Origin of the sequence: Guptibacillus hwajinpoensis (genome assembly GCF_005144865.1) — a bacterium.
In the GTDB taxonomy this organism is placed as follows: domain Bacteria; phylum Bacillota; class Bacilli; order Bacillales; family Guptibacillaceae; genus Guptibacillus; species Guptibacillus hwajinpoensis_A.
This window is the reverse complement of the sequence record NZ_SWFM01000005.1, coordinates 1-222,715: the sequence shown is the minus strand read 5'-3', so window position 1 is coordinate 222,715 and position 222,715 is coordinate 1. Positions and strand designations below refer to the sequence as shown.

General features: G+C 39.0%; 232 protein-coding genes, 16 tRNA genes, 1 rRNA gene, 1 riboswitch and 1 other annotated feature. Of the genes, 75 read left to right on the top strand and 174 right to left on the bottom strand.

Annotated features, from left to right (window positions below; translation table 11 throughout):
- Positions 1-353: 353 nt before the first annotated feature.
- The 5 genes from FBF83_RS16765 to FBF83_RS16745 all read right to left on the bottom strand — a co-directional run bounded on the left by FBF83_RS16765 (position 354) and on the right by FBF83_RS16745 (position 4,949).
- Positions 354-1,673, bottom strand: coding sequence for a TrkH family potassium uptake protein (locus tag FBF83_RS16765; protein ID WP_136948290.1), 1,320 nt, complete (start codon positions 1,671-1,673; stop codon positions 354-356).
- Between the two features lie 273 nt (positions 1,674-1,946).
- Complete coding sequence (locus FBF83_RS16760) at positions 1,947-2,279, bottom strand: CHY zinc finger protein (RefSeq protein WP_136948289.1); 333 nt, start codon at positions 2,277-2,279, stop codon at positions 1,947-1,949.
- An 89-nt stretch (positions 2,280-2,368) separates the two neighbouring features.
- Positions 2,369-2,689, bottom strand: a complete 321-nt coding sequence (locus tag FBF83_RS16755; RefSeq protein WP_136948288.1) for a hypothetical protein — start codon at positions 2,687-2,689, stop codon at positions 2,369-2,371.
- 66 nt (positions 2,690-2,755) lie between these two features.
- Complete coding sequence (locus tag FBF83_RS16750; RefSeq protein WP_136948287.1) at positions 2,756-3,589, bottom strand: hypothetical protein; 834 nt, start codon at positions 3,587-3,589, stop codon at positions 2,756-2,758.
- A 187-nt stretch (positions 3,590-3,776) separates the two neighbouring features.
- Positions 3,777-4,949 carry an MFS transporter gene (locus tag FBF83_RS16745; RefSeq protein ID WP_136948286.1) on the bottom strand — a complete coding sequence of 391 codons (1,173 nt, stop codon included), beginning with the start codon at positions 4,947-4,949 and terminating at the stop codon, positions 3,777-3,779.
- Positions 4,950-5,162: 213 nt separating this feature from the next.
- Between FBF83_RS16745 and FBF83_RS16740 the strand changes: the two genes are divergently transcribed.
- Positions 5,163-6,245 carry an ATP-binding protein gene (locus FBF83_RS16740; RefSeq protein ID WP_136948285.1) on the top strand — a complete coding sequence of 361 codons (1,083 nt, stop codon included), beginning with the start codon at positions 5,163-5,165 and terminating at the stop codon, positions 6,243-6,245.
- Positions 6,246-6,253: 8 nt separating this feature from the next.
- On the opposite strand, the gene FBF83_RS16735 is transcribed toward FBF83_RS16740, so the two are convergent.
- Positions 6,254-7,135, bottom strand: a complete 882-nt coding sequence (locus tag FBF83_RS16735; protein ID WP_205665331.1) for an alpha/beta fold hydrolase — start codon at positions 7,133-7,135, stop codon at positions 6,254-6,256.
- Positions 7,136-7,247: 112 nt separating this feature from the next.
- On the opposite strand from FBF83_RS16735, the gene FBF83_RS16730 reads away from it, so the two are divergent.
- Complete coding sequence (locus FBF83_RS16730) at positions 7,248-7,772, top strand: GNAT family N-acetyltransferase (RefSeq protein WP_136948283.1); 525 nt, start codon at positions 7,248-7,250, stop codon at positions 7,770-7,772.
- A gap of 131 nt (positions 7,773-7,903) precedes the next feature.
- Here the strand turns inward: FBF83_RS16730 and FBF83_RS16725 are convergent, their stop codons facing one another.
- Positions 7,904-9,076: a pyridoxal phosphate-dependent aminotransferase gene (locus FBF83_RS16725; protein ID WP_136948282.1), complete on the bottom strand. Its 1,173-nt coding sequence runs from the start codon at positions 9,074-9,076 to the stop codon at positions 7,904-7,906.
- 108 nt (positions 9,077-9,184) lie between these two features.
- On the opposite strand from FBF83_RS16725, the gene FBF83_RS16720 reads away from it, so the two are divergent.
- Positions 9,185-9,967, top strand: coding sequence for a carbon-nitrogen family hydrolase (locus tag FBF83_RS16720; protein WP_136948281.1), 783 nt, complete (start codon positions 9,185-9,187; stop codon positions 9,965-9,967).
- Positions 9,968-10,066: 99 nt separating this feature from the next.
- Here the strand turns inward: FBF83_RS16720 and FBF83_RS16715 are convergent, their stop codons facing one another.
- Positions 10,067-10,399 carry a YmaF family protein gene (locus tag FBF83_RS16715; protein ID WP_169525576.1) on the bottom strand — a complete coding sequence of 111 codons (333 nt, stop codon included), beginning with the start codon at positions 10,397-10,399 and terminating at the stop codon, positions 10,067-10,069.
- Positions 10,400-10,563: 164 nt separating this feature from the next.
- Here FBF83_RS16715 and FBF83_RS16710 point away from each other — a divergent pair, with 164 nt between their 5' ends.
- Complete coding sequence (locus tag FBF83_RS16710; RefSeq protein WP_136948279.1) at positions 10,564-11,286, top strand: glycerophosphodiester phosphodiesterase; 723 nt, start codon at positions 10,564-10,566, stop codon at positions 11,284-11,286.
- Between the two features lie 97 nt (positions 11,287-11,383).
- Positions 11,384-11,467: a YjcZ family sporulation protein gene (locus tag FBF83_RS16705; RefSeq protein WP_136948306.1), complete on the top strand. Its 84-nt coding sequence runs from the start codon at positions 11,384-11,386 to the stop codon at positions 11,465-11,467.
- Positions 11,468-11,555: 88 nt separating this feature from the next.
- Here the strand turns inward: FBF83_RS16705 and FBF83_RS16700 are convergent, their stop codons facing one another.
- Positions 11,556-12,059 carry a YtxH domain-containing protein gene (locus FBF83_RS16700; RefSeq protein ID WP_205665330.1) on the bottom strand — a complete coding sequence of 168 codons (504 nt, stop codon included), beginning with the start codon at positions 12,057-12,059 and terminating at the stop codon, positions 11,556-11,558.
- 328 nt (positions 12,060-12,387) lie between these two features.
- Between FBF83_RS16700 and queF the strand changes: the two genes are divergently transcribed.
- A complete protein-coding gene (queF, locus tag FBF83_RS16695; RefSeq protein WP_136948278.1) occupies positions 12,388-12,804 on the top strand; it encodes a preQ(1) synthase in 417 nt (138 codons plus the stop codon).
- A 1-nt stretch (position 12,805) separates the two neighbouring features.
- Positions 12,806-13,462, top strand: a complete 657-nt coding sequence (locus FBF83_RS16690; protein WP_136948277.1) for a queuosine precursor transporter — start codon at positions 12,806-12,808, stop codon at positions 13,460-13,462.
- 14 nt (positions 13,463-13,476) lie between these two features.
- Here FBF83_RS16690 and FBF83_RS16685 read toward each other — a convergent pair whose 3' ends face one another.
- The 7 genes from FBF83_RS16685 to FBF83_RS16655 all read right to left on the bottom strand — a co-directional run bounded on the left by FBF83_RS16685 (position 13,477) and on the right by FBF83_RS16655 (position 24,249).
- The gene (locus FBF83_RS16685) at positions 13,477-14,541 is read right to left on the bottom strand and encodes an SDR family oxidoreductase (protein WP_136948276.1); all 1,065 of its coding nucleotides are present in this window, start codon (positions 14,539-14,541) and stop codon (positions 13,477-13,479) included.
- A gap of 142 nt (positions 14,542-14,683) precedes the next feature.
- On the bottom strand, positions 14,684-15,895 hold the full coding sequence (locus FBF83_RS16680; RefSeq protein WP_136948275.1) for a S1C family serine protease: 1,212 nt from the start codon (positions 15,893-15,895) through the stop codon (positions 14,684-14,686).
- 123 nt (positions 15,896-16,018) lie between these two features.
- Positions 16,019-17,260 (bottom strand): ATP-binding protein, encoded by a 1,242-nt coding sequence (locus tag FBF83_RS16675; RefSeq protein ID WP_136948274.1) that lies wholly within the window; start codon positions 17,258-17,260, stop codon positions 16,019-16,021.
- A 135-nt stretch (positions 17,261-17,395) separates the two neighbouring features.
- Positions 17,396-17,902, bottom strand: coding sequence for a GNAT family N-acetyltransferase (locus FBF83_RS16670; RefSeq protein WP_240688141.1), 507 nt, complete (start codon positions 17,900-17,902; stop codon positions 17,396-17,398).
- 201 nt (positions 17,903-18,103) lie between these two features.
- A complete protein-coding gene (locus FBF83_RS16665) occupies positions 18,104-19,708 on the bottom strand; it encodes a cation:proton antiporter (RefSeq protein WP_136948272.1) in 1,605 nt (534 codons plus the stop codon).
- 116 nt (positions 19,709-19,824) lie between these two features.
- A complete protein-coding gene (locus FBF83_RS16660; RefSeq protein WP_136948271.1) occupies positions 19,825-21,459 on the bottom strand; it encodes a M4 family metallopeptidase in 1,635 nt (544 codons plus the stop codon).
- A 384-nt stretch (positions 21,460-21,843) separates the two neighbouring features.
- Positions 21,844-24,249 carry a putative bifunctional diguanylate cyclase/phosphodiesterase gene (locus FBF83_RS16655; RefSeq protein ID WP_136948270.1) on the bottom strand — a complete coding sequence of 802 codons (2,406 nt, stop codon included), beginning with the start codon at positions 24,247-24,249 and terminating at the stop codon, positions 21,844-21,846.
- 139 nt (positions 24,250-24,388) lie between these two features.
- Between FBF83_RS16655 and FBF83_RS16650 the strand changes: the two genes are divergently transcribed.
- Positions 24,389-24,961, top strand: a complete 573-nt coding sequence (locus FBF83_RS16650) for a YitT family protein (protein WP_136948269.1) — start codon at positions 24,389-24,391, stop codon at positions 24,959-24,961.
- 264 nt (positions 24,962-25,225) lie between these two features.
- Here FBF83_RS16650 and spoIIP read toward each other — a convergent pair whose 3' ends face one another.
- Complete coding sequence (gene spoIIP, locus FBF83_RS16640) at positions 25,226-26,398, bottom strand: stage II sporulation protein P (RefSeq protein ID WP_136948267.1); 1,173 nt, start codon at positions 26,396-26,398, stop codon at positions 25,226-25,228.
- A 188-nt stretch (positions 26,399-26,586) separates the two neighbouring features.
- Here spoIIP and FBF83_RS16635 point away from each other — a divergent pair, with 188 nt between their 5' ends.
- From FBF83_RS16635 to FBF83_RS16625, 3 genes are all read left to right on the top strand, one after another.
- Positions 26,587-26,958, top strand: coding sequence for a c-type cytochrome (locus FBF83_RS16635; RefSeq protein WP_136948266.1), 372 nt, complete (start codon positions 26,587-26,589; stop codon positions 26,956-26,958).
- A gap of 440 nt (positions 26,959-27,398) precedes the next feature.
- Positions 27,399-27,536: riboswitch (FMN riboswitch) on the top strand.
- Between the two features lie 147 nt (positions 27,537-27,683).
- The gene (locus FBF83_RS16630) at positions 27,684-28,265 is read left to right on the top strand and encodes an ECF transporter S component (RefSeq protein WP_240688139.1); all 582 of its coding nucleotides are present in this window, start codon (positions 27,684-27,686) and stop codon (positions 28,263-28,265) included.
- A 164-nt stretch (positions 28,266-28,429) separates the two neighbouring features.
- Positions 28,430-29,869, top strand: coding sequence for an amidase family protein (locus tag FBF83_RS16625; RefSeq protein ID WP_169525574.1), 1,440 nt, complete (start codon positions 28,430-28,432; stop codon positions 29,867-29,869).
- Between the two features lie 62 nt (positions 29,870-29,931).
- Here FBF83_RS16625 and FBF83_RS16620 read toward each other — a convergent pair whose 3' ends face one another.
- Positions 29,932-31,635 (bottom strand): peptide ABC transporter substrate-binding protein, encoded by a 1,704-nt coding sequence (locus tag FBF83_RS16620; protein WP_136948265.1) that lies wholly within the window; start codon positions 31,633-31,635, stop codon positions 29,932-29,934.
- A gap of 385 nt (positions 31,636-32,020) precedes the next feature.
- Here FBF83_RS16620 and FBF83_RS16615 point away from each other — a divergent pair, with 385 nt between their 5' ends.
- Positions 32,021-33,436 carry an aminotransferase class I/II-fold pyridoxal phosphate-dependent enzyme gene (locus FBF83_RS16615; RefSeq protein ID WP_136948264.1) on the top strand — a complete coding sequence of 472 codons (1,416 nt, stop codon included), beginning with the start codon at positions 32,021-32,023 and terminating at the stop codon, positions 33,434-33,436.
- 48 nt (positions 33,437-33,484) lie between these two features.
- On the opposite strand, the gene FBF83_RS16610 is transcribed toward FBF83_RS16615, so the two are convergent.
- The 12 genes from FBF83_RS16610 to FBF83_RS21070 all read right to left on the bottom strand — a co-directional run bounded on the left by FBF83_RS16610 (position 33,485) and on the right by FBF83_RS21070 (position 44,536).
- The gene (locus tag FBF83_RS16610) at positions 33,485-33,607 is read right to left on the bottom strand and encodes a YuzL family protein (RefSeq protein WP_136948263.1); all 123 of its coding nucleotides are present in this window, start codon (positions 33,605-33,607) and stop codon (positions 33,485-33,487) included.
- 54 nt (positions 33,608-33,661) lie between these two features.
- Positions 33,662-34,165 carry a DinB family protein gene (locus FBF83_RS16605; RefSeq protein WP_136948262.1) on the bottom strand — a complete coding sequence of 168 codons (504 nt, stop codon included), beginning with the start codon at positions 34,163-34,165 and terminating at the stop codon, positions 33,662-33,664.
- Positions 34,166-34,194: 29 nt separating this feature from the next.
- Entirely contained in the window at positions 34,195-35,250 is a 1,056-nt protein-coding gene (gene rsgA, locus FBF83_RS16600; protein WP_136948261.1) for a ribosome small subunit-dependent GTPase A, read from the bottom strand.
- A 315-nt stretch (positions 35,251-35,565) separates the two neighbouring features.
- Entirely contained in the window at positions 35,566-36,744 is a 1,179-nt protein-coding gene (locus FBF83_RS16595) for a thiolase family protein (protein WP_136948260.1), read from the bottom strand.
- Positions 36,745-36,798: 54 nt separating this feature from the next.
- Positions 36,799-37,581, bottom strand: coding sequence for a 3-hydroxybutyrate dehydrogenase (locus tag FBF83_RS16590; RefSeq protein WP_136948259.1), 783 nt, complete (start codon positions 37,579-37,581; stop codon positions 36,799-36,801).
- Between the two features lie 18 nt (positions 37,582-37,599).
- Positions 37,600-38,919, bottom strand: a complete 1,320-nt coding sequence (locus tag FBF83_RS16585) for a GntP family permease (protein WP_136948258.1) — start codon at positions 38,917-38,919, stop codon at positions 37,600-37,602.
- A 15-nt stretch (positions 38,920-38,934) separates the two neighbouring features.
- A complete protein-coding gene (locus tag FBF83_RS16580) occupies positions 38,935-39,603 on the bottom strand; it encodes a 3-oxoacid CoA-transferase subunit B (RefSeq protein ID WP_136948257.1) in 669 nt (222 codons plus the stop codon).
- A gap of 12 nt (positions 39,604-39,615) precedes the next feature.
- Entirely contained in the window at positions 39,616-40,308 is a 693-nt protein-coding gene (locus FBF83_RS16575) for a CoA transferase subunit A (protein ID WP_136948256.1), read from the bottom strand.
- 236 nt (positions 40,309-40,544) lie between these two features.
- Positions 40,545-41,912: a sigma-54 interaction domain-containing protein gene (locus FBF83_RS16570; protein ID WP_420875143.1), complete on the bottom strand. Its 1,368-nt coding sequence runs from the start codon at positions 41,910-41,912 to the stop codon at positions 40,545-40,547.
- A 100-nt stretch (positions 41,913-42,012) separates the two neighbouring features.
- Complete coding sequence (locus FBF83_RS16565) at positions 42,013-42,456, bottom strand: GNAT family N-acetyltransferase (protein ID WP_136948255.1); 444 nt, start codon at positions 42,454-42,456, stop codon at positions 42,013-42,015.
- 18 nt (positions 42,457-42,474) lie between these two features.
- Complete coding sequence (locus FBF83_RS16560; protein ID WP_136948254.1) at positions 42,475-43,959, bottom strand: hypothetical protein; 1,485 nt, start codon at positions 43,957-43,959, stop codon at positions 42,475-42,477.
- 337 nt (positions 43,960-44,296) lie between these two features.
- Entirely contained in the window at positions 44,297-44,536 is a 240-nt protein-coding gene (locus FBF83_RS21070; RefSeq protein WP_048313102.1) for a hypothetical protein, read from the bottom strand.
- Positions 44,537-44,673: 137 nt separating this feature from the next.
- Here FBF83_RS21070 and FBF83_RS16550 point away from each other — a divergent pair, with 137 nt between their 5' ends.
- Entirely contained in the window at positions 44,674-45,024 is a 351-nt protein-coding gene (locus tag FBF83_RS16550) for a hypothetical protein (protein ID WP_136948253.1), read from the top strand.
- Positions 45,025-45,086: 62 nt separating this feature from the next.
- Here FBF83_RS16550 and FBF83_RS16545 read toward each other — a convergent pair whose 3' ends face one another.
- Positions 45,087-45,581: a universal stress protein gene (locus tag FBF83_RS16545; RefSeq protein WP_169525572.1), complete on the bottom strand. Its 495-nt coding sequence runs from the start codon at positions 45,579-45,581 to the stop codon at positions 45,087-45,089.
- Between the two features lie 248 nt (positions 45,582-45,829).
- Between FBF83_RS16545 and FBF83_RS16540 the strand changes: the two genes are divergently transcribed.
- The 3 genes from FBF83_RS16540 to FBF83_RS16530 all read left to right on the top strand — a co-directional run bounded on the left by FBF83_RS16540 (position 45,830) and on the right by FBF83_RS16530 (position 49,035).
- Entirely contained in the window at positions 45,830-47,422 is a 1,593-nt protein-coding gene (locus FBF83_RS16540) for a GAF domain-containing sensor histidine kinase (RefSeq protein ID WP_136948251.1), read from the top strand.
- A gap of 253 nt (positions 47,423-47,675) precedes the next feature.
- Positions 47,676-48,323, top strand: coding sequence for a response regulator (locus FBF83_RS16535; protein WP_136948250.1), 648 nt, complete (start codon positions 47,676-47,678; stop codon positions 48,321-48,323).
- Between the two features lie 163 nt (positions 48,324-48,486).
- On the top strand, positions 48,487-49,035 hold the full coding sequence (locus tag FBF83_RS16530) for an NADPH-dependent FMN reductase (RefSeq protein WP_136948249.1): 549 nt from the start codon (positions 48,487-48,489) through the stop codon (positions 49,033-49,035).
- Positions 49,036-49,079: 44 nt separating this feature from the next.
- On the opposite strand, the gene FBF83_RS16525 is transcribed toward FBF83_RS16530, so the two are convergent.
- The 10 genes from FBF83_RS16525 to FBF83_RS16490 form a co-directional block, all read right to left on the bottom strand.
- On the bottom strand, positions 49,080-50,162 hold the full coding sequence (locus FBF83_RS16525) for a Ger(x)C family spore germination protein (RefSeq protein WP_136948248.1): 1,083 nt from the start codon (positions 50,160-50,162) through the stop codon (positions 49,080-49,082).
- Positions 50,159-51,253 (bottom strand): GerAB/ArcD/ProY family transporter, encoded by a 1,095-nt coding sequence (locus tag FBF83_RS16520; RefSeq protein WP_240688138.1) that lies wholly within the window; start codon positions 51,251-51,253, stop codon positions 50,159-50,161. The genes FBF83_RS16525 and FBF83_RS16520 overlap by 4 nt, the downstream gene beginning before the upstream one ends.
- 21 nt (positions 51,254-51,274) lie before the next feature.
- Complete coding sequence (locus tag FBF83_RS16515) at positions 51,275-52,765, bottom strand: spore germination protein (RefSeq protein ID WP_136948247.1); 1,491 nt, start codon at positions 52,763-52,765, stop codon at positions 51,275-51,277.
- A 127-nt stretch (positions 52,766-52,892) separates the two neighbouring features.
- Positions 52,893-54,332: an NADP-dependent isocitrate dehydrogenase gene (locus FBF83_RS16510; protein ID WP_136948246.1), complete on the bottom strand. Its 1,440-nt coding sequence runs from the start codon at positions 54,330-54,332 to the stop codon at positions 52,893-52,895.
- A gap of 269 nt (positions 54,333-54,601) precedes the next feature.
- Positions 54,602-55,177 carry an SCO family protein gene (locus tag FBF83_RS16505; protein WP_136948245.1) on the bottom strand — a complete coding sequence of 192 codons (576 nt, stop codon included), beginning with the start codon at positions 55,175-55,177 and terminating at the stop codon, positions 54,602-54,604.
- 199 nt (positions 55,178-55,376) lie between these two features.
- Positions 55,377-55,835, bottom strand: a complete 459-nt coding sequence (locus tag FBF83_RS16500) for an NUDIX hydrolase (protein WP_136948244.1) — start codon at positions 55,833-55,835, stop codon at positions 55,377-55,379.
- 9 nt (positions 55,836-55,844) lie between these two features.
- Entirely contained in the window at positions 55,845-56,747 is a 903-nt protein-coding gene (locus tag FBF83_RS16495) for a cation diffusion facilitator family transporter (RefSeq protein WP_136948243.1), read from the bottom strand.
- A 338-nt stretch (positions 56,748-57,085) separates the two neighbouring features.
- Entirely contained in the window at positions 57,086-57,235 is a 150-nt protein-coding gene (locus tag FBF83_RS21000; RefSeq protein WP_169525570.1) for a hypothetical protein, read from the bottom strand.
- A gap of 29 nt (positions 57,236-57,264) precedes the next feature.
- On the bottom strand, positions 57,265-57,387 hold the full coding sequence (locus FBF83_RS21325) for a hypothetical protein (protein ID WP_255436204.1): 123 nt from the start codon (positions 57,385-57,387) through the stop codon (positions 57,265-57,267).
- Positions 57,388-57,493: 106 nt separating this feature from the next.
- Complete coding sequence (locus tag FBF83_RS16490) at positions 57,494-57,784, bottom strand: ArsR/SmtB family transcription factor (protein ID WP_169525582.1); 291 nt, start codon at positions 57,782-57,784, stop codon at positions 57,494-57,496.
- Positions 57,785-58,099: 315 nt separating this feature from the next.
- On the opposite strand from FBF83_RS16490, the gene ctaG reads away from it, so the two are divergent.
- Positions 58,100-59,005: a cytochrome c oxidase assembly factor CtaG gene (ctaG, locus tag FBF83_RS16485; RefSeq protein WP_136948241.1), complete on the top strand. Its 906-nt coding sequence runs from the start codon at positions 58,100-58,102 to the stop codon at positions 59,003-59,005.
- 399 nt (positions 59,006-59,404) lie between these two features.
- Here the strand turns inward: ctaG and FBF83_RS16480 are convergent, their stop codons facing one another.
- A complete protein-coding gene (locus FBF83_RS16480; protein WP_136948240.1) occupies positions 59,405-59,896 on the bottom strand; it encodes a hypothetical protein in 492 nt (163 codons plus the stop codon).
- Between the two features lie 153 nt (positions 59,897-60,049).
- Here FBF83_RS16480 and FBF83_RS16475 point away from each other — a divergent pair, with 153 nt between their 5' ends.
- A complete protein-coding gene (locus tag FBF83_RS16475; RefSeq protein ID WP_136948239.1) occupies positions 60,050-60,784 on the top strand; it encodes a TraR/DksA C4-type zinc finger protein in 735 nt (244 codons plus the stop codon).
- A 39-nt stretch (positions 60,785-60,823) separates the two neighbouring features.
- Here the strand turns inward: FBF83_RS16475 and argS are convergent, their stop codons facing one another.
- The gene (argS, locus tag FBF83_RS16470; protein ID WP_136948238.1) at positions 60,824-62,512 is read right to left on the bottom strand and encodes an arginine--tRNA ligase; all 1,689 of its coding nucleotides are present in this window, start codon (positions 62,510-62,512) and stop codon (positions 60,824-60,826) included.
- A 66-nt stretch (positions 62,513-62,578) separates the two neighbouring features.
- Positions 62,579-62,792, bottom strand: a binding site (T-box leader).
- Positions 62,793-62,854: 62 nt separating this feature from the next.
- Positions 62,855-63,043 carry a hypothetical protein gene (locus FBF83_RS16465; RefSeq protein WP_136948237.1) on the bottom strand — a complete coding sequence of 63 codons (189 nt, stop codon included), beginning with the start codon at positions 63,041-63,043 and terminating at the stop codon, positions 62,855-62,857.
- A 248-nt stretch (positions 63,044-63,291) separates the two neighbouring features.
- Between FBF83_RS16465 and FBF83_RS16460 the strand changes: the two genes are divergently transcribed.
- The 3 genes from FBF83_RS16460 to FBF83_RS16450 are packed head-to-tail and all read left to right on the top strand — an operon-like array spanning position 63,292 to position 67,020.
- The gene (locus tag FBF83_RS16460) at positions 63,292-64,815 is read left to right on the top strand and encodes a spore germination protein (RefSeq protein WP_240688137.1); all 1,524 of its coding nucleotides are present in this window, start codon (positions 63,292-63,294) and stop codon (positions 64,813-64,815) included.
- On the top strand, positions 64,802-65,890 hold the full coding sequence (locus tag FBF83_RS16455) for a GerAB/ArcD/ProY family transporter (protein ID WP_169525568.1): 1,089 nt from the start codon (positions 64,802-64,804) through the stop codon (positions 65,888-65,890). The genes FBF83_RS16460 and FBF83_RS16455 overlap by 14 nt, the downstream gene beginning before the upstream one ends.
- Entirely contained in the window at positions 65,887-67,020 is a 1,134-nt protein-coding gene (locus tag FBF83_RS16450; protein ID WP_136948235.1) for a Ger(x)C family spore germination protein, read from the top strand. The genes FBF83_RS16455 and FBF83_RS16450 overlap by 4 nt, the downstream gene beginning before the upstream one ends.
- 13 nt (positions 67,021-67,033) lie before the next feature.
- Here the strand turns inward: FBF83_RS16450 and FBF83_RS16445 are convergent, their stop codons facing one another.
- Positions 67,034-67,348, bottom strand: coding sequence for a hypothetical protein (locus tag FBF83_RS16445; protein WP_136948234.1), 315 nt, complete (start codon positions 67,346-67,348; stop codon positions 67,034-67,036).
- A gap of 136 nt (positions 67,349-67,484) precedes the next feature.
- Between FBF83_RS16445 and FBF83_RS16440 the strand changes: the two genes are divergently transcribed.
- Positions 67,485-67,652: a YfhE family protein gene (locus FBF83_RS16440; protein ID WP_084006653.1), complete on the top strand. Its 168-nt coding sequence runs from the start codon at positions 67,485-67,487 to the stop codon at positions 67,650-67,652.
- A gap of 76 nt (positions 67,653-67,728) precedes the next feature.
- On the opposite strand, the gene FBF83_RS16435 is transcribed toward FBF83_RS16440, so the two are convergent.
- Complete coding sequence (locus tag FBF83_RS16435) at positions 67,729-68,376, bottom strand: N-acetylmuramoyl-L-alanine amidase (protein WP_136948233.1); 648 nt, start codon at positions 68,374-68,376, stop codon at positions 67,729-67,731.
- Positions 68,377-68,806: 430 nt separating this feature from the next.
- Between FBF83_RS16435 and FBF83_RS16430 the strand changes: the two genes are divergently transcribed.
- Positions 68,807-69,388, top strand: a complete 582-nt coding sequence (locus FBF83_RS16430; RefSeq protein WP_136948232.1) for a metalloregulator ArsR/SmtB family transcription factor — start codon at positions 68,807-68,809, stop codon at positions 69,386-69,388.
- A 30-nt stretch (positions 69,389-69,418) separates the two neighbouring features.
- Here the strand turns inward: FBF83_RS16430 and FBF83_RS16425 are convergent, their stop codons facing one another.
- Both FBF83_RS16425 and FBF83_RS16420 read right to left on the bottom strand, forming a co-directional pair.
- Entirely contained in the window at positions 69,419-70,471 is a 1,053-nt protein-coding gene (locus FBF83_RS16425) for an ABC transporter permease subunit (protein WP_136948231.1), read from the bottom strand.
- A 22-nt stretch (positions 70,472-70,493) separates the two neighbouring features.
- Positions 70,494-71,351, bottom strand: a complete 858-nt coding sequence (locus FBF83_RS16420) for an ABC transporter permease subunit (protein WP_136948230.1) — start codon at positions 71,349-71,351, stop codon at positions 70,494-70,496.
- A gap of 147 nt (positions 71,352-71,498) precedes the next feature.
- Here FBF83_RS16420 and FBF83_RS16415 point away from each other — a divergent pair, with 147 nt between their 5' ends.
- The 3 genes from FBF83_RS16415 to FBF83_RS16405 all read left to right on the top strand — a co-directional run bounded on the left by FBF83_RS16415 (position 71,499) and on the right by FBF83_RS16405 (position 73,935).
- On the top strand, positions 71,499-72,446 hold the full coding sequence (locus tag FBF83_RS16415; protein WP_136948229.1) for a hypothetical protein: 948 nt from the start codon (positions 71,499-71,501) through the stop codon (positions 72,444-72,446).
- Positions 72,427-73,305 carry a protein-glutamine gamma-glutamyltransferase gene (locus FBF83_RS16410; RefSeq protein ID WP_136948228.1) on the top strand — a complete coding sequence of 293 codons (879 nt, stop codon included), beginning with the start codon at positions 72,427-72,429 and terminating at the stop codon, positions 73,303-73,305. Before FBF83_RS16415 ends, FBF83_RS16410 begins: the two co-directional genes overlap by 20 nt.
- 93 nt (positions 73,306-73,398) lie before the next feature.
- Positions 73,399-73,935: a GNAT family N-acetyltransferase gene (locus tag FBF83_RS16405; protein WP_136948227.1), complete on the top strand. Its 537-nt coding sequence runs from the start codon at positions 73,399-73,401 to the stop codon at positions 73,933-73,935.
- Positions 73,936-73,971: 36 nt separating this feature from the next.
- On the opposite strand, the gene FBF83_RS16400 is transcribed toward FBF83_RS16405, so the two are convergent.
- Entirely contained in the window at positions 73,972-75,246 is a 1,275-nt protein-coding gene (locus FBF83_RS16400; RefSeq protein WP_136948226.1) for an MFS transporter, read from the bottom strand.
- Positions 75,247-75,450: 204 nt separating this feature from the next.
- Between FBF83_RS16400 and FBF83_RS16395 the strand changes: the two genes are divergently transcribed.
- Both FBF83_RS16395 and FBF83_RS16390 read left to right on the top strand, forming a co-directional pair.
- Positions 75,451-75,984, top strand: coding sequence for an RNA polymerase sigma factor SigX (locus tag FBF83_RS16395; RefSeq protein WP_136948225.1), 534 nt, complete (start codon positions 75,451-75,453; stop codon positions 75,982-75,984).
- Positions 75,984-77,219 carry a GerMN domain-containing protein gene (locus FBF83_RS16390; protein WP_136948224.1) on the top strand — a complete coding sequence of 412 codons (1,236 nt, stop codon included), beginning with the start codon at positions 75,984-75,986 and terminating at the stop codon, positions 77,217-77,219. The genes FBF83_RS16395 and FBF83_RS16390 overlap by 1 nt, the downstream gene beginning before the upstream one ends.
- A 41-nt stretch (positions 77,220-77,260) precedes the next feature.
- Here the strand turns inward: FBF83_RS16390 and FBF83_RS16385 are convergent, their stop codons facing one another.
- The 3 genes from FBF83_RS16385 to FBF83_RS16375 all read right to left on the bottom strand — a co-directional run bounded on the left by FBF83_RS16385 (position 77,261) and on the right by FBF83_RS16375 (position 78,794).
- Positions 77,261-77,749, bottom strand: coding sequence for an endolytic transglycosylase MltG (locus FBF83_RS16385; protein ID WP_136948223.1), 489 nt, complete (start codon positions 77,747-77,749; stop codon positions 77,261-77,263).
- Positions 77,742-77,945, bottom strand: a complete 204-nt coding sequence (locus tag FBF83_RS16380) for a hypothetical protein (protein WP_136948222.1) — start codon at positions 77,943-77,945, stop codon at positions 77,742-77,744. Before FBF83_RS16380 ends, FBF83_RS16385 begins: the two co-directional genes overlap by 8 nt.
- A gap of 222 nt (positions 77,946-78,167) precedes the next feature.
- Positions 78,168-78,794 carry an NUDIX hydrolase gene (locus tag FBF83_RS16375; RefSeq protein WP_136948221.1) on the bottom strand — a complete coding sequence of 209 codons (627 nt, stop codon included), beginning with the start codon at positions 78,792-78,794 and terminating at the stop codon, positions 78,168-78,170.
- A 171-nt stretch (positions 78,795-78,965) separates the two neighbouring features.
- Here FBF83_RS16375 and FBF83_RS16370 point away from each other — a divergent pair, with 171 nt between their 5' ends.
- Positions 78,966-79,439 carry a BsuPI-related putative proteinase inhibitor gene (locus tag FBF83_RS16370; RefSeq protein WP_136948220.1) on the top strand — a complete coding sequence of 158 codons (474 nt, stop codon included), beginning with the start codon at positions 78,966-78,968 and terminating at the stop codon, positions 79,437-79,439.
- Positions 79,440-79,701: 262 nt separating this feature from the next.
- Here the strand turns inward: FBF83_RS16370 and FBF83_RS16365 are convergent, their stop codons facing one another.
- Entirely contained in the window at positions 79,702-80,388 is a 687-nt protein-coding gene (locus FBF83_RS16365) for a DUF1836 domain-containing protein (protein ID WP_136948219.1), read from the bottom strand.
- Between the two features lie 169 nt (positions 80,389-80,557).
- Here FBF83_RS16365 and FBF83_RS16360 point away from each other — a divergent pair, with 169 nt between their 5' ends.
- Positions 80,558-81,172: a hypothetical protein gene (locus FBF83_RS16360; RefSeq protein ID WP_136948218.1), complete on the top strand. Its 615-nt coding sequence runs from the start codon at positions 80,558-80,560 to the stop codon at positions 81,170-81,172.
- Positions 81,173-81,224: 52 nt separating this feature from the next.
- On the opposite strand, the gene FBF83_RS16355 is transcribed toward FBF83_RS16360, so the two are convergent.
- From FBF83_RS16355 to FBF83_RS16335, 5 genes are all read right to left on the bottom strand, one after another.
- Complete coding sequence (locus FBF83_RS16355) at positions 81,225-82,217, bottom strand: zinc-binding dehydrogenase (RefSeq protein ID WP_136948217.1); 993 nt, start codon at positions 82,215-82,217, stop codon at positions 81,225-81,227.
- A 23-nt stretch (positions 82,218-82,240) separates the two neighbouring features.
- Complete coding sequence (locus FBF83_RS16350; protein WP_136948216.1) at positions 82,241-82,537, bottom strand: Dabb family protein; 297 nt, start codon at positions 82,535-82,537, stop codon at positions 82,241-82,243.
- 78 nt (positions 82,538-82,615) lie between these two features.
- Positions 82,616-84,586, bottom strand: coding sequence for a hypothetical protein (locus tag FBF83_RS16345; RefSeq protein WP_136948215.1), 1,971 nt, complete (start codon positions 84,584-84,586; stop codon positions 82,616-82,618).
- Positions 84,587-84,618: 32 nt separating this feature from the next.
- Positions 84,619-85,887, bottom strand: a complete 1,269-nt coding sequence (locus FBF83_RS16340; RefSeq protein WP_136948214.1) for an ATP-grasp domain-containing protein — start codon at positions 85,885-85,887, stop codon at positions 84,619-84,621.
- Between the two features lie 260 nt (positions 85,888-86,147).
- A complete protein-coding gene (locus FBF83_RS16335; protein WP_136948213.1) occupies positions 86,148-88,271 on the bottom strand; it encodes an ATP-dependent Clp protease ATP-binding subunit in 2,124 nt (707 codons plus the stop codon).
- 575 nt (positions 88,272-88,846) lie between these two features.
- Between FBF83_RS16335 and FBF83_RS16330 the strand changes: the two genes are divergently transcribed.
- A complete protein-coding gene (locus FBF83_RS16330; protein WP_136948212.1) occupies positions 88,847-89,311 on the top strand; it encodes a hypothetical protein in 465 nt (154 codons plus the stop codon).
- Here FBF83_RS16330 and mnmH read toward each other — a convergent pair.
- On the bottom strand, positions 89,274-90,335 hold the full coding sequence (gene mnmH / locus FBF83_RS16325; protein WP_169525564.1) for a tRNA 2-selenouridine(34) synthase MnmH: 1,062 nt from the start codon (positions 90,333-90,335) through the stop codon (positions 89,274-89,276). The genes FBF83_RS16330 and mnmH overlap by 38 nt on opposite strands.
- A 115-nt stretch (positions 90,336-90,450) precedes the next feature.
- On the opposite strand from mnmH, the gene FBF83_RS16320 reads away from it, so the two are divergent.
- The 3 genes from FBF83_RS16320 (at position 90,451) to FBF83_RS16310 (ending at position 91,777) form a co-directional block, all read left to right on the top strand.
- Positions 90,451-90,798, top strand: coding sequence for a hypothetical protein (locus FBF83_RS16320; protein WP_136948210.1), 348 nt, complete (start codon positions 90,451-90,453; stop codon positions 90,796-90,798).
- A 108-nt stretch (positions 90,799-90,906) separates the two neighbouring features.
- Entirely contained in the window at positions 90,907-91,269 is a 363-nt protein-coding gene (locus FBF83_RS16315; RefSeq protein ID WP_240688136.1) for a DUF4870 domain-containing protein, read from the top strand.
- A gap of 310 nt (positions 91,270-91,579) precedes the next feature.
- Positions 91,580-91,777 (top strand): DUF2188 domain-containing protein, encoded by a 198-nt coding sequence (locus FBF83_RS16310; RefSeq protein ID WP_136948209.1) that lies wholly within the window; start codon positions 91,580-91,582, stop codon positions 91,775-91,777.
- Between the two features lie 259 nt (positions 91,778-92,036).
- Here the strand turns inward: FBF83_RS16310 and FBF83_RS16305 are convergent, their stop codons facing one another.
- From FBF83_RS16305 to FBF83_RS16285, 5 genes are all read right to left on the bottom strand, one after another.
- Positions 92,037-92,420, bottom strand: coding sequence for a KGG domain-containing protein (locus FBF83_RS16305; protein WP_136948208.1), 384 nt, complete (start codon positions 92,418-92,420; stop codon positions 92,037-92,039).
- A gap of 106 nt (positions 92,421-92,526) precedes the next feature.
- On the bottom strand, positions 92,527-92,790 hold the full coding sequence (locus FBF83_RS16300; protein WP_136948207.1) for a KGG domain-containing protein: 264 nt from the start codon (positions 92,788-92,790) through the stop codon (positions 92,527-92,529).
- A 175-nt stretch (positions 92,791-92,965) separates the two neighbouring features.
- Entirely contained in the window at positions 92,966-93,406 is a 441-nt protein-coding gene (locus tag FBF83_RS16295; RefSeq protein WP_136948206.1) for a hypothetical protein, read from the bottom strand.
- A 112-nt stretch (positions 93,407-93,518) separates the two neighbouring features.
- Positions 93,519-94,268 (bottom strand): GNAT family N-acetyltransferase, encoded by a 750-nt coding sequence (locus tag FBF83_RS16290; protein WP_136948205.1) that lies wholly within the window; start codon positions 94,266-94,268, stop codon positions 93,519-93,521.
- Position 94,269: 1 nt separating this feature from the next.
- Positions 94,270-94,968, bottom strand: coding sequence for an AIM24 family protein (locus tag FBF83_RS16285; protein ID WP_136948204.1), 699 nt, complete (start codon positions 94,966-94,968; stop codon positions 94,270-94,272).
- A gap of 144 nt (positions 94,969-95,112) precedes the next feature.
- Here FBF83_RS16285 and FBF83_RS16280 point away from each other — a divergent pair, with 144 nt between their 5' ends.
- Positions 95,113-95,520 (top strand): DUF948 domain-containing protein, encoded by a 408-nt coding sequence (locus tag FBF83_RS16280; protein ID WP_136948203.1) that lies wholly within the window; start codon positions 95,113-95,115, stop codon positions 95,518-95,520.
- A gap of 53 nt (positions 95,521-95,573) precedes the next feature.
- On the top strand, positions 95,574-97,073 hold the full coding sequence (gene cls / locus FBF83_RS16275; protein WP_136948202.1) for a cardiolipin synthase: 1,500 nt from the start codon (positions 95,574-95,576) through the stop codon (positions 97,071-97,073).
- Here cls and FBF83_RS16270 read toward each other — a convergent pair.
- Positions 97,068-97,622 carry a GNAT family N-acetyltransferase gene (locus tag FBF83_RS16270; protein ID WP_205665329.1) on the bottom strand — a complete coding sequence of 185 codons (555 nt, stop codon included), beginning with the start codon at positions 97,620-97,622 and terminating at the stop codon, positions 97,068-97,070. The genes cls and FBF83_RS16270 overlap by 6 nt on opposite strands.
- A gap of 228 nt (positions 97,623-97,850) precedes the next feature.
- Between FBF83_RS16270 and FBF83_RS16265 the strand changes: the two genes are divergently transcribed.
- Both FBF83_RS16265 and FBF83_RS16260 read left to right on the top strand, forming a co-directional pair.
- Positions 97,851-98,408 (top strand): histidine phosphatase family protein, encoded by a 558-nt coding sequence (locus FBF83_RS16265; protein WP_136948200.1) that lies wholly within the window; start codon positions 97,851-97,853, stop codon positions 98,406-98,408.
- Positions 98,408-98,593, top strand: a complete 186-nt coding sequence (locus FBF83_RS16260; RefSeq protein ID WP_420875142.1) for a hypothetical protein — start codon at positions 98,408-98,410, stop codon at positions 98,591-98,593. The genes FBF83_RS16265 and FBF83_RS16260 overlap by 1 nt, the downstream gene beginning before the upstream one ends.
- Positions 98,594-98,870: 277 nt before the next feature.
- Here FBF83_RS16260 and FBF83_RS20995 read toward each other — a convergent pair whose 3' ends face one another.
- Positions 98,871-99,041, bottom strand: a complete 171-nt coding sequence (locus FBF83_RS20995) for a hypothetical protein (RefSeq protein ID WP_169525560.1) — start codon at positions 99,039-99,041, stop codon at positions 98,871-98,873.
- A 151-nt stretch (positions 99,042-99,192) separates the two neighbouring features.
- Here FBF83_RS20995 and FBF83_RS16255 point away from each other — a divergent pair, with 151 nt between their 5' ends.
- Positions 99,193-100,524 (top strand): DUF2254 domain-containing protein, encoded by a 1,332-nt coding sequence (locus tag FBF83_RS16255; protein WP_136948199.1) that lies wholly within the window; start codon positions 99,193-99,195, stop codon positions 100,522-100,524.
- A gap of 39 nt (positions 100,525-100,563) precedes the next feature.
- Here the strand turns inward: FBF83_RS16255 and FBF83_RS16250 are convergent, their stop codons facing one another.
- From FBF83_RS16250 to FBF83_RS16220, 8 genes are all read right to left on the bottom strand, one after another.
- Positions 100,564-101,076: a redoxin domain-containing protein gene (locus FBF83_RS16250; protein ID WP_240688135.1), complete on the bottom strand. Its 513-nt coding sequence runs from the start codon at positions 101,074-101,076 to the stop codon at positions 100,564-100,566.
- A 27-nt stretch (positions 101,077-101,103) separates the two neighbouring features.
- On the bottom strand, positions 101,104-101,490 hold the full coding sequence (locus tag FBF83_RS16245) for a YueI family protein (protein ID WP_169525558.1): 387 nt from the start codon (positions 101,488-101,490) through the stop codon (positions 101,104-101,106).
- A gap of 379 nt (positions 101,491-101,869) precedes the next feature.
- A complete protein-coding gene (locus FBF83_RS16240; RefSeq protein WP_136948197.1) occupies positions 101,870-103,138 on the bottom strand; it encodes a M48 family metallopeptidase in 1,269 nt (422 codons plus the stop codon).
- Between the two features lie 200 nt (positions 103,139-103,338).
- Positions 103,339-103,587: a hypothetical protein gene (locus tag FBF83_RS16235; RefSeq protein WP_136948196.1), complete on the bottom strand. Its 249-nt coding sequence runs from the start codon at positions 103,585-103,587 to the stop codon at positions 103,339-103,341.
- A gap of 291 nt (positions 103,588-103,878) precedes the next feature.
- The gene (locus tag FBF83_RS16230; RefSeq protein ID WP_169525554.1) at positions 103,879-104,751 is read right to left on the bottom strand and encodes a Cof-type HAD-IIB family hydrolase; all 873 of its coding nucleotides are present in this window, start codon (positions 104,749-104,751) and stop codon (positions 103,879-103,881) included.
- 79 nt (positions 104,752-104,830) lie between these two features.
- Positions 104,831-104,953, bottom strand: a complete 123-nt coding sequence (locus tag FBF83_RS21320; RefSeq protein ID WP_255436194.1) for a hypothetical protein — start codon at positions 104,951-104,953, stop codon at positions 104,831-104,833.
- A gap of 89 nt (positions 104,954-105,042) precedes the next feature.
- Positions 105,043-105,351, bottom strand: coding sequence for an AzlD domain-containing protein (locus tag FBF83_RS16225; RefSeq protein WP_136948194.1), 309 nt, complete (start codon positions 105,349-105,351; stop codon positions 105,043-105,045).
- Positions 105,344-106,054 carry an AzlC family ABC transporter permease gene (locus tag FBF83_RS16220; RefSeq protein WP_136948193.1) on the bottom strand — a complete coding sequence of 237 codons (711 nt, stop codon included), beginning with the start codon at positions 106,052-106,054 and terminating at the stop codon, positions 105,344-105,346. The genes FBF83_RS16225 and FBF83_RS16220 overlap by 8 nt, the downstream gene beginning before the upstream one ends.
- A 100-nt stretch (positions 106,055-106,154) precedes the next feature.
- Between FBF83_RS16220 and FBF83_RS16215 the strand changes: the two genes are divergently transcribed.
- Positions 106,155-106,724, top strand: a complete 570-nt coding sequence (locus FBF83_RS16215) for a helix-turn-helix domain-containing protein (protein WP_136948192.1) — start codon at positions 106,155-106,157, stop codon at positions 106,722-106,724.
- A gap of 33 nt (positions 106,725-106,757) precedes the next feature.
- Here the strand turns inward: FBF83_RS16215 and FBF83_RS16210 are convergent, their stop codons facing one another.
- From FBF83_RS16210 to FBF83_RS16165, 10 genes are all read right to left on the bottom strand, one after another.
- Entirely contained in the window at positions 106,758-108,167 is a 1,410-nt protein-coding gene (locus tag FBF83_RS16210) for a dihydrolipoyl dehydrogenase family protein (RefSeq protein ID WP_136948191.1), read from the bottom strand.
- Positions 108,167-109,315, bottom strand: coding sequence for a dihydrolipoamide acetyltransferase family protein (locus FBF83_RS16205; protein WP_136948190.1), 1,149 nt, complete (start codon positions 109,313-109,315; stop codon positions 108,167-108,169). Before FBF83_RS16205 ends, FBF83_RS16210 begins: the two co-directional genes overlap by 1 nt.
- 15 nt (positions 109,316-109,330) lie before the next feature.
- A complete protein-coding gene (locus FBF83_RS16200) occupies positions 109,331-110,326 on the bottom strand; it encodes an alpha-ketoacid dehydrogenase subunit beta (RefSeq protein WP_276528446.1) in 996 nt (331 codons plus the stop codon).
- Complete coding sequence (pdhA, locus tag FBF83_RS16195; RefSeq protein WP_136948189.1) at positions 110,323-111,390, bottom strand: pyruvate dehydrogenase (acetyl-transferring) E1 component subunit alpha; 1,068 nt, start codon at positions 111,388-111,390, stop codon at positions 110,323-110,325. Before pdhA ends, FBF83_RS16200 begins: the two co-directional genes overlap by 4 nt.
- A 24-nt stretch (positions 111,391-111,414) precedes the next feature.
- Positions 111,415-112,515, bottom strand: coding sequence for a Glu/Leu/Phe/Val dehydrogenase dimerization domain-containing protein (locus FBF83_RS16190; protein WP_420875141.1), 1,101 nt, complete (start codon positions 112,513-112,515; stop codon positions 111,415-111,417).
- Positions 112,516-112,541: 26 nt separating this feature from the next.
- A complete protein-coding gene (locus tag FBF83_RS16185) occupies positions 112,542-112,937 on the bottom strand; it encodes a thioesterase family protein (RefSeq protein WP_136948187.1) in 396 nt (131 codons plus the stop codon).
- A gap of 152 nt (positions 112,938-113,089) precedes the next feature.
- Positions 113,090-113,884 carry an ABC transporter ATP-binding protein gene (locus FBF83_RS16180; RefSeq protein ID WP_136948186.1) on the bottom strand — a complete coding sequence of 265 codons (795 nt, stop codon included), beginning with the start codon at positions 113,882-113,884 and terminating at the stop codon, positions 113,090-113,092.
- Positions 113,850-114,884: an ABC transporter permease gene (locus tag FBF83_RS16175; RefSeq protein ID WP_136948185.1), complete on the bottom strand. Its 1,035-nt coding sequence runs from the start codon at positions 114,882-114,884 to the stop codon at positions 113,850-113,852. Before FBF83_RS16175 ends, FBF83_RS16180 begins: the two co-directional genes overlap by 35 nt.
- 100 nt (positions 114,885-114,984) lie before the next feature.
- Entirely contained in the window at positions 114,985-115,953 is a 969-nt protein-coding gene (locus FBF83_RS16170) for an ABC transporter substrate-binding protein (RefSeq protein ID WP_240688140.1), read from the bottom strand.
- 229 nt (positions 115,954-116,182) lie between these two features.
- Positions 116,183-117,154, bottom strand: a complete 972-nt coding sequence (locus FBF83_RS16165; RefSeq protein WP_136948183.1) for an NAD(P)H-dependent flavin oxidoreductase — start codon at positions 117,152-117,154, stop codon at positions 116,183-116,185.
- Between the two features lie 132 nt (positions 117,155-117,286).
- Here FBF83_RS16165 and FBF83_RS16160 point away from each other — a divergent pair, with 132 nt between their 5' ends.
- Complete coding sequence (locus FBF83_RS16160) at positions 117,287-117,817, top strand: gamma carbonic anhydrase family protein (protein ID WP_136948182.1); 531 nt, start codon at positions 117,287-117,289, stop codon at positions 117,815-117,817.
- Positions 117,818-117,850: 33 nt separating this feature from the next.
- On the opposite strand, the gene paaX is transcribed toward FBF83_RS16160, so the two are convergent.
- The 10 genes from paaX to FBF83_RS16110 all read right to left on the bottom strand — a co-directional run bounded on the left by paaX (position 117,851) and on the right by FBF83_RS16110 (position 126,290).
- A complete protein-coding gene (gene paaX / locus FBF83_RS16155) occupies positions 117,851-118,744 on the bottom strand; it encodes a phenylacetic acid degradation operon negative regulatory protein PaaX (RefSeq protein WP_136948181.1) in 894 nt (297 codons plus the stop codon).
- 94 nt (positions 118,745-118,838) lie between these two features.
- Positions 118,839-119,615: an enoyl-CoA hydratase-related protein gene (locus tag FBF83_RS16150; protein ID WP_136948180.1), complete on the bottom strand. Its 777-nt coding sequence runs from the start codon at positions 119,613-119,615 to the stop codon at positions 118,839-118,841.
- Between the two features lie 147 nt (positions 119,616-119,762).
- Positions 119,763-120,536, bottom strand: a complete 774-nt coding sequence (locus FBF83_RS16145) for an enoyl-CoA hydratase-related protein (RefSeq protein ID WP_136948179.1) — start codon at positions 120,534-120,536, stop codon at positions 119,763-119,765.
- Positions 120,537-120,556: 20 nt separating this feature from the next.
- On the bottom strand, positions 120,557-120,877 hold the full coding sequence (locus tag FBF83_RS16140) for an EthD family reductase (protein ID WP_048313168.1): 321 nt from the start codon (positions 120,875-120,877) through the stop codon (positions 120,557-120,559).
- 25 nt (positions 120,878-120,902) lie between these two features.
- Entirely contained in the window at positions 120,903-121,376 is a 474-nt protein-coding gene (paaD, locus tag FBF83_RS16135) for a 1,2-phenylacetyl-CoA epoxidase subunit PaaD (protein ID WP_136948178.1), read from the bottom strand.
- A 17-nt stretch (positions 121,377-121,393) separates the two neighbouring features.
- Positions 121,394-122,173, bottom strand: a complete 780-nt coding sequence (paaC, locus tag FBF83_RS16130) for a 1,2-phenylacetyl-CoA epoxidase subunit PaaC (RefSeq protein ID WP_136948177.1) — start codon at positions 122,171-122,173, stop codon at positions 121,394-121,396.
- Positions 122,173-122,514 carry a 1,2-phenylacetyl-CoA epoxidase subunit PaaB gene (paaB, locus tag FBF83_RS16125; protein ID WP_136948176.1) on the bottom strand — a complete coding sequence of 114 codons (342 nt, stop codon included), beginning with the start codon at positions 122,512-122,514 and terminating at the stop codon, positions 122,173-122,175. Before paaB ends, paaC begins: the two co-directional genes overlap by 1 nt.
- Positions 122,507-123,472, bottom strand: a complete 966-nt coding sequence (paaA, locus tag FBF83_RS16120) for a 1,2-phenylacetyl-CoA epoxidase subunit PaaA (RefSeq protein WP_136948175.1) — start codon at positions 123,470-123,472, stop codon at positions 122,507-122,509. Before paaA ends, paaB begins: the two co-directional genes overlap by 8 nt.
- Positions 123,473-123,596: 124 nt before the next feature.
- Positions 123,597-125,123: a fatty acid--CoA ligase family protein gene (locus tag FBF83_RS16115; protein ID WP_136948174.1), complete on the bottom strand. Its 1,527-nt coding sequence runs from the start codon at positions 125,121-125,123 to the stop codon at positions 123,597-123,599.
- A 177-nt stretch (positions 125,124-125,300) separates the two neighbouring features.
- Positions 125,301-126,290 carry a lipoate--protein ligase gene (locus FBF83_RS16110; protein WP_136948173.1) on the bottom strand — a complete coding sequence of 330 codons (990 nt, stop codon included), beginning with the start codon at positions 126,288-126,290 and terminating at the stop codon, positions 125,301-125,303.
- Between the two features lie 170 nt (positions 126,291-126,460).
- On the opposite strand from FBF83_RS16110, the gene FBF83_RS16105 reads away from it, so the two are divergent.
- Positions 126,461-126,655 (top strand): hypothetical protein, encoded by a 195-nt coding sequence (locus tag FBF83_RS16105; RefSeq protein WP_136948172.1) that lies wholly within the window; start codon positions 126,461-126,463, stop codon positions 126,653-126,655.
- Between the two features lie 229 nt (positions 126,656-126,884).
- On the opposite strand, the gene FBF83_RS16100 is transcribed toward FBF83_RS16105, so the two are convergent.
- From FBF83_RS16100 to tkt, 3 genes are all read right to left on the bottom strand, one after another.
- Positions 126,885-127,625, bottom strand: coding sequence for an MBL fold metallo-hydrolase (locus tag FBF83_RS16100; protein ID WP_136948171.1), 741 nt, complete (start codon positions 127,623-127,625; stop codon positions 126,885-126,887).
- A complete protein-coding gene (locus FBF83_RS16095; RefSeq protein WP_136948170.1) occupies positions 127,622-128,584 on the bottom strand; it encodes a sugar-binding transcriptional regulator in 963 nt (320 codons plus the stop codon). Before FBF83_RS16095 ends, FBF83_RS16100 begins: the two co-directional genes overlap by 4 nt.
- A 162-nt stretch (positions 128,585-128,746) precedes the next feature.
- Positions 128,747-130,747, bottom strand: a complete 2,001-nt coding sequence (tkt, locus tag FBF83_RS16090; protein WP_136948169.1) for a transketolase — start codon at positions 130,745-130,747, stop codon at positions 128,747-128,749.
- Positions 130,748-131,171: 424 nt separating this feature from the next.
- Here tkt and FBF83_RS16085 point away from each other — a divergent pair, with 424 nt between their 5' ends.
- On the top strand, positions 131,172-131,900 hold the full coding sequence (locus tag FBF83_RS16085) for an amino acid ABC transporter ATP-binding protein (protein ID WP_136948168.1): 729 nt from the start codon (positions 131,172-131,174) through the stop codon (positions 131,898-131,900).
- Positions 131,901-132,055: 155 nt separating this feature from the next.
- Here FBF83_RS16085 and FBF83_RS16080 read toward each other — a convergent pair whose 3' ends face one another.
- Positions 132,056-132,583, bottom strand: a complete 528-nt coding sequence (locus FBF83_RS16080; protein WP_169525551.1) for a GbsR/MarR family transcriptional regulator — start codon at positions 132,581-132,583, stop codon at positions 132,056-132,058.
- A 334-nt stretch (positions 132,584-132,917) separates the two neighbouring features.
- On the opposite strand from FBF83_RS16080, the gene FBF83_RS16075 reads away from it, so the two are divergent.
- From FBF83_RS16075 to FBF83_RS16065, 3 genes are read left to right on the top strand one after another with little or no spacing between them, the layout of a single operon-like run.
- Positions 132,918-134,126 carry a quaternary amine ABC transporter ATP-binding protein gene (locus FBF83_RS16075; protein ID WP_136948166.1) on the top strand — a complete coding sequence of 403 codons (1,209 nt, stop codon included), beginning with the start codon at positions 132,918-132,920 and terminating at the stop codon, positions 134,124-134,126.
- Positions 134,127-134,960 (top strand): ABC transporter permease, encoded by an 834-nt coding sequence (locus FBF83_RS16070; RefSeq protein ID WP_136948165.1) that lies wholly within the window; start codon positions 134,127-134,129, stop codon positions 134,958-134,960. It begins immediately after the preceding gene.
- An 11-nt stretch (positions 134,961-134,971) separates the two neighbouring features.
- Positions 134,972-135,895, top strand: a complete 924-nt coding sequence (locus tag FBF83_RS16065) for a glycine betaine ABC transporter substrate-binding protein (protein WP_136948164.1) — start codon at positions 134,972-134,974, stop codon at positions 135,893-135,895.
- 43 nt (positions 135,896-135,938) lie between these two features.
- On the opposite strand, the gene FBF83_RS16060 is transcribed toward FBF83_RS16065, so the two are convergent.
- The 10 genes from FBF83_RS16060 to FBF83_RS16015 all read right to left on the bottom strand — a co-directional run bounded on the left by FBF83_RS16060 (position 135,939) and on the right by FBF83_RS16015 (position 149,126).
- Complete coding sequence (locus FBF83_RS16060; protein ID WP_136948163.1) at positions 135,939-136,838, bottom strand: glycine betaine ABC transporter substrate-binding protein; 900 nt, start codon at positions 136,836-136,838, stop codon at positions 135,939-135,941.
- Between the two features lie 14 nt (positions 136,839-136,852).
- On the bottom strand, positions 136,853-137,515 hold the full coding sequence (locus FBF83_RS16055) for an ABC transporter permease (RefSeq protein ID WP_136948162.1): 663 nt from the start codon (positions 137,513-137,515) through the stop codon (positions 136,853-136,855).
- Positions 137,508-138,647 (bottom strand): ABC transporter ATP-binding protein, encoded by a 1,140-nt coding sequence (locus FBF83_RS16050; protein ID WP_136948161.1) that lies wholly within the window; start codon positions 138,645-138,647, stop codon positions 137,508-137,510. Before FBF83_RS16050 ends, FBF83_RS16055 begins: the two co-directional genes overlap by 8 nt.
- A gap of 179 nt (positions 138,648-138,826) precedes the next feature.
- The gene (locus tag FBF83_RS16045; protein ID WP_136948160.1) at positions 138,827-141,154 is read right to left on the bottom strand and encodes a YhgE/Pip domain-containing protein; all 2,328 of its coding nucleotides are present in this window, start codon (positions 141,152-141,154) and stop codon (positions 138,827-138,829) included.
- 196 nt (positions 141,155-141,350) lie between these two features.
- Positions 141,351-141,926 (bottom strand): TetR/AcrR family transcriptional regulator, encoded by a 576-nt coding sequence (locus FBF83_RS16040; protein ID WP_136948159.1) that lies wholly within the window; start codon positions 141,924-141,926, stop codon positions 141,351-141,353.
- A gap of 12 nt (positions 141,927-141,938) precedes the next feature.
- A complete protein-coding gene (locus tag FBF83_RS16035) occupies positions 141,939-143,186 on the bottom strand; it encodes an ATP-binding protein (RefSeq protein ID WP_136948158.1) in 1,248 nt (415 codons plus the stop codon).
- Between the two features lie 156 nt (positions 143,187-143,342).
- Positions 143,343-144,749: a protoporphyrinogen oxidase gene (hemY, locus tag FBF83_RS16030; protein WP_136948157.1), complete on the bottom strand. Its 1,407-nt coding sequence runs from the start codon at positions 144,747-144,749 to the stop codon at positions 143,343-143,345.
- A complete protein-coding gene (hemH, locus tag FBF83_RS16025; RefSeq protein ID WP_136948156.1) occupies positions 144,742-145,698 on the bottom strand; it encodes a ferrochelatase in 957 nt (318 codons plus the stop codon). The genes hemY and hemH overlap by 8 nt, the downstream gene beginning before the upstream one ends.
- Positions 145,699-145,715: 17 nt before the next feature.
- Positions 145,716-146,759 carry a uroporphyrinogen decarboxylase gene (hemE, locus tag FBF83_RS16020; protein WP_136948155.1) on the bottom strand — a complete coding sequence of 348 codons (1,044 nt, stop codon included), beginning with the start codon at positions 146,757-146,759 and terminating at the stop codon, positions 145,716-145,718.
- 174 nt (positions 146,760-146,933) lie between these two features.
- A complete protein-coding gene (locus tag FBF83_RS16015) occupies positions 146,934-149,126 on the bottom strand; it encodes a transglycosylase domain-containing protein (protein WP_136948154.1) in 2,193 nt (730 codons plus the stop codon).
- A gap of 162 nt (positions 149,127-149,288) precedes the next feature.
- On the opposite strand from FBF83_RS16015, the gene FBF83_RS16010 reads away from it, so the two are divergent.
- From FBF83_RS16010 to FBF83_RS15995, 4 genes are all read left to right on the top strand, one after another.
- Positions 149,289-149,783 carry an antibiotic biosynthesis monooxygenase family protein gene (locus tag FBF83_RS16010; RefSeq protein ID WP_169525549.1) on the top strand — a complete coding sequence of 165 codons (495 nt, stop codon included), beginning with the start codon at positions 149,289-149,291 and terminating at the stop codon, positions 149,781-149,783.
- A gap of 70 nt (positions 149,784-149,853) precedes the next feature.
- Positions 149,854-150,609 carry a PRC-barrel domain-containing protein gene (locus FBF83_RS16005; RefSeq protein WP_136948152.1) on the top strand — a complete coding sequence of 252 codons (756 nt, stop codon included), beginning with the start codon at positions 149,854-149,856 and terminating at the stop codon, positions 150,607-150,609.
- A gap of 197 nt (positions 150,610-150,806) precedes the next feature.
- Positions 150,807-151,670 (top strand): formate/nitrite transporter family protein, encoded by an 864-nt coding sequence (locus FBF83_RS16000; protein ID WP_240688134.1) that lies wholly within the window; start codon positions 150,807-150,809, stop codon positions 151,668-151,670.
- Between the two features lie 133 nt (positions 151,671-151,803).
- Positions 151,804-152,697, top strand: a complete 894-nt coding sequence (locus FBF83_RS15995) for a diacylglycerol/lipid kinase family protein (RefSeq protein ID WP_136948150.1) — start codon at positions 151,804-151,806, stop codon at positions 152,695-152,697.
- Here FBF83_RS15995 and FBF83_RS15990 read toward each other — a convergent pair.
- From FBF83_RS15990 to FBF83_RS15980, 3 genes are all read right to left on the bottom strand, one after another.
- A complete protein-coding gene (locus FBF83_RS15990; protein WP_136948149.1) occupies positions 152,662-153,408 on the bottom strand; it encodes a phosphatase PAP2 family protein in 747 nt (248 codons plus the stop codon). The genes FBF83_RS15995 and FBF83_RS15990 overlap by 36 nt on opposite strands.
- Positions 153,409-153,471: 63 nt before the next feature.
- A complete protein-coding gene (locus tag FBF83_RS15985) occupies positions 153,472-153,819 on the bottom strand; it encodes a DUF3243 domain-containing protein (protein WP_136948148.1) in 348 nt (115 codons plus the stop codon).
- A 17-nt stretch (positions 153,820-153,836) separates the two neighbouring features.
- On the bottom strand, positions 153,837-154,349 hold the full coding sequence (locus FBF83_RS15980) for a type 1 glutamine amidotransferase domain-containing protein (protein ID WP_255436190.1): 513 nt from the start codon (positions 154,347-154,349) through the stop codon (positions 153,837-153,839).
- 180 nt (positions 154,350-154,529) lie between these two features.
- Here FBF83_RS15980 and FBF83_RS15975 point away from each other — a divergent pair, with 180 nt between their 5' ends.
- Entirely contained in the window at positions 154,530-154,964 is a 435-nt protein-coding gene (locus FBF83_RS15975; protein WP_136948147.1) for a ferritin-like domain-containing protein, read from the top strand.
- Between the two features lie 45 nt (positions 154,965-155,009).
- On the opposite strand, the gene FBF83_RS15970 is transcribed toward FBF83_RS15975, so the two are convergent.
- From FBF83_RS15970 to FBF83_RS15955, 4 genes are all read right to left on the bottom strand, one after another.
- Positions 155,010-155,753, bottom strand: coding sequence for an EcsC family protein (locus tag FBF83_RS15970; protein WP_136948146.1), 744 nt, complete (start codon positions 155,751-155,753; stop codon positions 155,010-155,012).
- Positions 155,754-155,791: 38 nt separating this feature from the next.
- On the bottom strand, positions 155,792-157,012 hold the full coding sequence (locus FBF83_RS15965) for an ABC transporter permease (protein WP_136948145.1): 1,221 nt from the start codon (positions 157,010-157,012) through the stop codon (positions 155,792-155,794).
- A complete protein-coding gene (locus FBF83_RS15960; RefSeq protein WP_136948144.1) occupies positions 157,009-157,749 on the bottom strand; it encodes an ABC transporter ATP-binding protein in 741 nt (246 codons plus the stop codon). The genes FBF83_RS15965 and FBF83_RS15960 overlap by 4 nt, the downstream gene beginning before the upstream one ends.
- Positions 157,750-157,826: 77 nt before the next feature.
- The gene (locus FBF83_RS15955; protein WP_136948143.1) at positions 157,827-158,294 is read right to left on the bottom strand and encodes a PCYCGC motif-containing (lipo)protein; all 468 of its coding nucleotides are present in this window, start codon (positions 158,292-158,294) and stop codon (positions 157,827-157,829) included.
- A 315-nt stretch (positions 158,295-158,609) separates the two neighbouring features.
- On the opposite strand from FBF83_RS15955, the gene FBF83_RS15950 reads away from it, so the two are divergent.
- Complete coding sequence (locus FBF83_RS15950; RefSeq protein ID WP_136948142.1) at positions 158,610-159,041, top strand: HIT family protein; 432 nt, start codon at positions 158,610-158,612, stop codon at positions 159,039-159,041.
- A gap of 12 nt (positions 159,042-159,053) precedes the next feature.
- On the opposite strand, the gene FBF83_RS15945 is transcribed toward FBF83_RS15950, so the two are convergent.
- Positions 159,054-159,953, bottom strand: a complete 900-nt coding sequence (locus FBF83_RS15945) for a hypothetical protein (RefSeq protein ID WP_136948141.1) — start codon at positions 159,951-159,953, stop codon at positions 159,054-159,056.
- Between the two features lie 178 nt (positions 159,954-160,131).
- Between FBF83_RS15945 and serC the strand changes: the two genes are divergently transcribed.
- Together serC and FBF83_RS15935 are read left to right on the top strand one after the other, a co-directional pair.
- A complete protein-coding gene (gene serC / locus FBF83_RS15940) occupies positions 160,132-161,220 on the top strand; it encodes a 3-phosphoserine/phosphohydroxythreonine transaminase (protein ID WP_136948140.1) in 1,089 nt (362 codons plus the stop codon).
- 129 nt (positions 161,221-161,349) lie between these two features.
- Complete coding sequence (locus FBF83_RS15935; protein ID WP_136948139.1) at positions 161,350-161,868, top strand: tryptophan transporter; 519 nt, start codon at positions 161,350-161,352, stop codon at positions 161,866-161,868.
- A gap of 38 nt (positions 161,869-161,906) precedes the next feature.
- Here FBF83_RS15935 and FBF83_RS15930 read toward each other — a convergent pair whose 3' ends face one another.
- Positions 161,907-162,305, bottom strand: a complete 399-nt coding sequence (locus tag FBF83_RS15930) for a YkvA family protein (protein WP_136948138.1) — start codon at positions 162,303-162,305, stop codon at positions 161,907-161,909.
- Positions 162,306-162,429: 124 nt separating this feature from the next.
- Entirely contained in the window at positions 162,430-162,627 is a 198-nt protein-coding gene (locus FBF83_RS15925) for a hypothetical protein (RefSeq protein ID WP_136948137.1), read from the bottom strand.
- A gap of 225 nt (positions 162,628-162,852) precedes the next feature.
- Here FBF83_RS15925 and FBF83_RS15920 point away from each other — a divergent pair, with 225 nt between their 5' ends.
- Together FBF83_RS15920 and FBF83_RS15915 are read left to right on the top strand one after the other, a co-directional pair.
- Positions 162,853-163,221, top strand: coding sequence for a YtxH domain-containing protein (locus FBF83_RS15920; RefSeq protein WP_169525545.1), 369 nt, complete (start codon positions 162,853-162,855; stop codon positions 163,219-163,221).
- A 72-nt stretch (positions 163,222-163,293) separates the two neighbouring features.
- Positions 163,294-163,866 (top strand): HTH-type transcriptional regulator Hpr, encoded by a 573-nt coding sequence (locus FBF83_RS15915; protein ID WP_136948135.1) that lies wholly within the window; start codon positions 163,294-163,296, stop codon positions 163,864-163,866.
- Here the strand turns inward: FBF83_RS15915 and FBF83_RS15910 are convergent.
- A complete protein-coding gene (locus FBF83_RS15910) occupies positions 163,863-164,204 on the bottom strand; it encodes a DUF1878 family protein (RefSeq protein WP_136948134.1) in 342 nt (113 codons plus the stop codon). The two genes, FBF83_RS15915 and FBF83_RS15910, sit on opposite strands and share 4 nt — an antisense overlap.
- A 239-nt stretch (positions 164,205-164,443) precedes the next feature.
- Between FBF83_RS15910 and FBF83_RS15905 the strand changes: the two genes are divergently transcribed.
- Positions 164,444-164,986: a DUF3267 domain-containing protein gene (locus FBF83_RS15905; RefSeq protein WP_136948133.1), complete on the top strand. Its 543-nt coding sequence runs from the start codon at positions 164,444-164,446 to the stop codon at positions 164,984-164,986.
- Positions 164,987-165,120: 134 nt separating this feature from the next.
- Here FBF83_RS15905 and FBF83_RS15900 read toward each other — a convergent pair whose 3' ends face one another.
- Entirely contained in the window at positions 165,121-165,717 is a 597-nt protein-coding gene (locus FBF83_RS15900) for a YpmS family protein (RefSeq protein WP_136948132.1), read from the bottom strand.
- A gap of 117 nt (positions 165,718-165,834) precedes the next feature.
- Here FBF83_RS15900 and FBF83_RS15895 point away from each other — a divergent pair, with 117 nt between their 5' ends.
- The gene (locus tag FBF83_RS15895; protein WP_211201486.1) at positions 165,835-166,023 is read left to right on the top strand and encodes a hypothetical protein; all 189 of its coding nucleotides are present in this window, start codon (positions 165,835-165,837) and stop codon (positions 166,021-166,023) included.
- Positions 166,024-166,602: 579 nt separating this feature from the next.
- Positions 166,603-167,505 carry a peptidylprolyl isomerase gene (locus FBF83_RS15890; protein WP_136948131.1) on the top strand — a complete coding sequence of 301 codons (903 nt, stop codon included), beginning with the start codon at positions 166,603-166,605 and terminating at the stop codon, positions 167,503-167,505.
- A gap of 41 nt (positions 167,506-167,546) precedes the next feature.
- Here the strand turns inward: FBF83_RS15890 and FBF83_RS15885 are convergent, their stop codons facing one another.
- The 9 genes from FBF83_RS15885 to FBF83_RS15845 all read right to left on the bottom strand — a co-directional run bounded on the left by FBF83_RS15885 (position 167,547) and on the right by FBF83_RS15845 (position 178,706).
- Positions 167,547-167,822 (bottom strand): sporulation YhaL family protein, encoded by a 276-nt coding sequence (locus FBF83_RS15885; protein ID WP_276528445.1) that lies wholly within the window; start codon positions 167,820-167,822, stop codon positions 167,547-167,549.
- A gap of 84 nt (positions 167,823-167,906) precedes the next feature.
- Complete coding sequence (locus tag FBF83_RS15880; RefSeq protein ID WP_136948130.1) at positions 167,907-169,193, bottom strand: MDR family MFS transporter; 1,287 nt, start codon at positions 169,191-169,193, stop codon at positions 167,907-167,909.
- An 83-nt stretch (positions 169,194-169,276) separates the two neighbouring features.
- On the bottom strand, positions 169,277-170,242 hold the full coding sequence (gene yhaM, locus FBF83_RS15875; RefSeq protein WP_136948129.1) for a 3'-5' exoribonuclease YhaM: 966 nt from the start codon (positions 170,240-170,242) through the stop codon (positions 169,277-169,279).
- A 70-nt stretch (positions 170,243-170,312) separates the two neighbouring features.
- Positions 170,313-171,674, bottom strand: coding sequence for a sensor histidine kinase (locus FBF83_RS15870; RefSeq protein ID WP_136948128.1), 1,362 nt, complete (start codon positions 171,672-171,674; stop codon positions 170,313-170,315).
- Positions 171,671-172,336 carry a response regulator transcription factor gene (locus FBF83_RS15865; protein ID WP_136948127.1) on the bottom strand — a complete coding sequence of 222 codons (666 nt, stop codon included), beginning with the start codon at positions 172,334-172,336 and terminating at the stop codon, positions 171,671-171,673. Before FBF83_RS15865 ends, FBF83_RS15870 begins: the two co-directional genes overlap by 4 nt.
- 14 nt (positions 172,337-172,350) lie before the next feature.
- Positions 172,351-175,131, bottom strand: coding sequence for an ATP-binding protein (locus FBF83_RS15860; protein ID WP_136948126.1), 2,781 nt, complete (start codon positions 175,129-175,131; stop codon positions 172,351-172,353).
- Positions 175,128-176,372: a metallophosphoesterase family protein gene (locus FBF83_RS15855; RefSeq protein ID WP_136948125.1), complete on the bottom strand. Its 1,245-nt coding sequence runs from the start codon at positions 176,370-176,372 to the stop codon at positions 175,128-175,130. Before FBF83_RS15855 ends, FBF83_RS15860 begins: the two co-directional genes overlap by 4 nt.
- 188 nt (positions 176,373-176,560) lie before the next feature.
- Positions 176,561-177,814, bottom strand: a complete 1,254-nt coding sequence (locus FBF83_RS15850; protein ID WP_136948124.1) for an ABC transporter permease — start codon at positions 177,812-177,814, stop codon at positions 176,561-176,563.
- The gene (locus tag FBF83_RS15845; RefSeq protein WP_136948123.1) at positions 177,807-178,706 is read right to left on the bottom strand and encodes an ABC transporter ATP-binding protein; all 900 of its coding nucleotides are present in this window, start codon (positions 178,704-178,706) and stop codon (positions 177,807-177,809) included. The genes FBF83_RS15850 and FBF83_RS15845 overlap by 8 nt, the downstream gene beginning before the upstream one ends.
- 147 nt (positions 178,707-178,853) lie before the next feature.
- Between FBF83_RS15845 and FBF83_RS15840 the strand changes: the two genes are divergently transcribed.
- A complete protein-coding gene (locus FBF83_RS15840; RefSeq protein WP_136948122.1) occupies positions 178,854-179,039 on the top strand; it encodes a YhzD family protein in 186 nt (61 codons plus the stop codon).
- 328 nt (positions 179,040-179,367) lie between these two features.
- Here FBF83_RS15840 and FBF83_RS15835 read toward each other — a convergent pair whose 3' ends face one another.
- Both FBF83_RS15835 and FBF83_RS15830 read right to left on the bottom strand, forming a co-directional pair.
- A complete protein-coding gene (locus FBF83_RS15835; protein WP_136948121.1) occupies positions 179,368-180,849 on the bottom strand; it encodes an aldehyde dehydrogenase family protein in 1,482 nt (493 codons plus the stop codon).
- A 183-nt stretch (positions 180,850-181,032) separates the two neighbouring features.
- Positions 181,033-181,884 carry a Cof-type HAD-IIB family hydrolase gene (locus FBF83_RS15830; RefSeq protein ID WP_136948120.1) on the bottom strand — a complete coding sequence of 284 codons (852 nt, stop codon included), beginning with the start codon at positions 181,882-181,884 and terminating at the stop codon, positions 181,033-181,035.
- A gap of 142 nt (positions 181,885-182,026) precedes the next feature.
- On the opposite strand from FBF83_RS15830, the gene FBF83_RS15825 reads away from it, so the two are divergent.
- Positions 182,027-182,302, top strand: a complete 276-nt coding sequence (locus tag FBF83_RS15825; protein WP_136948119.1) for a hypothetical protein — start codon at positions 182,027-182,029, stop codon at positions 182,300-182,302.
- Positions 182,303-182,387: 85 nt separating this feature from the next.
- Here FBF83_RS15825 and FBF83_RS15820 read toward each other — a convergent pair whose 3' ends face one another.
- Together FBF83_RS15820 and FBF83_RS15815 are read right to left on the bottom strand one after the other, a co-directional pair.
- On the bottom strand, positions 182,388-182,756 hold the full coding sequence (locus FBF83_RS15820) for a YlbF family regulator (RefSeq protein WP_136948118.1): 369 nt from the start codon (positions 182,754-182,756) through the stop codon (positions 182,388-182,390).
- 81 nt (positions 182,757-182,837) lie between these two features.
- A complete protein-coding gene (locus tag FBF83_RS15815) occupies positions 182,838-183,980 on the bottom strand; it encodes a DUF445 domain-containing protein (protein ID WP_136948117.1) in 1,143 nt (380 codons plus the stop codon).
- 128 nt (positions 183,981-184,108) lie between these two features.
- Here FBF83_RS15815 and FBF83_RS15810 point away from each other — a divergent pair, with 128 nt between their 5' ends.
- The 10 genes from FBF83_RS15810 to FBF83_RS15765 all read left to right on the top strand — a co-directional run bounded on the left by FBF83_RS15810 (position 184,109) and on the right by FBF83_RS15765 (position 193,479).
- Positions 184,109-185,464, top strand: coding sequence for a YheC/YheD family protein (locus tag FBF83_RS15810; RefSeq protein WP_136948116.1), 1,356 nt, complete (start codon positions 184,109-184,111; stop codon positions 185,462-185,464).
- Between the two features lie 9 nt (positions 185,465-185,473).
- Positions 185,474-186,535 carry a YheC/YheD family protein gene (locus FBF83_RS15805; RefSeq protein WP_136948115.1) on the top strand — a complete coding sequence of 354 codons (1,062 nt, stop codon included), beginning with the start codon at positions 185,474-185,476 and terminating at the stop codon, positions 186,533-186,535.
- Positions 186,532-187,905, top strand: coding sequence for a YheC/YheD family protein (locus tag FBF83_RS15800; RefSeq protein WP_136948114.1), 1,374 nt, complete (start codon positions 186,532-186,534; stop codon positions 187,903-187,905). Before FBF83_RS15805 ends, FBF83_RS15800 begins: the two co-directional genes overlap by 4 nt.
- A complete protein-coding gene (locus tag FBF83_RS15795) occupies positions 187,902-189,071 on the top strand; it encodes a YheC/YheD family protein (RefSeq protein ID WP_136948113.1) in 1,170 nt (389 codons plus the stop codon). The genes FBF83_RS15800 and FBF83_RS15795 overlap by 4 nt, the downstream gene beginning before the upstream one ends.
- A 44-nt stretch (positions 189,072-189,115) precedes the next feature.
- Positions 189,116-189,328 carry a DUF5342 family protein gene (locus FBF83_RS15790; protein WP_136948112.1) on the top strand — a complete coding sequence of 71 codons (213 nt, stop codon included), beginning with the start codon at positions 189,116-189,118 and terminating at the stop codon, positions 189,326-189,328.
- A 66-nt stretch (positions 189,329-189,394) separates the two neighbouring features.
- The gene (locus FBF83_RS15785; RefSeq protein ID WP_136948111.1) at positions 189,395-189,577 is read left to right on the top strand and encodes a hypothetical protein; all 183 of its coding nucleotides are present in this window, start codon (positions 189,395-189,397) and stop codon (positions 189,575-189,577) included.
- 376 nt (positions 189,578-189,953) lie between these two features.
- Positions 189,954-190,604, top strand: coding sequence for a PucR family transcriptional regulator (locus tag FBF83_RS15780; RefSeq protein ID WP_136948110.1), 651 nt, complete (start codon positions 189,954-189,956; stop codon positions 190,602-190,604).
- Between the two features lie 162 nt (positions 190,605-190,766).
- A complete protein-coding gene (locus tag FBF83_RS15775) occupies positions 190,767-191,864 on the top strand; it encodes an ABC transporter ATP-binding protein (protein WP_136948109.1) in 1,098 nt (365 codons plus the stop codon).
- A 171-nt stretch (positions 191,865-192,035) separates the two neighbouring features.
- Positions 192,036-192,827 (top strand): transporter substrate-binding domain-containing protein, encoded by a 792-nt coding sequence (locus tag FBF83_RS15770; protein ID WP_240688133.1) that lies wholly within the window; start codon positions 192,036-192,038, stop codon positions 192,825-192,827.
- Entirely contained in the window at positions 192,820-193,479 is a 660-nt protein-coding gene (locus tag FBF83_RS15765) for an amino acid ABC transporter permease (protein WP_240688132.1), read from the top strand. The genes FBF83_RS15770 and FBF83_RS15765 overlap by 8 nt, the downstream gene beginning before the upstream one ends.
- Before the next feature lie 54 nt (positions 193,480-193,533).
- Here FBF83_RS15765 and FBF83_RS15760 read toward each other — a convergent pair whose 3' ends face one another.
- The 5 genes from FBF83_RS15760 to FBF83_RS15740 form a co-directional block, all read right to left on the bottom strand.
- Entirely contained in the window at positions 193,534-193,785 is a 252-nt protein-coding gene (locus tag FBF83_RS15760; RefSeq protein WP_136948108.1) for a hypothetical protein, read from the bottom strand.
- Positions 193,786-193,862: 77 nt separating this feature from the next.
- The gene (locus tag FBF83_RS15755; RefSeq protein WP_048313244.1) at positions 193,863-194,078 is read right to left on the bottom strand and encodes an alpha/beta-type small acid-soluble spore protein; all 216 of its coding nucleotides are present in this window, start codon (positions 194,076-194,078) and stop codon (positions 193,863-193,865) included.
- A gap of 127 nt (positions 194,079-194,205) precedes the next feature.
- Complete coding sequence (locus FBF83_RS15750; protein WP_240688131.1) at positions 194,206-195,558, bottom strand: TrkH family potassium uptake protein; 1,353 nt, start codon at positions 195,556-195,558, stop codon at positions 194,206-194,208.
- A 365-nt stretch (positions 195,559-195,923) separates the two neighbouring features.
- On the bottom strand, positions 195,924-196,499 hold the full coding sequence (locus tag FBF83_RS15745) for a hypothetical protein (protein WP_136948106.1): 576 nt from the start codon (positions 196,497-196,499) through the stop codon (positions 195,924-195,926).
- Between the two features lie 3 nt (positions 196,500-196,502).
- On the bottom strand, positions 196,503-197,906 hold the full coding sequence (locus FBF83_RS15740; protein ID WP_136948105.1) for a SpoVR family protein: 1,404 nt from the start codon (positions 197,904-197,906) through the stop codon (positions 196,503-196,505).
- Positions 197,907-198,070: 164 nt separating this feature from the next.
- Here FBF83_RS15740 and FBF83_RS15735 point away from each other — a divergent pair, with 164 nt between their 5' ends.
- Positions 198,071-199,039 carry a bile acid:sodium symporter family protein gene (locus tag FBF83_RS15735; protein ID WP_136948104.1) on the top strand — a complete coding sequence of 323 codons (969 nt, stop codon included), beginning with the start codon at positions 198,071-198,073 and terminating at the stop codon, positions 199,037-199,039.
- 39 nt (positions 199,040-199,078) lie between these two features.
- On the opposite strand, the gene FBF83_RS15730 is transcribed toward FBF83_RS15735, so the two are convergent.
- The 4 genes from FBF83_RS15730 to FBF83_RS15715 all read right to left on the bottom strand — a co-directional run bounded on the left by FBF83_RS15730 (position 199,079) and on the right by FBF83_RS15715 (position 202,376).
- Positions 199,079-200,161 (bottom strand): mechanosensitive ion channel family protein, encoded by a 1,083-nt coding sequence (locus FBF83_RS15730; protein WP_136948103.1) that lies wholly within the window; start codon positions 200,159-200,161, stop codon positions 199,079-199,081.
- Between the two features lie 398 nt (positions 200,162-200,559).
- Positions 200,560-200,745 (bottom strand): hypothetical protein, encoded by a 186-nt coding sequence (locus tag FBF83_RS15725; RefSeq protein ID WP_136948102.1) that lies wholly within the window; start codon positions 200,743-200,745, stop codon positions 200,560-200,562.
- A 121-nt stretch (positions 200,746-200,866) separates the two neighbouring features.
- On the bottom strand, positions 200,867-201,433 hold the full coding sequence (locus tag FBF83_RS15720) for a peroxiredoxin family protein (protein WP_136948101.1): 567 nt from the start codon (positions 201,431-201,433) through the stop codon (positions 200,867-200,869).
- Between the two features lie 682 nt (positions 201,434-202,115).
- The gene (locus tag FBF83_RS15715) at positions 202,116-202,376 is read right to left on the bottom strand and encodes a metal-sensitive transcriptional regulator (protein ID WP_136948100.1); all 261 of its coding nucleotides are present in this window, start codon (positions 202,374-202,376) and stop codon (positions 202,116-202,118) included.
- Positions 202,377-202,530: 154 nt separating this feature from the next.
- Between FBF83_RS15715 and FBF83_RS15710 the strand changes: the two genes are divergently transcribed.
- Positions 202,531-202,719: a hypothetical protein gene (locus FBF83_RS15710; RefSeq protein ID WP_136948099.1), complete on the top strand. Its 189-nt coding sequence runs from the start codon at positions 202,531-202,533 to the stop codon at positions 202,717-202,719.
- 99 nt (positions 202,720-202,818) lie between these two features.
- Here the strand turns inward: FBF83_RS15710 and FBF83_RS15705 are convergent, their stop codons facing one another.
- The 14 genes from FBF83_RS15705 to FBF83_RS15645 all read right to left on the bottom strand — a co-directional run bounded on the left by FBF83_RS15705 (position 202,819) and on the right by FBF83_RS15645 (position 218,389).
- Entirely contained in the window at positions 202,819-204,558 is a 1,740-nt protein-coding gene (locus tag FBF83_RS15705; RefSeq protein ID WP_136948098.1) for a phospho-sugar mutase, read from the bottom strand.
- Positions 204,559-204,772: 214 nt separating this feature from the next.
- Entirely contained in the window at positions 204,773-206,308 is a 1,536-nt protein-coding gene (locus FBF83_RS15700) for a bifunctional GNAT family N-acetyltransferase/carbon-nitrogen hydrolase family protein (protein ID WP_136948097.1), read from the bottom strand.
- 120 nt (positions 206,309-206,428) lie between these two features.
- Positions 206,429-206,866 (bottom strand): CBS domain-containing protein, encoded by a 438-nt coding sequence (locus tag FBF83_RS15695; protein ID WP_136948292.1) that lies wholly within the window; start codon positions 206,864-206,866, stop codon positions 206,429-206,431.
- 76 nt (positions 206,867-206,942) lie between these two features.
- Positions 206,943-207,812 carry a ComEC/Rec2 family competence protein gene (locus FBF83_RS15690; protein ID WP_169525541.1) on the bottom strand — a complete coding sequence of 290 codons (870 nt, stop codon included), beginning with the start codon at positions 207,810-207,812 and terminating at the stop codon, positions 206,943-206,945.
- A gap of 87 nt (positions 207,813-207,899) precedes the next feature.
- A complete protein-coding gene (gene yhbH / locus FBF83_RS15685) occupies positions 207,900-209,069 on the bottom strand; it encodes a sporulation protein YhbH (RefSeq protein WP_136948095.1) in 1,170 nt (389 codons plus the stop codon).
- A 291-nt stretch (positions 209,070-209,360) separates the two neighbouring features.
- Positions 209,361-209,528 carry a hypothetical protein gene (locus FBF83_RS20985; RefSeq protein WP_169525539.1) on the bottom strand — a complete coding sequence of 56 codons (168 nt, stop codon included), beginning with the start codon at positions 209,526-209,528 and terminating at the stop codon, positions 209,361-209,363.
- Positions 209,529-209,586: 58 nt separating this feature from the next.
- The gene (gene lepB, locus FBF83_RS15680; RefSeq protein ID WP_136948094.1) at positions 209,587-210,144 is read right to left on the bottom strand and encodes a signal peptidase I; all 558 of its coding nucleotides are present in this window, start codon (positions 210,142-210,144) and stop codon (positions 209,587-209,589) included.
- A 146-nt stretch (positions 210,145-210,290) separates the two neighbouring features.
- The gene (locus FBF83_RS15675; RefSeq protein ID WP_136948093.1) at positions 210,291-212,186 is read right to left on the bottom strand and encodes a PrkA family serine protein kinase; all 1,896 of its coding nucleotides are present in this window, start codon (positions 212,184-212,186) and stop codon (positions 210,291-210,293) included.
- A 191-nt stretch (positions 212,187-212,377) separates the two neighbouring features.
- Entirely contained in the window at positions 212,378-212,683 is a 306-nt protein-coding gene (locus FBF83_RS15670) for an antibiotic biosynthesis monooxygenase family protein (protein WP_136948092.1), read from the bottom strand.
- Positions 212,684-213,330: 647 nt separating this feature from the next.
- Entirely contained in the window at positions 213,331-213,804 is a 474-nt protein-coding gene (trmL, locus tag FBF83_RS15665; RefSeq protein ID WP_136948091.1) for a tRNA (uridine(34)/cytosine(34)/5-carboxymethylaminomethyluridine(34)-2'-O)-methyltransferase TrmL, read from the bottom strand.
- A 65-nt stretch (positions 213,805-213,869) separates the two neighbouring features.
- Positions 213,870-214,760 carry an amidase domain-containing protein gene (locus tag FBF83_RS15660; RefSeq protein ID WP_240688130.1) on the bottom strand — a complete coding sequence of 297 codons (891 nt, stop codon included), beginning with the start codon at positions 214,758-214,760 and terminating at the stop codon, positions 213,870-213,872.
- 153 nt (positions 214,761-214,913) lie between these two features.
- Positions 214,914-215,450, bottom strand: a complete 537-nt coding sequence (locus FBF83_RS15655) for a methylated-DNA--[protein]-cysteine S-methyltransferase (protein WP_136948090.1) — start codon at positions 215,448-215,450, stop codon at positions 214,914-214,916.
- 65 nt (positions 215,451-215,515) lie between these two features.
- A complete protein-coding gene (gene queG, locus FBF83_RS15650) occupies positions 215,516-216,655 on the bottom strand; it encodes a tRNA epoxyqueuosine(34) reductase QueG (RefSeq protein ID WP_136948089.1) in 1,140 nt (379 codons plus the stop codon).
- A 33-nt stretch (positions 216,656-216,688) separates the two neighbouring features.
- Positions 216,689-218,389, bottom strand: coding sequence for an ABC-ATPase domain-containing protein (locus FBF83_RS15645; protein WP_136948088.1), 1,701 nt, complete (start codon positions 218,387-218,389; stop codon positions 216,689-216,691).
- Positions 218,390-218,470: 81 nt separating this feature from the next.
- On the opposite strand from FBF83_RS15645, the gene FBF83_RS15640 reads away from it, so the two are divergent.
- The gene (locus FBF83_RS15640) at positions 218,471-219,142 is read left to right on the top strand and encodes a B3/4 domain-containing protein (RefSeq protein WP_136948087.1); all 672 of its coding nucleotides are present in this window, start codon (positions 218,471-218,473) and stop codon (positions 219,140-219,142) included.
- Positions 219,143-219,393: 251 nt separating this feature from the next.
- The gene (gene yvfG, locus FBF83_RS15635; protein WP_136948086.1) at positions 219,394-219,615 is read left to right on the top strand and encodes a protein YvfG; all 222 of its coding nucleotides are present in this window, start codon (positions 219,394-219,396) and stop codon (positions 219,613-219,615) included.
- 39 nt (positions 219,616-219,654) lie between these two features.
- On the opposite strand, the gene FBF83_RS15630 is transcribed toward yvfG, so the two are convergent.
- The 18 genes from FBF83_RS15630 to rrf all read right to left on the bottom strand — a co-directional run bounded on the left by FBF83_RS15630 (position 219,655) and on the right by rrf (position 222,496).
- The gene (locus FBF83_RS15630; RefSeq protein ID WP_136948085.1) at positions 219,655-220,356 is read right to left on the bottom strand and encodes a DsbA family oxidoreductase; all 702 of its coding nucleotides are present in this window, start codon (positions 220,354-220,356) and stop codon (positions 219,655-219,657) included.
- A gap of 319 nt (positions 220,357-220,675) precedes the next feature.
- A tRNA-Leu gene (locus FBF83_RS15625) sits at positions 220,676-220,760 on the bottom strand.
- Positions 220,761-220,795: 35 nt separating this feature from the next.
- Positions 220,796-220,885: transfer RNA gene (locus FBF83_RS15620), tRNA-Leu, on the bottom strand.
- A gap of 27 nt (positions 220,886-220,912) precedes the next feature.
- Positions 220,913-220,987 (bottom strand) — tRNA-Cys (locus FBF83_RS15615).
- 8 nt (positions 220,988-220,995) lie between these two features.
- Positions 220,996-221,070 (bottom strand) — tRNA-Gly (locus FBF83_RS15610).
- An 8-nt stretch (positions 221,071-221,078) separates the two neighbouring features.
- A tRNA-Gln gene (locus FBF83_RS15605) sits at positions 221,079-221,153 on the bottom strand.
- A gap of 4 nt (positions 221,154-221,157) precedes the next feature.
- Positions 221,158-221,233, bottom strand: a tRNA-His gene (locus tag FBF83_RS15600).
- An 18-nt stretch (positions 221,234-221,251) separates the two neighbouring features.
- Positions 221,252-221,325 (bottom strand) — tRNA-Trp (locus FBF83_RS15595).
- Between the two features lie 7 nt (positions 221,326-221,332).
- Positions 221,333-221,417: transfer RNA gene (locus tag FBF83_RS15590), tRNA-Tyr, on the bottom strand.
- Between the two features lie 71 nt (positions 221,418-221,488).
- A tRNA-Thr gene (locus tag FBF83_RS15585) sits at positions 221,489-221,564 on the bottom strand.
- Between the two features lie 4 nt (positions 221,565-221,568).
- Positions 221,569-221,644: transfer RNA gene (locus FBF83_RS15580), tRNA-Phe, on the bottom strand.
- A 37-nt stretch (positions 221,645-221,681) separates the two neighbouring features.
- Positions 221,682-221,758: transfer RNA gene (locus FBF83_RS15575), tRNA-Met, on the bottom strand.
- Between the two features lie 158 nt (positions 221,759-221,916).
- Positions 221,917-221,992: transfer RNA gene (locus FBF83_RS15570), tRNA-Asp, on the bottom strand.
- A 7-nt stretch (positions 221,993-221,999) separates the two neighbouring features.
- Positions 222,000-222,075, bottom strand: a tRNA-Val gene (locus FBF83_RS15565).
- 33 nt (positions 222,076-222,108) lie between these two features.
- Positions 222,109-222,183 (bottom strand) — tRNA-Glu (locus tag FBF83_RS15560).
- Positions 222,184-222,202: 19 nt separating this feature from the next.
- Positions 222,203-222,294: transfer RNA gene (locus FBF83_RS15555), tRNA-Ser, on the bottom strand.
- Between the two features lies 1 nt (position 222,295).
- Positions 222,296-222,370, bottom strand: a tRNA-Asn gene (locus tag FBF83_RS15550).
- 9 nt (positions 222,371-222,379) lie between these two features.
- Positions 222,380-222,496 (bottom strand): 5S ribosomal RNA (gene rrf / locus FBF83_RS15545).
- Positions 222,497-222,715 lie beyond the last annotated feature (219 nt).

Genomic DNA, 222,715 nt, shown 5'->3' with positions numbered 1-222,715 from the left:
CCAGCGTTCGTCCTGAGCCAGGATCAAACTCTCCGATAGAAAGCTTAATCTAGCTTTTAAAACAATGTTTTGTTTCCGTAGAAACAACTACTTACATGGCGTTTCGTTCAGTTTTCAAAGATCGATTGTCTTTCAATCTATCAATCTATCAATCTCGGTTGATTTCGCCGAGTGACAAATTCTATTTTACCAACAACATGTTAACTTGTCAATAACTTTTTATGATCGTTTTTGCAAGCAACGTTGTTGTTGCGAAGTGACAAGATTCATCTTACCATCGATTTCTAGCTTCGTCAACTATTATCTTAAAATAATTTAAACTACCTCTACAGATTTGTAGAGGTAGTTTAATATTAACCTGTTAGCACTTCTTCCTCAGGGTATCTAATCTTAGGAGTCTTCTTTGATGCAAAGATAAAGGCAAGTGTTAATGGGCCTAGTTTCCCCACCATCATTATCATGATTAACGTTACTTTTCCTATAGTATCAAGATGAGTTGTTAACCCCATTGAAAGGCCAACAGTTCCGAACGCTGAAACAACTTCATAGAGATTAGCTATAAATGATGATTCCTGTGTTAGTTCAAGTATAAAAACTCCGAGAAAGACAACACCTGTTGATATCACAGTTATAGCAAGTGCCTTGATGACAATTGTAAAGGCTAATGTTTTGTGAAAGACTGTAATTTCATTCTTCCCTTTTAAAAATGTGTTTACAGATAAGAGCATAGCGATAAACGTTGTTAATTTAATACCACCACCAGTTGAGGCGCTCCCTGCACCTATAAACATTAAACAAACCGTAAAGAAGAGTGAGGCTTCTTCCATACTTCCGATGTCAACCGAATTAAATCCAGCTGTTCTGGGGGTTACAGCCTGAAAAAAAGCTCCCCATCCTTTTCCGACAGTATTAAGTGGACCAAGTGTTGCAGGATTATTCCACTCTAAAGCAAGAATAACTATAAAGGCTATCACATTTATTACGACAGTACCGATCACCATTAACTTTGTATGCAAGCTTAATTGCCAGAAATGCTTTTTTTCTTTTAAATCTATTAAAACAGTAAAACCAATTCCTCCAAGAATAAATAATAATGCAATTGTTATATTTACCACCGGATCGCTAACATATGCTGATAAGCTATCGGACCATATAGAAAAACCGGCATTATTATATGAAGATATGGAATGAAAGATTGCCGCATATATTCCGGTACCTACTCCGTAAACCGGAATCCACCTGATAGAAAGGATGACCGCTCCAATGACTTCAATTAAAAGAGAGAAGATAAAAAGGTTCCTTACAAGTTTGATGACTCCTCCCAACCCTTTTTGATTGAGTGACTGAGAAATCAATAACCTTTGAGATACGCCGATTTTCTTTCCAATTAGAATAAATATGACTACTGCAAAAGACATAATTCCGAGACCACCAACTTGGATAAGCAACAAAATAACGATTTCACCAAACATCGTATAAGCAGAACCAGTATCCACTACGACAAGTCCAGTGACTGTAATAGCTGATATAGCTGTAAACCAAGAATCTAACCAGGTGATAGAAGTGGTTGTGGCCTGTGGAAGCTTTAACAACAATGTCCCTAGCGTACTAACAATAAGGAACAGAAAGAGTAAAGCACGAGGTGGATTGAGTAGTGGTTTGGCAGGTTTCAAATTCGAACCCTTCTTCCTTTATAAAGGATCTACGACAATAAATTAGTTCTCTAATGATATTACGAATCGACCATTTAGAAGAACAAAATAAAAAACACAGGGGCACTGTGTTTTCACAAAAACTTGTCCCATACAGTTTGAAGTATCCTACCATAGGCAGGTTTCACCTCATAAAGAGTTGAGTATTGCCCTCTGCTTTCAAAGAGTTACCTTCATTCTCTTATAATTGAGATAATAATACATCGAAGCATCAGAACAAGTAAAGAACATTATTTATTTCTTTTCTATATGAAAATACAAGTGATGATGAAGCTTACAACCTTCATTAAAATTCGCTTTGCAGTTGGGGCACTTCGAATCTGAGGCAAGATATTCATGAACGGGCATTTCCGTTTTGCATTTTCCACATAATATGGCTTTCTCATTAAACTTGTTCGCTGGCCAAATATTAACTTCATGATTTGCGGTTTCTTCATGACATGTAATACAAGGATAATACTCCTTACAACAATAGAACTTAATCGCAACAATATCTAATTGACTATGATAATGTTCACACCTCGTTTCGTTATCGTAAATCTTTCCTTTAATCTCTATCGAATCCATACGTATTTAAATCTCCCCTCACCCTCATCTTAAAACAACTAGTAGTCGCAAATTTACTTTCTCATTTATAACAATCTATGTTAGCTATTTTAACGATGTAGAAAGGTAGCAGTTGATCTAAAACGCTTTACCTGTTCTTCTTTCATACATATCTTACATAATGAATACCCTTTGTTCTTTCTAATAACATCACTCATATTCAAAAGCTCTTCAAGATTATCTGAACATACTTTCTCTACTTTCGTTCTTGCTCCATGATCTTTCTCCCGCCATAGTGTCCGACAATCTGCTGTATGAATTTTGTTATATCCGGGGTCTGACCCTTTGAAATGATTGAATACATATCCCTCGGGATTTAGTTGATGCCACCCTAAATAGCGCTGTTCATTTTCCTTATAAATACTGATCATGGTTCAGCCTCCTAATGTTTCATCACTAAACCATGTTCTCTACGCCTAGCACTTAGCCTCTTTACATTATATTACATTTTCGTTTAATTTTTTTATCCAAATGTTATTTGTCCATATAATGAAAAAGTACGAAGATAACGTTATAACGAAAAGAATAGGATAAACATAACCATTAGGCACATGAAGAGTACCTATCTTAACCAAGTAGTAGTCAAAAATAGCGAACAGAAACAAAAATCCTAAGATACTGTATCTCCTAATGTAAAGTGCTAGAACAATGAACAAGGACTTACATATGATTAATAAAGTAGAGAATGTAATATTGTCTCTGTAGATGTTCTCAAACCACCCAACATGGAAGTAAAAGTCTGGAAGGGCTAAGAATAATAGAAAAAGCTTATTAGAAAGAAAGAAAATCAGAGAGAAGAATAACGCTACAAAGCGAATAAGCGTATAGTCGAGAATCAAATTGTAAAATACTTTAACAAGGAAGAAAGTAACGAGTAGAAAGATTCCCGTATAATATGTGCGCCACCAGTTATGATCATAGATGTTTAAATAGAGAAACATCTCCTCTATTCCAATGAAAAGCATGACAAGTGAAAACACACCCTTCAGCCGGACTTGATAAGCTGTTACTACAATAGCTGCAGCAGGGACCGAAAAAGCTTGTGAAGACAAATCTCCTACAATACTGTCATAAACACCGATTGATAAGAGATGAGGTTTGTACGTATAGCTATTCAAAAGAATTAAAATGATATATTCAAAAACATAGGCTAACCCAGCGATAAAAAAGTAATGCGTTAAATAAGATAAGTCTTTTGTGCTAACAAAAATCCAAATGAGTACACCTATACTTATAACTGTTAACAAAAGGTATGGAATATAATTCGCCATATTTTTTCTCACCATTTTCAATAATTATGAGACTTGAAATTGTCTCTGCTTATGAATGCTTCAATATCCACTAGTCTATCCATCTCTTCTTCTTTTTAAGAGCCCAAGGAAGCCGGTTTCATATGATAACAATTTGGGTAAGAAGTAATTGACTATTTCAACAAAAAAAGGGTGGAAATCCCCCACCCTAAGCATAACTCGTTTTTGTTTTAGACCTTTTTCTATCAAAGAACATATAAGCAAGTAGAACAATGCATCCAACTAGAGACATATACCCCATAAAGCTATATAAAGCAGAACCAGAAGCTTCTTCGAAGATTATACCTCCGAACAATGAACCTAAGATCCCTGATAAACCGAAAAAGACAGAGATAAATAGCAAATGCCCTGTAGCTTGCAGATTTGCCGGAACTAACTTAGTCACATATTGGAAGGCTGAAACATAAAACACACCAAATGTAACACCATGAAGCACCTGCATTAGGATTGCTCCTATTGGACCACTAACATAAGCTAGGATGATCCATCTTAGTGCATATATCAAACCAGCAATGAAAATAAACACTATTTCATTATATTTTCTAAACCAATAATGGCTTGTAGCAAAAATGACAGCTTCACTTGCGACCGCTACGAACCAGGCTATCCCAATTTGAGACTCATTTCCTCCAAGCTCAGTCAAGTAGATTCCAATGAAACTGTCGTTTGCCCTGTGAGGAATTGTCAAAAACATGATCGCAGCAAGAAAGAAAAGAAACCTTGGATTCTTACCTATCCTTACTGCGTCTAGTACTGTAACAGGTTTGTTACCCGTTTTTACATCTGAAATTTTCATAGCAGTTAAAAACGCAAATGTAATCATAAATAAGAAAGGAAGCAGAATGAATTCAATTCCAGCAAAAGAAAAAAACTGACCGACAAGAAGGGTCGATGAAGCGAATCCAATCGATCCCCAGGTACGAATACTACCAAAGTTCTTATTAAAACGCGCAGCTGTTTTAACCGCAAGACTATCACCAAGCGCTCCAGTAGGAGACATGAAAACATAGAAAATAGCAGCTGAGAATAATATTAATATGTAGCTTTGGCTTGTGAGTAGGAAGACGCTAACAATAAATACTCCAATCAACGTAACTAGTAGTACCTTTTTGATCGTTCCTGTTTTGTCACTTATGTAGCCCCAGAATGGCTGAGCGAGAATAGCAGCTAATGGACCAATAGCAAGAATGGATCCGATTTTGGATTCCGACATACCAGAGTGTTGAAAATAGACAGGCATATAACTAATTATAATTGTGTTTGAAGCATGGAAAAAGAACAAAAATAGACTAAGATAGAAAACCGAATCCCTTTTTTTCATCTGAGAGCACCTCTCTCTTTAGCAAATGGTGTTCTCAATTACTCTATAGCATACCCAAAGCAATAGCAATGTCTTCTGTTGAATAATAAGTCTGCCTTTCGCCACCAAACTACACTGTTTTCATATTTACTAACATTTTTAAGAGTGGATATGAATATCCTGTAGAAATATCCAATTTAGTGCTATTCCAAAAGCAGATAATGGGGGATTTCTATGGAAAAAAGAAATGAGTTAGCTACCTCGAATATAGATCTGATTTTTCATCATCTTTCAGACCTCATCTTTCAAATTCGCGTTGTTGACGTTCACCATTATGAAATCGAAGCTGTGAACGAAGCCTATTTATCCAATTATGAAACCTCTAAAGATGACTTATCAGGTAAGAGAGTAGAAGAATTTCTTGGAGTCGATCAAGGTCTACAAGCGATAAGACGTTTTCAAGAAGCGATTTTTCACCAAGAACCCATTCATTTCGAAGAAGGATATTCCTTCCCTAAACAAGGATACAGAGTGTTCGACATTACGCTAGTTCCGATTGTAGAAGGTGGTACTGTTTCAAGACTTATAGGAGCCGCTAAGGATATAACTGAAAAACGATTAAGTGAAGAACAAATCGCTCAATCGGAAAAGTTATCTGTTGTTGGCCAGCTCGCCGCAGGAATTGCTCATGAGTTACGAAATCCACTAACTTCACTAAAAGGTTTCTTGAAACTCATTGATTATAAAAATACGAATACAGAGGTTGACCGCTACATTCAAGTAATGAATTCTGAATTTCAACGAATAGAACAGATTATTGATGAGTTTCTTATCCTAGCGAAACCTACTAAATCTAATTTCACTTATGAGAGGATTGATCAGCTATTAGATGAAGTTATTGAACTTCTTAATGGTCAGGCAAACATGAAATCAATTATTTTAAAGAAAAACTACTCTTCGACGCTTTCTCACGTATATGGTGAAAGGAATCAATTAAAGCAGGTTATTATTAATATTATTAAAAATGCACTAGAAGCTATATCAGAGGGAAATTCAAATGGAGAAATTCGGATTGAAGCTAAAGAGATACAGAATAAAATAATTGTTAGCATCCAAGATAACGGAAAAGGAATTCCCGAACAAGAATTAGAGAAACTCGGTTCGCCTTTTTTTACTACAAAGAAAGATGGAACAGGGCTCGGTCTTGCAATATGTAAACGGATCATTGGTAGGCATAATGGGGAATTAGAAATCACTAGTCAGCATGGAGAAGGTACAAGGATTACAATCACTCTTCCAAAATGTCCTTCACACTAACCCCCTTTTTACCGGGGGTTGTGTTCATATACCTGATGGTTGTTCTGAGCAGTTAACCAACTTTTCACTTCTTGATTGACTTCAACAGGTTTTTGCCAGTGGAGAACATGTCCCGTCTCAGGTATTGGGCTAATCCGACATTCACCTTTTAATTCTGCCCTTAATAGATCGGCACCTTCATTTCTTACGGCTTCCCCTTCTGGAGGCTGTGTTGCTCTTAATAGGTAGACAGGCGCATCCACTTCATTTAGTACTTCTCGAAATGGCTCCATGTACATGGCCTTCATAATCGCACGTACTGTATCTTCACTTGCTTTCATTCTAACCTTGTTACTTTCTATAGTCATATCAGCATGAACCATTTGCTCTATTGCACTACTCCACCTACCAATTTCTACTCTTTTCTTATCTTCATATTCTTTTATTGAACTAAATTGATTTCCATTTACCCATTCGGACATTTCACTCAACAAATCTTCAAGTGTTGTGGATGGATCGTCTGAAAGTTCAACATACCCTCCATCTAGCATGACGATACCATTTACCATGTGTGGATATCGCTTACTATAATGAAGAGCTATTGCTGCTCCCCACGAATGACCAATAATATATACTGGAGAATTACTTACGCAAGAAATGAAGTTATGAACCCATTCAGACATCGAGTCATAAAAGTAGGACTGTTCATCATTAAAACCGATCGTTTTCCCATGCCCTGGAAGATCAATAGAAATTAGATGAAAATCCTCTTTAAGAACTTCAGCCATTTCATTAAATCCTAAGGCATTATTAGTCAAACCGTGGAGACAAAGCACATGGGGCATCGTTGGGTCTCCCCATTTGAAACCATGTATACTTTCTCCATTTACCTTAATATCAAACTCCTTCATGATGCTATCATCCTTTCGTTTATCCATAATTAACCTATTCGACTAGGAGGAATCATTCCCTTTACCTAGAAATGAGTTTGTTAAGAAATACTAACGCATCAGGAGGTATAAGATGGAAATAAGAAAAGCTGTAGTAGAGGACGCTTCCGAAATTGCATTTGTTCATGTAAACAGTTGGAGAACGACATACCAGCGCCTTATTCCTGATGATTATCTAGCTTCATTGGATGTTCAAATTCGTGAAGCACGATGGCGAAAATCCTTAGAAGAAGGAAATACTATATTTATCGTTGTGAATCATGAGAATAATATCGTAGGTTTTGCGAATGGTGGAGGAAATAGAAATACAAAATATCCCTATGACAGTGAACTTTATGCGATTTACATGTTAGAAGAAGCACAACGACAAGGAGCAGGTAGCCAGTTAATTGCTTATGTTGCAAAACACTTAATAGAAGAAGGGTTTCACTCTATGCTTGTATGGGTGCTGAATGGTAACCCCGCTGCCCAATTCTACGAACATTTACATCCAGTTCGGATTGCAGAAGAAGAAGTTACAATTGGCGGTAAGACATTACAGGAAACAGCATTTGGCTGGGATGATTTGACTTCACTGCTTAAAAACAACTTAATATAACAACAACAAAAGCCGTGATTCTCACGGCTTTTTCTACTTACTTTACGTTTTCTTTTTCTTTATATGGATGAGCTTACGAATTATTTCAACACTTTGAAGAACTACAAAACTATTTTTTGAACTTTTCTTTCTTAAAAAAGATCGAGCGTATTGATTCTTTCTACTGCTTCCTTAAGTCGATCTTCAGATGTGAGTAGTCCAACTCTTACATACCCTTCACCAAATTCTCCGAAGCCATTACCTGGCGCTACTACGATTTGCACGTTCTCCAAAAGATAGTCAGCAAATTGTTCTGAAGTAAAGCGATCAGGTACCTTTAACCAAGCAAAGAAAGACCCTGATGGTGAAGTGACATCCCACCCAATTTCATGTAATCCATGAATTAGGACATTACGTCTTGATTCATAAGTCGCACGTAGTTCTTCGACACACTCTTGAGATCCAAGTAGCGCTTCTGCAGCTGCTTCCTGAACCGCACTAAACAGACTAACATAAAAATGGTCCTGCAAAAGGTTAATACTTTCGACAACAGATGGGTTACCAACAGCAAACCCCACACGCCACCCTGCCATGTTATAAGTCTTCGAAAGCGTATAAATTTCAATTCCAACATCTTTTGCTCCCTCAGTTTCAAGAAAACTCATTGGACGTTTACCATCAAATCCAATTGCCCCATAAGCAAAATCATGTACAACGCAGAGATCGTGCTGGTTTGCGAATGATACTGTCTCATTGAAAAAAGCTTCGTTTGCTTGAGCAGCAGTAGGATTATTCGGGTAATTCAAGAACATAAGCTTTGCTTTCTGAAGTAATGCATTTGGAATAGATCCATAGTCTGGTAGAAAGTCATTTTGCTCTAATAGAGGCATCATATGCATATCTGCTTCAGCCATCGCAACTCCCGACCAGTAATCCGGATAGCCAGGATCGGGAACTAATGCAACATCTCCTTGATTCAGTAAGCACTGACTAACTTCAACAAGCCCAGCCTTCCCACCAAATAAGACTGCTACTTCTGTTTCTGAATCAAGATCGACACCAAACTCTCGCTTATAAAAATCGGCTGCAGCCTTTTTCAAGAAAGGCTGCCCTCGAAATGGCGGGTATTTGTGATAAGCAGGCTTTTTAGCGGCAGCCTGTAATGATTCGATGATATGCGACGGTGTAGGTTGATCAGGGTTTCCTTGACCTAGATTAATAATGTCGTATCCTGCCTCTACATAGCGGTTCACTTTCCCTGCAAGCTTAGCAAAAAATTGTTCCGGCAAACGCTTGAGTGCATCTGAAGGCTGAAACTGTTTCATGTGTTATCACATCCTGTTAAAATATTCGTTAAATTCTAGTAATTTATGTTATCTTGTATACACAATCATGTAAAGCAAATTTTCTAAAAGCTTGAGGAGGACGTTTAGATGAAAAAGCTTGCCCTGTTGCAATTTGATATTGCATTTGGTAGTCCTGAGAAGAATTTTGAAAAAGTGAAGCAGCTAGTATCTGAAGCTGTAGCTAGCAAACCAGATATCATCGTTTTGCCAGAATTGTGGTCGACGGGATACGACTTATCGAGACTTGATGAAATTGGCGATAAAGACGCCAAGAAGTCGATCGCCTTTCTGTCGAATCTCGCAAAAGAGTATGAAGTGAACATCGTTGGTGGCTCTATTCCGAAACAGCAAAACAACGAAGTCACAAACACCATGCTTGTATTCAACCGAGATGGCGAGCTTGTTCACGAATATAGCAAAGCACACCTTTTCCGTTTGATGAACGAAGAAAAGTATCTTGTTTCTGGAAATTCCAAAAGTCACTTCACATTAGAAAACCTACCGTGTGCAGGGTTCATTTGTTATGATATTCGGTTTCCAGAATGGCTTCGCCTGCATGCAATTGAAGGTGCACAGGTTTTATTCGTCCCTGCTGAATGGCCAGAACAGCGGACAGATCACTGGCGGGCGCTACTCATTAGCCGAGCAATTGAGAACCAATGTTATGTAATTGCCTGTAACCGCGTAGGTTCAGATCCTGATAATGCGTTCGGTGGTCATTCCTTGATTATTGATCCATGGGGCAAGATTGTATCTGAAGCAGGAACCGATGAAACAATTCTAATAGGCTCAATTAATGAAGACGAAATTTCTTCAATTAGAACTCGCATTCCGATTTTTGAAGATCGCCGTCCAGATATCTACATCTGATTCAACAGAAACTTCAGTACCTAGCCTATTCATTTACGTTCTACCAGAATAACCGAGAAATTAGTATATAACAAAATGGCGGTCCACTTACACCGCCATTTACCAATCAATGGGATAATTCCCTATCTGAGAACCTGTTCTTCCAGAGATAACGTGTTTATGGTTATCTTCAGAAAAAGTCTCCCCATCAAAATAGTGAAAATGTTTTCCTGAATGAAGTGGAATTGGGGGGCCAGATTGAACGCTATATCTATGCTGGTGCCCGTCTTCCTGAATCGTTAATCCTTCAATTTGATGAACATGCTGATCGTAACCAGTTCCATTCACGGGAAACGAAAATCCGATAAGAATTGAATGGTTATGGTCATTACGCTTTTCGATACGACCTTTAAAATGATGTGAATGTGCAAAGGGCAAAGCATTCCATTTCACTAAAATGATCTCCTCCTTCCCCCACCTATAGAAACATCTATGCGAAACTTCATCTCAAATACCTGTTTCTTAAACAAATAATCAATAAACCAAAGGAAGCACACCTTCATCATCGAATAGTAAAAGAACAACCCTATACTAGAAATATTAGAAAGAGGTGGAGTATGGCTTCTTTAACAATCTTTGGACATCGAGGATCTTCCGGAACACATCCTGAGAATACGTTAATTTCTTTTCAAGCCGCTAATAAAGCTGGAGCTAACGGCATTGAACTGGATGTTCAATTAACCAAAGATGGTATACCAGTTGTTATCCATGATGAGCGCGTTGATCGAACGACCAACGGAGTTGGATGGGTTAAGGATTTTCTCTACGAGGATTTAATTCGACTTGATGCAGGTCAATCTTTCTCGAGTCGTTTTCAAGGAACACCGATACCTTCATTAGATGAGGTACTTGAATGGATTACTTCTACAACACTATCCCTGAACATTGAGCTGAAGACTGGCTATGTTTCTTATGAGGGCATTGAAGACAAAATACTTGCCCTTCTCAACCATTATCAACTTAAAGATCGATGTATTATTTCATCGTTCAATCACTATAGTGTAAAGCATATAACACAAACGGATTCGCCCCCAGAAACGGCTATTCTGATTATGGAGAAGTTAGTTGAACCGTGGGACTATTTAAAGAAAGTAGGAGCTCATGGCCTTCACATTGAATGGCAATCCTTAGATGAGGATTTAATGCATAATACTCAAAAACGAGGAATTCCTGTTCGAGCATTTACTGTTAATGATCAAAAAGAGATTCTGAAAGCACAAAAACTTGGTTGCGATGCCATCTTCACTGACTTTCCTGCCTCATCCATTCAATCGTTTTAACCTTGCCCACCCAAAATGTGCATATGCCTAATTCCGCAATCCCTTTCTTCAACATACGTTATTAGGGAAGAAACGGATATTGACGGGAGGATTTATCATGAGCGGATATGGTCAAGGTTTTGCGTTAATTGTAGTTCTATTTATTCTTTTAATTATTATTGGCGCATCGTATATTTCTTAATTGAAAGTATTTGTGACGACCTCATAATACAAAAAAAGGCTTCCGCAGAATTAGAGCGGAAGCCTTTTTTCATTATACTTTATCTTCTTTACAAACTTGTATTCGGATTTGCCGAAGTATTCCCTGGCGTTCTAGTTTCACTTCCAGGAACATTTGTTGGCTCATATCCTTCTTCACCAGATACTTCCTGTCCGGCGTCTTTTACTTTACTTCCAATATCCTTCAAGTCTTCTCCCGCTTCTTTTGCAGTTGAAAGAACTTCAGTTGAATCTTCCTTAACCTGGTTGACCTGATCCATTACGTCATCGTTTACTTTCTCGTAAAGAGACTGTGCATCATTCATCGCTTCTTTTAATACAGTTGATGCTGATTGAATACGATCCATCCAGTCATCTTTTACTTCACTTGGATTTTCTTTCACACGGGAATAAAAACCTTTTGATGAACTCTTTACATTTCCAGCAGTTGAACGCACTTTGTTACGTGTCGTGGAATCAAGCATAGCAACAGCTCCACCTACAATCGCACCAACCAGAATACCTTTAACTAGTTTACCGTTTTTCTCTTCGTTAACTGTTGTTGTCGTTTGCATGACTATTCCTCCAATATGATTTATCGTAAATTACTTAGCTAGTTTTTTCTTTCCCTTTGTGGTAAATACTAAACTAATAAAGTGAAACTTCCATCAGAGGGAGTTCTTCCTCCTCTGATGGTTAGTTGAACCAATCGGACCTTTAGGGGCAGTTACCTCCCACCTATTCATCTTGATTAGCTTACATTTTGAGGTGGGGGTTACCCGCCCCCTTAATTTACATCAACTTCCTTCTTCGCATAGTAAAGAGCCTCTGTTATAATAGACAGCGTTGTATGACAGCAGTTCGGAACCTTCCTGCTTCAACAAAACTAAAGGAGGAATAGATATGAATAGCATGGATAAAGCTTGGCTACCATCTTCTGGTCCAATGCCTCGCCCAGAAAGTGTAGAGCAAGCAAGAGAAGTAATAAAGAATGAAGCATTTGATGCACCGAACGTACAAGAAATTACGTTTAATGCACTTGAATTTACAGCCGTATGCCCTAAAACAGGACAACCTGATTTTGGACGTGTTGAAATTTCTTACGTCCCAGACGAAAAATGTATCGAATCGAAATCACTGAAGTTCTATCTTTGGTCTTATCGTGATGAGGGTAGTTTCTGTGAAACGCTCGCAGCTCGTATTGCTGATGATGTGGTATACGCGATTGATCCTTTGAAAGTAACAATTACTGTGTACCAGTCTGCTCGAGGTGGTATTGAACTTAAGACAACCGCTGTACGAGAGAAGGCTACTTCTTAATATGAAAAGTGAACTCATCGACCGTAGTCTTATTCTGTTCAATGTACTATTTGCTACTTCGATCGTGATTGCAAATGTACTTGCAGGCAAAGTGGTAATGATCGGTAATTTCGTCATTCCAGCTGCTGTCGTTATGTACGCCTTTTCGTTTCTATTTACAGATATTATTCATGAGCGTTATGGGAAAGAAGAAGCTACTCGAACCATTCGTTATGGCTTTGCGGCTCAAATCTTCGCAAGCATCATGATTTTTCTAGGCATGCTTCTACCAGTTGCTCCATTTGCCTATGATACTCAGGCTGCCTACGAGATTCTTCTTGGCCAGAACTATCGTTTTGTTCTCGCTAGTCTTGTAGCCTATCTTGTATCACAGCATGTGGATGTATACATTTTCTCAAAAATTAAAGAACGAACTGCGGAGAAGCATAAATGGCTTAGAAACAACGCCAGTACTTTCGGCTCTCAGCTAATTGACACAACGATTTTTATCACCATTGCTTTTATTGGTTCTGTACCAAATATTTGGATAATGATCTTATCTCAATTCGTTATCAAGATGGCGCTTGCGCTATTAGATACACCAATCTTCTATTTGCTTACTAAACTATCGAATCAGGACCAAAAGCAATTAAACATAGAAAAGCCTCTGGAGACCTAGCTCCAGAGGCTTTTCTATTGAACTGGTTGTTTTTTCTCGTCATCAATTCGGTTGCGTACATAGAAGTGGACGATCTCTTCAATATAAGTCTTCAAATCAGGACAAGTAATCCCCACACTAGAGAGCAATTCGCTTGAGCGAGTACTGTCATAATGAGCATTGCATTCAAAATAATCTATTGTTTCCTTAACCACATCAAGTCGTTTCCGAAGTGATTTCACTGATAAGGCATTTAGGACAACAAATTTCGGAAGTATCCACGATGGTTTTTTATGAAGAAGAAGCTCGCAAAACATTTCATATAACTTCTTAGCAGGATATGGAGCTGGATCGGTTAAATGAAACGTTTGATTTACAGCTTCATCACAGTGAGCAAGATACGTTGTTGCAGAAATCACAAAATCGACAGGAACAAGGTTTACGAAAGCATCTCCCTTACCAAGGAAAGGAATCGGCAATCTTTGAACTTGATCGAAAAATCGTAATATGTAATACGGTCCATCAAATTTCGATGTTTCTCCTGTCTTAGAATCCCCAATCACAATTCCAGGTCTTACAATCGTTACAGGAAGCGAAGAATGCTCTACTATGACTTCTGCTTCATATTTTGTATGTTCATAGTGATTTTTGAACGCTTGACCCTTACTTAATTCGTGCTCATAAATCGTTTCTTCTCGATTACCTGAGACAAAAGCTGTGCTAAAGTAAATAAACCGTTTGAGATTTGATAAGTCTTCACAAAGTTCAACTACATGACTTGTTCCTTCCACATTTGTGCGCCAGGCTATGTCTGCAGGGACAGCAAGATCATAAATGGCGGCAAGATGGAAAACATGTGTGACAGTTTCATTAATCACTTCTCTATTAACTGGATCAATACCCAAACCTCTCATTGTAATATCACCTTCAACTAGTTGAGCATTTAATAGCTGAAGATCCTCTTTCACCAGTTGCGCTTTTTCTAGTTGACCTTCTTGTACAAGAAGGTAGTAAAAGGCAGAGGGATTCTGCTTTCTTAATTCTTTCACAAGATGAACGGCAAGAAATCCAGGAAAACCTGTAATGAAATAGATACTCATGAGCGTACTCCTTCCGTATCACATTCGTATTTAACTATAATTGGACAAATAAACTCCAATTCCTGCCAGTTAAGAGATTGAATGTGTGAAAAGAGATGGAAATCAAATAAAAAACCGTCATGAATGACGGTTTTCTACTTCCTTATATACCATTTTGGTTTGCTAGTGTCATTGTAACGGTTTGAAGCTTGCCGTTACGATAGAATGTTACTTTCATCTCATCGCCTACTTGTTTACTTGAATAGAGATACTTTCTGAGTTCAGCAGAAGTATTGATCTCATTACCATCTAATTTCACAATAACATCTCTTTCCTTCAATCCTGCTTCTGAAGCAGGTGAATTAGGAGATATTCCCATTAGTACTACTCCAGCTTCTACATCTTTAGGAAGGTTCAACGTTCCTGTCCAATATTGCGTAGGCACTTCTGCTAGTGAAGCAGGTGTTATTCCCATGACAGGACGCTTCACTTCACCGGTTTCTTCAAGCTGATTAATAATTGGCTGTGCATCATCGATTGGAATGGCGAATCCAATACCTTCTACCGAAGCTTCTGCAATTTTTGATGAGTTAATACCGATCAATTGCCCTTTAATATTAATCAGAGCTCCACCGCTATTTCCTGGATTAATAGAAGCATCTGTTTGAATTACATCTGCTTCATAATCCGGTTGCCCATTCTGATCAAGATCTACAGGAATAGAGCGATTCGGATTACTAATGATCCCTTGCGTAACTGATCCTTGTAGAAAGCCAAGTGGGTTACCTACCGCAATTGCAGGTTCACCTGTTTTTAATTGATCTGAAGATCCAAACTCAGCTACTTTCTCGACATTCTTACCATCGATTTCGAGAACAGCTAAATCCATTAAAGGATCTGTTCCCAGTACTTTAGCTTCAATTTTCTTTTCATTGCTTAACGTTACTTCTACTGAAGATGCACCTTCCACAACATGATTGTTCGTGACAACGTAAGCTTGACCGTTCTCTTTTTTGTAAATGACACCTGAACCTGAGGAAGCTGCCTGACCCGACTGATTAGCAGGATCTTCAAGAGAAAAACCACCTTGATAGCTTGTAATACTTACAACAGCGTCCTGCGCTTTTTCGACAGCTGAAGTAATATCTGACGAAACGTTATACGAAACATTTGATGCTGCCACATCTTCATTAGCTGTTGTCGTTACTGCTGCTTGATTTGAAGATGGTTGCTCTATATTTGAAACAAATGGGCCTGCTACAAGCATTACCGACGCTCCAACCGCTGCACCGAACGCACTTGGAAGGAACCAGCTCATCCCTCTTTTCGATTGCCGATTTGTTCTCATATTATTATTTTCATCATAGTAACCCATTATCTGGTCACCCTTTCTCCCCTTTGATTTGTTTATAAATCTATTGTAACGAGAGATGTGGGTCAAATCATAAATATGTGAGAGTTTTGATATTATTTGATATTCTTACGTTATTTCCCTTTATTAAATAGGGGTAGGAAAGCAAAGCGAAAAGGTAGTACCCACGCCTACTTCACTATCAATTCTAATTTTTCCTCCATGCTCTTCGATAATTTTATAACTGACCATCAGTCCGAGACCCGTTCCATTCTCTTTTGTTGAGTAGAAAGCTTTTTCAAGATTAGGTATATCTTTTTGAGGTATTCCAATTCCTCTATCGATTATTTGAACAGTTGTCCACTCCTGATCTTTGAACAGTTTAATTCTGATTTCTCCTCCATCAGGCATTGCCTCAATCGCATTTTTCAGTATATTAAGCAGAACCTGCTTAATTCTCCCGTCTTCTCCCAACACCTGTACCTGTTCATCATAATGAGTATAAATAGATATATACTTGTTTTCAGCTTCTTGTTGAAAAAGATCAACGACGTATGTAATACACTCATGAAGGTCAAGCGGTTTAAGCTTTACTGCCTGTGGCTTTCCGAGTACCATCAGGTCATTTACAATAATATTCAGTCGATCTAATTCCTGTAACATAATCTTTGAGTACTTTGGATTATATTTCTGTTCAACTTCCTGTAGTTGTACAAATCCCTTTAACGAAGTAAGTGGATTTTTTATCTCATGAGTGACTCCAGTCGCAATGCGTCCAATAAAGGCAAGCTTTTCATTATGGGAAGAATGTTCGTATGATTTCTCTACTGCGTTAAGATAACCAATAAATCGATTTAGAATGATAAATGTCACGACTGAGAACAACAACAAAAGCATAATAGGGAGGGCTACTTCAGGAGAAGAAGTGAAAATCCCCATAAAGGCGTACTTACATACTAATCCAATGACAATGACAAAATAATATGTCCGATCCACAAAAATAGGTGAGAATAAGACAAATACCAATTCAACTGGACTACCACTTGCATAAACGTTGTTTGTTCCATGGTATTCTAGTATTTCAATTGTGAGAGAACCTGCCATGAAGACAAAGAAGTATAAATACTTTACGAAAAAAGGCTTTTGCTTTTTAGAAAGATAGATCGAAAGAGGTAACAAAGCTGTTGTTATAACGTAGATCAAAATATGTGCGATCATGATAGTTAAACTTTTATATAAGATAGGTTCTGAATCTGGATTCAAAAGTGGCCTAATACCGAACCTGTACACATCAAATAATACAAACGTTAAATAGAATAAGAAAAAGAGTAATGTGTTAGCTCGCTTTTCCTCTTTGAGATCGATTTCTTTGGGAGGAACCATTTTCATAATATCTCCTTACATTGCGTTATTAGTGACAAATATTACAAAACAAAGCTAATTATAGCATAACTTATTCGACAAAAATCCCCATACTTTTCAAATATTACATATAAGAAAAAACCCTACAAAATGTGTAGGGTTTTACATATACTCATTCTCTTTTTTAAGCTTTTCTTCATCTATTCGATCTTTAACGATGTGGGGTTCAACGGTAAGTCTAGATAACCCTAATCGCTTCATAATTTCATTAACTTCATCGTTATTTACTTTGTCTGTTTTTCTCTCTGGGAACGCCCAATTCACAAGCGCGTTGGCCATTTCTACAGCGTATCCTTTATTTCGATATGCTGGTATCAATTGGTAGCCCACTTCAAGATTATTTGACGATTCCACATTTTTAAATCCCATTGTCCCAATTACTTTTTCGTCACATGTGTGAATAAGAACCCCTTCCCACGTATGACTCACTCTTGAGACAGATGAATCATTTAAATGAAAAGGCAAGAATTCCTCAAATTGAACATTATCAAATTCTTCTGGAACATCAACTTTTAGAAGCTTTTCTAGCTCTTTCTTATTTGCCATTGCTTTGATTAAGTCAAAGGAAAAAGGAATAATGGTCAGACGATCGGTCTGAAGGTAAGGCATTTTCCTCAAAAATCCTCCTTGTGAGTTATTTTCTTTGTAGTATGAAAATGACTTTAATCACTATACCTTAATGCTTTACTTACTGTAAACCATACCCCTAACATTCTTTAATAAACGGAATATTCATTTTTTTGCTACTTTGTCCCTTTCCTTAATAGGATATGCAGTTCATAAGAAAAAGCTGCTACAAATCGTAGCAACTCAATGATTTCTTTTTGAAGCTTTTACAATATCGGTTTCTTCAAGATCAGAAAGACCATTGTTGAGAATTTCTTTATACTTCGAAGCAACTTCACCAGAAATGATTTCTTCCTGCTCAAGTTCAGTTATTTTATCGTATTGTGCATATAGTGAGTGCTTTTTGAGCGTAATTAACTGACTGGTTTTGAGGTCTGGATTTTCTTCTAGCAATCGGTCAAGTTTATTATGGCTCTTATCAATTTCACTTTGATAACTTGTTAGCATTTCAGAGAAGACTGGTTCAGGCACGAATAGTTGGGTTTTTAACTTTCTAATTTCAGAAATACCGGCTTCATGTCGGTGCAAATTAGCCACAATGTCTTCATATTCTTTTGAACCGCTGTGCTTTGCCCTTAATCCGAAGTAACTTATTAATGGTTTAATGGTTAATCCCTGGACGACAAGGGAGAAGAGAACAATACTGAATGTGAGAATAAGAACCGTATCTCTTCCAGCAAAATCACTAGGAAGACTTAATGCTAGAGCTATTGATAGCGATCCTTTTAACCCACCCCAGTTCAGGACGTGTCGCCAAGACCATGGCAGACCTTTAATTGGTAGAGTACTCCCATAAACAGCTATCGTTCTTCCTATTAAGACAATAAGGAGAGCAAGACCTATTGTCCCCCATTGATCTGAGAAATTAATCCTAGTGATTTCGAGTCCGACCATAAGAAACACGATGGAGTTCGCAAGGAGAGCTGCAACATCCCAGAAATTATTAATATTCAAGCGTGTCGTTGGGCTCATGCCAACTCTTGATCCAAAGTTACCAAAAGTTAAGGCACCTACTACGACTGCAATTACTCCAGATACATGTATACTTTCCGCGATTATGTATGCCCCATAGAACAACAGAATACTGAAAATGATTTCAAGTGGATAATCATCAAAATACTTGGTAAGAATGGAAATCCCATACCCAAGTCCACCACCAACAAGCAATCCTCCAACAACAACTTTAATAAATTCGAATGAACCACTTGTGAGCCCACCTAATCCCATATCGATATAAGCAAGGAGAGAGAAAGCAGATATTTTGAAAAGGACAACAGCAAGTCCATCATTAAACAAACTTTCACCTTCAATGACTGTTGACAGCTTGTGGTTTACACCCATACTTTTAAAGATAGACAGAACACTAACTGGATCTGTTGCGCTCATTAATGCTGCAAACACAAACGCTACCGGTATCGAAAGACCGAGCAAAAAATGGGCAGAAAATCCAATTACAATAAAGGAAAGAAATGTTCCTCCAAACGCAAGAGCGATAATTGGTTTCTTGTTCTCATTTAAATGAGAGAACGGGAGCTTTAAAGCTGCCTCACCTAATAAAGCTGGAAGGAAAATAGTTAAGATGACAAAATTAAAAATATCCCCCTCCGTAATAAACATTTTAAGTGGTTCAAGAACCGGGATATTTAAAAGCCCAATTAAAGTGCCAATAATAACAAGTGCAATCGGATATGGCTGTTTCAGCTTTTTGGCGATTGCTGTTATCCCAGCTGCTATCATCGTCAGAATTAATCCCAGTTCGAATATATGATGCATATCTAAATGTTCCATAATCCGCCTCCGATTATTTATTGTTCTCTTATTATAACCAAATTATTATAAGAATGGAAAATCGCGGATAAAGAAAAGAAGAGCCCCCATTTGAGAGCTCTTTCATGTAGAGTAATTTAGTTTACACCAACTTGACTCCAAGCACTTGCAACTGAATTGTACGTTGAACCTGTGCCGTAAAGATCTGAAGTTGCCTGCAATAGAGCAGAACGCGCTGCACTAAAGTTGCTTGTAGGTGTTAAATATACGCTTAACGCGCGGTAGTAAATCTTCTCAGCTTTTGTTTTACCAATGCTCTGGATTGTTAGATAAGCTGCTTTGTTCGGAATTCCGCTGTTTGTGTGAACACCGCCATTATCTGAAGATGTGTAGTAATAATCATCCATATGGGAAGGCTGTCCATACGCATCTGGATTCGAAAGACTTCTAAGCGCATCTCCTGGTGTATTAGGTGTATATACATCTTCACCAAGGAGGAAGTCTCCTGGTTCAACGAAGTATCCAAATACATCGGACATCGACTCATTCAATGCACCTGATTGATCTTTATACTGAAGTCCAGCTGTTCTTTCTGTTACAGCATGTGTAATTTCATGCGCAACGACGTCCTGCGCTCCAGATAGTGGATCGAAAGTTGAACCGTCACCATCGCCATAAACCATTTGAGAACCGTTCCAGAATGCATTATTGTAGTTTGAGCCATAATGAACAGTTGAACGAATTGTTGCACCATTATTGTCATAGCTGTTTCGACCGTGCGTATTGTAATAGTAGTCATAAACCGTACCAGCATAATAGTTTGCATCAACATCTGCACCCTGGGATGTTGCAGTAAACGCGTTATTGCTGTCTACTGAATAGTTCCCTGGAAGAGAAGATCCGTAATTAGCTGTTCTCGTTTCAATGACACCACTCATTGGCTTCGTTGTATCATAGAGATAGTACGTGCCATTAGAATAATACGTATTAAGTGATTTGTAATCACCTAGTACACCATATCCGTAACCTGTTGTTGCACCTTCAGTTACGGCATTATAAGAGTCTACGATCGATCCATCTCGTGCGTCTACAAAGATTTGCCAGTTTGCAGGATATGGATCGATAAACTGAAGCTGTACCTTGTAAGTCATATAGTATTTATTATCTTTTTGATAAACTACTTTTTCACTTTTCTCAATCATATCAGAAACATCTGATTTTTTGACAAAGCTAGGATTGTCACTTACCACGTTCTTAGGCTTCACATCGATATGGCTCCAAGCTTCTTTGACTGCTTCCTTCTCGGAAAGCTTTACTTCAGAATTGCCTTTGAAATTCTCTTCTGCAGCAGGGTGAAGGTCTCCATTGACTGCTACAACTTCGCCTGTTTCATCTGTATGTACGATGAATCTCGCTCCGTCGATCGCAACTCCCTTAACCGTCTGAACATACTCATAATGAGTCATACCAAGATCGTCTGTTGATTCGTTAACAAGTTTTAAATCTTTAGCTTTTACTTTAAATAGGCTCTCATTAGATTTTAAGTATGATTTAACCGCTTTTTCTGTTTTAACACTCTTTTCCGATAGTTTTCCGGAAAGGAAAGATGGCACCTTACGCTCATTTTCCCAATTTTGCTTCACAATTTCCATTTTTTCTAGTGCCTGCTTTTGTTCCGGATTTAAATCCTTTGAAGAAGCAGCAGAAGCAGCAGGTAGGGCTGAACCAAATGCAAGACCAGTCGCAAGAACAACGGCGATTCCTTTTTTCATTTTCATTTCCTCCGTTTCGGAATAGTTAGAATTTTTAGTACATTAGTAGATTATCACAGATTTTTTGATGTTTGTATTGGGAAATATAGTTGTATCCACAGTATTCTATTAAGCTTTTTCAGCTGCCATTTCCCAATAACATTTTGAATTTTAAAATGGTATACTTTATTTACAAGTTTGTTAATTGGTAAACATTTCCATAATTAGGCGGTTACATGCAAATAAGGCAGGCCAATGGCCTGCCTTTCGTATTTATATTGTTATATGATGAAACCATAGTACTATAACCTAAATCATTTACTTCTTTTACCCTTTAAAGCTTGCTTAGCTTAACGCAATAAATGATTCGCACATCAAGTCTATTTTATGAATGCATTCTATTAATTAAACAACATAGGTTTCCATAAATTCCTCTATTTCTTTAGCTGGAATTGGCTTACTATATAAATACCCCTGAACTTCATAACACTCTAGCCCCTTCAAAACAGACAACTGCTCTTCAGTTTCCACACCTTCTGCTATGATGTCTAATTCAAGATGCCTGGCCATTGAAATAATCGTTGTCACTACCGCAAGATCACATGAACTATTCGTAATATCTTTAATAAATAATCGATCAATCTTCAATCGATTGATGGGAAGTTTCTTCATATAATTTAGTGAACTATAACCTGTCCCAAAATCATCCATACTAATTTCTAGTCCTAACTCCCTTAACTTATGTAACTTTTCAATTGTTTCTTCCTCGTTAAACATGGCCATGCTTTCAGTAATTTCGATTTCAAGAGATTCCGGTTCCAACCCTACTTCTGTTAATATCGTATGAATTGTACAAACAATATCCTCTTGATTGAAATGTCGTTGTGATAAATTTACTGCAATCGTTAACTCTTTCTCATAAAGAACATGCCACTGCTTTATCTGCTCACACGCCTGTCTCATTACCCACTTTTCTATCGGGATAATTAACCCTGTTTCTTCAGCTGCCTGAATAAATTCATCTGGAGGAATTAGTCCAATGTTTGGATGTTTCCACCTTACAAGTGCCTCAAATCCAATTACTTTCCCTAGAAAAGTATTTATTTTCGGCTGATAATAAACTACAAGTTCATTTTCGTCGATTGCTCTCCGCAAATCGTTTTCCAGTATAATCTTGTGAAGGGTCTGGTTACTCATTTCTTCTATATAAAAAGCAAAATTATTAGTGGTTTTATCCTTCACATCATACATTGCCATGTCTGCATGCTTCAGTAGCTCAGCTGCATCACTCCCATGATGAGGATAAAGAGAAATGCCTATACTAGCTGTTAATAAACATTCCTGAGTATCAATTAATAATGGCTGTTGAAAGGATTCAAGAACCTGCTTTGCAATTCTAGCAACATGCTGTTCTTCTTCAGTGACGAGAATGGTAAATTCATCTCCTCCTAATCTAGCAACCACGAACCTGCCATTAAGTACCTGCTCTAGACGCTTACCAATTGCTTGAAGCACCCTGTCACCGAACTCATGACCAAATAAATCATTAATACGTTTAAATCGGTCGAAATCTATAAGCATTACGGCAAATGCTTCATGTTCATCTCCTTGAAGAAGTCCATTAAGCTTTTCATTGAAATAACGACGGTTTGGCAAACTGGTAAGCTCATCATGATAAGCTAAGTAATGGATCATCTTCTCTGCTCGATTGTTCTCTGTTATATCCTTAGCAATTCCATAAACGCCAACGATTTTACCACTGATCATAATCGGTACCGTTGAGATATAAAGTTCTTTATGATCTTTCTTTTTTGTTTGGATTTTCACTTCGAATTGATGAACTTCTCCCTTTAAAGACCTATGAAACATTCCTCTAGCAAGTGCTACATCACTAGGAGATATAACTTCATCAAAGGTCATCTTTTTTAATTCGGAAATCGAGTATCCAGTGTATTCTGAAGCAATATAATTAACACTTATAAACCTTCCTTCTGTATTGATTGAAAACACAGCATCAGGATTGTGGTGAAATAGAGATTGAAACTGTTGCTCATTTTTAGCAAGTCTTTCTGACTGCTCCATTTGCCTTATGATTCCTAAACGATCTGGAATATAAATGAGTCCTCCTATACAGATTAAAATAAAGGCAAGAGAAACGAGATAAGGATCAAACTTCTCACTAGGATTTGAAAATGTCGTTTGATCAATCATTCCATAGAACAGTAGGTATGGTAGACATAGAAAGGCGGTGCCTGCTGCAAAAGCCCCTGTAAGTTTCAAACCTTTATAGTAATTTAGCTTCTCTTCTATTTTAATTAAATATAAAAAACGAACGAGACACATGGCAAATCCAATGATTACGATAACCGCTAACACCAAGTGCAAAGGATAAAATGAAATAACTCCATTAAAGTACACGAGGTTTCCAGCCGAAAAAACTACTAGAATCCCTGTAGCTAAAGATAATCCATTACTCAAGTGAAAACGATGTTGCATTGTGTTTTGTGTGACGTTGCGGAAAATTCCATAGCTATTTAACCCACTCAACAAAATCAGAATAATAGCATGAAGAATATAAACTTTCATACTACTTGCAGGGGAAACTGATAAATTCACTAATAAGTTAATAGCATAAAAAGAAAGTCCCATAAAAATCGAATTTAAAATAATCCATTTATTACTGTTAAAATGATCTTCTTTTTTTATTACAATAACAACCGAAATCCCTACATAAAAGGAAAGTAGGGATAGTATAAATCCAGATAAAGTATATAAGTATTCAATATTGTATAAAGAAAGTAATGAATTCATTTAAACACCCGGCCTTCTGCTACCAAACGATAACTGTTTATATGCTCTAAACGTTTGTGTAAATAATGATGAACTCGTTATGAAAGCTGTATTTTATACATAAGTATGGAACAACCATGAACAAGCAGGTGAGCATCTTATGTACAAGAAAATGACAGCCGTTTTCATTGGAAGTATTCTAGTTGGTTTTGGCATCAACGGTTTTCTTGTTCCTAATCATTTAATAGATGGTGGAATGATTGGAATTGGTTTAATTATTAAATATATGTGGGGTTACCAGACAGGACTAACGATTATCTTCTTAAGTATCCCACTCTACATTATTGCATTTCTTTATTTCAGGCCCTATTTCTACAATAGTCTACATGGCTTATTACTATCTTCCTTTTTCATTGATGTTCTTTCACCACTTCGTCATACCTTTGCCTTCTCCATACTCCCAAGCGCCATCCTCGGTGGATTATTTGTCGGTTCAGGTATAGGTTTAATGCTTAAATTTGATACAAGTACAGGTGGTACAGATCTTCTTGCACAATTCATTGCACGTGTACTCTCTTTAAACGTCGGAATGATTATTTTTCTTATTGATGGCTTTGTTATTATTATCGGCTCAAATACCATTGGTTTGAACGCTACAATGTACTCAGCTGTAACTATTTTTGCCGTCGGAATTGCTACCAGCTTGTTAACTCTTCATAAACAACCAACCTAAAGCGCATGCCCTATGGACATGCGCTTTTAGTAAGCGATTTATTTAAAAGGCTCTTTTCTAAAAGATTGTTGACTTTTGTTGTATAAATAACCTCACTTAGCTGATTGGAGCGGAAGGGTGCTCGACTCCTGCGGGACTAGCGGGACAGCAGAGACCACACAGGCACGCCCAAGCGTGTCGAGGAGGCTCAGCGCCCGCCCCGCGGAAAGCGAGCACCCTGTAGCGGATATCAACCACCACTTTTATAGCAAACCATTTAAAATGCTAATTACTAACTTTTTGAGTACTCCAATAATGTTCGCTCATAACATCTGCAATTGCTTTAACCGTTCTGCTAAGTTGTTCTAAGTTATTATCGACGCCACCAATTTCAATTAACAACGCGCTAGGAGATAAATCCTGGTTGTATATTCCATCTACTCCCTGCCCCTTCTTTCCAATTACCCCTCTACTTAGTCCAGGGTATTCCTTCTTTAACGCCTCATGTAAGTCTTTCGCTAACGCCAAGTTTTTCTCATAGTTAGGATTTTCTTCGCCTATGACAAATACAGTACGCGCGTATTCTTTGTTGTTGATTGTCACCGTTGTATCTTTCTCCCTTAATGAATCCCGATGAATATCAATAAATAAATCTAAACCATCATTTCCACCCATCGCAGATTGAACGATTGTTCTAGATACATCGTAAGCCTTTCCATGTTCCCAACCCTTTTTATTTAACAGAGCTCCTATGTTCGAATCATCTACCTGTGTTCCAATTCCTCTGTTCTCAAGTTCTTCACCGAGCATCTTCCCTACTAGCGTTATATTCGTTTTACCATCGTTAGCTAGATTTGCATTTTTCTCTCCTTCTAACCCCAGTAACGGAAGATAGGATTCGTAGCTGTGGGAATGATAAATAAAAGCCACCTTTCGTCCATTCGTTGTATGAAGTGGAGGAGTTACCTGATCCTTAGAATCTTGAATTTGAAGTTTATCAGAAGAAACATCACGCTCTTTCAATAACTCATTAAGTGGCGGTGCTGATTCTACTGGTAGGTTCGTGAAATTTGTTCCTTCACCAGCGACATGAATCTTGGCATCATACAAAGCAAACCCAGGCAATTCCCCACCTACCAAACTTCTAATATCTCCTGGTTTAATGCTCGTAATGAATTGGAAGGCAACAAGGGACAAAGCTGGCGGTTCACTTTCCTCAGGTAAAACCTGCGTCAAATAATGATTTTCAGTCCCCATCCCATATACCATTGCTTCTGTAGAAAAACTTGTGATCCAGTCATGTATCATAGAAGATGAGAGCTGATATTTTGTTTCTGAAGATGAAATAATTCCAGCTAGAATAAATAAAATAACTAGTCCAATAATCGTAATAAATGAAAATGCCCTAATTTGACTGCTGCTTCTATCACTAAACAACTTAATTGAGTTGCTTTTCATCTCTAATTACCTCCCACCATTCCTTTCATTCTTAATCTATTTCTATGAAAAGGATCTTCAATTTAGAAGATTTTTTTACTAGCAAACATAGAAAGGCTTTCGTCATTCAGAAAGGTAGAACGAAAATGTATTTGATAATTGGATGTGTGAAAAGTATGATAAAGATGAGGATACAGGAGGTGAACAGAATGGGAAAATCATCCGCATATATAAGTGCAACAATTTTGTTCCTTGTCTTGGTTGTAGGATTTACATACTGGCTTTCCACAACCGAAGAACATGCTGGAGGTGGCGAAGGTAGCCACAGTGAGCAATCTGAAGAAGGCGGTGATTCTGCTGGAGGAGAAGCTGAGCAAATCTTTGCACAAAATTGTGCTTCATGCCACGGAGAAAACCTTGGTGGTGGTGCAGGACCTGCACTTGAAGCAGTTGGCGGTAAATATTCCAAAGACGAAATTCTTGGCATCATTAAGAATGGTAAAGGTGGCGGAATGCCAGCAGGCTTAATTGAAGGAAAAGAAGCAGAGTTAGTAGCAACATGGCTTTCTGAAAAGAAATAAAGTGAAACTTCCATCATAGGGGGGCTTTCTCCCCTATGATGGTTAGTTGAACCAATCGGACCTTTAGGGGCAGTTTCCCCACCTAAACGTCTTGATTCACTCACGTTCCGAGGTGGGAGGTTACTGCCCCTTAAGGGTGGGATAAAGTGAAACTTCCATCAGAGGGGGGCTTTCTCCCCTATGATGGTTAGTTGAACCAATCGGACCTTTAGGGGCAGTTTCCCCCACCTAAACGTCTTGATTGACTCACGTTCTGAGGTGTTTACTGTCTCCTTAAGGATGGGATGAAAGCGCTCTATCTAAAAACCTTCTGTTCAAACGAACAGAAGGTTTTTAGAATGCAAAAAAGAAAGCGTTATCACAAAATAGCTTGGTTTCAAGATGTTTTTATTGAGATATCTCATCTACCGCTGTATAATGAAGATGTAAACATTATAGCGAACTATCTTCGGGGCAGGGTGTAATTCCCGACCGGCGGTGAAGGATATGCAATTCCTCAAGCCCGCGAGCCTGTATTTTGGGCAGGATCTGGTGTGATTCCAGAGCCGACAGTATAGTCTGGATGGGAGAAGATGGTGGAGTAGTAAGTTGCTTTCATTTTAAGAAAGTGCTTGCTTATTTCCCCATGCCGTAACCAACCATGAGCCCCATACTCATGGTTTTTTGTGTGCACTGGGGCCACATCTCCTTTTTCGGTGGTTCGAAAAAAAGGGAGCAATGTCAAAATGAAAAGTGTATCTAAAACGCAACGCATGATCGTCGTTGCTATGTTCAGTAGTATTTCATACTTACTGATGTTACTCGATTTTCCACTACCTGGATTTCCTGTTTTCCTTCAAATTGATTTCAGTGAAATACCAGCACTCTTTGTGGCCATCCTATATGGGCCAGTAGCAGGAATTCTCGTTGAAGCGATTAAGAATTTTATTCATTTCGGTATTCAAGGAAGTTTCACAGGCGTCCCGATCGGTCAGCTTGCAAACTTCATAGCGGGAGTATTCTTTATCGTACCAACATCTCTTATTTTCCGTAAGTTTAACCAAACCCAGAAAGGATTAACACTGGGACTTACACTCGGAACTATTCTGATGTCAGCAATGATGGGATTGTTGAATTATGTCATTATTCTTCCTGCATATACTTGGTTTATGGGCTTTGAAGAAATGTCAGCATCAGCTCGCCAGGCACTTGTGTTAACTGGTATAACACCATTTAACCTAATTAAAGGTGCAATTGTAGCAGGGATCTTTATTGCCTTCTTTATTAAATTAAAACCCTGGTTTGTTAGGCAAGCCAGAACAATATAATCTGAAAGCCAGAACCTTAACTAAGGTTCTGGCTTTTTTTGAATTACTTATTATAACTAATTCTTGAAGTTGCCAACCTCTACCGCCATATTGTTAGCCTAACAAAGGAAAAATGACATAATTTGTAGAATAAGTTACAAAAATGGTTCAGGAGGTTTCTAATCATGTTAACAATAGAGTGGCTTGAACAATCAACAATCATAGATCTTCAACAAGCAATGTTTAAAGGGGAACTCACATCAAATCAGCTTGTTCGTTTCTACCTCGAACAAATAGCAAAATACAATCCTCATATTAACGCTGTATTAGAAGTAAATCCTGATGCCCTTTTTATAGCAGAGAGTCTTGATCGAGAAAGAAAACAAATTGGATCAAGAGGTCTTCTTCATGGCATTCCAATACTATTAAAAGACAATATTAATACTGGAGATAGTATGCATACAAGTGCAGGTTCTTCAGCCCTATCTCATTCCTTTGGTAGGGAGGATGCTTTCCTAGTCAAAAAGCTTCGTGAGGCAGGAGCAGTAATACTCGGTAAAGCGAATATGACAGAATGGGCAAACTTCATGAGTGACTCAATGCCCAATGGATATAGTTCAAGGGGTGGCCAGGTTCTTAATCCATATGGACCAGGTACTCTTGACGTAGGAGGATCGAGTTCTGGCTCTGCTGCAGCAGTTGCCTGCCACTTCGCTACAGCTGCGATTGGCACTGAAACAAATGGATCAATACTAAGCCCGGCTAGTTCAAATGCAGTCGTTGGGATAAAACCCACAATAGGAACGGTTAGCAGGAAAGGGATTATTCCTATTTCACTGTCACAGGATATCGCAGGACCCATTACTCGTAACATAACGGATGCGGCGATCATTCTCGGCGTTATCTCTGGGGTTGATGTAGAAGATCCATCCACCTCTCATGTTCCTTCTTATCATGATTACACCCCATTCCTTCTCCAAACGCTATTTGAAGAATTTAGGGTCGGAATCGTGAATAAAGGATATTACGATAACATGCATCAAGAAGAACAACAGGAACTGAATCGAGCTTTAGATGAACTTAAGAACGTTGGATGTACGATTGTAGAGATTGTGGAGATAAGCGCTCGTCAGGAAGATCTTGAGAATGACTACCAGGTCCTTCTTCATGAATTTAAATCCGGTATCAATAACTACCTTGCTAAAGAAACAAATTCGACAAGCATGACACTTGAATCAATCATTGGTTTCAATGATTCTAATAAAGATCTGGCTTTGCGTTACGGTCAATCTCTATTAATAGAAGCAAACCAAACGAATGGGCAGTTAACTGATCCAGACTATCTACAGAGCAGACTTTTCGATTTAAAATATGCAAAAGAAGAAGGACTTGACTTTATCATGGAAACTGAGCGTTTGGATGCCTTACTATTTACTGGCTGCTATGGTTCAACTCTACCTGCCAAAGCAGGATATCCTTCTATCACGGTGCCAGCAGGTTATACATCAAATAACAAACCATTTGGCATTACGTTCACAGGAAAAGGGTTTAGTGAACCACAACTCATTAAATTGGCCTATGTATACGAACAGCAAACAAAATATCGTAAGCTCCCGAAATTCTAATATTCATAAATTAATTAAGTATAGAAAAAAGCGCGGACCAAATGGTCCACGCTTTTCTTGTTTTACTTTTCAATTGTTACCCATTTAAGAGAAGAGTCAGCTCCAAACTTATGAACGTAATAGTTCTTCACATAATCCTGCATAAGAATGGCTCTTCCTGCTTGATAAGTAGGGATGATTGCAGTATCTTCTTCAATTAGAAGACGCTCTGCTTCTTGCATCATTTCCCAACGCTTCTGCTCATCAGATTCTGTTTTTGCATCAGAAACTAACTTGTCATACTTTTCATTTGAGTAGTCCATACGGTTGTATGCTCCACCAGTTTCAAACATGTACACATATGTCATTGGATCTGGATAGTCTGGTCCCCATCCACCAGTTGAAATATCATAGTCCCCAGCATCCTCAAGATCAAGGAATTGCTTCCAAGGTTGCTTATTGATTTTAATAGTAAGTCCATCAAGTTTGGATTCAAATTGATCTTTAGCATATTCTGCAATTTTTGAAGCAAGATCACTGTCAGTTGTAAGGAATTCAAGGTCTACACTATCAGTGCCAAGCGCTTCAAGACCTTTCTTCCAATAATCTGCAGCGTCTTCTGCTGTTTTATCAGCAAGATAACCATCTGGAGCTGGAGCACGGAAATCTTCTCCGTCAAGCGTTAGGAAATCTTTCGGAACAAGGTAGCGAGCTGCTACTGATCCATTGTTAAGCAATACATTTACAAGACCATCTCTGTCATAAGCTAGGAACAATGCTTTACGGATATCATTATTCGCTAGCGCTTTGTTCTTCTGATTCATACGTAGGAAGAAAATAGATGTATCAAGAACAGTAGAGAAATCTTCTCTGTCTTTAAACTGATCGACAAAGTCTGCACTAAGACCAGCGCGGTCAATCTTTCCAGTTTCATAAAGATTCACACGTGTTGCTTCATCTTTAACAATTTTGTAGTTAGCTTCTTTAAGCTGAACAGTATCAGCATCCCAATATCCATCATTCTTCGCTAACTTCCATCCATCTCCATGATTCCATTCAGCTAGTGTAAATGGTCCATTGTAAAGCATAGTGTCAGTTTCTAAAGCGTAGTCTTCACCCTGCTCTTCAACAAATTTCTGAGGTTGTGGATAGAAAGAAGCAAATGTAAGAAGATCAAAGAAGTAAGGAACCTGTTGAGTAACAACGATTTCTAACGTCTTATCGTCAACAGCTTTAACTCCTAGCTCCTCCACTTTACCGTAAAGTGGGTCTCCTTCAGTTACGATTTCATTTCCGTTTTTGATTCCAGCAGCACCCATCATTGACGCGTATCCGCCCATTGTATCTGGGTGAATAATTTTTTGCCAAGAATAAACGAAATCACCTGCGGTAACTGGTGTACCATCAGACCAGTTAGCATCTTCACGAAGTTTAAACGTGTATACTGTTTCGCCGTCTTTTTCTTCTACTTGTGGCTCTTCAGCAGCCATACCAAGAACTGGTTTATTATCTTTATCTAATCTGTACAGACCTTCAAATACCTGGTTAATAACATTAAAGGCTACCTGATCTGTCGCTTGTGTTGTATCCATAGTAGGTATATCTTGTGAATCCGTTAAATTTAGAACCTGTTCTGCTGACCCCTTAGAACTATCACCATCTGATCCGCTTGCAGCTTCTCCTTCACTGTTCGTGTTGCTAGATGTGTTTGAGTTTCCTGAACACGCAGCAAGGAAAAGGCTTAACAACAAGATGACCGAAAGCAGTAGTGAAAACTTTTTCTTCATTGTGTTACCCCCTATTTGTTTGTACCATTCGGGTCAATCTTGTATTGACCTTTAACTGCCCATTACAAGTATGGTTGGTAACTATGGCACCTTTTGTGAGTTTTATAACAGGGAGGTCATTTCACCCAACCTATGTATACCATAGTTAAACCGCTACTTATAATCGATAGTTTTCTGAATGATTAAACTTATTGTAAATTTCAGAAAAGTTTCTGTAACCATCCAATCGAACCAAAAAGACCCATCCAATTTGTCTGATCCAACAAAAACAACCTCCAAATGGCTTAAAACCTGTATTTTCAAGAGAATATTAAACGCAAATTTTTTGAATAATTTACACAATTTTCGAATTTTTTGTCTATAATAGGGAGTGAGGTGATGGACAATGGCAAGACTTACTCTGAACCTGGAAAGCAACAAACCGTTGTACAAACAAATCGTTGATTACTATGAAAATTCTATTATAAATGGTTCTCTACAAATCGGTACATCGCTACCTACTGAACGCGATCTTGCTTTACAGCTCGGAGTAAACCGTAGTACAGTCACAACTGCTTACGCAGAACTACGTGCCAATGGTCTGATAACTTCTAAACAGGGTAGTGGAACTCGCGTTAGCGAAGACGCAACAGACCTTCTACCTGATTACTCCATAACTTGGAGTAAACTAAGAAATCATCATTTAGCTGAGGATTCTTCTGTTTTCAGTAAAGTGACAAACTATATGAATGAACCATCATTTATTAATTTCCTTTCAGGATCTGTAGCACCTGAGCTATGCTTGGCTAGAACGGCTTATGACTTGATTCCATTTACAACTGGATTAAAGACTTTCCCTCCTACTGCTACACGTGTAGCTCAATCGATTTGTCACTTACTAGATGAAGAAGTAACACCTGATAATATGGTCATTACATCTAGTCTTGAGCATGCATTGCTAATCGCGGTGAAATGTTTTCTCAGTCCAGGAGATACCATTGCTGTGGAAGAACCAGTTAATTATTCCAATTTGAACATGTTGCTTGCTTCAGGTATTAAAATAAACTGGTTTTCAACAGATCGACCTCTAACTAACCAGCTGGTCCAGAATGAAAATATACAGTTAGTTGTCACAAGTTCACTTTACGATCATTCAATCTATACATCATCTGCCATTCAGAAAAGAAAAAAACTCCTTTCTCATTGTGAGAAAGGGAATATCCCAATTCTAGAAATCAATGATGCGCCATTTTTCACACAATCTTCGGGTGAGAAACTACTCTCTTATTATGAACTTGGACAAGATCGTAAAATAGTTCTTCAAATTGGACATATTACAGGGATATCACCTGGTATAAGTATAGGCTGGATATTAGGTCCAGAGAATGTCATGGAACGTGTGCAAAACCTTCAAAAACAGTTGAGTTTGAGTCCTCCACCCATTCTCCTTGAATTAGTAGAGAACATTTTGAACTCGGACGAAATTAATGACCATTTCGAAAAAGTTAGTAGAGAACTTAATACGCGAAAAAACGAAGTGCTGCACAAGCTTAAGACACTCCAAGATCACATTACGATACTTGATAAAGACGACCCGACAGCAATCTTGTTTGACTTCACTCCAGCCCTTAATCAGCAGGAAGTATTTGATGCACTATTAGAAGCCAAAGTTTTATTACTTCTATATGGACAAGAACATTCAGTTAGAATAAAAATCCCTCTTTCGTATGTTAGAAGAGAAGATCTGTTAGAGGGAACAAGCCGTCTCATTGCAGTTCTGAATCGATTACACATTATGCAATTCGCAGCAATTTATTCATGATATCGGATAATGACAAAGGCACCGTCAAAGTGACGATGCCTTCTTTCTTTATTTCTTTTTCTTTTTTCTTGCTGAATCCTTAGGTAATCCCATTTCAATTCCAGTTCCCTGACCTTCAGGCTGAGATGAAGCCAGGCTATTTGTAGTAGGGTTTGCTTTATGTTTTGCCATTCTTCTCACCTCCACCGTATAGCCTTTCCAGGTTATGCTTTCATTATCCGGTCCTCAATATTGGGAGTTGAGAGATAGCGAAAGTCCATGTTCACTCATAAACACTTCGATTTGGAGTTTATGGTGCTCATCATGCTCAATCAATCCTTTAATATAACTTGTGAGACATAGGGGAAACTTATCGATATAAAACGTATCAGCCCATTGCTTTCTTTCCAATTGTTTAAGGTGATTAACGACTCTCTGTCTTTCATTAATTGTTTCATTAATTAGCTCGTCTCTAGAAAGGCCAGACCGCGCATGAACTGCAGCATTGCTGTTTACTTCTTCTACTGAGAAAGAAAGAGCTTTAAGGGATGCTTCACTACTAAGATAAGGAATTCTTTCTTGCATAAGGTAGTCATCCCATGCCCTGATATGAGAAATAATTTCAGCAGGAGACCATTTCCCTGGCTTAATTGCCTTAAAAAATACTTCCTCACTCATCTTCATTGCTGTTTCTTGTAGCCAGTCCGTTAAAGAAGCGTATTCATTTAATACAGAACGTTGATCTGTCATCTGATCGACTCCTTCCTGAATTAACAAACCTATCGTCGATGCTGTCTTGTGCGATCACCTGCTAGCTTCTTCCACTTTTTCTTTTCTTCTAGTTGGGCTTTTTTATTTGTTTGTCTTTCAAGAAAAGAGAGTTCACGTTGAAACTTTTGGTAATTCTGAAAGCGTCTCCGCTCAAGTTCTCCATCATGTATCGCTGCTTCAACTGCACAGCCAGGCTCTCCATTATGTTTGCAGTCTCGAAAATGACATTCCTCTGCCAGACTTTCAATATCATGAAAGCTATGCGACAGATCGCTTGCTTCCCATAACTGTAATTCCCTCATTCCAGGCGTATCAATTAAGACACCCCCACTTTCAAGAACAATAAGTTCCCTACTCGTTGTCGTGTGTCTTCCTTTACCATCTCCCTCTCTTATATCCTGAACTGTCTGAACATCACTTCCATATAACTTATTAATAAGTGTTGATTTCCCTGCGCCTGAAGAACCAAGTAGAGCAGTAGTTGTTCCGCTTGATAGGTAAGATGTAAGTTCATCAATACCTGTATCAGTTGCTGAACTCACTACATGAACGGGAATACCTATTGCAATCCCAGCCAATGCTTCAACTTTTTCTTCTATGTTCTTACCAAGATCTGCCTTACTTAGAACAATAACGGGATTAGCACCACTCTCCCAAGCCATAACAAGATAACGCTCGATTCGACCAGGATTAAAATCCTGATTCAATGCATTAACAAGGAGGACGGTGTCAATATTTGCAGCTATAATTTGTTCCTCTGTTGTATTCCCTGCTGCTTTTCTTGAAAATTTACTTTTTCTGGGTAGTAAATGATGAATAACTGCTCGTTGATTTTCCTGAGGTGCAATGAGCACCCAGTCTCCTACCGCTGGTAAATCGTCTCGTGATTTTGATTCAAATCTAATTTTTCCTGAGAGCGCCGCCATGTAAGTGGTCTTCTCTGTTGAAACTTCATAAGAACCTCTGTGTTCAAGTTTAACTCTTGCTGGCTCAAGACCTTCTTGTTTCATTTCTTGATACGCTTCGTCATGAAAAGAATTCCAACCTAAATTAATTAAATTCAATTGGTAGCCTCCTGATTAATAAGTAATTTACCGTATAAAAAATAGCCGTACTGATCAGCCGGCTTTTTCGATACAGATCGCATACTAACATGCTAGAAATGTAATAAAACCATGGACAGGAGTGCACAGTCCATGGTTTTATCCTTATTAATCAGAAGAAAGATTACTTCCCTTAAAGAACCAATTCGGACTGTGCACAATATGCAATTAGTAATAAATGATTATTGAAATTTACCATAGTGCACAACCCCTTTCCGATACTTGTTAAGTCTATTATACTAAAGTCACTACTAATTGCAAATGTTTTCTGACAAATTACAGAACTTCAACAACCATGGCAATTCCTTGCCCGCCACCAATACATAGAGAGGCTACTCCATGCTTTCCATTTCGTCGCTTCAATTCTTTAATTAACGTGTACAATACTCGTGTACCACTCGCACCAACTGGATGCCCTAATGCAATCGCACCACCATTTACATTCACTTTTGAGCGATCAAGTTCTAGCGCTTTTTCTACAGCTAAATACTGAGCTGCGAACGCTTCGTTAACTTCAATAAGATCCATTTCCTGAAGAGTCATATTCGCTTTCTGCAATGCTTTCTTAATGGCAGGAACCGGCCCAATCCCCATAATAGAAGGATCTACACCAGCTATACCCCATGAGACGATTCTCGCAAGGGGGGCACAACTATTAGATGATACGTAGTCTTCTCCTGCTAACACAACGGCTGCTGCGCCATCGTTAATACCACTTGCATTTCCACCCGTTACCGTTCCATCTTTCCTAAAAGCAGGTTTCAATGATGCTAGCTTATCTACAGTTGTTCCTTCACGAATATGTTCATCAATCGAAATATGATTAACACCTTTAGGACTATTCACTTCTACTGATGCGATCTCTTCAGCAAAAATCCCCTGTTCCCTTGCTTGCGCCGCTTTTTGCTGGCTCTCAGCTGCGAATTGATCTTGATCTTCACGAGAAATGTTGTATTTTTCAGCTAAATTCTCACCTGTTATTCCCATGCCAAAACCTGTATACTCATCCGTCAAAGTTGCCATTAGCATATCGTCGATTTTCGGCGCTCCTGTTTTTGCTCCAAAGCGACTACCTCGAAGTGCATAAGGAGATAAACTCATGTTATCAGCCCCACCTGCAAGTGCCGTTCTCCCCTCATTCATCATGATGGATTGAGCAGCTGAAATAAGGGACTGCATACCGGAGCCACATAGACGATTTACCGTCAGTGCTGGACTTTCAATTGGCACACCTGCTCCTAGCGCTATATGCCGAGCGAGATACGATGCATTCGAAGTGGAATGAATAACATTTCCTATCACTGAGAGGTCGATCTCTGAAGCCTCGACACCGCTTTTCCTTAATGCTTCCTTACTTGCCACTATGCCTAAATCAGTTGGACTAACATCTTTTAGAGAGCCCCCGAACGTTCCGAATGGTGTTCTGGCCCCTTCTAGAATAAATACATCTTTCATATTTCTCCCTCCATTCTTCTCTATTTTACAAATAAAAGGAAAGCGTTTACAAGTTTATTGTGCTGTATATCCTCCATCTATAACAACTGCCTGCCCAGTTACACCTTTTGCTTTATCACTTGCTAAAAACATCGTATAATCTGCTATTTCTTGGACTGATAGTAATCTTTTTTGAGGTACAAGCGGATAAATTACTTCTTCAAGTACCTTTTCTAATGGAACATCTCTTGTTGATGCGAGGTCTTCAAGTTGACCACGCACTAGTGGCGTATCAACATAACCAGGACATACTGCATTTACAGTAATACCATGCTCTGCTCCTTCAAGTGCTGCAACCTTCGTTAGACCAATTACACCATGCTTCGCACTGTTGTATGCTGCTTTACCAGAAAAGCCAACAAGTCCGTTGATAGATGCCATGTTAATCACCCTACCAAACTTTTGTTTTTTCATAACTGGGAATACTAGTTTGGTAGCTATAAAAGGTGCAACAAGCATAACCTTTGTTAACAGCTCGAATTTCTCGGTTGGAAAAGATTCAATTTCTGAAACATGTTGAAGCCCGGCATTATTTATAAATACGTCGATTCGATTATAGTGATTGAGCGTTTGATTTACTAACTCTCCCACTTCTTTTTCGCTCGTAACATCACAGCGAATACCAATCGTATTTGCCCCTTTAGCATTCAGTGCATATGCTGCCTGCTTTACTTTCTGTTCATCTAAATCGCTTAGAATTACATGAGCACCATTCTCCGCAAAAACAGACGCTAATTCTTTACCGATTCCACTTGCTGCTCCAGTAATCACAATTACCTTGTCCTCAACTAACAACATTCTTCAACCTCCATCTTTTTAAATTCCAAGTCCAAGACTGAATAATACGATTGCTAGTGCAAGTCCTAGAAGAGGAACAATGACTGTTAATGCCCCTACAGCGCCATATGCATCCTGATGCGTTTCTCCACAAATAGCTCGAATCGTTGTAACAACATAACCATTATGAGGTAGAGAGTCGAGAGCACCAGAAGAAATCGCTATTGTTCGATGCAATGCCTCTGGATTCACACCTGCGTCAATATAATGAGGTGCAAGGATTGGTAAAGCAATAACTTGACCACCTGAAGCAGATCCTGTTAATCCTGCAATTACGCTAACAGCAATAGCACCTCCAATTAGGGGACTTCCAGGTATACCAGTCATGAAATTAACAGCTGTTTCAAAGGCGGGAACTGCTTTAGCCACGCCTCCAAATCCTACTACTGCCGCTGTATTACCAATTGCAATTAATGCACCTAGCGTTCCATCAGAAACGGCTTTTCCAAAGTTCGCAAAATATTTCCTGTTTAACAAATAAGTCGCTACAATACCGCCTAGAAGTGCAATTATTAGCGCTGATTGTTTTAGGTCATCATGGAAAACAAATGAAATAATTAAAACGATAACAAGTGGAACAAGACCAAGCAAAGGATGTGGAAGTGGACGATTCTCAATCTCTGGATCTTCGTCACGCGCTTCAAATCGCTCTCCTTTAACAACAGCTTTTGTTATCATTCGCTTCAACCACCAATATCCGAACGAAGCCATGAATAGAGCGACGATTAAGCTCACTTCCCAGCCGGCATATGGACTTGTATTTAGATATTCAATCGGAATCCAGTTCTGAATCTCTGGTGATCCTGCAGAGGTCATCGTAAATGTAACAGAACCAAATGCAAGTGCTGCGGGAATAAAGCGTCGGGGTAAATCAGCTTGTTTAAATAAGCTTACAGCCATAGGATAAACAGAGAATGCGACAACAAATAGGCTAACTCCGCCATAAGTTAGAATAGCACAAGCAAGTACAATGGCTAGTACCGCCTGTTTGAGTCCAAGCTTTTTTACAACCCACTTGGAAACACTGTCGGCTGCACCACTGTCCTCCATCACCTTTCCAAATATTGCACCGAGTAGAAACATTGGAAACCATGCTGCAACAAACCCTGAGAAGCCTCCCATATAGTTACCAACGAAGTTAGCTGCTCCTTCTTCTACTAACTGTGGAAAAAGTGGTAATCCACTCAATACAGCTACTACGATTGCACAAAGTGGTCCTGCAACAAGTAAATTCATACCTTTCATCGTGAGATAGATGAGAAGTAGTAACCCACCGATTAACCCAATCATACTTAACATGATTCTTCCCCCTTATTAATACGCATCATAACAAATCGATGATGGTACGATGATATCTGGTTCTGTTGAATTCTCTACTTCTTCTAACGTAAATCCTTTTGCTATTTCTCGAACAACTAACCCTTTTTTCGTAACATCTAGTACAGCACGATCAGTAATAATGCGATTCACAACATTTTTTCCTGTTAATGGTAGGGAGCATTTGTTTACAATCTTTGGAGCTCCATTCTTGTTTACATGATCCATAATAACAGTAATTTTTCGGGCTCCATGAACGAGATCCATTGCTCCGCCCATACCTTTAATCATTTTACCGGGAATCATCCAATTAGCTAGATCTCCCTGTGCAGATACTTCCATTCCACCAAGTATGGCAAGGTCAATATGCTCGCCTCGAATCATAGCGAACGACTCAGCACTATTAAAATAAGAGGCTCCTTTTATTGCAGTTACCGTTTCTTTACCTGCATTAATAAGGTCAGGATCAACCTCATCTTCGGCTGGATATGCACCTATTCCAAGCAATCCATTCTCTGACTGAAGTACGACCACTTTGTTTTCAGATATGTAATTTGCAACTAGTGTTGGCATTCCAATACCTAGATTCACATAGTAACCGCTTTTAATTTCTTCCTCAGCTCTTCTTGCTATTCGTTCTCGGACATTGCTTTTAATACCTTTCATTCAAAATCTCCCCTATCCTTCACGAACGGTTCTTCGTTCGATACGTTTTTCTTGTATTGCTTCAAGTATGCCTTGTACATAAATACCAGGTGTGTGTATAGAGTCAGGTTCTATCGTGCCAGTCGGTACTATTTCTTCAACTTCTGCCAGAGTAACCTTCCCTGCGGCAGCAATCATAGGATTAAAATTACGCGCCGTTTTGTTGTATAGCAAATTTCCCATCTCATCAGCTTTCAATGCTCTAATTAGGCTATAGTCTGCTTTCAATCCTTTTTCTAACACATATTCCTTTCCATCAAATATTCTCGTTTCTTTCCCCTCTGCGACTTGTGTTCCAACTCCTGCCGGTGTATAAAAAGCAGGAATGCCTGCACCACCTGCGCGAATTCGTTCGGCAAGCGTTCCTTGTGGAGTCAACTCCACATCAAGCTCACCTGATAGCACCTGACGCTCAAATTCTTTATTTTCACCTACGTAAGAACCAATCATTTTATTGATTTGATGATTTTTAAGTAGAAGACCAAGTCCCCACTCATCCACACCGCAATTATTAGATATTACTGTTAGTCCTTTAACGCCTGACTCAACTAATCCTAAAATCATTTGTTCCGGTATCCCAACCAATCCAAATCCACCAACCATTATGGTTGATCCGTCTGCGATATCTTTCACCGCATCATATCCATTCATAAATTGTCTTTTCATATTCACAACTCCTTTTTCGTCTTCTCTCACATAAGATGCAAGTTCTATGCCAATTAGTGAAAGTTCACTAAAATGTAAGCGTTTACCTAATCTGCAAAAAAAACGCGCTATCAAATTCCGGTTTTCCGGAATAAACGCATTATATGTATGAAAGTCTCAAGTTACTCCTCAATTCCTTAACCTATTAAAATAGAAATTCCAGAAAATCGGAATGGATTCCGATTTTCCGGAAAAATTTAGAACAAATCATACTTATTGATTTTATCGTATAAGCTTGTTTTTCCAATACCAAGAATTTTTGCAGCAGCAAGTTTATCATTCTCACATTGGATAAGGGTTTTACGTATCGCTTCACATTCTGCTTTTTCTACTATATCCTTCAGCTTACGATACCCTGTAACAAGCCCTTCGTTCTCCTTTAAGTAATCTGGAAGAGAAGCAACATCAACTGTTTCTGTTCGGGTTAAATGAACAGATGCTTCAAGAGCATTTTCAAGTTCTCGGGCATTTCCTGGCCAATTGTGTTGAAGAAGTAATTGCATTGCGTTATCTTCAATACCGATGACACGCTTGCCAGCCTTCGCAGAAATCTTTCTAACGAATGATTCTGCTAATGGCTTCACATCTTGCACCCGCTCCCTTAATGCAGGAATAAATAATTGAATCACATTAATGCGATAGAATAGATCTTCACGGAATCTCCGCTCTTCCACCATTGCCTCTAAAGGGCGATTTGTTGCAGCAATAATTCTTACGTCCACTTTCTTAGTTCGCAGGCTACCGACTCGCTCTACCTCTCGATCCTGTAATACACGTAATAGCTTCACCTGCATATTTGCTGGCATATCACCAATTTCATCAAGAAATATCGTACCTTTATCCGCTAGCTCAAACTTCCCGAGTTTCCCACCTTTTTTGGCTCCTGTAAAAGCTCCTTCTTCATATCCAAACAGCTCAGACTCAAGTAACTGATCAGGTATAGCTCCGCAATTTACCTTAATAAATGGACGATTGCTACGTTCACTAAGCTGATGAATGCTATGAGCAAATAACTCTTTGCCAGTTCCGCTTTCTCCACGAATGAGAACGGAGACGTTTCCGCTTGCAACTTGCTTTACCTTTTCTTTAAGACTTCGTATCGGCTCAGATGTTCCCACAATGTCATAAAGTGAATAGCTAGCACCATTTTCTTTCGAGGAACCACTTCGATAATATTCTAACTCAGATAGAAGTACCTTGATATGTGTATTCATCTGTTTCCATTGTTCAGTATCACGAAAAATAACAGTTCCTACCGCTCCTATTAATTCGTTATCTTGGTAAATGGGAACTCGATTTGCAATCATATAATTGCCGCGAATGTACTGTAAATCAGCAAGCTCCATGTTTCCACTTCTAGCAACGATATGCATACGGGTATTCTCTATTACATCTGTCACATGTCTTCCTACTACCGATTCACGATCCACCTCAAGAAATTCACAATATGTTTTATTCATATAATCGATCATACCGTCTTTGTTAACGACAACTAGCCATTCGTAAGCGTTATCAATTATTGTTTCTAGCATTCTGCTTTTTTTTGCAAGTTCACTGGGGTTCACCTCAGCCACTCCTTTAGTAGTTCTAGCCTCTATTGTATCACTCTCTTAGGTTGCTGATTTAGGCCAAAAAACTGCCGAGTAAAGATCGGCAGTTTCCACTTTAGCTAATTTGATAAGTTAGACGAATCATATCTCGGCAGCGAATGCCATCCTCCACAATTGGCTCAGGATAATCGTCAAAGAAACCCTGGATAATACCGCATATTCTAAAGCCACATTTTTGATATAAAGCAAGTTGAGCTATGCTCGAGTTACCTGTGCCGATTTCTACTGAAGTCATCCCCAACTTTTTTGCACGCTGTAAAGCATCTTGAATAAGCTTTTTTCCTAGCCCTCTCCCTCTTTCTTCCTCTATGACAGCAATGTTCGTTATTTCTGCTTTATTAGGGGTGTGTGCCACTAAGATATAGACACCCTGCAGCACTTCTTTATCGACTGCAATAAAGCATTTTCCTTTTTCAACATATTCTTTAATCTTATAAATAGAAGGATCCGCTTCAAGAAGGAGTTCAAATGGATAATTCTCGGTTTCCTCTATAATCATGAAGACAATCACCTGCTCTCATCGAAGATCAAATGTCATTTTGCTACCACTTACTTTCTCATGAATAGGGAACTCGCTCAGCTTCACTGTTACTTCACTCGAACGCTCAAAGAATTCTTTCTTCACATGAAATGCTTGAATCTCTTTATCTGGCAACGTCTCAGATGAACTGCCATATGATTCTGCTAGCTCCCCATTCTCATTGCTGATTTTAATAAGCGGTCCAACATTATAGTAGCCTTCTGAATCTGATTGAGACTCCGTTTTATTGTACTTTAAGTTCTGCATCTCTTCTGTTACCATATTAAACCACATCCGAAACCGCTCTCCAGGAATATTTTCAAGTTGAATAACAATGCCTAACACATCGCTCTGTCCTTCATCTTCTTCATAACCAGGTAATGCATTGGATACCCCAGCATAAGATATGGTCATTCCATTTCTTGTTCCTAGCTTTTCAATAATATCTACCTTATCACCTTTGGGCAATGCAAGGCCCCTGTTAATCATTTCACTACTAATTGTATAAGAGAGTGGTTCATTATGATCGATGAAATCTAATGCACGCACCTGAACTTGAAAGGTTTCAGGAGTACTCTCGAATGTAGGTAAACTCACTTCATAATAATTGTCTTTCTTCATTACTGGATAATATCCTTCGCTCATCACCTTTCCATTTGAAACTGTATCAAGTGTTATACCCTGCAAGTCTTCATCTGTTTTCTCAAGCTGAAATGAAAGGTTAAAGTGGTTGATTTTTAGCATCAAATCCTTCCAATTCACTTGAAGGCCATTGTCCAAATTCGTTGTCTTATTTAGTTCGAATGCTTCAAGCGTCTGATCAAACAGTGGGTTTAATGATGTGTCGAAAGAAATAGAATCCAGTGCTTCTCCTTTTCCAGAGTCTCGAACCATTTCAGGATTCACTAGCGTTATGTAATCAACGTTGTTCCATTCGTAAACTTTTTGAATGTCATCATGTGCTTCTTCAGAGCTTAGCATGTTAAATGCAATTCCTCTGTATAGTTTGTGCTTATACACATAACTTTGCGGAATCGTATTCGATCTCATATTCGATGATTGATTAACTTTCAATGCGATGGAGTTCTCTTTAGAATGCAGAGAAAGTTCATTAAGAGTAAGTTGAGGAATATCCTTATCGTTCTGATCTTCTTGAAGCAAATCTACACTGTAAATAAGGTGAAGATAATTATCCTGCATCCATACCTTTTCTATTTCTAACGTCCTTCTTTCTTTCACTAATACTTTCTCCAGATCCACATCTTGAAAAAGTTGATATTCTATAGGCATAAATGAGCCAGTAAGTTCTTGCGAGATTTGTTTGAATACTTTAGTTTCACTTTGTACTTCGTTGAATTCCTTATTAATCTCAAAGGTTGGTTCACTATTTTGACTCCAATTAAGATATACAAGAAACGCCCCGAACAGAATTAGAACAGGTATAAGCTTCATACCTATTTTTTTACGTTTAATATCTTTCATCCCATTCTCCTTTACATATATTCCACACAAACTTATCATACTATTCTTTCAATTAACGAGTAAAGGATTGCCAGATCAATATGTTTAAACAAAAGGCTCTTCATTGTCGCTTTAAGTGGGGGGTGATTTCCGCTCCAGGATGCTCGCTTTCCGCGGGGCGGGCGGTGAGCCTCCTCGTCGCTAACGCTCCTGTGGGGTCTCACCTGTCCCGCTAATCCCGCAGGAGTCGAGCATCCTTCCGCTCCAATTAGCTAAGTGTGGTTTTTTCAATAATTGTTTCAAAAGCAACAATCTTTTAGAAAAGAGCCAAATAAAAAAACCATGTATTAGACATGGTTTAAGAGACTTTGACTTTGGATGTAACAAATATACTTACAACAAATGAGATTACTAAACTGATTAAATCAATTGGATTGTATAGAAGACCAAAGGTTAAGCTTTCAGTCAACTGTTGTCCTTTGCTCCATGCTCCCAACCATCCAGACTGGAATGCTGTATTTACAAGAGCACTCATAAGCAAATTAACGATAAAATAAAAACAAATTAAGCTAATAGTAAAAATAATATACTTCTTCAAATGCCCCTACCCCTTCAAAAACGGCTTCCATACTATTGTAACCTGTTTGAATTGCATTTCTCAAATTATCCTTTTGTATACACTTTTCACAACGAAATCCATACGGTAATAGTATCATGTTTTGGGGAGGATTAAAGATGTATAACGAGCAATACAACCTTAATTGGGTTCCCTATTATCCTTACCCTCCGTTTTTGCGTTATCCACCTGTAGAAGTAACTCGCTTTCAAAGGTCTGCACATACGTCTTGTCAGCTTATGAGTGAAGCACGGATACTTCTTGAGAAAGTTCAAAAGGACACTAACTTTGCACATGAGTTAAAAGATGCAGCTCAGAAAAATGATCATTCGCATTTGGAAATGCTGATCAGGAGGGCTGGTGTGACATCATCCTTTCATACCGCTTTCACTCCTGATGCGATTCGAATTGACCTTACGGCTGGAAACGAGGATAACTGTAGTGAAGTAACGGTAAAACTCTGTTGGTAATAAAGAAACTTCCTGTATTATCTGTACACCAAAAAAAGCCCGGGTGCACCGGGCTTTTTTTGCTATTTCACAATCAAGACAGGACAAGGAGACTGCTGGGCTACTTTTTGACTAACACTACCAAGCATCCACTTTTTCATACCACTCAGACCCCTGCTCCCAATTACAATTAAGTCAGCTTCTGTCATTACAGCGAAGTCAACAATCTCTTTAGCTGGGTCTCCCACTCTCACATCTGACTGAACATTCACTCCCATATGATAGAGTGTTTCTTTCACTTCTCTTAACAATGCTTCACCCTTACTTTTCTCGATGAGAACACCGTCACTTCCTGATTCTTGAACGGGAGACGGAACACCTGCATGACCTTCATTACCAATACTTCCAGTCCCATAAGGAATTCGAGTTTCAGGCTGAGTTGTAAATTTATTTGACTGCTTTGAGACGTGCACCAAATGAATCGAGGCATGGTTTACTTCTGCCAGCTTAACAGCTTGTTGAAGCGCCTTTTCACTATCTTCAGAACGATCATATGCCACTACGATTTTACTGTACATCATCTCTTCCTCCTCAAAGTTTGAATTAATAGTGATGTACCCAGTTACAAGTTAAGAATAACAGTATAATTGAAAACGTATTCATATCGATACAATTGTTACAATACATACATTAACCAGTAATAAAATGTACTTCACTTTATTTCTATATAAACAAGTCTCTTATGTATTAATAGGTATTTAGAGAACAACCTTGTTTATAGTATAATAAACAAGGTCGATTTGTTTGAATATTGGGGGAATGGTACGTGAACGATCAGCAGCATGAACGAGAATTATTAACTCTAAAAACGATCGCAGAAACATTAAATCGATCAAGCGATTTGAAACCTATGCTCCAATCCGTTCTTGAAGAACTTCTAGCCGTAACAGGGCTTCAAACAGGTTGGATTTTTCTATCTGATGGGAAACATGAATTCACTTGCACTGCAGACGTACGGCTCCCACATGCCCTTTCCATAAACAATAAACGTCCAATGTGTTCAGGTACTTGCTGGTGTTTAAATAAGTACTGGGATGGTAAATTAAACCAAGCTTTTAATATTATAGAATGCAAACGGCTTGAAGACGCAGTAAAGAATGATCTTGGGGATACTGAAGGACTCACTCACCATGCAACCGTTCCATTAACGGCAGCAGGCGAAACTTTTGGACTATTGAATGTCGGCTCTCCAGGTAAAGAGAAATTCAATGAAGAAGAATTAACATTACTTGAATCGGTTGCTTACCAAATTGGGACAGCCATTAAACGAACAAAATTATATCAAAATGAGCAAAAACGAGCTGAGCATTATGCGAAGCTTGAAACATTAACCAGAGAATTGTGGAAGCGCAAACAAGGTAGGGACATCATCACTGGTATTGTGGAGCAAACTGCCACTTCCTTTGAATGGCCGATTGTGGGGTATTGCACGAAAGAAGAGAATCAGATCTTTCTTGACTCTGTTTATTCAGAAGGTCGTTTACAAAAAGTTGAGCAGTTATTTGGAAGTGAGAATTTCAAAGAATTGATTGATGCTATTCAATTTGAGAAACCTATACTTTTATCAAGAAATCAATTATCTTTCTTCAAACAATTTCAGGTTATTATTGCTAGAAATGTGTCTATCCGAAATAACCACGTAGGTATTCTCTTTGCTTTAAGCGATAAGAACACAGACTTTGATCAGAGCGACGGGGATGTGTTAAAAGCCATCGCTGATCACACTGCTCTTGCTATTGAACATTCTAGAATTAACCAAAAGCGACAGGAACTAATGATCTCAGAAGAACGAAATAGATTAGCAAGAGATTTACATGACTCTGTCAGTCAAAAACTTTTCTCTCTTTCGATGACAGCAAGAGGACTACGTGACTTGCAGGATAACAATCCAATCTTGCGAGATGCCCTTAAGGATATTCAGCAAATGTCCCAAGAAGCTATGCGTGAAATGAAAACATTAATTTGGCAACTTCGTCCAGTCGGCATAGAAGTAGGAATCATGACATCTCTGGAAACATATGCGAAGGGTCTAGATCTCAAGCCGACTTGTCACATCACTGGACTGAAGTTGCTACCAGGACCGATTGAAGAAGCACTCTTTCGCATTGGACAGGAATCTCTTAATAACGTTCAAAAGCACGCACGTGTGAAAGAAGTGAGTATCTACCTAAATATTGGTAATCAACGTGCATCACTAACTATTGAAGACAAAGGTCATGGGTTTAACCAAAAAACGCTTGGTGATTACACACTTGGATTAAAAGGGATGAGAGAACGAGCAGATATGCTTGGAGGGGATTTGTCTATCAAGAGTGAAGTAAATAAAGGGACCACCATAACAGTTGTTCTTCCATTTTAAGTAGAAGAGTTTTTCTGGAAGAATTTTGTTTAAAAAGAGATTCTGATGAAAAGCCACACTTAGCTTATTGGAGCGGAAGGCTGCTCGACTCCTGCGGGATATGCGGGACAGGTGAGACCCCACAGGAGCATCAGCGACGAGGAGGCTCAAGTGTCCCGCCCCGCGGAAAGCGACCATCCTGGAGCGGAAATTAACCAATTTCCAGCTACAACGTCTACGAACACAGACTAATATAAAGAGGAGACATGATGAAATGAAACTTCTTCTCGCTGACGACCATCTTATGGTCCGAAAAGGTTTAAGGTTATTTTTGCAATCACAACCGGATATTGAAATCGTTGGAGAGGCATCAACTGGGTTAGAAGCCGTGACACTCGCAGAACAACTACAACCAGATGTTGTTTTAATGGATTTAATTATGCCAGAAATGGATGGAATTGAAGCAACCAAACAACTGAAACAGAAATACCCAGGTATGAAAATCATTATTTTAACTAGCTTTTCAGATCAAGATCATGTCCTCCCCGCTATAAGAGCTGGTGCAGAAGGCTATCAATTAAAAGACATCGATCCTGACGAACTCATCTATACAATACGAGCAGCGTTCAATGGCAAGAGACACCTCCATCCACAGGCTACTAATCAGTTAATGTCACATATGACTGAGACAAACAAGGATGAGGAAGCACCTCGTTTTGAAACTCTTACAAAAAGAGAAAGAGATGTGCTAAGAGAGATTACCCTTGGCAAAAGCAATAAAGAAATTGCTGCTTCTCTTTATATAACAGAAAAGACCGTTAAAACCCATGTAAGCAGTATTCTTTCAAAGTTGAATGTTCATGATCGCACGCAAGCAGCTCTTCTTGCTACAAAGAAGCACTGGTCTGGTGAAAAAGCATAAGACTAAAGTATGAGACTACATTCATACCTTCAGACGATTTGGAGTGTTCATTTTTCACATATACTTGAAGTAGATAATTAAAGTCACTACTGAGTTAACTACTAGAGGTGTTACCTCAGGCATAACAAAGGAAATATAATAGTAGCTAGGAAGGAGTTTCATTATGAAAATACTTGTAATGAATGGGAGTCCAAGAGAAAAATCAATGACTCGTAATTTAACAAATGCGATTACTGATCAACTAGACGAAAAAGGAATTGAGGTCCTAACATTTGATACTGGATTTCATGAACTTCCGCTTTTCAAAGGCAGCAAGGAAGACCTTAACCATCCAGAAGTACAGCGATTGATGAATCATGCTTCAAAAGCAGATGCTTTCGTCATTTGCTCACCAGAATACCATAATGGCATGAGCGGTGCTCTCAAAAACGCCCTTGATTTTCTAGGTGGAAGCCACTTTAAGCATAAACCTGCAGCTCTAGCGTCTGTTGGAGGCGGCGGAAAAGGCGGAATCAATGCATTGAATAACATGAGAACCGTTATGCGTGGACTTTATGCGCTTGTTCTACCCGATCAATTTTGCGCCGATCCGACGTGCTTCGATGAGAAAGGTTACATGATTGATGTAAAAGCAAAAGAACGATTAACTGTGGTCGTCGAAGAGCTTGTTTCATTAACTAAGACGGTTGAACAACAAATTGAAATGAACTAACCCTTAAGGCATCCCATCGTAGGATGCTTTTTATATTCTCAAATTTATTCAATAATTCCTGACTCTGTTATTTTGACATTCATATCAAAAGAAATATCCATGTCTTTATATTCATCTATCCATTTGTCACGGTCAAACTCGCCTCGTGTTCTGCTGCGAACAACGTTACCAAGACTTAGAGGGTCAATCCGCAACTCCTGAAAAGTTTTGATCATTTTGGTCCCCCTCTCTTCTATATCTTTTTCCATTGTTTCTTTAATTTCTTTGAGAGCTTCAGGTGATAACTTGTTTCCTGAATACTCTTTGATGACGCCAAGTATATTACCAGTTATTAGAATTTTCCCATTTCCTGCTCGTTTGTAATCAATTTTACGCTTGGAGGCAATATTGTAAATAGATGCGTATTTATCTGGACCTAGTTTCACTGAAAATGAATCGTTGCTACTAAATTTTTCATAAAGTATTTTGAATGTAAATAAGCTATCAGCGTCTAATTCCCCAACCATTTTATCCCCATTTAATAGTGCAATTCCAATAATCTTAACCGTCTCATCATCCATCTCAAGCAACGGAAGAAACGGATCACTTCCCTCTGAGAAATAGGAGTAAAGGAAGCTATGAAGATTCGTTTGCGGTAACATCCCATGCTTACTATTGTGTGTTAGAATATCGTTAAAATAGGTGCCAGTGTCCACATTACCGTAGTTTGTACTGAGCATTTCCTCAATCTCACCATTTGCAACTCCAAGGAAGACCCTTGATCCAATAGAAGGATCTCGTTGTAGTGTATCAACAAGCTCAATAACGCCATCCTTTTCTGCAATTTCTCTACTGAATAGAGCGACTTCAAGCTTCCCACTTACAATTGGTTTTGACGATCCAGAATTATACTGACTCCTAATTTCTTTACTAAGCTCAGCTGATTCAATAAACACGGTATTATCAACTTTTCCATCCGGTTGATATTGTGGTGCTACAGCAATCCCTTTAATTAGACCACCATCTTTGTCTTCATCGGGAACATCATACCCAATAATGGTGACCATCTGAATGTCATCAAGAATCTTTTTTTGGACACACCCTGTCAGTAGAAGTATACATAGTAAAATAAGCAATGAGCGTATCATTTTTCCTTCACCACTTTACTTTTGACGTACTGTACAACAAAAAGCATAGGAATATATACGTAAACAAAATAATAACCTACTTTACTTGTGTACTCATTTAAAAGATCAATACTTTTTCGTTCAGCAAAAACACTGCTTACTATCAAAATAAGGATTAAAAGAGGTATCGTTGCCGATTTTTGACTTACTTTCAATAATCTCCTTATTCCTCTTCCGCCTGCCCAAACGGTTATACAGAGATTAGGGAGGATAACAATTGCCCAAGAAGCAATGCCAATATACTCAAAGCGCTGTACAAATGGCATCTCAGCAATTTTCCAGGTTGTTAACGTAGCCCAAATCGTATTTTCAAGTTGATCTGTACTAAAATAGGCAATGGTTACGACCATGACAAGAGTATAAATTACAACTGTGACCAAATGCCCAGCCTGTGCCCATCGATGAGATTTTTCCGGTTCTTTAATAAATGGGTAATACATAAAGAGCGTCGTAAATCCTAAATAAGAGAGGGAGGCACCTTTCACTCCTTCATATATCTCTTTCACAGAGTGGTTGAAAACGGGCAGAAGATCTTGGAAATGACCATAGAATATTGGAAAAACCATGGTCAAAACTAGATAAAAAGGTAGCACTACTCCAAAGAACGAAATTCCTGCGACCACTCTGAATCCTCCGGATAAGCAATAGTAAGTTAGGAGCAGAAATACACCGCCAAAAAGCCATTTATTTAAGTCCGGGAACATCCATACCTGTATAACTTCGATATATGTTCTAAGAACTGTAATACTCATTGCAATAAAATAAACGATTACGATGCTGCTTAGTAATCCTCCTATCCACTTACCAAAGAGGTTCTTGTGTAATGAGATAATATCCCCTTTTTCTTTATTAAGAATTTTATATATGAGATATATGATGATATGAATACTTAGACCAGCTCCTAAAACGGACATCCAAGCATCATTTCCAGCCACTTTCGAGCTAATGCGTTGAAATCCCATAACACCCACGCCTACTTGTACAGAATGAACCAGGTAGAAGACTAAGAATGGAGATACTTTATATTGGTCTCTCACAATGGGTCCTGACAATGTAGAGCATCTCCCTTCACATTACTCATGAAAATCGTTTTTATCTTTGTGAATCTTTATGTTAAACCGCTTCGTATCTTCTGTCTGTAACTGAACAGGCCTTGTACTCTGGAATCTTAGCGGCAATCTGATAATGGCATCCTTTAGATCTTTTACTCTTAGAGGATATATCGGTTCGAGAAATGGACGACCAAGAGACTTTAACTTCAGAAGATGGACAATTAGAAAGCTAAAACAAAGTGTAATTCCAAGTAACCCCCACAAATGGGCGAATATGAGGAACGGGAATCGGGTTAGTCGAATCGTATTACTCATTCGATAGACGGGTGTAGTGAAGGATGCTAAGGCAGAAAGTGCAACAATAATAAGGAGAACATTACTTGTAAGCCCCGCCTCTACTGAGGCAGTACCAATTACAATACCTCCAACAATACCCATGGTTTGACCTACCTTTGTAGGAAGGCGAGCTCCAGCTTCTCTTAATAATTCAATTGCGAGTTCAAGGAATAACGCTTCTAATATAGGCGGGAGAGGAATTCGCTGTCTTGAGCTAACCAATGTACTCAGCAAATCACTTGGAATCAGTTCGTAATGATAAGTTAATGTAGCAACATAAACTGGCGTAACTAGAATGGAAAAGAGAATAGCAAAAAAACGTATCAGTCTTGCTGTTGAAGCTACAATCCAATTAACAAAGTAGTCCTCGAAAGCAGAAAAAAACTCCACAAGAGTCGTTGGGCCAATCAAAGCCTGTGGAGAGCCATCTGATAAAATGACAACTTTCCCCTCACATAGAACGGATACTACTCTGTCTGGCCTTTCGGTATCAACAAGCTGTGGAAAAGGCGAGTTTCGGTTATCTGAGATAAGTTGCATGATAACTGAACTATCAACAACTTGATCGACGTGAATATCTTCAAGACGTTGTTTCACTGTATTAACATTCTCTTCATTCGCTATGCCTTCCAAATACATGACAACGACCTTCGTATTTGTAAGCTTTCCTAGTGTTAATTCATAAGCTTTTAGTTCATGTACTGGCAATCGTTTTCTGACGAGATGAATATTCGTATCTAAAGATTCTACAAAAGCTTCTTTTGAACCCACTACAGTAAATTCAACTTCAGGTTGTGAGACTTGGCGTGCTTTCTTCACCTGACATGGTATTAGAGCGCATTCAACTGAATTTTCATTCAAGCGGACAATAACATAGCCAGTCATTACTTTTTCACATATGATTTTCAAATCTTCTGTAATGATAATTCCTGTAATTGGTACTTTGTCCTTAATATCTTTCAGGCTAGTTATAGGTTCTTGAGAAAGAAAACGCAAAATATGCTCATTGAGGGGAGTTTCATGAACAAGCGTTTTAAAATAATAAAGAAAGAATGAACTACCATGCTGCTTGCTTTCAAAATGAAAAAAGTCACCAGATTCTTTTAAGTTCTTAATTAATTCCGGTAAGTTTTTTAATTTATCAGGAGATTGGGTTTTCTTAAACCATCGAAACAAAGCCTTTCACCACACAATCTGGGATTCTTTTTGTAGTGTTTGCAGGATTCTTCAATTTATCCCGTTGGAATCTACTCAGCTATAAAAAAACACAAAAAAACACGCCATAAATGGCGTGTTTACTACTCTATTGACCTTGTGCTAAGGAGTAGGCTATCTTATCGTCAAAACGATAAAGATTCTCGATCTTAATCCAGTCTAGCTCTTCAGCTTCTATACGTGATAATAACTCTCTAATCTCAGTTTGTGTTTCTTTCACACCTTTAACTGGCTGGAAACGACAGCGCCAGTGATCAGATAGGAACGTTTCAGAGAAACCGTTCGGATATACTTTTACACCACGATTCGTCATCATCACAAAATCATGATTACTTCCAGCTGCGCGCTCAAGCTTCTCAGCAATTTCATCAATCGTTAATGTATTGTTGAATAGAAAAACATCTGTTCCATCAAGCTCACGCTCTGGAACATAATTTGGACGAATGTTCTTTTCAGCTTTCTCCATCGGTTCCTTACTATATGTGACAGGCTCAAGAGTTGAAGGCGACTGTCCAAGTCTTTCAGCGACCGCATGAGCGAATTCTTTCGTTCCGACAGCCTCTTTTCCTTTTGCCATATCACCAGTCAAAACGCCGTCCTCAATTGTTTTCAACCAGGCGTTATGAACCTTCTCTGCCGCTTCAGGCTGACCAATGTGAACGAGCATCATAATCGCACCATGTAAAAGTCCTGATGGGTTGGCAATTCCCTTACCAGCTATATCAGGAGCACTTCCGTGAATCGCTTCAAACATTGCAATCTCATCACCAATATTAGCAGAGCCTGCTAGTCCTACACTACCTGCGATTTGTGCTGCAATATCCGATGCAATGTCCCCATAAAGATTCAATGTAACAATAACATCAAATTCCTCTGGAGAGTCAGCGATTCGCGCCATTCCAATATCAACAATATAACTATTGGATTCAATATCAGGATATTCTGCAGCGATTTCTTTAAAGACCTGGTGGAAAAGACCATCACTCAACTTCATAATGTTGTCTTTAACAAGGCATGACACTTTCTTGCGATTGTTCTGTCTCGCATACTCAAAAGCGTGACGAATAATACGCTCAGATCCAGGACGGGATATAAGCTTCAAACTCTGAACCACATCAGGTGTTTGCTGATGCTCAATTCCAGAATATAGATCTTCTTCATTCTCTCGTACAATGACAAGATCCATATCAGGATGTTTATTCTCAATTACCGGATGATAGGATACACAAGGGCGAACGTTTGCATAAAGACCCATTGCTGTACGAATCGTTACGTTCAAGCTCTTGTAGCCCCCACCCTGCGGTGTTGTAATTGGCGCTTTCAATAGCACTTTTGTTCGGCGGAGTGAATCCCATGCTTCCTGAGGAATACCCGTGGAATTCCCTGTCAGGTACACTTTCTCCCCTACATCGATAAATTCAGGTTCGATTTCAGCACCGGCCTGTTCTAGAATATGCAATGTAGCTTCCATGATTTCTGGACCTATTCCGTCTCCGGTAGCTACTGTGATTTGACGCTTTTCTGCCATGATCTTCTCTCCTTCTCTCTGGTCTATAAGGACACATCGAAAAAGCAGGTAAACTCCAAATGAGCGGTTACCTTTTTCTACGATAGCAATATCCCCTGCCATTGGAGCAACTAACCCCATATTAGTAGGATAAACCAACATTTTGTTATCGCTTTCCAAAGATTATTATAGAAATCCTGTTCTTTTTTGTCAATTTAACAGAGAATATAGCGATTAAGCTTCACAGTCTACCTAATAGAAAGATCAGCCCTTTTATAGAGCTGATCTCACTATTGCAGTGCTTTCACATCGTTAATGATTTCTTCATACGGAACATTGGAGACACCAGAATATTTCTTTACTACAACACCCTCTTTATTAACGAGATAGAAAGCAGTCCCATGTGTAAATTGATCAGAGTTAGGATCTGGTAAAGCGAGTGTTTGAAAACTGTTTTGAGCAAACTCCTGAATTTCATCTCCACTATAGCCAGTTAGAAAATGCCAATTGGAAAGATCAGCATCGAATTTTTCTGAGAAGGCAACTAACTCATCTGGTGTATCACGTTCAGGATCAACTGAAAATGATACAAACTCTGCATCGATATCTGCTTTCTTAAGCTTATCCTGAAGCTGAGACATATTGGCTGTCATAGGCGGACAAACCGTTTCACAATTTGTGAAAATAAAATTGGCGATCCAGACGTTGCCTTCCAAATCATTCAGGCCAAATTCGCTATTTGTGTGATCGGTGTATGTAAACTCTTCAACCTGCCAATCAAGATCGTCTGGAACATCTTTTCCACATGCTGCTATGATAACAAGCATACTCAGTAAACCTGTTAGAAATAGTAAACGTTTTCTCATTACAGTGACCTCCAGTAGATAAATAATAATATGCTTCCTCTACCTTATCTTAAAAGCACAAAAGTTACCACAAGATTACAGGTTTGGTTATGAGCATTTCTTGAACGGAAAAAGCCTGAACCATAGCGATTCAGGCGTGTTCTTGTTTCTCGTCACCAGTTTGCAGGGAAATCGTTTGGATTCTATCAATAAGTTAGCTTTAACGTTCTTGTAGATAACCTAATTCCTCTAGTACTGTCCTGTGATTAGGGTTAATGTCCTTGGGAAGCTTTTCGGGATCGAAATACTTTACTTTAGAAACTTCCTCATAATCCAGCTTAAAGTCCTCAGGCCCACAATTAGCTGAGTATACTGCAATGACACTATATACTTCATCACCATTTGGATATTGATAATAGAGTTTTTCACCTGAAAGAATCGATTTGAATGAAAGATTCTTAATTGAAACACCGAGCTCTTCAAACGTTTCTCTATGAGCCGTTTCTTCAAATGATTCTCCTGGTTCCATAAACCCACCAGTTAGCCCCCAAAGCTTATTATCCGTGCGCTTTTGAAGTAATACCTTATCATTATTTTCATCAAAAAGTAGAATAGCAACACCAGGTAAAATCAGGGGTCGACTACCAACTAATGATCGAACCTCTTTAATATAATCCATAACTCCTCCTCAACGAGGCTTCTTATTAGCCTGATCATCCATACAACAAACTTCGTCCACATAATCAACTTGTATAGTTAAGTGTTGTAAGTTCAACTCCTCAACAAATTCCTGGATTTGTTGTTTTATTTTTATAATCTCTGCTCGAGATAATGAATCTTCCACAACAATATGTGTACTTAACGCATTTTGTTCCCCATCAAGTGACCACAGGTGCGTATGGTGAGTTGATACGATACCTGATAGAGACGCAATTTTCTTTTTCACTTCTGTGAAATCAATGTCTTCTGGTACAGCCTCTAGAAAGATCATAAGTGTCTTCTTAAGGTTACGAATAACGTTATACAGTACGTACACAGTAATCATAATGGATAAAATCGGATCAAGTATCGGTAAATCTTTAAAAAGTAGAATAATACTTACAACTAGTACCGCAACCCACCCAAGAACATCTTCAAGAAGATGCCATGTGACAACTTTTTCGTTCATGGATTTCCCACGTTGAAGTCGAAGTACAGCCATACCATTCACTGCTATACCAAGAATAGCGAGAATTAACATTCCACCTGCTTCAATTGGTTCAGGATCAAGTAGACGTGGAACCGCTTGTGTAAGAATAAATAGCGAACCGCCTATTAGAATAATACTATTAATCAATGCCCCTAATAATGAAAATCGTTTATAACCAAAGGTAAAGTTCTTATCTTCGCCTTTGCCATCTGCTTTCTTCTGCAAATACCACGAAATACCTAGTGAGAGCGAATCCCCAAGATCATGAAGAGCATCAGAAAGAATGGCCATACTATTCGTCAATAATCCCCCAATAATTTCAATCATTGTGAAGCCGAAATTCAGAAAGAAAGCGGCGCGAATATTTTTGACGGAATGGTTATGATCATGATGATGACCCATTGAATTATCTCCTTTATCAGTTAGCCTTCCTTCTTATTAGAACGCTCTTTTCTAAAAGATTGTTGCTTTAGTAAAGGGGCTTGTACAAAAGCCACACTTTGCTGATTGTAGCGGAAGGTGCTCGACTCCTGCGGGATTAGCGGCAACGGAGTATCTTGAAGCGGAAATCAACCACTACTCTTATAATAAAAGCAACAATGTTTACGAAAACAGCCTAATAGAAAAAGCCTTTTCGATGTAGCGAAAAGGCATCTCATCCATTACTAAACGCCCATACCCAGTAAATAACTCCCCATACCGCACTTAGCACAAGTAAGAAGATAAGCAGACGTATATTTTTATTTCTCATCTCTTTTTAGCTCCCCCTGCTCATTCTGTTCATTCAGCCTTTCTTTTCTTTTCATCATGTACAAAAAGAAACCAAATAAGCCAAATACAACAAAAAAGAGCAAAGTTGACATATAAACAAGGATTGAACCTATATCCATTGCCTGTCCACCTTTCCTTATTAAATCAATTAACCACTATACGATAAATAAATAGAGAATGCGCCAATAACGACCATCGTTATAAAAGGCAGAATAAATGCTAGGAAAATAACCGCGGATTCCGTTTTATGTTGCTTAATTTTAGTTAACACGAAGCAAATCCCCTTTCCGTCTTCCCCCAATTATAACGACCTTTCACACTCATGATTAAGATTTTATTGAACGTTTCCGTACGATTCTACCATACAAATCCTCATCCTAGTCATGACAAGCGTGATGAATTGCCTGATGAAGTAATGCCATTACGTGTTGATCATCCGGAGAATAAAAAATACTTGTCCCTGATCTTCTAAATTTAACCAATCGTAAATTTTTAAGAAATCTAAGCTGATGAGATACCGTGGACTGAGATAGATGCAATTTGTCAGAAATTTCACTAACAGCACACTCTTTTTCAGCAAGTAAATTTAGAATTCTAATTCGTGTCGGGTCACCAAGCGCTTTAAACGTCTGAGAAACGATAAAAAGTGTTTCTTCATCAAGATCCATGTCTTCTTTTGTTATATCATGTCTCTCGTTATCCAATATTCTTCCCCTCCACATTATTATATGAACACTTATTCATATAAGTCTGCTGTCATTGTATGAAAAACCAGCTCTTTTTGTCAACTCCATAACCGGTTACCTGTCACTATTCCTTCACACTTTCTTACCTAGCTTCCTTGAGTTAGAAGACAAACCTTCATACAATAGAGATAGTCATCTCTTCTCTTTAAGTAATAGGATGACAGAGCCTCATATGGTATGATGAAAACGTTACTCATTTACTGTCAGGTATTATGAAGATATATGGAGGTGTTCCTTATGTGGGAACAATTATCGAGCACATTTTCTTTTTCTGCTCTCTGGAGTCCGGTAATCTTAACAATAGCTCTCCTCATTGCCGGTTTATATTTACTACTTACAGGACCTTTAAAAAGTAAATTTAAAGATTCTGCACCTTTTCCTGTTTATAAGAAAATCTTTTTCTTAATAGGTGTATTCATCTTTTATATTGGTTTTGGTGGACCACTATCGTTAATGGGGCATTTGTTACTTAGTATTCACATGTCTGAAATGGCCATTGTATATTTAATTGCTCCACCACTAATGATTGTCGGAACGCCAGCGTGGCTAATTCGCCCGATTTTGAACATTAAATTTGTTCATAAATTAGTTAAGTTTTTCACTTTCCCGATTATTTCATTACTATTGTTTAATGGATTATTCTCTTTCTATCATATTCCCGAAATCTTTGATTATTTAATGGTGCATTATACAGCACAAGATTTCTACAAAGCCGCACTTGTTATCTCAGCATTTGCAATGTGGTGGCCACTTGTTTGTCCTGTACCCGAATATGACACCTTATCGGGCGTAAAGAAACTCGGGTATATCTTTGCAAATGGTGTACTTCTAACACCAGCTTGTGCATTAATTATATTTGCTGATACACCTCTTTACGCGACTTACACAGACCCAACAGTATGGGCAAATGCAATGGGATATTGTGTACCAAATGGCACTATTGTCTCCCCAGAACTCTTTGCCCAATTTAAACCGCTCGGCATAATGGAAGACCAGCAGCTCGGCGGCATTATTATGAAAATCATTCAAGAACTCTCATACGGTACAACACTCGGCTATATCTTCTTCCAATGGTCAAGAACTGAACGCCTAAAAGACGACGAAGAACTACAATCCTCAGAATTCAGACTTAATGAGATCTAATGAAAAGCGGAAGTGGTCGGTTAGAACCGGCAGTCACTGGAGCTTACCAAATTGAACACGCTTTTTGTGTTCGAGTTGGTGAGTGAAGTGACCGAGGGTCTGGCCACTGCAGCTAAATCTAATGAAAAGCGGAAGTGGCCGTTAAGGTCCGAAAAGCGCTGGAACCTTTTAACTTGAACACGTTCTTTGTGTTCGAGTTGAAAGGTGAAGCGACTCGAGGACCTGGCCACTGCAGCTGGATCTGAAAAGCGGAAGTGATCAGTTAGAACCGGCAGTTACTGGAGCTTACCAAATTGAACACGCTTTTTGTGTTCGAGGATCACGAAAAGCGGAGGCGTTCGTTTAGCCTCGATAAACTGGAGCCTTTCAAACCATATAATTAGGGAAAGCCGTGAATCACTATTCACGGCTTTTTTCTATCGGTCGAGAAAAACGAATTAATATTAAGCGTACAAAGAATCCAACAGCTACGCCAATCGCAATACCCATAATTGGAACAAACGTAGGAGGAATTAAATAATCATACGGAAGTTTATTTGAAAAAATAACACCAACAGTTGAAAAATACGCTCCCGCCACAAAAGGTAAAGATAAATAAACTGGCGGCTTTTCACCATTCTTTTCGATTGCCCTAAAGTAGCTTTCGTATATGGCAAACATATAAACACATGGATAGAACATCGCCCATTCATAATTAGTGACAAGAACCGCCTCATTCGACTTTCCCTGAAAGCTATATAAGATATTCATATTTAAACTTGATTTTACATTTATGACGAACTCTAACAGTATAAAAAATGCACCTCTAATGTACATTTTATTAATGATTTGTCCGAACCCTGGAAATGCAATACTCCATAGAAGAACTTCTAACGGATAAACCTTCCTCACCACTTCACCACCGCTTCTTCTCTACTTATCCCTTAGTTTTACTTTTTCCATATTTCTGGAATACAATGCGACTCACATGGAATTATTTTCAGAAGTAGTGATTTTCTTTTTGTCTCATACTACAGATAAGATGAAAAGAAAGGAGATAGACCAGTGCTAACTACTGATCAACTTAGGTCCTTTAAGAAAATTATCCAGAACCGAATAAAGGAAATTAACCAAGAAATACACAATAATGACGATTTTGGCGTTTCTCAATCGTTTGTTCAACATTCAACAGGCGAGCTTTCAAATTATGACAACCATCCTGGTGATACAGCTACAGAGCTATACGAACGTGAAAAAGACATCTCTTTAAGTGAACATATGAAACGAGAACTCTCAGAATTAACTAATGCTTTACAACGTATTGGAAGTGGTAAATATGGTATGTGCTCAGTATGTGGAGGTGACATCTCTGTCGAAAGACTTGTTGCTATTCCAACTGCATCAACGTGTGTTGAGCATAGTCCTTCTCAGGAGACTTCAGTTAATAGACCTGCCGAAGAGGACTCATTGAACCCTCCATTTGGTAAATATGTTAATGATACAAAAGATGCGAACTTTTTTGATGCGGAAGATTCCTGGCAACGAGCTGCAAGGTATGGAACCTCAGAAACACCTTCTGATTTTAATGAACAACAAATGAGTTATGACAGTATGTACATTGAATCGCATGAACCTTATGGATATGTTGAAGAAATTGAAACCTTCCTCTCAGCTGATCTTGATGGCAAGCCTACTGGAGTCATTCCAAACAAGGCTCATGAACATTATGAAGACGAGCTAGATGATTATGAAGATCAAGTTAATAACGGAACAATTGAAGATACTGACCTTAACTATTAAACAAATAGTGCCCTGATCATACATGATCAGGGCATTTATCTACATTTCTTCAGGTGCGTGCAACCCGAGCAATCTCAGTCCTTCAGTCAAAACAATTGAGACAGCCGAAACGAGTTGAAGTCTTGCTTTCAAATGTGTATCATCGTCCAAAATGCGAATTTGACCATAATATTTGTTAAACGAACGAGCTAGCTCCAGAACATACTTGGCAACTTGTGATGGGTCGTATTCTTTTGCGGCTCGCTCAACCGTTCGCGGAAATTCGTTAAGACGAGTAATAATCGGCCACGCTTCTTTATCCTTTATTTGTTCAAATGGCTCCCCTTTTTGAAAGTGACCTTTACGAAGGATAGAGCATGCGCGTGCATTAGTATACTGTACATATGGCCCAGTCTCTCCTTCTACTCTTAGCATGTCTTCAAGAGAAAAATCAATGTCGTTACGACGATCATTTTTTAAGTCATGAAATAAAACAGCTCCTACGCCAATATGCTCAGCAATGATCTGTTTATTTTTCAATGATGGGTTTTTTGAATTAATGTTCTCTTTCGCAAGATCAATGGCGTTATTTAAAACCTCTTCAAGTAGAACGACTTTTCCCTTTCTCGTCGACATCTTCTTACCATCTTTTAACATCATCCCAAACGTAATGTGATACATTTGTTCCGCCCATTCATAACCCATCTTTTTTAACACTTCAAACACCTGTTTAAAGTGAAGGCTTTGTTCATTCCCGACTACATAAAGGGCCTGACTGAAGCCATATGTCTCATAACGGTATAGAGCGGCTGCTAAATCACGCGTTGCATAAAGAGTCGCTCCATCCTTCTTTTTAATTAAACACGGTGGAAGGGTATCATCATTAACCTCCACAACCATAGCACCTTTGGATTCAGTGAGAAGGTTTTTCTTTTCAAGAAGCTCCACCACACGCTGCATTTTGTTGTTGTAAAACGCCTCTCCATTCGTTGAATCAAAAGTAATTCCCATTAATTCGTAAATACGATTAAACTCCTTAAGAGATTCCTCTCGAAACCACTTCCACAAAGCCACGGCCTCCGGATCCCCTTCTTCTAGGGATTTAAACGCCTTTCGACCTTCATCCAGAAGAGCTGGAGTCAACTCCGCTTCTTCATGAAATTTAATATATAGAGCAAGCAACTCTTTTATTGTATTTTGACGCACTTGAGTTTCATTTCCCCACTTACGATACGCTGTAATTAGTTTACCAAACTGCGTTCCCCAATCACCTAAATGATTAATTCGAACTGGACGATATCCACTTTTTTCAAGGATAAGTGCTAGTGCATTTCCGATAACAGTCGAACGCAGATGCCCCATCGAGAATGGCTTTGCTATATTCGGTGATGATAAATCTATTGTTACGGATCCGCCGTCTCCTATATTGGAGGATCCGTAATAATTCCCTTCCTCTAAAATCTTTTTCACAACTTCAGAAGCTACTAATCCTTTTTCAAGAAATACATTGATATAGGGTCCCACAGCCTCTACCTTTTCGAAGATTGGAGTATAAATTCGAGTGGCCATGTTCGTTGCTATTTTGTTAGGTGCTGTTCGTTGCACTCTAGCGAGATCAAAACACGGAAACGCATAATCACCAAGCTCCTCATGCTTCGGTTTTTCTATTCGTCGTATTATTTCTTCCTTGGTTAATTGTTCATCACAAGCGACATACAATTCTTGTGCAAATAATTCTTTATACTTCACATCTTGACCTCCTATAATGGGATTCACGCGGTCCAACTTGATGATACAAAAAACCTCCGTCTCTATAATAGAGACGGAGGTTAACCCGCGGTACCACTCTGATTGCTCGACCAGATGGCAGAGCCTGCTTCACTCGGGTAACGGGGAGTCCGACTGATCCTACTTCATTCAGAACAGTATCTTGAAAGTCCGGTTCATGCTTGCTCAGATTTCGGGCTCTCACCTTCCCCGAATCGCTTTATTCTGCTACAAACATTACTCTCTTTCGCATTGACGATATCATTATGTTAGTAATCATTATAGACAATTATAGGAAATAATCAATCATTCTTAAGAAAAAAACTATTTTGAACTTGAATGAACTTTCACTTGTTCAGCATCTGAAAATCCTTCTTCATACGCCTCTCGATAGATAGACGTCATGTACATAGACACAAGCTGTCTTATTTTTGGTTCAACATTGACGACCTCCAAATGCTTCATACACCGATCAACTGCGAGCTTTTCCTTTTGGATATTTTTAATCGTCATTGTAAGAACCACCTTCCGTAAGTCTGTTTATCTTATTATATATTAGATAAACAGACCATGTACACAGGTTATACATTATAAAACTTTATTCTCATAAAAACGATACAAAAGACTACTAATATATAGCATTCTACATTTTGCGCACTAGACTTTAGACCTACATTTCAACAAAATATTACACTATACATAAAACCTCAATTTATATAGCAAACTATATGGCAATCATGATTATTTAAGGAGGATGCGTAGTGAGACGTGGTACACGAAAATCAGCTCGGAATAAGCCATATCAAATCCCCACTTCTGCTGAATCCCATGATGCGTTTTGGACTATTAAAGAAAATCAACAGTATCTAAAAGAAGCCTTTTATCATACACAAGACCTTAAATTCAGAGAAATTGTTATACAGAATGTGCCCTGCTTACTCTGTTATTTAGACCCCTTAGTGGATGAAGATAAACTGCAAAGAACCATTATGAAGCCCCTAATGGAACGAAATAAACTAAACGTTGATCATATTGTTACTTCAAAAGAAATTCGCATATCGAAAGATCTTCTTAAAGCAGTTTCCGGACTCACCAAAGGATTTGTCGTTTTTCTAACTGAAGGCGTTCAGAAATTCTATTTATTAGAAGCATTTTCAGCAGATTCCAGAACTGTGAAAGAGCCTGTTAATGAGCAAGTCGTAAGAGGTTCTCATGAGGGATTTGTGGAGAACATCATGCAGAATATCCAAATGCTACGTCGTAGAGTTGAGAACCCAAATTTAGTTGTAAAATTTTTCAAAGTAGGAAGAACAACAGATACAAAAGTTGCCATTGTTTACATACAAAATCTTGCGAATCCTGATTTAATAAGAGAGGTTGAAAAGAGGATTAACGCCATTGAAACAGATTCCATTCAAACTCCCGGCTATGTAGAGGAGTTTATTGAAGACGACCCTTTTTCACCTTTTCCACAGATGCTTAGTACTGAACGCCCTGACAGGTTAACCGCTCATATCATTGAAGGAAGAGTTGGCCTGTTAATGGAAGGCAGTCCATCTACCCTCATCATGCCTGTAACATTTTTCTCATTCTATCAGTCACCTGAGGATTACAATAGCCGCTGGTATATTGGCTCTGTCTTACGAATAATCAGAATCACGAGCTTTATCTTTGCTCTTGCATTACCTTCAATATACATTGCTACGGTTTCGTTTCATTCAGAAATTCTTCCTGCTGAGCTTATTTTAAATATTAAAAGTTCGCTGGAAAATGTTCCATTCCCTCCGTTAATAGAAGCTCTAATTATGCAGGTTACTCTCGAACTACTAAGAGAAGCAGCCATCAGGCTTCCGGGTCCGATTGCCCAAACAATTGGTATTGTAGGTGGTTTGGTTATCGGAACAGCTATTGTTGAAGCAAATCTCGTATCAAATATGATGATTATAATCGTAGCCCTAACTGCTATTTCATCCTTTGCTGTCCCATCATACGAAATGAGTATGTCTATTCGACTTCTTGGTTTTCCTTTGATGTTGTTATCTGCATCTTTTGGATTTATCGGGCTAGTATTCGGGTTATCGTTGATCTTAATTCATCTTTGCGGATTAGAAACATTTGGCACACCCTATTTCTCTCCACTCGCACCTTTTCGATTTAATGAGCTCAAAGATTCCATTATAAGACTCCCACGATGGTTGCTTGGAAAACGCCCAATTGATGTCAAAGCCCAGGAAGAGAGACAGGAATGGTTTTCAAGAAGGTGGAAGCGCAATGAAGACGAATAATACAATCAATTCGACGCAATTGTTTTTTATCATTTTTCAAACGCAAGTAGGAGTTGGTGTTCTCTCATTACCAACTTCTCTTTATGCTGGGGCGAAAACGGATGGATGGATTACACTTTTAATTACAGGTGTCATTATTCAGGGTATCATTTTCATTCTGTACCTACTAAGCAACCGATTCCCTTCATCCACTTTGTACGAATATGCTCCAAAAATCGTTGGGAAGTATATCGCATTCATTCTATCCTTACTATACATTGCATTTGCAATCGCAACAGCTGTCATTGTTTTGGAACTGTTTGAAACAACGATCAAAACTTGGATTCTTTTTCGCACCCCAATGCTAGCGATTTTGTTACTTCTTACTATTACAGGGACCTATCTTGCAGTCGGCAAATTAAAAGTAATGGGAAGGTTTTATCAATTTGTATCAATCCTCATTGTTCCACTCGTTATCATGGCAGCTTATACATTAAAGGATGCTGATCTGCGCTATATTTTACCTATTGGTCAGAATGGAGTAGGAACAATTCTAAAAGCAACTCAGAAGGGGATTGTGTCAATGCTGGGATTCGAGATCCTTCTCTTTGTATACCCATATGTACAGGACAAGGGAAAGGCAGCATTGAAAAGCGCAACGCTAGCGAACATTGCTGTAACTAGCTTATATGCTTTCCTCACCTTTACTACCTATGTTTTTTTCAGTCCAAAACAACTCGAAATGATTCCAGAACCGATTGTGTATATGCTGAAAGGTGTTTCTTTTATCATTGTGGACAGAGTGGATTTACTTTTTCTTTCGATCTGGATTGTTTCTGTTATGACGTCTTATGCTTCCTATCTCTATATCGCTGGCAAAGGACTTCAACATCTTACCAAAAGAAAAAAAACAACTGGCCCTATCATACTAGTCGCTGTAATTGCACTTGTTTTGTCTTTGTTTACTCATGATCGCTATACCATAGAAGTCATAGCTGGTTATCATGCAAAAGCGAGTTACTTTTTCGCATTAGGCATCCCTATCGTCCTCTGGCTAATTAGTATTATATTTAAAAAGAAAGAGGGAGCGTTATGATAAAGAAACTATTTCATACTATTCTTATCGTTTGTTCCACTCTCGTACTAACATCTTGCTGGGATCAAGAATTGTTAAAAGAATCAAAGTTAGTGTATGGGGCTGGTTTTGATTATGAGGAGAATAACTTGATACGAACAACCTTCGTCGTTCGTAACCTTGGGATACCAGTTAGTCAAGGGGGCGTATACTCGAATCGCGTTGTATCTGTTGTCGGGAGTTCTTCACGTGATACAAGGTTACAAATGGATCGAATCATTTCAAAGCAACTAAGTGCATCAAAGAATCAACTTCTCCTCCTAGGAGAGGAAGTTGCCAAGCACAACATTGATCATATGTTAGATATTTTATTTCGAGATCCCAAAAGTCCTCTGGATGCAAGAATAGCAGTCGTAGAAGGTAGAGCTTTAGATATGTATAAACTTGATCATATTGGCGATACCCTCATAACAGAGTTTACGACAGATTTAATTAAAGGAGCAGAAGACAAAACAGAAGCCACAAAAATGACTGTTGAGAAAGCTTTTCGTTACTCTTTAGACGAGGGTCAAGATTACGCTCTACCCTATATTTCTTATAACCAAGAAGTACAAAGCCCTGAGTTTGATGGGTTAGCGTTATTTCATCACACCACTTTTACAGGTGCTACACTCTCACCTATGGAATCGAAACTACTCCTATTAATGAACGATAATAAAAGTAGTCAAACTAATATTATAGAAGCTCTTGATAATGATCCAGATAATGGGTTTCTTACGAATACAGTAACAATTAGCGTACGCAAATCCTCACCAGACATGGCCTATTCTTTCCAAAATGGTAAATTAGACAAAGCTGTCATCAATCTTGAAATTATAGGAAACATTGCAGAATATCCTCAAAATCATCTGATGGAAAGGAGCCAAGTAAAAGATATTGCTGACGAATTATCACAAAGACTAACAGTAAGAGCTAATGATATTTTACAAAAATTGCAGGAAGCGAACTGTGACTTTCTTGGAATTGGTCGTGATATGAATGCCTATCATCATAAGGTATGGAATTCTGAGAGGTGGGAGGATGAATATAAAGAAATCAAGCTAGAGGCAAAAGTTAAAGTGGAAATTGATGAAACAGGCATTATTAAATAGAACGCGAATGTACTTATTCGCGTTCTATTCGTTCCATCTCTTCAATTGTCGGTTCCTTTGCTCCGTACCATGAATAGTGCACGTTGTATATCTCACCTTCTTGAACAAGGTGCCAGCTCATTTTCTCTTCCATTAACAATTCTTTAGCTTCCCCTTCACCTTCCGGTTGAACAAATACGTAGTAATGGTGATCGGTCTTTTCCTTTTTAATCACTTCACCACGCTCAATATGCTCTTCATGTACATACGTATACCTTCCAATTACAAATAGGCTAATAAGAGTTACGATACTTGCTATAATAATGTTTAGTATTCTTTTTTTCTTCATAGTGCCTCCGCAAATTAATTGATTAATTATAAGGTACCACAAATATGAATCGTTTAACAAAATTACAACTGTATGTTTAATGAGATTTTCACACGGGTACCCAAATTATAAGAGACATTATAAGGAGGAGTTACAAATGGCTAAGAATTCTCAATATCAACCAATACACGAGAGCGGTTTTTCATTAAGTGACGCTCAAGAGGTAGCATATGCGAAAGAATTTAAGAAAGCAGATATCGCAGGGGGCATTCGTAAGCCGAAAGTGAAACGAGCTAAAAGTGAAAACCCTGATCTACTTAAATAATTCATGAAAAGAGTCGTGCCGTGCACGGCTCTTTTTAGTGCCTTTAAAATAAAGTAAAAAAGACTAACCATTATGGTTAGCCTTCTTTTTTCACAAATGCCTCATACCCTTTTTGTTTTAACTCCCCGCATAGTTTCTCTGCTTTATCTTTAGCATGAAAAGCACCAGCTTGAACAACATAGAGTGAATTTTTAACACCTCTTGTATACTTTACTGCAGCAAGTGCTGCTTCCTCTGCCAGTTTGAGACGAAATGAACGAACGTTTAACTTCTTTGTATCAACAGAAGAATCTATAAATCCATATTCTACAATGATTGTCTCTACTGATCCTGTTAAGCGATGCATGTAATAATAATCGCCACCTGCTCCTTTTCGCGAAAACACTCGCCGTACCGGCATACCTGCGTTCATTAATGCATCTGCTGTCTGATTTGCCAAATTACTCTTTGAATAGATCGAATGGATAACTTCAGCCCCGCTCCCCCCACCTGCGTTATAATGATTACTAATACATACCTTTGCCCCTGATTGCTTTACAAGAGCAACTCTTTTTTCTGGTGGTAACAGTAAATCCCTTTCCCTTGTCACCAGACACTGTATACCTAATTTTCTCAGAAAGTGATACTGATGTATCGACACTTCAAGTGTCCAGTCTTTTTCGATTATGCCATGTCCTTTTGCTCCTGGATCCGCCCCACCATGACCGGCGTCAATAATAATCATGAACCCTCACTCCTCTCTTCAATTAAATCTCTTGTTTAATCTACTTGAACTAACGTCCTCCCTCCTACCTTATATATCGAATGAAAAGAGGAAAAAGGGGCATCTATAATAAATTTTTTAATACTATCGCAACTTTATAGGTGTAGATTCGGCATTCTAATGGTCCATTTTCGTAAATATTGTTGCTTTTGAAAGAATTTTTATATAAAAAACCACACTTAGCTAATTGGAGCGGAAATTAACCCACACTTATAGCAACAATGTATACGAAAAGAGCCTTTAGAAAAGTGCCTTTTAATAAAAGGCGTTGAAGGAATGAAGGAATGAGTCTAAGGATAAAATGATTAAATTTGAAAGTTTTGACAAACCACATAAGTTAGACTATCATCTAATTAGATTATTATCTAATTAGACAACAGGAGGTAGCCTATTGCAGTTAAACAGATTAGTCAATTTTCATAAAACACTCGGTGACCCAACTCGAATACGAATTCTTACGTTACTTGCGACAGGTCCTCTCCACGGACAAGCAATCGCTGGCAAACTTGGGTTAAAAGCACCTACCATCACTCATCATATGACTAAATTAAGAGACACTGGCATCGTTAACCAACGTAGAGATAAAAACACCATCTACTACCACATTGACGAGAAGAAATTCCGCTCTTATTCTGAAGCCCTATCTAAAATGCTTTACCAGCCTGAACATGATAAGGAGGACGATTCATTGAAAACGCAAACGCAAGCAGTGGTGAATAATTTCATAGCAGCAGATGGTACCTTAAAACATCTTCCTTCTCAACGAAAGAAAAAGATCATTATTCTTAAGCACTTGATCAATGGTTTAGAACCAGGGAAAAAGTACCCTGAGAAAGAAATTAATGAGTACATTAAAAGGTTCCATCCTGATTTCGCGACAATTCGTAGAGAATTTATTATTAATCATTTTATGTACCGCGAGAATAACATTTACGAACTAAACCCGAAGGAAATGTGGGCAACAATCGAATAAAAGCACAATCCCTGATTGTGCTTTTATTTCTTACCTGCTTGCAATTTTGCGCTGAATATATGAATCGCTTCTATCGTTAATAAAAGAAAAAGAATCTTGATTGACGATTGCTTCTTTATTTTGAACAATTGGTTTTCTTCTCCGCACGCCACTCTCACTCTGCCTTTCCATTGCCTGTTTAAAACCCTCTAAAGCAAAATTCACCGCTAGAATGACCAACACAAAAAAGAGAATAGGAATAAGCGGAATCCACGTTTCGTATGGAAGAAATTTAAATGTATGGCCGATTAGTCCTGACCATTCTGATGACACTGAAAGATATTCATTTCCTAATAGAGGATCATAATTAAAGAATGTCCCGCCAAAAAATAATTTCAACAAACCGAGATGAAGTAAAAGGATTAGCACATTCACCATTTGTTGAAGAAAAATGAGAACCATTCGCGGACCAAGATGTGGGAAAATGTGTTTGTACAGAATATGACTTCTTGAGCCTCCCAACGTTCTAGCCCCTTCAATAAACTCCCTCCCCCACACAGCGTTTGTCTCGTTAGATATTAACGTTGTCGTTGTAGGAATCGCAACGGCGGTCAGAATAACGACTTCAAAAATAACACGCTCTACAAAACTATATTGAAAAGTCCCTTCCATCCCGTTTTCCATTAAAACACCTCTTAAAATAAAATAACTCAATAAGGATATTGGGATATATTGCATTGCATCAACTAAGCCTGAAGTACTTCTTAAAGTTCTTTGCAGATAAGTGCCTGCAAGAACCCCTCCTATAAATGAGAGCGCCATTCTCATTGAAGCAACTATAAAAGCAATACCAATCGTATATTTAGCGCCAATTATGATTTGCTCAAATAAATGGTAGCCGTACTTATCGGTTCCAAATGGTGGAACCTGTGCAGGTGAAAGAGGAGAACGGTCAATCAATTGCCCGTCATCATTGTAATACATTGAGGTTTGTGGAACCTGATCATGAAAAACTAAGGAATAATACAAACTGCTACCAAAAAGAATGAGGACAAAGAGTGTTCCAGAAACAAACATCGGATTTCGTAGTGCATTTCTCAGCATTTTATCTACCTCCACTCATTCTTTATAATAGTGCCTCTTCTTTTGAAGCTCGTTCCGCTAGTCCTTGATAAATACTCAGAACGATAAAGATCGGGATAAATAATAACAAGGCACTGACCGTGAAAATTTCGGGTGTTGGATGTTCATAAATGAAACGGATCAAGCCATTAAGATTAAACACAAATTCCATAATAAATAAGTTAGAAAGAGCAAACCAGACTATTGATTTTGAATGAAAGTAGATTGATAAGATCGCGTTTCGAAAAACGTGAAAAAGTAGGATAACTGATGATTCTATCCCCTTTGTCCGAGCTAATGTTACATAAGGTCTTGCTAATTCCTCTTCAAACACGAGAAGCATAATTCGGTAGAATAGAAAAGTTGGCAACACTGAGAGGACGAGAATTGGCATTGTGTAAATCCGATCAAATGCCGCTACATCCATTACGAGAATGTTGGTTTTTTTATAGATCCAGATGACTGCGATTTGAACCATCGCAAGAATACATACATCCGGTAGTGACTCCACTATGAACGCTATTCTCCTGAATACTTTCTGAAGTGGTGCAGGAAGATGGAGAGTAATATATGTAAGTAAGAACCCCACTAGAAACGATAAAGCTAATGCACCAAACAAAATCACTAATGAATAAGTTAGGTATTCAAATATAGTAGGAAATAATTGATAGATTTCATCACCTGAACGAAAAGTCAGCTCTTCATAATGAATCAGTTTATCAATCGTAGTGAAAAGTCTGTTCACATACCCTGAGAAGGTAAGATTCATTCCATCGAACAAACCAGGTATGGCACCAAGAAGAAGAACACCTAGAAAAGCTCCTATAAACTTCAATCCAATATGTGTTACTTTTTTCCCCATCTCTTATCCCCCTTTTATAACCTCTTCAATATAAAGACGATACTAGTCCCTAAAGGTTTCTGTTTGATGGTTTTTTTATTACCAGTGATGATTTGTCTTCTATAGGAATACGATTTAAATAGCGGACTTTAGAAAGGAGGATACACGATGAATCCATCACTTTCCTTGGAGACAATCCGGAAAACAGAAGGAATTAAACGACTTGAGAAGCATGTTTTTGAACTCATTCAGCATGATAAGAAGTTGACTGCTACCCATCTTAATGATGAAAGTCTCACCTATTCAACCCTCTATATTCTTTCTTCTACAATTCGTGAGAACGGAATGATTAAATATCTTTCAGATCGGAATAAGGTTGCACTTGCTATTCAACAGGATATTTTGGCAAAGGAACGTACACCTTCTGCCCCATTTCCTTATTCAATCTGTGATCTCCCACAATTCGTTCATTCCGTTCTCAGATGGATGGTGGAAACAGGTTCAGTAGATAAATTGAATGCGAGATATCGTCTTGTTATTGACAGATCAGCAGGATTGCTTACAACGATTTATCAGGATCCTACTGATATCCCTCTTGTATCCGACTTACTATTTAAAAGGAAAGAGGATGATCATTCTACCCACTACTTAACATGTGCGTATTTCTCGTCTAGAAATTTTTCTAGCCTCCTCCCTATAGGTGAAAAATTACAATCACCTTCTCAGAAACAAGTAGCGTTTGCAAGTGAGCTTCTTCACTTTGTAACTGGACTCGATGAAAGTACCGACCGCTATGCATATTTCAGAAGCTGGTATGAAGAAAATCTCCCATACCTTTCTCCTAATGAAAATAACTACGAAATGACTGCTGAACTCTCGCCTTATGTGGTGGATTATTTCGCGAAATATAAGGAGCAGCGCAGCACACAATCATTTGAACGACATGAAGATCTAACATTTCAATCGCTTTCAGAAGACCTTAAAGAGAATTTAGCAGATTTCTCATACAAATTAAGGAGGAAATCTCGTGAAGAATGGAAGGAGTGGATGAAGCGACCTCTAGATGCTCAGATTAGGTTGATTGAGGAGGTTCAACATGATCATTATAGGAGGTAGTGGAAAACAGAAGGAAGAAATTATGAATGCAGGGTTACAAAGCCCACTGGAGCAGACAATTCTTAACGTGATGTACAATAGTAATTTCAACTATTCGTTTCGAACACTTGAAGCTTTATTTTTTGAAGTCCGATTTCGAGTTGCTATCACAGAAAGCTCGCGGGAACTCTATTATAGCGGTGTGCAATTTGCGGACTTCTATCGTTCACACTGCAATCCAATGTTCTGGCAGCTACTTCCAGATGGTGCTTTTCAACTTAAGATGGGCGTACCAGCTTCAGAAGCTGTTCTAGATATCTACCGAAATGGAAGGCTATACGCATTCGAATGTGCTACAGCGATGATCATCATTTTATATCGGGCAGCCATTAAAATGATTCCTCCTCAACAATTTAATCGTTTGTTCGCTAATATTCGTTTATGGGGTTGGAAGTTCGATCAAGATTTACAAATCGTGCATAATATCCCTCCCGATTATCTACCAGGTGATATTAGATACGTGAAGAATCCAGACGTAAACCCTCTCACCCCTGAATGGCAAGGCGAGAACGTTGTTGACTTAGGAGATGGGACTTTTTTTGGTCATGGGTTAGGTTTTCGACCACTACAGGGAATGATTGAAGCACTTGCATTAAGAAGACGCCCTGGCGCCACTCGCATGCCTTATTTAATGCTTCCTGCAACAAGACCTGGCTTTTCTTATCTGTATCAATTCACCTATAACCGAACAGAAGACAGTAGAAAAATCATCCTTTTTGATAAGAGCCTTAAACGCTCTACACTTTCAATTGAGGATTATGAAAACAATCAAGATGAATTTATTAAGAATTTTATTACCGTTCGCTTTCCAAAACCATAAGCACTTGGATTCGGGCTTATAACATCGCCATAAGCCCTCTACACCGTCTTTTCTTCTGCATATGCTATGGAGAATGGATGGTGAGAGAAATCAATGCAGTCTTTTCCTGTACTTCACACAAATCGACTGACGTTAACAGCTCTTAAAACAGATGATTTGGACTCCCTTTTTTCAATTTTTTCAGACCCTCTTGTTACTTATTTTGATGGTGGGAAAGTAATGAAAACTGAAACACAAGCTCTTCACTACATTAATGCATATAAAGATGTGACATCTATTTCCACCACAAATGCAATTAGGTGGGGAATACGATCAAAAGAATCCATGGATTTAATTGGCACAGTTGGTTTTCAGAATTGGAATCGCACATCTTCTAGAGCAGAAATAGGCGCTATTCTTTCAAGAGGTTTCTGGCGAGATGGATACGGTTTAGAAGCAGCAAAAGCAGTTATTACCTATGGATTCGACCACATGCGCCTTCACAAAATATATGCCCAAACAATTGAGGATAATCGTGCAGCTGTTATACGTCTTGAACAATTGGGATTTCAAAAAGAAGGCACATTTCGAGATCATGTCTATTTAAGAAATAGGTATTATCATGTTCTTGTTTATTCCCTATATCAATAGAAAACGCTCCTTCCGGATACCAGAAGAAGCGTTTTATTATGCTGTCTTTTTTGGTGGAGGAGATAAAAATGCGGCAAAGGTTCCCAGGATAGGGAAGATTAATATAATTAAGAGGATTTCGGTATAGCCTCCAAAGACATCATAAGCAATACCAAACGGAAGAGGTCCAAAAGCCGATCCAATGACCATCGTTGTCGTAGCAATTCCTTTGATACTTCCAAGATGCTCTCTTCCAAAATAATTTGGCCAAATAATATTTAATGAAATGCGTTCAATTCCACCTATGATTCCCCATAGAACTGCGAATCCAATAGCAAGAATATACGTATTCACCTGTGTTAGTAATAAGATAAAAATCATCTGACCGATAAAGGACAATCCTAGAACAATGTGTACATTCACTCTTTCTAGAATAAACCCCGATACCATTGTAACCGGGAAACCTACAATGGCCATTATACTTAGAATAAGGGCAGCTGTGCTTCCTGGAACTCCCTGTTCACCTAGAATAGAGAACAAGTGAAAGGTAAGCCCTGTATTCACAAGGGCAGGAATACTTACACAAAAGAGAATAAACCAGAAAGCCCTTGTTCTCATCGCTTCTTTCACTGTCCAATTCGTTTCAAATCCTTCGTGCTCTTCCTCCAGCTTTTCTTCCCTACGTTCTGCTAATCTCTTTTTAGAAGCCGCATTATCTGGAAGAAGTCCAATGTCTTCAGGCTTATTCTTCACAAGAAAAAAGACAATAGGTAGGAAAATAAGCACGAGGGCTGAGCCAAGAATTCTCCAAGCATTCTCCCATCCAAAAGAAGCAATTAACCATGTGTTTAATGGTGGGAATGAAGCTGAACTTAAGAATCCACCAATCGCCATAAAACTAAGAGCACGACCACGTTTAACGACAAACCACTGTGGCACAAGGGTATTAGGAATTAAGGTCATGGACCCCTGACCAAATAGACGAAGCATGAAAAAGCCAATGAATAGCATAACTGGACCAAGTACAAAGCTATTCCAGAAGCAAGCAACTGCAAGTAATGATCCAATCGTCAACATCATTCGTCTTTGCCCATGTTTATCTACCATTCTTCCAACAAGAAATAAAAGCAGACCTGCTGCAAGAGTAGCTGAAGAATATATACCAGATACGAGTGACCTACTCCACCCAAAGTCTTGAATATAGTAATCAATAAAAACAGATACTGCGTAAGTTTGTCCAGGACCTGAGAAGAAAACACCTACTGCAGCTGCCAGGACAATATACCACCCATAGAAAAAGGGCGAGTTCTTTTGCAATGAAGATTGCGCCATCCAAAAACCCCTCTCAAACTGTAACTAAATCCCATTCTATCGAAGAACCGTGTAATACTAAAACACTTTGCATTATTGTTTGTTTAATAGAACAAATCTAAGTCACTATCAAGTTAAAATGGATCTACCCCTTTTTGTAATCTTACTGTAACCTTTTAATTAATAATCTCGTTTAGTTATTTAGGAGAGAGGGAGGGTTGCAGGATGGATAAGATTTTTGACCGTTTGTACGAGCATTATCACACGAACTTATTTCAATTTATCTTTTATATGGTTAAGAACCGCGCAGTGGCTGAAGAATTAGTTCAAGAAGTGTATATTAACGTACTACGTTCTTATCAATATTATGAAGAACGAAGCAACGAAAAAACTTGGCTTCTAGCAATTGCAAGAAATGTTGCCATTGATTATTTACGTACCCATAACAGAAGAACATCCAGATGGTTAAGTAAATTCGATTTCAATAAACAACAAACAGAAGATAGCACTCCACTACCTGATGAAATATTAGTTCAAAAAGAAGAGGTTCAAGGGGTTTATAAGTGTTTGAAAGAATGTACTCTTGATCAACAGCAGGTTCTCATTCTGCGCTACATTCAGGAATTATCGATCAATGAAACGGCGGAAATTCTTAATTGGAGTGTAAGTAAGGTGAAAACCACACAGCATAGAGCCATTAAAGCTCTTCGTGAACTCGTTGACGAACAAACCAATAGCCAACTAAAGGGGGTTTTATAATGAGCGATAAAACGAAATCTCTGCTCTCCCAACTACCTGAATTGAAAGATCAGAGAAATAAAGAAACCATCTATCAAAATATCCAGAAAAAAATGAATGAACCTGCACAATCACGAACAAAAAAGAAGAAAAAGACGCCATGGGTTATCCCGACGTTCGCAGCTGCACTTGTAATTCTACTGGCTGTTCTCATTACACCTGGATTATTCAATCAAAACGACGGTCCAACTAATCTTGCTATCACTGAGGAATCAAACGAAAAAAGCGAATTAGCAGATCATTCTGCTGCATCTGAGAACGATTCACAGACTGAGAATACAACCGAAGCACCATCTGATTCTTCAAATGATTTAGCAGCAAACACAACGATCGTGAAGGAAGAAGATCCACCGTTACCTAAAGCAGAGGCCAAATTTGAACAATATATACCTGCCCTTCAACAAACGAATGGTGAGAGCGTCGTTCTTTCTTATCCCGATCCAGAGAGTTTGCTACTCGTCCCCATTTCATTCAAGGTTGATAGTAGTAAAACAATGGCAAATAATATTCAAGACACCCTTTCGACCTTTGATGCATCTCAATATGGTCTTGCTAGTTCACCCTTAGTGAATGCAACATTTGATGTGGTAACGGAAGATGGAACGAAAACGCTTGTCGTTAGTTTCGAGGAACCTGGTGACAGTCTCTCTTCAAATGAATCGATTATGATTAATGATAGCGTCCAACAACTAGCTGCAAGCTTAAATGCTGAAGAAATCAGCTGGCAAACCAAGGGAGAAGAAGGCTATAACTTAGGGAACTTTGGACCAGCTGACACGTCAGTTAACAATAAACCTTCTCCTTACTATCTTTATGAAACAAATACGAAAAACCGATTTCTTGTTGAAGGGCCGAGTCTTCAGGGCGAAGAAGGAGCTCAGCTTGATGTAGCTCTTTCACAAATGAAAGAGGGCTCGAAAGAAGCAACATGGTATAAACCAGCTATTCCTTCTGACGTATCCATTTATTCTTTCGAAGGTGATGGATCTGAAGCGACAATTGCCTTTACTAAAGACAGTAAATTCCAATCAGAAGAGGAAGCATTACAGACAATCGAAGCCATTATGCTTGCAGCTTCTCAGTACAATTACAAAACCATCCTCTTTGAAAACACAGGATTCGATCAGATTGGAAACTACTCACTTAACGAGAAACTCTCGGTTCCTCAATCCCCTAACGCTGTTACAATAAACTAAAACATACAAAAAACACCCGGCCTATGTGCCGGGTGCTTTCATTACCTTGTTATTTCATCTATAATCTCAGAAGCAGACATATCTGTTCTAAGCTCGTACTTACCAGGTTGAACAGCTGTCTCTTTATCCTTATCCTGAAGGGTATCAATAAAGTCATCTGACTTCTTAACTAGTTTCTGATCAGCGAGACTTTGAGCAACTTCTAGACTAGTCATCCCCTCATCAATTGTAAAGCTTACTTTCTTCGGTTGATTAGATTCAGCTTCTTCTTTTTTCTCTTCTTCTGAAACTTTTTCCTCATGTTCTTGTTTATCAGCCGTAACCTTTTGCTGATCTACCTTTAGAGAATCATATTCCTCTTTCTTCACCATAACCATACCGTTTTCTTTAAGATGTTGCTCAACAGCGGCATCAGTCAGCTGATTTCCTTCTTCAGCAGTCGCTTGCGAGAACATGAAATAATATGCTGTTAAAAGAATAGCAGCGAACAAAAGACCTGCAGCAATTCCTTTTGCTTCTTGCTTACTCATTGTGACCACCACTGACAGATTTTGTTTTGCTTTCAAGCATTTCAGTACGCTGTTTCACTGTTTTTAACTCTTTCATCAAATTAATGTAAACATCATCAACCTGGCCTTTTACCTCTTTAGCATAGTCCTTGACGAAATATGAGTAAATAAAGAATCCAAGTGAACAGGCAAGTAAAACAAAGATAATTAACAACATAACTTTTCCCCCTATTAGATTACTTTCTTTCTCTCTATGTATTGCACATAATTTTTATCCATTTAATTGATTCGAATCGAGAATCTCATTTTTGTCGTTTTCATTTACTTTTAGTAATTTTGAAATACAAATAAACTAGAAAAACCGACATAAATCGACCTTTTCTAGTTTACCCATGTTTTATTAAATTGGCAATAGGGGCTCAATGGAAATACATATACCCTATTCTCCCTGTGTTAAATGAATAAAGTGATAGAGAATTCTTGCCGTCATTCCCCAAATCACATAATCCTTATAGTAATAGAAGAACTCTGGCATGGCTGAAGAAGACCAATTATACTCCTCCCCATTCGGTATAAGGTGAAAGGGAAAGCTGTCATCCGGCTTTACATGTACTCGAATATCATGACGTTCAGGGGGATGATTAATAAAATGACTAAGCGGAACAGTAAATACTTCTTCAACCTCATCCGGATTAGAAGATAGTTTTGTTCCTGCTTTTATAACGCCTGCAAATGGATAAACAATAGATTGAAACGAAGTAACTAGAAAATCCAACTCTCCCATAATGTTTACTTCTTTCTCCATTACGCCAAGCTCTTCACACGTTTCCCTTATTGCCGCATCCATTGGACTATTATCCTGACGATCGACTTTACCTCCTGGGAAACAAACTTCACCTGGTTGTCTTCTAAGAGTATGTGCTCTCACTTCGAATAACACATGAAGCTCATCATTTTTTTCGATTAAAGGTAGGAGTACAGCAAATTTAAAGAACCGTTCATTACCGAGGACTTCTGCATTTCTGCCATGTATTTTAGAATTAATATCTACTAACGATGGCTTCATTCTATCTAACTCCTTTATACTAATATGCTATCACTCTATTATACGGTATAAGAAACATTTTATCCCCTTCTAGACCCAATCCCAACATGATAAGGTATTTTCTAAATTAGTTCTGGTAAATCTGTAACCATATGTACGCTTAACCCGTCTAGTTAATAAAGGAGTGATTAAATGTTAAAGTATTTCACTGTGGGAACGATGGTCCTCCTTATGCTTTCAGGTTGCGGAGAGGAGAATTCATCAATGAACACAAACAGTAACACAAGTGAACAGGTATCTGGTTCCTCTGGAATTGTAGCTGGTTCTATGGAGCCCTCCCTAACATTAGAGACGAAAGAGAATGGCAAAGTAACTTTTCAATACACCATACAAAATCAAACGGAACAAGTTCAAACAATCACCTTTCCAAGTAGTCAGAAATATGAATACAAGCTTTATAATGAAAAAGGTGCTCATCTCAAAACCTATTCCGCTGACAAAAGTTTTGTTAAACAAGAAGAAGTTCTCAAAGTTAAACAGGCTGAAATTCTGGAATATCCAATAACGATTGATCAGCTTTCTCCAGGTACTTATAAATTAGATGTTTGGTTAGCTACCGAAGGAAAAGGCGATTACAAGACAACTATCGATTTTACAATAGAGTAAATAAAAACAAGCTGACCTATGACATATGGGTTAGCTTGTTTTTATTATTAGGCTATTTTCTAAAAGCTCTTTTCATTTACATTGTTGCTTTTGCAATAAGATTAGTGGTTGATTTCCGCTCCAGGATGCTCGCTTTCCTTGGTGCGGGCGGTGAGCCTCCTAGTCCCGCAGGAGTCGAGCACCTTCCGCTCCAATCAGCTAAGTTTGGTTCTTTATACAAAAATTCTTTCAAAAGCAACAATCTTGGGAAAAGGGCCTATTATTATTTCCATACCTCTTCCAGATAGTGTTTGGAGAGAGCTTGATAATAAGCACCCTGAACAGAAAGCGCTGCAGAAATTAATAGTTTTTCAATATCCTCACGTTGGCTGAGCGTTAAGTGTTCAAAGATTAATGTTAACTGTCTTGCTTTCTCTGTGAAGTCTTTCTTAGATGGATTTAGCTCTGAATGAATCGCTTCGAAAAGCTGAGCGTAAGCAGTATAGAAAATTAGCGGATCAATTAAGTCATCATTTCGGTCAGCGGGATTATTGAAAGCATAACGAAGTAAAAGTCGTATGCTCTCAAAGTCATGAGTGTTTTTTAGATCTTCAACAATAAATAAAATAGCGGCCTGTTCTATGGAATATTTTTTACCAAGCTGTGGTGAACCGATCCAATCCTTTATATCTCGCTTCACCCAGTTTTGGACGGCTGTTGAACGGAAGCTCGCATACTCCAGTTGATTTCCAAGGCTAACAATTTCATTAATCGATAAACCAAAAGCTTCTTTACCTATCTTAAGTAACTTCCCAAAAATAGGCGGTAGCTCTGACGACATTTCATATATATCTGCTGAATTTCCTGAACGATTTAAAGCAATTTCAAGGATTTGAAATGGTGCTTCTTGATTCCGTATTGCTTGTAACAATGTTCCCATCTCTGTTCTTGTTAAATAAAATCCTCTCATCGTACACCCCTACATATAAGGTCATTTGAACTTATCGTATAGCTTATTTATGGAAATTTCAAGAAGGATAGGTCATACCCCCCAATATTTGGGCACCTATCCTTTAACATAGTAGGAACTGAATTAGATATGGGTGAATATCCTGTGTTGTGTAAAGGAGGAATTACTCATGAACATGTACGGTAATCACATGCCTAACCAGGGCGTACAGGGTGCTATGCAGGGTAACATGCCTAATCAAGCCGTCCAAGGTGCTATGCAAGGTAATATGCCTAACCAGGCTGTCCAAGGTGCTATGATGGGTAATATGCCTAATCAAGCTGTTCAAGGCGCTATGCAAGGTAATATGCCTAATCAAGCTGTTCAAGGCGCTATGCAAGGTAATATGCCTAATCAAGCTGTTCAAGGTGCTATGCAAGGTAATATGCCTAATCAAGCTGTTCAAGGTGCTATGATGCATGGAAAAGAGAAAGAGCTTAAAGGCGATATGAAAAAATTATGTAACCGTTACAGTCAATATCACGCGAAAGTTAAAATGCAGGATGGAATGGAGTATGAAGGCATTTTAATGGATTCTGATGATGAACATATGTCAATGATGATCCCTCAAGAAGTCGAGGAAGATGAGGGGCCAGACATGAACAGACAATATGGACGATATCGCTATCGTAGATTCGGTCGTTTTTTCTTCCCATTAGCAGGAATTGCAGCGCTAAGTCTCATTCCTTATTATCGACCATATCCATATTATCCGTATTACGGATATCCACCATATTATTACTAAGAAAAAGGAAGCCATCACGGCTTCCTTTTTGCATTCTCAAAACTATATCATGCTAAATCGTTACAGCTAGTTTACCAAATTGATTCGCATCGCTTAAATGCTCAAATGCTTTCTCTATCTCATCTAACGAATACGTTTCATCAATGACAGGTTTAATTGAATGGTTTTCTACGAAAGCAATCATTTGATTAAATTCTTCTGCACTGCCCATGGTTGATCCGAGCAAATTGTATTGGCCATAGAAGAAGGAGCGCAAATCAAAATCAATTGAATCTCCTGTTGAGGAGCCGAAAATGACAAGAGTACCTCCTCGTTTCAATAAGTTCAGTGATCGATTAAAAGTAGCAGCTCCAACACTCTCAATCACAAGGTCGACCTGTTCATGTGCAGCTACTTTTTCCCAGTCTTCCTCATTGGAAAGAGCTTTGTCAGCTCCTAACTCAAGTGCAAGAGCTCTCTTCTCTTCACTTCTTGAACTCACAATGACTCTTGCACCAGCTGCTTTTGCGAATTGAAGAAGAAATGTTGCGACTCCCCCACCTATCCCTGGAATAAATACGGTCTGACCTCTCGTAAGCTGACCTCTCGTAAATAATGCACGATATGCGGTTAAACCAGCGAGTCCAACAACAGCTGCTTCTTCAAAGGATAAAGACTCAGGCTTTACTACAGCATTCTCAGCAGGTACCACAATTGTTTCTGCAAACGTCCCATGACCAGGGAACCCAACAATTTGAAATCCTTCTGGTGGAATCGCTGAATTTTCTTTCCAACCAAGTGAAGGATTAATGAGGACATGATCGCCAACTTTTACATCTTTTACTTTGCTACCCACTTCAATAACAACACCCGCTCCGTCTGATCCTAGAACAACATCCGGTTCAGAGGCACCGTGTCGCTCAGGAATCACTAGGTCACGATGATTAAGACCCGACGCCTTTAGTCTTATTTTCACTTCTCCACTTGATGGGGTTACTTCATTTAGTTGATCATGAAGAGCTAATCCTTCGTTTCCAGCGTGGCCTCCATGCACAAATCCTTTCATATGTATTCTCTCCTTTCACTTCCTTACAAGCATTCAAAATCGAGTGCTAACACTTCTGTCATGCCAATTTCTTTTAAGTATGCGACTACCTCTTGATGGGCTGGATGAGGTCCATATGCTTCTAGAGCTTCTCTTGATTCAAATCGAACCGTTAATCCACTTTCAAAGCCCTGACTCCTATCTGAAAAGTTAGTTCCAGCTTGAATATCGGCAATGCCAGGAATCTTGCCCTTTACCTGAATTAGCCTTTTCATCCCTTCTTCTTTCTGTTCCTTTGTTGTTTCATTACTAAACTTAAATAATACAACATGTTCAATCATTGTAACTCCTCCTTCTCTTTTCCTTATTTATACACAAAACAGCGCCTCGAAACAAATCCAAGGCGCTGTAACTCCTAATTATTTACTAATCCATGTGTACTCCTGACCCCAACTCTCTAGAGCCATTGACTTCACATTCGAGACGTTCTCTGACTCCACTGCGTAAGCATCTCCCTGTTCATAAGGATTATAGTGAAATGCGTACAACCTCGATGTGAATTCATCGAATGGGAGAGAACTTTCGCCAGGAAGTTCTCCTTGATCCATCACTGTACTTTCGATACCTTGACCCCAGTTTTGCGAACCATCATTGTTCGGATTATAGAAATAAACTCTATATTCTCCATCTGGGCTCTTGGCAATTCTTTGGATTGATACAGCATGGAAACCAAGCATCTTCCCATGAACATTTGTAATAAAAATGCCAACAGGATTCGGATAGATTAGTTCATAGTCATCGTTGTATTCAGGATGATGTGTAGCATAAAACAGTCTAACAAAACCAGGATAATCCGTTACACTACCTGTTATCGGTTCGATAACCGTACTAAACCCTTTTTGTACCCAGTCGCCATAGAAAGCTGGATTAACCCAGCGGTGCCCATCTTCTCCTCTAAGAGCGACTCGGCTCATCATCTCGCTGTATATACGATCAAGATGCGGGACAAGTACAAGCGATACAGGATCAAGCTCTGGATGTAGATCTGGTGCAAGTCCTCCATGAAGATCTTTGGAGTGAATGTGAATACCTTCGAACACCATATCAATATCACCATCACGTGCAGCTCTTGGAATAATCTCTAATAAATAACCTGGGGCGTGCTGAGCCCATAGACTAATTCCTCTCGCTGCCTGACAAGTTGGATTAAGACCCTGTCCAACCCCAAGAGGTTGACCAAGAACACTAATCACTCCAGCAAGTAAAATGCTGTTTGCTGTTAGCCCTTCTCCTTCACCTACTGTTTTGAAGAGTGCGCTCCGTACTTCAGGACGTATATCCAGTTCAATCAATCGCCTTAAGCCTGGCATTACTGGAGATGCAGACAATACTCCTCTTTCAAGTAATAGAGCAAGACCGTAAACCGATTGGCATGTTGAAGGGAAGAGAGCTACCTTAATAAGCTGGTGTACAAGTTCAGCGTGTTCTTCAAGATTCGCCTTCCCCTTGCCAGTCAACTGAAGCAAAATAGGAAGAAGGTGTGGAGATTTTCGACTCAAAAACCTTGCTAGAACGCTATGTTGCGGAGAGCAAAGTCCCGTATTTCTCATCGAAACTCCCAGCGCTTCACTCTCTTTACGCAACTCTTCAGTAGAGAGTGCCATCAGCTGTTTACGGTAATCATTTGGTAACGGATTTGCACTACTTAACTCTGACGCCCCTTCAACTGAAGCAATGTACTTCTCAAGGACATTGCGCTGTGTGTCACTTGTTTCCGTTTTCAACATTTCTTTGGCCATTCTTATCATTGAAACAGTCCGCTTCACAGTAATAGGACGCTGTGCTGTTAAGCGTTCAATTTCATGAATAAGTGTTTCCGATAGCGCGCTTGAAGAAAGATACTGTGAAATAAATCGAAACAGTCTCTGTGCTTCAACTGTGTTCTCCTTTTTCTCAATTCTAGACGCCTCCGAAGCATCTGGAAAAAGTAAATCCAGGTTTAGAGCCATAACTTCATTCAAGAAGTCCATCGCCATTTCCTGTGATACTTTAGGATGATTGGCTTTTCCATCTGCAATGGCTAACATACGCAAATCGCTGAGCATCTCAATAACATATGGAAGCCCTTTTGCCTGCAGAGAGCCTGCTACTAGTGGAGGTTGCAGCTTCGATGCATCCTCCCATGGACCGTCCTGAAAAACACCTGCATCATCAAATCGATGTGCGTATTGATAAAGTACTTCAAGCCCCTCTTCTGTTTCAAGGAGACGGTTTGCTTCTTGATAAACATCTGTTTGATAACGCGACTTCGCGTAAGAAGGAGCATCTTCGAGACGTGTCAAAAAGCGGGAAAACCTTGCAATCTTTCCTTCTGTTACTTCAGATGGCATGCTAAATTCTCCTTTATGGTAAAGATAATGTTCTATAAATAGAAGTCATACTTTTCATAGTCAACTAGTAAACGAGTCATTTCAGCACTATCATCTCCGAAGAAGAAGATCGTACCATAATGATTTCCAAATCCTACTCGCTCAGCCACTTTCCCTTGAGGTGGTGTAAACATATCATGTTTCTCAAATAACTCATGATTTTCAAGCTCTTCCGGAATGTTGAGCTCCTCAATAAAGTTTACATGTGGATGAACCATTAGACATCCAGCATAACCTCGCGCCTCATCTTCAGCAGGGAAGAATTCTCTTAATTCTTCTTCTGTCGTATTTGGATCACTACAAAGAATTTGAGCTTCGTATGCACTGAATCCGTAAGCGCGTTCAATTAAATCAAATATATGTCCACCAGGTACTCTCGCCGCTACCTCACCAAAATGAAGGGTACCATCAGGCATAACAAAATACTCTGGATGAATAACACCGTTCTCAATTTCAAATGCTTCGATTAGCTGTTCAATTGCTTTTCGAATGATTGGACGTTTCGCTTCAAGAGATGGGGAAGGCGGTACAAAGTTAGAGTATCCAAGCTTTACATACTCTGTGATATTAAGAAATTGAATTTTTCCTTTGTGGACGAAAACTTCACAAGAGAATTCTTGTCCATCTAGATGACTTTCCATTAGTAGAGGAAAATCAGTGTCTGTTAGTGCTTCAATATCTGCAGGGTCATCAATAGCTCGATGTCCCACTGATCCAGCCTTATCTAGAGGCTTACAGTGAATCGGTTCGTATTTATCTCCATCTACTTTCAGAAGAGCTTCGTTCACTCTTTTAAGAAAACGTTTTACATCTTCTTTATCTCTTGCTTCTTCAAACACGCCAACTTTAATACCGGCCATCTGTGCCTTACGTTTCATCATTCCCTTATCTCTTAAAAGGAGAGAACGGTTGAAAAGTCTTGGCTCTTCTCTAAAGCGTGAATTTAGAGCTCCTGCCCATTCGACACACTCTTCATAAAGGGGGACTGCAACCTCTGCACCTAATGCTTTAAGCTGCTTATAGAGTTTGTCAGAACCTTCATTTAATCTGTCAAACTCCCAACCTACGAAAGTGATGTCGTGTTTCTCGGCATATTCCTTAAAATCAGGAGGACCCACCACTACAAAAGGCCGATTCAACTTGTCACAGGCCTCAATTGCGGGAAGACTCCATCCAATCAATGCTGTTAAATATGGAATTGTCTTTCCTTCTGGCTGACTTTCTTGTAACGTCTGGTTCATTTCTAGCTGATCCAGTTCCATTTTGTTCTCGCTCCTTTATAAAATAGTAGAGAAGTCTTTCCTGACCTTCCTTATATAACGTAGCAGATATAACAACTTATTTTAACTAATATTCTGAACTTTCGCCACACAATTACAAAAGAAGTCAAAAAACGACATTATATGACACCTATATAATTGGAATAGGTCAGGAATACCGCTACTTATGTACTTCCCTCTTTTTGTAAAAATGTAACAAAAAAAGAAAGCCGCTCTGTTTAGAACGACTTCCTTTCCAACTATTACGCTTGTTTATTCACGACAATGTTACCTTCAATAAGTTCAACAGTGACTGATTTTACGTCACCCTCATCAACGAGTAGGTCTGCAATTCCATCTTCAACATGTTCTTCAATCACTCTTCGAAGAGGTCGTGCACCAAACTTTGGATTGTACCCTAATTCTGCCAGTTTCACTTTCGCATCATCACTAATCGTTAGTGATATATTTTGTTCAACAAGACTTTCATCTAATTCATGAATCATTAAATCTACAATCGTCACAAGACTTGTTTGCTCGAGCGAATTAAACGGAATGATACCATCAAATCGATTCAAGAATTCTGGCATGAAATAGTTTCCTAAACTTTCCATAACTCCTGTATAGCTCTCAGCTGAATCAAAGCCTACAGTAATTTTGCGTTCAGCAGTACCAGCATTACTTGTCATAATAATAACAGTATCTTTAAAGCTAACCGTTCTCCCTTGACTATCTGTCAAACGACCATCATCTAGAATCTGAAGGAACATATTTTGGACATCAGGATGTGCCTTTTCGACCTCGTCAATTAATAAGATACTATAAGGCTTGCGACGCACTCTCTCGGTTAACTGACCTGCTTCTTCATGACCTACATATCCAGGAGGTGAGCCAATGAGCTTAGAAACAGAGTGTTTCTCCATGTACTCACTCATATCAAGTCGAATTATTGCTTCTCTGTCTCCAAACATTTCTTCAGCAAGAGATCTAGAAAGTTCTGTCTTACCTACACCTGTTGGCCCCACGAATAGGAACGAACCGATAGGTCGATTCTGACGTTTTAAACCTGCTCTGCTTCTGCGAATCGCTTTTGCTACCTTGTTTACGGCATCTTCTTGCCCAACTACCTTCGTATTAAGTCTTTCAGCAAGGTTTTTCATTTTGGTTTGTTCATCTTCACGAAGTTTGCGTACAGGGATTCCTGTCTTACCTTCGATAATGTGCTGAATCTCTTCTATATCAATCACATTCTCATTCTTCGAAGAATGATTTACTGTTTCTTCAAGCTGTTTCTCAAGCTTAGACTCCTCATCTCGAAGTTTAGCAGCTTGTTCATAGTCTTCAGCATCTGTCGCTTTTTTCTTGTCTACAGCTATTTGCTGCAAACGTTTCTGAACCTCTTCATGGTTTGTTTCAGCAAATGTTAAGTTCATTTTCGCACCTGCTTCATCCAGTAAATCAATCGCCTTATCAGGAAGGAAACGATCTTGTATGAATCGGTTAGACAATGTTACACATGCTTTGATTGCTTCTTGTGTGTAGCTAACTTCATGATAATCCTCGTATTTCTGCTTAAGCCCATTTAGAATTTCAATCGCTTCTTCTACGGACGGTTCGTTTACCATGACTGGCTGGAAACGTCGCTCAAGTGCTGCGTCCTTCTCAATTTGTCGATACTCTTTAAGCGTAGTTGCACCAATAAGCTGCAACTCTCCCCTTGCGAGTGCTGGTTTGAGAATGTTTCCGGCATCCATTGACCCTTCCGCTGATCCTGCACCAACAATCTGGTGAAGTTCATCCACGAATAAAATGACGTTCTTTCTATTTTGTAGTTCCGAAATCAGTTGCTTCATTCTCTCTTCAAACTGTCCTCGAATTCCTGTGTTTGATACAAGAGACGCTACATCCAGTAAGTAAATTTCTTTATTTTTTAGCTTCGAAGGAACGTTTCCTTCAGAAATTCGAAGAGCAAGACCTTCGGCAATGGCTGTTTTACCAACACCTGCTTCTCCGATAAGAACTGGATTATTTTTATTTCTTCTATTTAGTGTCTCAATCACGCGAGCTACTTCTTGTTCCCTACCAATCACAGGGTCAATTAAACCAGCTTTCGCAGCATCAGAAAGATTTCGACCTAATTCATCAAGCAAGCCGCTTTTTCCGTTTTCAGTTTCTGCTTCAGGCACGTGTTCACTAGTTGAACCGTTTGATGGGTTCATAAAGGAGTTGAAGAAATCGTCTATTTGACCCTTTGGTGATGGAGCAGTTTGACCATTCATCACTTTTGTATAACACGTGCTACAAAGATGAACTCGTTTTCTACTCTCATTTACTTGAACATTCAATTGAACTGACGCATTATTTTGCTGACAATGATCACAAAGCATATGATGGCCTCCTTTTAATATATATCCTTAGAATTAAATTAAATATTGTTTAGTAAAAGGGCAAAGTAGTTGTTTTGACTTTGACTATCTTTGACCTTGTAACTTTATTATAATTTGACTATCTTTGACTTTCAAGTGATTTGCTTATCTTTTTCCTAAAATACTTAGAAAGAAAAAAGCCGAGACATAAGTCTCAGCTTTTTTTGAAAAGTTCTTTTTTATAAGATTGTTGTTTTTGAAAAGAGTTGGTATAAGAATTCCCAATTAGATGATTGGAGCGGAAGGATGCTCGACTCCTGCGGGACTAGCGGGACAGGTGAGACCCCACAGGAGCGTTAGCGACGAGGAGGCTCACCGCCCGCCCCGCGGAAAGCGAGCATCCTGGAGCGGAAAGCACGCATTACTCTTTTATCAACAATGTCTGCAAAAACAGCCTTTTGAATTGTAATATTTGAAATAAAGGAATTTTTTTAAGGGTTGGATAATAGATTGTAATAAACTACTTTTCGACAAAGGGTATACAAGTTTACTAGTACGGTAACAATGATGATAGATTATAAAAGGGAGGATTACCAATGAATGATTCCGTCTATCAATTGATTGTTGAAACGACCGTCAAACGAGTCCCTACCTGTCACGAGTCGCCTGGAGATTTCTTCATTGCCCTTGATGATCGAGACTACCCTTATTTAATTTTACCCACACCGAAAGAAATGTTCGATAATGATGACGTTTTTACTATTCGCTTAATTCCTGATCCACTAAACAGGTTTCGATTTGAAATGGACAACTCATTTACGAAATTATCATTCACTCGCTTTTTTACTTTTTTTGACGACAAATCCTATTACTTCGGTCCAGACGACAACATGCTTATCCATTTCCTGAAGTCGCCTGTTTATAAAAGTTATGTGGCATGGGTTAGTAATTTGTATTTCAAACGAATTGACGACCTTATTGAACGATATAACAATGAACAGCTACCAGAAGAAAGAAAATCAATTAAAGCGAAACTTTCTCGCCTTCTGATCGAAGCATAGTTCCCAATCGATCCACTTCATTCTGGACAAGCCGACATCCTTCTTCGAGTGTTTTATAAGAAAGATTAACAATGTCACCTTCGTTTTCATATGCTTTGTGCTCATACCGCGGGTCATAGTAATGAAGCAATAATCTCTCCACAATTGAGGCATAATTGTTGTCTTCAACTGCTGAGTAGATTTCATCTCGATCTTCATCAGAAAAACGCTTCTCGATCTTGTTAATGCCTCTCATAATCTCAACTTTATGTTGTTCAGGATGATACGTATTTAGGATCGTTTGAATTCGATAAGAAAGCGGGGCGTGGACTTGAATACGCGTCCCTTTTTGTTTTCCATCGAGAATGAAGTCAGGAATAATAATATTTCCAAGTCGCTTGCTTTCAGACTCAATAATATAAAAAGCGGTATCTCCAATCTCCTTTAATCTGTGATAGAGCTTTGCCTCAAATTCCTTCTGACTTCGCTCAGGCAAGTTAACCCTTCCAAATACTGATCCTCGATGAGCAGCAAGTCCTTCAAGGTCAACTACAGGATAACCTCTATTTTCCAAATCGTTTAGAATTTCAGTTTTGGATGTGCCAGTTAATCCTTCTAGAACAATGTATGGTGTATTTAGATTGGCTATATGCTCTAACCCTTCTGTCACCTTTTGACGATAAGAACGAATACCACCTTCAAGCTGATAGCATGAAAGTCCCATCATGTCATATATAACAGTCAAACTTTTGCTTCGCATACCTCCACGCCAACAATAAACCGCAAATTCTTCTCCACCAGATAGTTCTTTCGCTTTCTCATAAAATTCAGGAAGATATGGTGAAATAAGTGATATACCTAGTACTTTCGCTGCTTCTGTTCCTTTTTGCTTATATGTCGTCCCAACCAATTCCCTTTCTTCATTAGAAAAAACCGGTAAATTGATGGCCCCTGGAATATGAAATTTTTCATATTCGGCTGGTGTTCGTACATCAATAAGCGTAAGCTCTCTATCCAGAACATCATTTATCGTAATTGTCTTCATTACAATCATCCTTTGTTTCTATTCGTATTTTAAGTATAGCATCTACTCTTCTACAAGTTCAGAGTAACGGTTTATCTACCTTCAAAATGGGGAAGTTAATGGTGAGGTGAATAGTATGGAAACTTCAACAATGTTAACAGAAATTCGTACTACGCTTACTGAATGGGTTGGTGGACATTTAATTATTGAGAAGAAAGAACAAGACGATGTGGATAAGATAATTATGAAGATTGATGACTTTGCATTTCTACATCGTGGTAAGACCGTTGATGACTACACAGCATCAACACTTCTTCAGCTTAAGGGAGAAGGTAAAGTGATCTCCGATGAGGCTACTGTTCCACTTCCACACTCATTATTTGAAATTCCACTAGAGAATATCAACGAAGTGAACCACCAGACTAACGAACTAATGATAGGAAGTTCACGTGCTTCTTACCACATAAGTTACAATCCTAATTAACGGAAACCATCTGGTTTCCGTTTTTAATTTAATATAAAACACCCTAAGAATATCCTTTCTTACTCCTTAATATGCTGATGATAGATAGCTTTATCAGGAGGGATTCTATTGGATAAACAAGATGCAACTACTCCTAATCAGGAAGCACGCACATGGGCCATGTTTGCACATCTCTCTGCCTTATCAGGTTACTTAGTCCCTTTCGGAAATATTGTCGGGCCTTTAATCATATGGTCAATTAAAAGAGAATCTGATCCATTTATCGATAATCAAGGAAAAGAGGCATTAAATTTCCAAATTAGTATGACCATCTATACCCTTATTCTCGGGATTTTAAGTATTGTAATAATTGGGCTTATTCTGCTACCTGTTCTTTTCATTTTCCATCTTGTGTTTATTATTATTGCATCAGTTAAATCTAATCAAGGCGAAACATATCGTTACCCTTTAACAATTCGACTCGTGTCTTGAATTTCCAAGAATTTAGTATGTTCACACATAATTTAGCTATGTCCATGTTATAATGGAACTAAACTTATAATGTGGAGGGTCTGCTCTTGGCTGCTAAAGAAAAAGAATGGAACCGTTTTACTGTTTGGGCACTAGCGTTTATGGTATGGGCTGTGCCAATCGCTTTCATAGTCGGTTTTTACATCACAACAAGACCGCAATAAAATCAGCGTATATACGCTGATTTTTTTATTGTATCGAAAACTATGTTTTAGCTCTCTTTTAGTTGGGAAATAGTATTACTACAACAGTTTAAAGGAGGATATTTCCCATGAAGGAATATACAGTAGCACCAAATAAAGATGTAACAGGTTGGTACGTTAAAATTGAGGACATTGCACCAACAGACTTATACAAAATGCGTTCAACTGCGATTGAGAAAGCAGAAGAACTAGCTCAGGAAGACACACCTAGCCGCTTGCTAATTCTAAACGAACAGCATGAAGTTGAAGAAGAACGCACATTTTAATGAATATACATAGAAATCCCCTTCACGAATTCGTGAAGGGGATTTCTATCGTTCTAATTATTTTAAGACTCTTATCGTAGACATTGTTGCTATAAGAGTGAGGGGGGAATTCTGCTTCAGGATGCTCGCTTTCCGCTCCAATCAGCCAAGTTTGATTCTTAATACAAAAATTCTCTCAAAAGCAACAATCTTTGAAAAAAGACCCTTTTAGAAAAGATCCTTATATAAAAAAGCGAAGGGATAACCCTCCGCTCGTTCATTATGAATTCTGATTTCCTCCGCTTTTCTTACCGCCTTTTTCTCCAATCTCACGATAGAATTCCTTATCTTGATTTTTGGAGGTTTGCTCTCCGCCTTTTTCTCCAATTTCTTGATAGAACTCTTTATCATGCTCTCTAGCTGTTTTCTTTCCGCCTTTTTCACCGATATCTTCATAAAATTCTTTACCATGTTCATTGGATGTTTTGTTTCCACCCTTTTCTCCAATTTCCTGGTAAAATTCTTTATCATGTTCCTTAGCTGTCTTTTCTCCACCTTTTTGTCCAATATCTTCGTAAAAATCTTTATTATGTTCCCTTGCTGTTTTTTTACCACCTTTACGGCCTGCTTCTTCTCTACTCATTTTGTCATTATTGTTCGTCATCTTGAATCCTCCTCAAGTATTGTTAATTATTTTAAGTAACACACCTTCAGTCGTCATGAAAACAATGTTCTAGTAGAAAGGTAACTATACAACATAAGAGAACAAGTTAACTGTCTTGAAAACCGCTCTTCTTACCGCCTTTTTCTCCAATCTCTTGATAAAATTCCTTGTCTTTATTCTTGGAGGTTTGCTCTCCGCCCTTCTCACCAATCTCCTGATAAAATTCTTTGTCATTTTCTTTAGCTGTTGTTTCTCCACCTTTTTGACCGATATCTTGATAGAATTCTTTATCATGCTCTCTTGATGTCTTGTTACCACCTTTACGGCCTGCTTCTTCTCTACTCATTTTGTCGCTATTGTTATCAGCCACTTTACATTCTCCTTTCATTTAATTTTTATTTGGTTTCCGCTACACTCGTTGTATTCCACGATATCTCTTTTACAAACGGGATAATGGTGTTATTTTACATTTTTGATTCTATCTTACTAAATATAGAAAAAGTATCTTTCAAAAGAAAAACGCCCCCATGACGGGGGCGTTACACTTAAGAATAGTACACATGTATTGGTTTCTCATATTTTTTTGAAAGCTTCTCAAGAGACTTCTTTACATTGATTAGGTCATCTTTATCGATTCCACAACCAATCTTTATTTTAAATCCTTTTTCTTCGAATGGCTTTAATTCTTTAATCATATGTTCAAACGATTTAAGCCACGCAGGATAATTTGTTTGAAGTCCTGCAGGTTTATATTGACCGTATAAATTCGCAATGATTCGTTTATTATCACGGCTTAAAGCAAACGAGCACTTACCGAGCTTTTTTTTCGGCGAAAATGGAAAGTCTTCATCTGCTTTTGCTGCTTCAGGGTACGTTTCCTTTACTGACTTTGCAATACCAACATCCATGGCATTAAAACAGTCACATTGATGAGCTATAACGGTACAATCACTTTTAAGAAGGTTTCCTTTTTCTAAACTGATCATACATTCACTCTCCTTTGTAGAGAACCCTTTTGTATGATTATAAAGAAAATTCTTTTAATTTCAATAGGAATATTTTACTTCCTTCTGCATAATATGATAAGTTTCGCTATATTTAGAACGCTTTTGTAAACGTAACTACTTCACGAATACGTACACAATCGTTATTTCGAAATATTTGCTGCATCGGTTCATTGTCTATTCCCGTACTTCCAATATAATAAGAGGCACCCTTTTGCTTTAGAAGCTTTAATCCAATATGGTGAACAATTGTACCAAGTCCTTTGCCCCGCTGATTAGGTAATAATCCATAATAAAATAAGCGCCCTTCTTCTGTGGTTCCTGGTTCAATGATTGGTATAACTACTCCAAGCGGTATCCCCTCCTTGAAGACAGCATAACAACTCGTTTTATATTGAACACCAATTTCCTGCTTCATTCCTTCATACTGTTCTTCTATGGAATAGTTTGAAGGAGCATTCATTGAGCTACTCATAGAAATCTCCCACATATGAAGAAACACATCAACTCCAACCTCATCTGCAGATAAAAAAGTGATATTACAATTATAATTATAGGAAAGGGTTTCCATAGAAAGATCATTGATATATTCTAATGAGCGTGATTTTAAAATATACAACTTTTTCTTCAATTGCTGAAAGTTTCTATCGAAAGATGAATCAATTGTAATAGTAACGTGCTGAACTTGTTCTTTCAGAGCTAACTCTTCCAGTCGTTTAATAAAGTGTTCCAGCTCATCATCTGGTTCTAACTTCTCCAGATTTTCAACCGCTAGATAATATGGACGACCATCAAGTAATTTCACACCTGCGTCTCGTTCACTTTGCGTTAAAATTGACTCCATTTTATCCTTGACTGTTCTGCATATAAACTTCTTCAAATGGCTGTACCACAACAAACCCATCGCCTTCAAATCTCATTTGAACGGACTCTCCACTACCTCTGCCAAAGAAGGACTTCAAGGATATATCCGTTTGAAATTTTGGGTCAAGGTGACCAGACCATGCTACTGTTGCATTAGGATCTGTAATGACAGGCTTTCCAGGAGTTACCCGAATCGTTAGAGGCTCATAATGACTTGTTATAGCAACCATACCTGGTCCTTTACATGTTACATTAAATAAACCACCGGCCATCATACCTGTAATCCGTTTCATCATTCTTATATCCCATTCAATTCCATCTTCAAATGCTAATAAATCATTCCCATTCACACTAATTGATTCGCCATGACCCAAATGAATAATGGAAATCTTTTTCCCTGCATCCGCAAGATATAGCTTCCCATTTCCCTGTGCTTTCATCAGCGATGCACCTTCACCTGTTAGTGCCTTCTTGAACATTTTCCCTAACCCATGCTCAAGGATACCTTCTCTTTCAAATTTAATTTCACCATTATACGTAATCATACCGCCTGCTTTAGTCCATACACGCCCATTTAAATTCACTTCAAGAATTCTCGGTGTCTCAAGTTCAAAGAACCCCTCGCCTTTATCCTTCTGTTCAGTTGACTGTATAAATTCTTCAATTGAATATCGATTCATTTCTGATCTCCCCTTCCATTCTCTTCTTACGTAATACAATAACTAATCGTTTCAATTTTGAGTAAATTATTTCGAGATAAATTGTTTGTGAATAGGTTTTGAAGGGTAAATTAACCCTAATACAAGCGACTAGGAGGTATCGAGATGATTATCGTATATATAAGTATTGCAATTGTCGTTCTATCACTTGTCTACTTAGGTTACATAGCAGTAAATAATCTAAAAGAAACGAAGAAATCATTAACGGATCTTTCTGAAACTGCTGCACGTTTTCAAGAAAAAGTTGATAAAATTAACGATGAAACAAACCAATTAACAGAAACTACTTCTACAATATCTAATGGGATTCAAACGAAGAAGGAAACGGTGCAAAGTGTTATTGAAACAGCTAAGGCTTCACCTGAACCTTTCAAAAAGCTATTCTCATCAATTAAAAACACGCCAAATCCACAGCGTGAAACATCTGATTCTCAATTAACTGAAATTGGTGACAAGCTTATTGATTTGTGGGGCCGCTACCGCGTGAAGCGAAAGACAAACGAAGCGGAGTAAGGGCATTGCCCTTACTTTTTTTCGTCCAAAAATTTTTCTTAGGTGGGCTATTTATGAAGCAAACAAGACAAATTATTTTCTTTATAGTAATGACTTCTTCACTTTCAATAATATTCTTCACTTCTTTGTCACCTCAATGGAAGTGGATCTCTGGTATAACGTATAGTGTCATTTTACTTTCCATTATATTTGTTCTTTTACTAGAGGGCCGTTCGCCATACAAAACATTACTTTGGATTTATGTTCTTATTTTCTTTCCAATCATTGGGTACGTATTCTTCCTATTTTCTGGCCAACTCGAAGTGAAAGGACACTTATTTAAAGAAAAACGATCAAATGGACTTAAGTTCTTCCAACAGTACGTTAACTTCCCTCCTTCAGAACATTGGAATGAATTATCTGAACGAAACCAGAACTTCTCTAACTTAATTGCAACAATGGTTTCAAGTCCAATAAGCATGAGATCTAGCACAAAGCTATTGCTTAACGGTAGTCAAACCTTCTCTTCAATCAAAGAAGAAATTCAGAAGGCAGAAACATATATCCATATGGAATACTATACGTTCCGCTCTGATGAACTAGGAAAGTCTATTATTGACTTACTTATTGAGAAAGCAAGAAAAGGCGTTGAGGTAAGGGTACTATACGATTCAATCGGTAGCCATAACCTCTCTAAAGCTTCCAAAAAAGCGTTAAGGGAGGCTGGTGCAAGCGTACAACAATTCCTACCAATCAAATATGGCTTCTTTAATCAAACAGTGAACTTCCGCAATCATCGCAAAATTATCGTTATTGATGGGAAGACAGGTTTTGTTGGTGGCCTTAATATCGGTGACGAGTATGCTGGGGATATGAACAACATGCGCTTTTGGCGCGATACCCATGTTCTTGTAAAAGGTGAAGTTCTTTCTGCCCTTCATGCAGTATTCCTAATGGACTGGTTCTACATGTGTGGAGAAGAATTAAACACAACAAAATACCTTGAAATGTATGAAGTAAAAGGGGACGGGGGTACACAACTTGTAGCAAGTGGTCCTGATACAAAACGAGGGGCGATGTCTGATCTTTATTTCAGTCTAATTACATCTGCGCAAGAACGGATCTGGATCGCTACACCTTATTTCGTTCCAAACAAAGCGATCCGGACTGCCCTTGCGATGGCGGCAATGAGAGGTATTCAAGTAAGGTTGATCGTACCTGAAGTAAGTGATGGATTTCTAACACAATATGGTACAAGGTCCTACTTTTCAGAACTTCTTGATTATGGTGTAGAAATTTATATGTATCAGAAAGGTTTTTTACATCAAAAAATCATGATTATCGATGAAGACATTGCGACGATTGGAACAGCGAACATGGATATGCGATCCATGAATCTAAATTTCGAAGTTAACTTGTTTCTATTTCAAGCCAGCACGGTAAATGATCTTGTAGAAGCATACAAAAACGACATAAATGACTCGGTCAAAGTTACTAAAGACTCCTACAGCAAACGCGGCTTGAAGCATCGCACGAAAGAATCTTTTGCAAGGCTCTTCTCACCCGTCTTATAAACTTGACCAATCTTTCTTTAAAAGAGAATGCATGAGTAAATCCATGTAGTTCCCGCTAGCATATATATAGTCTCGCAGGAGACCCTCTTCTTGGAATCCTAGCTTGGTAACGAGTTTCCTAGAAGTTGTATTATCAGGGTGAATTAACGCACCAATACGATTAATCTGTAATTCACGGAAGGCAAAGGAGATGATAGCTGTTAAAGCTTCTGTCATGTAACCTTTGCCTTCTTCTTCTTGTTTTAACTCATAACCTATCTCTATTCGGTTAACTCTCTTTGCCCAGTTATGGAAGCCGCATGTGCCAATTAAGTTACCAGTTTCTCGACACTCTATGCCAAATCGAATCGCCTGTTGATTATCAAACCCTTTTCTAAAGCTCATTAACATTCCTTCTACTTCTTCTAGATTGCTAATCATGTCACTACCATAGTATTTCATAGTGTGGGGGTTTGAGAAGATGGATAATAAAGCAGGTAAATCTTCTTCATCCAATTCTCTTAATTTGAGGCGTTTCGTCACTAGTTCTGGGAAATGCTTTTTAGTCACTGTTTTCATTCCTTTATTATGAATTAGTTAAAAAAGCTTAAAGAACGCACAATATGCATTCCTTAAGCATGGGGGAAAACAACTTATTTTAAGGGGTCTCTTTAATAACGACTAAACTACATAAAAAGTTTCATTATTCTTCAAATTCTTTTTCTTTAATCTTTTACATGATAAGATTTCATTAAATAACCGTAGGGTCAATTTAGATATGATGCAGGAGTGATGATGATGAAACAACTTTATCTAATTAGACATTGTTCAGCAGAAGGACAGGAAGCAGAGGCCTCATTAACAAAAGAAGGGCGTAATCAAGCCGTTCAACTTGCGAACACCCTTGGTTTCGTACCCTTCGATAAATTATATAGCTCCCCGTTTAGACGTGCGACACAATCTATTGAACCTCTTGCGCTTGCGTTAGATAAACCAATTACAATTGATGATCGTCTTAGTGAAAGAAAATTAACAGCCGAACCAATTGATAACTGGCTAGAAGAACTTGAAAAAACGTTCAACGATCCCTCTTATAAACTTGGTGGTGGAGAATCAAGTGAGGAAGCTGCATGCAGGGGTTTGGAAGTCCTAGAGGAAGCAATTCAACATACGAAGGAAGTCGCTTTACTCATGACACATGGCAACCTCTTAACTTTACTATTACGTCATTTCGAATCGTCCTTAGGATTTGATACATGGAAATCATTAACTAACCCAGATATTTATTGTCTAACTTTCAAAGATGATTGCTATGAATCAATGAAGCACATAAACCTAGAGAGGCAAGGGTTATAATGAATATTGAACGTTTCCATTGCTGTGCCACATGCATTCATTACGAAGTTGTTAAGAAAGAACAGACTACCTATCGGTGCGCAAGACTAGGCTTTGAAACAAGACCTATATATCAATTTAATTGCTGGGAACCAAAAGAAGTCGTTAAGAGAAAAATGGAAAAAGAGAACCGTCAATTAGATTGAATGCTTTTCCCTTTGAGTATTAGTGGAGTATATCTTGAGGATGTATCTATTTCCTTTACGTATTATAAAGGCTGTTTTCGTAGACATTGTTGCTATAAGAGTAGTTGTTGATCTGCGCTCCAGGATGCTCGCTTTCCGCGAGGCGGGCGGTGAGCACCTTCCGCTCCAATCAACTTTGAAAGGTGAATTTTGTATACCAAACCCCTTTAAGACAACAATCTTTAAGAATAGAGCCTAAAAAAATGACCTCCTTGCTAAGGGAGGTTAAAAAGTTACTTCAGGATGTGCCTGATAACATCAATTCCTCTTTCCATTTCTCTATTTGATCATTCGGAGCTTCCCAACTAATCCAAGAAGCCATAATCTTCACATCAGTCGATTCTACAACCCAGTACTCATATCTTTTCTCATTAATATTTCGATAGATCCCTGTCCTCTCAATCCTCATCCTCTTCTCCTCCTCTTTCCTATTCATTTATTATTACCCGTAAATAGACTCGTATAAAATACATTTTGTTCCTAGAATTGATTTACGTATGAAGTTGTATCCTCTTACCACATACTAATAACAAACCTACTTGTGGAGGATATTGACAGATATGGAGCACAATAAATTCAAAATTATTCAATCGAGCTTTTGGTTTATTCCAACCTTTTATGGTGTCGGAGCATTTATCGCTGCAATTGTTACACTTCTCTTTGATCGATACATTATTCAAGGAAATGCCATTATCCTTCCATACTTCTTCTTTGCTTCTTACGATACAAGTGTGACCATTCTTAGTACTCTTGTATCCTCTATGCTAACGATGACAACCATTACGTTTTCAACAATTATGGTTGTTCTTACAACATATTTATCTAATTTTTCTCCCCGTACCCTTCAGAACTTCATAACAGATCGTATCACCAAAAGAGTTCTAGGAATTTTTGTGGGCGGTGTTATTTACTTTATTATTCTTCTACTCTTAATTGAAGAAAGCAATAAGGACACTGTTTATATTGCGCCAGTGTTCGCCGTTGTTTATGCCATTATATGTGTTGCGTATTTTGTTTTCTTTATTCATCATGTCTCAAATTGGATTCTTGTTGGTAACTTGATACACCACATTACTAGTAACACGTTAACGACAATTGATAGGGCTTATTTAGATTTCGAAGAAGCGAATGAAGGTGAAATTGCCTCTTGGGATTCATGGGAATTGGACGAAATTAAAATGAAAAGTCCTACAACAATTCGAGCTTCTAGATCTGGCTATCTTCAGAATATTGATATTCCGGATTTAATAAAACTCGCGACTAATCAAGACTTTATTGTTAGGCTTGAAAAAGATATTGGAGAATATGTGGATGAAGGAACGATTATTTTCTCTTATTGGTCCTCTACAACTAAGCCTGATGCATCCAAACTATTAAATACTCTTTCTCTTGGCACAGAGCGAACAACCGATCAGGATATTGAATATGGCATTCAAAAGTTAGTAGAAATAGCTTTACGAGCGATTTCACCCGGAATAAACGATCCTAATACTGCGATCAATTGCATTAATCGTCTTGGCAAAGTCCTATCCCGATTAGGACAAAAGCATATTCCAGAGCCGCTCTATCATGATACCAAGAAGAATTTACGTGTCATTACTAAGCCAGTAACGTATAGTACCTACTTATACAAAAGCTTCTATCAAATTAGACACTACGCTAGAGAAGACGTTTCAGTTCTTGCCTCCATTCTTCAATCATTAGAAATCGCTGCAGAAGGTAATAAACACGATACTCATGAAACCATTTGGGAATTCGGTCAATTTGTTATTAGAGGGTTTGATCCTAACGTTCTTGATGAGTTTGATCATCGCTACATTAATGAAAAACTTGAGAAGCTGGCTGATGCTACTGGTTTTCATGATGCCTATCAACCACTTTCTCGTGAGTAGTAACAGAAAAAAACGGCCTCTAATGAGACCGTTTTTCTATCAATTAACATGATCTAACCATTTTTCCATATCCTCTAATGTAAGAGGACCGACTCGTTTCTCTCGAATAATCCCTTCCCCATCAACCATAAATGAAGTTGGCATTGAGATCACTTTGTAAAGGTTCTCTCCTACATTTCCTTCTCGATCCATTAGAATTGGAAACCTAAGTTGATTTGCTTCCACAAAGGCAGGGATAGCTTCCTTATCAGGCTCAAACTTAGTGAAATTAACTGATAAGACGGTAACCTCTTCACCGTGGACATCCGCAAAACTTTGGATGTCCGGCATCTCTTCTTTACAAGGGGGACACCACGTGGCCCAGAAATTAAGGAATACTGGTTTACCTTTGTAATCTGAAAGGCTAACCTCCTCCCCATCAAGCGTTGTTAGAGTGAAGTCTGCGGCTTTATCACCAATTTCTGTACCAACACTTCGATCCGCTATAACCGTATTATATACGCCCCATCCTAGTGCTATTGCTAGAACGAGCAATACAAACTTCTTTATCATATGCCTTCGCTCCTTTTTCTTCAAAGGTCAGTCTAGCTCAAAGAAGTCGTCATGTACAAAAATTTCTTCTCTCTCTACTGCATCCTGTTTTGAAGCAAGTACAAGACCGAGCGGTGTATCTGTTTCTTTATCATTTACAATCTCAAATGACAAAGATGATTTACTTGCTTCTTTAATATATTTAGAAAGCATTGAATACGGTAAATCACCATTAAGATAAAGAATCCCATTGTGAATTCCCTTCAATTCTCTTTTAACCTCTTTGTAGACAGCTTGCTGTGCTACTTGTCTTTTAGTAAGAGCCACAAACACCCGCTCTCTAAAGGTTGATAAATATAGTGCTTTTTCAGCCGGCTTCAGTTCAGGTGTACCATGTATTCCAGCATCAAGAACTCGCTTAATATCTTCGTTCACGTTTGCCACCTCATTTTGTAGAATAGTTCTATCTTCTCACAGAATCTTAATTCAATGCCAGTTAGAAAGGCTTATCTCTACCATCCTATAATAGAGTTAACCATTCATAAAGTGAAGGTTCTGTTAACAGGTTCATAAAAAAGGCTCTTTTCGTATGCTTTGTTCCTATAAGAGGAGTGGTTGATTTCCGCTGCAAGATGCTCGCTTTCCGCGGGGCGGGCGCTTAGCCTCCTCGTGGCTAACGCTCCTGTGGGGTCTCACCTGTCCCGCTAATCCCACAGGAGTCGAGCAACCCTCCGCTCCAATCAGCTAAGAAAGTCGGGTTCTCTATAGAAAAAACAACAATCTTTTAGAAAAGAGCCTAAAGAAAACACTCACGCTACTCAGCGTGAGTGTTTTTCTTATAGTCATTGAGCATAATTAATCGTTCCATCATCGTTGGATGACCGTATTTGAAATACTTCACAATAAAAGGTGGATTAACCTCATTTAGACTATTCACAGTAAGTGTTTGAAATGAACCAACCGCTGCGTCTACATCATCCGTCATTTCAATCGCGTATTGATCTGCCTCCATTTCGGCATGTCTTGATATAGCAAGTTCTACTGGACTTGCTATAAATGACATAACGGAGAATAAAAGAAACAACGCAGGTAAGGAAGCAAGATCAGATTCAGAAGACACTCCCCAGGATTTGCCCCATTTCCGTATCATCCCGCCAAGAAGTCGATAGGCGAGATAAAGACCAATCAAACTTGTACCGAGTGCCCCAATTAAGTTCCCATAAAGATGATTCATCACATAATGACCCATCTCGTGAGCCATGATGAAAAGAACCTCATCATCATCTAGCTTATTCATCGTTGTATCCCAAAGTACTATGCGAAGATTCGAACCAATTCCCGAAACATATGCATTCATGGCATTTGTTTTCTCTGACATGTTAACTTCAAAAACTCGATTTGCAGGAATATCTGCTGTTTCAGCCATATCAAGAATTTGCTCTTCCAATTCTTTATCCGACAAGGAAGTAAAATCATTGTATAGAGGATCAATTACTACAGGTTGAATATACATCATAAATGCGAGATAAGGGATCATCAATCCCCATGCTGCAAGCCACCATTTCTTCTTGAAGCGTTTTATAAGTGCATAGAGAACACCAATTACTAGTGAAGTTAGTCCAACATCAATCCAAAATGAAATCATCTCATCTTTCATCCATCCGGAAAATGACTGAGTATTAATGCCATACTTAATTGAAAGTGATCTTGCCCAATAATGAAGCGGAAAAGTTAACACCCAAGTGAAGGCTGTCAATAGAAGAATGTATAGAGGTACAATGACAATCTTCATTTTTGAAATACCTTCACTAAATTGTTTAAAGAGCTTAGATAAACCAAAGCCTAGAATGCCCAAATAAATAATCCAATCCAATGGAATCGCAAGAAAGGATAAAAAGCTTCTGTAGCGAGAATACTCTTCTGAAAGTTGAAGCTGTCGATCTGTCATGAAGGTTGCTGGATCGGCTGCTGTTCCCTTATAAGCGTCTGGTACTCCGAAATCAGCCCAGTAGAACAAATAAAGCCCCATAAAGAGGGCATAAATGGAGAAGCCCAGAATAATCCAGGTTATTCGTTTTTTCATTTTCAATCTCCTCCCAATGCTATCTCTTTACCAATAGTACGAGCAAATCCTTTTTTTAGAACTATCTCTGCTTAATCATATCCACTTGCATTCTTTCAAGCAAGTTCAGATCAATGATAGCCATTAACCAACAATGAAATTCACAACTTAAACTTCACAAAAAAAGAAACCGACAGAAGTTCTGTCGGCCTCAAATTTGCTTATTTTTCTACATATAAGTTTGTGCGATCGTAGGTGTGATCAAAACGGTTTAGGATACCGCAATCCGGGCATTCTGCCAGAACGTGTAGTTCTACAATAGGTGCCTGACTGCTTTTTGTTGTAATCCCTGTTGCTTCAACCCGATCATCTAATTCATTTTTCTTGCTTGCAAGAGGGATAAACCAAGTATACTCATTGTCACACATACGGCACGTAGCTTTTTCTTCTATTTCTGTTGGTTTCATCATCGTTTTTCCATCTCCTTTTGCAGAGTATTTCAAAGACTGCGAGAACAAGGGTCCGGAAAACCTCTTTATTTAGCTGGGAATCCCTTCCTGTAGAAAGAAGTTCCCGTTAACTCAAAATTCAAACATTCATACTTTATTAAGTTAGCTAATTTTGGAGAGAGTGTGGCTATAAAGCGGTTGATTTGCGCTCCTGAGGGATCTCACCTGTCCCGTTAGTCGCGCAGGAGTCGAGCGCTGCTTTCTCTATAGAAAAATCTTTTAAGCCCTATAGAAAAAAGACATTTACTTAAACTAGTTAGACAGTAAATCTTCATCCATTATTTTATAAATGGCATGAGCCACCCCATCCTCTTCATTGCTTTTCGTTACGAAAGCTACACTATTCTTAATTTCCTGATCTGCATTTCCCATCGCAATTGAATAAGCCGCTTTTCTTAACATGGAAAGGTCATTGTAGTTGTCACCAATAGCAGCAGTATGCTTCATATTTAATCCTTGATCAGCAACAAATGTTTCGAGCGCTAGGCCTTTTTGTGCATTCTCATGGTTAATTTCAAGGTTTTCTTTACCAGAGGATGTAACAACGGTTTGTTTAATATCATTCGCTTTAGCTGAAGCGCGATTTAAGCGCTCCTTATCAGAAGAGAAGCTAAGAAACTTATAAACATGAAGTTCGTTATCCTCTATCAACTCATTAAAATTATCTACTGTCTTTAAAGATAAGCTCTCAAACTGTCGCTCTGCACCAACCTTCATTTCTTCTTCTGTTAAATTAGGGTTGGAACTTCTCATCATATCGATAATTAGTTCAATTGTTCCGTCATAGTCATGTGTAAATACACCTTTATTTGTGAAAAGTTGATAATAAATACCTTCCTCATCTAGAATATCTTTAACAGAGCGAACTTGCTGGTCATCAAGGTAAATCGCATGTTGAATCTCGCCCTCTGTTGAACGTATTTCTGCACCATTGTAGCAAATGATCGGGAGTGTTAAACCCGTTCCTTCAAGGGGTTTCAAAGCGCCATCATAGGCCCTCCCAGTATTTAGTACTACCGTTATATCCTGACTTTGAGCTTCTCGAATGGCGTTCACATTCTCAGAACTGACAGATTGTTCATTCGTGAGAAGCGTTCCGTCCATATCAATTGAAATACATCGCATAAAATCAACATCCTTTTCCATTTTAATAAAACTTGGATTAAACAAAAAAAGAGCTTTCAAAAAAGCTCTCTAGTAGGTATTATCTTTTGTTATTCATAAAGTAGTCAATAAATGAGGAAAGCATCTCTACAGATTGGAACCAGACAAGCGATAATGCAGTCATCGAGAAAAACCCAACCATTAATATGCGAAAGAAATGCATGTTATTTCCTCCTTTTTTAAGCTCTATAATTTGGTTTGTATTAGTTATATCACATCTAACAAAAATTTGTAATCAAATAATTTTGCTTATCACGAAAAAAAGTAGGCATATGTGCTAAGTACACTCACAGACACCATCACAACGATAATCAAGTTTGCACCAAGATAAGCAGCCAAAAACGCAGCACCCGCTCCAACGATACCAAACATGATATTATCACTAATCGTTAGAACACCAGGAAAAATTAAAGCACCTAGTATTGCAAATGGAACATTTTTCAATACATTCTGTACAGAGGATGGAATGTTTTCAGATTTAAAGAATACGAGTGGTATCATTCTTGGAATATACGTAACAATGGCAAGACCTAGAATAATCATTAGCATCGTACTACTCATTTTTATTCCTCCCTATAATCCACTCGACGAGTATGGATGACAGTAGTGTTGCAAGTACTATCGCCCAACCTGTTGAGAAATGTGCCCATGTGAACAAGCTGTTTAATAACGCAGCAACTCCAGCTAGAAAAAGTACTTTCCTACTCTTTTTAGCTGAAGGGATCAACAATCCGATAAACATCGCATATAGGGCAACACTCATCCCCTGTTGAACCACACTAGGAAGTGAAGCACCTACTATGTATCCTCCTCCTGTGAACGCAACCCAACTTGAATAAGAAATGAGACAAAGTCCATACATATAGCCTGTCGTTATTTCTCCGTGTTTTGTAGCTGATACTGTGAAAGTTTCATCCGTTATTCCAAAAGCATAAATCGCTTTTTTCCATGGCGTATCTTCCATAACCTTTTCATTTATGGAGGCACTCATTAATAGATGGCGAATGTTAACTATGAAGATCGTAAAAATAATTTCAAAAGCGCCGGTGCCTATCGCAAGTAGACTAAGAGTAATATACTGAGCAGCTCCTGCAAATACAAGCACGCTCATTAAAACAGCCTCATAAAGGGTGAGACCTGTGGTTCTTGCAAGTAATCCAAATGTGAGTGCAACTGGCATATATCCAATAGCAATACTAATACCTGCTTTCAGCCCTTCTGTAAATCCAGATTCACTTTTTGTTACACTAGTTATAGCCTGCATGAAACCCCTCCTACTGTTATCACTTGTAAAATATATTAAACTTATTGTATGTTATATTAAACAACTCTTCAACAAAAAATGAATCGAATAGGAGAAGTCAATGGAAGACCACTCTTTAACAAAGCAAATTGGTGTGAAACTGAAGAAACTACGCCTTGAAAATCGATTAAGCCTTGACCAACTATCCACGAGATGTTCTGTCAGTAAACCCATGCTCGCTCAAATTGAACGGGGTGCTTCGAACCCAACGGTAAATACGTTATGGAAAATCGCTAATGGACTTGGTGTATCCTTCACAGCTTTCATTGATGAGGAACAACCTGTCATCAAGAAAGTGAATCGAAATGAAATAGAGCCTCTAATTGAAGAAAGTGGAAAGATGAAAGTAATTCCACTCTATCCAATGGAACCGGGCAAATCCTTTGAAACATTTTATATTGAGCTAGAACCAGGATGCGATTACCACTCAAATCCTCATCCAGAAGGTGTGGAAGAGTACTTATTCGTAGAAGAAGGGGCTATATCTCTCGAAGTTGAAACACAATCTTATACAGTTTCAAACGGGGAAAGTTTGCGGTTCACTGCAAATTACCCTCATTGCTATCGGAATGAATCTGAATCTTCCTGTAAGGCTATGATGATTATTCATTACCCTACATCTTTCTACTAACTATATACAAAAAGCGCTCACTTGGGAGCGCTTCTACTGATTAACATTATATTCAATAGCTCTTGTCTTCTTTTCAATTGTTAGATCAACTGTTTCTGACCAGAGTTCACCAAAACCAGGATGAGGAGAATAAGGATAACTGAAATCTTCATCCCTCCCTGCCATTTCCAATGCTAACGTTGCCTTTTCAATCAGCTCAACTGCTCCAGCTCCAATAGCATGAAAACCAAGAAGAAGATGACTTTCTTTATCTCGAATCACTTTTACAACACCTTCTGTTTGTCGAAGCAAGCTAGCGTATCCATTTGCTCGCATAGGACTGCTCTCAGCAATCACTTGATAACCTGCTTCTGTAGCTTCTTTTTCAGTTAGACCAACTGTTGCTAGTGGAGTTTGAGTTTGGATGATTGTAGGCATACATTCAAGTGCAAATGCAGCAGCTACACCACAACAATGATCTGCAGCTGTCTTGCCCTGTTTAATTGCCTTAATAGCTAAAGCTGGCCCATCTGTTATATCTCCACAGGCATAAATTCTTGAAATTGAGGTTTCACAAGTTTCATTTATTCTAATATAGTTCCCTTTTACCTCAATACCTCCCTGCTCTAAACAGAGGGACTCAATGTTACTTATTCTTCCTGCTGAATAAGCGATCTTATCTGCTTGTACTTCAAATCGCTCCCCTGTTGATTTTATTCCTTCAAAAAAGAGGTTTTCATTGGTCACCACATTACATTCTGAAGCACCAGTAATCACTCGGATTTTCTGTTTTTTCAACTGTCTTTGCAACTCTCTTTTGATCGTTTCGTCGATGTCACCGATGAGTGAGTCACATTCCGTAACAACCGTAACCTCTGCTCCTAGAGCTTTGAACGTACTTGCTGCTTCTATAGACATATAGTCTCCGCCATAGATCACAAGACGACGAGGAACAGAAGGCACCGTATAAAGCTGTTCGACAGAAATGACGCCAGGAATGTCTTCAGAAAGAAAATGAGGAACTTTTGGACGACTACCCGTTGCAATAATCACGTGTTCGAAGGTCCATACTTCAAATTTCTCCCCTTGCTCTACACCCAACCTTTCGCTAGATAGAAAGGAGGCGCTACCTTTTACACACTCAATTTTGTTTGATTTAAAGCGCATTTCCAGCCCTTTTTCTAATGTCTCAATGGTAGCTGCTTTTTCATTGTGCCACTGTTGCATAGAAAATTCTGCGGCCATGGTGACCCCTGGGGCTGAATCCCACATTTTTCTTGCTGATATCGCAAGTAATTTTGATGGGATACACCCGCTATGTAAACATTCCCCACCAGACCGTGATCGATCAACAAGCGTAACATCTCTGCCGTGTTGAGCAGCACGTAGAGCCGCTTCATATCCTGCTGGTCCTGCACCAATTACAACAACATCTTTTTCGTGAATAATTTCTCCAACTACCATCACACAAGCTCCGTTAAGAGTAATGATGGATGTTCAATTAGTTCAATGATGCGATTTGTAAAACGCATGGATGTACCTCCGTCTGTTATTCGATGATCAAACGTCATAGAAAGATTCATCATTGAGCGAATGACGATTTCATCTTCATCTGTCACGACGGGCCTTTTTTTCGTTTTATGGAAAGCCAACAGAGCTACCTCAGGGTAATTAATAATTGGCGTAGCTCCAGTGCTCCCAAGCGGACCAGCGTTGCTAATCGTGAACGTTCCAGATGAAAGATCTTCTCTTCCTAGCTCGTTTTTCAATGCTCGTTCGCGTAACTGCTTCATCTTCACATGTATCTCCTGAATGGAGAGGCGGTCGCAGTGATGGATGACGGGTACAATTAGTCCTTCATCTGTATCGGTTGCAATTCCAATATGAATGTCCTTCTTCAAATAAATAAGACTTTCTTCTTCACGTAATTCTGAATTAAAAACGGAAAAGTCCTTCAGTGCTACACATACTGCTTTAATATAAAAAGCTGCAACTGACAGTGAAATGCCACGTTTCTCTGCTAACATGTTCTTAATTTCAAGTACATTCGTTACATCTACTTCATCAAAATGAGTAACGTGCGGAATGGTCTGAACTGATTTCGTCATTTTAGCAGCTATTTGTTTACGTCTAGAAGTGAATGGTATGGAATCGGACTCGGCTTCTTTCTTTTCTTTATGACTTGGAAGAGGTTCCGGCTGTGCTGCATGGTTCAGTCCAATATACTTCATTACGTCTTCATCTAAGATGCGCCCTGCTGGACCGCTCCCTTTTATGGTTTCGATGTCAATACCATTTTCTCGAGCTATCTTTCTCGTGAATGGCGCAGCTAGTATTCTTGTAGACTTATTTATTTTGGTTTTCACTTCGTTTGCCCGCTCAATGGGAGAAATCGTCAGGAGAACCCCTCCCACTTCAATAACATCACCCGGAGAAACAAAGATGCTCTCAATTCTTCCAGCAAACGGTGATGGAAGCTCAGCTGTTACTTTATCTGTTTGAACTTCAACTAGGGGTTGATCAACCGTAACATGATCCCCAGCATTTACGAGAATCTGAACAATTTCCCCTTCTGACATTCCTTCTCCTATATCATGTAGCTTTACTTCCATATTAGTTCTACCTCCTTAGAAACGAACAGTTTCTTCTATAGCACGAACTACTTTTTTCTCATCCGGAAGATAGTCATCTTCAAGTGTAAAAAGAGGGACTGGCGTATCGTATCCAGTAACCTTTTTAATTGGAGCCTTCATGTAAAGGAAAGACGTATCATTAATAATTGTAATTACTTCGCTACCAACGCCACCAGAAGAAGGAGCTTCATGGATAATCACTGCTCTTCCTGTTTTCTGAACCGATTCAGCAATCATTTCTTTATCGAGAGGGTATAATGTCCGAAGGTCTATCACATCACATTCTATTCCGTTTTTAGCTGCTGTTTCAGCCGCCTTTTCAGCAACCCTCACCATTGCACCCCAAGCAAAGATCGATACATCTTCACCCTTGCGTCGCCTGAACGCTTTTCCCAGTGGAATGGTATAACTTCCTGTTGGCACATCACCTTTGCCTGATCGATACATTTTCATGGGTTCAAGAAAGAGAACTGGATCAGGATCTTTTATGCTGCTAATGAGAAGTCCTTTTGCATCATGCGGTGTAGAGGGGACAACCACTTTCAAACCTGGTATGTGCGTGAAAAGCGCTTCTGTACTATCACTATGAATTTCGGGTGCTCTCACACCGGCACCATAAGGAACTCTTATTGTTAATGGCACCGTATAGCGGCTTTGGGTTCTCGTTCGAATTCTAGTAGCATGTGTAATCAACTGATTAAAACCTGGATAAATAAAACCTAGAAACTGAATTTCTACTACAGGTTTAAAACCGTTCATCGCAAGACCTATTGATGTCCCAATTAAGCCTGATTCAGCAAGAGGCGTATCAATAACTCGTTCATCACCAAATAGTTCGAATAAACCATTCGTAGCTCTGAAAACCCCACCATTTCGACCTACGTCTTCACCAATGACAAGAGTAGATTCGTCTTCTTCAAGCATCACTTTTAGCGCCTCGGTAATGGCTTGCACCATTGTCATCTTTTTCATATTCACAGCGATACTCATGCTTTCTCGCTCCCTTCATGAAAAAAGCGCTGCTTCTGTTCTTGAACTGGCCAAACTTCAGTCCCGAACACATGATCAAACATAAGGGCTGCATCTGATTTATGTGTTTTCTCCATTTCGCTAACAGCCTCATTTAACCTTTTTTCTGCATTTGTTTTTACTTTAATCTCCCACTCAGGATCAAACGCATCGTTTGCTTTAAGAAAACGTTCGATTCTTGTAATCGGATCATCACGCTCTCTTCTTCGTTCACTCTCACTCTGATCCCGATATTTCGAAGGCTCATCTGTCGTTGTATGAGCACCGTAGCGCCATGTCACGGCCTCGATAAGTGTTGGTCCATTACCGCTTCTCGCTCTTTCAACTGCTTTCATTGTTTCGTTATAGACAGCAAACACATCATTTCCATCGACTCGAACGCCAGGCATATCATAGGCAAGAGATTTCTGAGCGATCGTTTTAGTATTCATCTGTCTCTCAAGTGGGACGCTAATTGCATAGCCATTGTTTTGGTTTAAAAACACGACTGGAATTTGGAACACACTTGCAAAGTTTAATCCTTCATGAAAATCTCCTTCTGACGTAGCTCCATCACCAAAGTAAACGAGCGATACTCTGTCGCTCCCTTTTTTCTTCTCAGCCCATGCCGTTCCTGTGGCGTGAAGAATTTGAGAGGCGATTGGCACAGACGGTGGGAAAATATGCTTACCGGGTGGTGGCACACATCCTTCTATACACCCTTTCCAATACAGAAAAATATTCTCAAGTGAATGTCCAAAGGCTGCTGTTGCTGCATGATCTCGATACGTAGGAAACATCCAATCTCCATCTTCAAGGGCTAGAGCACTACCTATTTGAGATGCCTCCTGTCCTTCGAATGGAGCGTATGTGCCGATTCTCCCCTGACGTTGGAGATTTACAGCCTTTTGATCAAAGAGACGGGAAAATGTCATATGTTCATAAAAACGCTTTGCGTTTTCAACTGTGACATGTGAATTTTCTTCGCATTGTTTTCCCTCTCCATCAACAAGCTGAACGAGTGGAAATTGATCGGATATATCCATAAAAAACCCTCCTCTCATTTCGTATTATGAACGTACAGTCCACTTACCAGGTTTCTTGTGTGCAAAGAAACTATTTCTTTTCTTTCGACTTTCAATACGTTGCTCGCAAAACAGGTTGGCTGCTTTAATAGTGGAAATCGAATGAGCGTCTGCCTGCTCAAAAATAGTAAAAAGAGTATCGTAAATTGCTTTTGTTTTTTGAAGAACTCGCATCGGATTAGGAGAATAAAGTTCATCAGATACCTGAATTAATCCACCGCTGTTCACGATATAATCAGGTGCATAGAGAATACCCCGCTCATTTAACTGATCACCGTGTTCTGTTGTGAGAAGCTGATTATTAGCAGAACCTACAACGGCTCGAACTTTCAACTTATGAATCGTCTGATCATTAATGACGCCACCAAGTGCACAAGGAACAAATACATCTGCATCCGCTTCATAGATCTCATTTCCAGAAACAACCTTTACGCCACGATTAAGCTCTATCGCCCTCTGAATCAAACGGTCGATCGCATGTCGATTGATATCTGAAACAACAAGATCTCCCCCATTCTCAAGGAGCATTTCTGCTACTTTAAAACCTACTTTGCCAAGTCCTTGAATTGCATATGTTCTACCGCCAAACTCCTCTGATCCAAAAACCGTTTTATTCGTAGCTTGAATTCCATATAGTACTCCTTTAGCGGTCGGAATTGATGAATCCCCACTTCCGCCATATTCTTCAGGAACACCAACAATGCAACTGCTCTCCCTTAATGAATGTACGAAATTATCAGGCGTCGTCCCCATATCAGTACCTGTATAGAATCGTCCATTTAATGATTCCACGAATTGTCCAAACGCACGAAACAACTCAGGCGTACGATCTCTAAGTGGGTCACCGATAATGACTGCTTTTCCTCCACCAAAGTCCACATCTGCTGCTGCACATTTATACGTCATGCCCTTTGAAAGCCTTAAAACATCTTCAAGCGCATCATCAACTGTTTCATATGGCCTCATTCGACAGCCACCTAACGCGGGACCAAGCGTTGTATTATGTATGGCGATGATTGCCCTTAGCCCCGTATCCGCATCATTGCAAAATAGTACCTGTTCGTGCTCTGCTATTCGATCAAACACGATTTTCACCCCTTTTATGAAATCGCTTACATTTTCGCTCTTTCTAATTTATTATTGATTTCTTTCTTCGACAGAATAAACTGAATCACTTTGCCGGTGCCGATAATATCAGTGCCCCTCCGTACGTCTACTCTACTCATTACTGACTTGTGAGTAAGCTCAGTAATAGTGGCAATGACTTCTATTGACTGTCCAGAACAAGCTGGTCCGAGATGTTTCACCTCTACTCCGCCACCTATCCCCTCTTCTTCATCTTCAAGGTAAGGTAGAATAAGCTGTCTTGCTGCCCATTCCATATGATAAACCATCGACACTGTTGAATAGGCCGGGTGAATCACTTCTCCCTCAAATTGTGCATACATGTCGGGTGTTACTTCCGCTTGAATAACGGCCTTTTGTCCAACCGAAATTCCACTTTTCATCTGTTTCACCCCATACTCATCACACTTAAATATATGACGTTTATTTAACGATATAATAACATCACGTATAATGACAGTCAATTAATTGTCAAAAAATTACGATCTTTCGCCGAAGAAAAACCAACCAGCTACCGCCAATTGGTTTTACATCATTATCCCAGAAGTGCTCGATCACTCGTCATTTTAGAACCTTTAATTCGTTGGAATTCATGAAGCAACGCTTCAATGGTTAAGTTCTGTTTGTCTTCTCCGTCTACTTCTAGAATGATTCTACCACTGTCCATCATGATCAATCGATTTCCAAGATCAAGTGCTTGCTGCATATTGTGTGTCACCATCAGAGTGGTCAGTTGCGTGCGTTCAACAATTTCACCTGTAAGTTTGGTAATCAAAGCTGCTCTCGCTGGATCAAGGGCAGCTGTATGCTCATCGAGTAGCAACATTTTAGGTTCAGTAAAAGTTGCCATTAAAAGAGAAAGTGCCTGCCTCTCCCCCCCTGAAAGTAAACCAACCTTTGCTGACAAACGATCTTCAAGACCTAGATAGAGTGTTTCCAATGCTTCTTGAAATGTTGTTCTTAGCTTCTTGGTTACACCCTTCATCAATGTTCTTCTTCGATTTCGGTTGTAAGCAAGTGCGAGATTCTCTTGAATTGTCATAGACGGCGCCGTTCCCGCCATCGGATCCTGAAAAACGCGCCCAATTAATCGAGACCTTTTATACTCTGGTAAGTTCGTAATCTTCCTATCATCTATGAACACCTCTCCAACATCAGGAGTCAATACACCTGAAATCATATTCATAAGAGTCGATTTACCTGCACCATTGCTGCCAATCACAGTAACAAAATCTCCTGGTTTAAGCGTTAAGTTAATGTCTTCAAGCGCAATTTTCTCATCTAGTGTGCCTTCGTTAAATACTTTGTGAATTTGATTTAGTTGAAGCATACTCTTCACCTCCCTTTTTCATTTCATTAATTTTCATTTCTTGCTGGAGACGTTTTTTCTTCTTTCGAATTCGTTCTTTTTGTCCATCAATTAATTGAGGCAATACGAGAGCTGCAATAACGATCACAGCAGTAATCAGCTTCATGTCACCTGTTTCAAGAAAGTCTACTCGGAGAGCAAGGCTGACAACGATGCGATATACAATGGCCCCACCTACTACAGCGAAAGTTGTCACAGCGATCGTTTTTGTACCAAAAATCGCCTCTCCAATAATGACAGAAGCAAGACCAATAATAATCATCCCAATTCCCATTCCAACATCTGCAAAAGAACTATACTGAGCAATGAGCGCACCTGCAAGAGCGACAAGTGCATTTGATAGACCAAGTCCAAGAATCGTCAGCTGATCTGTATTCGCTGAGAAACTCCGAATCATTCGTTTATTGTCCCCTGTCGCACGAAGCGCAAGACCAATTTGGGTGCGTAGAAATAAGTCTGTGATAATTTTGATAAGCGCAGTTACGACCAACATGCTAATTAAGACTGACCAGGTCGACGTTAGGTTCTGAAGACCGATTGCTGCTGCCATGCTTCCAAATAGGGCATCCAAACCTGTTGAGGTGAAAAAAACTTCTATCTTTGTAAAAACAGATTCTTCATTTAGTAGAGGAACATTCGACCTTCCCATTATCCTTAGATTAATAGAGTAGAGAGCAATCATCATTAAAATACCTGCTAGTAGTGGATTAATCTTCCCTTTCGTATGAAGAAGCCCCGTTACACACCCTGCTAGAAACCCCGCTGCGATTGCTAGCAATGTTGCAAAGAATGGATTTGTTCCATTCACAATTAATATCGCAGCAATAGCCGCCCCAGTGACGAAGCTTCCATCAACCGTTAAGTCTGGAAAATCAAGAATGCGAAAAGATAAATACACACCGAGTGCCATAATGGCATATATAATTCCAGATTCTACTGCACCAAACATCGCTGAGCTCATGCAAAATCCCTCCTAATCCGTTTCATTTACCTCCCCTTAAGGGACCTTTCCTCAAAAAAGGTTCGAAAAAGAAGATACCCTCTTTTTCGAACCTGTCAATTTACTCCGTATATTCCCCCATCTCTTCCCATTCTGACTTCACTTCGATACCCATTTCTTCTGCTGCTTTTTTGTTCATCTTAAGCTTTAGATTCTGTGGATACTGAACTGGCATATCTGCAGCTGTTGCTTCACCCTTAAGGATCTTCGCTGCCATTTGTCCTGCTTCATATCCAATATCTTTGTAGTCAAAACCATATGCTGCAAATGCGCCACGATTAACCGAATCGAATTCTCCGGCAAACATTGGAATGTCTTTATCATTTGCTACACTAATGACTGATTCGAGAGCAGATACTACAGTGTTGTCTGTTGCAATGTAGATAACATCTACTTTACCAACAAGAGCTTCAGCAGCCTGTTTAACTTCAGCCGAGGTTGAGACGCTCTTCTCAACCGCCTTCATCCCCTTACTATTTAAAGCTTCCTTCACGATTTCAACCTGCGCAACTGAATTTTGTTCGCCAGCGTTGTAAATTAATCCAACATTCTTAGCTTTAAATTCGTTAGCAATAAATTCGATCGTTTTGGGAATAGCTTCAGGGTGTGTATCCGTTGTTCCTGTAATGTTCTCTCCTGGTTTATCAAAGGATTCAACTAGCTTCGCACCAACTGGATCCGTAACAGATGTGAATATAATCGGAATTTCTGATGTTGCATTTAATGCTGACTGTGCACTCGGTGTAGAGTTAGCGAAAATAAGATCTACTTCATCTCCTACTAAGTTTTGAGCGATTGTGTTACTGTTGTTCATATCGTTCTGTGCGTTTTGAATATCATATGTAACGTTATCGCCTTCTTTAAAACCGTTCTCTTCAAGAGCCATTTTAAATCCTTCAAATGCAGCATCGAGCGAAGGGTGTTCAACAATTTGCGTAACCCCGATCGTATAAGATTTCTTACTTTCTCCACCATCGCTGCTTTCCGAGTTAGACGAAGTACTATTTGATCCACACCCCGCAAGAGCCATTACGCTAACAAGAGATATTCCAACCCACTTTTTCCAGGATTTCACACGCCTGTCCTCCCCCAGATAAGTTATTACACTTATCTTTTTCATATTTTCCTATACACCACTGAGCACTTATTCATCCGGCATATTGTATCGTTATGGTACACTTGCAAATCTAGCTTGTCAACGAGATGTCAAATAATTATAACTATTTTATATTTTCGGAAATATTATTGTGAAATAGGAGTTATAAACCCTTTTGCATTAATGTGTTAAAATTGGAAGATAGATTCTCAAAGATCCCTGTTGCTTCCCCTATCATCTCGTCAAATAGCTCCTTTACCGTAGGAGTAGATGTCAATAATCCACTAATTTGCCCACCATTAATAAAACCCTCATCAAGTCGTCCCTCAATCGCGCCAATTCTGTGCTTGTTTTCATCAGTCATTGCTGCAAAGTTATCCGTATCAATACCATTCAACTCTGCTTTTAACAAGCGATCGGAGTACTCTGTCTTCAACACCCTGCGGACCTTTCCTACACTACGACCAATAATGACTGTTCCAGTGTCGTTTGCTTCCATAAGCTTTGCTAAATAGCGCTCATGATACGGAGAATCTTTTGTTGCCACAAGCCTCGTTCCCATTTGCACTCCTTTTGCACCAAGAGCAAAAGCAGCAGCTAGTCCTCGTCCATCTCCAACACCACCTGCTGCAATGACAGGGATTGATACATTTGCAACTAGTTGAGGAATTAAGGTCATTGTTGTTAGCTCAAGAGGTGAGTTAATACCTGCGGCTTCATAACCCTCACCAACGATTAGATCAGCTCCAGCTTCTTCTGCTTTTCTGGCATGCTTAACACTTGCTGTGACACAAATAACTTTTATACCGTTTTGTTTAAAAAAAGGTATAAAAGGTGCAGGATTTCCTGCAGATAGGGATACAACTGGAACAACGTGTTTCACTGCTAACTCACACATCTCTTTAAAATTTGTTGTCACGGTGATTGGAATATTAAGGGCGAATGGTTTAGAAGTTCGATTCCTCATATCAAGCAGAAGTTCTTCCACTTCATCTGACCCCATTGTTCCTGTTCCAATTGTTCCAAGACCTCCCGCTTCTGACACAGCAGCAGCTAGAATAGGACTCGAGATATTCCCCATTCCACCCTGGATAATCGGGTACCGAATCGAAAGTAATTCACAAACACAATTCATCTATTATTCTCCTTCCTTTTTATATAACGATAAACAAACGATATAACTTATTCGTGTTATACTTATTTATAACATTCAAAAAAGACCTATCATATTCCTGCATTAAGTTAATGGAAAGGGGAGCAATTTTTTATGTTAATTTCGTATCAAGGAATTGAACCAGTAATTAATGAGGATGTATTTATTGCACCAGGTGCCAAAATCATTGGCGATGTGCGAATTGGAGCAGAATCTAGCGTATGGTTTAATGCCGTTCTTCGAGGAGACGAAGCACCCATCGTGATTGGTAACGCATGTAATATTCAAGACAACTGCACCTGTCATTTGTTCGAGGGTTATCCTCTTGTATTAGAAGACGAAGTATCAGTAGGACATAATGCTATACTTCATGGTTGTACAATTAGGAAAGGTGCTTTAATTGGGATGGGAGCGATTATACTTGATGGAGCAGAGATTGGAGAAGGATCACTAATCGGAGCAAATACGCTCATCCCTTCCGGCAAGAAAATACCACCAAACTCGATGGTTCTTGGATCACCCGGTAAAGTTATCAGAGAATTATCTGATAGGGACAGAGAACTTATTAGACTAACTATTGAAACATATAAGACAAAAGGGAAAGAATTTAAAGAGCAATCTCACACCGTAAGTGAAGTAAAATAGAAAAAGAAGGAACGGGGCTCCCGTTCCTTCTTTCTATGGTCGGTCAATTAATAGTGGATGTTGTAATGCATCGTACCCATTGTCCTTATTTGTTAATTCATTTCCTTCTTTAAAAACCTCTTCAAAGAATTGAGACGATGGCTTAGCAAGCGTTTTGTAATAATCACTAAATAACCTCGCAGCATGTTCACCTGGCCATTCATCAGGAAGCAATTCCGTTGGAAGACCTGGATCTATGAACAAGAATTTCCTATATTCATGCACCAGTTTTGCTCGTTCTACGAAACATTCTCCATCGCTCATCTTACCTTGTTCAATCTTGCTTCGATCAATTACATATCGTTCACTATACATTTTGATAAATTCTCGATACTTATGACTTATTTCGTTCAAATCCCAACATTCATTCACCAGCGCTATGTTTTCATGCGGTCCTTTGTAGTCAGCAATAAAGAAATGAACATGCTCGCTAATATCATATTTCTCAATGAGCAGTTCCACTTGTTCCTCAAGATGATTCGGTGATAGCCACAGACTAGCAGAAGAACTGCCGAACCCACTCCAAACTAATTCTTTACGAAGCTCGTCGCGAATATGTCGCTTTTCTTCAGGAATCGTATAAAGGAACATCCTCCATCTACCGTCCCATTCAGATGGCTGAAGCTTAAAAATTCTTCTTGCTGCTTCATCCATACGCTTTACACCGCGCTCCGTCAGATAATAGAAGCTTTTATTACCTACTTTACGTGATTGCACCCATCCCTGTTTATTCATTCTTGAAATAGCTGCTCGAACTGATTGGTCGTTGTGTCCAAATTCCTTCAAAAGGCGAATAAGACTTCCAATCCAGATCTCATTTCCATAATGTCTAATATATTCTCCATATAAAGTGAAGATCATCGACCTTGTGTTTAAACCTTCATTCATCATCATACCCCCGCTCGTCCTAACGGTATACCGTTAATAACACGTAGCCTAAATATGATGTTATACTACCAGAGCACAACGCTCAACGCAACTTTTACTCGCCCTTAAATTCTGGTTTACGCTTTTCAGCAAACGCCTCAAGCGCTTCCAAACGATCTTTTGTTGGAATCGTAACTTCGTAAGCTTTAGATTCAATAGCCATCCCAGTATGCCGATCCACATTCATACCTTCACGTACTGCGAACTTCGCCTGTTGCACAGCAACAGGTGCATTGCGACAAATTTCAGTAGCGAGCTCTTCACACGTTGTAAGCAACTCTTCTCGATTAACTACACCATTCAATATGCCATATTCATGTGCTTCTTCCGAAGACAGCTTACGAGCTGTTAATACTAACTCCATAGCCTTTGCAGTCCCAATTAATCGAGGAAGTCGCTGGGTTCCACCTGCTCCAGGAATAATACCAAGACTTGTTTCTGTTAGACCCATTTTCGTTCCTTCTACTGCATAACGGAAATCACAGGCAAGCGCTAGTTCAAATCCACCTCCGAATGCGTAGCCATTCAATGCAGCAATCGTTGGTTGCGGCAAAGATTCGACAGCAGTGAAGACCTCACGTATTTTCTTAACATTTCGACGGACTTCACTCTCTGATAACGTTCTTCTTTCTTTTAAATCAGCACCTGCACTGAAAGCCTTTTCACCAGCTCCCATAAAAATAACAGCCCTGACATTGCGATCTGAATAAATGTCATCAACAATTCCTTGCAGAACTGAGAGCGTTTCGAAATTAAAACAATTCAATACATCTGGACGGTTTAATGTAACGTACCCTATGTGATTTTTCACTTCATATGTAACAACAGCCATTTCATTACCTCCTCTAGTATTGTAAGCATAGGAAAGAGCCGGGCAATTGATTGAAATGCGCAATCAACCTCCGCGGCTACTTTCACTCTATAGCATCTATTCTTGATAATCCCCCTGTTTCCTTCTTTTATCTAAGTACCCGTTATCTTAGCTACCCTGAAAGACAGGCTTACGCTTCTCAGCAAATGCCCTAATCCCTTCAGCATGGTCATTCGTTCGCCCTGCCTCACGCTGTGCATTTGCTTCCATATCAAGCACCTGGTCAAGACTATTATCAAAGCTCTTTGAAAAACTCTGTTTTATTAGACCCACAGCTTTCGGTGGAAGTGCCGCAAGACGATTCGCAAATTCTACTATTCCCTTCTCCCACTGTTCATTCGGAATAATCTCGTTAACGAGACCTAATTCCTTCGCTTCAGGTGCATTTACCTTTTCCCCAAGCATTGCAAGCTCCAGCGCCTTCGCGTGGCCTACGAGGCGAGGAAGAAAGTAGGTGCTTCCTGAATCAGGAACGAGTCCTACATGAACAAATGCTTCTATAAAACTAGCACGCTCGTGCGCCAATCGAAAATCACACGCAAGAGCAAGGCTCATGCCCGCACCTGCAGCTACCCCATTAACTGCTGCAACAATTGGCTTACTGGAGGAAACAATTTGTTTTACCATTGGATTATAAGCAGTCCTAAGCATTTCACCATGATCAATTCCTTCTTCTACTCCGTTTAAATCCTGACCGGAGCAAAAAGCTCTACCATTCCCTGTCACTACGATACAGCGGACTTCTTGATCATTTGTAGCTTTCCCAATTGCTTCTGCTACTTCCTGATTCATTTTAAATGTAAACGCATTCAATTTATCTGGTCGATTTAAACGGACCCAGCTTACGTGATCCTTTACCTCGTATTCAATGGTTTCGAACATACCTTTGACACCGTCCCTCATTACTTTGTATTAACTGTTTCGCTAACTTCTTCTCCAATCATTAACGTGACGAGATCGCCTGCAAAGCTCATTAAATCTTTGCCTGATGCTTTACCTTCCTGAGACTTCATCCCCGCCTTCATCGATTCATGATCTTCATAGAACATTTCGCACATTAAATAATAGTCGCTTTTCCCCATTGGTGATCCTACAATTTTTGTAACTTCCATTTTCTTCAGTCCTGGAATTTTCGATGTAATTGGAGCATGCGTATTAAAGTAATGCTCATCAAATTTCTGTGCGTTCTCCGGCTGTTTATACAATGCAATCACTTTTACCATTCTTCATCAACCTTTCTCAAATTAGTTAAATCGATACAGGCTTCATTGCCTCAAATGGGTTTTTACAAGACTTGCAATACAAAATACTTCTACAAGCAGCCGGACCAAAAATATTATCCAGCGTTGTATAAACAGATCCACAGTAAGGACATGGAACTCGCCACTCATCACCTTGATGATTCTCAGGTGGTGCTATCCCAAACTCCTTCAATTCGCTCCTCCCTTTCTCAGAGACACGATCTGTCGTCCAAATGGGATCGCGAATAAATGTTACGGTAACAGATTTCACATCATGAATATCTTCTACAGCGAGCGTCATATCCCTTTTAATGATATCTAGAGCAGGACAACCAGAGAACGTCGGCATTGCATCAATTTCTACATGACGATCGATTATCCGAACAGCATAGACTATCCCCAGTTCCACTACGCTGACTGAAGGGATTTCAGGATCTTTCACTGTTTGAAGAGCCTCCATTACTTGTTCCTCAAGTGTCATAACAACCACCCTTTCATTTACCATTCTGCTGCCGGAATGGATTGATAGACTTCAGAAAGAGTGGCTAACGATGTTGTCAGATGCTTGGTGTGAATACCATTACGGCCATTTCCTTTATTCATCGTCATTGATAAATCGATTTGTTCTTTCTTCTGCAATTCTGTTATCCAGCGTTGTTTGAGTGTTGCTTCACTTTCGATAAGAGATAGTTTAACAATCTGATCTCCTAGTTCGCCATATGAGAAAATCCCATCAAAATTTTCTAGTACGAGTTTAATAGCTTTCTCCATTCGACTTCGTGCTTCAGGAGTACTGTTCATTAACTGGTTAAACCATGTTTCCCAGTGCATCAGATGGTAGCTCATTTCCACTGAAATTTTCTTTGCAATTTGTTGAAGAGGCTCATATGACTCTGTTTTAATTGAATCGAGTCGAATTTTCTTAGCAAGAGTATAAAAGTAATTCCGGACGACAGTGAATCCCCAGTCGTAGTCGGGATTCTCTAGATAAGTTCCTGTTCCATTTGGCAGTTCTAGAATAATGGCGTTATGAAATTTTTCAGGAGGGCGATTGTGTGTGAGTGAATCAGCCTGCCCTTCACCAAGCTCTTCCAACAAAGAATAATAAAGCGTAGCATGCCCCATTAAATCCTGACTAATGGATGAAAAAGCAACATCTTCTTCGATATGTGGAGCAAGACCTATCCATTCAGATCCACGATAAGCCAAGATGAAATCATCGTCTGCAAGCTGATACAATAATTCTATTAAACAATTGCGATACTCACCTGAATCCATTACGTATCCCCTCCCCCCATAATATCTTTTTCAGTAAGCTGCTCCTGTTCATACTGACGCCATTTCTTCTTTAAATACCCGTATCCTTTTGTTTCACGATAATCTTTATTTAGATGCTTCATTGCTTCGCGCTCACTCTGAGACATGCGCTTAATATCATCGCGTTTTACCACCCAAATGTCAGCTACCTGCTCTCGCCTAAAGAAATTTTCTTTTGCCATAATAAACGCAAGATCTCGGTTTGGAGCAAGGAGGCTAAACTGATGTTGTAACGATGAAGTGTCTGTTTTTTTACTAAACACTTCAAAAACTTGATAAAATCCATTTCGCTCCTCACTCATAGCTTCCCACCTCACTCGCCAGCGCGCTCTTCCCTAGTGCTTCTCTTACCCAGTTATTCATTTCATATGAACGTACTCTAAGCGATAATCGTTCCTGTGATTTAGGACCATGACCGGTTACAATCCGCTTAAATTCATTCCAATCTGGTTGAGCATATTTCCATTCACCATCGGCTTCATCGAAGCGGAGCGATTCATCAGGTATCGTTAACCCTAATGCCCAAATTCGTGGAACGTACTTTGTCAGAAATTCCTGTCGCAGCTGTTCATTTGTTTTCGTACGGAGCTTGTAGCGCATATTTTTATCTTGATTTGTATGACCGGTTTCCGCTTTTGATTTAGGTCCAAAGAACATCAATAGTGAGGGCCACCATCTATTTATTGAATCTTGTAATAACTCTCTCTGTTCCTTCGTTCCCTCAGCAAGTGCCATGATAATACTTTCACCATGCTGAGCGTGAAACACTTCTTCAGCGCATATGCGCTTCAAGGCGCGGCCATATGGCCCATACGAAGTTCCAAGCATCATCGTCTGTGAAATAATCGCTGCACCATCCACTAACCAGGCAATAATGCCTGCATCTCCCCATGTCGGTGCCTCCATATGAAAAACATTATGAAATTTAAGCTTTCCGGAAAATAAGTCCTGCATAATGTCATCACGGTTCTTGCCAAGAGGCTCCATTAAGTCTTCAGCTACACGAAGAAGCAGCTGTCCGTGTCCCATTTCATCCTGCACTTTTGCCATAATAGCAAGCTTTCGATGAAGGGTTGGTGCCTTTGGAACCCATTCTTTCTCAGGTAAAGCTCCCATAATTTCACTAATGCCATGCATTGAAATCAAGCGGATCAAGGCTTCACGGTAATCATCTGGCATCCAATCATTAGCTTCAATCTTTTCACCACTATCAATTCGATTCATGAACCGTTCCAACTGATGTTCTGAAGCAACTGTCATTTTACGCACCTCCTATATAACGTTTATTTAACGTCATTATATTTTATTGTTATATAAATATCAAATGTTTTCTGACATTTACCTCCTATAGAAAAAGCTGATCCTATCCGGATCAGCTTTTTCTTCAGACATTAATTTGCTTACGAAGTGCTTTTCTTAGAATTTTACCAGTTGTATTCTTCGGTAACTCTTCAATAAACTCCACAATCGTAGGGCACTTATACTTCGCAAGATGCTCGCTACAGTGCTTCAAAACCTCATCTTCTGTGACAGATTCTTTTAAAACAACAAAAGCTTGTACCGCTTCCCCAAAATTAGGGTCAGGCACACCAACAACCGCCGCTTCTACGATAGCAGGGTGCTGGTATAGAACTTCTTCCACTTCACGCGGATAGACGTTATACCCTCCAACTATGACCATGTCTTTTTTCCGATCCACAATATAGAAGTAACCTTCTTCATCCATTTTCGCCAAATCACCAGTAAAGAGCCAACCTTCTTTAATTGTAACCGCAGTATCTTCAGGCATTTTATAATACCCTTTCATGACATTTGGACCTTTCACCGCAAGTTCTCCTACCGTTCCTACAGGAAGTTCCTGCCCGAGTTCATCAACTACTTTATTAGATACATTTGTAATATTCATGCCGATCGATCCTGCCTTACGTGGACGATCAAGGGGATTAAAGGTTGTAACAGGTGCGGCTTCCGAGAGACCATATCCTTCAGAAATACGCACATTAAATTTCTCCTCAAAACGATGGAGAAGAGCAACTGGCATAGAGGAACCACCAGAGATACATAAACGTATATGTTGAAAATACTCTGCTCGACCTTCGGGGTATTGGTATAGGAAATTGTACATGGTTGGAACGCCTGCGAAAATAGTAGCCTTGTATTTCTCTGAAACACGGAAAACCTCTTGAGGACTAAACTTAGGAAGAATGAGAATTGTGCCACCTGATATGAGTGGTGCATTCATTGAGACCGTCATGCAAAACACGTGGAACATTGGTAATGCGGTTATGACAACATCTTCTGAAGAAATTTGGAGATAAGCTCCTGTATCTGAAGCATTGCTAAATAAGTTGAGGTGAGAAAGCATTGCACCCTTTGGTTGACCTGTTGTACCAGATGTGTAAAGAATAACAGCAAGGTCATCGTCTTCAATTGAAACGTTAGGAACGGGATGGCCAGATTCTTCAACCAATCTTGTAAACGGTTTCAATTTAGTGTTTGAAATAGTCTTTTCTTCTACTCCAGTTCCAGTGTAAGCTACTAACGAAATGTCTGGAAGCTGATGGCTCATCTTCTCAACTAGAGGCAATGCTTGCTCAAGGGTTACAATGGCTTTAACATCTCCATTATGAAGCAAATACCCTATTTCATCTGGTGTGTAGATCGGATTAATAGGTATCACGACAGCTCCGGCTCGTAACGCACCATAATAACCAATTAGGAATTCTGGTGAATTACCAAGAATAAGGGCTACATGATCCCCTTTTTGAATTCCTTCTGAAGAAAGATTTGCCGCAAACGTTGACACCTTGTGATCGAGGTTCTCATATGTAACAGCTTGATGGTCAAAAATGTAGGCAAGTTTATCCGGATAAGTGACTGCCGTCTGTCTTAACTGCTCAGATAAATTCATTCGCTCTCCTCCTGTATGAATGAGTGGTCATTCATTTTTAATTTTCTAAATATATTATATTGGAAGAAAATTCGTCTAGCAAGGGGAACAGAGGAAAGTTCATGAATTAAATAACTAAATACTACCATCTAAAGGGTTAAAAATAAGAAAAGGAGCTGGATATCCAGCTCCTACTCCCTAATAAAGAAGATCTATAAATTCTTCTTTCGTTATTTTTCCGAAATAATGAGAAACATCTACGTCATTGAGCGCATCCTCTAAGGAACCTGGCTCATATCGTACGCCCTGTAAACGTTCTTCTACTTCTTTCACATCGCCCACTCCAAAGAAGTCACCAAAAATAGTGGCTTGTTCAATATAGCCCTTTTTAACTTCAAGACGAGCATCAATGGATCCAATTGGAAAGCGTTTTGAATGCTGGATGTTAAATTTAGGCGAACGGCCATAATTCCAATCCCAGTTCTTATAACGTTCCTCTGCAATCTTGTGGATAGCAGTCCAGTCCTCTTCTTTTAGTGTGTAAGAAGGAATTTCTTCCTCCCCTTCAAAGATATACTGTAGAAGAGTTGCTTTAAACTCTTCTCGTGTCATCTCCTGATCCATGTGTTCACTAATATTTGTCACTCGACTACGAATTGATTTAATCCCTTTGGACTCAATCTTTTCTTTATTGACCTTAAGAGCTTTCACGACATTTTCAAGATTCACATTAAACATCAATGTCCCGTGGCTATACATTCTTCCTTTTGTAGAGAATTGAGCGTTACCTGAAATTTTCTTACCGTTAACAAGAAGATCATTTCGTCCGCTTAGCTCCGCATCAACGCCCAACTTCCCTAGCGCTTTCACCACTGGATCAGTAAATTTTTTATAGTTATGAAAGCTATTCCCGTCGTCCTTCGTAATAATACTAAAGCTCAAGTTACCTTGATCATTATAAACTGCTCCACCACCTGACAGGCGACGAATTACATCTACATCATTCTCACGAATATAACTCGTATCAATTTGTTCAATAGTATTCTGGTTTTTCCCCACAATAACTGTCGGATTCATTGAGTAAAACAAAAGATAGGTTTCCTCAGGATCAAGCTCCTTCAGGATATATTCCTCAATAGCTAGATTGATGCCAGCGTCCATAATGTTCTCATTATCAATATAAAGCATAACGTTACCTCCTGTATGTTCTTCTTCTATTCTAATGAATTGTCGTGACGGAATCAAAACCTGATACTTATGACCCTCGGACAATAGTATTAAAAAATGAAAACCCCCTACCCTTTCTTCCGCTCCTCTTTACGAATATTGTAAGCAAACGTACTTTGAGGAGGAGCATTATGAAAATCGTATATTACGAAAAAGGTGACATCCCCGTAATCGTAGGGGCATCAAACCTTAACTCAAGCCTTACACTCGATCAAATCAAGTCCGAAGGCGAAAAAAAATCAAAAGAACTAGCCAGACTACTAGGACGCGAAATCGGATTCCTAATGGACATGAACGGGAAACTGGACTCAACTTTAGGGGAATAACGAAAAGCGAAGGCGAGCGTTTAGAAACGAAGATATTGGAGCTCTTGAACTGGAACACGTTCTTTGTGTTCCGGTGAAAGAGTGAAATATCGTAGTTTCTGCGAGTCGCAGCTAGATCTCGAAAAGCGGAAGTGGCCCGTTAGCCCAGACAAGATCTGAAATTGAATCTATGAAAAGCGTAGCAATTTCAAAAGGCCAGAAGGAAAATTCCTTCTGGCCTTAATCACTCTTACTTTTCCGAATCCCAAACAAGCCCAGTTGAAGCTAAGATTACTTCACCTTTAAAATGATTTTTCGCATCTTGTTCTAACTCCGCAAGATCCCCGAAGTGTGGAAGATGAGTCAACATCAATGTTGAGACGTTCGCTTCTTTTGCAATGTTTGCTGCATCAGTACTATTCATATGCCCCATAGCAGCTCCATCCATATGACTGTATAGGTTACATTCGGAGATAAGTAAATCAGCTCCGTCTGAGAAAGATTCAAACTCTTTTTTATAACTAGAATCAGCCGTAAATACCATGGAATGGTGTCCATCTGTTATGCGCATGGCATAACACTTTACTGGATGATTTGTTTCAAGAAAAGTGATTGTAAATGGACCTAATTCAAGTTTGTCTTCTTCCTTATATGGTCTCGCCTCAGTATAAGGCTTATGATTCAAACTTTGAAATCCTGCTTCATCATAAGGATGTGCATAAATAGGGAGAACTGGAAGCTCAGATCCTATTTTCGATTGAATGAGCCTTCCATGATACAGTACTCCCGTATCTGCAATGTGATCAGGATGATAGTGACTAATTACTACGCTGTTGAGTTCTTCTACAGAAAGGTAATGCTGAAGCTGTGATAACACACCGCTTCCACAGTCAATCAACAAGTTGTATCCGTTATGCTGTACAAGGTACCCAGCACTTGCTTCACCTGCTTTAGGATAACCTCCCCATGGACCAAGCACTGTTACTTTCATACTATTTCACTCTCCTGTTTCTTCTTTTCTAAAAGGGCTCTAGCCGTATATTGGTCTGTTACAAGAATATTGGCATAGCCGCCCTGTAAGGCTCCGTAAACTGCTTCAATCTTCTTTGGTCCACCTGCAGCCAGAATAGATTTCTCTTTTCTTGAAAGTTCTTCAAGATCAATTCCAATGGTTCGGGCATTTAAATCCTTATGAATAAGCTTCCCTTTCTCATCAAAAAATCGAGAGCATATCTCACCGACTGACTTAGAATGAATCGTATCTAATTCCTGCTCTGACACATACTCAGCTTGAACGATAACTGAATCATTTGTAGGAATTCCTACACTAAACAAAGCAATATTTGCATTTCTGCCCATGTCTAATACTTTTCGTATATGTCGATCTTCTTCCAATGTTTGCTTTACAAGCAAATGATCTACTATAGCTGGAACAGGTAAAAAGTGACTAGTTGCGTGAAACGCACGTCCGAGCATCTGAATGATTTCATAAGCAAAAGTATTTGTTTCGGAGTAGCTTATACCACCATTCAATTGTACGACCGAAACATTTTTTAGTAATTTGTGGCGGAGGTTTTTCCCAACCTCGTTTAAAGTGGTTCCCCATGACACACCGATTAAATCATTATCCTGTAACAACGAATTCAAATAATCCGCGGCTACTTTGCCAATATGCTTTTTGACAATATGATCTTCAAATTGAGGAACAATCGCCACCCTAGCATCAAACAACCCAAAGGTATCTGCTAACTCTGAAGCAAGCTTATAAACATCCTGCGAAGGGTCATGAATGGTAATTTCCACAATGCCTTCCGCTTTAGCCTGCTTTAGTAAGCGAGAAACGGTTGGTCTAGAAACAGAAAGTTTCTTCGCGATTTCTTGTTGACTATTGTCTAACTGGTAGTACAAACGAGCTGCTTCAACTACCTTTGCAAGTTTATCTTTATCCATAGCAACACCTATATATAAAATATTTAGTATCATTCACATGTTAAGAAAGAGGCTTTCAGAAAGACTATTTACGCCTTCTGAAAGCCCCTTACTAAAAAGTGTCACCTCAACATAGAAAGTGAATTAAAATCCGCTTTTTTATGACAGAGTAAAGTCACTTCTTTATCTTGATAGCATTGCTTTAACTTTGTTAACAACATTCTCAGCTGTGAATCCAAATTCTTTAATAACTGTATCACCAGGAGCTGATGCACCAAAGCGATCAATCGCAAGGATATCACCTTTTTGGCCAACATACTTATCCCAGCCAAATGATACTCCCATTTCGATACCAAGGCGAGCGGTTACGCCTTCTGGCAATACGCTCTCTTTGTAATCAGCTGATTGTTTTTCAAAACGATCCCAGCTTGGCATGCTGACAACAGAAGCTGAGATGCCTTCTTTTTCAAGAAGCTCTTGTGCTTCAACAGCAAGCCCTACTTCAGATCCTGATGCAAGTAGGATTGCTTCAGCATTTTCCCCACCAGCTACAACATAAGCTCCACGATTAACACCCTCGTACGCTTGCTCATGTGAGTCTGTTACAACCGGCAGGTTCTGACGAGAAAGCACAAGTGCAGTTGGGTGATCCGTTGCTTCAACAGAAAGCTTCCAAGCAGCAGCGGTTTCATTTCCATCCGCAGGACGGATCACTGAAAGACCAGGCATTGCGCGAAGAGATGCAAGCTGTTCAACAGGTTCATGAGTTGGGCCATCTTCTCCTACAGCGACACTATCATGAGTAAAGACGTATGTTACTGGCGTACCCATTAAAGCAGATAGTCGAAGTGCAGGACGAAGATAGTCAGAGAATACGAAGAACGTTGCTCCAAAGATACGAAGACCTTTATGAAGAGCGATACCGTTCATTGCTGCAGCCATTCCGAATTCACGAACACCGAACCAAATATTGCGTCCACTATAGTCAGCAGGTGAGAAATCTTTTTCATCTTTTAACATTGTTTTGTTAGAAGAAGCAAGGTCTGCTGAACCACCGAAGATTTGTTTGTTGTTCTTTGCAATCGCATTAAGAACTTCTCCAGAAGCGGCACGAGAAGCAGTGCTCGTTCCTTTTTCATATGAAGGAATTTCGCTGTCCCAACCTTCAGGAAGCTCATTATTTAATGCAGCTGTTAATTGTTTTGCAAGTTCAGGATACTTCTCTTCGTAGCTTGAGAAAAGTTCATTCCATTCTTGCTCTTTCTTACTTCCAGCTTCTTTAAAGTCAGCAAACTGACCTTTTACTTCTTCAGGGATATAGAAATCTTCTTCGTAAGACCACTCGTAGTTCTCTTTAACAAGTGAGATTTCATCTTTACCAAGTGGAGCACCATGAGAAGTATTTTTGCCACCTTTATTAGGTGAACCGAAACCAATTGTTGTTTTCACTTCAATTAATGTTGGTTGCTCTGTGTTGCTTTTCGCTTGTTTAAGTGCATCAGCGATAGCAGCCATATCATTGCCATCCTCAACGCGAATAACCTGCCAGCCATAAGCTTCATAACGCTGTTGCACGTTCTCCGAGAATGACTGATCTAGATCACCGTCTAGAGAAATATCGTTTGAGTCATACATCACAATAAGACGTCCAAGCTTCAAGTGTGCTGCAAGAGAAGCTGATTCTGATGATACGCCCTCCATTAGGTCACCATCACCACAAATGCTATATGTGTAGTGATCAACAACATTAAAGTTGTCACGGTTATAAGTTGCAGCAAGGTGGCGTTCAGCCATTGCCATTCCAGTTGCCATTGCAAGGCCCTGTCCAAGCGGTCCAGTCGTTGCGTCAACTCCTGGTGTTTCACCGTACTCAGGATGTCCTGGCGTATTGCTTCCCCATTGGCGGAATGATTTTAGATCCTCCATTGTTACATCATAGCCAAACAAATGTAGCATGCTGTATAGAAGTGCCGAACCATGTCCTGCAGAAAGAACAAAACGATCGCGGTTAAACCAGTTGGGATTAGAAGGATTGTGGTTCATAAACTGACTCCATAGCGTATAAGCCATAGGTGCAGCCCCCATCGGCATACCCGGGTGTCCAGAGTTAGCTTTCTCTACCGCATCGATTGCTAGCGTACGAATCGTGTTAACAGCAAGTGAATCCATTTGAGTCGTTGTCATATGTATACACTCCTTTTTTTATTATGAAATTTAGTAAAATCACTTATGAACAAATGTACATTTGTAATTATACAATATTCGATCAAAAAGAAAAAGGAAACCGATCACATTTCCTACTAATTTCTTTAACACAAAATTATCTTCCCTCGAAAGGATTCATTCAATCCTTCTATTTTAGAGAAGACTGATTTTAAGACTTTGTTTCGATAAGATTAGACGTTGATTTCCCCTCTAATCAACTTTGATGAATGAATTATTTATAAAAACTTTATAAAGTGAAAGGAAGTGCTAATTAAGACAGGATCTTTTTTAAATGCGAAATTACTTGTTATACTATAGTACATCTACATTAACCTTTACTTCTACTAATGACGAGTCATTATAATAACAAGGAAGTTTTCTCGGAGGGGAGATCATTACAACCATGAGCATCATTCAAGTTAAAGATCTAAAGAAATCATTTGGCGACTTAGAAGTATTGAAGAACATTAATACAGATGTTAAGGAGAAAGAAGTAGTGTGCGTGGTCGGTCCTTCAGGGTCAGGAAAAAGTACTTTTCTCCGCTGTTTAAATAAATTGGAAGAGATAACAGGTGGAAGTGTCATAGTGAATGGGCACGACATCGCAAATCCAAAAACGAATATTAACAAAGTTAGACAAGATGTCGGGATGGTCTTTCAACACTTTAATCTTTTTCCGCATAAAACAGTGCTTCAGAACATTACACTAGCTCCTTTGAAAGTAAAAGGAGAAAACAAGGATACTTTAACCAAAAAAGCACTTGATCTTCTTGAAAAGGTTGGTCTTAAGGACAAGGCTGAAAGTTATCCTGGTGAGCTATCTGGAGGTCAGAAGCAGCGTGTTGCTATTGCACGTGCACTTGCAATGGAACCTAGTGTTATGCTCTTTGATGAGCCTACTTCTGCACTCGATCCAGAAATGATTGGAGAGGTGCTTGAAGTTATGAAACAGCTAGCAAAAGAGGGAATGACCATGGTTGTGGTAACGCACGAAATGGGATTTGCTCGTGAAGTAGGTGATCGGGTTATTTTCATGGATGGTGGCTATATAGTAGAAGAAAACGTACCTGAAGAACTATTTTTTAATCCTCAGAATGAGCGAACGAAAGCCTTTTTAAGTAAAATTCTATAAAAAAAGCGTACAGCTTAAACCCTGTACGCTTTTTTAGTCGGCTGTTTTCTTAAACATTGTTGCGATGAAACGGTTGATTTTCGCTTCAGCTAAGTGTTGTTTTTTCACAAAACCTCTTTCAATTCTAGAAAAGAGCCTTTTAATAAGAAATAAATCTATTCCACGTTATCAATTACATCAAAGATTTTACGAGATTCGAACAAATCAACCACTTTATTCAACCATTCATAATATCCTAATGCATAGGACACTCGATCCAGGTCTTCCTGAGCAGTTGCTCTTTTTTCTTCAGATAGATCTTCCTCCATTACCCCTATTAATTCAGCGATTGATTCTTTACATGCATCACGATTCATCTCAATTCCTTTACGCCAATGAATACAGAAAAAGTCAGTAAATGTTTGATACCAGTCTGACTTCACTTCGTAGAAATCTTTACGTTCCCCTTTTCTCCATACCTTCTCGATCATATTTAGGTCGATTAAAGTCCGAACACCAGTCGACATACTTGTCTTACTCATTTGAAGTTTGTCTTTCATTTCGTCTAGTGTCATTGGATCTTTCTCAAAGAACATAGCACCATACAACCTACCTACAGAAGGGGTTACGCTGTATATGTCCATGTTTTTAGAGATCGATTCAATCACTCTTTCGCGAGCATTCTCCAGTCTTTCATCTTGCAAAGTATACACCTACTTTTTCTGTCATTTGTCATTCCATAGTGTAGTGTTAACCGTTGTAATTGTAAAGTTTACCTATAAAGCTACTAGCATATAGTAGCATTTTAGAAGATACTTAAGCATTTTACTGTTTAGATTGTACAGTTTTTTCTGTATGTACAGAATTACCTGAATTTGAGCACTCACGCCATTTGTAGGATGATAGACCCAAACTCTATACTTAATAGGTCGGTAAAAAATGACTAGTAAATGACTGATTATCGTAAATTTCGACATATTTCAGTGATTTTTGTAACATTACCCGTTGAAATTTATTAATAAAGGCAGAGGTGAAACAATGGAAAAAGCCAAAATTACAGTAAAAGATGTAACAAAAGTTTTTGGCAAATCGCCCAAACAAGCAGTTAAACTGTTAGGTCAGGGCAAATCAAAAAGTGAAATACTTAAAGAAACAGGGATGACTGTTGGTGTTAATCGCGCTAGCTTTGACGTCTATCCCGGTGAAATCTTTGTCATCATGGGTCTTTCGGGAAGTGGGAAGTCAACACTCGTCCGATTGCTCAATCGATTAATTGAACCAACTTCAGGTCAGGTTCTCATTGATGATGAAGATATCGTCAGGATGAAACCTGAACAGCTTCGCGAAGTCAGACGTAAGAAGCTTAGTATGGTATTCCAGCGCTTCGCTCTTTTCCCACACCGTACTGTGCTTGAGAATACGGAATATGGTCTTGAAGTACAAAATATCGGAAAAGAAAACCGAGCTAAGAAAGCACAGGAGTCACTTGAACTTGTTGGATTAAAAGGCTATGAGAATAGCTTCCCTTCAGAATTAAGTGGTGGTATGCAGCAGCGTGTTGGTCTTGCTCGTGCCCTTGCAAATGATCCTGATGTTCTTCTAATGGATGAAGCTTTCAGTGCTCTCGATCCACTTATCCGTAAAGATATGCAGGATGAGCTACTTGAACTTCAAGAATCCATGGAGAAAACAATTGTGTTCATTACCCATGATCTAGACGAAGCACTTCGGATAGGTGATCGAATCGCCTTAATGAAAGATGGCTCTATCGTTCAGATTGGTTCTCCAGAAGAAATCATGACGAATCCTGCTAATGATTATGTTGAACGCTTTGTTGAAGATGTTGATTTATCAAAAGTATTAACAGCTTCTCACGTCATGAAACGAGCAGAAACGCTAAGAGCTGATCGCGGACCGAGAGTCGCACTGCAGCTTATGAAAGATAAAGGACTTTCCAGTCTGTATATTGTAGATAAAAAACAAAAACTTCTAGGAGCAATTACTGCAGACGATGCAGCAAAAGCAATTGACTCTAAAAAGGAAATTACAGATATCTTAATTACAGACCTTCATACCGTTACACCTGATACTTTACTAACCGATATGTTTGTGAAGATGGCAGAGTCTTCGCTACCTCTTCCCGTAATTGATAAGGCCGATAAATTTAAAGGCATAATCGTTCGAGGTGCAGTAATTGGAGCACTTGCAGGCAACGAAACTGAATCAACGAAAGCTGAGGTGAATTAAATGCAGTTATTTCCTAAAATCCCATTAGCTGACTGGGTTGATAGCATTGTTGATATGTTAACTGATAACCTTGAACCGCTTTTTGATGGTATTACAACCGGAATTGATTGGTTCGTAGAAGGAATCGTTTCTATTTTGGCCTTCCCACCAGCCATCGTACTCATTGCAATCTTCACCATTCTTGCATGGTGGTCAAGCAGGTGGCCTGTTGCGATCTTCACATTTCTCGGGCTCATGTTAATCGATAATCTCGGCTACTGGGACCCTACTCTTGATACATTGGCACTTGTATTAACCTCCGTGATTATATCGATCATACTCGGAGTACCACTCGGTATCTGGGCATCACAAAGTGATCGATTTAGAGGGATCGTAACACCCATTCTGGATTTCATGCAGACGATGCCAGCATTCGTCTACTTAATTCCAGCGATCCTGTTCTTCGGAATTGGAATGGTTCCAGGGATTATTGCATCGGTAATCTTCGCGATGCCTCCTACTATTCGTTTAACGAACCTTGGTATTCGTCAAGTACCTGAAGATTTGATCGAAGCATCCAACGCGTTTGGATCAACAACTAAGCAGAAATTGATTAAAATACAACTTCCGCTAGCAACTCCAACGATTATGGCTGGTATTAACCAAAGCATTATGCTCTCACTTTCGATGGTTGTTATTGCATCTCTAGTAGGTGCACCTGGTCTAGGAGCGGATGTTTATCGTGCTGTAACACAAATTAAAGTAGGTATTGGTTTTGAAGCTGGTCTTGCTATTGTTATTCTCGCAATCATGCTTGACCGGATTTCTCAAAATATAGGTAACACTAAAAAATAAGGGGGAATTACATGTTTAACTTTAAAAAAGGTTTAACAGGACTTGCACTATTTCTTTCACTCACATTGATTCTGGCTGCTTGCGGTGGAAACAATAGCGGTGATAGCAGCGAAGGATCAGGCGAAAGCGGATCTAGTGTTGGAGAAGAAGTGGATTACGAAATTGTCGGGATCGAACCAGGCGCTGGTATTATGAAAGCAACTACTTCCGCAATTGAAGAATACGATAGCCTAAAAGGTTGGGAACTTATTGAATCGTCTTCTGCAGCGATGGCAGCAGAACTGGGTAAAGCGATTGAAGATGAAGAGCCAGTTATTGTAACAGGTTGGACACCACACTGGATGTTTGCGAAATATGACCTTAAATACCTAGAAGACCCTAAAGGTCTATATGGTGAAGAAGAAAACATTGAAACATTTGCACGTCAAGGGCTAAAAGAAGATCAGTCTTCTGCTCATACAATTCTAGATCAGTTCAACTGGACACCAGAAGATATGAGTGCCGTAATGGTAGAAATTCAAGAAGGTGCTAAGCCAGAAGAAGCAGCAAAAAACTGGGTAAACGAACACACTGACATGGTAGAAGAATGGACAAACGGTGCAGACGAAGTAGATGGCGAAGAAATTTCTCTAGCTTACGTTGCATGGGATTCTGAAATTGCTAGTACGAATGTTGTTGCTCAAGTACTTAAGAGCATGGGATACAATGTAGAATTGACCCAACTTGATGCAGCTTCTATGTTCATCGCTGTTTCCGAAGGTGATGCTGATGCTATGGTAGCTGGATGGCTTCCAATTACTCATGCTGACCTTCTAGATGAATATGGTGACACAATGGATCGACTAGGACCAAACCTTGAAGGTGCTAAGACTGGCCTTGTTGTTCCTTCTTATGTAGAAGCAGATTCTATTGAAGATTTAAAGCCAGCTGAATAACAACATCAAAAAAGGTGCTGACAAATTTGTCAGCACCTTTTCTTTAATCAATCAGGCCTTTATTCTTCAGAAATTCAACTGCTACATCTTCTGGCTCTTTGCCATCCATATCAACTTTCGCATTCATTTCCGCCATTTCTTCTTCTGAAATGTTTCCGGCAAATTCATTCACAACTTTCTCAAGGTCGGGATGTGAATCTAGTACTTCTTGTCGAACTACTGGAGCTGCATAATAAGGTGGGAAGAACTGCTTATCATCTTTCGTAGTTACAAGGTTAAATCGTGCAATACGTCCATCTGTAGTAAATGCTGGAATAACATCTACTTCCCCCTCATTAAGCGCATCGTACATAATGTTTGGATCAAGACTTTCAGTGCCTTTGAAATTAAATCCATATGCGTTTACTAACGTTTCATATCCATCTTCACGCTCATAAAATGCATGAGGTGCACCGAAAACCATTTGCTCTGACTTTGCAATAAGATCTGAGAAAGTCTCAGCATTTAAACCTTCATTTGTTTCTTCAGTTAACGCAAGGGTATATCCATTCTCAAACCCAAGTGGTTCAAGCCAAACAAGATTATATTCATCTTTATATCCCTTTTTCACACGTTTAAAGATTTCATCTGCTGATTCTGATGAGTCAGCACTTTCCTTTAGGACTGCTTCAAGACCTGTACCAGTATACTCAACATACATATCGATATCCCCATCAACAAGAGCTTGTTGAAGAATATTTACCTCACCAACTCCTGCATCTACTTCAACTTCATAATCACTATTCGCCTTTATGTATTCAGCGAGAAGGTGTGGTAGGATGTATTGTTCCGTCCATGGCTTTCCAGAAATAACAATCGGATCACTTTCTTCACTTCCGCTATCACCACCACATGCAGCAAGTACCATCACTATTCCAATCAGTAGCATTGCAAACCTCTTCAATCAAATCTCTCCCTTTATTTTTTTGCTTTAACCCCTTTAGGAGTTGCCGCATTTTCAAGTAACTTAAGAATTAAATCAAAACCAAGCGCCAGAATGGTTGCTGGAAGCGCACCAGCTAACACAAGTTCATCTTTATTTGATGTAAGCCCTCTGTAAATAATATCACCAAGACCGCCAGCGCCAACAAAGGTTGCAAGTGTTGCTACACCAATCGTTAAAACGGTCGCTGTTCGCACACCTGCCATAATAACAGGGAGCGAGAGTGGAACTTCAATTTTCATTAATATTTGCAAATCCGTCATCCCCATTCCTCTTCCAGCTTCTATGGATGACTGATCAACGGACGTAATTCCCGTATAAGTATTTCTTAAAATAGGTAGTAAAGCATAAACCGTCAAAGCGATAATCGCAGTCACATTCCCAATGCCTAGAAAGGGGATTAGAAAACCAAATAAAGCAAGGCTAGGTACTGTTTGAAAAATAGCTGTAACCGCAATAAAGGGTTCTGCAAGTTTCTTTCTTCTTGAGATGAAAATACCAAGTGGAACAGATATTACTATAGCGATGAAGATTGAGATAAATGATAGGAATAGATGCTCCTGAAGGGCAACAAAAATATCATCCCAACGACTTTGTACGATATCAATAAATAGGAAGAAAAAGTTTTCTTCATTCACTCAGAGCACCCTCCTCTCGATAGCTATGCTGCTCAAGTCCTGCTAAACCACGCATCATACTACTGCTCGTCACTAAGCCTACAAGCTTTCCTTCTTCTACTACTGGAATACTAATCGACTGCTTTTCTGCAAATCGTTTTGCAATTTCAGGATAAAGTACATTTGGACTGATTGGTTCAATCTCCTCTATAACGTCCTGAATTCGTTTTTCATCATCATCATAATGCTCTTGTACGTGATCTATCGTAACAACACCTTTATATGCATGTTCTGGCCCTGTCACAACAAGACTGTCTACTCGTTCAGATTTCATCAATCGAAACGCTTCAGCAAGCCCGCGACTTTCTTTGACAGTAGCTACTTTACGGATCATTAAATCTACTGCAGATGGAGCCTGTCCCTTTGCCATCCGTTCATCTCCAATGAAGTTGCGTACAAATTCATTCTTAGGATGTCGTAGCAAACGGTCAGGTGTATCAATCTGAAGAATTTCTCCATCTTTCATAATAGCGATTCGGTCAGCAATCTTCATTGCTTCATCCATATCATGTGTCACAAAAACAATGGTTTTCTGGATTTCTTTTTGCAACTTAACAAGCTCATCCTGAAGCTGTTCCCGACTAATTGGATCGAGCGCACTGAAGGGCTCATCCATTAGAATGATTGGCGGTTCTGCTGCAAGAGCACGAATAACACCTACTCGTTGTTGCTGTCCTCCGCTTAGCTCGAGAGGATAGCGTGACCTAAAAGTTGCAGGTTCTAGACCCACAAGATTAAGCATTTCGTCGACTCTTTTGTCTATTTTATCTTTGTCCCATTTTTTTAAATTAGGGATCAATGCAATATTTTCTGCAATCGTCATATGTGGAAGAAGACCAATTTGTTGAATGACATAGCCTATGCTTCTTCTAAGTTCAACAGGGTCCCGTTCAGAAATAGGTTTTCCATCAATATAAATCTGACCTCCGCTTGGTTCAATCAGTCTGTTAATCATCTTCATTGTTGTCGTCTTTCCACAGCCACTCGGACCAATTAACGTTAACAATTCGCCCTTTTCAATATGTAGATTAATATCCTTTAGTGCCTCTGTTCCATCAGGAAACTTTTTGCTTATATGCTCAAATGTAATCATTCTTTTGCTTCTCCTGCCTCCCTAAAATCCTTAACTTCATTATATCTACCCTATTCTAGATTACTATTAAACCAATTAACAGGCTCAACCGCAACTTTCTTACTATTACTGTATCGTTTTTCCAATGCATTTTCAAAAAAAGAAGCCTTCTCAAAATTTTGAGAAGGCTTCTGGTTTCATTATTCGTTAAAAGCTGGTTCTAATCCTTGTTTTTTGTGTTTTTTTAATTTGAAGAAGAAGAACGTAATCGTACCTACTGCAAAAATCGCAATAAATCCTAAAAGAACATATACATTTTGCCACATGTACGCAATATCACCACTTGAAATGACTGCTTTCAAACCTGAAACGGTATAAGTCATAGGTAACCATATATTAAACACTTGCAAGCCTTCTGGTATTAATTCAATCGGGAAGGTACCAGCACTTGTAGTGAGTTGCAGTATCAAGATGATGATAGCAACAAACCGTCCAGGATCTCCTAATGTAGTAACGAAGAACTGAATAAGCGTCATATAAGCTAGACTTGAAACAATCGAGAACAATAGGAACAATGGTACGCTTTGAACTTCAATCCCAAGGCCATACAATAATAATGCATCTGCGACTAGAGATTGAATAACACCAACTGTTAGGAGAATACCATACTTACTCAAGAACCAACCGATTGCTGAACGTGGACTTCCAGCTGGTTCGCGTAAAGGGAACACAATTGACATCAAGAGCGCTCCTACAAATAAACCAAGTGAAAGGAAATATGGTGCAAATCCTGTACCGTAGTTCGGTACTGAAGATACAGCTTCTGTATCAACGTTTACTGGATCAGCAAACATATTGTACGTTTCATCGTCTGCTTTCGTTTTGGATGTCTCTTCTGCTGCATCTCCCAGTTTGTCACGAAGCTCTGCTGATCCATCTGTTACCTTCTGCGCACCATTATCAAGTTCTTTAGATCCGTCAGCTAATTGACTAGCACCAGAGGAAAGTTCATTCGAGCCACCTTCAAGTTCAGAAAGTCCATTTGCAAGCTCTTGTGATCCACTAGACAATTCATTCATACCAGAATTAAGTTGGCCAACTTTATCAATCATTGTCGTCCAACCTGATGCAACAGTACTGTTTCCTTCTGCAACCTTGACTGCTCCATCATGAAGTTGGTCTACACTATCGTTAGTTTGATTCAACCGATCACCGAAGCTAACAAGACCCTCTTCTAGTTTTGATTGACCTTTATAAAGATCAGAAGCACCCTGTGCTAAATCTCTCTGTCCTTCTAGAAGAGCATTTGCATTTGCTGATGCACTAGATAGTTTCTCAGATAGGGTAGCAAATTCGGTTGCTACATCACCAATTGATTTAGCAGCAGAACCTGATTTCTCTGCAATCGGCTTAAGCTGACTAATTAGCTCTTGCTTCTGCTCATCAGTATAATGGTCACTCGTTTGAATCGATTCAATAACACCCTGAAGTTCTTGTGGAACTTCCTTTGCTTTTGTACCTCCACTTTTTAAAGATTCCTTCAACCCTGCAGTGTCTACATTACTTGGAGATGAATCTTCTAACTTCGTAACACTCTGATTCAGACCGTCCATCAGTCTTTTGGTTCCGGCTCTACTACCTTGAACACCAGCGAGGAGCTCCTCTTGTCCTGATTTGAACCGTCCCATGCCATCGCTAAGCTCTCCGATACCATTACTAACCTGATGTGCTCCATCAGCCAACTGGTTAATTTCAGGTTCTTTCTGCTTTAACCGGTTTAATAGATCTGTTGATCCCTGGTTTGCTTCACTAATACCATTCGCAAGATGAATTGATCCATTTTCTGCACTGCTAAGGCCATTCGTTAATTCAATTGAACCTTCATTAAGTACAGCTAGATTATCTTTCAACTGCTTTGTGCCATCTTTCAGTTCAGATGATCCGTCAGCTAGTTCCCCTGCGCCGTCCGAAGCATCTGACAAGCCATCAGCGATTTCGCTAAATTTATCAAACACAACTTCACTGTAATTTTCCGTAATGTTTTCAGCTATTTGAGATTTAATTTCCTTAACAGCTGTACCACCGATTTGCCCTGCAAGGAAATTAAAGCTTTCATTTGGAACATATTCGAGATTCAATTTATCCGGATGTTCATCAAGAACAGTAGTAGACTTCTCGGAAAAATTGTCCGGAATTTGTATCTTCATATAGTAGGTCTGATCTTTAAGACCCTCATTGGCTTCTTTCTCACTTACAAACTTCCATTTGAAATCAGGTTCCTCTTTTAACTTATCAACTAATTCGTTACCTATCTCCAGATGTTCACCTTCAAAATCAGCACCATCATCATTATTTACGACAGCTACTGGAATCTCGTTAAGGTTTTCATAAGGATCCCAGAATGCCCACAGAAACATTCCACTATATAAAACCGGAATAAACAATACTGCGATTACGGGAATTAAAACTTTCTTGTTTTTAAGTAGTGACGACCATTCCGAACGAAATTGACGAAATGATTTTTTCATATTATATCCTCCTGTCTAATTGACCATTTTTCTCAATTGGTCATTTTGAAACAAAAAAAAGAGCAATAGTACTATTCTATTTATCTAAATCCCGATTGACCACTTTTCATTTTTAGTCATTTTTTGCTACAGATAGTAATATAACACCCTTTTTTTTGAATAGCAATAGTCATTCGTCACTTTATTTATTCTATTACTATTCTACCTTAATGCCTCTCATCATATAGAATTCAAGATGATTTGCAATCTCCTCTTTGGTGAGCGATTGGTGCGATTTTTCCCAGTCAAAAATAAGAGCAATGTACATTTTAAACAATAGAAATGCTGTAAGGGATGGATCACAATCTTTTACTTCTTTATTTTCAATTCCTCTTTCAATTTCTAGTTCTAAAAAGGCAAGAATCGCTTTTTCTACAAGTTCAAGTGCATCAATTGCTGCTTGTGTTCCGATTTCACGTACTTCCTGTGAAAGTTTAATCGCTAATTGATGTTCTCTTCGATGTTCAAGTACACTATAGAGGGCTCTATGCAAATTATCAAAGAAATTATCTTCTTCGTTAATTGAGCTTTTGGCAAGCTCCTTCAATTCCTTTACCATACCGGTAACAATTTCATTAAATAGCTCTTCTTTATTTTTAAAAAAAGTATAAATCGTTCCTTTACCTACATTAGCTATTTTCGCTACTTGATCCATTGTGGTTGCTTTATATCCGAACATTGAAAATGACTTTTCAGCTGCTTCTAATATACTCTTCCTTCGATCAAATACCATCATTCTCCCCCTTTAATTATGCGTTGGTAGCGTGACCGTAACGGTCGTACCCTCTCCGATTTTACTCTTGTATAAAACTTTACCTCCAATGTTACGAATGAGTTGGATCGTAATCATAGTTCCAAGACCAGTACCTTTTGATTTAGTGGTATAGAAGGGAAGACCAATCTTTTCAAGCTGCTCTTCGCTCATTCCAGCTCCATTATCTTGAATAACGATATCTACCGTACCTTTTTTTATACCATTTTGCAAAGTAATAAGAATAAGTCCTTTTTCTTCAATTGATTCTATAGCATTCTTAATTAAATTAATTAAGCACTGCTTTAGCTCCTGTGAATTCCCATGTATTTCAAAATCACCTTTTTCCTCATACTGCATCTTAACCGCATGATAAGACGCTAATACCTCCGTCAAATTTGTTGTATCTTTTACAACCTTATTTAAATTGACAACTTCATAATCTCTTTTTGAGGGTTTGATGAGCATAAGATAATCAGTAATGATTTTATTCGTTCGATCAATTTCTTCAATCATTAATGGAGCATAATTCTTAATCTTTTCATCTTCTGTATTACTAGAAATAAACTGAAGAAGTCCTCTAACCGTTGTAAGTGGATTACGTATTTCATGAGCAATCGCAGCTGCCATTTTCCCAGCTACAGAAAGTTTTTCTAGATATACCGTTTCTTCAAGCTGTATATTAATAAGAACAAGGCGCTCTGTTAAGTAGAAAATAAAAAAGTAAGCAATAGCGAAAGAAGTAAAATAAATCGGATAAAAATAGGCTTTCAATGGAACGATCAATGTAAGCACAATTGCTATATAAAAAAGCATAAACGTTCCACCAGTCAGTAGAATAACTCTCCACTTTCTTATTGATCTTTTAAAATACCCATAAAAACTAAGCGAGATAATATAACCGACTATAGCAATCAATACACCTACCCATGCGTATTCTCCACCCATTCCTAGTCGCATAAGGATTATTGTGAACATACATATTATTCCTGCAAATCCACCACCATACAATGTGACGAGTATAAGAGGAACGATCCTTAAATCAAATACTGTTTCCCCAAATGTCTCTAGCGGAAAAAGCATACAGAGAAGTGCCATTATTGAACTAATAAATCCGTAGATGAGCTTCTTCTTCAAATTAATTGATGTTGATCTCCTAAATGGCATGACCATGTTCCAAATAAATAATACAGAGAAGAGCATTGCTATATTGATAAGTAAAGGTCTCGCCATTTCCAACATGATTTTTTCTCCTTTATTACTAATTGTTACCAATATTATTCTACCATTAGATGCAAACCTACACTATTATAAAACAAAACACAATGGACTCCTACCAACTTTTGAAACTTCCTCAATACACAAAAAAGTTCACCTACTTAAAGGTGAACCAGTCTTTTATTGTAAGAAACTCAGTACAGAGGTTACAGATGACTCTCCTTGATCAATGCAATCTGGAAGCCCCACTCCATTATATGAGGCACCTGCTAGGAATACACCTGGCATTATCCCTTCAATTCCTTCTTTCACTACATCGATCCTATTTCGATGACCAACTTCGTATTGAGGCATTGATTGTCTCCATCTAGTAATTCGATAGAATTCAGGATGTCCCTCAATTTCCATGATCTGATTCAGATCATTTAGAACGGTTTGTACGATTTCTTCATCACTTTTTTCAACGATTTCTTCTTTGCCTGCTCTTCCAACATAACAGCGTAATAGTACTTTACCTTTTGGTGCAGCATGCTGCCACTTACGATGCGTCCAAGTGCAAGCTGTAATGGTATAGTCAGCATTTCTAGATACAACAAATCCCGTTCCATCCATTGCCTTTTTCACAGCTTCTTCTGGAAATGCCATTGCGACAGTTGCAACCGTTGTAGAAGGCATTTCATCAAGAGGTGCTACTTCTTTTTGATCACGTAACATATGGTGAACCTGCTGGTGAGGAGTCGTAACGATGACCGCATCTGCTAGAATTTCGTCACCATTAGTTGTCGTCAGGATATAAGAATCCTGTTCTCTAGTTAGCTTATCTACTTTTACATTTTTTTTGATCTCTACATCTGTCAGCCTATCTTCAATTGCTTGAATGAATGATTGTAAACCTGACTTCACGGTCAAGAAGGCCGGCTTCTTCTTTCCAGTGCTTCTCCGTGATGGCGGTGTTGTCTTTTTCATACCTAGAATTAAGCTACGATACTTTCTCTCTACTTCATAGAATTGTGGGAAAGTAGACATTAAACTCAACTTATCAATGTCACCAGCATAAATTCCGGATAAGAGTGGTTCGATTAGATTTTCAACCACTTCATTCCCTAGGCGCCTACGGAAGAACAGACCAAGCGACTGATCTTTTCCATCGTCTTCTCTTCTCGGAAGAAGTAAATCAAAGGCAGCTCTTGCCTTTCCTTTCAAGCTAAATAACTGAGTCGACACAAATGGAGCCAGTTCAGTAGGAATCCCCATAACGGCACCACCTGGTATTGGGTAAAGTTGATCATTATTCAAAACAAATGCTTGCCCAGTGGAATTGGGGACAAGCTGATCCTCCATACCCACTTCTTTGACTAAACGAGCCGCACTCTCTTTTCTAGCAAGAAAAGAATCAGGTCCTCGCTCAATTACATACCCATTCGTTGTGTCAGTCTGGATCTTCCCGCCTAATCGGTCATTACCTTCAAGTAAAGTAATCTCGTAAGGAACGTTTGATTCATGCATTTCCTTTTGAAGATAATAGGCAGCAGTTAATCCTGTGATTCCGCCACCTACAATAACAATTCTTTTTGGCTGTTTATTCATTACTAATCATCTTCTTTTTAGTTAATTCACGTGTCACAACTGTTGCTAGAATTTCTATAAATTCATCCGTTGCATTAGGCATTTCTGGTCTATGATAGAAAGCTCCAAGCTCATCCGTCATTTGTCGGCACTCATAGTCATTATCGTACAAAACTTCTAAATGATCTGCTACGAAACCAACGGGACAATAGATAAATCCTGTGAAGCCTTCTTGTTCAAAAAGATCACGCGTCAAATCCTGAATATCAGGACCAATCCATGGATCTGGTGTGCTTTCTTCACTCTGCCACCCAATAGCATAATTTTTAATCCCTGCCCGATCTGCGATATGCTTCGCAGTCTCCTCAAGCTGAGCAGGGTATGGATCGCCATCTTGCAATAATTTCTCTGGGACACTATGAGCAGAAAAAATCACAACCGTTTTCTTCTTTTTTTCTTCATTCATTTCACTTAAACAAGATTGTAGTTGGTTTACCCAGTATTGGATAAATTTCGGCTCGTTGTACCATTGGTCAATTGTATAAATATAAGGATAACCAAGCTTTTCCGCTTCTGCTTTTGCCCGTTCATTATAGGTTTTAACACTTAACGTGGAATAATGAGGCGCGAGAACAATACTCACTGCTTCTGTGATCCCGTCTTTTTGCATGTCTCTAACCGCTTCCTCTACAAACGGCTCAATGTGCTTTAACCCAAGATAGCTTTTAAATTGGATGGTTTCATCGCCAAATTGCTCATTCATACGATCTTCTAACTTTTGAGCCTGTTCTTTCGTAATATCCGATGAAGGAGATATGCCACCGATCGCTTCGTACCGATCGATTAAATCTTGTAGCATTTCATCTGTAGGTTTTTTTCCCCGGTGAATATGCGTATAGTATGGTTCGATTTCTGTTTCGCTTCGCGGTGTGCCATAAGCCATTACAAGAAGGCCAATCGTCTTCTTCATGCTACACCTCCCGTTCCCTAGCTGTTCTTACGTGTATAGTCATGTACAAAGCTTGTTAGGCGTTGTAAAGTTTCTACTTTAACTTGTGGAAATACGCCATGTCCCAAGTTGAAGATGAATCCTGGTGACTGCATACCCTGATCAAGAATTTCTTTTGTTCTTTCTTCAATTACTTCCCATGGCGCAAGCAAGAGTGCAGGCTCAAGATTTCCCATAAGAGGCTTCGTAATTCCTTCTACTTCTCGCGCTTTTTTAATCGTGATTCTCCAGTCAATCCCAATTACATCAACAGGAAGCTTATTCCATTCCTGAATAAGATGGCTTGCTCCTACACCAAACATTAAAAGCGGTACTCCCAATTCTTTTAGAGAAGAAAAGATTCGATTCATTACCGGCGCAATATACGTTCTGTAATCCGCTTCATTCAATGCACCTACCCATGAATCAAATAATTGTACGGCTTGAGCACCAGCTTTAACCTGCGCTGTCAAATAGGCAATCGTCATATCACCAAGTTTATTCATTAATTGGTGCCAGCCTTCTGGGTCTGTGTACATAAATGCTTTGGTCTTATGATAATTCTTTGATGGCCCGCCTTCAATCATATAGCTTGCAACAGTAAACGGTGCTCCACTGAAGCCGATTAGCGGTACAGATAACTGTTCACGAAGCATTTTAATCGTTTCCATCACGTATGGAACATCTTTCAATGGATCAAGTTCACCTAGACGATCAACATCTGATCTCGATTGGATAGGATTATCAATAACTGGACCTATACCGGATTTTATCTCAACATCGACACCAATTGATGGAAGTGGTGTCATAATGTCTGCGAACAAAATAGCAGAATCGACACCAAGCTGTTCAACTGCAAAACGCGTAACCTCTGCCGCTACTTCCGGATTAAGGTTCATTTCATGAAAAGAGTATTTCTGTCTAATCTTTCTATATTCAGCCTGATACCGGCCAGCTTGTCTCATATACCACACAGGTGTATGGTCTGTCTCTTCTCCTCGGCATGCCCGAAGAAATTGATCATTAAATGGTGCTTTATTCATGCTTGTCCACCCTTTCTAATTGCAAAACGTTCATTTTTACATCCCTACATACTATAGCGATCGAAGGCTTTTGTGTACAGTCGTTAAGGAAAAAAGTCATAAAATCGTCCTAGTTTGTAGCCGTTTACATCTACTCTATCATATTAGAATCAGTCTTAAAGGGAAAGACAATATTCACTCATCCTGTTTTGCTTTCTTTTTGTTTTCTTTCTCTTTCTTATCGTTTTTAAAACTATTGAATAAGCTAACTGATGCTTCATTAGAAGGATTCCCCTCCTGATCGGTTAATGAGTTATATGGTATAACTTGATAAGCTACTGAACCAAAGAAAGAGATCGAATTTCGAGTATATTCCCCTTTTCCTTCTACTTTTGCAATCTGCTCCCGTTTACCATCTTTTATCTCGTAAATATGGTATGTAACACGATCGTCCGCTGAAGGTGTCCATTTAAGCTTTATTGCCGGAAGACCATAAAGGAAGTCAAATTCAGCACTTAAATCCGCTACATCTGGTAGTGAAATAGGCTTTTCCATATCTTTTACACCAGATGGCTTCTCAAATGAAACCATACTCTTATCATTTATATCGGCATTCACTACTTTTTTAAAAAGCTGAACAGGGTATTCACTTCCACCTGTAAGATAATTCGTCTCTGTTGTCCGATCATAACCTACCCATACTGCTCCTACTAACTCTGGAGTAAAACCAACAAACCATGCATCACGTGCTCCACCTTTAACTTTTTCATAACTTGTTGTACCAGTTTTCCCTGCAACTTCAACTTTAGATTCGCCGCTAGTTGCTGTGCCATTTCGAACGACACCTTCTAAAATCCTCGTCATATACCAGGCTGTTTGTTTTGAATATACCTTCTTTTCCTCATGTTTTGCTTCTCCTACTAGCTTTCCATCGTGATTGTAGAGCTTCGTAATGAAATATGGATCAATGTGTTTCCCTTCTGCCGCAAAAGGGCGATAAGCTTCCATCATTTCGAAAGGGGATACACCGTTATCAATGCCTCCAAGTGCAATCTTTAAATCTTTATCTTCTATACTAATTCCGACTTTTTCTAGATACTTTTTAGAATAAGATATGCCCATTTCATTTAAAAGCCAGACAGCTGGTGCGTTTGCTGATGTTCTAACTGCGTCGTATAAAGAGATTTCCCCTGTATATTGATTGTTATAATTGGAAGGTGAATAGCCATCATAGTCTATTTTTTCATCTTTCAATAATGTATATGGACTGTAGTCCTTTTTTTCTAGCGCTGGTCCATACACGGCAATGGGCTTAAACGCTGAGCCCGGCTGCCTTTTCGAAGTCACATGATTAAAACCCCTTTGGACATATTCTCTTCCACCCTGAACAGCCACGACTCCTCCACTCTTTGCATTCATTATCGTTAGTGCACCCTCCGGAGGGTTTTCAGTGTCACTACCTGGAAAGAAAGATTTATTCTGAAATTGCGTATAAGCTGTTTTTTGCAGATCGACATTCATCGGAACGACTATTTTGTAGCCGCCTCTTAGAACTTCTTCATTAGATAACTTATATCGTGTTTTTGCTTCCTGAAGTGTCATATCAATATACGTAAGATAAGCTGGTTCTTTCGTCACTTCAGCTACATCCAACGAAAGTGTTTTCCCTTGTAGTCGAACTGTTTCTTCAGCTGTTAGATAATCGTGTTTTTCCATTAATGAAAGAACAAGATCCCTTCGCTCTTTGCTTTCTTCAGGATGGTTTATAGGCGAGTAATTAGAAGGTGCTTTCGGAAGACCTGCTAGCATTGCGCCCTCTTCTACACTGAGTTCTGAAACTGGTTTATTGAAAAACATCATGGAAGCAGATTGTATACCGTAAGCCCCGTGCCCAAAATAAATTTGATTTAAGTACATTTCTAGAATTTTATTCTTACTATAATTTCGTTCAAGGTTAATAGCAATTACGGCTTCTTTTGTTTTTCTAAGCCAGGATTTATCATTCGTTAAAAAGACGTTCTTCGCAAGCTGCTGCGTTATCGTACTTCCACCTTCTACTTTCTTACCTGCAAGAATGTCACGATATAGCGCACGTCCAATTGCTTTAATATCGAGACCATGGTGATCGTAGAACCGACTATCCTCTGTTGCAACAAAAGCTTCCTGAACATGATCAGGTATATCATCTATTGAAACAGGATCGCGATTTTCAAAGTAGAGCTTTGTAATTAATTCCCCATCAGTATCAACAAGTTTAGTGGCGGAATTCATAACTAGTTTCTTCTCATCAATTACATAATTACCTGCAAGCAAAATGCCAAGATAGCCTAACAATCCTATCAAGAAAACTGCTGCTGTGGCGATAAGGCCTATCCCAAGCTTTTTCATTCTATGAGGCACTCCCTTATAAACTTAATTAAAGCTAAGCTTACATGAAAAATTGATTTTTTTGTACTATATACAGTGACGATTCTGTTTAGCTTTTGCCAAATAAGGGTAAAGTATCAGGCAATTCTGCCTGATCACTTCATTGAAAGGATGATGAGTAGGATGAATATATTTGTTACATATGGAACATACGAGTATTTAGCAAAAATGAAAGAAGAACATGATCAAGAAGAGGTTATGCTCTTCTCTAATCCTGACGGCGCAGCCCTCTATCATGAAACTTCATCAGAAACTTTTTTCAAAAATGCTAAGAAATATGAACTCATGGACAATAAAGGCACATTGACAGACCCAGGATTTGTTGTGCTAAATCACATCCCTGTAGAAGAAAGCGAACGCGCTGTATTCGAGGACCGTTTCAAGAATAGAGCAGGGAAAGTAGAAAGCGAACCTGGTTGTCAGGGAATACGCATACTAAGACCTGTTCACAATGACCCATACATTGTGGCTACTTTCTGGAATTCAGAAAAAGATTTCAAAAACTGGCAATCCTCCGAAGCGTATGGGGAGGCACATAAGAACAGACATACAAGCAAAGGCTTACCTAAAACTATTTTTTCAGGAAAACCTTACCTTAAAACCTATCAAGTCGAGTAATTCGTTTAGGCTAACTGATACGAGGGAATTGTATTAAATACGTAGATTATTGCCTATAGGAGTGATAGAAATGTTAGTTAGCGAAAATGAAGTGTATCGCTATTCAATCGATACGAGTGATGGAGAAAAAGGCGTGTTAAAGCAACTTTATTTCGATGACGAACATTGGACAATACGGTATCTTGTTGTCGATACTCATAAATGGATACCTGGACGTAAAGTTCTTCTGTCTCCTCTTTCAATTAATAAATTAGACCATGAGAATGAGGCAATTTCCGTTTCACTTACAAGCGATGAAGTCAAAGATAGTCCAGACATTGATACTGAGCAACCTATTTCTAGAAAGCATGAGATGGAAATCAATCGCCATTTTAGCTGGCCATATTATTGGGTAGGTACAGGTGCATGGGGTAGCGGAATGTACCCTAGACCTTTTATGGCAGAAGATATGGTGGAAGATGAATCACCGCTCCAAACTTCAAAAGAAGAAGAAAACCATTTAAGAAGTACGAAAGAAATTGGTGGGTATCACATTCATGCACTCGATGGAGAGATCGGTCATGTGAAAGATTTCATTTTCGATAAAGAGACCTGGCAGTTACGCTATTTCATTATAGATACTAAAAACTGGCTTCCTGGTAAGGAAGTATTACTCTCAACCAAATGGATTACAGATATTCACTGGCAGGATCGAACTGTACAGGTGGACGTTACAAAAGAGGACATTCACAATTCTCCTGAATATAGACTTAACGAACCTATCTCTCGACGTTTTGAAGAAGATCTTCATACCCATTACGGAAAAACAGGATATTGGAAATTTTAATTTCTAGCGAGGTGGAGATCCACCTCGCTCTCGTCTATTTCAGACACATTGTAATTTAATTTCCCAGGAAATCTTACTTTTAGACAGCAAAAGCAGATAGGTTTGCTTATTCATCATTATACAAGCCTATTTAACAGTTTTCTTTCGATCATTGAAAGATTATTTAGTAGAAAAAGAATATAGATAGGAGATTTATCGTGGAGAAATCAAAAAAGAAAAACGAGGACGTAAAATATCCCGAGAGACAATTCTATTTCCCCGCACAAATAGTCGAAACATTTATTGCAAAAGGTGAATCTCATAGCGCAAGACCACTAAACCGACAATTTATTTTATCTATACTAGCTGGAGCGTTTGTTACCTTTGGAGCTATTTTTTCTGTTTTGATTGCCCTTGGAGTCGAGACAGAAGGCATTCATAACCTACTTGCAGGTATTGGATTCGTTACCGGCTATGCCATTGTATTTATTTCTGGAGCTATTTTATTCACTGAGGTTAATGTGCTTCTGCCGACTTACATCTTACAGAGAAAGTTCTGGATTCCGAAAAACATTCTCAAGTTCTGGGTTGTTTGTTATATAGGTAATATTCTTGGTGCTCTACTCGTTGGCGCACTTGTTGTAGCATCCGGTTCTCTATCTCCTGAATTTTATTCAGAATTAACAACATATACTGAACACAAAATGAAATTCCTATCTAATGGTACATTAGGATGGTTTCAAATACTTATCTCAGGAATTATCGCCAATTGGCTAATTGGAATGGCAGCATTTCTAGCAACTGCTGCACGTGACTTAACAGGAAAAGTACTAGCAACAACGCTACCTGTTATCATTTTCGTCGCAGGGAATTTTCAGCACAGCGTAGCAAATATGGGTTATTTCAGTACTTCTTTTATCCATGGTGCAGAATACTCTTGGATTGAATTTCTGTTCTTCAACCTTGTTCCTGCTAGTATTGGCAACCTAATTGGAGGCGGTATACTTGTCGCCTTGACATTTACCTATGCGTTTAAAGAAGAAATCGATGAAGATCGCCTTCCAAAAGAAGAAGCAAAATAACAAAAAAGGAGCAGCATAGGCTTGCTCCTTTTTATTTGCATATCGAATCATTTGGTATAGTCACGATAATTGCGTGTAGAGTACCTCTGATCAGGGAATAAGAAAGAAAGATAACGCGAAAGGGGAAATCATAGTGACACGTGTAGCATTGATCTTGAATCCCAAAGCGGGGAATGACAAAATGGTTGATCAAATTGAGACCATTCACCATCGACTTCAGGAAAAGTTCGATGAAGTAACGCTATATAAAACAGATTACAAAGGGCATGGAGCAGAACTGGTCGATCAGGTAGCCGATCAGGTAGATGTCATTATAGGTGCTGGTGGAGATGGCACGATTAATGAACTGGCAAATGCCATATGCCGAAGAGAAAAACGTCCTGCTTTTGGAATAATTCCAGGTGGGACCGCCAACGATTTTTCACGTGCGATTGGTATGAACCAGAATCCACTCCAAGCAGTAGAACAACTGCTCAAAGACAAACGTTCCAAAATAGATATTGGTTGCTCAAATGATGAGTATTTTTTAAACTTTTGGGGAATTGGATTAATTACTCAGGCTTCAGAGAACATTAACTCTGATACAAAAGAGGTTTTAGGAAGACTTTCCTATTACATTAGTACAGCTCAGACAGTAAGTAATCCTGAGCCTTTTCACCTTAAAGTGGAGTCAGATGAACAGTCTTTTGAAGGCGAAGCTGTAATGATGATTGTTGGAAATGGTCCTTTTACGGGAGGCATTCAAGCCTTTTTCCCGCAAAACAACCTTCAGGACGGTAAATTTGACGTTCTAATTATTAAGGAATCATCTCTTTCAACATTTTGGTCTATTTTCCAATCCAAAATCATGAAAGAGTCACGCTTTAACGAAGGTATCATCCATTTTCAAACGAATAGTTTACGCATTTCAACTGAACCTGAACAGAATATCGACTGTGATGGAGAGCGGCATCACACCACTCCCTCATCTCTCGAAGTCCTACCTGATTATTTAACTGTCCTTACTGGAGAACATTTTCCTGAATGAGTTAAAGCTTACGGATGATCGTTTGATCCACATCACCCATTCTAGAGAAAAGATACACACAAAAAGCCAGAGTGTACCTGCTGCATAGCCAGCAAGAACATCACTTGGATAATGAACACCGAGATAAATTCGGCTAAATCCTATTAAAAGGATGAAAAGTCCTACTAATAGTCCACTTATCCATTTTGTTGTTCTACCTCTCTGGCTTCTAATAATTAAGTACCCAATAAAACCATATAATATAAAGGATCCCATCGCATGTCCGCTCGGAAAGCTATAGCCAACGGCATCGTAAGCAGCATCAACAGTAGGTCTAGAACGCGCAAAGAAATGCTTTAACACACTAGTTAAGAATCCCCCAGCAATCACTGCAACAAGAAAGAAAATAATGCTCCACACATCTTTTTTTCTAAACCAAAGAATGACAATCGTCAGAATTGAAACGACTGTAATCCACCATACTGCCCCTAATTCCGTAATCACTCCCATGGCGTTTAGCATCCAATCGGACCGAATTAAATCTACGGCTGAAATAATAGTATGATCAAATTGAAGCGTCTCTTTTTCAAGTATTTCTTCCGCTAGTTCAGAAAATAACATAATAGCAATAATAGCAACTAAAAGGCCAAATGCATTTAGTACAAGTGGATACCATACTTTTTTTTGTTTTAATACTCCTGGGAATGAACTGAAAAATTCATTTTTATTCATACAATCTCGCCTTTCCCTTTCTAATCTTTTAAAAAAGCCGCTGAACCAGCAGCGGCTTTTTTCTTACTTCTCTTTTGTTTGCACCATTCTTACAAGAAGGTGTGCAAGTTGATGGCGTTGATCTTTATCTCCAACCAACCATAACTCTTGAAGAAGTTTCTCTTCTCTGTTCTTTGGTTCTTCTTTCTTGGCTAAATATCCAGCTACTTTCTCAGCAGCCTGTGCTAGCGCTTCTTCATTAAGTCCTAGCTTTTCACCAACTTGAACTCTCGTTGCAAGATACCCTTTAAAATCTTCGAAATTCGCTAGGATATCATCAACACGCTCTTCACTCATTCGATCGATTGTATCATCTACTTTATTTACGTTAAGCTCACTGTCTTTATTCACAAGATGGTTCTTCTCACTCATCAATTACACTCCTTTAATTAGCTATCTAGAAGAGATAGTGATTTCTCAATAAATGCTGGGAGATCATCGGGATTTCTACTACTCACAAGATTTCCGCATACAACAACTTCCTCATCAAATACATTTGCTCCAGCATATTTAAGATCTGTTTGAATTGATTTAAACCCAGTAATGTTTCGTCCATTTAAAACTTCTGCAGAAATTAATAGCTGCGGACCGTGACAAATGACCAATGTTTTCTTATTCATAAACATCATTTTTTTAGTAAAAGCTACAAACCGATCGTCCGCACGCAATTCATCTGGTGAAACTCCACCAGGAATGAAAAGTACGTCAAACTCTTCAGGTTTAACTTCACCAATTCCTTTGTCAGAAGTTACTTTTGCTTCCCCTTGTTTTCCTGTTAGTTCCTGACCAGCTTCTGGACTAATCACGGTTAATGAATGTCCTGCGTTCTTAAACTGCTCTGCGGGTTTTGTATATTCTACATCTTCAAACATGCTTGTCATAAGTACTGCGATCTTACTCAAGTGAAGCCCTCCTATATAATGGTAGTATGATCTTCTTAATTGATTATTACCCCTCCAGTCATCTGTCAAACCTCCTATAGAGTGTTGATATGTTTTATTGTATTTATGTTTTATTAATTAACTCAAAGGGTAAAAATAAGGTGGAAGCAAAACTGATTTGAATTAGAAAGGATGTTTTTAATGGCAGACAAGAAACAAGAATTAATTGATGGACTTAATGTAGACCTAGCGAACGAATATGCTGCAAGCATTATGTATACTTACAATGCGGCAGTTGTATCTGGACTATACCGTCAAACATTAAAACCTTTCTTTGAAAGTGAAATTGCAGATGAACAAGGGCACGCTCTCTATCTTGCTGAGAAGATTAAAGTGTTAGGTGGTACGCCAACAACAGCACCTGCAGAGGTAAAACAACTTACAGATGTGAAAGAAATGCTGATTGAAGCTAGAACAGCTGAAAAAGATACTATAGAACGTTACGAAAAACGCAAAAAGCAAGCTGAAGAGCTCGGTTTTACTGAACTAGTCGTTAAGCTTGATGACATGATTGCTGATGAAACACATCATATGGAAGAAATGGATCGCATTTTAAGCGATGCACGATTTGAATAAATAACATAACGAAAGGCCAGCCGAATCGGCTGGCCTTTCGTTATGTTATTGTTCTTTATATTCTTCTTGAAGGAGTCTTTGTCGGTAGGCATTTATTGCTGTTTCACCAAGCCAGTCAATAAAATGATAATTAACGTATGCTCCAACAATAGCTCCTATACCTGGAATCATTTGAAGTAACTTAGGAAAATCAATGTAATCACGATATTCAAGTTGGAATGCTTTCCAATCATGCTTTTCGTTAAATGTCTCACTTATTTGTTTATGGAGTGAAGACTGATCCCAATTCTGAATACGTTCATACACTTCTTTCCTTGTTCGATCAGATGAAAATGCCAATTGAAAGATGTAGAGAATAAATACTCTCTCCTCGAATTGCTTTGCATCATATCCATAAATACTTGCGAGATCAAAAAGGAATTTGATTTTAATGGAAAGGAGCAAAGGGAAATCTGCTAATCCAAGAAGGATGCCTCCAGCGCCAGTCCCTGCCCCTTCAGCCGCGGCAATTCGCTTATATGTTTGGATCAATTGTTTTGCCTTCGTATCCCTTGAACGAAGCGACAAATTCTGAACAGGTGCTTTAACAGTATAGGTATTCCCAGCAAGAACGCCCTGCACCATCGTTTTAATGCTTCCTGTTACAACCTTGTGCACACGTTCAGGAATTACATTGTTTATTCGGTTTTGTACGTTTTTTGCCGTTCGCGAAACGATCGAAGACTTTTTCTTCATTTTCCGCTCCCACGACTCAAGCTCTTCTTCAATTTCACTACGGTAATTACCCATTGAAATCTCCCTCACTCTTGGCCTTCTTTAAGTAAAAGCTAGTTCATAAACGTGAATTTCTTCGTACGATTACTAACCGTAGCAAATACTACTGACGCAGCTCCAGCCAATGCAATCAGTATAAACTCAACTAAGTTAAAGTGAAGAATAAGTGAAAGAAGTGCAAAAGCAGCAGCCTGAGTACCAAGCAGACGAGTTAGAAGAGACCGATATGCTTTTTCCTGATCCGAGTCAGATATCGGATACAGCTTCACCATCACATGTGACTGATAATGAGGGTATAGAGTGCGTAACTGGACAGCTGTCAAATAGACGATAAGCGCTGCTCCAATTATTCTACCTGTTTCACTCGGCACAAATGCGATAAGGGCTAGTCCCACAAGCAGAAGGCGTATATATATACCAAAATATTCATTGCTGCGGATAAACGCTTTCTGGTAAAGCGTTGCATAAACAGTATTCACGGGAAGAACTTTTTCTGCAAAAGCACTTAACATGCGTCTATGCTTAACAGACTGCTTTAGTTTAGGGACATCAGTAAATAAATTTGCTGTTCGGTAGAACTTCATACTTTGGTGTTCGTCTACCGAAAGTAACCTCTGCCACTTTATCGAATACTTTTTTTGAAGCGGTAAAAACAGAAGGAACAGAATGCCAACAATCAATCCTACTGCAAAAGCGACATAAAGCCACTGAGCCTGAATCAGCAATAAGTATGTAATCAGCATAGTAAGTAACAGCCTTAAAAGGATATACCCGACTACTGATCGATGCTCAGGTAGGTGAAGTTCCAACCATTTCATGATTACGTTTAGACCTTTTAGAATTATTAAAACTGCAATAACAAAAACGTAATACCCAGTACCTGCGTTTGTTTCATGTTGATATAAAGGTGCAAGAATCGTTAACACTACGACTGTCGTAAATACCTGGAGCAGAAAGCTATATATAAGGGATTTACGAAAATAGCCATTTAGCCTACCTTCAGCCGGCAACAAAAAAACAAGATCTGCTTCGTATAAGAAGAAACGAAGTGGAGTTCGAACGAGTACAACTGCTGCGATGCCGGTTATAACGACTAAGCCTGGGAACGATTCTGGGAGAACCTTAAGTAATTCACTGTAATAATACGCTCCAAATATTAACGTCAGAACGAGGGTAAACAAAAAGCTACTGTTCCCTATTAATCGAAAATAGCGAAGAGCAATTTTCCAAAATGCCCCCGCTCTCTCCTTCCATAACGTATCAAGCTGCATCATTTCCCACTCCTGGTCGCTTCAATATAAATATCGTCGAGTGTAGCAGTTGATTGGCCAATTTGGTTTCGTAGCTCTTTCAGTGTTCCTGACATCACAATTACCCCGTCATGAAGGATAATAAAGCGATCGCAGTATCTTTCGGCTGTTGAAAGAATGTGTGTGGACATTAATACACCAGCCCCTTCTTCTTTCACTTGTAACATTGTATCAAGAAAAGATTGAATACCAATCGGATCAAGACCTACAAAAGGTTCATCGACAATGTATAAAGAAGGTCGCACGAGAAAAGCACACATAATCATAACTTTCTGTCTCATTCCTTTAGAGAAATGTCCCGGGAACCATTTTTTCATATTTGTCATTCGAAATTCTTTCAAAAGATCTTCAGCCCGATCTTTCCAATCGTTACCTAACTCATATGCAAGAGCAGTTAATTGGAGATGCTCCCATAGGGTTAATTCATCATATAATAGCGGGGTCTCAGGTATATAAGAAAGCTGTTTCCGATAGCCATCTTTATCTTCAGAAAAAGTTTTTCCTGCTACACGAATATTACCTTCCATTGGATCCAGGAGGCCTAGTATATGCTTAATACTAGTACTCTTTCCTGCACCATTTAAACCAATTAATCCTACAATTTCATTTGGTCCTACGTTTAAAGATAGATCGTGAAGAACAGGTTTATTCGCCTGGTATCCACCAGTAAGATTACTAACTTCCAAAATTGAATTTGTCATAGAGGTCCTCTCATTTCTTCATTTGCCTTTATTTTAACAAATTTTTTGTGGACGGGTGAAGTAAGGGTTAAACTGATTTATACTTCAGGAGTTGGCGTCGGCGTACCATATCCGTCTTTATACGCTTTATCAATTCGTTCTCTAATTTCTTTCACAGTTTTTCCTTCATTAGACCAACTCATTGATTGAACTGCAATATCAAGACAAACGCCGCATTTTGTACCATGATCATCCCACGTAACTTCGCTATCATCCTGATTATTTATAAAACAATCATAGTTGCTTGTATGCCCAGCAGTTTCCCCACATCCGCAGTAACAGGGAATGGATTCTAGCAGATCTTTATTTTGTGCAACTTCTGCATATATAATTTTGACAGTATCCTGCTTATTTTCAAGAAATGATGGAAGTATGTCTTTATCAGCCGTCGTTTCTCTTATATCCCCATTTACCATATGTGTCTCATTGTGGTCTTCACTTCCGCAACCTGAGATGATCCCAAGAACAAATATACCGACACATGCTGACATTCTGATTCTCTTCATCTTTTATCCCCTCCGACTCATCTATCTGTCCATATCTTATCGTGTTTTGGAAGGAGTTTCTAGAAACCCTCATCGAAGTTCGTAAAACATTTGAAAATAGTTGAATAGATCAATGAATTTGCGAACATCCTTATAGAGAGTGTGACGTCTTCCCTGAAATAAGTTACACTCAGGGCTCTGCACCCCCGGCAGAGCCCATTTGCTTTGTTTTCTAGAGTATTTTACTACTAATTTATTATTTCTAGTAAAGTGAAATAGTCTTAACTGATAGAAAATTATGGTACGATAAATAAAAAGATTGAAAGGATGATGATGATGAGCCATTCACCAGATTGCATTTTCTGTAAAATTATTAACGGAGACATTCCCTCTGCGAAAGTGTATGAGAATGATGATGTACTTGCCTTTCTTGACATTACACAAGTAACGGAAGGACACACCCTTGTCATTCCGAAAAAACACCAACAAAACATCTACGAACTCGAACCTGAAACAGCATCAAAGCTCTTTGCTGCTGTACCTGAAATTGCTAATGCTTTGAAAGCGAATTTCGCACCTCAAGGCATGAACATTCTAAATAATAATGAAGTTATCGCAGGTCAGTCAGTGTTCCATTATCACCTACACTTGATCCCTCGTTACGGTAAGGGAGATGGATTTGGTGCGGTATGGAAAACACATGAAAATGATTATGATGCTGATACATTACAGCGTCTTGCAGAGGGTGTTCGTTCGCAATATCAGTGAAAAGGAGACCCATTAAGGTCTCCTTTTTCTTTGTGATCGCGTCATATTTTTTAACGTATGAAATCCATTTGGTTCGATCCAATCTGGATGATCAAACGTTTCATCTAAATCCTTTAACATCCTCGTCATTTTCTTTCGCAAACTACCATTCCATCTTAATTCATGAATAAATTCTTCTCGATGTCCACCGTAACCTATCAATGATTTCAACTCATTTAACAAGTCAGCCTGCCACATAGAAGGAAGCTTCGACTCCCCTGGTATATCCATAAATCGAACAAATGAACCTTGTCTAAGATAGGCATGGGGATAGTAATATGCATAGACTCGTTCGAAATGCTCTCCTGTTTTAAGCGTTAACTTCCCGTTTTGGTGTTCCCTAAGAACATAACTGCCTTCAGTACGATTTAACAATTCTAGCTGTTCCCGATCAACGAATGTTACCCAGACCTCTGTTTTAGCTCCTTTTACTGGAGCAATCACAGCAGGAAGAGCTCCATAAGGCGCAAGAAATGATCCCGCTACAACGTCAGTATCCGTAATTTCTGCACGATAATACAGAATGAAATCATTTAAATCTGGGTTTAGGCTAAATTTGTATCTTAACTGTGCAAGACACACATTCGACCCGTATGCTAGCAATGGAATTCGATCTTCAATTGGAGTCAAACCTTCCTTCCTTACTAACTCCTCTACCGTATATTGCTCAGAAGAAGAGAATGCCAATGAGCCTGAAACATCTTCTCCTCTTGCATAATGAACGATCTGCTTCTCAACAGGTACATTTTCTTTCTCCTCGATTCGATGCGCTTTCCCTTTATGGTAGAGAAAAGAGGAAGAAGGTCTTGGACCGGGATAAATATCTGGATGATCATAAGGCCCAATAAGTGTTGGCTTGTTTTCTCGATACATTCTTCAATACACCACTTTCTGTTCATTCGATTCTACAAGAATAGCAAAATTTGCAATAAGAGCAAATGCTAAATATTCAAAAAGAATAGAAAAAAACATAGCAACGTTGATTCTTTTAATGATAGGATAATGACAAGTAAAATCAAGTCGCATTACATCGCTAAAGGAGTGTCTACTAGTGGAACGTCGTTATAATTTCAACGCTGGTCCTTCAGCATTACCTCAGGAAGTGCTGGACCACGCTCAATCAGAGCTTCTCAGCTATCAGCAACTTGGCATGTCGATCATGGAATTCAGTCACCGCAGCAAAGAATACCAGAAGATTCATGACGGAGCGAACGAACTGTTAAGAGAATTATTAAACATACCAGATGATTATGAGGTGCTTTTTCTACAGGGTGGAGCAAGCCTACAGTTCTCAATGATCCCTATGAACTTTCTCACTGAAGGTAAGCAAGGTAACTATCTTATTACTGGAAGCTGGTCCCAGAAAGCACTAAATGAAGCAGAGAAAGTAGGGCATACATTCATTGGCAGCAGCAGTAAAGACAATGATTTCCGTAGCATTCCTGATATGGATACGATTAAGTATAGTAATCGTGACGCTTACGTTCACCTCACTTCCAACAACACGATCCACGGTACTCAGTGGAAAGGATTTCCAGAAAATTCTCAGTCAAATTTCATTGCCGATATGTCGAGTGATATTCTAAGTCGCTCTCTTCCTATTAACCAATTTAGTCTTATTTATGCTGGCGCTCAGAAGAACCTTGGTCCTGCTGGTGTCACAGTGGTAATACTAAAGAAAGACATGCTTAAGAACGTTCCAGACAACCTTCCAACTATGCTAGACTACCGGACACATGTTGATAAAAAGTCTCTTTATAATACACCACCATCTTTCGCCATTTATATGCTCTCACTTGTACTTCAGTGGACGAAGAAGAAAGGTGGTATTCAAGCAATTGAAAAAATGAACGCAGAAAAAACAAACCTTCTCTACAATACTATTGATGGAAGCAAAGGTTTTTACCACGGAACAGCTGAAAAACAAAGCCGTTCATCCATGAATGTTACATTCAGGCTTCCTGGAAAAGAACTCGAAGAATTATTTCTTAAGGAAGCAGAGGAAGAAGGTTTTGTTGGTCTGAAGGGACACCGTTCAGTTGGCGGCTGTCGAGCTTCACTATACAACGCTGTACCGATTGAATCAGTCCAAGCACTATGCGACTTTATGCACACATTCCATCACAAACACAATATTTAACACTTTAAAATTAGGTAATCGTTTGTTATTATAATTAAAACTAGTTCTTTCGCAGCAGGCAAATAGCGCACTGGTGGAGAGAACACCGTCTTTTGGCGGAGAATGAGATGAGAAGAGGAGAGATTTTTAATGAAAACGAAAAATTTAGTATTAATGGCTTTACTACTTGGGATTGGCACAATTCTTCACGCCATCATACCTGGTCTTATATCTGGAATGAAAAACGATATGCTTCTTACAATGATGTTTCTTGGGATTCTATTGTTTCCTGAACGTAAAAGTGTACTCGTACTTGGTCTTGCAACTGGCGTAATTTCAGCTGCAACAACTACATTTCCAGGTGGACAACTTGCTAACATAATTGATAAGCCGATTACTGCTTTTGCCTTTTTCGGACTTTATCTACTTGTTCAGCGCTTTGGTCAGTCATTAATTACTGCTGGTGTACTAACTGCAATTGGTACCATGATTAGCGGAGCGATATTCCTTGGAGCAGCACTTGTATTCACAGGACTTCCTGGCGGCGCTGCATTTACAGGATTATTCTTAACTGTAGTTCTTCCAACTGCTGCAGTAAACACCATAGCTATTGTACTAATCTACCCTGTTGTACAATCCATCCTTAAACGAACAAGTTTTGCTTATTAAATAAACATAAGAAAACCGGCCTTAAATGGCCGGTTTTCTTATATTCTAATCCCTGTTTCCCACTCGCGAAACTTTTCTAACTCCTGCTTCAACTGACTTGCAACAAATCCAATAACTGCAACATCGTCAAGCAATCCCACTCCTGCTAAAAGATCGGGTACAGCATCAATTGGGCTAATAAAATAGAGCAATGCACCCACTATCATAATCACAGACTTCTTTGAAATATCTCGATAACTGCCCTTTCTCACTTCCTGTACAAGCCTCGAGAATGTTTTCACATCAACCCACATTTCATCCATGCCTTTTCTACCTTTGTATAGAGCTCCCTTTTTCAATGAGTCAACTGAAATCTCATTAAGTTGATCTTTATCTTTTACAACAGATACAGCTTTTTTTGTCATACGTTTAAATACGCTCTTAACCATTCGATTCATTTTCACACGCTCCTTCGTTACCCTTCTCTCTATAAGATACCTCATTAGAGCGTGTTTCTAACCAAATACACTAAATTTTCTATGTTTGTGAAGTGAAATCCGTGGGGAAAATAATAAATGACTGTTAAAAAAGAAGCATTGCCATCGATACGCCAAGAACTAGAAAGACAATCGCACACGTTCCGAACAAATATGCACTTTTTTGCTTTCGAATCATTTGCTCATTATGAAACGAATATTTTCTTATGAGCAATAACCTACTTATCATTGCCGTAAGTAGTAAACTACCTACAACTATTAGAATGAAGATAAATCCAGCCATATCCGTCCCTCTCCTTTTTGCCATAACGTATACTACAAGGTATATGTGAATACACCTATTTTCATACCCTTATGGAGTTTGGGATTGATAAGCGGCTTATGTTTTTTTACCTCCATCGCTTGAAATGAGTTACAACGAAAAGAAGGAATTTACACGTACGTGGCGAACTATTGTCTAATAAGTCGATGTATTACTAGATAGATTGGATAGGAAAGGATGAGCTCCATGGGAAAAGCTAAAACATTACTAACAGGGTTTGTTTTTGGTGGAATCGTTTCCGCTGCCTCTGTACTTTTAACAACACCAAAATCAGGCAAAGAAGTAATCGCTGACGCAAAAGATAAAAGCGATGATATAAAGGAAGGTTTTACAAGGCTTAAACAGGACCTAAATGAATTAACTGCTCAAGTAAAACAGTTATCTTCAGAGGGTAAAGAAGTGATACAAGAGGTTGCAGCTGACCTTAAACGTTCAATTGCCTCTTATCAGGAGGATATAAAGCCAAATCTTACCAGATTAAAAGATGATGTTGAAGAAATGCAGAAAACCATTGAAACGGTTAAGGATGAAGTAAACAGCCCGGCTCCGAAATAGCCGGCTTTTTTTTCAGATGGACAACAATATTCTAATATAGCTTAAGAGATGATAGAGGTAAAGGAGGAACTTATGAAAGAAAAACAGGATATATCTATTCAAGAAGCAATGATTTTCAGCCACAGAATTGGACAACTAAGCAAAGCACTTTGGAAATCCGTTGAACGCGACTGGCAAGAGTGGCTTAAGCCATTTGATTTGAATATTAACGAGCATCATATTCTTTCAATTGCTTATCACCTTGACGGTTCTTCAATTTCTGATATCGCTAAGTTCGGTGTTATGCATGTTTCAACAGCTTTTAACTTTTCAAAAAAGCTAGAGTCACGGTCCCTTCTAACCTTTTCAAAAAAAGAAAACGATAAACGCAATACATATGTACAGCTAACTGAAAAGGGGGAGAGACTTCTCCAGGAAACATGGAAACATTATTCTCCGAATCGAGATAGCGTCTTGAAAGCATCCATGCCATTACGTGAGCTATACGGCAAGTTCCCTGAGTTCACAGAAATGATGTGTGTCATAAAAAGTCTCTACGGTGAAGACTTTATGGAAATCTTCCAGAAATCGTTCACCAAGCTTGAAAGTGAATTCTCAAAAGAACTCACTGAACAAGGTGTTGAGAATCGCTCATCATCACTTTAGCGATAAGGTGATACTTTTAAAAGGGTCTCCATAAGCTCCTGATAAAGCTTTTCCTGAGCTTTTAAAGCTTTAATTGCTGCAAGTGGGTCCAGTTTAATATTCAACATCCCTACAAAATGCGTGAGCAATGAGGATCGGTTAAGAAGCCCCTCCTCCACTTGTTCATGCATTTTTTTGTTGACTTCTGCGCATAGTTTATACACTTCTATTAATTCTTCTTCTGTAAGCCCCTGTTCGATAACCATACGATAAAATGGGTACTCACCTTCCTCTTTCATCTTAGCAAGTAAGCGCATATGAAATTCAATTTTGTCTAATCGTTTGTGGATGGCTTCCATTCTCAACTTAACTCCTTACTTTGCGATCAATTGTACTTATAGTTTAACGGAATAGGGTCTAAATTGAAATGTATTTTCCAGACTAATCCAGTGCGAAAAAGCGCTGTTTTTGTCAAAAAGATTTTGACTAATTTCTTTACAAAAAAACGTGTTGATTTCTTTACCAAATCGCTGTACAGTATACGAGTATTCAATATTAAAACAAACTTAGAAGAAAGCTACGGAAGCAGGTGACTCTTATGAATTGTTGGAAATCGATTTACCTAAATCGCGAATTTGGAACACATCGATTAACTATTTTCTCTATGCTATTAACACTATTATACTTTATTGCATTTTATCTTGTATTTAGTTTGTTATACCCGACAACAAAACATGCGATTGTACCTATATTACCGTTTCTAGGTTCCTTAGCTGTCCTTTTCCCTATTCATAAGATTATTCACTGGCTTCCTTTAACATTAGCCGGATTGAAAGCAACGATGAAGTTCGAAAAAGGCACTATGGTACCAATGATGCGATGTGAAACGTGCAGTCCAATTTCACGCAATCTCTTTTTGATTGCCGCTCTTTCCCCAGCAGTTATTATTACTGCTGCTGCTATTTCGGCATCAATATATATGCCAACATATGTTTCGTTCTTCTCGATCTTAGCTGCTATTAACCTTGGTTTTAGCTTCAGTGATTTTCTATATGCTTCTCAAGTGCTACGCGCACCTAAAAATGCATATGTAGAAGATCGAAGTGAAGGATTTCACATCCTCATTAAACAAGCTTCGTAAAAACGATAGTATGATTTTAGATAACAAGAGAACAGAGCGCTGAAGATCAGCGCTCTGTTCTTTTGTATTTGGGACACAGTCGTCAGTATTGAATTCTCATAAGACTTCCTTCATAATAACATTAGGACAACGAACTACTTAATAGGATAGTAGGCATCAAATATGATTTTATCGTTTGGAAGATCGAATGATCGAGCTTTAAGCTTCATATCATTCTTTAGCTCTAGATCGCTTACAGCTATGTAGATTGTCCCTTTATCTGAATCAATTGTTATTTCAGGCGGAAGTGAGGCCTGTTTTTTTATAAATGAGAGAACTTTATCACTTGGGAGCTCTAAAAGGCCAATTTGAAAGGATTTTTCTTTTAACAAAAGATCACCGTTCGGTTGAACCTGTGGCTCAAATTTCAAAAAGAAATCAACCTTTCGATCAAATATCGTCACGTAGCCTTGAAAGGTAGCAAGTTCATTGAGGTTAACACTATATCCAATGTTCTCTTGCTTTTGACTATACTTCTCAAGCTCTCGATTGATCGTTTCATTTAGTTCATCTTTCTTCATCTGTATGGAAAATGTCGTTTCAAAAGATTCTTCCTTGTTTCTCTCGTTTGAGAGTTTGGCAATTTCACTTTCAGGAAAATAGTATTGATAGAATCCTATTACTCCCGCCAATATGAGGATGACAGTAGCGAAAAGAAGAATAAAGGCCGTCTTCCATCGGTTTTTAAACATTTCTAACAGCTCCTTGTGGGACGAATATTCTCCATCATACTACGGATAGAGAGTTTAGTTAAAGTAAATCGTTATATATTCTTCGAATTTTCGAAATGGACTCTGGGAGGTTCTTACATGACTATTATTGGAATTTTCTTCATCCTATTTGCAACGTTCATTCTAGTAACATTTAATTCCATGACAAATGCTCTTTGCTTAAAGAAAAATATACCTGAGGAAAAACAACCTAATGTATTTAGAACGATTAATGTTCTTATTACCATTTTGCTAATTTCTTCATATGTAGAAGTTCTTTTCACTTAGCAGCTGACCTAAAAGATGAGGCAATCATGCCTCATCTTTTTTTCGTAGAAATTGTCGCTATAAGAGTGAGTTAATTTCCGCTCCAGGATGCTCGCTTTCCGCGGGGCGGGCGGTGAGCCTCCTCGGCGCACAAAAACATTGCGCCTGTGGGGTCTCACCTGTCCCGCTAATCCCGCAGGAGTCGAGCATCCTTCCGCTCCAATTAGCTAAGAGTGGTGTTTTATACAATGATAATCTCAAAATCACAACCTTTTAGAAAGAGCCATTTTAAAGGAGTTTTTGTGTAAAGTAATTCTCACATCAAAGTTGATTGGAGCGCCTAAGGGATCGGGGGAAAATCAACCACTACTCTTATTACAATACAACAATATTTACAGCTTTTTAGTAAGATAGTCCATTTGTCGCAGTATGATAACCTGCTCCGCACATAATTTTATCAATTTCCGTAAATTTTGCCTCTTTTATGTAATTTTTCTCATATTTCCAAATCAATTTAACTTACCATATCTTTCTATGCTATAGTATTAACTGTATCACAAACAGATTAAATATAACTAACCCTTTAGGAGTGTATCTTTGATGAAAAAAATGTTCATTATGCTTTCAGTTTTGATTGCAATGCTAGCTATCTCTGCATGCAGTAATGATTCTGCTGATAACTCAGAAGTCGTTGTAGAGACAAGTGCTGGCGATGTAACCAAAGAAGAATTCTATCAAGCAATGAAAGACCAATCCGGTGAGGCCGTATTAAGCGATTTAGTACAAACTAAAATTCTTGAAGATAAATATGACGTTTCTGATAAAGAAGTAGATGCGGAACTCGAGAAGATTAAGGAAAATTTCGAAACAGACGAACAGCTAGAACAAGCACTACAATCTAATGGATACAAAGATCTTGAACAGTTTAAAGTAGATGTACGCAAACAGCTTCTCGCTCAGAAAGCTGCTACTGAAGGTGTTGAAGTAACTGATGAAAAGCTAAAAGATTTCTATGAGAATAACAAAAATCTCTTTACTGAATTAGAAGCAAGTCACATTCTTGTAGATGATGAGAAAACAGCTAAAGAAGTTCAAAAGAAGCTTGAAGATGGCGGTGACTTTGCGAAGCTTGCGAAGGAATACTCTAAAGACGGTTCAGCTGAAAATGGCGGAGAACTTGGTATCTTCAAAAAGGGTGACATGGTAGCTGAATTCGAAGAAGCAGCATTCGCTCTAAAAGAAGGCGAAGTTAGTGATATCGTGCAATCACAATTCGGCTATCACATCATTAAGCTAAAGAGTAAAACGGTTAAACCATTTAAAGAAGCTAAAGATCAAGTTGAAGAGCAATATATGTTACAAAATGCAAAAGACGTTCCAACTGTCATTGATAAGCTAATCCAGGACTCTGACATTAAAGTGAAGGACGATCAATTCAAAGATCTCTTTGAGAAAGAAGCTGCTGAAGAAGAATCAGATGCTAACAAAGATTCCAAAGAATAATTTAAAAAACGAAAGGGCCTTTGCGCCCTTTCGTTTTTTTATTAATTATCGGTAGCTTGCTTCCTTCGTTTACGCTCATCTTCCATTCTCTCGACATAAACACGGCCTTCTTCTTCAATATGAATCTGGTCTACTTTTCTCTCTTCTGCTGTCAGTTGCATTGTTTTATAGCCGCTGTAAATAATTCCTGCTAATACAAAATAAAGCCACCATGGGAAACTGGAGAAAAAGCCAGATAAAGTCGAAGAAATCTCAGTAAGCTGAAGAACACTAAGGATAAATAGAAAGCCAAGTATAATAAGAACACCTTTCCTCAACGCAAGCCACTTCCTTTCCTACTCTCGTACAAGCTCATTTGATTACTACACTGTATGAAAGAATAGAGGGGATTATGCCTCAGGTTACATTTCGGATGGAATTTGATTTACCTCCTGTTGACTACGAAGCTTAAACATTACACCGTAGATTAACGCTGCACCTACAGCGAGTATACTAATGAGATAAAAAGTCATTTGAAAACCTATTAATGCTGTCATTGGTATCGCTGCTGGTGCTAGTGTCCTTCCAATTGTAAAACGAAGGCTTCCAGCAGCGAAATATTGACCGCGCATGTGCTCAGGTGCAAGTCTTGACACAAACCCTTCTTGAATACCAACAACCATGAGCTCTCCCAAAGTGAAAACAAACATTGCTATTGCAAGCATCCACACGTGATTCGTATGACCAAACATAACCATACTTAAAGCATAAATTAGACATGAAGCGATAAAGACATTTCGCTCCTTATACCTGCTCATTTTTGTTGTCATATATACAGTTAGTAAAGCGACTAATAGTCCATTTTCTGAAATAAGCCAGCTGAAAATACGGTTTCCATCAGCACTAATATTGAAATTGAATAATGATAGCACAGGTTGTTCTGGTACTGCTTCACTTAGATAGACAGCGATTAACAAGTCTAGCTGCATGAACGTTTGAGCTACAAGAATTCCTGCAAGAATAAATAAAAGAAAAACTTTATCCTGCACAATAATCCTGTAGTCCCTAAGCTGATCCCAAATAAAGCTTGTCCACTTTGTGGAAGACTCAGAAACGAGTTTCTTTTGCATCTTATCGGGAGCTGTTTCTCGAATAAACACTCCAATTAGAGCACTGACACCAAAACTTACGAGTGCCGCTAGTAATAGTAATTCAAACCGGTGTTGAAAGAAAAAAATTCCACCAAGAATTGGTCCAGCCACAACTGATATATTGAGTGCTGTATAAAATACAGCAAAAACGGTATTTCGATCTTTTTCTTCTACGACGTCTGCTACCATTGCATGACTTGCTGGCCAATATAATGATCCAAAAACCCCAAGTATTGAGAAGCTAATAAATGTTAGCATCGGAGAGTCAAACCATGGAGAATTAGCAAGCGCGAATACAATAAACGTTATTCCTTGTCCTATTGCAGAAACAAACATCATTCGTTTTCTTCCATATTGATCTGCACAATAACCACCAACAAGATTAGCAACAACTGCAATTACTTGAGAAAGTACAAGAAGAAGACCTGCCATTCCCTTTCCAAATGAATCAGAAAAATATATCGCCATGAAGGGAAAGAACATCCAGAAAAGAACATTCATCATTCCTTCACCAAACAATCGAATCTTTAAGTTCCGATCCCAATCTTTTATCCTCATATGTTAACCCCCGGTAATTAAAAAGGCGCAAAAAAAAGAGAAACGGCTCTTTAGCTCGTTTCTCTTTCGTTCGCCTGCCTCTTTTAGCTTTCGCCTTTTAAAGCTTCCATCTGTGGCTTGTAGAATGAGCGATTATCAAGAGCGAATACTCGATCAGTGAATTCACCTGGTTCTACTTTATCAAGAGCACGATCAAGCATATTCATTTTGGCATCTATGTTATCAATCATATGAAGGATTTCTGCTTCACGGATCATAGGGGGCTTCGGACTTCCCCACTCTGCTTTCCCATGGTGACTTAGAATGAGGTGTTGAAGAAGCATCACTTCTTCTCCTTCAATTTCTAATTCTTTCGCAGCTTGTCCAATCTCGTTTACCATAATTGAAATGTGACCGAGGAGCTTCCCTTCATTCGTATAGCTTGCAGCAATTGAACCGGATAGCTCAACAACTTTTCCAAGATCATGCAGAATAATGCCTCCATAAAGCAAGTCTGTATCTAACGATGGATAGAGAGCGGAAAGAGATTTAGCAATATCAAGCATGGATACAACATGGTAAGATAATCCCGATACGAACTCGTGATGATTCTTTGTTGCTGCAGGATAAGTGAGAAATTCATTCTGATGCTTTTTAACAAGATGTCGTGTGATTCGCTGAATATTTGGATTGCGCATTTCAAATACATATTGCGTGATCTTCTCCATGATTTCATTTATTTCAAGCGGAGCAGATTCTACGAAATCACTAACTTTAACTTGATCCATATCTGTAGCCAGCCTAATTGTCTTAATTCGAAGCTGGTTGCGCCCTCTATAGTTCGTTACATCACCTTTTACTTTAATAATTTGTTGCGCATCGAAGCTTTCCTCATCATCAGAAGATGCATCCCAAAGCTTCGCTTCAATGTCACCTGACTTATCTTGAAGTATTAACGTTAAGAAAGGCTTTCCGTTGCTGGCCACACCTTTAACTGATGATTTTATTAATAAGTAGTGATCAACCTGATCACCAACACGATAATGACCGATTCCTTTAAATTCCTTCATCTTTCCACCTCCGCGGCAAAATCTATCTACCTAGTATAGCACAGCCTCCATTTATGATAGGACCATTACTTTATTTCTTAATTTCACTTGGGATAATGATTGAAAACACCACTCCATCTTTTAAATTCGTTACTTCTGCTGAACCTTCATGACGCTCTGCAATTTTCTTCACAATAGCAAGGCCTATTCCAAATTGCCCTTTATCCCCTTTTTGGAAGGGTTCAAATAGACGCTCTTTCTCTACTGTTTCGAAAGAAATTTGTTCACCGTCATTGTAAACCTCAACTCTTACCTGATGATCTCTTTGAATAGCAGTTAGTTCTATTTTGCTACTAGCATACCGTAATGCATTTTGAACAAGGTTGTCCATGGCCGTTAGCATTTGTTCGCGTATGGCGGTAATTTCAATATCTTCACCAGATATCGTAAACATCACATCTTCTCGCTGGTACATAAATCGCTCACGAATTTCCTCTGCTAGAACTCCAAATCGAAAGGTTTCAAAGTTACCTTCAGGTTCATCAATGGAATCCAATTTAATATACGTTAGCATTGCCTTTACCCGTTGATCCATTCGATCGGATTCATTTAGAATAATCGTCATCGTATTATCAAGTGAATCTGGCATTACGCCATCTTTAATTGATTGGGCGTAGCTTTTGATAACCATAATCGGGGTTTTTAATTCATGTGAAGCATGTTGGATAAATGTCTTCTGAGCTTTGTCATACCGCATTAAATTCTGTCTCATCAACTCAAACTGATTGGAAAGCTTCTGAAATTCTTCATCACCCTCCCAGCGAAATGGCTCTTTCCAGTTACGGTTTGCTATTTGTTCAAACCGTTCCCCAAGAACAGTTAGGGGTCTTCGTAAATACCTTGCAATCCATGCTGCAGGGAATAGACTTAATAGCAAAGCGAATAGAAGAATAATAATTAATCTCCACCATAGACGATCAATCATCTGGTCGCGGTACGTATCCCACATATATGATATAAAATAGGCTTCCTGTCCATTTACGTCAACTTTAGAGATAACATAAAAAAGGGACGCTTGATCATTATAGGTTAATTCATACCGGGATTTATCCTTTTCTTGATTTAGTGCATTTTTACGCATTTCAATGATTACTTCATCAGGTATAGGATCTCCCTGTAGCGGTCCACTATATAACCTTGTAATTAACGTGTGACCTACTGAACGCTCAGCGTCTCTTCGTTCAATAAAATCTTCATCAGTTTGGGGGGGAAGTGGCCCATCTTGATCTGGAAAGGTATACCTCTGCTGTTCACTCTCAATAATTTGATACGTTTCTTCAGTCAAGGTTCCCTTAATAGATAGTGGATAGATTACTGCAATAACTACCCCAACGAGTAGAACAAGGATCATGAACGATAACCAGATCCGTTTCGTTAAGTTAAGACGAATCATGTAATTAACCGATAACCAAGTCCGTAAGATGTTTCAAGGTTCATTCGTGGCATCTTTTTGCGGACTCGTCTAATGACATCATCGACAGCACGATCGGACCCAACATAATCGTCGCCCCAAACATGAACTAATATTTGTTCTCTCGACAGTGTTTGATTCACATGCTCCACAAGGTATAGAATTAAATCCATTTCCTTCGTTGTTAATTCAACAGGTTCACCACGATCCAGTACTTTACGTGCTATTGGATCAATTTCATATTCAACAATTTCAAATCGCTTTTGTGAAGGTTGGTGATACACTCTATTCAAAAGCTTTTTAGCTCGAATGATTAGTTCTCTTGGCATGAAAGGTTTAGCAATGTAATCATCGCTTCCTAATTCAAGACCTACAATGCGATCAAGATCTTCATCTCTTGCAGATATAAAGATGACCGGAACGTCGTCCTCTGCTTTAATTTTCTTTAATAATTCATAACCGTCTATTCCGGGCAACATTATATCAAGAATCCAAAGATGGCAAGACTCATGAATACTCTCCATAGCCTCTTCACCACTCATAAAAGTTTTTACCTGAAATCCTTCTTTCTCCATATATGTTTTAAGTATTTGCACTAGATTTTCTTCATCTTCGACCAAATGCACTTTATAGGTTTCTTCCATAAACTCACCTCATGTTATTGTACCTTTTTTGTAGAGAATGGCGTACGCTCTAGAACATGAATATTCTCTTCTAGACCCCTGGTCGTGTCCATATGACAAGTTAATAAAATCACCTGATGATCTAGAGAAAACTTCTTTATAAATTCTTTCGCTTTCTCTGTTCGTTTTGCATCAAAATTCACAAAAATATCGTCCAGGAAAATTGGTAATCGTATAGCTGATATAGAAGCAAGAGCAAGTCGAATGCAAAGGTATAGCTGCTCAACAGTTCCCCTGCTAAGCTCAGAGGGCTTGTATCCTTTTCCTTCGCAATGCATCACACGAAAACCCATACCTTCAGTAGGAGGGAAAATGGCAGTATAGCGCCCTTCTGTGATAGATGTGAAATAGTTTTCTGCTCTTTTTAGAACAGCAGGAAGACGCTCTTCTTGATAACGTGCCTTTGCCTTTGTTAAGAGGTCAGATGCCACTTTAAACACCGACCACTTCCACGCTAGAGCGTTCATTTCGTCTTCCTTTTGCTTTTGCTGTAACAAAAGGTCTTCATAGGTCCCATCTTCTATTAATAGATGAATTCGCTCCTGTTCGGTAGCTATATGCTGGTAGGTTTCCTGTTGTTTTTTCATGAGAGAACCTTCTTCACGCTCAATGGCAATGAGTTCGTTCTCTATTTCATCTATTGATGAACGTTCTGTTACTAGATCCGATTCCTCTAACTGTGAATCAATGGTTACAAGTTGATTCATCAGTACTTTTGCTTCCTTTTGGGCATTTCCTTTCACTCTGAAAGCTTCTTCCGTATCCGTTTTTGCCATACTCATTAAATCTTTCATTTCATTTTTGCATGATATAAGCTTTTCGTTAATGTCAGCTAGTTGCGATTCAAGGGATTGGTATTGATCACTTAGCTTTTCAATTTCTCGTATTGCTTCACGCTCTGCATCTGCTTTCTGAAGCAAAAACTGCATTGCATTTTCAGCATGATAATAGGAAATGTTCGTATCATCACATAATTTCTTAATTCCATCTTCAACTACCTTTAAACTGTAGTCAAGTTCTACTAGTTGTCTCTGCATATGATCATAATTCTGTTGACGCTTTTTAATGGAAGTAATTCGATCAACTGCATCCATTACTGAATGAAGGGGAATGCTCTCTGGAAATGTATTGGATGACCTCCATTTTTTAATAGCACTCTCAATTTGATATCGTTCTGCTTCCCAGCGATCTACGTTTTTAGCAGCTTTTATATAAATACGATTTAAGCGATCAATCTGGTCTTTGGCTTGCTCAACTCTCCTTCTGAGCTCAAGATCCTGGATAAGTAACTCATGATCGCTCCCATGGTTATTCTCCTTCGTAAGAGTCATTAGAAAAGCGCCTATAAGGGCTATAGCTGATGCTACCGCTCCAAGAACCCAGCTTTCATATAGACCTAATCCAAGAAAAAGGAGTACCGCGCCAATGACCATCCCGCCCTGCCATTTCTGTTTTCCTCTTGATCCTTTTTTATTACTGATCTTCTCTCTTTCGCTTTCAGACAAAAGCCTTGCCTTTAGCAACTCGTATTCGCTCTCTTCTTTCTCCAGTTCATCTCGTGCTGACAGGAAAGCTTCATTTATATAGCGATACTCCTGATCAGATCGATTGTAATCTTCAATAAGTAGCTTCAGTTCTTCTCTCGCTGTAAAGCTAGTGTTCACCTGAATAACATCTTCTTTTACTAATCCAAGACTCTCTAATTCTTCTTCAAGGATTGAATCGAGAGAAACCATTTCACGTTCAAGTTCTTTCCGTTCTTCTGATCTTGCTCGAAACAGCACCATTTGTTCATTCCAGTATGAAACGTCTTGTAGAAACACTTTCCATTCTGACATGACTTCATAGCTATCAATTTCTTCTTTCATTTTTTGAAGTCTTTTCATCATACTTTCTGATTCTCCAGATAGAAGAACGGCTTGTTCTTTCCACTTATCCATTCTGATTAATCCATCTTCTGGGAATGGTTTAAATTCTGGAAGTTTGTTAAGAAGACTCTCTAATCTACGCTTTTCCTTTAAAAGGGGGAATACCCGCTTTTCCCTTTCAAGTATCCGACGTTCGTTATGCAAGAGCTCTAATCGTTCAGTTTGCTCAGTAACCTGACCTTCCAGTTCCTGTTTATTTTGAACTAACCGATTGTATTCTCCGTTCTTTTTCGCCCATTCACTTGTTTTTTTCTTCAACTTCTCCCAATTTTCAAGTTCCTCGTTTAAAAGAGGCTTTCTACCACCAGGTTTGAAAAGCTCTCCCTGTCGCTTATCAAATGCCTTATCAACTGCTAACAGAGATGCCCCTCCACTCATACCTGCCTCATATAGAACTTGGTTCCATCCGTCTTCATCATAACTTCGATAGTCATTAAGAGTTGTGAGATTGCAAAAGAAAATTTGTCGGAAGCTAGTTCGATTCATCCCTTTTAAAAGTAACTTTAATTCTTCTTCATTACCGGTTGATCCATCAGGGAAATAAATCGTAACATCACCTGAAGCCTTCCCTTTCGTTCGTTCAACAATTATCGTTTCACTATTGCTCTCTAATGTGAGCGTTCCACCAAACCGACTATGATGATTCAATTCATAACTTTCATCCTGACGCGAAGGAAACCCAAACAAAATCGATTCAATGAAAGCAATAAGAGTCGATTTACCAGCTTCATTTTCACCGTAAACAAGTTGTATATTAGAAGAGATATCCGTCATTTGATAATCTTCAAATTTGCCAAAGCTATAAATGTGCAATTCGAGAAGCTTCACTTAACATCACCTCCATTATTCTCAATCAGGTATGAAAGCAACAGTTCCTCAGCTTCTTTCATCAGCTGATCTTGATTGTCAATAGACTCAAGCGCTTTTCTCGCTCGCCTGTGTTCAAATAAAGGTGCCAGCGCTTCTTGAAAATGATTGTTCACATAATTATCTGAAGTAACAAGAATGTCCTGCATAAACCCATCTTGTTGTTTTAAGACTTCTCGATCCCATGCAGGCTTTGATTTCAAAGAGAATTTATACGGCCAAACAAAATTATTCTCTTCCATATCTCGGTTTAATTGAAGCGCCTGAAGAAGATCCTCTAGCTGATCTTCTTGAAGTAGTTGCGTATGTAAGTGACTAATGCCAATAAGCTCAATTTCTATTAAATGCCCTCCAGAAGCATAGGTATCTTGATCCAAAAGCTCCTCACAAGCCTGCAAAAGACCTTGCATTGTTTCATATTGCCCCAAATCGATAGCTTGTCGGTGCCATGTAACATCAGATGTTTGATGAAAAGAGGTGTATGAAGATGCTTCGCTTAACGTTACAAGATAGCATCCTTTAACTCCTGTTTCCTTCCTATGTGCACCTTGTATGTTTCCGGGATAGATCACAGGAGGCTCTTCTAAAAGCTGTGCTCGCTGATGGATATGACCAAGAGCCCAGTAATCAAAACCTTTTTCCACTAATTCATTGAGAGAAAACGGAGCGTATGAAGAGTGCTCTGTCTGTCCCTCAAGATTTCCATGAAGCATCCCTATTTGGAAAGTTTTTTCCTCCAATCTATTATATTGATCGATCATCTTTTCATTTACATGACGTGACGGATAACTAAAGCCGTGAATATGAGCAAGTCTTTTGCCATTTCGCTCAAATGGAATCGCTTCTACATTGCTCGGGAAGAAGTAACTACTTTCTGGCCATGTTAAATTTACCCATTCTCCATCAAGCGCATCATGATTTCCATGTGACAAATAGCTATTAATTCCGGCATCATGCAATCTCTGTAATTCTTTTAAAAGTGTCATCTGCGCCTTAAGACTTCTATAGCTTGTATCAAATAAATCCCCTGCAAAAAGGACAAAATCGACTTTATTAGATAGTGCAAGATCAACAATGCGCCTTAGCGAACGATAAGCACTATCTCTTACAAACTCGTGCAAAGAATTTGGAAGTCGATTGGCACCGGAAAAAGGTCTGTCTAAATGGAGATCCGCGCAGTGCAGGAAGGATATTGCCGTCATTATTCATCTCTCCTTCATATGCTCTCTTTACCTACTAGTTTACCATATTCAAGCGAGCGCACGTTCGCACAACCTTACATTTATAATCTCCAAAAATGCTCTGTGATTAACCCTCAACTAAGCCATACAAACTTAAAAAGTCATCCGGTACGTTATGCCGGATGACTTTTAATAAAACCAGGGACGGGCTACCGTTCTTTCCTGGATAATTTCAATGCTTTTCCTATATCTTTTAACGAAGATGATTTGCCATACATCAATACTCCACCTCGATAAACTCTGGCACCAAGTATTCCAAATACAATAATTGTCCCGATAAGCAGTGCAAGACTAATTGCGACTTCCCAAAATGGAATGGCAAGCATACCAACTCGTAAAAACATGACGACTGGAGTAAAGAACGGAATATATGATGCAATTGTTACGAAAGGAGAAGAAGGTGTACCTAGCCCAAACATTGCGATAAAGAAAGCAATAATGATCAAAAATTGAATAGGCATAATAAGCTGTTGGACTTCTTCTGCTCGACTTACTAAAGATCCGACCATTGCAAGAATTGTAGCATAGAGCAAATAACCAAGAACGAAGAACACAATCGCATAAACAACAAGTGAAACAGTTAAATTACTAAAATCGAGAAATGAAAGAAAACCAGTTTGTGATACTTCTTCATCTTGTAGCTGCATAAAGAGGTATCCACTTAAAATAATAATCGTATATTGCGTTAAACCTAGTAGAGCTATACCAAGAATTTTCCCAAACATTTGCTTTACTGGAGATACACTCGAAATCAAGATCTCCATTACCCTAGAAGATTTTTCTGTTGCCACTTCCACAGCTACCATATTGCCATAGAAAATTACTGAGAAATAAATAACAAACAAAAGCACATAAACAAACACTCTCGCTTGATTCAATTCTTCTTCTGTCTTTGCACCTTTTTCAAGCGCTACTTTCTCAAATTGAACAGGCTGATCAATTTCAAGAAGCTGCTTTTGTGTTACCCCAGCACTCTCTGCAGCAATGGAGCTCTTAACTTGTTGGAGTGCTGATTCAAGCAATTGAGGCGTGATTTGTTCTGCAACGGTTTCTGCTTTATAGACAGCTGTTGGTTCACCAGCTTCGTTTTCATCTAAAATCAAATAACTATCAAGCTCTCCTTCCTCAATCGCCTGCTGCGCCTCTTTCTCCGTTCCCTCAAACGGTTTTAGAACGAGATTAGACTCCATTTTATCTAATTGCGCCTGAAGCATCGGGAAATAGTTACTGGTTGTGACAACGCCAACTTGATCTTCTTCACTAGTATCAAAGCGATCAATAATAGTGGATATATTTGTTATAAGAAAGATCATTAGTAGCGTAATCACCGTTGTTACGATAAAAGCTTTTGACTTTAACCGATTTAAGTACGTTCGGGAAAGGACGATTAAAAACTTATTCATATGCCGCCCCTACTTTCTCTATAAAAATATCATTCAGGGATGGCTCTTCTAATTCAAACCTTCGAACAAATCCTCTTTCTGTTAATTTATGAAGAACAACTTGAGAAACCTGCTCATCCTCAATTTGGACAACGCTATGATTCAATCCCTGTTTGATACGAAGCACTCCCTCAAGTTCTTCAAGAAAAGCGAGATCAAAATCAACATTAATGAGAATGTTTTTTTTACCATAGGACCGCTTAATCTCCTTCAGGTTACCCGATACCACTGGTGTTCCTTTATGAAGAATACACAAATGTTCACATAGTTCTTCTACATGTTCCATTCGATGACTGGAAAAAAGAATTGTAGTACCTAACTTCTTGAGATCCAGAACAGCGTCTTTCAATACTTCAACATTAACGGGATCAAGACCACTAAACGGCTCATCAAGAATAAGTAATTCTGGTTTATGTATGACCGCTGCAATGAACTGGATTTTTTGCTGGTTACCTTTTGATAATTCTTCCACTTTCTTATCAATGTACTCTGGTACATTAAACCGCTCAAGCCATAAAACTACTTCCTTCTCTACCTCGGATTTCTTCATACCACGTAATTTACCAAGATAAATTAATTGTTCTTTCACTTTCATTTTGGGGTAAAGTCCCCGCTCCTCAGGTAAATAACCAATCACATGACTAGAATCATAAGATATAGCATCATCTTTCCATAAAATATTGCCTTCAGTCTGATCAATGAGACGTAAAAGCATTCGAAACGTTGTTGTCTTTCCAGCACCATTCCCTCCAAGTAGCCCAAAAATCTCATTCTCCGGTATTGATAAATTCAAACCATCTACTGCTGTGAAAGCTCCAAAACGCTTTGTTACATTCTGAAATTGAAGCATAATTCCCCCCTAGTAAATTGACCTCGCTAAACTAACATTACTTTCCATAATTAGTATAACGTCTGATTAAACCAAAAGATTCATTTTTTCAGAAAAAAGTGACAACAAAAAGCACAATCGGTAAAATGGATAATAGCAGGAGGGGATTAAATGGAAAAGTACATTATCACCGCATTCGAAAAAAACGGAACCAATGTCCTAGACGAAAGCTTCGAAGCTCAGGACGACAAAGAAGCCAAAAAAGTCGGCGAAGAACTACTCAAACAAAAAGGACTAGAAAAAAACTCCGCCCGCGTCGTCTCATCACAAGGCAAACTAATTTTGTTTAAAAGATGAAAAGCGGAAGTGGGCGTTTAGACACGACAGGCACTGGAGCCCTATAAATTGAACACGTTCTTTGTGTTCGAGTTATAGGATGAAGTGACCGAGTGTCTGCCCACTGCAGCTGGACACGAAAAGCGGAGGCGAGCGTTTAGAAACGGAGATATTGGAACTCTTGAATGGGAACACGTTCTTTGTGTTCCTATGAAAGAGTGAAATATCGCAGTTTCTGCGAGTCGCAGCTGGACATGAAAAGCGGAAGAGCCCGTTTAGGTCCGACAAGCACTTCAATCCAAACAAAAACCGCCCGTCCATACCTTATGGACGGGCGGTTCTCTTCTTCTTACTTCAAGTTAATCCAAACGCTCTTTACTTCTGTGTAATTGTTCAGTGCGTAAGAGCCCATTTCTCTTCCAATTCCAGACTGCTTGTATCCTCCGAATGGAGAAGCGGCGTCAAATGCATTGTAACAGTTAACCCAAACAGTTCCGGCTTTAATCTTATTTGCTACATAGTGTGCAGATTTCAAGTTTTCAGTCCATAGCCCTGCTGCTAGGCCGTAGTTCGAGTCGTTTGCACGTTCAATTACTTCATCAAGATCTTCGAACGGCATAGCTGCTACAACTGGACCGAAAATTTCTTCTTTCGCAATTGTCATTTTGTCATCAACGTCAGAGAAAATAGTCGGCTGGACATAATAGCCCTTTTCGTATGGAACTTGTCCACCAGTAAGTAGTTCTGCGCCTTCATTCTGCCCTTTAGTAATGTAATTCATTACACGCTGATGCTGCTCTTCTGATACAAGCGGTCCCATTTCCGTATCTGGATCAAGGCCTGCTCCTTGTTTAATCTTTTGACTATGGCTCACTAGGTCTGCCATTACGTTGTCATAAGCTTTCTTTTGGATATACAATCTTGATCCTGCACAACATACCTGCCCCTGATTAAACATAATACCGCTCAAGGCACCTGGTATCGCTTTTGTCATATCAGCATCTGGTAAAATGATATTTGGAGATTTCCCACCAAGCTCTAGCGTTACACGCTTCAAGTCGTTTGATGCCTGACTCATAATATATTTACCAACTGGGGTTGATCCAGTGAAAGCAATTTTGTCCACATTTGGATGTTTAACGAGTGCATCTCCTGCAGTTTCTCCGTATCCAGGTACAACGTTCACAACACCTTCAGGGAAGCCTGCTTCTTCCATTAGCTGAGCCAAGTAAAGAGCAGATAACGGAGTCTGTTCAGCTGGTTTTAAGACAACTGTACATCCAGTCGCAAGTGCTGCACCAAGTTTCCAAGCCGCCATAAGTAATGGGAAATTCCATGGAATGATTTGTCCGACAACACCTAGTGCTTCGTGACGAGTATAGTTAAAAAACGGTCCATTTACAGGAATAGTTTGTCCCATGATTTTGGTTGACCATCCTGCATAATAGCGAAAATGCTCGATTGCAAGAGGAACGTCAGCATTTCGAGTTTCGCGAATTGGTTTACCGTTATCAAGCGTGTCAATCATAGCTAACTCTTCTTTGTTCTCTTCCATTAAATCAGCTAGTTTATAAATTAATCGGCTTCTGGCTGAAGCAGACATACGAGACCATGGACCACTATCAAATGCTTTCCTTGCAGCCATAACCGCTTCATCAATATCGTCTTTCATGGCTTCACTAACTGTTGCTAAAACTTCTCCAGTTGAGGGGTTTAGTGTATCAAATGTTCTTCCTGAGACTGAATCTTTCCATTGACCGTTAATGTAGAGTTGTTTCGTACCTTTCAGAAATTCTGCTACCTTTGGACTCAAATCGAGAATTTTTTGCATACTAACTATCCCTCCAGATAATAAAATTATCAAACGTTATAAATATTAGATATTTTTCCGTGAAAGCCTTTTCATTTTGTAAAAATGCATCGAAAGTCACACAAAAGACGCCTCAATCCCCCTTTATTTGACAAGGTTCGACTAAGGCGTAAAAAATTGATTCTATTCTCAACGCACGAGCGACTATCTTTTTAACTGTACACGCATTTGTCTCCTGAATACTTCCTTCACCATATAAGACACACCTTGTTGGTCATTTGACCGCGTTACCCAATCTGCTAGCCTTTTTAATTCATAGGACGCATTTCCCATTGCAACGCCAAGCCCAGCTTGACGAATCATTTCTGCATCACAATCTGCATCGCCTATTACTACCATTTGATCCACTGATATTCCTAATTTATCACCAAGCAGACGCAATCCCTTTGCTTTTGATACTCCTTTAGGAACGATACCGAAGTTACACTTTGTCGAACGAACGACAGATATTGAAGGAATGCGTTCTTCAAGAAGACGACGAGCTTCTTCTCTTTCCTGTTCATGGAAGAAATGAGCATCGATCTTTGGTGGAGAGAGTTCTTTTTTCTCTAAATAGTCACTAAGCGTTTCTACAAAGTTAACTGGGTAGAAAAGTGGATCACCTATCCCTAGTGTCATTTTTGCCGACAAATAATGGTTATGCTTAACCCGATTCCCTACTGCTAATCGTTCATGAATGATGCGAATATGACAATCGAATTCCTCAAGAATCTTTACAACCTCTCGAACATCTTTGTTTGATATCCTCTCTTCATGAATAGGCTCTTTTACCTGTTCAGCAATGAAAGCTCCACTATGAGTAATGAGAATAGCTTCATCAAGCTTTACTGCCTTCGCAATCTTTTTTGCAGATGCAAAATTGCGACTCGTCGTAAGTGTTACATATACGCCTTTTTCCTGTACATAACTAATTGCATCTTTCGTTTCTTTATCAATCTTATGATTAGACCTAAGCAGGGTTCCATCGATGTCTAAAGCCAGAAGTTTGTATACCATTCGGATCCCTCCTGAACCAAAGTAGTCCTCTTATCACTTAACTCTATGAAGGTTGAATCATGTCCTATCACATAAATTTGAACCAAATGACTTATTGTTAAAATTAGGAGTTTAGAATGGTTGGACCGTGGGAAGTTTTAATATGAAACTACTATTATTACAAATGTATTACAATAGAAGAGAGGGGCAAGTAAGTATGACACAAGGGAAAGAACGCATTCGATTTGACTGCGTTGGTACATTAGAGGAACCGCATGTTTACAAATGTTCAGAATGTGACCATGAATTTCGTGGATTGATTGGTGGGAATGAGAATAGGAATTATGAACTGGATTGCCCTCAATGTGAAGTAACAGAGAGGATTACAACTCAGCCACAGCAGTTTGAAGTAATTGGAGTAATCGAAAACGCTGTCTAGAAATCATCCTAACTAGGAAGCAAGCAAATTAAAAAGAACGCCCGCCATTAGTATGGCGGGCGTTCTTCTATCGTCTTATAACGACTTATTGCTCGGAACCTTCTTCAGGGCTACCGTATAGATCTTCAAGTGGTCTAGTTACGATTTTGTTAACGTCCTGAATAACCTGGCTCATGCGCTGCTCTTGTTGCATTAATTGAGAAATCACTTCGTGCTGCTGTACAAGTTCAACTTGTTGTTGAGCTTTTTGTGCTTCTTCTTCAGTGATTTGCTCACCAGTCATTTGCTTTTGTTGAAGCTCCATCTGCATGTTGCGGAAGTTATCAAATAGTTTCTTTGAAACTTCATCCTGGTTTACTTGATCGTATAGTTCTTTAAGCTTCGTGTAGTCCTCATGCTCACGCATTGCGCTTTCTAGCTCATATGCTACGTCGTATAAATTCTTCTCTGCCATTGTATATACCTCCTTAGTTTGAGGATTATTTCGCTCTCATAACCCTTTACTTACCCACTATAACAAAGACTGAGATGAAATTCATCCGATAAGGGTAATAACAATTCCCTGAATCAATCCGATCATCCCTCCGAGCACTGCTCCAAGGTACGTAATCATTTTAAATTCTCTTCTTGAAATGGAAAGAACCATCTCCTCTATTCGCCCTACTGAAAAGGTTTCTACTTGTCCTTTTACAATATCTGCGAGATGCATTTGTTCCATGAGTGGCTGAAGATTGCTACTTAAATAATTTCCAGCAGCATCCACAATCCTAGGAACAAAATCTTCAATTATACGATCTTTATACGGGGCTACAGCATCCGTTAATGAAAGCTGCATGAAATGATCAATAGGAATTTCATTTACAATAAGTGAAGTAATTTCATCAACTATTTCTTTTGAATTGAATTTACCTTCAAACGATTCCAGCTTCGTTACCTTCAGCTCGTTCCATTCCTTCTCAAGCATCGTAACAATCACATTTTGTATATCCTTCTGCTTCAAAAGCCTCAGCAGTTCTGGCTGGACTTTATCTACAAGTCGAGTGTTTGTAAAAAACATATTAATCATACTTCCAAGGGTCCCACGATCAGCTAGATAACGATCAATCATAACCGATAACTTATCCTTACCTTCTGTCGAGGCAATATAATTACTTACTTTTGTAAGAATTAAGTCAGCAAACGGTTCAATAGAATCATCTACTTTCGTTTGCAATCGTTCAGGAAGAATGTCAACAACTTCCTTTTGTTTTAATTCCACCATCTTCACTTCAAGCTTGCCACTAATATAAGAGGAAGCTCTCATTTTCACTTCATTGGTAGGATCCTGCATATGAAGACCTTTTTTTAGAAGTGCTTCTATTGATTCATCTGTCTCAAGGAAACGAAGTACTTCTTTTTGTGCATATTCAATCATCGTTCGCTTGAAAACTGGATCATGCATTTTCTGCTGTATTCCTTCGGCGGTAAGAAGATGTTCAACAACCATTCTTCCGAGCTGAACAGCAAGCTCATCTCTTCTCTTAGGAATAAGTCCAGGTGTAAACGGAATTTTCCAATTGCCAATATAACGCGCTTCATATGGTCTGAATAGCATTTTAATTGCTAATGAATTCGTAAGTCCTCCTATAATAGCGCCAATCGCTATCATAAATAAGACAGTTATGATAATGGACGACATCGTACCTCAACCTTTCTATCTATCACATTCACATAGTAAACTCCATCTTCATAGTATACGATATCCGCTATTGCCTATCCAGTTATAGGAAGGCATAAATCAGAAAAACAGTTGAACGAGGGTCTGTGATGAAACATACTGAAAAGATTATTTTGCAACCCAATAATGAAATAAAGAATAACACTCTTCTGTCACTATCAATCCCAGAAACGATTGCTGTAAAGTGGCAAATAAATAAACCATCTCTCTTATTTCAATGTGGCGCACTTGAAGAAGTCGTAGAGGTACAGGTCTATCGAACTAGTTCAAGTCATACCGTATACTGTTCACCTGCTCTTCTCACTTCCCTTTCACTACCCAATCAAACAATCCCTATCACACTTACATTCTGCAATAAGCTGAATATGATATCGCTCGGTCCAATTCTTTGTCTCGCAACTAACGCAAAGGGCGACGAGTCACAACCGTTTGGAGCTTACACGGCTTTCTGCAGAGAAATCGCCGAGTATTGCGAAGAACACCACATACTGTTCTATGTATACACATTAAAGCCATGGAATGAACATCGAGTGCAGGGAACGATATGGAATCAACGCTCATGGATTAATTCGGATCTTCCTAAACCATCCTTAATCTATAACCGCATTCATTCAAGAAAACTAGAGAAATCGAGTCAAATTGAGAAACTGAAAGCGATATGGCGAGAACAAAACATTCCATATTTCAATGAATCCTTTCTTAATAAATGGGAAGTGCATCAAAAACTGCTCCCGCATGATGAAGTGGCTCCTTATCTTCCAGAGACGATTCTACTTGAATCATTCGATAACATTCAGTCCATGATGAGCAGCTATCCTACACTCTATTTAAAGCCCCTTAACGGAAGTCAAGGAAAGCATATTTTTCGTATTAGTTATCGAGACCACCATTTTCAACTCGACTACTCTAGCTTTCAAGGGAATCAGACCATCACATCAAAAACTCTTTCAGGACTTTATCCAACCATTCGCGGTCGTTCCAAGCTTGTACCTTACCTTGTCCAACAAGGGATCCCACTTCTTGAAATTGATGGATGCCCTGTTGACTTCCGAATCTTGTGTTTAAAGGATTCCGGCGAAAGATGGAAGGTCGTTTCAGCAGTTGCACGCATTGCTCAGTCAAAAGACCAGTTTGTATCTAACATTGCTCGTGGAGCTTTGTTAAAAAAATTTGAAGATGGCCTCATTCAATTCGATGAAGCAATTCAGAAACAAACCAAAAGAATTGTTCCTGAACTTGCATGCGAAATTTCACAAATTATTGATCGAGAAAGTGACGGGATGTTTGGTGAACTCGGTATTGACCTGTCTGTGGACCAAGACGGACATCCATGGATTATTGAAGTTAATACAAAGCCATCTAAGACGTCTGATGGAATCAATACAAACTGTTATCGGCCATCAGTAAAAGCACTCATTCGCTTTTTTAACTGGTACACATCTTAGGAGGAACATATGACATCATTTGGCATAATGCAGTCCTCATTCATGCACGAGCAGAATTATATAGAAAGAATCGCACAAGAAGGGAGCTCATTGGGCTATTCCATTTACCGTTTTTTACCTGATCAGATTGCTTTAAATGATATAAGCGGTTTAACCTACGATCGATCATTACAAACTTGGAAAAGGGCAACATTCCCTGTACCAGATTTTATCTATGATCGCTGTTTCTACCCTGCAAATAAACAAGAAAACCAATCTTCATTTGTCCACTGGTTGAAAAATCAAACGAATGCAACTTTTCTTGGTTATGGCCTTCCTGGCAAATGGATTATATATAAATATTTAAAATCGGACCCACTACTTCGTAGACACCTTCCCAAAACACTTAAACTTCAGCGTCATACCAGTGCCAGAATTTTAACTGATTGGTTTAAGAACCATAATACTCTTATCTTGAAACCTATTATTGGCTCTCAAGGAAACGGACTTATTCATATTACAAAGACTTCACATAAGATCTCTATTCAAATCAATCATAAAGGCAATGTCACTCATCATACTTATGATACAACCAGTTCTTTTCTTAACTTTGTTACTAGAATGTTGTACAAACGTAATTACATGGCACAACAAATGCTTAAACTGCTCGACGAGAGGCAGAGACCATTCGACAGAAGAGTTGTATTAAAGAAACGAGCAAATTGCATGTGGTGCGAATTAGGCCGTGCAATGCGCGTAGGGAAAGAGCAATCTTTCGTTTCTAATCTGCATAGTGGCGGTTCGATCGAACAGGACGATCAAGTTGCGATACCATCTGAGGTACTATTAGCTGCAGATGAGAAGATCACACAACTTGCTTCACACATTGCTACATTATTAGAAAAAAAGTTCCCTCCTCTTTTCGAACTTGGTCTAGATTTTGGCATAGATCAATCAGGTAAAGTTTGGTTACTTGAAGCTAATTCAAAACCTGGTCATCAAATTATTCAAAGTCATGTTAATTATCCTGCATTGTTATTTGAATACTGTGGTTCTCTCCTTAACGAGAAGGAAGGGGTTAAGAAAATATGAATACGATACTTTCATTGAAAAAAGAAAAAAATTCTACTGGAACGTTTTATGTACCTCCAAGTCGATTTAAAAGCTGGGTAGATCAGGTTTCGTTCCCAAATCAACTCTGTTTTGGTTCTCGTCGATCATTTTGTACCGTTTCCCCACATCCAGAAAATAAGGAAGAATACCTGCTTTCTGAGGATCTTTGGAAGGTACTTGGTATCCCTGAAGAGTGTCCGATCCATCTTTTTGAGAAAGGAAATTCACTTCATATTGGACCACTAATTGGTATTTTCACGGCCGGATTCACGAAGGATAGTATGAGGCCAATTGGAGAACGTAGTATGTATTTTGCTAAATTGCTCTCAGCTGCTACAAAATCAGGTGCAGTCGGTTTTGTTTTTGGTGCACATCAAATTAATTGGAAATCAGGAACGATTAAAGGGCTAATGTACAACAAACGAGGTTGGTACAGGGCAACGGTTCCCATTCCAGATGTTGTTTATGACCGTCTGCCGAACCGTAGCTCAGAAGCAATCGAACAAGTTACAGACACGATGCAGAAATTACAGTCACAATACTTCACGCCATGGTTTAACCCTGGGTTTTTCGATAAATGGACGATGTTCGAGAAGCTTCGTGAAGATCAGGCTGTTAAGCAATACTTACCAGAAACTCTTTTGAATCCTAAAAGTAGCATTCTATCGCGAATGCTAAATGATTATGAGCAGGTTTATATTAAACCAGCGAACGGAAGTCTCGGATTAGGTATTCAACAAATCCTAAAGCCAGCAAATGAAAAGTATTACTATTGTCGTTTCAGAACAGAGAAAGAAAACCGTCTGAGAAGATACTCTTCTCTTTCTAGATTGTTGAAGACTCAATATCCGAACGGTTTGAAAGGCTTGATTGTTCAACAAGGGATAGACCTCCACCGCATTAATCAGAGACCTATGGATTACCGTGTTCATACGAACAAGAACAAAGAAGGAAAATGGGAAGTAAGCGCAATTGCTGCCAAAATAGCAGGCGCAGGAAGTTTAACGACTCATATGGCTTCGGACGGAACAGTTAAAACAATTGGTGAACTCGCTTCTGAATTTGGTATTAATAGACAAATCGAAACAGATTTAATGGAAGCTGCTTTGCAATTAAGTCGTAATATCGATTCAAAGCTCCCAGGCTTCATCGGAGAAATTGGCTTTGACCTTGGTGTTACGAAAGAAGGTAAAATATATCTTTTCGAAGCGAATTCTAAGCCAGGTAGAGGAATCTTTTCACACGCTAGACTTAAATCAGAAGAAGCTAGAACAAGATCTTTACCAATGGAATATGCCATATTCCTGGCGAAATCTGCTATTGAAAAACAGCTGGTTACAACCGTATGATTGAACTTTTCTACAATGAAAAGACAAATAAATGGTTACAAAAAAGCACATACCAATTTATTTACTGGGGGAAAGAGCAGAAAAGGCTCGCTCCCCCTTCCAGTTCTTCCATATCTTCAATCATCACATTGAATTCAAATAAAAATGATGCAATCCGACCACTTGTAGGCATTCTTGCAGGATCAAATTCATCTCATCACTTCAGTGGGAATGCCTCTATATTCAAATCCATTCAAAAAGAAATCCGTAACACAGGAGGGCTTTCCTATGTTTTTACCCCTGACGATGTATATCGTACATTCATTAACGGATATCTCTATGATCCAAATTCAAAAAAGTGGACAGGTTACCGGTTTCCTTATCCGAACATCGTCTACAACCGGATACCTGACCGAAAGGAAGAACAAGCAGAGAAAGTAGCTCTTCTATTTAATTTATTTTCACAAAAAGGAATACCTTATTTTAATCGGTCATTTTTCCAAAAGGATGCGATTATTTCACATCTTACCAGCAATGAAAAACTAACTAACTTCATACCAGAAACAGAAAGTTTAACAATCACGAGTCTCGAGGAGTATCTGAACATGTATCCATCCGTTTTCTGCAAACCTTCTTCTGGGAGTAAAGGAAGAGGCATCTTTAAAGTAAAAAACACCTCTACAGGTTATCAATACATCGATCACGATAACGCTCATAGCTTCACTTCAATCAATAACCTATATGACCATATCCACCCCCTTCTTCATGAAAACTATATGATACAGCGTGACATTCAACTTGACACTTATGAAAACCATTCCTATGATTTCAGAATCCTTGTTCAGAAACCCCTCAACAGTTGGAACGTAACAGGAATCGGTATACGTGCAGCACAAGTCGGTAGTTTAACTACACATGTCCCACGGGGAGGAAGAATTATACCATTCCATAAACTTGCTAATCATAAGGACAAAGCAAAATTAAAAAGGATCGCCATTATGGCAGCTGAAGTGCTCGAAGAACACACAAAGATGCATGAATGTTCAATGGATATTGGCAAAGATTCGGACGGACGGTACTGGATATTTGAAGCCAATTCTAAGCCAATGCGGTTTGACGAACCTGACATTCACCGTGATTATATTCAATCACTCATTGCTTCATTTCGAACCTTCTCCGCATTCTAACACCTTATGTTATGATTAAGAAAAACGATGTATGGGGGAGTAAAATGTTTTCACATTTTCAATATAAATCAGTTGGATTAAAAGCAAGAAAACCAAAATGGGAGATCTCATTTTTCTACCAGGGTGCCTATTACCGTGCACTTTATCTTCACAACGGTAAATTTGATTGGTTTGAACCTGCTCCTCCTGAGTCTGAGCAGGAAAAGCTCCAATCTCAAATACATGAGTTAATGCTTTTCCATGTCTATGAGAAATAAGATTCATAATTATATCTGTATATCCTCATACTAACCCTATCTAACTAAACAGGGGGTTGAAGGATTTTGACCAAGAAAAAAGTTGAAGATTCTATGTATGAAGGTCGAGATAAATACGATATGGATATTGATCGTATGGTCAATGAAGGAATGGCTGGTGGAGCTGTTCACCATAGCTATAAGCAGGCTCAGATTGAAGAAGCCACACCGCTTATGGAACAGGAACCTCCTCGTTCAAAGAAGAAGTAAAATTAATCCCGATTAGCAAAAAATAATACTTTCGAACCTCTGCCACCTACAGAGGTTCTTTCTATTTCTCCACCTTGTATTAATTTGTTAGAAGTGTTGCGTTATACTAAAGGATACTGATTAGAAAGGAGGGCTCCTTATAAATACAAAACTAGCTGATTTATATGGAAACGATTATACAATTAGAACGGATCAGCCAGAACAATTTTTCTGGTACAGAACTCCTGAGGGAGAACGGTTTGGTATCCGTAAAACTCGATTAACATCACGAGAGAAAAGCCTACTCAACGCTCTTTTTCCCACTATACGACTTGAAGAAGAGTTAAATCCTACTCAGAAGAAATGGGCTTCCTTCTTATTTCATGAGGACCCGAATGTGGACCTTAATATTAAAGCTCCTATACGATACATCCATTTCTACTTAAAGGAGGCTCCCTCTGATCTTCTCGATTTCAGAGAAGCAATGACAGGGTTATTTTCCGAGGAAACGATCTTACTTTTTGAAAATGAAAAAGAAGGACTTCTTATTCAATTGAATGCGATAGATGGAGAAAGTGTTCATGATCTTGAACAAATGGCTGCTGCACTTACAGCTGACTTCTTTACTGGCATGGCTCTGTTCGTTGGGCAAACGATTCAACAAACGGAGAAAAGGAGTTTAACACGCATTTATAATTCCGAAAAGAAGTGGTTCTCTTCAGGATTGAACTTATTTCCTTCCCAACTGGTCTTTACTCACCAGGATCTTATTCCCGCTATTCTCTTCAATGAAGCAAGTACAGATACCATTCAATATTTAATAAAACTAATTGAACCTGTTCAGGAAGATGTTGAATTAGTGAAGAGCATTCGAATATATTTGGAATGTAATTTAAACATCACGCTTGCAGCTAAACAGCTGTACGTACATAGAAACAGTCTTCAATACCGTGTAGATAAATTCATTGAGAAAACTGGAATAGACGTGAAGAGTTTTAAAGGAGCGGTAATGGTCTATTTATCCCTTCTAGCTCAAGAACTGCGTTGATAAAACGCAGTTCTTTCTTTATTTGTAACTTTATACGAGCTTTTTCGTTCATACTGCACAAAACCCTCCAATTTTTTTGTGCACGCTTCCAATTTACGATAGCGTTTTCATAAAGTAGACTTAGAACTAGCAAAAGAGTTCAATTCTTAGGAGGCTTTTACAATGGCAGAAATTACACTCAATCACATTTACAAAAGATATGATAATAAATTCGAAGCAGTTAAGGATTTTAACTTAGATATTAAAGATAAAGAATTCATCGTTTTCGTTGGCCCTTCTGGTTGTGGTAAATCAACAACACTTCGTATGATCGCGGGTCTTGAAGATATTTCAGATGGTGACCTTGTTATTGGAGATCGTCGCGTGAATGACGTAGCACCTAAAGATCGTGATATTGCAATGGTATTCCAGAACTACGCCCTTTATCCACATATGAATGTATACGACAACATGGCATTTGGATTAAAGCTTCGTAAATTCGACAAAAAAGAAATCGAGCGTCGCGTTACAGATGCTGCTCGCATCCTTGGTCTTGAAAGTCTTCTTGATCGTAAGCCTAAAGCACTTTCAGGTGGTCAGCGTCAGCGTGTTGCACTAGGACGTGCAATTGTTCGTGATCCTAAAGTATTCTTAATGGATGAGCCTCTTTCAAACCTTGATGCAAAGCTACGTGTACAGATGCGTGCTGAAATTTCTAAACTTCACCAGCGCTTGCAGACGACAACAATTTACGTAACACATGACCAAACAGAAGCTATGACGATGGCAACACGTATCGTTATTATGAAAGATGGCGTTATTCAACAGGTTGGTTCACCTAAAGAAGTATATGATGCACCTGATAATGTCTTCGTTGGTGGCTTTATTGGATCTCCTGCTATGAACTTCTTCCGCGGAACACTTGAAGATGGAAACTTTAAAATGGACGACGTTAAAGTGAAAGTACCTGAAGGAAAAATGAAAACGCTACGTGAAAATGGATACTTAAACAAAGAGGTTATGCTTGGTATTCGTCCAGAGGACATTCATGATGAGCCAGTATTTATTGAGTCTTCTCAGGATACAAAAGTAAATGCAGTCATCGACGTAGCTGAACTAATGGGTGCTGAAACGTACCTCTACTCGAAATTAGCTGACCAAGATTTCGTTGCACGCGTTGATTCTCGTACAGATATGCAAAACGGACAAAACATCAGCCTTGCTTTCAATATGAATAAGTGTCATTTCTTCGATACTGAGTCAGAACTTCGTATTAAGTAACGTGTAGTTGAAACACTTCCTCTATTTTGAGGAAGTGTTTTTTTATGGTGACATAATGCATGAATAATAGAATTCACGTCAATAATGTTTCGAGATTGACTTTCCATCGAATCCTGACTACAATAAACCTATAATTCACATCAATTTTGTAGGAATTAAGGGGGATTTATTTTGAATAAAAAATGGATACTAAGTTTGATATTCGTTCTAACACTCAGCATGCTTGCGGCATGTGGCAGTAATCAAGATACTGATAATGCAGGAGAAGACTCTTCAGATAATAAAGAAACGCTTCTAATTGGTACAGAAGCAACTTATCCACCATTCAGTTATCGAGATGATAATAATGAAATCACAGGATACGACGTAGAAGTTGCACGCGAAGTAGCCAACAGAATTGGCATGGAGCCTGAATTTAAAGCGATTGAATGGAAAGGCCTACTCTCTTCTCTTGAGACAGAACGCATTGATATGGTAGCGAATCAGGTAACCATTACAGATGAGCGTAAAGAACAATTCGACTTCACATCACCTTACACTTATTCTGGTGGCCAGGTTATCGTTAACGAGGACAACAATGACATTAAAGGAATTGACGATCTCAAAGACAAAACAGTTGGTACAACACAAGGTAGTAACTACGCACAGGCTGCTGAAGAAGCAGGAGCTGAAACAAAAATTTATAAAGGCGCTAACCAAGTGTTAACTGACTTAAGCAGTGGTCGTAACATCGATGCTGCCATGAATGATCGTCTTTTTATTCTAACTGAACTCTCTGAACAAGATTATAAAGTCAAAGGCGTTGGAGAAACTTTTAATGAAACAGAAATGGCCTTTGCTTTACCAAAAGGAAACGATGACTTGATTGAGAAAATTAATGGTGCATTAAAAGAAATGAAAGAAGATGGCACTCTAGAAGAACTATCTAAGAAGTATTTCGCTGGAGAGAATGTAAGTGAGTGATACAATGGATGTTTTAATTAATTCTTTGCCTTTTCTATTAGAAGGGGCTAAGAATACTCTTCTCCTTAGTTTTTTCTCTATATTTGGTGCCTTAATTGTTGGTTTAGTCATCGCCTTGTTACGTTTGTCGAAAAACAAAGTTGCAATAGGAGTAGCAAAACTATACGTATCGTTCTTTAGAGGCACGCCTTTGCTTATACAGTTATTCATTCTATACTACGGACTTGTTTCAGTTAATATCGAACTAACAGCATGGCAGGCAGCATACACTGGACTGATTCTGCACTTTGGTGCCTATATATCCGAATCATTTCGTGCAGCCATCCTATCCCTTTCAAAAGGACAATGGGAAGCAGCTATGTCGCTCGGTATGAAGAAATCATTAATTTATAAAGAGGTTATATTACCCCAAGCATGGCGAAGAGCTATTCCACCTGTATGGAATTCGTTGATTGACATCGTTAAAGCTTCTTCACTTGCTTCTGTACTTACAATCTCTGAGCTAACGTATAATGCTGATCAGCTAGCTGCATCTACTTATAAAGTTTTACCGATTTTATTAACAGCAGCACTAATTTATTGGTTCTTCACAACCATCCTTAACATTATACAAAGCATTCTAGAAAAAAGATTATATATTCCATCCTCATGAAAAGAGCTGCCTAAGTTAGGCAGCTCTTTTTGCTAAGCTCTCATACAGTCTTTTCTATGTCATCCACTCTTCTATTAAGTAGACATCGCTCATTCCACATGTAGGACATGCTAAAACGTGAGGACATTCATGAGCGTTATCTTGATATCCATCATTTTGTTTTACCGACTCAATTGGTTCATATGGACTGTAATCATCATAAAAATCTGCTTCTCTTCCTTGATCTACTAACGGAATAGACTCACATATGTGACATACAAGCTGAATCGCCGCAAAACTATTGCAAAGTGGACATTCAAACGTCATCGATATCCCCCATTCTTATGTACTGAATGACGTAAGAAGGGATGGACTTGTCCACCCCTTACAGCCATGGTATATAATTATTTTTGGTAACCGCCAAGCTGTTGTTCAGCCATTTGAACCAAACGCTTAGTGATTTCTCCACCAACAGATCCGTTAGCGCGAGAAGTTGAGTCCGGACCAAGTTGTACTCCGAATTCAGTTGCGATTTCATACTTCATCTGGTCGATAGCTTGAGCTACACCAGGTACTACAAGGTTGTTAGAGCTTCCTTGTCTGCTTTGTTGTTGAGCCATGTCAATCACCTCCTTTGTACAACTAGTTTGTGAAATCTTACTTTTTATATACCAAAAAGAATTGGTAATTATGACCATGTACAAAAATACTCAAAAAAAAAAGTAAGAGGAGTTATCCCTCTTACTTTTAACCAATAATGACGCGTTCAGTTGGATAGTGGTATCGCTCACGTAGAACCGTTCCACGAATTAGGAATAAGAATGAAAGAATTCCAATCCGTCCAATAAACATTAGACACATAATAACGATTTTGCCAAATGTACTTAGACCAGGAGTAATACCCATTGATAGTCCTGTCGTACCAAACGCTGAAGATACTTCAAAAATAATCGCTACAATCGGAAATGGTTCTGAGAATGAAAGTGTCACAATGCCAATGCTCCACACAATAATCGCAACAGAAAAGACAACAAATGCTTTGTGGATGTCTTCATGATGTAGTTCCCGACCAAATACTTTAATGGATGTCGCACCCTTTGCAAAAAAGAAAATCGCAAGCAAAACTATGGCAAATGTTGTTGTACGAACACCGCCGCCTACACTACTTGGTGAAGCACCGATAAACATCAGTGCAGACATAAGCAGCTGTGTTGGCTCCTGAAACTCATTCACATCCATTGTTGAGAGACCGCCACTTCGAGTTGTAACGGATTGAAACATTGAATAGAAAAACGTCTCGTGCCACTTCTTGTCTGCAAAAAATGATGTTGCTTCAAATGCCCATATGAGAATGGCCCCTGAAACAACAAGCACTAAGAACGTCATCGTTGTGAGTTTCGTAAACAAAGAAAATTTATAACGATAGCTGTTTTGTCTTGAGAATAGAAAGTTTTTCACTTCAATCAATACAGGAAATCCGATTGCTCCGGTTACAATTAACAATGTATGAATAAATTGTACAAAGTAATCATGTGCAAATGGTTGAAGAGATTGTCCTGTTATATCAAAACCACCATTTGTTGTTGCACTGACTGAAGCAAAGAATCCCTGCAAATAGGCTTCTTGCCAAGTTTCAAAGAACCGAAGGTAATAAGTACCAAGGACAAGTGCACCGACAAGCTCAATGATGAAGATTAAACCAAGTATTTGCTTCATCAGTTGAACTAATCCGGACAAAGTGGATTGGTTTTGGTCCGTCATAATAAGCTGACGTTCCTTTAGCCCAATCTTTTTGCCCATAACTAGCCACACAAAAGTTCCTAGGGTCATTATTCCGATTCCACCAATTTGCAGCACGAAAGCAATGATAAAAATACCCGGTACACTGAATGTATCCGCTGTGGATACAACAGTAAGACCAGTTACACTTACAGCACTAACGGCAGTAAAAAGCGCATCAATAAAGGACAGCTCAACTCCTGGCTGATGTGCTATAGGTAAGCCGATTAAAAAAGTAGAAATCGTTACCGCCAATAAATAGAATAAAACAATTAACTGTACAGAGGTTAATCGTATGCGTCGAAAACGAGATCGTAACAAAGCATCCACAGCCTTTTCATAATAGTGAAACCTTGGTTTGAGGGGCTTTATTCCCTCTATTGGTTAGCTTAATATATAGGACTTAAAGGGGCAGTTGCCTCACCTGTTTTGAGGTAAAGGTTCTACTGCCCCTTAAAGATTAGATAATCACCATCCCTATCTTAACTCAAATAAGGTAAGTGTCAATCTCTTTTCCTATATCATCCATTATTGAGAATCTTCACACGTTCTATTCTTGATACTCCTTCTAGTTTATATGAAAGCATGTCCAAAATGAAATACCTATATATCCATTTATACAAAATAGAAGGAGCTGAAATAATCAGCTCCTTCTATTTTGTATAAAATTAAACAGTTGCATAGAACTAAAACGCTCGCTGTCTTCCGTTATTCAGTAACGCATTGATTTCTGACTGAAAAACTTTTGCTTCTCTTGGCCCGATTGATTCAGCTAAATTGCACTGAAGCAAAGTGAGGCGATTTACCTCCTCTTCTGTTAAATAAACAGGGGGCTGTGACATGACTCCTTTTACAACTGGAGTTGTAGAATGTTCATCTGTTAGTTGATATGTTTGAATGTTTTCCCCATTAATTTTAATGTTACTTTCCTCAATAATTTGATTTGTTTTCTGATCAATGTACCTTTTTAAAAAAGCACTACTCCCAAATCCTGTTAACATTGAGAGATATAATAAATATTGTCCAGTCCCACTCTCAATAAACAAAAGTGTGGTTAATATTCCCCCTACCGCCCCAATGAAGGGCTCCTTCAACGATCCAATGCTATAATGAATCGTCTTAGATTGTTGATTAACAATCTTTCGCCAGGGTTGGAATTCTCCAGACATAAGAACATTACCAACACCGCCAAGTGCCCCTGCAACACTAATGAATACAATATAACTCCAGAAATGATCTGTTAAATCAGAAATAACATCCATCTTCTATAAGTATCTCCGGTGCAATTTCTTTCCGTCATAAGAAAATAATACTTCTTTATCCTCTACTCTCGTTTCCATATGAACAGGACGGCCCCACAATTGATGAATGTATGGCAGAACTCGTTCTAAATATTGGAGGTCAAGTTCAGTATCTTCAAATGAATGATGCACGTACATCTCTCCAGCTTTCATGTAATTCCCATCTGTAACCGTTAAATATGGGAAGCCTCCGTTCACTCTCATCGTAACAAGTTGATCTCGAATGTGTTCCCATTCTTTATCAACTATTTTGTAGTCACGACCTTTCTTCTGGAATAAATATAAGTCTTCTCTATACACAAGATCTTTGGTTAAGTAATTTCGAATAAACGAAATATCCGCTTCTACTTCACGAACCTCAAACATTTTCTCTCTGCCACCACCAGGCATAAACCCTCTTCGCTTCATTTCTTCCGTTGGATTATCGTATACTTCTTCAATATGTTCAAAGATTTTAAGTCCAAGGTAATAAGGATTAATACGCGTTTTGGAAGGCTGAACAACATTCGCATTAAGGGAAGCAAACTCTATCGCTTCATCTGTTGTTAAATCCATTTCTCGTAAAATGCGTTGATGCCAATAACTCGCCCATCCTTCATTCATGATCTTTGTTTCAAGTTGTGGCCAGAAATAAAGCATTTCCTCACGCATCATAGTCATAATGTCCCTTTGCCAATCTTCTAGTTCAGTACTGTTTTCTTGTATGAATAGCAAAAGATCCTTCTCGGGATGAGGTGGAAACTTCTTCTTCTTTTTTGGAGCTGGCTCGTCCTTCATACCTTCTTTATCAAGTGACCATAAATCATTATATGGAGAGTCAGGCCTTACTGACGGTACATCATTTGCGTCAGTACTGTAAGTTAATCTCGGTCGCATAATGGATGGATCAATATGCTCTTGAATCGAGAGCACAGCGTCCAAGAAATTTTCTACTTCCTCTTTACCATAATGATGTTCATAGTAAGCAACACGTTCAGCAGTTGCAGTCATGCTTTCAACCATATCTCTCCTCGTATTAGAGAACCGAACATTATTTTTAAAGAAATCGCAGTGAGCAAGTACATGAGCAATAATAAGCTTATTCTGAATTAAACTGTTTGTATCTAACAGAAACGCATAACAGGGATCAGAATTAATAACTAGTTCGTAAATTTTGCTTAAGCCAAGGTCATATTGAAGTTTCATTTTATGAAATTGTTTACCGAAACTCCAATGTGAAAAGCGCGTAGGCATTCCATAAGCACCGAACGTATAAATAATATCTGCAGGACAAATCTCATAACGCATAGGATAATAATCAAGCCCAAATCCTTTCGCTATCTCTGTAATCTCTTCAATAGCGAAAAAAATTTCTTTCTCTGTAGTCATGTCATTCCCTCCTAAAGGATTGCTTACTAATATGTATGACCGGACAGGTAGGTTCATGATTAGAGGGATTAAAAACAAGCTACTTAACAGCATTTTTTAAATCTATTGAAAATTCTATTATTAAGAGTATAATCAAGGATAAATTTTGTAAGGGAGTTGATGATTTGAAGCTACTTGAAAATGCCAGTCGATTTGCAGGAAATACATTTGCAGTATGGGTTCTTCTCTTTGCTGTGCTCGGGTATCTTTTCCCAGAAGGTTTTACATGGATCACGTCCTACATAACGATTTTGCTTGGTATTATTATGTTTGGTATGGGTATGACCTTGTCAGGAAGTGATTTTAAAGGAGTGGTTAAACAACCTAAAAGCGTTGCGATTGGTGTAGCTGCTCAATTTATTATTATGCCGCTCCTTGCTTATGGACTTGCCGTTGTGTTTCAATTACCTCCAGAAGTAGCAGTTGGCGTTATACTAGTAGGATGCTGTCCAGGCGGAACAGCTTCTAATGTCATGACATACCTTGCCAAAGGGAATACAGCTCTGTCAGTAGCCATTACAGCAGTTTCTACTCTGCTTGCACCACTATTAACGCCTTCACTCGTATTATTATTAGCTAGTCAATGGTTACCAGTTTCAGCAGGTGATCTTTTTCTCTCCATTTTTCAAATGGTCGTTATTCCAATTACACTTGGTTTTTTTGTTAAATTAATATTTAAAGAAAGAGTGGAGCAAAGCGTTAAAGCTCTCCCTCTTATTTCTGTTATTTCTATCGTTGCAATCGTAGCCGCAGTGATTGGGGCAAGTAAGGATCGAATTGCTGAGACTGGTCTAATTATTTTTTCAATCGTTATTCTTCACAATCTTCTTGGGCTTCTCATAGGCTACTGGCTTGCAAAGATACTCCGTTTGAAGGAATCCGATCAGCGCGCTATTTCGATCGAAGTTGGTATGCAAAATTCCGGACTTGGTGCAGCACTGGCTGCGGCTCACTTTAACCCAATCGCCGCCGTACCAAGCGCGATTTTTAGTGTTTGGCATAATTTATCAGGACCAATTCTTGCGACAATTTGGAGTAAGAAAACTACAGCTAGTAAACCAAATAAAGGTGCTATTGAAAGTAAAAGTGCATAATGAAAAGACAGGCCCTTCATTGAAGGACCTGTCTTAAATTTAGTTATATACTTTCTCTTCTTCTTTGTTAGAAGATGTATTCTCGAGATGAAGTGTTTGAGTGGGAAATGCAAAGGAGACTTGCTCTTCTTCAAGTATTCTCATAATCTTAAAGTTCACATCCTGCTTCACACTTAAGAAGTCACCCCATGTAGTCGTATTTGTAAAGAAGTATAAGAAGATATCAAGACTACTGTGATTGAACTCATCAAAGGATACAAAAATAGTTTCAGGATGAATATCGTCATGATCTCGAAGCATCTTCTCGATACGATTAATGCAGGTTTCGAGCCGTTCAGATGGTGTATCATACGTTACACCAAGATGAAACGTAATTTGACGTTTGCCCATCTTCGACCAGTTTGTAATATTTTCATTTGCTAATCTCGCATTTGGTACGGTAACAAGCGCCTGAGCAAATGTACGAATTTTTGTACTTCTAAATGTGATATCCTCAACTACACCCTCAACACTAGGCGTTTTGATCCATTCCCCAATCGAGAACGGTTTCTCTGTAATAATGACGATACCGCCGAAGAAGTTCTCAATTGTTTCTTTTGCAGCAAGTGCAAAGGCAAGACCACCAAGACCAAGCCCTGTAATAAATCCATTCACATCGTAATCAAACTCACCTGCAATAACACTGAAGGTCATTGCTACAATTAAGAAACGAATCGTCTTAGATAGAAATGGGATGAGCAACTGATCAATTTTCAAATTGTATTTATCATTGACTGTGTTGAAAAACAACGAAGATGCAGAAGATAGATTATACAACCCCCATGATGCAAGAAAGATGAGAGAAGAACGCATGATTTGAAGGAAAATATCATTATGATGATTCCAAAACGGTACATATCGAACAGAAATATATAAACCAATAATGACAAAAAGCATTCGGGTTGGTCTTTCAAAAGCTAGGAATAAATGCGTAAAGAACTCGTTAGAAGACTTTCTACTGATTTTGAGAAACAACGTAAAGATATATTTCGCGAAAATTTTCCGCATGATGAGAAACAGAAGGAAAATTCCTAGTGCGATTCCTAATTGAAGCCATTTGTTATCAACCTCTAAAAACTCCATTACGTAATTTCTCCTTTGCATAGGTTATTAGAATAGACATTCGTCTCTCCCCCTACCATTATGGCAGTCCAACATCTATAATAGCTCATTTCCTTTCTAATATAATATAAAAATCGCCCACAGGATGAAAAATGGTGGGCGATGAACATTAACATATCCTCATTTACAATGGCTCTTTCCTAAAAGATTGCTGCTTTTGAAAGAATTTTTATATAAAAAACCACACTTAGCTAATTGGAACGGAAGGATGCTCACCACCCGCCTCGCGGAAAGCGAGCATCCTGGAGCGGAAATTAACCCACGCTTATAGCAACAAAAGTATACGAAAAGAGACTATACAATTTATGAACTGCATTAGCATTGAAAGAAAGCCTACTAGAATCAGTAGGCTTTCTTCCCTAAGAAAAATGCAATCCAGTCGTAATTAAATAACCAACAAGAACCCCTAAAGTAGTAGAAATAATATAATAAGACCACTTTGATTGAAAATCAATTGCTACCCCGTTGATTGGTTCATATAACCAACTGTATTGAACAAACCCCAGTATGAATAGCAGCATAATTCCAGATGCTAAACTTGTCACTGCCAACTTCCCTCCTTTTACACCCCTACCTGTTCTTTTTATAATTTAAATTAACAATTTTCGACAATATTCGTTCTATAAAACGAACGATCAGTCGCTATCCATCAGTTATTAGCACCTTCTATTCAGTAGAAGATGCTAGTTTAATCATCCGTTCTTTACTCATTGGTCCAACTAGTATTTTCATTATTATACCATTTTTGTCAATCACATACGTAGTAGGAATTGTAATTGTTGCAAAAGTTTTTGCTTGTTCTCCTTTGGTATCCATAAGCACAGGAAACGTAATCTCATATTCTTTAATGAATTCTTCGACCATTAGGGAGGATGATTCCTCACTCGTAATATTTACTGCAAGAATTTCTGCATCATATTTTTCAGCGTTTTCTTTATAGAATTCTTCCATATGAGGCATTTCTGCTTTACAAGGCGGACACCAGGTTGCCCAGAAATTCACAAAAACAACTTTCCCCCTGAAATCTGAAAGGCTCACTTCCTGCCCTTCTAATGAATATAATGTAAAATCAGGAGCTACATTTCCTTCGTTTATTCCAACTTCTTGTTCTCCTGAGACCTGTGCTGTTAATTCTTGGTCTTCACTTTTTTCTGACTTGCTCGTATTAGAAGAAACTACACCAATAGTGAAAAGTGTAATAAGGACAACTATTCCCAAAAGCGATCGTTTCATTCGTAGCTCCTCCTCATATGCAAGTAAAGTAGAATAAAAGCTGCACACCCGCCAGTAATAAGATTAATCCACTGCCAATTTGATAGACCTAGAAATATCGGCACACCAATGTAAAATTCTAAAATGATAGATAGAATCCCTCCCCAGAGGAAAAGATCAAGAAACAACCACTGGGATCGTTTTGTGAAAAGTAAGAGACCAAGAAGAAGCGCGTGCAGAAGCATAAACAAGATACTTTTTATCATTATATAGCCAGGAACATCCCGCAATAATGATTGAAGTTAGCTCTATCGCTATTACTAATAGAAATAAAATGTTTCTTCGCTCGTGTAGCTTCGAGATTCCACCCAACATGCCCTACACTTAAGAAGATTGCCATCACAAAACCATAGCTATCTTTAGTAAAATAGACAAGGGATAATGGAGTTTTAAAAACAAGTGTTGGATCGAAAAACAATAGGCTTACTTTCCAAACAAGCACAAAAAAAATCACCGACTCATATGCAATAGAAGATGCCAATGAACGGTTGTACCATTTTTTCTCAAGCAAATAAATCATCATTAGTGCACAAATTATACCAATCCCAGCCCATATAAACTGTTATGGAACTGAAATTTTTCCGATAGTAATCATGAACGTTTTTCACCTTCACAGACTTATACTTTTAGACACATCCGAATGCTATCGACTTTTAACTAGAAGTTCAACGGCTTGTTTCACAACATCCTCCGTTGATTCACCTTTACTCAATTGTTCACGCAAGCATTCTTCAAGATTAGATCCAACAATTAATCCAATCGTACGATCTATCGCTGTTCGGCTTGCAGAAAGTTGAGTTATTACATCTTTACAATCCTTTTCCTCTTCCATCATACGTAGAACACCTCTAATCTGACCTTCTACTCTCTTTAATCGGTTTTTCATCTCTTTTGAATATTCCATAATAATCCTCCTAATTGAATTATATAAAAAGTAATTTTCAAATATTCTGTCATAAATAAATTAATTTCTTGCTACTTCTCTTCATATATTGTAAAATAAATCGTAATTTAAGGATAGGAAAAAGGTTTAGGTAAATAAAAGGAGGCAGTGCCCTTTGGATTTATCCGAAGATGATAAACGGTTATCAAAAATTTATCGAAAAATTGTTACCTCGAACGAGTACAAAGCAGGTAAAATTCTTGAGAAATTAGATAACGAAACGAAAGACAAAGTATTTAATCTCATTCGTATGAACAAAGCTGAATATGAACATCAATTAAATAAACAACAACTTCACCAATAATAGAAAAACCGGCTGATAAAGCCGGTTTTCTTTATGTTTACTGATTCAATTAAAAGCCAGGATTACATCCGTCCTGGCTTTCTTTTTCACAATACTATGTTACCCCAAACGGTCGTGAACCTTACTCATAACAGACTTTCTTAATTCATCAAGTTTGTTCTTACTGTTATCGAGATTGTCACTATTGACGCCAAAGTAAAATTTAACTTTAGGTTCAGTTCCTGAAGGGCGGAGACAGAACCATGATCCGTCTTCTAGTTTGTATTTCAATACATTGGACTTTGGAAGATCGATTTTCTCGGTGGCTTCTTTCTCCAAATAAGTTCTTACACCACTTTCGTAATCCTCTACGCTATCCACCCTTAGGCCGGCTGCTTCAGTCGGTGGCTGTTCGCGGAATTGAGAAAGCAGGGAAACAATCTTTTCAGCCCCTTCTTTACCCTTCAGCGTTAACGACTCAAGTCCTTCCTGATAATAACCATATTGCTCAAATACCTCAAGCAATCCTTCATAAAGCGTCATTCCTTTTGATTTATAGAAAGCAGCTACTTCGGCTGCTACGAGACAGGCCTGTACAGCATCTTTGTCACGTACAAAGTCACCAACCAGGTAACCGTAGCTTTCTTCATATCCAAATAAGAAGGTATGTTCACCTGATGTTTCAAATTCTTTAATTTTCTCTCCAATAAATTTAAATCCAGTCAATGTATCATAAGAGGTAAGCCCATTGTCTTCCGCAATTTTGCGACCAATCTCTGATGTCACAATTGTTTTAAGAACAGCACCATTTTCTGGTAATTCGCCATTTTCTTTCTTTTGAGTAATGATATAGTTCAGCAAAAGAGCCCCGGTTTGATTACCTGTAAGCACCACGTACTGTCCTTCTCTATTCTTAACCGCCACCCCAACACGATCCGCATCAGGGTCTGTCGCTAGAAGAATATCAGCATCTTGTTTCTCACCATACTTAATAGCTAGCTCAAATGCTGCGTGCTCTTCTGGATTTGGTGAAGAAACTGTTGAGAAGTTAGGATCAGGTAGCTCCTGCTCTTCTACAACTGTTACTTGGTTAAACCCGTATGCTTTAAGACCTTCACGTACAGGAAGGTTTGCTGTTCCATGTAATGGAGTAAATACAATTTTCAGTTGGTCTCCCATTTCTTCAAGAAGCTTCTTATTAACTCGAAGCGTTTTTAACTCTTCGATATACTGAGCATCAATTTCTGCTCCAATCATCTGAATAAGTCCGTTATCTTTCAGCTTCTGTTCTGAATCAACTTGTACTTCTAATTCATTCGCAACACCATCAACGTAGGAAATAACTTCTGCTGCTGCTTTAGGTGGTAACTGGCCACCGTCTTCACCATATACCTTATATCCATTGTATTCGGGAGGATTGTGACTTGCGGTAATAACGATACCTGCGTAGGCGTTTAACTTCCTTACTGCAAATGAAAGCTCTGGAGTGGGGCGTAGCTCTTCAAATACGTAGGTTTGAATGCCATGGGTTGCAAGCGTCTTTGCAGCTTCCATAGCGAACTCAGGAGATTTGTGACGAGAATCATACGCGATTGCTACTCCGCGTTTCTTTGATTCTTCACCATGTGCATCTATGTATTGAGCAAGACCTTCAGACGCTTTGCGGATCGTATAAAGATTCATCCGATTTGTACCCGGTCCTATTTCACCGCGCATACCGCCTGTTCCAAATTCAAGATTTTTATAGAACGCATCCTCAATTGCTTTGTCTTGTCCTTTAAGAGCTTCAAGATCTCTTTTCAGTTCCTCATCAAGTGAAGTCGCTGTTGCCCATCGTTGATATTCGTTTTTCCAGTCCATTTTGGCCTCCTGTAATATAGATCTTCTGTAATGGTATAAATTCGAGAGTATCAGCAAAAATCCTGCTATTTTTAAGGATTGGTATACATTCTCTCTACTTCTTTATTCATCATAATACGAATTGAAATATATGCCAATGACATTTCAGAAAAATCACTTTTTCTTTTAATAAACGAGGCAAATTGGACACAAAAAAAGCAAGCCGTGTATCGGCTTACTTCTTATAATGGATTTCATATAAATCTTTTCTTCGATCACGGAGCTGACGAACTGTTCCAGATTGGCGCTGTCTTCTAAGTATTTCAAGATCAACATCACCTACAACAACTGTTTCAATATTTGGATGGCACTCACCAGCAATGCCGTCTCTTGAGAACGCAAAGTCTGAAGGAGTGAATATACCTGATTGTGCGTACTGCACGTCCATATTCTCCACCTGAGAGAGGTTTCCAATCGTACCTGCAATTACAGTATAGATTTGGTTCTCAACAGCTCTAGCCTGCGCACAGTAACGTACACGAAGATATCCCTGTCTGTCATCAGTACAGAATGGTGTGAATAGAATATTTGCTCCTTTGTCAGTTGCAATTCGTCCAAGCTCTGGGAATTCAATATCGTAACAAATTTGGATTGCAATCTTACCACAGTCTGTATCGAATACTTCAATACCATCTGAACCATGTATACCCCACCAGCGACGTTCATTAGGAGTGACATGAATTTTGTATTGCTTTTCAATCGTTCCATCTCTTCTAAATAAATAGGCGATATTATAAATTTTCTCATCTTCTAGAACAAAGTGAGAGCCACCAATAATATTCACATTGTACTTTACAGCTAGATCCGTAAATAGTTCAATATAAGGCTCTGTATATTCCGTCAGACGTCTTACGGCTTTACTTGGAATCTTTTCATCCATGAATGACATTAACTGTGTTGTAAAAATTTCAGGGAATACAGCAAAATCAGATCCAAAGTCAGCTGCTACATCAACGTAGTATTCGCACTGATTCGCAAATTCTTCGAATGATGAGATTTTTTTCATTGCATATTGAATGGCACAAATCCGAACAGGGAAAGAGGATCTAAAATGCCTACGTGTTTTGGCTTTATACTCAACATTATTCCATTCCATTAATGTGGCAAACTGCTTAGAAGCTTTATCGTCCGGTAAATAATTTGGATTAATCCTCATTACGTTAAATCCATTCATTAATTGGAACGTCAGCACTGGATCGTATATATTTTGGAATTTCACTTCTTCTACGTATTCTGAAGCTTTCATTTCATCCGAATGTTTATGGTAATTCGGAATTCGACCACCAATAATAATACTCTTTACATTTAATTCTCGCGCGAGATCCTTACGAGCATCATAAAGTCGCTTGCCAATTTTCATTCTCCTGTACTTAGGATCAACCATTACTTCAATACCATATAAGTTATATCCATCTGGATTATGATTTGTAATATACCCTTCATCTGTAATGTCGTCCCAAGTGTGCTGGTCATCATACTCATCAAAGTTCACCATTAGACTAGAACATGAACCGATGATCTCTCCTTCAAGCTCTACACAAAACTGGCCTTCAGGGAAAATATCCAAATGGCTCTCAAGATGATCTCGTTTCCACGGATCCATCCCGGGAAAACACTTTTTCTGTAACGCAAGAATTTCATCAATGTCCTCATAACGTATGGATCTTAGTTCAATCTTCTTCTCAAATTTCGAAACGTCTAATTCTGACATCTGCTTTCCCTCCACACTCTATCTATTTTACTATGTACCCTATTTAGTCATCGTTCTACCCTAATTTTATCATACGATTATTCAAATAGAAGAGACTGACTTCCGTCAGCCTCTCTGTCTTTACACTTGTGTCGTTCTATTCTGAGAAATGCTAGATAGTGCAGTACCCGCTTCTTGCTGACCCGGTGTCTTCGTAGCGAAATCACCTAGCGATACCATTCCCACAACCTGATTGTTCTCAACAACAGGCAGGCGTCGAATCTGGTTCTGTGCCATTAAGGCCGCTGCTTCTTCTGCACTCATGTTTGATGTGGCAGAAACGATGTTATCAGACATGCACTGACTCACCTGACAATTCGCATTTCCTCCAGTAGCAGTAGCTCGAGTTGTGATGTCTCGATCGGTAACCATGCCACAAAGCTGACCGTTTTTCATGACTGGCAGTGAACCAATGTTATACTGATTCATTAATGCTGCCGCTTCCTGGATGGATTGCTCTGGAGTAACTGACACAATATTCTTCGACATGAGGTTTTGCAGATTGTTATGCACAAGCATTCCTCCCGAGTTTTTAGATCGCAAGACATGAAAGACAACGCCTTTCACCATCTAGTGTAGACTCCTTCTCCTTCAATTATTTTTCCTTATTCTGTGAAATGAAACTGTTATCTGTATGAAAAACAATATGCTTACCATCGCTAGTAGCAATGATGGTACCAATCTGGTCTGTCCGAAGTATTGGGATGTTTTGCGACTTCAGCTTCTGTAATACGTTATCATCTGGAAAGTGATACCTGTTATTTCTACCTACAGATATAACAGCGGCTTCAGGCGAAACGGTACTAAGAAATAACTCTGAGGTGGCCGAATCCGCCCCATGATGTCCTAATTTCAACACATCTGAAGACAAATGTTTTTTCTTAATTGAAGACATCATATTTTTCTCAACCTCCACACCAGCATCACCCATTAGGAGAAATGTGTTTTGATTGTGTCGAAGTCTTAAAACAGCACTATAATCATTAAAGTCCTCGTATTCAGCACGTTTTTGTGGCGACAAGATTTGGACGTTTACATCCTGTCCAAGTTTGAATTTCTTTCCTTCCTCTGCATACATGACACTAATTTTCTTTTTCTTAATAACTCGCTGTAGAGCTTTATAATGAGCAGTTGGGTATGACACATCAGGCATGATAAGTTTTCCAACTTCAAATGTCTTCAATACATCATCCATACCCCCGATATGATCATGATGTGGATGTGTTGCAACGACGTAATTCAGCTGATCGATTCCAATTTTCTTTATATAATCTGTCACAATGTCCCCATCCCCATTGTCTCCTGCATCGATTAACATAGATTTGTCTCCATGAATGACAAGAATGCTATCCGCTTGTCCAACATCAATGAAATGAATTTCTGCTTCATTCGTTTGCGCTGTTACGTTGTCAGGCATTAGCAGTAAAAAAAGGAGCGAAGAAAAGAATATAATTGCATACTTCATATACATTCCTCCAGAGCTTTTCTTCTAATTAGTATGTACGTTTCTTTTCTAACTAAAAGAAAAAAAGCTTCCCATTTAGGGAAAGCTTTAAGAACGAATTTCTTCTTCTTTTCTAAAGAAACTTTTCATTGCATGGTAAACATCTTTTTTCTCTTTAAGAATATAATGCCTGAATTTCGGATCGTGAATGTTCTTATATGCGCTCATAAGCGTCGAATGACGATTATACGCATTGACTTCACCATATCCAAACATATTTGAAACCTTCATAATTTGATTAACTAATTTAACACACCGGGTATTGTCTGATGTTAAATTATCTCCATCTGAGAAATGGAATGGATAAATATTGTAGCGAGCTGGCGAATACTTTTCATCAATTAGCTCAAGCGCTTTTCTATAAGCGGATGAACAAATGGTTCCACCACTTTCTCCTTTTGAAAAAAAATCGTCTTCAGTGACGACTTTTGCTTCTGTATGATGAGCGATAAACTCAATCTCCACTGTTTCATATTTAGACCTTAGAAAACGAGACATCCAGAAGAAAAAGCTTCTTGCCATATATTTTTCCCATTTACCCATAGAGCCACTTGTATCCATCATCGCTAGAACAACAGCTTTTGACTCACGCTTGATTTCTTCATTCCACGTTTTGAAACGGAGATCATCTTGATAAATTGGAGCAATCGAAGGCTTCCCGCTGATTGCATTTCGCTTATACGCCGTTAAGATTGTTCGTTTCTTATCAATATTACCCATTAGACCTGTTTTTCGAATATCATTAAACTCCACTTTTTTCTGCACAACATCAGCTGTTTCTTTCTCACGTAAATTTGGCAATTCAAGTTCTTTGAATAGAATATCTTGAAGTTCTACAAGTGAGACCTCTGCTTCATAATAATCTTCACCTGGTTGATCGCCTGCTCCTTCACCTTTACCTGCACCGGGTTTCTTTTCACCGGAGCCATCACGTGCCACTACGTCTCCTACCTGACTATCACCTTCGCCTTGCCCAACATGCTTTGACTTGTCATAATTGTAACGAATTTTATATTCATCAAGAGAACGAATTGGTATTTTAATGACATCTCGACCGTTGGAAAGAATAATGTTCTCTTCACTGATGAGATCCGGGAGATTGTTTTGGATAGCATCCTGAACTTTTTCGGCATGGCGTTGTTGATCCTGATAGCCTTTTCGGTGGAGGGACCAATTCTCCTGAGAGACGACGAAATTGTTGGAGTCCTTGTCTTTCATGCCTTATTCCCCTCCTTAAAAAAATAAAATTTCTATCGGAAATTTATTCAATGATCGATGATCGCTCATGATGATTGTTCAAAAGCATAATCCTAATGTGGACATCCCTTGGCTGCGTGGAATAGTATACTTTATCCTATGCAAATACAAGCGATAATTGACAATTAATTCTGACAAATAAGGCTTTAACCGCTCTTATTTCAATATTTAATCAAAAGTTGTACATTATCTCACCGGTTTTGACTTCAAACACCTGAATTTAATCCAAAAAAATAACTCCCTATATGGGAGTTATCCTTTTCTATCGTCATTTGCATATTGTTCAGGATCTGGGCGGCGTCCTTTTTCTTTTACTTGTTCATTCGTATCAAGCTCTTCCATTTCCTTACCAAGCTCTTTCATCTCTTTCTCATCCATTGCCATCGAACTGTTTTCAGGCTTTTCTTTACGATTTGCCACAATGAATCACCCCATGAGGTACATTACCCTTATTTTGTTTCTGCTAACCTAAATTATGTTATTTGTGGAAACTGAAATCGAATTTTTCGAGTGGCCAGTAGCGAAGGTTCACCTTTCCTACAACTTGATCCATCGGAACAAAACCGATATGTCTACTATCATAGCTATGTCGACGATTGTCTCCCATAAGAAATAAATATCCTTCTGGCACTTCAACTTTCCCTGTCTTATCTTCTAACTTAAAATTCTCCGTTAAATTTCCGTTAAAGATCTCATCCTTATATCGATTAAGATAATCCTCTTCTATCTTATGTCCATTAATATATAGCTCATCATTTTTGTATTCAATCGTATCTCCTGGCAAACCAATTACTCTTTTAATGTAATCTTCTTCTTCATTGGCATGAAAAACAACGAGATCAAACCGTTCTGGTTCAGACACTTCATAACCTATTTTATTAATAATTAAACGATTCCCATCTTGAATCGTAGGCATCATAGACTCACCGTGAACTACATAGTTAGTGATAAGAAATTCACGTATAACAATGGCTAGGACGACAGCTATAGAAAAAGCTTTAATCCATTCCCATAGCGGACTGCGTTCCTTCTTCATGTTAAACCTCTTTTCGATACGTCTTACGTATAATCTATCACTCATAATCCATAGGCACAAGCACGCGAAGTTTTGATAGCGGTTTCAAGACAGCAATTCAATTTATGTAAAAAAAAAGCATACCCATTAAGGTATGCTTCGTTAAGTTAACGATTCAACAAACTGCCAACATAGCGGAGCAATTCATTTGCTGAAATAGAATTATAGCCATGTTCATCAATCAAGCGGGCAATAACTTCGTTAATTTTCTTAAGCTGGTTTTCGTTAGGCGTCTTTGAAGAAGTCGTGATCTTCACAACATCTTTTAGATCAGCAAATAGCTTCTTTTGAATCGCCTCTCTTAAACGTTCATGTGAGTTATAATCAAATTTCTTCCCTTTACGAGCATATGCTGAAATCCGAATGAGAATCTCTTCTCTGAACGCTTTCTTTGCATTCTCTGAAATTCCGATTTGCTCCTCGATGGAACGCATCAACTTGTCATCTGGACTCATTTCTTCTCCAGTAAGAGGATCACGAAGCTTATTCTTATTGCAATATGCTTCTACATTATCAAGGTAATTATCCATAAGCGTCTTCGCACTTTCTTCATACGAGTAAACGAATGCTTTTTGAACTTCTTTCTTCGCAATTTCATCGTATTCTTTACGAGCAATTGAGATGAAGTTCATGTACCGCTCTTTATCTTCTTTTGAGATGGAAGCATGCTGATCAAGTCCATCTTTCAAAGAACGGAGCACATCAAGCGCATTGATTGAAGGCACTTCTTTCCGGATAATGGTGGATGAAATACGGTTTATGACATAACGCGGATCAATCCCGCTCATCCCTTCATCTGAATGCTCTTTATGAAGTTCATCGACATCAACCTGGTTAAAGCCTTCTACAATTTCCCCATCGTAAAGGCGCATTTTCTTAACAAGATCAACACCCTGACGATTGGTATCCTTTAACCTTGTAAGAATGGAGAATATAGCAGCTACTCGGAGTGCATGAGGTGCAATATGAACATCTGCAACATCACTTTCCCGAATCATTTTTTCATAAATACGCTCTTCCTGACTCACTTTTAAGTTATAAGGAACAGGCATAACGATGATACGAGAATGAAGAGCTTCGTTCTTTTTATTTGAAATAAAGGAACGATACTCCGCCTCGTTCGTATGGGCAACTACCAGCTCATCAGCAGAAATTAAAGCAAATCTGCCAGCTTTGAAGTTTCCTTCCTGAGTTAATGAAAGCAAATGCCATAGAAACTTCTCATCACATTTCAGCATTTCCTGAAACTCCATCATTCCACGGTTCGCCTTGTTTAATTCTCCATCAAATCGGTAAGCTCTTGGGTCTGACTCTGAACCGAATTCCGCAATAGTAGAAAAGTCGATGCTTCCAGTTAAGTCAGCAATATCCTGTGATTTTGGGTCAGACGGACTAAACGTTCCAATACCTGTCCTTTTGTCTTCGTTAAAGAAAATTCTTTCAACCATAACATCTTCAATACGCCCACCATATTCTTGTTCAAGACGCATCACATTAAGTGGTGATAGACTTCCTTCAATACGGATGCCATACTCATTATGGAATTCCTCTCTTAAATGATGAGGAATAAGGTGTAACGGATCTTCATGCATTGGACAGCCTTTGATTGCATAGACCGCACCGGCATCTTCATGAGAATATTTCTCCAGTCCTCTTTTCAGAACCGTCACTAACGTTGATTTACCTCCACTAACAGGACCCATTAATAAGAGAATACGTTTTCTAACATCCAATCGTTTAGCAGCAGGATGAAAATACTCTTCTACCAGTCGCTCAATGGCTTCCTCTAGTCCATAAAGTTCTTCTGCGAAGAAGGAATAACTTCTATTGCCGTCGACTTCATCAATCCCAGCATCTTTTATCATATTATAAACACGTGAATGAGCTGACTGCGCTACTTCAGGTCGTTCCCGGATAATTTCTAAGTACTCACTGAAGGTTCCTTCCCACTTCAGCCGCCTCTCTTCTTCTCGATGCTGCTGGATTTTACGTAAGATATCCATTAAGAGCCCCCTCCAAGTTTGATTCATCGGATTTAATACATGTTATGCGGGGATGTCCTATAACATTCGGCTTTCTTTTCACTTGAGCCTCAATATAGCAAGCCTCTGTCTAACATAATTCATTCAGAGTATATTACCTTAACGATAGGCGATAGAACAAAAAAAAGAACCGGTAGGACCGGCTCTTTCCTTCACGTATGATAGACAACTGTAAATTCACTTAATTCATTACCTGTTGCAGGAGATTTCTCTTTGGATTCGCGTTTCTCCTTGTGAGCATTCTTGAACGAGTCTGAATGAACCCAGTTTTGATAAGCTTCTTCATTTTCCCACTTTGTAAAAACGATGAGTTTGCCATTCTCAGCAGACTGTTCAAGGAACATGAATTCCAAACAACCGTCTACATTTTTCATACTTTCAGCACTTTTACCAAAACGCTGCTTCATCATGTCTTTCGCTTCATCAGGTACTTTTAATTCGTTCATCACAACATACATAAGTAAATCCTCCTTTACCTTTCAACTCCTATCGTATCGAATTCTAGCGTTTTTTTCCAATTGTATCTACTCCATAAACGAAGAATTACCCTCAAAACATTCACAGCATAAAGAACTTGGTTTATAATGAGAGGTAGATTTGGACACAATTTTACCTGAGGAGGATGAGACCATGAGTTTCCTGGGTATTTTAGTAGTAATCCTAGCTTTTCTTGCAGCCATCTTTACAGCTGGCTACAACGACCGACCAAGCAAAACCAAAAAAGGAAGTCGGTAAACCCGAAAAGCGGAGACGAGCGTTTAGAAACGGAGATATTGGAGCTCTTGAACTAGAACACGCTTTTTGTGTTCTGGTGAAAGAGTGAAATATCACAGTTTCTGCGAGTCGAAGCTAGATCTAACGAAAAGCGGAAGTGGCCGCTTAGGTCCGACAAGCGCTGGAGCCCCACCATTTGAACACGGTCTTTGTGTTCGGATGGTGGGGTGAAGCGATCGAGGACCTGGCCACTGCAGCTAGATCTACCGTAAAGCCGAGACACCCTTTTAGAACTTTAGATATTGGAGCTCTTGAACTAGAACACTGGTGAAAGACTGACATATCGAAGTGACGTACGAAAAAGAACGACCTCATATGAGGTCGTTCTTTTTTAGTCCATGTTAGGATAATTCCGCTGCCTAAGTGCTTCATACACCATAATGGCTGCTGTATTTGAAAGGTTAAGCGCGCGTACATGCTCAGTCATTGGAAGACGCAAGCAACGCTCTTTATTATTCTGAATCAAATCATCTGGCAGACCATTGGTTTCTCTTCCAAAAACAAAATAAGTGTTTTTGTCCTGGTCAGAGTAATCAAAGTCAGTGTGCGTATTTGTACCATATTTCGTAATATAGTAATAATCCCCATTAGGATTCTTCTCAAAGAACTCATTAAGGGAATCATAATAATGCACATCAGCATATTGCCAGTAATCCAATCCAGCACGTTTAAGCATTTTATCATCTGTTGAGAATCCTAGTGGACGAATTAAATGTAAACTAGTATTAGTTGCTGCACATGTACGAGCAATATTGCCAGTATTAGCAGGAATTTCTGGCTGAAAAAGGACGATATTTAAAGACATATTCATTCACCTCCACATCAAAACATATCTATTATAGCATGTTTTAATAAGGAAGATGGAATACACTAATCCTCTATATGAAAAAACTTATATTTAATATCCGGTGTCCATGCAGTCGAATCTTCATATGCCCAGTAACGTAAGCGGCTGTTCATTGTATGAGCATTAACAAGTGGATGGCCTTTCTCATCTTGATCCACTACGAATGTAGTGTGTTCAAAGCGACCATCTCCATCGAAATCATAGCAAATCACATCACCCGGGACTAGATCATCAGCCTGAGATACTTCGCGTGCCCTTAAACCGCTTTTAGACCCACTTAAATGCCATCTTAGTGCATGAGCAACCGTCCATGAATAACTCCAACTTTGCCCTTGCATCCACCACCCTTTTGTACGATCTGGATATCCGCGCATCGGTGCCTTTCCAGCGTAAAGACATTGGGAAATGAAATTTGTACAATCAACATCAAAACCCTTATAAGCAGGATTGTAATCATCCCACCAACGCTCAGCGTATTTCACAGCTGAAAGGCGATCATAATATGAACCTTTCGAACGCATCACAGTATTACCACTACCTTCAATGTTCGCTTCAGTAGCATTACCTTCCGTTTCAACAGCTCTATCAAGAACGAGGGTGCCATCCTCCATTTTTGCTAGCCTTTTTTCTATTCGTTCTTCCTGATAAATTTTACTCCCCTGCTTAATAAGGTACTGATGATGTAATAAATAATCGTAAATTTGAGTACTAACAAGAGTCTTTTTACCAAGTAGAATACCACGGTTTTGGATACGGATAACAGATGCTCCTCTTTCGTTGCATTGATTCATGTATCTCGCGGCAGCTTCTTCTTCATCTGCAGGCCTGGTTCCTAGCCTAGAATGATCAGTTCTATTTAGTAAGGTCTTAGCTTGCTCTTCCCAAAATGATTTAAGCTGGTCTCCCCACCCCATGTGCGTCCCCCCTCATCGCACTTTATGACAGGGATTACAAACACATGCCTTAGAGTTAACGCTACTAATAAGTGATGCATAAGGAGAGGCAGCTATCATAAGTAAAAAGCCAGCTTCCCTCTTTATGTTACAAGAGGGAAGCTGGCTAATAATTTATGGTAGTGCTATATGCATTGAATTCTGCTGTTCGAGCGATAATAAATATTCTTTCTTATCAACGCCACCACCGTAACCTACTAAAGCCCCATTACTACCTATTACTCGATGACAGGGAACAATAATCGGTAGGGGGTTACGATTATTAGCTGAACCAATTGCACGTACAGCTTTTGGTGCTGAAATGTTAACAGCGACATCTCTATAAGATCGGGTTTCACCATATGGAATTTCAGTAAGGTTGTTCCATACTTTCTGCTGAAAAATCGTTCCAATCATATCAAGCTTAAGATCAAAGAATCTTCTTTTACCACTGAAGTATTCCTCTAACTGCATGTTGATGGGTTGGATCATTTCAGGATTGAAAACAAGGTCCGCTCTAACATGATGTTTTTTATACCACGTTTCAGCAGCAGGTAGCACATCATCCGCACAACCAAAATCAATCCTACTAACACCTGCAGGACTAGTGAATACCGTTATTGTACCGATTGGCGATTGAAACTCCCCATAATGAACCACTTGTTTCTCCATACTATCCCTTCTTTTTGTACATTTTTCACTATCTTACAACGCATGTTATTGTTTGACCATCGGCATTATGCCTTATTTTCAAGCATTGACAGCCCTTTAGCTATCTCATCAGCTGCATCCTTGTCTTTTTCTCGCATTTGCTCCTTATAAAGTGCCTGATATGCCTTATCTCCACCAATTTTCCCTAGTGCCCATGCTGAAGTTCCGCGAATAACAGGACGTGGATCTTTTTCCATCAATTCAATTAGTGTATCAACCGATGATTCATCCTTATAATGGGCAAGAGCTAGAATAGCATTTCGTTGAATCGGTTTTTTCCCTCTCCAAGATCCAGCCGCATTTCCAAATCTCTCTTTAAACTCACGATTACTCATCGTTAGTAGCGGGATTAACTTCGGTTTAACCATTTCAGGATCTGGTTCTAGTTCTGGATGATGATGAAAATCCTTGCCTTTATTTTTAGGACAGACGAGCTGACATGTGTCACAACCATATAATCGGTTGCCAAGTTTTGCTCGATATTCATCTGGAAGAAATCCTTTTGTTTGAGTGAGAAATGCAATACACTTGTTAGCATTGAGCTGTCCTCCTTCAATCAGCGCTCCTGTTGGACATGCATCAACGCATATATTACAGTCTCCACACCCCTCCTCTACCGGTTCATCCGGTTCCATATAAAGATCCGTAATCATTTCGCCAAGGTAGACCCATGAGCCAAATTCCTCGGTTATTGTCATTGTATTCTTACCACTAAATCCAATGCCTGCTCTTTCTGCAACAGCTCTATCAGAAAGTTCTCCTGTATCCACCATTGAACTTGTGCTCGCTTCTGGGACCTTAGATTTAATATATGCATCTAGAAGGGAGAGTTTCTCTCTAAGCACATGGTGATAATCGACCCCCCATGATGCGCGACAGAATAGACCTCTTCGCTCTCCTCGCTTACTTCTTGGACTTTCTTTCATTCTAGAAGGGTATGCAATTGCGATTGAAATAATCGTTGTGGCACCATTAAGCAATAGTTCTGGTTCAGTTCGTTTTTCAATATCTGATTCTTCAAACCCAGACTGATAACCGAGATCCTGCTGACGCTTTAATCGCTCTTTAAGTGATTTAAAAGGATCAGCTGCTGCAAAACCGATTTTATCAATCCCAATGGTTTTACTGTATGCTACAATATCTGACTTTAACTGTGCGTTTATCATGTTTCTCCCTCCTTTCTTTACCCTGTTCATACTTTACGTGATTATTAACGTGCGAAGTCTATTCAGAACTGCTGCCATATCAGATCTTCTAATACGAGCAACGTCTCCAGGATGCTGATTCTGAAATAATGAAAATGCTCCTATTCCTTCTTTATTCATCCTATCTTCTATGAAATCGAGTAGCTTAGGAATTGTATACTCTCCGAGTAAGTCGTTTCTCTCGAGGTAATGAAGCACATCAGTTGCCAGGCGAGTCTGACTAGGATCTACGATTTGTTCTACCTGATGCAATGATAGATCGGTATTCCCGTATAAGATGTGGTGCAATCCTTTCGCGGAAACCTTGGATTTCTTACCCTTCTGACTGTTCAAACTTGCCTTTGCTGGAATCCTTCTCCTCATTTCACCAAACCGCTCTCCACCTTCTTGATTACGGGTGTAAGAGTTCTCATGTGAAATTCTTTTCGCTTCTTCAGTTACATCATAAGGAAGATAATTTTCCATTAGGATGACGTTGTCAGCTACATCGAAGTAATCACCTGACCCTCCCATAACAAGAACGGTTGAAATTCCTTGATCTGTAAAGAGCTGCTTTACACGATCAATAAATGGAGTAATCGGTTCCTTTTCTTTAGCAACTAATTGCTGCATGCGAAAATCGCGAATCATGAAATTCGTTGCACTTGTATCTTCGTCAATAAATAGCGTTTTGGAACCCGATTCAATGGCCTCAATAATATTCGCAGCCTGTGATGTACTTCCACTAGCATTTTCTGAAGTAAATGAGCTTGTATCTTTACCGTAAGGAAGATTTTGTATGAACGGTGATATATCAACACCAGTTACTTTACGGCCATCTTCTGAACGAATCTTCATAGCATTTTCATTCGAGATGACATATTCTCTGCCGTCTCCCGCAATATGATCATATACGCCGTGTTCCATTGCACGCAAGAGGGTACTCTTACCATGGTAACCACCACCAACTATTAATGTAATCCCTTCTTTGATTGCAAGCCCCTTAAGAGGCTCTTTACGATGAGGGAGAGTGAGTGATACTTCCATTTGTTTTGGCGATTGAAATGCAACAGCGTGATTTCCCATAGGACGGTCGCTAATTCCACTCTCTCGGGGGAGTACAGCACCATTTGCGATGAATGATATGTATCCGTTGTCTACTAAATGCTTCCTTATGGCATGTTGCTGATCAGCCAGGTAGAGTGCCTTCGTTACTTTCTCTTTATTTAATGAGAAGACAGAGTTACTCACTGTCTCTTGCAACTGATGAAATAACATCTGTTGCGCCTGTTTCCCTAGGACACGTCTTCCCTGTGCTGGTAGACCAATAGATAAGCAAATCGTAACTTTATCTTCGGTAATGGTCACAGCAGAGCGTTCGATTACTTTCTGACCTGGTCCATCAATAGAAATAAGACCGCTTTTCCCAGTACCTTTCGTCCTACCCTGTTGCTTCTGAATCGCAGAAGCTACCTTTCTTGCGATCTCGTCTTCTGATCGAATTCTTCTAACTGTCGTTATGTCACATTCTGAATCAATAATAGTCTTATGACGCGGTATGATGACTCTAATTCTAGAAGGACTTGCAAATGGATCACCCTGAACGTAATCAATTGATAGGGTATAATCAGGGAATGAATAGCTCCCCCTAATGTCTTTATAAGCCTTATATCCTTTACCATCTATTTTATCTAACTTGCTTTTAAGTTCTTTCATTTGAGGAAAACCTCCTTATAAGCTTCGTTTCCTTGTATGTGATAAAATGAACGAAAAATGTATGAATCGGAGGAAAACGTCATGACACAGTTATCATTCTCTCCAATTATTGCTGATACACTTCCGGAATTTAAAATTGGATACGCTACTTATCATGATATCGTGGTTGAAAATTCACCGCAAATGGTACGCGGGCGCTATCAATTCTATCAAGAAACAATGATGATGGATCTCGAAGAAACGAACTTAAGTAAATTCAATGCTGTTGCAGAATGGCGTTCCATATTTAAACGGATTGGAACAGATCCATCTCGCTATCGCCCCTCTTCAGAAGCACTTTTGCGTCGATTGAAAAAAGGCACACCTTTGCCATTAATTCATTCTGCTGCTGACATTAATAATCTTCTTTCACTTCAATACAAAATACCAATTGGCATATATGATCTGGATCAGGTAAAAGGCGCTATTACGATTCATATTGGGGATGAGTCACATTCATATGAGGGATTAAATGGACGGAGTGTGACATTTAATAATAAGCTTATCTCAAGCGATGGTGTGGGTCCTTTTGGTAGTCCGATAGTGGACTCAAAACGCACAGTAGTAACAGAGGAGACACAAAACGCAATCCAGCTTTTCTATATACAACCATCTTTACCTACCATTGAAGCAGAGAAACTCGTTAAAGCTTCATCAGAAATGTTTAACCAGATTCACGGTGGCCGTTTCCAATATGGTGTTATCGATCGTTGAAAATAAAAAAACGCAACGCTTCGTTAATATAACGAAACACTGCGTTGGGTAAATGGTGAAAATTCGAGGAATTTCTACATTCCTCGCTGATGTAGTTAGAATACCACAGAACAATAACAATAAACAATAGATTTTTATAATTTCTTTACATCTCACTTACAAATCGACTCATCTACCTCCCTTCCGGTTTGACGATTAAACAAAACACCACCTATAATCAAGCAGAGAGCCAAGCAGAAAGGAGCAAATATATGGAACCATTTTCAACACCTTTTTTTGAAGAGAACTTTCGTCAGTACATACAAAAAAATAGCGACGTTTTTTCAAAGCTAGAAGCAATGAACAGCTATTACCGCTCAGTTGTTTCCTCCATGATTTATGATAACTTGAATAAAAACTCTGAAATCGTTCGTCGCATTCGTAATTTAGATTCGGCATACAAAACGATTAAACAAGAAAATACTGATGCATAAGAAAAAGCTCTCTTATTAATAAGAGAGCTTTTTACATGCTTATTTCGGAAGATCACAAGAATCAGCTGTGCAAGCTTCTGCATCGCCACCAACAACCTCAAGCTTATTGCCTTCTCCCCAGGCCTTCGTAAGTGCCTGTTCAAACATCTCTACAGGCTGAGCACCTGATACGGCGTACTTACCATCAAATACAAAGAACGGGACTCCCTGAATGCCTAGCTGGCTTCCCATTGCTTCATCATTACGTACTTCTTTACTAAACTCGTCGGTACCCAACATACGCTTAATATCAGTAGCATCTAACCCAAGTTCTTCACCAAGAGAGGCTAGAGTTTCATGATCACCAATATTCTTAGATTCGGTAAAGAACGCATAGAATAGGCGTTCTGACATTTCATTGCTTATACCATGCTCTGTTGCGTAATGAACAAGACGGTGAGCATCAAACGAATTCGTAGGGATCATCTTATCGAAATCATACGTTAGATCCTCTCCAGCTGCCTGCTGTTTCATATTCTCGCACATACCGTGGGCCTGTTCTAAGCTCACATTATACTTCGCTGAGAGTAGCTCCGCCATGCTTTCTCCATTCGTTTCCTTTGCATTCGGATCTAGTTCAAAACTTTTAAAGATAACATCTACTTGATCACGTTGTGGAAATGTACTGAGCGCATTCTCAAGACGTCGTTTACCTATATAACAAAATGGACATACAAAATCAGACCATACTTCAATTTGCATCGTATCACTCTTTCTTATTAATTATCATAACTAAACCTACAATTGTATTCTATCACCTCATGTGTTTAATGAGCAGGATTCTGCTCACTTGTTATTAGGACACTTTTCCAGGGACTTAGTCTAACTTATTTTCAGTAGTTGAATATTACAGATGAAGTTACTTTATTGAGAAGATTATTAATAGAAATTAGAAAGGAAATAGATTCATAGGCTTTCACAGTGGTAGACATCATACTTAGAATAATCAAATGACCTTATTATTAATAGAAACAAAAAAGACCTCAACGATAACGTTGAAGTCTTGTAATAACGTATGTAATGGTACCGGTGGTCGGGTTCGAACCGACACTCCTCTCGGAACACGATTTTGAGTCGTGCGCGTCTGCCAATTCCGCCACACCGGCAAAAATACCATATTCAATTTAGGCAGAAAAATTAGTGGTGCCGGAGGCCGGGCTCGAACCGGCACGGAGGTACACCCTCCGCAGGATTTTAAGTCCTGTGCGTCTGCCAATTCCGCCACTCCGGCAGGACTTTTAAGTGAAAATATGAAATTTGGAGGCGGCACCCGGATTTGAACCGGGGCGTAAGGGTTTTGCAGACCCGTGCCTTACCACTTGGCTATGCCGCCTTAAAAATTGGAGCGGAAGACGGGATTCGAACCCGCGACCCCCACCTTGGCAAGGTGATGTTCTACCACTGAACTACTTCCGCAACAAAAATGGCTGGGCTAGCTGGATTCGAACCAGCGCATGACGGAATCAAAATCCGTTGCCTTACCGCTTGGCTATAGCCCAAAAATGGGGCGGCTGATGGGAATTGAACCCACGAATGCCGGAATCACAATCCGGTGCGTTAACCACTTCGCCACAACCGCCACAAAATTTAATTAAATTGGCAGGGGTAGTAGGACTCGAACCCACACCGGAGGTTTTGGAGACCTCTGTTCTACCTTTAAACTATACCCCTATCAAAATGGTGGAGGGGGACGGATTCGAACCGCCGAACCCTGAGGGAGCGGATTTACAGTCCGCCGCGTTTAGCCACTTCGCTACCCCTCCAAATTGACAATTACCATTGTAATACACAATGTATGAAATGGCAATGGTAAATGATCCATTCTCGGAAAAAATGGTGCCGGCCAGAGGACTTGAACCCCCAACCTACTGATTACAAGTCAGTTGCTCTACCAATTGAGCTAGACCGGCAACATGGTGGCTCCGGACGGAATCGAACCGCCGACACGTGGATTTTCAGTCCACTGCTCTACCGACTGAGCTACAGAGCCATGTTTTATAATTGCCCACTATAGAGCTGTTGAAAATTGGTTGCGGGGGCAGGATTTGAACCTGCGACCTTTGGGTTATGAGCCCAACGAGCTACCGAACTGCTCCACCCCGCGATAATATGAATGAAATGATGCTGCGCCTGCTCATTACGCAGTGCACTGTTTCTTACTCTACAAGGTTATGCTACGAAGCGTATTCGTCGAAACAACTCGATGTTATTTCAATGAAGTATCGCTTGTTGCTCCACCCCGCGATAATATCAATATATAAATGGCGGTCCCGACGGGAATCGAACCCGCGATCTCCTGCGTGACAGGCAGGCATGTTAACCGCTACACCACGGGACCTTAGAAATGGTGGAGGATGACGGGCTCGAACCGCCGACCCTCTGCTTGTAAGGCAGATGCTCTCCCAGCTGAGCTAATCCTCCACAGAGTAAAAAATTATAAGTATTGAGTAAAGTTGGTGACCCGTACGGGATTCGAACCCGTGATACCGCCGTGAAAGGGCGGTGTCTTAACCACTTGACCAACGGGCCAATACTATTATGTAGGTAGTGGCGGAGAGCGAGGGATTCGAACCCTCGAGACGGCTTTGACCGTCTACACGATTTCCAATCGTGCTCCTTCGGCCACTCGGACAGCTCTCCATGGCTCCACAGGTAGGATTCGAACCTACGACCGATCGGTTAACAGCCGATAGCTCTACCACTGAGCTACTGTGGAATAATATTAGCCTGGCAACGTCCTACTCTTGCAGGGGGAGATCCCCCAACTACCATCGGCGCTGAAGAGCTTAACTTCCGTGTTCGGCATGGGAACGGGTGTGACCTCTTCGCCATCATTACCAGACTAATCAATGGTTGATCCACTAGAAAGTGTTTAACCAAGGACAAGATATATCTTACTATACTTCTTTATGAAGTTCAAGAGAAATTTTCATTCCCTGAAAACTAGATAGCACTCGCAACGTTTTCCAATAAGAATGTCTAGTTCCGCAGGCTACATTCTTGCCCATTTCACTCTTTCACTTCAGGCGAAAAGCGCCTTACGTTCAAGAGCTCCAATGGT

Coding starts and splice junctions, on each gene's coding strand:
- FBF83_RS16170 (WP_240688140.1), bottom strand. CDS start 115,953: ATGGCTCTTGCGGGGTGTGGATCAAATAGTACTTCGTCTAACTCGGAA.
- FBF83_RS15660 (WP_240688130.1), bottom strand. CDS start 214,760: ATGGGGTGGGGAGACCAGCTTAAATCATTTTGGGAAGAGCAAGCTAAG.
- FBF83_RS15740 (WP_136948105.1), bottom strand. CDS start 197,906: ATGACTACAGAGAAAGAAATTTTTTTCGCTATTGAAGAGATTACAGAG.
- FBF83_RS16415 (WP_136948229.1), top strand. CDS start 71,499: ATGAATCCATCACTTTCCTTGGAGACAATCCGGAAAACAGAAGGAATT.
- FBF83_RS16095 (WP_136948170.1), bottom strand. CDS start 128,584: ATGGATAAAGATAAACTTGCAAAGGTAGTTGAAGCAGCTCGTTTGTAC.
- FBF83_RS16035 (WP_136948158.1), bottom strand. CDS start 143,186: ATGTTGGAAATGGCGAGACCTTTACTTATCAATATAGCAATGCTCTTC.
- FBF83_RS16615 (WP_136948264.1), top strand. CDS start 32,021: ATGGCAAGACTTACTCTGAACCTGGAAAGCAACAAACCGTTGTACAAA.
- FBF83_RS16755 (WP_136948288.1), bottom strand. CDS start 2,689: ATGATCAGTATTTATAAGGAAAATGAACAGCGCTATTTAGGGTGGCAT.
- FBF83_RS16700 (WP_205665330.1), bottom strand. CDS start 12,059: ATGCAAACGACAACAACAGTTAACGAAGAGAAAAACGGTAAACTAGTT.
- FBF83_RS15975 (WP_136948147.1), top strand. CDS start 154,530: ATGGCAGACAAGAAACAAGAATTAATTGATGGACTTAATGTAGACCTA.
- hemH (WP_136948156.1), bottom strand. CDS start 145,698: ATGAAGAAGACGATTGGCCTTCTTGTAATGGCTTATGGCACACCGCGA.
- FBF83_RS16230 (WP_169525554.1), bottom strand. CDS start 104,751: ATGCGATGTATTTCAATTGATATGGACGGAACGCTTCTCACGAATGAA.
- FBF83_RS15820 (WP_136948118.1), bottom strand. CDS start 182,756: ATGGCAGAGAAGAATTTATACGACGTAGCATATGAGCTAGAAAGCGCA.
- FBF83_RS15855 (WP_136948125.1), bottom strand. CDS start 176,372: ATGACGGCAATATCCTTCCTGCACTGCGCGGATCTCCATTTAGACAGA.
- FBF83_RS15960 (WP_136948144.1), bottom strand. CDS start 157,749: ATGACAAATTCAATTTTGGAAGTTAGTAATCTTACTGGTGGATACCAG.
- FBF83_RS16220 (WP_136948193.1), bottom strand. CDS start 106,054: ATGCAGGCTATAACTAGTGTAACAAAAAGTGAATCTGGATTTACAGAA.
- FBF83_RS16110 (WP_136948173.1), bottom strand. CDS start 126,290: ATGCTTTATATTGATAATGAGAACATTATGGACGCTGGCATCAATCTA.
- FBF83_RS15835 (WP_136948121.1), bottom strand. CDS start 180,849: ATGCAAAAAATTCTCGATTTGAGTCCAAAGGTAGCAGAATTTCTGAAA.
- FBF83_RS16250 (WP_240688135.1), bottom strand. CDS start 101,076: ATGATAAAGAAGTTTGTATTGCTCGTTCTAGCAATAGCACTAGGATGG.
- FBF83_RS16745 (WP_136948286.1), bottom strand. CDS start 4,949: ATGAAAAAAAGGGATTCGGTTTTCTATCTTAGTCTATTTTTGTTCTTT.
- FBF83_RS15630 (WP_136948085.1), bottom strand. CDS start 220,356: ATGCAAATTGAAGTATGGTCTGATTTTGTATGTCCATTTTGTTATATA.
- FBF83_RS16210 (WP_136948191.1), bottom strand. CDS start 108,167: ATGGTAGTTGGAGAAATTATTCACGAAAAAGATGTTGTTGTAATTGGT.
- FBF83_RS16580 (WP_136948257.1), bottom strand. CDS start 39,603: ATGAAAGGTATTAAAAGCAATGTCCGAGAACGAATAGCAAGAAGAGCT.
- FBF83_RS15930 (WP_136948138.1), bottom strand. CDS start 162,305: ATGAATCGAATGGTTAAGAGCGTATTTAAACGTATGACAAAAAAAGCT.
- FBF83_RS16255 (WP_136948199.1), top strand. CDS start 99,193: ATGGAGCACAATAAATTCAAAATTATTCAATCGAGCTTTTGGTTTATT.
- FBF83_RS16525 (WP_136948248.1), bottom strand. CDS start 50,162: ATGATACGCTCATTGCTTATTTTACTATGTATACTTCTACTGACAGGG.
- FBF83_RS16150 (WP_136948180.1), bottom strand. CDS start 119,615: ATGGCTGTTGTTACATATGAAGTGAAAAATCACATAGGGTACGTTACA.
- FBF83_RS16410 (WP_136948228.1), top strand. CDS start 72,427: ATGATCATTATAGGAGGTAGTGGAAAACAGAAGGAAGAAATTATGAAT.
- FBF83_RS16100 (WP_136948171.1), bottom strand. CDS start 127,625: ATGAAAGTAACAGTGCTTGGTCCATGGGGAGGTTATCCTAAAGCAGGT.
- ctaG (WP_136948241.1), top strand. CDS start 58,100: ATGTGGGAACAATTATCGAGCACATTTTCTTTTTCTGCTCTCTGGAGT.
- FBF83_RS16440 (WP_084006653.1), top strand. CDS start 67,485: ATGGCTAAGAATTCTCAATATCAACCAATACACGAGAGCGGTTTTTCA.
- FBF83_RS16045 (WP_136948160.1), bottom strand. CDS start 141,154: ATGAAAAAATCATTTCGTCAATTTCGTTCGGAATGGTCGTCACTACTT.
- FBF83_RS16650 (WP_136948269.1), top strand. CDS start 24,389: ATGTACAAGAAAATGACAGCCGTTTTCATTGGAAGTATTCTAGTTGGT.
- FBF83_RS15695 (WP_136948292.1), bottom strand. CDS start 206,866: ATGCTTGTGCATAACAATCTGCAAAACCTCATGTCGAAGAATATTGTG.
- FBF83_RS16390 (WP_136948224.1), top strand. CDS start 75,984: ATGAGCGATAAAACGAAATCTCTGCTCTCCCAACTACCTGAATTGAAA.
- FBF83_RS15675 (WP_136948093.1), bottom strand. CDS start 212,186: ATGGATATCTTACGTAAAATCCAGCAGCATCGAGAAGAAGAGAGGCGG.
- FBF83_RS16530 (WP_136948249.1), top strand. CDS start 48,487: ATGAAAATACTTGTAATGAATGGGAGTCCAAGAGAAAAATCAATGACT.
- FBF83_RS15830 (WP_136948120.1), bottom strand. CDS start 181,884: ATGGTATACAAACTTCTGGCTTTAGACATCGATGGAACCCTGCTTAGG.
- FBF83_RS16175 (WP_136948185.1), bottom strand. CDS start 114,884: ATGAGCTCAGCGATGTTTGGTGCAGTAGAATCTGGAATTATATATGCC.
- FBF83_RS16545 (WP_169525572.1), bottom strand. CDS start 45,581: ATGTACAGTAAAATCGTAGTGGCATATGATCGTTCTGAAGATAGTGAA.
- FBF83_RS16160 (WP_136948182.1), top strand. CDS start 117,287: ATGTTAATTTCGTATCAAGGAATTGAACCAGTAATTAATGAGGATGTA.
- FBF83_RS16355 (WP_136948217.1), bottom strand. CDS start 82,217: ATGAAAGGATTTGTGCATGGAGGCCACGCTGGAAACGAAGGATTAGCT.
- FBF83_RS16565 (WP_136948255.1), bottom strand. CDS start 42,456: ATGATTATAGAGGAAACCGAGAATTATCCATTTGAACTCCTTCTTGAA.
- FBF83_RS16225 (WP_136948194.1), bottom strand. CDS start 105,351: ATGAGTAGTACGATGCTAATGATTATTCTAGGTCTTGCCATTGTTACG.
- FBF83_RS16180 (WP_136948186.1), bottom strand. CDS start 113,884: ATGCTTCAACTAAATCAAATTCACAAAGTATTTAACGAAGGCACACTA.
- FBF83_RS15895 (WP_211201486.1), top strand. CDS start 165,835: ATGACTATTATTGGAATTTTCTTCATCCTATTTGCAACGTTCATTCTA.
- FBF83_RS16605 (WP_136948262.1), bottom strand. CDS start 34,165: ATGACAGATCAACGTTCTGTATTAAATGAATACGCTTCTTTAACGGAC.
- FBF83_RS16510 (WP_136948246.1), bottom strand. CDS start 54,332: ATGGCAGAAAAGCGTCAAATCACAGTAGCTACCGGAGACGGAATAGGT.
- FBF83_RS16345 (WP_136948215.1), bottom strand. CDS start 84,586: ATGCCATCTGAAGTAACAGAAGGAAAGATTGCAAGGTTTTCCCGCTTT.
- FBF83_RS15700 (WP_136948097.1), bottom strand. CDS start 206,308: ATGTCAGAATTAGACGTTTCGAAATTTGAGAAGAAGATTGAACTAAGA.
- FBF83_RS15810 (WP_136948116.1), top strand. CDS start 184,109: ATGAAACATACTGAAAAGATTATTTTGCAACCCAATAATGAAATAAAG.
- FBF83_RS16495 (WP_136948243.1), bottom strand. CDS start 56,747: ATGGGTCATCATCATGATCATAACCATTCCGTCAAAAATATTCGCGCC.
- FBF83_RS15955 (WP_136948143.1), bottom strand. CDS start 158,294: ATGAAGAGAATCAGAATGTCAGCATGTGTCGGTATATTTGTTCTTGGG.
- queF (WP_136948278.1), top strand. CDS start 12,388: ATGAATAGCATGGATAAAGCTTGGCTACCATCTTCTGGTCCAATGCCT.
- FBF83_RS21320 (WP_255436194.1), bottom strand. CDS start 104,953: ATGCATTTCTTTCGCATATTAATGGTTGGGTTTTTCTCGATGACTGCA.
- FBF83_RS15745 (WP_136948106.1), bottom strand. CDS start 196,499: ATGGATGTTATTTCTGATTTAACAGATCATTTCTGGAGTTATATTGTA.
- FBF83_RS15870 (WP_136948128.1), bottom strand. CDS start 171,674: ATGATTCGTCTTAACTTAACGAAACGGATCTGGTTATCGTTCATGATC.
- FBF83_RS16445 (WP_136948234.1), bottom strand. CDS start 67,348: ATGAAGAAAAAAAGAATACTAAACATTATTATAGCAAGTATCGTAACT.
- FBF83_RS16290 (WP_136948205.1), bottom strand. CDS start 94,268: ATGGAGTCAATTTTAACGCAAAGTGAACGAGACGCAGGTGTGAAATTA.
- FBF83_RS16305 (WP_136948208.1), bottom strand. CDS start 92,420: ATGACGAACAATAATGACAAAATGAGTAGAGAAGAAGCAGGCCGTAAA.
- FBF83_RS16185 (WP_136948187.1), bottom strand. CDS start 112,937: ATGAAAAGTGGAATTTCGGTTGGACAAAAGGCCGTTATTCAAGCGGAA.
- FBF83_RS15715 (WP_136948100.1), bottom strand. CDS start 202,376: ATGGAATATTCAAAAGAGATGAAAAACCGATTAAAGAGAGTAGAAGGT.
- paaC (WP_136948177.1), bottom strand. CDS start 122,173: ATGGATTCAGGTGAGTATCGCAATTGTTTAATAGAATTATTGTATCAG.
- FBF83_RS16735 (WP_205665331.1), bottom strand. CDS start 7,135: ATGAAGGAGTTTGATATTAAGGTAAATGGAGAAAGTATACATGGTTTC.
- FBF83_RS16115 (WP_136948174.1), bottom strand. CDS start 125,123: ATGAATTTATCTGAGCAGTTAAGACAGACGGCAGTCACTTATCCGGAT.
- FBF83_RS15920 (WP_169525545.1), top strand. CDS start 162,853: ATGGGAAAAGCTAAAACATTACTAACAGGGTTTGTTTTTGGTGGAATC.
- FBF83_RS16085 (WP_136948168.1), top strand. CDS start 131,172: ATGAGCATCATTCAAGTTAAAGATCTAAAGAAATCATTTGGCGACTTA.
- FBF83_RS16655 (WP_136948270.1), bottom strand. CDS start 24,249: ATGAATTCATTACTTTCTTTATACAATATTGAATACTTATATACTTTA.
- FBF83_RS15840 (WP_136948122.1), top strand. CDS start 178,854: ATGGAAAAGTACATTATCACCGCATTCGAAAAAAACGGAACCAATGTC.
- FBF83_RS15645 (WP_136948088.1), bottom strand. CDS start 218,389: ATGAAAGAACTTAAAAGCAAGTTAGATAAAATAGATGGTAAAGGATAT.
- yhbH (WP_136948095.1), bottom strand. CDS start 209,069: ATGAAAGACAAGGACTCCAACAATTTCGTCGTCTCTCAGGAGAATTGG.
- FBF83_RS15935 (WP_136948139.1), top strand. CDS start 161,350: ATGAAAACGAAAAATTTAGTATTAATGGCTTTACTACTTGGGATTGGC.
- FBF83_RS15670 (WP_136948092.1), bottom strand. CDS start 212,683: ATGTATGTTGTGATGAACGAATTAAAAGTACCTGATGAAGCGAAAGAC.
- FBF83_RS16760 (WP_136948289.1), bottom strand. CDS start 2,279: ATGGATTCGATAGAGATTAAAGGAAAGATTTACGATAACGAAACGAGG.
- FBF83_RS16015 (WP_136948154.1), bottom strand. CDS start 149,126: ATGAAAAAGCTTGGGATAGGCCTTATCGCCACAGCAGCAGTTTTCTTG.
- FBF83_RS16425 (WP_136948231.1), bottom strand. CDS start 70,471: ATGCTGAGAAATGCACTACGAAATCCGATGTTTGTTTCTGGAACACTC.
- FBF83_RS16420 (WP_136948230.1), bottom strand. CDS start 71,351: ATGGGGAAAAAAGTAACACATATTGGATTGAAGTTTATAGGAGCTTTT.
- FBF83_RS15900 (WP_136948132.1), bottom strand. CDS start 165,717: ATGTTTAAAAACCGATGGAAGACGGCCTTTATTCTTCTTTTCGCTACT.
- FBF83_RS16720 (WP_136948281.1), top strand. CDS start 9,185: ATGAAAAAGCTTGCCCTGTTGCAATTTGATATTGCATTTGGTAGTCCT.
- FBF83_RS15965 (WP_136948145.1), bottom strand. CDS start 157,012: ATGATGCAGCTTGATACGTTATGGAAGGAGAGAGCGGGGGCATTTTGG.
- FBF83_RS15790 (WP_136948112.1), top strand. CDS start 189,116: ATGTTTTCACATTTTCAATATAAATCAGTTGGATTAAAAGCAAGAAAA.
- FBF83_RS15905 (WP_136948133.1), top strand. CDS start 164,444: ATGAATTGTTGGAAATCGATTTACCTAAATCGCGAATTTGGAACACAT.
- FBF83_RS20995 (WP_169525560.1), bottom strand. CDS start 99,041: ATGAGGATTGAGAGGACAGGGATCTATCGAAATATTAATGAGAAAAGA.
- pdhA (WP_136948189.1), bottom strand. CDS start 111,390: ATGGATATATCCGATCAATTTCCACTCGTTCAGCTTGTTGATGGAGAG.
- FBF83_RS16340 (WP_136948214.1), bottom strand. CDS start 85,887: ATGGAACTGGATCAGCTAGAAATGAACCAGACGTTACAAGAAAGTCAG.
- FBF83_RS16260 (WP_420875142.1), top strand. CDS start 98,408: ATGAATATTGAACGTTTCCATTGCTGTGCCACATGCATTCATTACGAA.
- FBF83_RS16380 (WP_136948222.1), bottom strand. CDS start 77,945: ATGTTGTTAATTATCTTTGTTTTACTTGCCTGTTCACTTGGATTCTTT.
- FBF83_RS15705 (WP_136948098.1), bottom strand. CDS start 204,558: ATGGACTGGAAAAACGAATATCAACGATGGGCAACAGCGACTTCACTT.
- FBF83_RS16040 (WP_136948159.1), bottom strand. CDS start 141,926: ATGGTATTTGATCGAAGGAAGAGTATATTAGAAGCAGCTGAAAAGTCA.
- FBF83_RS15825 (WP_136948119.1), top strand. CDS start 182,027: ATGAAACTACTATTATTACAAATGTATTACAATAGAAGAGAGGGGCAA.
- FBF83_RS16005 (WP_136948152.1), top strand. CDS start 149,854: ATGTTAGTTAGCGAAAATGAAGTGTATCGCTATTCAATCGATACGAGT.
- FBF83_RS15880 (WP_136948130.1), bottom strand. CDS start 169,193: ATGAGGATAAAAGATTGGGATCGGAACTTAAAGATTCGATTGTTTGGT.
- FBF83_RS16400 (WP_136948226.1), bottom strand. CDS start 75,246: ATGGCGCAATCTTCATTGCAAAAGAACTCGCCCTTTTTCTATGGGTGG.
- FBF83_RS16740 (WP_136948285.1), top strand. CDS start 5,163: ATGGAAAAAAGAAATGAGTTAGCTACCTCGAATATAGATCTGATTTTT.
- FBF83_RS16670 (WP_240688141.1), bottom strand. CDS start 17,902: ATGCCTTACCTTCAGACCGATCGTCTGACCATTATTCCTTTTTCCTTT.
- FBF83_RS15655 (WP_136948090.1), bottom strand. CDS start 215,450: ATGGAGAAACAAGTGGTTCATTATGGGGAGTTTCAATCGCCAATCGGT.
- lepB (WP_136948094.1), bottom strand. CDS start 210,144: ATGAAGAAGGAACGCAGTCCGCTATGGGAATGGATTAAAGCTTTTTCT.
- FBF83_RS16705 (WP_136948306.1), top strand. CDS start 11,384: ATGAGCGGATATGGTCAAGGTTTTGCGTTAATTGTAGTTCTATTTATT.
- hemE (WP_136948155.1), bottom strand. CDS start 146,759: ATGAATAAAGCACCATTTAATGATCAATTTCTTCGGGCATGCCGAGGA.
- FBF83_RS16395 (WP_136948225.1), top strand. CDS start 75,451: ATGGATAAGATTTTTGACCGTTTGTACGAGCATTATCACACGAACTTA.
- FBF83_RS16535 (WP_136948250.1), top strand. CDS start 47,676: ATGAAACTTCTTCTCGCTGACGACCATCTTATGGTCCGAAAAGGTTTA.
- FBF83_RS16710 (WP_136948279.1), top strand. CDS start 10,564: ATGGCTTCTTTAACAATCTTTGGACATCGAGGATCTTCCGGAACACAT.
- FBF83_RS15990 (WP_136948149.1), bottom strand. CDS start 153,408: ATGAATAAAAATGAATTTTTCAGTTCATTCCCAGGAGTATTAAAACAA.
- FBF83_RS15850 (WP_136948124.1), bottom strand. CDS start 177,814: ATGAATAAGTTTTTAATCGTCCTTTCCCGAACGTACTTAAATCGGTTA.
- FBF83_RS16665 (WP_136948272.1), bottom strand. CDS start 19,708: ATGGAACATTTAGATATGCATCATATATTCGAACTGGGATTAATTCTG.
- FBF83_RS16070 (WP_136948165.1), top strand. CDS start 134,127: ATGCAGTTATTTCCTAAAATCCCATTAGCTGACTGGGTTGATAGCATT.
- FBF83_RS16660 (WP_136948271.1), bottom strand. CDS start 21,459: ATGAAAAAAGGAATCGCCGTTGTTCTTGCGACTGGTCTTGCATTTGGT.
- FBF83_RS16320 (WP_136948210.1), top strand. CDS start 90,451: ATGGAAACTTCAACAATGTTAACAGAAATTCGTACTACGCTTACTGAA.
- FBF83_RS16350 (WP_136948216.1), bottom strand. CDS start 82,537: ATGATTGAACATGTTGTATTATTTAAGTTTAGTAATGAAACAACAAAG.
- yvfG (WP_136948086.1), top strand. CDS start 219,394: ATGGAACCATTTTCAACACCTTTTTTTGAAGAGAACTTTCGTCAGTAC.
- hemY (WP_136948157.1), bottom strand. CDS start 144,749: ATGAATAAACAGCCAAAAAGAATTGTTATTGTAGGTGGCGGAATCACA.
- FBF83_RS15640 (WP_136948087.1), top strand. CDS start 218,471: ATGACACAGTTATCATTCTCTCCAATTATTGCTGATACACTTCCGGAA.
- FBF83_RS16450 (WP_136948235.1), top strand. CDS start 65,887: ATGATAAAGAAACTATTTCATACTATTCTTATCGTTTGTTCCACTCTC.
- trmL (WP_136948091.1), bottom strand. CDS start 213,804: ATGTCTTTAAATATCGTCCTTTTTCAGCCAGAAATTCCTGCTAATACT.
- FBF83_RS15910 (WP_136948134.1), bottom strand. CDS start 164,204: ATGGAAGCCATCCACAAACGATTAGACAAAATTGAATTTCATATGCGC.
- FBF83_RS15915 (WP_136948135.1), top strand. CDS start 163,294: ATGAAAGAAAAACAGGATATATCTATTCAAGAAGCAATGATTTTCAGC.
- FBF83_RS16620 (WP_136948265.1), bottom strand. CDS start 31,635: ATGAAGAAAAAGTTTTCACTACTGCTTTCGGTCATCTTGTTGTTAAGC.
- tkt (WP_136948169.1), bottom strand. CDS start 130,747: ATGACAACGACTCAAATGGATTCACTTGCTGTTAACACGATTCGTACG.
- FBF83_RS16455 (WP_169525568.1), top strand. CDS start 64,802: ATGAAGACGAATAATACAATCAATTCGACGCAATTGTTTTTTATCATT.
- FBF83_RS16750 (WP_136948287.1), bottom strand. CDS start 3,589: ATGGCGAATTATATTCCATACCTTTTGTTAACAGTTATAAGTATAGGT.
- FBF83_RS15795 (WP_136948113.1), top strand. CDS start 187,902: ATGATTGAACTTTTCTACAATGAAAAGACAAATAAATGGTTACAAAAA.
- FBF83_RS16630 (WP_240688139.1), top strand. CDS start 27,684: ATGAAAAGTGTATCTAAAACGCAACGCATGATCGTCGTTGCTATGTTC.
- FBF83_RS16405 (WP_136948227.1), top strand. CDS start 73,399: ATGCAGTCTTTTCCTGTACTTCACACAAATCGACTGACGTTAACAGCT.
- FBF83_RS15760 (WP_136948108.1), bottom strand. CDS start 193,785: ATGACGTTTGAATGTCCACTTTGCAATAGTTTTGCGGCGATTCAGCTT.
- FBF83_RS15775 (WP_136948109.1), top strand. CDS start 190,767: ATGGCAGAAATTACACTCAATCACATTTACAAAAGATATGATAATAAA.
- FBF83_RS15970 (WP_136948146.1), bottom strand. CDS start 155,753: ATGGGTAATTACCGTAGTGAAATTGAAGAAGAGCTTGAGTCGTGGGAG.
- mnmH (WP_169525564.1), bottom strand. CDS start 90,335: ATGAAGACAATTACGATAAATGATGTTCTGGATAGAGAGCTTACGCTT.
- FBF83_RS16490 (WP_169525582.1), bottom strand. CDS start 57,784: ATGGATCTTGATGAAGAAACACTTTTTATCGTTTCTCAGACGTTTAAA.
- spoIIP (WP_136948267.1), bottom strand. CDS start 26,398: ATGAAAAGCAACTCAATTAAGTTGTTTAGTGATAGAAGCAGCAGTCAA.
- FBF83_RS15730 (WP_136948103.1), bottom strand. CDS start 200,161: ATGGAGTTTTTAGAGGTTGATAACAAATGGCTTCAATTAGGAATCGCA.
- cls (WP_136948202.1), top strand. CDS start 95,574: ATGAAGCAAACAAGACAAATTATTTTCTTTATAGTAATGACTTCTTCA.
- FBF83_RS16145 (WP_136948179.1), bottom strand. CDS start 120,536: ATGTTCGAAACCATTGAATACGAGGTAAAGGATCACGTAAGCTGGGTC.
- FBF83_RS16295 (WP_136948206.1), bottom strand. CDS start 93,406: ATGATCAGTTTAGAAAAAGGAAACCTTCTTAAAAGTGATTGTACCGTT.
- FBF83_RS16610 (WP_136948263.1), bottom strand. CDS start 33,607: ATGGCAAAACATAAAGCAAACCCTACTACAAATAGCCTGGCTTCATCT.
- FBF83_RS16730 (WP_136948283.1), top strand. CDS start 7,248: ATGGAAATAAGAAAAGCTGTAGTAGAGGACGCTTCCGAAATTGCATTT.
- FBF83_RS16625 (WP_169525574.1), top strand. CDS start 28,430: ATGTTAACAATAGAGTGGCTTGAACAATCAACAATCATAGATCTTCAA.
- FBF83_RS15925 (WP_136948137.1), bottom strand. CDS start 162,627: ATGGCTGGATTTATCTTCATTCTAATAGTTGTAGGTAGTTTACTACTT.
- paaA (WP_136948175.1), bottom strand. CDS start 123,472: ATGACAGTTGCTTCAGAACATCAGTTGGAACGGTTCATGAATCGAATT.
- FBF83_RS15985 (WP_136948148.1), bottom strand. CDS start 153,819: ATGAGTGAGAAGAACCATCTTGTGAATAAAGACAGTGAGCTTAACGTA.
- yhaM (WP_136948129.1), bottom strand. CDS start 170,242: ATGAAGGAATTTAAAGGAATCGGTCATTATCGTGTTGGTGATCAGGTT.
- FBF83_RS16050 (WP_136948161.1), bottom strand. CDS start 138,647: ATGATTACATTTGAGCATATAAGCAAAAAGTTTCCTGATGGAACAGAG.
- FBF83_RS16690 (WP_136948277.1), top strand. CDS start 12,806: ATGAAAAGTGAACTCATCGACCGTAGTCTTATTCTGTTCAATGTACTA.
- FBF83_RS15945 (WP_136948141.1), bottom strand. CDS start 159,953: ATGTATCGAGAAAACAAGCCAACACTTATTGGGCCTTATGATCATCCA.
- FBF83_RS16550 (WP_136948253.1), top strand. CDS start 44,674: ATGTATAACGAGCAATACAACCTTAATTGGGTTCCCTATTATCCTTAC.
- FBF83_RS16595 (WP_136948260.1), bottom strand. CDS start 36,744: ATGAAAGATGTATTTATTCTAGAAGGGGCCAGAACACCATTCGGAACG.
- FBF83_RS16370 (WP_136948220.1), top strand. CDS start 78,966: ATGTTAAAGTATTTCACTGTGGGAACGATGGTCCTCCTTATGCTTTCA.
- FBF83_RS16375 (WP_136948221.1), bottom strand. CDS start 78,794: ATGAAGCCATCGTTAGTAGATATTAATTCTAAAATACATGGCAGAAAT.
- FBF83_RS21000 (WP_169525570.1), bottom strand. CDS start 57,235: ATGGATATAGGTTCAATCCTTGTTTATATGTCAACTTTGCTCTTTTTT.
- FBF83_RS16590 (WP_136948259.1), bottom strand. CDS start 37,581: ATGTTGTTAGTTGAGGACAAGGTAATTGTGATTACTGGAGCAGCAAGT.
- FBF83_RS16360 (WP_136948218.1), top strand. CDS start 80,558: ATGAACATGTACGGTAATCACATGCCTAACCAGGGCGTACAGGGTGCT.
- FBF83_RS15890 (WP_136948131.1), top strand. CDS start 166,603: ATGAAAAAAATGTTCATTATGCTTTCAGTTTTGATTGCAATGCTAGCT.
- FBF83_RS15800 (WP_136948114.1), top strand. CDS start 186,532: ATGAATACGATACTTTCATTGAAAAAAGAAAAAAATTCTACTGGAACG.
- paaB (WP_136948176.1), bottom strand. CDS start 122,514: ATGAGTGAGGAGCGAAATGGATTTTATCAAGTTTTTGAAGTGTTTAGT.
- FBF83_RS16280 (WP_136948203.1), top strand. CDS start 95,113: ATGATTATCGTATATATAAGTATTGCAATTGTCGTTCTATCACTTGTC.
- paaD (WP_136948178.1), bottom strand. CDS start 121,376: ATGACACTTGAGGAACAAGTAATGGAGGCTCTTCAAACAGTGAAAGAT.
- FBF83_RS16310 (WP_136948209.1), top strand. CDS start 91,580: ATGAAGGAATATACAGTAGCACCAAATAAAGATGTAACAGGTTGGTAC.
- FBF83_RS16500 (WP_136948244.1), bottom strand. CDS start 55,835: ATGGATTATATTAAAGAGGTTCGATCATTAGTTGGTAGTCGACCCCTG.
- FBF83_RS16675 (WP_136948274.1), bottom strand. CDS start 17,260: ATGAAAATGGTTCCTCCCAAAGAAATCGATCTCAAAGAGGAAAAGCGA.
- FBF83_RS16505 (WP_136948245.1), bottom strand. CDS start 55,177: ATGAGAAAACGTTTACTATTTCTAACAGGTTTACTGAGTATGCTTGTT.
- FBF83_RS15755 (WP_048313244.1), bottom strand. CDS start 194,078: ATGGCTCAACAACAAAGCAGACAAGGAAGCTCTAACAACCTTGTAGTA.
- paaX (WP_136948181.1), bottom strand. CDS start 118,744: ATGAATGAAGGTTTAAACACAAGGTCGATGATCTTCACTTTATATGGA.
- FBF83_RS15950 (WP_136948142.1), top strand. CDS start 158,610: ATGAGCCATTCACCAGATTGCATTTTCTGTAAAATTATTAACGGAGAC.
- FBF83_RS15805 (WP_136948115.1), top strand. CDS start 185,474: ATGACATCATTTGGCATAATGCAGTCCTCATTCATGCACGAGCAGAAT.
- FBF83_RS16575 (WP_136948256.1), bottom strand. CDS start 40,308: ATGAAAAGACAATTTATGAATGGATATGATGCGGTGAAAGATATCGCA.
- FBF83_RS16385 (WP_136948223.1), bottom strand. CDS start 77,749: ATGAGTAAGCAAGAAGCAAAAGGAATTGCTGCAGGTCTTTTGTTCGCT.
- FBF83_RS16165 (WP_136948183.1), bottom strand. CDS start 117,154: ATGAATTGTGTTTGTGAATTACTTTCGATTCGGTACCCGATTATCCAG.
- FBF83_RS16560 (WP_136948254.1), bottom strand. CDS start 43,959: ATGAAAGATATTAAACGTAAAAAAATAGGTATGAAGCTTATACCTGTT.
- FBF83_RS15720 (WP_136948101.1), bottom strand. CDS start 201,433: ATGAAACGATCGCTTTTGGGAATAGTTGTCCTTATTACACTTTTCACT.
- FBF83_RS16200 (WP_276528446.1), bottom strand. CDS start 110,326: ATGAGTATCGCTGTGAATATGAAAAAGATGACAATGGTGCAAGCCATT.
- FBF83_RS16065 (WP_136948164.1), top strand. CDS start 134,972: ATGTTTAACTTTAAAAAAGGTTTAACAGGACTTGCACTATTTCTTTCA.
- FBF83_RS16435 (WP_136948233.1), bottom strand. CDS start 68,376: ATGATTATTATTGACGCCGGTCATGGTGGGGCGGATCCAGGAGCAAAA.
- FBF83_RS16010 (WP_169525549.1), top strand. CDS start 149,289: ATGAATATATTTGTTACATATGGAACATACGAGTATTTAGCAAAAATG.
- FBF83_RS16465 (WP_136948237.1), bottom strand. CDS start 63,043: ATGACGATTAAAAATATCCAAAAGGAAAAGCTCGCAGTTGATCGGTGT.
- FBF83_RS16240 (WP_136948197.1), bottom strand. CDS start 103,138: ATGAAAAAACGAATAACCTGGATTATTCTGGGCTTCTCCATTTATGCC.
- FBF83_RS16335 (WP_136948213.1), bottom strand. CDS start 88,271: ATGCTTTGTGATCATTGTCAGCAAAATAATGCGTCAGTTCAATTGAAT.
- FBF83_RS16140 (WP_048313168.1), bottom strand. CDS start 120,877: ATGGTAAAAGTGATTGCATTGTATAAACAGCCGGAGAACGCACAGAAA.
- FBF83_RS16285 (WP_136948204.1), bottom strand. CDS start 94,968: ATGAATCGATATTCAATTGAAGAATTTATACAGTCAACTGAACAGAAG.
- queG (WP_136948089.1), bottom strand. CDS start 216,655: ATGATAAACGCACAGTTAAAGTCAGATATTGTAGCATACAGTAAAACC.
- FBF83_RS16680 (WP_136948275.1), bottom strand. CDS start 15,895: ATGGGTTACTATGATGAAAATAATAATATGAGAACAAATCGGCAATCG.
- FBF83_RS16330 (WP_136948212.1), top strand. CDS start 88,847: ATGAATGATTCCGTCTATCAATTGATTGTTGAAACGACCGTCAAACGA.
- FBF83_RS16235 (WP_136948196.1), bottom strand. CDS start 103,587: ATGATGAAACCAACAGAAATAGAAGAAAAAGCTACGTGCCGTATGTGT.
- FBF83_RS16075 (WP_136948166.1), top strand. CDS start 132,918: ATGGAAAAAGCCAAAATTACAGTAAAAGATGTAACAAAAGTTTTTGGC.
- FBF83_RS16585 (WP_136948258.1), bottom strand. CDS start 38,919: ATGTTAAGTATGATTGGGTTAATCGGTGGGTTACTACTTCTCATCTAT.
- FBF83_RS16215 (WP_136948192.1), top strand. CDS start 106,155: ATGGAAGACCACTCTTTAACAAAGCAAATTGGTGTGAAACTGAAGAAA.
- FBF83_RS16635 (WP_136948266.1), top strand. CDS start 26,587: ATGGGAAAATCATCCGCATATATAAGTGCAACAATTTTGTTCCTTGTC.
- FBF83_RS15815 (WP_136948117.1), bottom strand. CDS start 183,980: ATGTCGTCCATTATCATAACTGTCTTATTTATGATAGCGATTGGCGCT.
- FBF83_RS16205 (WP_136948190.1), bottom strand. CDS start 109,315: ATGGAAGTAAAGCTACATGATATAGGAGAAGGAATGTCAGAAGGGGAA.
- FBF83_RS15865 (WP_136948127.1), bottom strand. CDS start 172,336: ATGGAAGAAACCTATAAAGTGCATTTGGTCGAAGATGAAGAAAATCTA.
- FBF83_RS16365 (WP_136948219.1), bottom strand. CDS start 80,388: ATGAGAGGATTTTATTTAACAAGAACAGAGATGGGAACATTGTTACAA.
- FBF83_RS16725 (WP_136948282.1), bottom strand. CDS start 9,076: ATGAAACAGTTTCAGCCTTCAGATGCACTCAAGCGTTTGCCGGAACAA.
- FBF83_RS15690 (WP_169525541.1), bottom strand. CDS start 207,812: ATGAAGTATGCAATTATATTCTTTTCTTCGCTCCTTTTTTTACTGCTA.
- FBF83_RS16685 (WP_136948276.1), bottom strand. CDS start 14,541: ATGAGTATCTATTTCATTACAGGTTTTCCTGGATTTCTTGCCGTTCAT.
- FBF83_RS16105 (WP_136948172.1), top strand. CDS start 126,461: ATGAAAATCGTATATTACGAAAAAGGTGACATCCCCGTAATCGTAGGG.
- FBF83_RS16265 (WP_136948200.1), top strand. CDS start 97,851: ATGAAACAACTTTATCTAATTAGACATTGTTCAGCAGAAGGACAGGAA.